The organism is Vibrio sp. D420a (assembly GCF_030248625.1).
Classification (GTDB): domain Bacteria; phylum Pseudomonadota; class Gammaproteobacteria; order Enterobacterales; family Vibrionaceae; genus Vibrio; species Vibrio fortis_A.
The window spans coordinates 57,672-288,357 of sequence record NZ_JAHGAN010000002.1 but is presented as its reverse complement, the minus strand read 5'-3'; the positions used below and the strand labels follow the sequence as shown (position 1 = coordinate 288,357).

Below are 230,686 nucleotides of genomic sequence, written 5' to 3'. Positions count from 1 at the left end.
GGCTATTTGGATCTTCTAACGCTGCTGGGTTAACTGTGTCGTTCGCACCAATGACTAGTACGGTGTCAGTCTCAGTAAAGTCGTCGTTGATTTCGTCCATCTCTAGAACGATGTCATACGGTACTTTAGCTTCCGCAAGCAATACGTTCATGTGACCCGGTAACCTTCCCGCTACAGGGTGGATACCAAATCGCACTTCAACACCTTGAGCTCGAAGCTTTTCAGTGATTTCATGCACTGGGTATTGAGCTTGCGCTACGGCCATACCGTATCCAGGTGTGATAATTACAGACTTAGAACCTTTCAACATTTCAGCGACTTCTTCAGCCGACGCTTCTCTGTGTTCGCCCTGCTCTTCAGCATCACCAGATACAGTCACCTCTTGGCCAAAACCACCAGCAATAACACTAACGAATGAGCGGTTCATCGCCTTACACATAATGTAAGACAGAATTGCACCTGATGAACCCACTAGAGCACCAGTTACGATCAATAGATCATTTGCTAGCATGAAACCAGCAGCGGCGGCTGCCCAACCCGAGTACGAGTTAAGCATAGATACGACTACCGGCATGTCTGCACCACCGATAGAAGCAACTAGGTGGTAACCGAATGCAAAAGCGATCAACGTCATTACAATCAGAGCAAACATGCTACCGTCAGCTTTGACGAACATGATCATTAAGAACGTAGAAACAACAATCGCAGCCAGGTTCCATTTGTGCTTGTGAGGGATGTTCAATGCTGACGATGAAATCACACCACGTAGCTTACCAAATGCGACAATAGAACCAGTAAACGTCACTGCACCAATGAACACACCAAGGAAAACCTCCACAAGGTGGATAACATGCTCTGCGTGTGTTGCTGCTTCTGGTGCATCAATGTAGCTGTTGTAGCCAACCAATACTGCCGCCATACCCACGAAACTGTGTAGGATCGCAACCAATTCTGGCATCTCAGTCATTTCTACTTTTTTCGCGTAGTGGATACCGATACCACCACCGATCACCATCGCAATAATGATCCACACTAGGCCTTCAGAATAAGGACCAAAGATCGTTGCAAACAGAGCGATTGCCATACCAGTAATACCATAGTAGTTACCAGCACGAGCCGATTCTTGCTTGGAAAGCCCAGCAAGACTCATGATAAAGAATACAGCAGCGACAATGTAAGCTGCTTGTACTAATCCTTCAGACATCCGTTATACTCCTTAGTCTTTACGGAACATTTCAAGCATGCGTTTGGTAACGGTAAAGCCACCAAATATGTTGATGCTTGCAATTAACACGGCGATGAACGACAAGAAGGTAACAACCCCACTGCCTTGACCGATTTGAAGTAACGCACCAACAACAATGATGCCTGAGATTGCATTCGTCACCGACATTAACGGTGTATGCAAAGAGTGGCTAACATTCCAAACTACGTAGTAACCAACAATACAAGCCAGTACAAATACCGTGAAGTGCGATAAGAACGCAGCCGGAGCAACAGAAGCGATCCATGCAAAGGCACCAACAGCGATCGCCATGCCTGCAATTTTCTTCGCTGGAGATTTCGGTTCTTCAACCTTAGGTTCAACTGGCGCAGCTTGCGGTTTTGCCTGTTGAGGTTGAGCCGAAACTTGAATCGGTGGCGCAGGCCACGTCACTTCACCCTCTTTAACCACAGTCACACCACGAAGAACAACATCATCAAAATCGATATTGATGTTACCGTCTTTTTCTTTGCAAAGGAGTTTAAGTAGGTTAACAAGGTTAGTTGCATACAGCTGTGAAGACTGAGTTGGAAGGCGACCTACCATATCGGTGTAGCCAACAACCTTAACGCCATTTGCTGTTGTGATTACTTGGTCTGCAACCGTGTATTCACAGTTACCACCATTAGCCGCAGCAAGATCAACAATCACACTACCCGGCTTCATGCTATCGACCATCTCTTTAGTGATTAGCTTCGGTGCAGGACGACCTGGAATCAATGCGGTTGTAATAATGATATCAACGTCTTTCGCTTGCGCGGCATAGAGCTCTTCTGCTTTCTTGTTGAATTCATCAGACATCTCTTTCGCGTAGCCGTCACCAGCGCCGGTGTCTTCTTGGAAATCCACTTCTAAGAATTCAGCGCCCATCGACTCGACTTGTTCTTTTACTTCTGGGCGGACGTCAAACGAACGAACGATTGCGCCTAGACTGCCAGCAGCTCCAATGGCGGCAAGACCAGCAACACCAGCACCTGCAACCAGCACTTTAGCCGGTGGTACTTTACCTGCTGCGGTAATTTGACCCGTAAAGAAGCGACCAAACTCATGAGCAGCTTCAACCACAGCACGATAACCTGCAATATTTGCCATTGAACTCAATGCATCTAATGCTTGGGCACGTGAAATACGTGGGACTGAATCCATTGCCATTACATTGATATTCTTGCTAGACAGCTGCTCCATCAATTCTGGGTTTTGAGCTGGCCAGATAAAACTGATCAGACTCGCACCTTCTTTGATAAGTGCAATTTCGTCGAGATTTTCGTCAACAATAGGAGCGTTGACTTTAAGGATGATATCGGATTCCCAAGCTTGGTCAGCAGAGACTACTTTAGCGCCAGCTTCTTCATAAGCTGAGTCATCAAAACTTGCTAAAGCGCCCGCTTGTGTCTCAACACAAACTTCAAATCCTAACTTTAAAAGCTGTTCTACCGATTTTGGAGAAGCAGCGACTCGCGTTTCACCTGCGAGGGTTTCTTTTGGTACACCAATTTGCATAGCTATTCCTTGACTATTGGCACAATGACTTATTCGTTTGTATCTAACGACAACTAATACTTCAAGCGTTTTATTCAAAGAACAGAAAAAGTTATTACATATAACGGATTGGATGTAATTTCATCGATTTTGAGGGGCTAAAAGACAACCAAATGAGGTTAAGAGGTCAAACCACTTGAAATTAATCCCTTATATAACAACTATCTAGCTGCTCTTTTTCCTTAAAAACTAAAAAGAGCCTTCAGCATATACACTGAAGGCTCTTAAAATTATGACCAACATCAAGTCTAGCCCTAATTGGTTAGCTAAAAATGTTATCGCCCATCTGATCGATAAACATTTGAGATTTTTTCAGCATCAGTTCATTGGCATCATCTTTGTTTGAAACAACGTCCGAACGAATAAAACGATGAGATTTCATTTCGCCATCAATTTCTTTCTCGATACGCCCAGCGACTCTATATTGCCCCGATTCAGCCAATGCTTCTTGATAGATATTGAAACCTTTATATTCTACAGGTTCAACAGCAACGGCTTGTTCGGTTTTTTCTTTACTTCCAAATAGCTTTGAAAAAAATCCCACGTTTTTATACTCCTAATTCAACGACCAAGGACTCCTCTAACGTACCACGACTAGGTGTTCTTCAACAGTGGCTTTTCATACCAATCAAGCTCAACATCATCGTCAAAATTGTGATGTGAGAAGATAACCGGAATATCTTGGGAGCGATTTTTTCTTCGATCATCTAAAATCATCGCTTCTGCATTTTTGACTGCGATCTCACTATTTCGCTTGTACAAAACCAACTTCTCCTCTGGCAAAGCCGCCAAAAAGTCGATGTCATAGCGAATATAGATCGGCTTTAATTGCCCCAGAGCTAAGCACGCAAGATCGGCCAATTGCTCCTGAGAATAACTTGATACATATTCTTCTGTCGTTAGCACCTGACCAACGAGTGTTTCCATATAGTTATGAACGTCAACACTGATCTGCATATCTTATCTCTCCATGATTCAAGTTATTGATTGCGCCAGTTCTACTTAACTTTTAGTCGGTTATACCAATAATATCAACAATAAACATACTCACTTTGTTGCATTATTCACAATCCATCACTATGTTTTTATCTAAAAACAGGTAAAAAGCTTGGCAATTGGAATTTAAGCCGTATCCTACATTACTAGTATTAGTTATAGAATCATCAGTTTAGATAGGCACTCTACATAAATGTCATCTTCGTTTGTCACGTCTAGTTTGTTCCGTTTTTGTTTTCCGCTTCTCCTACTCAGCATACTGCTTGTTGGTATGAACAATGTCATCTTAATTACGGAATCAAACCATGGCTTTGCCAACAACCTCCCTTACATTCTTTTGTCTGTAGCGGGGGTCTTATGCTTTACCTTTAAACAAGGTCGCATGGCCATGGTATCTATTGCCATGCTTGTTGCATATGCCGTGATACAAACACGTCTTCAAAGCCCATTAAATACCGGGACAACATTATTAGAGCTGTCGCTGTTAGCCGCCTTGCTTCCAGTGTCATGTTTGTTGGTTTATGCCTTTCCTGACACTGCTTTATCAGCAAGGACGACAGGATTCTATTTATTAGCGATTGGGCTCTTTATTGCATGGTCACAACTGATCATTACCCACTTTTACGACGGCGGCTTTGAGTCTTGGAGTGAAGGCGTCCTATTTACTGTCTCTTCACTATCGAAACTCCCTTTCATACTTTTGATGTACAGTATTGGATTGTCAGGGTTAACGGCAATCTTAGTGTTGATGTATAACCGCCCTATTGATGTTGTCGTATACAGCTCTATCGTTATGGCTAGCTCGACGTTTATCTTCTTTGACGTTCTGTATATATCAAGCACACTATTTTCGTTATCTGGCGTGCTGATCATCATCTACATGATGTCGGCAAGTCATGCACTTGCATTTAATGACCAACTAACCAATATTCCAGGTCGCCACGCATTAGAAAGCGATATGAAACATTTGGGTCGAAAGTATTCATTAGCAATGCTCGATATCGACCACTTTAAGACGTTCAATGACACTTACGGTCATGATATCGGTGACGAAGTGCTCAAACTTGTTGCCAGTAGAATGAGGCTAACATCAGGTCACCCACGAATTTATCGTTATGGGGGTGAAGAGTTTACGATCATCTATCGGCGCAAACAGGCTAAACAGGTCGTTGGTCATCTGAATGAGCTTATTCAAGACATTGCAGCCTATGACATCGTAATACGCGACAATCATGCCCGCCCTAACTGTGATGACACAGGCAGTAAGAATAGAGGCCAAGGTTCACTGGCATCGAAGATAGTCAACGTTACCGTAAGCATTGGGTTAGCGGACAGCAAGACAACCAAAAAGCCAGAAGAAGTGATGAAGCTTGCAGATAACGCCTTATACAAAGCAAAGAAAGCCGGCCGTAACCGTTTGTCTATTAGCAAAGAATAGACAAGCGGTAATTAGTCTTGATTGAAAAAGACCACAAGGCTACCGCCCTTGAGAGAACTACCGTAATTTATGGTAAGCCCTATCCCTACGTTATCAACCCAATCATTGAGTAAGTCTGGGTCTAATAACCACCCTAAGCTTGCTTCGTAATACGAGTGTGTACCCAATGGGGCTGACGTATCGCCACCGACATCAATTCTTCGGACGCTAGAGTACATTGATGTGACATTGTCACGCCATGATATCAAGTCGTAAAAAACTTTGACTTCATTAGCGAGATACCACCCTTCTGGGTTCCCTACGTCACCTTCATTGGCTTCCCCCCAGCCATGGCCGTAAAAATAATGCCAACTCGAGCTTATCTTAAGCCGTCCCCAATCATGTAGATCTTGATAGGTGAGCTTTATATTCGGTTCAACAATATAGGCCCAAGCATCTGTATTGACGATGAAACCGTCCAATACACTGCGGTAAGGCTCTAGTATGCCACTTCGATAGGTATAGTCGTTACGATAGTAAGAAATGTGATTACCAATGGCAGTGTTGACGCTCCAATGCTCGTCTAACTGATTCACGTTGGCAAACTCCAGATAACCCGAGACAACATATTCACTTAAGGCATCTGGGGCTGTGCCTGAGGATAAATCAACATCTTGGTCGATACTAAGAGCCGACAAGCGCAAGGTTAGTTCTTGTCGGTTATCTTCAATATAAGACGGTAATTCAATTGTGTAAGGTAAACTCAGCGCGGCAATATCTTTGCGTCGGCTGATTGATTCCGTCGTACCAATATTTTCGTTATCGATTTTAAAGACCTTATTAGGGTCAAAGTTATGAAAGCCGAATGTAAATACGTCCGAATCACTGAGGACAACGTTTGTTGCAAAGTTCTGTTCGAGATCTTTCCGCACAGCATCGTTTAAGCTCGTTGCACAAGCCAGCGATGGTATGAAAAACACAATAGGTAAGTACCGAAGATCCAAAAAGAAAATCCTCTAACAATAATCAATAAAACGGCAACAGCCAATAAAAACGGCGGCCGACTTTACCACTAGACTATCATTGCCCTCCACTGTTTTTCTTTATCGAAAACATAAGTTTCATTACACACATAGCCTTTTGTACGGATATAGATTATTGCTAGCGATTTACCTCTGCGATATCTCGCAATACATAAGTATTTCGACCACCTTCTTTAGCTAGATAAAGCGCATTATCAACCGCTTGATAACTACCCTCTATAGACTCATCACCCGTCGGGACAAATGTCAACACCCCCTGTGACACTGTAACCCTATCTGATACAGTAGAATGCTCATGTTTGAGGTTTATCTTCTCTAATGCTTCTTGAATCCGCTGAGCTTGTTGCTCTGCAAAGTTTCTATCTGTATCACCGAGTATCAAGATGAACTCTTCACCACCATAACGCCCTACGTACTCACCGGCACGAACAAACAGTTTTTTAAGAGTGCTGGCCAAGGCTTGCAGACAGTTATCGCCTTGTATATGGCCATAATTGTCATTGTAAGGTTTGAAGAAGTCGACATCTAGAAGGATGATGGTCATATGTGCTTTTCTACGGCCATGCCATGCTATGCTCTCTTCAAGCTTAGTATCCATGTAACGGCGATTGTAAAGCTTGGTTAATCCATCTTCATTTGCCTGTTGTTTCAGTAGCAAATTAAGCTCTTCTAACTTAGCGGTACTCTGTTTTAACTCTCGTCTCATCGCGGCAATACGCTGCATCGCAATAAGTTTAGAGTTCAGGACTACTTTATTTACAGGCTTAATTAGATAGTCATCACCACCAGCATCAATAGCCTTTGCAATCATTTCTGGTTCATCATGACCACTCAAGAAGATAATTGGGATCCAATCTGGAAATTGACGACGGATCTCTCTCGCCACTTCGAAACCATCCATATCCGGCATACTGATATCTAAAAGGACGAGTTCAGGATCAAACTGGGAGTAAATTTCTAAAGCCTCTTTGCCACTGCCTACCGCTTCAACTTCATGACCTATCTGTTTAAGACGAATCGCAAGTTGCATTCGATCTAATTGAACGTCATCGACAAGCAATATACGCATTGATGATCCCATTTCTGCCATTACGTCACCTTTATATTGTGTTGAACTATGAAAATAGCCTAAAACTGGCGCTAATTCATGCGGTCGTCTCTATATTATATTGACTTTTTTACAGATCTTTTTAGCATTGTTTCTTTTTGAAGAGAAATACTATGTCAGACGCTACAAACAACGAGCAACAAGAAATCGATTTAACCACTATCTCTCCAGAGCTACGTCAAGTTATCGAATTTGATGAAGTGCCAAAAGAGATGCACAACATGGTTACTTCTATTCACGAGGTGTCTGAAGAAGCAGTACGCGAAGCGTGGGATAGCCTTCCAGCAAGCGCACAGAACGTTCTAGACAACTTCGAACAGTTCCACGCTCTAATCTCTGTAAGCCAGTCATTTGCTGGTATTAACGTTATGGAAGAGTTCCCAACTCTTAAACTGCCAGAAGGCATGACTGACGAAGAGAAAGAAGAGTACCGCGCTCAACTTCTTGACCAAGTTCTTCACAACTGTGTGAAAGACATGGTTAAACAAATCAAGAAAGCTCGTCGTGATGCAATCTTGAAGCGTGACTTTAAAGAAGTTTTCACTAAGTAGTGAATTCAGGTTATCGATAAGTAACCTTCTGTTCTTTATAAGAAAATAAAAAGCCGCTTCTATTGAGCGGCTTTTTGTTATTCATCGCAAATTGAATCTTTATATATGGTACTAGTATCACAGGTTCCTGTGTGACTATTTCATCCATTTACAAACAACATTTACATTTTCAATAGACACTAGCTAGTGAGTCACTGCAATGTCACGCTGAGCGACACTCACACCTTTAATCTGTGCAAACACGCGTTGCCCTATCGTTAGACTCAACTCATCCAATGCCCACAAAGTGATGGTTGCCCACAAATAACAACCCGGTTCTAATTCAAGCTCGACGGCAACACTCTGTTTGTTGTGTCCGTGTTGCTGTGTCTCTACTCTACGAATAATTGCTGGCAAGATGTTACGTATCGACGTGCTTTGGGGCTGCTGTAGCGACAGGGATACATCGTTAGCACGAATCTGCAGCCTCACTGAGGCGTCAATTGGGTTATCGACCTGCTGAACCCAAAGCGACGTCGTATTACCTAGCGCAAGCTTAGACAACGCATAGTCATCGTTGTGCTCAACAATTTTCGCCTCAAACAGAGAACTTTGCTCAGAAAATGATTGCCATGGCCTCATCGCTCTGGACGCCCATACTTGTTCTGTTTGTCCCGCAGATAGCACCTTGCCTTGGTCTAAGATTACTAGGTAGTTAGAGAGCCTTAGGATCTCATTAAGGCTGTGAGTAACATAAACAATAGGGATTTTTACGCTTTCCGAAAGGTTTTCTAAAAACGGCATCACTTCCCGTTTGCGCGGCAAATCTAACGAGGCTAATGGTTCATCCATTAATAGAATACTTGGTTTAGACAACAGAGCTCGACCAATGGCGACTCGCTGCTTCTCACCACCTGATAACTTTGCTGGGTATCGATCAAGTAGAGCTTCTAGAGATAAAAGACCGACGACTTGATCAAAATGTTTCTGGTCAGGCGTCTTAACGCCATATTTCAAATTACTCGACACTTTCATGTGCGGAAAAAGACGAGACTCTTGAAAAACGTAGCCCACTTGGCGCTTGTGAACTGGCAAATCGATCCCTCTAGCGCTATCGAATAAGGTTTTGCCGGAAACCTTAATTTGACCGCTATCAGGGTTCTGAAGCCCGCTAATGGCGTTAATCAAAGAGGTTTTTCCCGCACCAGAACGACCAAATATCGCGGTAATGCCTTGGCTAGGTAAGGTCAGATCAACATCAAACTCAGTTTCACCGAGCTTCTGCTGATATTTGAGTATCAATTCGCTCATTGATTCCCCCCTAACTTATTTACTGTTTTTCGATTGAGCCACTCAGATAGCATAAGAGAACCAAGCGCAATTGCTATAGAGATAGCACATAGGCGCGCAGCTTCCATCTCTGCACCGGGAGTCTCAATAAACGTGTACATAGCTAAAGGGATCGTCTGCGTTTCACCTGGAATGTTGGATACAAAGCTGATTGTCGCCCCGAACTCTCCTAAGCTACGAGCGAACGACAACATAGTGCCAGTGATAATACCCGGAACCATTAATGGCAGAGTTATCGTAAAGAAAACCTTAATTGGTGATGCACCCAATGTCGCAGCCGCTTCTTCTAATTTACTGTCTACGGTTTCTAAGCTTAAGCGGATAGAACGCACCATCAACGGCAGTGCCACAACGATGCACGCAAGCGATGCTCCCTTCCAACTGAAACTAAACACCACCCCAAACACATCATTAAGCCACGAGCCAATAAGGCCCTGCCTACCCATCATGACCAGTAGTAGATAACCGATGACAACTGGAGGCAAAACCAAAGGAAGATGCACAAGGCTCTCCACCAAGCCTTTACCGATGAACTGCTTTTTCGCCAGTAGCCAAGCAATGCCGATACCAATAGGTACCAACCACAAAATAGCAAAGCCCGCGACCTTAAGGCTTAACAACAGAGCTTGATATTCGTAATCCGATAAATAAAACATTAATGCGTATTAAAACCGTAGCGCTCGAGGACTGACTTAGAAAATCCGCCCTGCATAAAGGTATAAAAGGCTTGCGTCGATTCATTACCGTTCAATTTCGCTACAGGGTAACGTATTGGAGTGTGTGATGACTCAGGAAATGTATCAACTATTGAAACATCAGTGGAAAGCATAGCATCGGTTTTATATACGATACCAAGTATCGCTTCTTGTCTTTCAACCAATGCCAAAGCCATGCGTACATTATTACTTGGGGCTAGACGAGTGCGAACACTCTGCCACACTTCTAACGCTTCTAGAGACTCTTTCGCATAGATACCAGCGGGTACCGACATGGTATTACCAACAGCTAGTCGTTCACCCTGTAGCGTAGCCTGCCATGTGGTTGCATCGTCAAGCCTGAACTGAGAGTAGTCGGTTTTGTCTGATTCCGATGAGATCAAAACCAGTTCATTGCCAGCCCAGCTAGTGACATTGTCACCTGAAACATACCCCCTATCGACTAAGTGTGTCATCCATTTTTCATTCGCTGCGATGAACACGTCTGCAGGTGCACCGCGCTCTATCTGGCGAACTAATGATGATGTACTCGCGTACACAGGTGTAACATCAATAGCGTGGTTCTTTTCAAATTCAGAGATCAGTTCATTAACGACGTTGGTCATTGAAGATGCGGCATAGACCTTAATGGAGTCTTGCGCAGATACCTGAAAAGCTAAAATAGCCAGTGCTGCCGTCAGCAATCGTTTTTGCATCACACTCTCTTTCACGTGATTATTTGTTCATTCTATTTTTTGATGGTATTAAGTTCAGGCCACAACAAATCTAGCTTCATGTACTCTTCGATAGCATCTGCGATCCGATCGATACCTTCTTCTTTAAGAGCGTGGTGGTCAACCGTCGCAACAGCGCTCGCACCTGCCCACTCACAAATCGAAGCTAGAGCTTCACTGTTATCAAACAGACCATGAAGATAAGTTCCAAAGATCGTGTTTTCACTATTAACTGCTCCATCAATAGCACCAGAGTCTAACTGTATCGGTATGTCCTTTTCTTTGACTTGAGTCTTACCAACATGAATCTCATAACCTTTTACGTCGGATGCGCTTCCATTCAGAGTCAACTTCCCACTTACATTAGTCAGTGTCTTCTGTTGCGTCAAAACCGTCGTTGTTTCTAACAAGCCTAAACCAATAGAAGAGCCTGGTTGACCTTCTACACCGTCCGGGTCGTCAATCGACTTACCTAGCATTTGATAACCGCCGCAAATCCCAACGACCTTACCGCCGAGACGCAGGTGGCGTTGAAGATCTTTATCCCAACCTTGCTCACGCATGTAGTCTAGGTCAGCTAGAACTGACTTAGTGCCAGGTAAAATAATGAGGTCTGCTTTATCTAAGCGTTCACCTTTACCAACATAACGCAGATCGATGTCAGGGTTTAGACGCAAGGTATCAAAATCTGTGTGATTACTAATACGAGTAAATATAGGCACCACAACTTTTAACTTCGCATTACCGTTCGATTCTTGCGCTGTGGTGATCGCATCTTCAGCTTCTAGGTTTAAGCCATGCAGATAAGGCAAGACACCAATCACAGGCTTGCCTGTCTTCTGTTCTAACCAATCTAAACCAGACTCTAATAGCTTAATGTCACCTCGAAAACGGTTAATCACAAAACCAACGACACGCTGCTGCTCAGATTTCGACAATAACGCTAAAGTACCGTATAGATGAGCAAAAACACCGCCTCTATCAATATCTGCAATGATAATCACCGGAACGTCTGCTTTCTCAGCAAAACCCATGTTAGCGATATCATTTTCACGAAGGTTGATTTCGGCTGGACTGCCCGCCCCCTCAATCATAACGCTCTCATAGTCAACCTGAAGACGATCGAATGAATCAATCACGGTATCCATGGCGACTTTCTTATAATCGTGATAACCAGTTGCTTCCATGTTGGTTAATGCACGACCTTGTAAAATAACCTGCGCACCTGTATCTGAATTCGGTTTAAGGAGTACTGGGTTCATGTGAACCGTCGGCTTTACATTGCAGGCTTGAGCTTGAACAGCTTGTGCTCTGCCAATTTCACCACCGTCTTCGGTCACCGCACTGTTTAGTGCCATATTCTGTGGCTTGAATGGGGCGACCTTAACGCCGCGCCGAGCCAATACGCGGCATAAACCTGCCACCAATACACTTTTTCCGGCATCCGATGTCGTGCCCTGAACCATAAGGGCCTTAAGTGGTGTCAACATGAAAACTGATTTCCTTCATTCTTAGACGCAAACAACCGCGCTTTTGTCTCTATAGTAGCGTTATTGATAATAAGATGCTCATGAAAATGAATGGAAAATGAATACGTTACTCACGCTGAATTCAACCCCAGTGTTGTTTAATAGCCTCATCGAAACAAAACGTTTCAACCAAACATAACCAATGAGGTATTTATTATGAAAAAAGCAGTCCTAGCAATCGCAACATCAGTTATCCTTACTCCAGCTATCGCTCTAGCTGATGGTCATAAAGACAACAACAGCGGTATCGCTTACACAGGTCCAGTAGAATCAACGACTATTGCGACACTGCTTGAAAACACAAGCATGTTCTCCGAACAAGAAGCTATTGTAGATGGTAAGATCGTTCGCCAGGTTCGCAACGACAAGTTCATCTTCTCTGACGGCCAAAGTGAAATTCAAATCGAGTTAGATGACGATATCAAGCTAGCTCAACCACTGACCGCTGAAACACAAGTACGTATCTTTGGTGAATACGAAGGTGGCAAAACTCCAGAGATCGAAGTTGACCATATCCAAATTCTATAATCTCGATCGACTCTAATTAAAATGGCCTGCATATTGCAGGCTTTTTTGTATATACTGCCCTAAATACAAAAAATTGGAGTCACCATGCAGGGTTACGCAAAAAAAACGCTACTGATCGGATTAACCACGCTGTGTTCATTTGCCGCGTCGGCGAACAATTTCAACTACAACACTTTTGAAATCCGAATGGGTGCTAGCCCAAGTACATTTGGTGGTGAATTCACAACGTTATTTACCCAAAACGCACACTTCATCGGTCGTGTGGATACCGGCTTTGAAAGTGACTGGGATGCAGCAGGTGGCATTGGCTTCAACGGCCCGATTGGTCAGTTTGCTGACATTTACGGTCAAATGCTACTGCACAATATCGAACGCAATGATGATAACAGCTTTAAAACCGAAGTTAACGTTGGTGTGAAAGCATGGTTAATGGCAAACATCGAAGTTAATGCTCGCCTCGGTCAGCTTATCGATAATGATGGGACTAACTCTATCGTAGGCTTTGGTGCGCGTTTCCATTCAACAGAACAACTGTCTGTCGGTGTTGATATGCGTAACAACGGTACTTATGGTCATCAAGTGCTGATGTCAGCGCGATTTGGTTTCTAAGCTACTCTTGATTTTGTATGGTTTAAATCATTAATTTATTTAGATTTTTATCACTAAAAATCATGAGATACATAAGCGATATAAATATTTAACGACTAAGCGATAAAATCACTTTACCGCAACATGGCGTACTGCTAATCTCTCACAAATTTTGCTGAGAGATGGAGTACCGTAATGGGTGGTAACAGCATATCGATAAAAAACAAACTGACTCTGATATTTGTTGTCATCATTTTCGCGATGACAATGATTCAGACTTACGTCACGGGTAAACAGCTGCTGAATGAGACGTACCGTTCAGTTCAACAATACTCAACCACATTAACGACTTCTAATGTATCGGGTATTGAAAAGTGGATTGAAGGCCGAATTAACGTAGTTAATGCTGCGAAAGACGCCTTCAAATACACAAGTTCACCAGAGAGCTACTTCACACAAAGTACTAACGCTGGACGCTTCCAAATCGCCTACGCCGGCCTTTCAGATGGCCGCTTTTTACAAGGTGTTGATCTCCCTGTACCAGAAGGCTACGACCCACGCACCAGAGATTGGTACAAAAATCCAATGGCTAAAGGTCGTACCGTCGTGACAGAACCTTACTTAGACGTTGCCACCAATGAACTGGTTGTTACCATTGCATCCCCTTTTAATACAAATGGCTATTCAGGCGTTATTGGTGCAGATTTGAATCTCACCGCACTGGTTAATGACATCGTTAACGTTGAGCAACCGGGTGTTTATGCATTTCTAGTTGATGGTTCAGGCAAGATTGTCGCTCATAAAGATCGTTCATTGACGTTGAAATCTATATCTAACATCTCCAACAACCTCTCGGCACAGAAGATCAAGTCGATCGCGAGTCGCTCAGAGTTTGAGGAAATGGTCATCGGCGATTCAGAATCATTCCTATCTGCACAAAAAGTCCCTCACACTGATTGGTATTTCACTATCGTTATCGATAAAACCAAATCTTTTGCGTCTTATCGATCGCTACTGCGTCAATCGGCAATGTTTGGTATGTTGCAATTAGTCGTTATTGCCTTCGTTGCTATGTTTGTGATTAAGAAAGCACTCGCGCCGTTGACTACCCTAAGTACAGCTATGGAAGCATTATCGAAAGGCAACGGTGATCTTACGCAGCGTATTTCTGTAAACAGTAAAGATGAAATTGGAACGTTGGCTTTGCACGTAAATGCCTTTATTGCCAAGCTTCAAGAAATTGTTCGCGATATTGCTCATTCATCAAGCCAGCTTAATGAACAATCAGAAGTGAGTACCAATGTTGCTCGCCAGACTAGCGATGGTTTAACGGTTCAGCTTAACGAAATCTCACAAATAGCGACTGCAGTGCACGAAATGTCGGCAACAGCAGAAGAAGTGGCGAACAATGCTCAGATGACCGCGGATTCAGCCATTAGCTCGACAGAGAACTGTGAGCAAGGAAAACGTGTAATCATCCGTAACCAAGAATCAATCACGAGCTTGGCAGAGCAAGTAGAAAATGCGTCAGGTATTATTCAAGAACTGGAAAAGAACGCATTAGATATCAATGCTATTCTCTCAACGATTTCAGACATTGCAGAGCAAACCAATCTACTCGCTCTTAATGCAGCCATCGAAGCGGCTCGTGCCGGAGAACAAGGCCGCGGGTTTGCTGTCGTTGCAGATGAGGTTCGCGTACTTTCACAACGTACTCACAGCTCGACTGATGAAATTCGTGAAATGATCGAAACGCTGCAGAAAAACAGTGTCTCTGCAGTAGAGTCTATGGAGCGCAGCCAAAATCTAGCGCAATCAAGTGTTGATGATGCGAATAATGCTACAGAAGCACTAGAGCAAATCGCGGCGTCAATTCAACAGATCTCCGATATGGCTTCGCACATATCTAATGCAGCATCAGAGCAGCGCACAGTAACAGGTGAAGTGAGTAAGAATATCCAACTTGTGAACGACGTATCTGACAAAATGTCGACAGAGGCAGACAACTCACGCCATCTGTCAGAAGAGTTGCGTGGCATTGCGCAGCAGCTTAACACTCAAGTACAACTGTTCAAGTACTAAACCACTGCGCCACTAAATAAAAAATCCCGATAAGTTATACGCTTATCGGGATTTTTTATTTGTATCAATCTTCCAACAAAATTTAATGAGTAATGATTACTTTTTAACTTTGTCTTGAACGTATTTCTTACTCACGTCTACTACCGCTACGTCTCTAAAGAAGCTACGACCCAATAGCAGTGGGTAAGTTAGGTGAGTACGGTCAGCCAATGTGAATTCCGTTTTATCTTTAAGATCACCAATCTGGATGTTAGCAACAATCACGGCACGGCGTTGTGTGCCTTCTGCACTTGACTGTTTAATCTTAACCCAGCGCTCAACCGGTAAGCTCACTTCTTGACTCTTAATGCCATCGTGTTCAATTTTGAACTTAACCCAGTCTTTGCCGTCACGCTCGAAAGGAACGATATCAATAGCACTGATTGAAGATGTTGTTGCACCTGTATCAACGCGTGCTTTAAACGACTCTTCTAGACCAGGAACATAAACCCACTCTTCTTCCCCAAGAATTAACTTACCATCAGAGGTTTTCGTTACTTTCTCTGGTTTTTTAGGCGGCACTGGTTTCTTTTCTGGCTCAGCAGGTTTCTCGACTTTTTCTGGCTCTTTTTCAGGTTCAGTTACGGGATCTTTAGAAGACTCCCCGTCTTTTTCGTCCGCTTTACTTGAATCGTCAACAACAGGTTGCTCGATTTGTGGTTTCTGCTCTGGCTCGACAGGAACTTGACTCGTCGTAGAACAAGCAACAAGGCCACCACTTAACATCAGGGTTATAATTGCTTTCCAATTGTACATTCAGTCACCATTTTATTTTGATACATTAGCGATTGCGTTAGCTACGTAAGGAATATGCGACTCTGAAAGACCTGCGATATTGATGCGACCGTCACCAACACCATAAATGCCATACTCTTCACGTAATTGATTCATTTGAGCTTCTTTAAAGCCTAGTACAGTAAACATACCTTTATGGCTTTCAATGAAGTCAAAGTGTGACGTGTTATAAGTATTTCGCAATTCATTGCATAATGTTTGGCGAAGATTTAACAAACGGCCCTGCATCTCACTCAATTCTTGCTTCCAAATGCGTGTTAACTCTTGATTTTGAAGAATTGTTTTCACAAGTGCAGCACCATGATCTGGCGGCATAGTGTAAGTAGAACGAGCAAGAGTAAGAAGTTTACCTTTCGCGTTACCCACTTCTTGGCTGTTTTTACCAACGACGATTGCAGCACCCGTTCTTTCACGATACAAACCGAAATTTTTCGAGCACGAAGTTGTGATTAGCATCTCTTCAACATTGTCTGCCATGAATTGAAGACCTTTCGCATCTTCTTCAAGACCATCACCAAAACCTTGGTAAGCAATATCAACAAACGGTAGGAATCCATTTTTCTGTGATAGCGCGGTGATTTCCTGCCATGCTGCAAAGTCGATGTCAGCACCCGTTGGGTTATGACAACAGCCATGGAGTAGCACAACATCATTAGGACCCGCTTGTGAAAGCTCTTCGAGCATTCTTGCCGTATCAACCTGTTTTGTTTCAGGGCTAAAGTAAGAGTAGTGCTTAACTTTAAGTCCTGCCGCTTCCATCACAGGTTGGTGATTTACGTAACTTGGATTAGAGATCCAAACCGTTGTATCTGGCTGCGCGACTTTCATAAGATCACCCAGCATGCGCAGAGCACCACTCGCACCTGGCGTTTGAATAGCGGCAACACGATCCATTGCTGAAGTTCCTTTCAACAACAGGTCGATCATACTTTGGTTAAACTCTTCGCAACCCGCTAGGCCAACATAAGCTTTGGTTTTCTGGTTTTCAACGACAATATCTTGTGCCATTGAAACGGCCTTCATGATTGGTGTCTCACCTTGGTTGTTGCGGTAAACACCAATGCCGAGGTCGACTTTGTTCGGACGTTCATCGCCACGGTAAGCCACAGAAAGAGAGAGAATTGGATCTAAAGTTGGTTTTGGTAGATGTGAAAACATGAAAGTCACAACCCTTTGAAATTCAAGTAATGAGTTTTACGTTAACATTATCATAGTCAAATCAGAAACATTTTTTATTAGAACCGCTTAGTTAGCATAAGTAATCTGATAACCGTCGATTTATCGAACAATTTCGTTGATAGATTGAATGCTGTTTACTTGTTCTTGAGCTGCCCTAATCATTGCACTTAGCAATGTAGCTATGGTGCGCTCTGTTTAAATTGCCTTGGTGTCATGCCAGACCATGCCTTGAAGCGTGTACTGAAGTTTGCTGCATTTGGATAACCAACTATCTCACCGATATGTTGTATTGACCAATCGCTTGAGCGAAGTAGCCGCGCTGCATACTCCATTCTCATACGCATTAGGTGAGTCATGGGGCTATGGGAATAGTAGCGCTGGCACAACCTATGAAAATGTGGTTCAGAGCAAGGAAACAAGTTCGATAACTCCTGAACATTCCACTCTTTGTGCAGCTGCTTTTGAGCTGTGTCGAAAACTCGCTCTAAACGGATTGCGTTTCTATCCAATTGCTGTGGAATCGGCGCATTAATCAGAGCTTCGATTTGAGCAACGCTATGAATAGCAACCGCACCACCAAGGTCTATCGGAAGTGAAATACTTCGAAGCAAGGTATGTATGCAAGAAGCGACGACGTCTGCTGCTGGCGTCAAAGTGTATAAGATATCATTATCGATATTTGACCATCGCTTATCTGGGGACAGGAAAATCCATGCTATTTGCCAAGTCTCTTCCTCAATCCCAAAACCATTTTCAACGCCAGCAGGTACGGTAATACATGAACCGGGATCAAGAATATAACGACAGCCCCCACTCTCTAGCCACCCTTTACCACGTACAGTAAACAACAACATGTGCTTTTGTTGATTCTTACGATAAACAGAAAAGAAATCTCTGCAGGAGGCTGTACCGCACTGAACAATCCCAAGCTGTTCAAACGCCAATACGTGGCTTTGGTCGACAAACTCTTGGTGGGTGGTATCAGATATTTCATAGCGCTCTTGTTTTTCGCTCATTGCCCGACCTAATCCCATGCTTGCACCATCCATACCAAATGGAGAGTTTGACAAAAGTTAATGATGAGTAAAGAAAATACAGCTAAATAAAATCTAGATAAACTTCTTGCATATCAACTAGCAAGGAATTGCGATGCGCTCTACATATCGTCATTTAGACAAAGAATTTTGGCAAAAGCTGATACAAATCGGATTGCCTGTCTCACTTCAGACCATGATGTTTTCATTACTCGGCGTTATCGACATCTTTATGGTTAACCAATTAGGTGATGCCGCAACAGCCGCAGTTGGTGTGGGCAACAGAATCTTTTTCTTCAACTTGATTATGGTGTCTGGAATTAGCGGGGCTGTAAGCGTGCTAGCTTCGCAATATTTTGGTGCTGGTGATTTTAATGGCATTCGTCGCACGCTGGCTCAATCATGGGCGTTATCCATCATCGCTATAGTGCCATTTGTTGCGGTTTATTTATTGGCTCCTGAATCAGTAGTATCTGTTGTGGCCTCAGATCCTGATTACGTTCAACAGGCAACGGACTACCTTTGGATAACAGGAGCCAGCCTTATCGGCACCGCGATCGTCGTGCCATTAGAAAGTGCCCTTCGATCCGTTGGCGAAGCCAAGCTACCTACTAAGATCAGCATCTTTGCTATCTTGGTCAACGCTATGCTCAATGCGCTTCTTATCTTCGGCTTATTCGGTTTCCCAGAACTGGGCGTAGTTGGCGCCGCTGTCGGTACCACTGCGTCGAGGTTCGTTCAGACTGTCGCACTACTTGTTTTGGCGAAAGAACATTACGCCCATCTTTTTCCAACACTCAGCAACTGGCGAGATGCCATAGTTGTTAAACATAGGAAAAAGTACCTAACTATTGCTATGCCAATGCTCATCCACGATACAGCGTGGGCTGGTGGCTTGCTGATTTACAACGTCATAGTGGGCCAAATGGGCGTCGGTGAACTGGCTATCATTTCACTACTGTCACCTGTCGAAAGCATATTGATCTCTGCCTTTATGGGATTTGCCGTTGCAGCTTCTATCGTTCTAGGTAACGAAATAGGCGCGCAGAACTATCAAAGAGTCGAGAACACGGCTTGGGGCTATGTATTAGTCAGTTGCGGGCTTGCAATAGTACTTGCACTTCTCTGCTTTATCGCAAAACCAGTGATTGTTTACCTAGTACAACTCACACACTTAGAGTTAAAAGAGACTGCTGTAAATGTCACCTTAGTGATTGCACTGGGTATGATTCTACGTGTTTTCAATATGGTTGGTATTGGAGGCGTACTGAAAAGTGGTGGTGATATTAACTACAGTATCTTTATCGACCTGTTTGGACAATGGGCGATCGGCATACCGCTCGCCTACTACACAGCACTGGTTTTGGGCTGGCCATTAGAATGGGTAATGTTGATTATTTTACTTGAAGAGTTGGTCAAAATCGCACTCACAAGCCAACGCATTCAATCGAAGAAATGGATTAACAATCTCATCGAAGAGCAACCAAGAACGACAATGTAGTCGGGGAATAACTAAAAAACTCACACCAAAGGGCTTCATTTGCAGTTTAGGCTGCGGATAAGCCCTTATTTCTTCGATTAAGCGAGAAAAGATTAAATGTCAGTGAAACGATGAATTATCTGGTTAGAACTACCACGCCAATCCAACATCGGGTCGGCTTTATCTTGCTCAAAACGGCCATCAATTAAGGTATCAATATAGCTCAACACCTCTTTCTGCTTTTCGTCGAGTTCATCTAACTCATAACCCGTCCACATCCAAATATCTTTGTTTTGGCATTCACTTTTAACGCGCTTAACCAGTTTCAGGACATCAGCCACATTCGCTGGATGCAAAGGATCACCACCAGACAGAGAAAGCCCACGACGCTTGATTCGCTCATCGTTAAGATCGGCAATAATGTGATCCTCAAGCTCCTGAGTAAACAGGTGACCAGAGTCTAAGCGCTGTGTTGACTGATTATAACAGCCACGACACTGATGAACGCAACCAGACACAAACAGTGTACAGCGTGTACCGGGACCATTTACGACGTCGATTGGATGATATTGATGATAATTCATAGAGTTGCCGATATTTAGGATAAGACCGCTTGATTCAAACGACTAAACTCCCTCTAACATGAGAGGGAGTCTTCGCTTAACAGGTGAGAAGTTCTAGTAAGTTACAGGTGCTTGACGCGACGTTTAACTTCTTCCTGCTTACCAAAGTTAAATGGTCGAGCGTCTGGACTGCCTAGATAACCGCACACGCGGCGTGTTACTGACACTTTGGTTGAGTCATGGTTACCACATTTAGGACAAGTAAAGCCTTTGCTCGTACAGTCGAACTCACCGTTATAACCACACTCGTAACACTCATCAATCGGTGTATTTGTACCGTAATAAGGCACGCGTGAGTAGCTGTAGTCCCATACGTTTTCAAGCGCTTCGATATTCTTCTGCATGTTAGGGAATTCGCCGTAACAGATAAAACCACCACTTGAGATCTCTGGGTAAGGCATCTCAAAATCGATCTTATCGTAAGGGTTAACCTTCTTCTGAACATCTAGGTGGAAGCTGTTGGTGTAGTAACCACGGTCCGTTACACCTTCAATTACACCAAACTCTTTAGTATCGATGCTGCAGAAGCGACTACATAGGTTTTCACTTGGCGTACCGTATAGGCTAAACGCATACCCTGTCTCTTCGGTCCAAGTTTCTACTTCGCGTTTCATGTATTGAACAAGCTCAAGTGCCTTGTTACGCATCTCAGTGTCATCATAAAGGTGCGTTTCTGTGCCAAACAACGCAGTCATCGCTTCATGAATACCGATATAGCCAAGAGACACCGAAGCACGGCCGTTCTTAAAGATATCTGCAATCGAATCGTCAGCTTTCAGACGAACGCCACACGCCCCTTCCATGTACAGAATTGGAGCTACACGTGCTTTAACGTTTTCAAGACGGCTGATCCGTGTCTCTAGTGCACGACGAGCCAGTTTTAACTTTTCGTCTAGCAATGCGTAGAACTTTGTCATGTCGCCTTTCGCATTGATAGCAATGCGTGGCAGGTTAAGGCTCACAACACCTAAGTTGTTACGACCTTCATGGATAAGCTCACCGTTTTCTTCGTAAGTATTTAGGAAGCTACGGCAGCCCATCGGTGTTTTGAATGAACCTGTCACTTCTACAACTTTGTCGTAGTTAAGAATGTCTGGGTACATGCGCTTAGAAGCACACTCAAGCGCTAGCTGTTTGATATCGTAATTCGGATCATCTGACTTGTGGTTTAGGCCATCTTTGATTGCAAAAACCAGTTTTGGGAATACCGCTGTTTTACGGTTCTTACCAAGGCCAGCGATGCGGTTTTTCAAGATCGATTGTTGGATCAATTTCGATCCCCAGCTTTCGCCTAAACCAAAACCAAACGTCACAAATGGTGTTTGTCCATTCGCCGTATGTAGTGTGTTTACTTCGTACTCTAACGATTGGAATGCGTCGTAACACTCTTTCTCTGTGCGAGCGATAGCAAAGGCTTCAGGGTTGTGAATGTCCCACTCTTTAGCAAGCTGAAGGTGCTTCTCGTAGCTCGCCATTACATAAGGTTCTAGTACTTCATCAATACGGTTGATCGTCGTGCCGCCGTAAATGTGGCTCGCCACTTGTGCAATAATCTGGGCTGTTACTGCTGTCGCGGTTGAGATTGATTTTGGTGTATCAATCTCTGCGTTACCCATCTTAAAACCATGAGTTAACATGCCTTTTAAGTCGATCAGCATGCAGTTAAACATCGGGAAGAATGGTGCGTAATCTAGATCGTGATAGTGAATGTCGCCGCTTTCGTGCGCTTGAACGATATCACGTGGCAAAATGTGTGTTTTCGCATAGTGTTTAGCCACGATACCAGCAAGAAGATCACGCTGTGTTGGAATCACTTTACCGTCTTTGTTGGCATTTTCGTTGATTAGGTCAACGTTACTCTCTTCAATCAGACCTTCGATTTCGCGTGTCAAAGCACTTTGCTTTTCACGCGCAATATCGCGGTCGTGGCGGTATTCAATGTACGCACGAGCAAGAGACTTATAAGGCCCCTGCATAAGCTCATTCTCAACCATGGTTTGAATTTCAGAGATATGAACTTCATCGTACTCTTCGAGCTTTAATTCCACAGCCAATGCCACATTCAAAGCATAAATGGCAATTTCCTTATCTGACTTTTCTGATGCTGCTTCCACTGCAGCTTGGATGCGATCTCTGCTGAATGGAGCTCTTGAGCCATCACGCTTGATTACGATTGATTTCACCACTTCTCCTTACTCTCTAGGTATTCACAGACTTATCCACAAACACACTATATAGAGCGATTTATCGTTTAACTAACACTAGATATTGTGGCGTATTTAACGAGAACCACCAAATGCGGGTATTGATTTGGATCAATAAAAGAGGAGTGCTGACTAAGATCAATTCAATCTTATGACGTTATCTCTCAAGTCGAAAAAGAAACAATGTAACAATAAAAAAGTGGCTAAAAAGCCTTGAATTTTTGCCAAGTGTTGTAGGATAACGGCTCAGGGAAAATCAACATAAAATTCAGAGAAAAATGCCGTGAATAGACTTCAAAATTGGGTTATCACCAGCTGCCTATTTAGTAGTACCGTTTTAAGTGCACCTTTAAGCATATCCAGTTGGAATATTGAATGGTTATCAACCAATGAGGCTGTGAATAAAATGAGTGAACTTCGTACGCAGGAAGATTTCAACCAACTCTCTTACCACTTTAAGAAACTCAATAGCGATGTGATGGCATTCCAAGAGGTCGATAATATTGAGGCTATAAAGCGCGTTGTTGGTCCTGAATATCGTATCGTGATGTCTGACCGAGCATCTAACCGCTACAAAGCTCATCAGTTCTCAGATGTAAACCAATATACAGGCTTCGCTGTTAGGCGAAATATTGATGTCGTTAATAAGCCCGACTTAAAGCTTGAAACACGCTCTGGCAGTAAGCTTAGGTTTGCAAGCTACATTGTAGCGGAGCTTCGTAATAAGCCGGTACATTTGCTCTCTGTACACTTAAAAGCGGGTTGTAGCGGTGCATACAAGCGCAATAACAACTGTGAGCGACTCAAGCAACAAGCTAAGTTGTTAAATGATTGGATAGTAGAACGGGAAAAGAAACAACAGAGTTATGCGGTGCTGGGTGATTTCAATCATAACCTATCCTATCGTGGTGATTGGCTTTGGTCTGTACTGAGTGAAAACAACCGAGCGCAATTGGCAACCCGTTCGACGTCGGCGGACTGTAAAGTACGCTCCAATCGCAACAAAAACCGAACTCATCAATTCCGCTCTTTGATCGACCACATTGTAGTCAGTAACGATTTGAGTACATCATCGACAAAACAATACGTGTTCCCTTCTCAGGATGTCCTTGATTACTTTCTTAGTGATCACTGCCCTGTATCAACGCAGATAGAACGTTAGGGCATTAACTCAATTCAAAAGTAAGAGTCGCAACTCAAAATAATAGTCAAAAGCCGCAAGCTAGGAAAACGACAAAACGCCCGCAGAGAGACAAATCACTACGGGCGTTTTAAGAAACACGACAAACTAAATTCGTTGACCTACGTTTCTTGCGATCATAAGTACTTCATCAGCCGAGTATAGGTTTGAAATCGTGGTTTCAACCTCAGCACCCAGTGTTGATTTGTACAATTGCTGTGCAAAGTTATCTGCCCGAGTCGTCACCAAAACATGTTTAAGCGTTGAGCCTTGTTCAGCTAGCACTTCTTTGACTGTTTTTAACGAATCAAGTATCAGTGTACGGCCTAAGCCTTTACCTTGTTGTTCAGTAGAAACCGCCAATTGCTCTAGCTCTAAAACAGCTTCTGGACGAAAACCGCTTTTTTGAACCCAGATAATGTAACCTTGAATCTCTCCATCGAGCTCTAATACAAAGTTAATGAAGCGTGGCGATGCATTTAAGTTACATTGTAACCACTCTTTTGACTTGGTTTGGCGTACAAACGCTTGTTGGTGAACTTTAGCTGCACCATCAAGGTCTTCAGCTTGCATTAACCTTACGTTCATCAAATTACATCTCTGAATTAGGGCGTGTTTTACAGTGTAAAATTGCTTTTTCTAAAAGCTCCAGCGCCGATTTATCATTCTCTGGAAGTGTTGCATCCGAAGTCCCTAATGGTTCGACACGCTCACCCCAAGTAATGTGACCAGCACCCCATGTAAGACCTGCGCCAAAGGCAGCAACAAGAATATTCGCACCTGGCTTAACAGCACCCTGTTCAAGCGCTTCACACATAGCAATAGGCACAGTTGCGGCAGAGGTATTACCGTAATTCTGAATGTTAACGAAGGCCTTCTCTTTTTCAATACCCGCCATGTCACACAAAGTATGAATAATACGGATGTTCGCTTGGTGTGGGATAACCACATCAATGTTGTCAGTTGAGATACCTGTGCGACTAAGAACTGTATGAGCGGCTGCGCCCATGCCTTTCACTGCACGCTTGAAGATCTCTTTACCAACGAAATCAAAATCCCAGTAACCATTGTCTGCTGCAAATCGATCCATTGAAGTACCGAACTTCGGCACCGCTAGAATATCGCGACCTTCCGCATCACAACCGATTTGAGCTTGTTGTAGACCAACTGGCTTTTCAGTGCGAGACAGCACAGCAGCACCGGCTCCATCACCAAATAGTACAGCGGTGTCACGCTTGGTCCAATCAATGAAGAATGACAGTCTCTCGGCACCAATTACGATCGCGTTACGGTAGTTACCTGCTTGAATTAAGCGCGTCGCTGTTTCAAGGCCATAAAGGAAGCCAGTACACGCTGCATTCAAGTCAAATGCTGCTGCACCTTTAATACCAAGGTTTTGTTGTACTTTTGAAGCGGTGTTTGGAATAAGAGAGTCAGGAGAGCAAGTCGCAACAATGACGATATCAATATCATCAGCAGTCAAACCAGCACAAGCCATCGCATGCTGAGCTGCAACTGTCGCTAAATCAGATGTATTAACGTGGCTAATTCTTCTGTTTTCAATCCCTGTTCTTGTACGAATCCACTCGTCAGACGTATCGATAAAAGTACTGAGGTCATCATTGGAGAGCGTCGCTGGCGGTAGACACTTTCCCCACCCGGTAATTTCAGCGTAAAACTTTGTCATCATTTACCTATTTATTGTTTGTTTTTATTTGAGTATCGTAGTGTTGTTTCAAACAGTATAAGCACACAGGGGCTAGTTCGTAAATCGCGTTAGTCAATGTGGAGCAATAAAAAGAGAAAGTTATGTCTACATTCAATACTCGTTGCCCTGCTTGTCAGGGTGTTAACCGTGTTCCCTCTGAGCGAGTTTCAGAAAGCCCGACATGTGGTAAGTGTAAAGCGCCACTTCTAGATGGTGCGCCAGTGGAAGGAACCAGTGTTAACTTTTCAACGCTACTTAACAGTGACCAACCTGTTGTGGTCGATTTCTGGGCAACATGGTGTAATCCATGTGTCGGCTTTGCACCGGTATTTAGTGATGTTGCCGCTGAACGAAACGGCAATGTGCGCTTTGTGAAGATCAATACCGAAGAGCAACAACAGCTCGCCGCTCAGTTTGCTATTCGTAGTATTCCAACCGTTATGGTGTTTAAACAAGGTAAAGTGGTGGACACTATTAATGGCGCTTTACCAAAAGGCCAATTTGATCAGTGGCTTAATCAAGCTCTAACCAAATAAATACATTAAGTCAGAACAGCCTAGACTGTTCTGACTTTTCTCGCGTACTTACTTAAACCGCAACACTTTGTTAGATATGGCGATAAAAAGCCTTAATATCGCATTTAAATCGCTAGCTCACGCTCTTTTGTCATCTCACCTTCTTCTGACTCTCGGAATTCACACAAGCCGTGCTCCTTTTTAATCTGATCAGAAATCTTCTCAGCAATCATGATCGTCGGTGCATTGGTATTCGCCCCAACTAAGGTTGGCATAATAGACGCATCAACCACTCTGATTCCTTGTAATCCATAAACCTTAAGGTCTTCATCCACCACTGCGGTATTGTCCGATGCGGTACCCATTTTACAAGTACCGACAGGGTGATACTGAGTATCTGCACGATTTCGAATATCTTGCTCAATGGCTTGGTCATCTGAAGCGTCGACTGGATAAAAGTTTGCTCCGCGAACATCATCAAACGGCGCGCTTTCCATCATTTGATATTGTTTCTTCCATCCTTTTATCATCACTTCCATATCGTCTGGATCACTAAAGAATGCCGGATCGATCTTTGGTGGATCGTATGGGTTATTGCTTTGAAGTGTCACTGTTCCACGACTTTTAGGCCTCAATAGAGTGACGTGAGAACTGAATCCGTGACTCATATGAATTTTCCGTGCATGGTCATCGACAACAGCGACGACAAACACAAATTCTAAGTCTGGTACCGTCAAACCCTGCTCGGAATAAAAGAAACCAATACCTTCAGCGAAATTACTGGTCATTTTGCCCGTTCGCTCTTTGAGCCACAAAGGTAGCGCTTTGGTCATGTCTGCGCTCATTTGCAGCGATATACCAAACGTCTCATGTTTGTCGCTGCACTTGTAACTGTGAATCAGGTCGATGTGATCTTGAAGATTTTGCCCAACACCTTCTAAAGAATGAACTATTGGCAATCCATGCTGTTCAAGCTCATTTGTTGGGCCTACGCCTGACAACATCAGAATTTGCGGTGAACCGAAGGCCCCTGCAGATAGTATGACTTCTTTGCGAGCACCGATCTGAAATGATTTCCCTTTTGTGCCGTACTCAATACCGACTGCTGTTTTTTCCTCAAAGAGTACCTTATGTACTGTAGCGTTGGTGACTACGGTTAGGTTCTTTCGTTCTAGGTTTGGTGTTAGATACGCTTTAGCGGCACTGCATCGCTCTCCGTTTAACTGAGTCACTTGAGTTGCCATCGCGCCAAATTGCTCTGCACCATTAATGTCTGGGTTTCGTGGTACACCGATGGATTCACAAGCATCTAAATAACGCTCAATCATTTTGCTCGGACTGCGAAGGTTAGCCACGTTCAACGGACCACCTTGTCCATGATAATCATCGCAGTGTTGTTCGTTATTCTCTGCCTTCTTAAAGTAATGCAAACAATCTTGATAGCTCCATCCTGCGCTCCCTAGTTCTTGCCATAAATCGTAATCATATTTGTGACCACGCGCGTACATCATGGCATTGATAGAACTAGAACCACCCAATGTTTTACCACGAGGTTGATAACCTTTACGTCCATTCAAACCCGGTTGAGGAACGGTCTCAAAACCCCAGTTGTGAATCTTGGTCGGCATAATGGCAGCAACACCAACTGGTGTATGAATCAAAGGACTATTGTCTTTGCCACCAGCCTCTAACAAACAGACTTCGACATTAGGGTCTTCTGAGAGCCGAGAAGCCAACACGCAGCCCGCAGAGCCGCCTCCGACAATAATGAAATCATACTGCATCATTGATGAACTCCTTTCCTTGTGTTGGACTTAATTCTCGTTTTAGAATCTTACCTGTCGCTGTCATTGGTAGCACTGTGCGTATATACACATGTCGAGGATATTTGTAATCGGCCAGCTGACTACGACACCAAGACTGAAGCTCTTTGGCATTGACCGATGCCAGTTCGCTTACCACCACATGAGCGTGAACCTCTTCTCCAAGCTTATCATCCGGTGCACCAACCACGGCTGCCATCTCTACATCCGGATGACACATCAGAACTTCTTCAATCTCACGCGGGTAAATGTTATAGCCACCACGGATGATCATGTCTTTCACTCGATCAACAATGAACAGGTTACCGTGTCCATCAAGTTTTCCAATATCACCTGTTAGAAACCATCCATCACGAATGCTCTCTTCTGTCGCTTTGGGCCTCTTGTAATAGCCTTTCATTACACTCGGGCTTTTAATGCATATCTCCCCCAACTCGCCCCGAACAACGCTATTTCCCTCAATGTCTGTCACTTTAATCAAGTGACCACATAACGGCTGTCCAACACTGCCCGCGACTCTATCACCATCAATATGATTGAATGTCGCAACGGGCGCTGTTTCTGATAGTCCATAACCTTCTAAAATGGGTAATTCAAACTGTTTTTCAAACTGACGGATAGTTTCCACGGGCATTGAAGCACCGCCTGAAACACCAAGCCTTAGGCTATGTTTGACTTTGTCTGAGCGCTCTTGGCACGCTTGTCCTGCTTTAAGGATAGCCATGTACATAGTAGGTACCCCAGCAAACACACTCACCTTGTGATCAATAATCTGATCAATGACATCTGAAGGATCAAAACGCTGAATCATGACAATTGTCGCACCCGTTAAGATACTGGCGTTCATCATCACAGTTTGGCCAAAACTATGGAACAACGGCAATGTTGCGAGTGTGGTATCACTGTACTCTAACCTCATCAGATACTGTGATGACATCGCGTTGGTGTGCATGTTGGTATGCGACAGTTCCGCACCTTTAGGTTGCCCCGTCGTACCTGAGGTATAAAGGATAACCGCCGTATCATCACCGGCGACTACCTGCGCTTCTAATTGTCTTTGGCCGATTTCTTGTTCACTGGTTTCTAACCAACGTTTGAATTGGCTTTCGGCATCAGAAGTCACGTCATTCATTAATACAAAGTGTCCGCATCCTTCCACTTGGTCAAAGCCTTGCTTACCAAAATCAGCAATAGGCAAATTTGGATCGCCTTGATGACATAAAAACACCTTAGCATCAGAATCTTTGAGGTGGTATTCAACTTCACGAGCCTTAAATAGAATATTTAACGGAACCACAACAGCACCCGCTTTAAGAATCCCATAGTAAGCAATAACGAATTCAGCGGTATTAGGGCAAGACAAAGCTACCTTGTCACCTCGTTGTATACCAAGCTGCTTCAAATGAAAGGCAACCTTACCAGACAGCTCGTTAAGTTCTTGATAACTTATTTGTTTGTCTTGCCATCGCAATGCAGGTTTCGTAGGGAATATTGCCGCGCTACGCTCTAGGTTTACTGCCAGGTTGTGCATCATGCTCTCCTCATGTTCAAGTGACAATGTAACGAAAAGCCGTTGATACATCGCCACCAGCTAGATCCATTTCAAATTTCATCGCGTTTACCGAATGCTTTTAGGACTCCATGTCTCCTTTAGCAATCATTGAACTTTCATGATTACAACATTTTGATAACATCCAACACAGGTTGCATAAAGACAAAAAACGGTGATATTCGGACAAAGCGATGGGAATTGTTACTGTTTGGGTAAGACTAGGAGGACTATCATGGAGCAATGTGCGGTTTATGAGCCCGATTTGCAAGCTTTTGGGATTTTGGACGTCCAGTTATTGCTACGTTATTTAGACACTCGAGTTCCAATCCCTGATTTACTCGAAGGCACCCATATTGATCCATTGCAGCTTACAGCCCCTGATGCTCATATCTCCCTTGCACAGAAGCTCGCTGTATACAGTAATGCGCTGGCTATCACTGAAGAGAAGGAACTAGGGCTGAATGTTGGGTTACAGGCTCGCTTTAGTGATTTTGGCGTCTTGGGGTATGCAGTTTTTAGTAGTAATACCCTACTCGACTCTTTGTTGATGGGATTTAAGTACTTAAAACTTGCGGGACCCGTTCTCAAGAAAACCATGTCAGTCAATGAAAAGACCGGTTATTTTCGCGCTGAACAGCTTGTCGATATCGAAGGCCTGTTACCTTTCTGCTGTGAATACTGGTTTGCAGCGATTCAAAGCCTATGCGAAGAAGTAATGCAACAGCCTTTTCCTTCAAAAGTGATCCGTTTTCCCTACCCTGAACCAGAATATGGACATCGTTACCAAGAAGTATTTCATTGTCCTGTCGAATTCGATAGCCAACAGTTGGAATGGGAGTTTGATTCGGCTTGCCTCTATGCACCGTTGCCAACCGCTAATCCTATAACACTCAAAATGTGTCTCAACTCCTGTGATGATCTACTTAAAAAGATCAGTTCACCAAGCAACCTGCGAGAACAAGTTACGCAGTGTTTTCTCGAGAACCCTGGCAACTACCCCTCTATTGAAGCACTCTCCAAACAGTTAGGTATGTCATCACGAACACTAAGACGTCACCTGAAAACCTGTGATACCAGCTACCAACAAATTCTCGATCATGTGCGCTTTCACCTAGCTAAACACTATTTGCACTCAACTCAATTTTCCATTGAAGAGATCTCTGAGCGTATCGGTTTTTCGGACAGTGCCAACTTTCGACATGCGTTTCGAAAATGGAGCGGTGTTGCACCCCGAGCCTTTCGAAAAAGCCTTCTTTCGGAAGCGCCATTAGAGTAAAGCGACTGTGTTAATCAATACCGCCGAATAAAACACCTCAAATCTGTGTCCAAATTTTATTGGACGCACAATCAATTAACCGGTTTTAACGTCATTTCGACCCGCTTTCGGGTTTGTCTTGTGCCGTTAATTTATCGATTCTGCTCGACAAAAATCCTTTATCTTAACGGTCATTTTAATTCGTTTTACCTAACGCCCTTTGTGCCCCATAGTCGCGGAAAATTCACTGTTCCACAACTATATAGAGGCTCCCGCATTGGACAACATCCAAACCAACACTCGCATAACCGTTCCAGTTATTGCACTGTCTTTCTACGCGATTGCATCAGGTTACTTGATGAGCTCTTTGCCATTAATGTTATCTGAGTACGGTCTAGAAAGCTCATTATCGAGTTGGTTAGCAAGTGCGTTCTATGCAGGTCTATTAGCAGGCACGTTACTGATTGAGCGTGCGATCGCAAAAGTCGGACATCAGCGTGCATTCGTGCTTTGCTTAAGTGTGTTTATCGCAACGATTCTTGTACTGCCATTACTTCCTAATGCAGCAGTCTGGTTAGCAGCTCGATTCATTGCGGGTATCTCTGTTGCAGGTATCTTTGTGATTGTTGAATCTTGGCTAATGAGCGGTGAAGAGTCTCAACGTGCAAAACGCTTGGCTATTTACATGTGTTCACTTTACGGTGGCTCTGCTATTGGTCAGTTAGGAATCGGCTACTTAGGCATTACTGGTGGCGTGCCGTTCATTGCAATGTTCACACTGTTGTTTGGCGCGATCATTGTATTGCTTTACGGTCAAGCAACCGCACCACAGATGCACGACGCACAAACATTGTCACTTAAGCAGATCAGCAAACTGAGCCACAGCGCGCTTATCGGCTGCATTGTGTCCGGCTTAACATTAGGTGCTATCTACGGTCTGATGCCTGTAGAACTAGAGCAGCGTAACATTGCGCATGAGGACATTGGTGGTTTGATGGCATTGGTTATCATTGGTGGTATGGCAGTACAACCAGTTGTCACTTTGTTGTCTAAAAATGTTGGTCAAGTCTTATTGATGGCTCTATTTAGCCTAATGGGCGTTGCTAGCATTGCGGTACTGACACTTAACGCAGGCCTTTACGTGCTAGGCATGAGCCTTTTTGCACTTGGGATGGCGACATTCGCTCTATACCCAATTGCAATTAACCTAGGTTGCCGCAACTTAGACCCAAGCTACCTGGTGTCTGTAACGCAAGTGATGCTACTTTGCTACAGCATTGGCTCGGTTGCTGGCCCGATCGTCGCGGATAGCTTCATGGATTCTCAAGCAGGTTTGTTTACCTACTTGTTTGCCTCTCTATTGGCGACAACGATCTACATGTTGATTGCAAGCCTAAAGCGCTCTCACCTACAAATTGCGGGCGAATAATAAGCTTCTCCACAAACACTTTGGCGCTGAAACTTTAGTACACTCCACACACTAAGTTCAGCGCCAAATTTTCTTGTCGAATCTATCACAAGCACTCATCACTGCATTCTCACTCCGGCCAATAACACTCTCGTTCTTTCATTACTTTGCTTTCTACATCAGCAAAATCGAACAATGATCATTTAGCCCTTTAATTACTTAACATGGTCAATCAGCCGCTTACGATATTGGCTTGGAGATAGTCCAAAGTGCTTTTTAAATCGGTGCGAGAAATTATATGGATCTTTATAGCCCAAACGATGTGAGATCATCGAGATCGACCATTCTCGATACTTGAGTAAACTTGCGGCTTTTTCCATTCTTAACTGAATCAGCTTACTCCTTGGTGACATGTGGAACAGAGACTTAGTCACCCTATTCAGTTGTTCTTCACTCACAAATACCTGTTCCGCCATACCTGCAACAGTCCAAGGTAGGTGTAAGCTACTTTCGATTTCATTGTAGAGCGCTTGAACTCGCGCTGTTGTGCTGGTGGACTTAGGTTCAAATCCGGTCAGCATTCTAACGATTTCACTGACCAACAACTTGCGATAGCTTGCTCGCCGTCCGATCTCAAAGTAGATCAGATTCATCAATGACCAGACTTGCTCACACTCACTGAACGGCACAATCGACTGACCTAAGTCTGCAATGTGCTCCCACTGTTCAGTATCAGGCAATAGCATCCACGCCATTTTCCAAAAGTTTTGTTGTGGGTCTAATTCAAAGCGAAACGCGCTACCCGCCGGAAGGACAACCAAAGTGTAAGGAGAGATCTCTTGGACATAATCTGGCGTGGTTAAGATTCCTCCTCCTTCTTGAGTGAAAATCAAAGTATGAACGTTCACTCGCTCTCGCTCGACCCAATACTGATCATACAGCTTCGCCATTCCTCCCATGAATACACCGCTACGTTTCATTTCTGGAATATCTTCAACGGTCAAAAATCGTTCTTTACATGTTTCGGCAAGAAAGACTTCATCTTGCCAAACGGTTTTTGGTTTCATTTCATTAATGACGGATTTGCACAGGTTTTGTTGTTTTTTGAACATGTTTTTATCTCTTCCAAATCACTATAGTTCTGCCATCAATTGGAGAGCTTATGACCACGAACATTAACCCTAACTCAAATGCCAACCACAAGCCAGAGCACCTTTTATCTCGCATAATCAAGCTTGGTTTGCCTGTCGCCTTACAAAGCGCCTTGGTTGCAATACTTGCCTTAGCCGATGTGCTAATGGTGAGTGATTTTGGTATGGAAGCCGCTGCCGCTGTGGGAATCGCATCAAAATGGCATTTCGTCGCTATTATGATTATGGCAGGACTAGCATCAGCAAACGGTACGCTGGTTGCTCAATATTGGGGCAAAAGTGACCGCAAGAGCGCTCGCACCGTGACCTCAATCGCTATGACGTTCGGTCTTAAGGTACTGGTACCTGTTACCTTGGTAATCACCTTAGGCGCAAAACTGTTAATGATGCTGCAAACCAGCGATCAATCTGTCATTGACTTAGGTGCAACTTATCTTTGGTACGGCTTCCCAGTATTGCTACTGACACACATTGTAATTGTGACGGAAGCAAGCATGCGTTCTTCTGGTGATACCGTGACACCGCTGATTCTTGGTGCTATCACCATCGCACTAAACATCGCGTTAAACTTTGTGCTGATTCAAGGTGCATTTGGTTTACCAGCGATGGGCGTAGCGGGTGCGGCTTTAGCGACAACATTAGCGCGCTTAATTCAAGTCGGCATGATGTACGCGTACATGAGAGTGAAAAAGCACTGGTTGCTAACAACGGAGAGCTCTATGCACCGCCCTTCGTTATGGCTGTCTTACCGTCGCTTAGCATTGCCATTGACGCTTAACGCTGTTCTTTGGGCTATCGGAACTATGGCTTATCAAATGATCTTTGGTCACATGGGAACCACTGAGCTTGCTGTGTTCTCTATGTTGGCGCCTTTTGAGTCGCTTTGTTATTCCGTGTTCTTCGGTATATCCGTCGCGTGCTCAGTGTTGCTTGGTCATTCACTTGGTCGTGACGAGTTTGACCAAGCGATGCGTATGGGGCTGACGTTTATTAAAGCGGTAGTAGGTTTCGGCGTACTAGTGGGTGCTGCTCTATTTATGAGTAAAGAACATGTTCTTACTTGGCTAAACCTCGATGAGGCTGCACTCTACCCACTTGCATCACCAGCAATCACTATCATGTGCTTTGCGGTAGTGATTCGTATGCTAAACATGGTGATCATCAACGGTATTATTCGCGCAGGCGGAGATAACCCTTTCTGTCTAAGAATGGACTTTATCGCAATGTGGATGGTGGGTATTCCTGTCTGCTTCTACGGCGCCTTCATTGCAGGGTGGGATTTCAAATACATCTACGGTCTGATGTTAGTAGAAGAAGTGGTGAAGTTAGCGATCTGTTCACATCGCTATATGAGCCGCCGCTGGATTAATAACCTGACGATCAGTACAGAAGAGCCTCAAACAGCTTAACGCTTTTCTAAACATGTCTACTGAAACACAATGACAATATCAAAGATAAGGGCCTGACTAACAGGCCCTTATTCTATTTGTTCTTACTCATCCTTACATGGCGATTTGAAGCATTCGCTTCAGGCTTAATTGGAGCCACACGCCTTTCGTGTAACAGGTGACGAATCGCCAATATTGGATGTTTAAGTAGCATCCTCGGCCCTGAGTAGCGCATGACCAAGCGCATCTGTTCTTTAGGGTCAGGTTTATAACAGTGTATTGGACACTTATTACAAGTTGGTTTTGCCTCACCATATGGACATCGGTCCAAACGCGTCTCTGCATACTCAAGCAGAGCGGTGCACTCCTGACACAGACCGTTCGTCTTATGATGATCTTTACAATAGATCTCAACCATAGCAACAACCGTTTTAAACTCGGTTGCTAACCCACCAATTAATATATCTTTGCTTTGGTACATGAACTCTCACTTGCCAACCATTGAGCGACAAATCCACACTCCTTTGTGTATACAGACGAATCGTATTCGCCTACCTACCATGTCCCTATCTCATTGCGTAAAATCGCCACTCAAGCATTGAGTTATTTATCTAAAATGATTATCCTCCAACGCCTTAATAAATTACAAGGTTATGCAGCCATGAATCGCAAGAAAAAGATCAATGATATATTAAAAAAGAAACAGAAAAAGGCGAACGCCAAGCTGCATAAGAGCAATAAACCTCGCTACATCTCAAAAGCTGAGCGCGCAAAAATGGAAGAAGAAGAGAAAGCACAACAAGCTGCTGCAGAGCAAAGTGACCTTTCTCCTGAAACAAGCAGCGATAGCGATACCGCGTCTGAATAAAACAGATTCACTGTATCGAATCATAAATACGAAAAAGCAGCCCTCGTGGCTGCTTTTTAGTTAACGATGTTATCGAAGTTAGCTCTTAACTGGTTTTAGCTCCCAGCGTTTTAATGGCATCTGTGAGTCAATACCTGCACGTCCCCAACGATCTAACGAGTCGACCACCAAAATGCGACTTGCAGGTACCAAAGATTTAAGTAGTTTGGTTGGCTTTCGTGATGTGACTAGCCATAACGAATCATCATCTTCAAACAACGCTTTAAGATTTGCTTTGTCTTGTTCTGACCACTCTAGTTCCGCCGTGAACAATCTCTCTTCCACGAACAACTGACTGCCTGACGCAAAATCTTCAAGGCTTTCATTAAGCAACACTACGGAATCTACTTCATTATCGAGAAGTACAGCTTGTTGTTGATTGATCAGCTCGCGCACGTCCAACATGATACGTTGTAGGTTGCCATCAATCTGTTCAGCTTTCGTAGGCCAAAGCTTTTTAAAATCGTCTGCGACAATTGCCGCCATGCGAGTTAAGTTCGTCGGATTCAACCACGCATATTTTGATACTTGGCCATTCGGCAACGTCAACGCAGCCACGCCCTGTGCTCTCGGTGTAATAGCTTGTGCAGCATCTACTTCGACCAGACGAATATTGGCTTGCCTCGCATGTACAAACGTTGGGTCCTCAGGCCATATTGAGCCCAGAGTCAGCGCTATCGTTGCTTCCGCACCCGACGCCATGACTTTCGCTTGGCCTTTCGTTGAGAACCAATTCGGCAAACGTTCAATACCGTATCGCTTTGGAGGTAGGTATTCCGTTGTTAGCTCTGTGCCTTTTGTTAATTCAGTCGCCAATGCATAAGTCACAGGTGTGCTGACCAAAATATCTTCCGCATGGCTTGCTGCAGAGAATATGCACACAGTCGCTAAACTTGACGCTAGCCCTACTTTCTTTAACTTTCGATTAATCATTACGCTTTTCTCACGATTCGATATAGTGTCGCCAAAAGGAAGAAGCTTGCAGACACGATAATGATAGATGCACCTGAAGGGACAGGAAGTTTCAGCTCCATCGGTAATATGGTACCTACTAAACACGCAATGGTTGCTAACAACGCAGATAACAGCACAAAACTGCCCATGCGCTTTGTTAACAAACGAGCTGTAGCGCCTGGGATAAGCAACAGTGCGCCCACCAACACAGCTCCAACAATCTTAACCGCAGCGATGGTAACCAAGGTGATCATCATTACGAACAGATAGTCGTAGAAACTGGTGTTGTAGCCGCGCACTTTTGCGATATCAGGGCTAATACAGGTCAGTAGAATACGGTTAAACGTTGGAATCAGTAGCAAGATAATCAATGCGCAGCTTCCTGCTAGAATCGCTAAGTCGCGGTCCGTCACTGTTAATATCGAACCAAACAACACGTTCTCTAGCATATGGATGTTGATCTTACGCGCGACATACATCAAAAGCGCCGCGCCCACAGCTAACGCCAATGCTAAAAATACACCCACTAAAGTGTCATAAGGAACCTTGGTTCTGTTTCTCACGAAATGCAGTAACAATGCGAAGATCATGCAGAAGCTGAAAAGGCCAATAAACGGATTCTCTGGTGGCTCGCCAAGTAACACTCCGATAGCAATCCCTGTCAATGCGGCGTGACCAACGGCCTCAGAGAAAAATGCCAAACGCTTAGCAATAACCAAAGTACCTAAGCCACCAAGCAACGGGCCTAACAATAGAGCTGCCACCAGTGCGTTTACCATAAAGGCGTACATAAAACTTTCAGACAGTATTCCAGCCTCAACACCAGAAACCGCCAATTCACGTAACCAATCCATTACGCTACCTCCGACTGTTTGGTGTAATTCGAGCCACTGCTATAGTGTTGGAATAAGCTTTCGATTTTGCTTGGGTGCAACACTTCTTGATGCGCGCCACTGTCAACCAACCCGCGATTTACAACATGAACATTCGCTTCGAGTCGTCTTACAGCTGTAACGTCGTGATGAACAGCAAGGATTGTTCTACCCTCATCAACACACTCACGAATGAGCGACTCTAAATATCTAACACCTTGTTCATCCATGCCTGTAGTTGGCTCATCAAGCACCAAAAGGCTTGGGTTATCCAGTAGCGCTTGAGCAAACAAAACACGTTGCTGTTCACCACCCGATAGCTGTCCCATACGGCGGTCGCTACGTGTTGCCATACCGACACGGTCTAGTTGGGCCAAAGCCATTTGCAATTGCTTAGATTTACGACGCCAAAACAATGGTACACGGCTCTGGTTGAGCAATACGAAATCCATGACAGTTAGTGGTAGACTCGCCTCAAAAGTCGCTTTCTGAGGTACATAACCAATACTTGGCTTTTCTGGCCAATGGATATCGATGTCACCACTAAAAGGCGTTAAACCGAGAACTGAGCGAAGCAGAGATGTTTTACCACCACCGTTTGGTCCCATGATCACATGACACTCGCCAGAACCCAACTCAAGAGAAATGTCCTCAAGAATGACATTATTATCGTATTGGAGACCGAGCCGATTGATAGAAATTGAAGGGCCTTGCATTATGCCTTCCCTTTTTCTGATTGATTCTTAGCAGCGAACTTCATCGCTTCGATAAGGGTTTCTAAATTTTGTTTCATTTCAACTTCGACTTTGTCGTCTTCATATTCACCATGCGTCATGTGTGAGAAGCGATATAACTGAACACCGGTTTCAGTTTCAATGGTGTCGACAAAGCGGTTAGGCATATTCAGTTCGTAGAAGAGTACATCAATACCCGATTGGCGGATCTTCTCGATAGTTTCTTGAAGTTGACTTGCGCTTGGCTCTACACCGTGTGCTGGTTCAATTACCGCCGCTACGTCAACACCAAATTCTTGTAAGATGTAACCGTAAGCATTGTGAGTTGTGGCTACTTTCATCCCAGAGGTGTCTAGCTCACCCAAAGAAAGCATCGCATCACGCTTCATGTAACGGAACTGCTTAGCGTATTTGCGGGCATTCTTGCGGTAAAACTTCGCATTATCAGGGTCAAGCTTAGATAGTTCGCTAGCTATGGTGTAAACCTTTTGAATAGTCGTAGAAAGCCCAACGAAAGTATGAGGATTTACTGCGCCTTGGCCTACAGATTGCCCCAATGCAGGCAGTAGAGGCACTTCTTTATTCGCTTCAATCACCACTAAGTCGTTACGTTGTGACGCAGCAATGACTTTAAGTGCGAAATCATCGTGACCAATACCATTCACAACAATCGCATCCATCTGGCTGAGGCGTTTTAAGTCGTTTGGTTGTGGCAAGTAGTTGTGAGGGTTAAAGCCTGCATCAACCAAAGGAAGGATATTAACTTTGTCACCGACTACCGCTTTAACGTAGCTATAGTAAGGCTGAAGTGTGATGCCGACAGTCAGTTTGTTTTCATCAATTTTGTAGTCTGCGGCGTTCGTAAACATAGAGCTTAAAGACGCCCAGAATAGGACAAATAGTGTAATAATTCGCATGCGCTCTCTCATATTTTTTTAATGTGCATCATCTTCGTGATGCTGATTTACCAAAGCTTCTGACTCTGTAACCACCTGCTTCCATCCTGCTGCTGATAATGCATCAATATCGAATTTCGTTGGTGCTTCAACCTGACCTTTCAGATTAATCCAAATCTCGGGAGCGATAGAGTTCGCGTTCATCACAAAAGAGTCAGCAAAACCCGCTAGCTTCGGTGAGGCAAAATAGTAACCTGAACCTAGAAGCTTCCAGCTGTGTTCACCTTTTCTTTTCCAGCTTTGATCTTGAGTAAATGGAGCTACCCATTCCTCTTGCAGGAACTCTACATCGGGCCATTGCTCACCATTGTCTAGATAAAGATCCCTGATCTCTTCGTGGGCCAATCTAAGCTCTGCAAGCATAGCGAGGTTTTCTTGTTCAACGTCGGTAACAAGAATCTGATGCTCAAATGCGGTAGTGAAGTCAATTTCTGCTTGGTGGTATGGTATAGCAAGTGTTGCAAAGCCTAAGATAGAAGCGATGATCAGTGCCACCCATTTACCTTCTCTGCCGCCAGTATCGGCTCTAACAGACTGATTGTTCATTTCTCACTGATCTCAACGACATCAACTTCAACAGGAAACTCGTGCCCCGAATCAAACACGATGTAAAAGTCCTCGTCTGGCTTCTTGAATTCAGCGATAGAGCGTTTATCTGTCATCTCTTTGGCAATTAAATTATCTTCATAGTCAAACATTTCAACTGAATAGTCGATTGCCTTACTACCATCAGAGTAACCCGCTTCACATGCAACAATCTCGTTCTCAAACCAGCAGCTCATTAGTGGGAAGTGTGCCTGTGCTGGTAACGCGATCACGCCAAGACCCAAAGCCAAACATGGTTTAGCTAAACCGATTAATTTTGTTTTTATTCTCATAACTCTTTACCTAGCAAAGGGAAAACTCAGTGTCTTTACTGAGCAACAAAGGGCTCAAGTGAGCCCTAAATATAAAACCGTCTTTTTCAAAGGGATTATTGAAGGAGCGCTTCAAATGTTAGGTGAACATTTGAACTTGCTTTGTCCGCTAATGGGTTGTCTTTCAGTTCACCTTTGTAGTTTGCTTTCATTACGTAACGACCCGCCACATCTGGTGTAAATGTAATTTCGCCATTTTCATCGCTCACCACATCAATCTGCTCTTGGTGGTTACGATAAAGTGTACCTTCACGTGTAATTTCCGCAGTTACGCCTTTCTGAATCTCTCCGTTGTAGAAGAATTGGAAAGTCACCGGCTCACCTTCAATGATATCTGCAGGGTGAGTAATAGGTTTCATCTCAAGCAGCTTGCCTTCAATCTCAAACGCCTTCTCAGTCGGCTTACCCACGGTAATGTAGCTTTCCGCTCGGGTGTAGCTGATTTGAGTCACAACATCACGAGCCTTTTCAGGAAGTAACGCATCACGCTCTGCTTTGTTAGCGCGCATCCATTTTACGGTGTCGCGACGGCCTGCTTTATACTGCGTGTAGTAAGAAGGAACGTTGTTTACCGCTACCTTGTGAGTGCCTTCTTCTTCAAAATAGAAGTCAAAGCTTGAACGGCGTTTACCGCGGATAACAAAGTTTGGGCGCTCTTTGCGGCCATCTGGCATGATGATTTGTGCGCTTTCGCTACCAGCAGGCTTATCAAAAACAAATGTTCCGTGAGACGCTGTCACATCAAAAGTTAACCAATCGCCGCCCTCTTTAGAAACTGTAAAATGAGAAGGAAGAATCCAGCGTGGGTGTGCTTGAGCCGTTGTGGTCGCTGCAAGACCGAATGCCATAACGCCAGCGAGAGCTAACGCTTTCATCTTTGTTTGTTTCATCATGAATAAGTCCATTCTTTCTGTATAAATCGATTAATAGAGTTTTAAAGCTGCTTATGTGCTTTGTATTTCGTAGGGTGATTAATTCACTAGGTAATCTAGAGTAATTTCACCGGTTTCTTCGGTAGGCTTTAGTTGGTAGCTGACGTTTTCGCTACCGAGCATTACTTTTTGACGTAAGTAGTTACGACCACCGTGCTCACGAACCACTTCGATGTGAATCGTGTATTCGCCTTGTTCTAACTTTTCACCGCTATCACTTTTTCCGTCCCATACGAATCGGTACTGACCAGCTGGGCGCGTCGCAGAAGTAACCGCATCAACCAACTCGCGGTCGTAACGCCCTACTTTTCTCCACCAACTACGCAGATCTTTCAGCCATTCATCTTTACCCACCCACAATTCGATGGTTTTTACAGATTTACGAGAGCTATCCTCCACCCATACAGCAACATAAGGCCTTGCGTACATAGTGGTATCAATTTTTGGTAATTCGAATTGAACGTCTAACTTTGCCGATTCAGGCAACGATTGAGCCATACTGAACGTCGGAAGAAGAGAAAGCGCAATCAGAGCTTTACTCCAGGTGATTTTTTTCATTATTTAACCTTAAAAAGTCCGTTTAACTTGTTTGTAGCGCTACTAAACAGCACTACGGAACAGCAACAAAATAGATAAACCAAGACAACACAGATCCAAACAGCATCCACTTAATCGATGTATTGAGCGTTTTCTTTTTGGGAAGTAATAAACACACACCAGTGATCACGAAGAAGATCATCAAAAGCGCAGTGATATCGATGAACCACTTCCATACCTCTCCGCTATTTCGACCTTTATGCAGATCATTGAGCAAAGCGATAACGCCGTAATCTGTTGTCTCAACTTCAACGGTTTGCATCACCACATCTGCGAACACAGACGCGTTATAACCTGGTCCTTTGAAGTCCATAGAGACTTCTCCCACAACCAACTTACCGTCTTCAATTTCTGCATAGACGTCTAAACCAGAAGGTTTTCCAGACACACCCGCTTGTTCAACTAAGAACGACTGAAAAGCAGACGCGTTTGGTTCGAGTCGATCATTTTGAATAGAAAATAGGTGACTAGGTAAGGTCAGGTTATGACTTTGGATATTTGGCTTAGAGGCTTCAAAAAGCTCAGGCCTATTAAGAGTGATGCCTGTCACTGAAAAGAACAGCACCACTAGCAGAAGTGCCATTGAGATATACACATGAAGGCGGCGCGCCCACATTTGAACCGCCCTACTTTTTAACCACATACCAAACGTACCTATAATATTTATGGGCGACAATTTAGTTGATAATCATTCTTATTGGCATTCAATTTACATTGTTTACGTTTGTAAGGCTTTTGGAGTGAGAAGTGATTGAATTTAGATGTGAGATTTATAAAAAAAAGCCATCAACGTAAGTCGATGGCGTTTTAAATAGAGTTAGAACTAGGCCTTATAACTTCGAGAGTTAGGCTGCGTCGTTATTGCTTACTCTGCGGAGCTGAGACAGGTATTTGATCCAACCTTGAGCCGTTTTAGAAGACTCCAAGTTCTCTGCTTTCTTGGCATGAATCAGAGCTTTCTCGAGGTCTTTTAGTTTGTACCAAGAACGAACTTTAGCAAGCGCAACATCCGCTTGCTTATCCTTCTCTTTAACCTTATCCAGTTCAATCAAGGCTTTGCTGTAATAGCCCTGTTGCACCATGAGTTGAGCAACATTCCAGTGATATTTTGGTTTCTGTTTAGCCGCAAGAGTCCAGATTTCAATAGCTTGATCCCATTCACGTGCCAATTGCCAGTACGTTGCTTGCTCTGCAAGTAGCTGCGCGTCAGTCGATGCGTTACTCAGCTTACTGATCTCTTTTGCGGCACGCTCTGGAATACCACGTTTAGCATACAGTTGTGCCATTAAACGACGATCAGAGTCGCTGATCTCGACACCTTGTAATTCAGCCAATGCGAGTGTGTTCAACGCATCTCGACTACGATCTAATGTGATCTGAATACTCGCCAAGTAACGCCACCATTTGGCCTGGTCCGGTTGTAGAGTTATCAAACTTTCGAGCGTTTGAATAGACTGCTTCCACTGTTTGAGTTCGTATTGAGCACTAAATTTCAGTGATAAAGGCAGGAGTTCAGGTGCCTTGTTGAACTCCTCATATTTAGCAATCGCTGATAGAATTTTTTGCCAACTCTCAAGTCGATACTCTACTTGAGCAATACGTAACCAAAGCTGATCTGTCTTTTCAGTCTCCGGTACAGTTTTGACCAGCTCGTAGTAATGAGGTAAGGCTTTTTTAAACTCTTGTTCATTCAACAACAGATCAGCCAACATTCGTTGCGCAAACCAAGGTTGATCATTTAAAAGAAGCCCTGAATCAACAGCATATGTTAACTGCTTGATCGCTGCTGATGTGTTATCAGTTTGCCAATAGTAACTACCTAGCCGAAAAGATATATACGCTTTGTCGTAGGCTCGCTCAGTTTCTATACTAACCAGAACCTCTATAGCTTCTTTAATTTTCTCGTCTTGCGCTAACTGACCAGCTTTCTGCACACGTATAGCTGTATATTGACTAAGCTCCTTGGCTTCTATGACAAAGGGCATCAATATCAGGCCTGCTAACATCCATACTTTTTTCATCATTTATCCATCTTAAAGTCAATTTTAACCGTTATCCCTGTTTGAGCCACTGCTTTACCATTGACTATTTTAGGTTGGTACTTCCACTTTTTGAGCGCACGCATCGCTGCGCGTTCAAACATACGCCTAGGTTCAGCACCAATTACTTGAATATTTGTTGGGCGTCCAGTTTCATCGATAGTAAAACTCAACGAAACAAAACCTTCTGCACCACGCTTTAGTGCCTTGGCTGGATATCGAGGTTCAACACGATACAGAGGCATTACTTGTTGACTCGTACCGATATCCGAAAACGTTGGCGCTTTAATAGCAACTCCTTCGATTGCAGTGTCAACATCCAACGCTGGTAATGAAGACATCGTATTCAAAGGCGTAACGTTCGCTTGCGATGTTGAGGCTTGAGCTTCTGGTGGTGGCTCTGGCATCTCAGGCTGCTCCGGAACCGCGCGCTGTCTTCTTTGAACTTCTTGCTCCTGCTCCATCATCACCATGTTAAAGGTTAGACTTTCACTTTTATCCGGCGCACGTTGGTGGCCATTGTCCACCATCCAAGCCATAAATGAGAAAAGAGCTAAACCTAAACCACCAGCGATAGGTAGAGCGAGAAATAAGCGAATCATCTGCGAACTCCCTACGCTATCGCTGTTCAGCGGCAAGCGCTATGTTTTTAACGCCAGCACCTTTCGCTGCATCCATCACCTTAACAACAGTGCCGTTGTAAGCGTGTTCATCCGCTTGGATAACAAGTGATGCTTCAGGTTGCTCAAGCAGCAGGTGTTCGAGGGTCGCTTGTACACGCTCAACATCAATCAGACGTTTATCAATGTAGATATCATTCGCTGATGTTATCGCAACAAAGATACCCGCATCTTTTTGACTAACTACGTTGGATGCTTGAGGGCGATTAACTTCTACCCCCGACTCACGTACAAATGAGCTCGTCACGATAAAGAAGATAAGCATGATAAATACAATATCAAGCATCGAAGTCAGGTCGATTTGAGCCTCTTCGTTTTTAGAATGACGTCTTCCGAGTCTCATCGTTGACTCCTTAATGATTTTTCTAATTTTATTTCTAAGCGACTGCATACTTTCGCCAAACGAGCATGAACAAACATACCCGCTAAGGCCGCAACCATACCTGCCATTGTTGGCAGTGTAGCTAGAGAGATACCAGAAGCCATCAGCTTAGGATCGCTACTACCTTGTGTCGCCATTACATCAAACACAGAGATCATACCCGTTACTGTGCCAAGCAGACCTAGCATTGGACAGATCGCAACTAAGAGTTTGATGAAGTTTAAGTTCTGATTAAGTAATAGGCTTGCTTGACCCAACCAACCTTCTCGAATCGCTTTCGCGTGCCAAGAGGACTGGTCATGTCGTTCATTCCATTGTTCAATCCAGGCTTTACGCTGTTTTGGGAAATAAAACGCCAAGTAAAGAACGCGTTCAACCACCAATACCCAATATACGAGTACAACAGCAGCCAACCACCACAGGACGAAACCGCCCTGCTCCATGAAATCAGACAAGGATAGCAGCCAGCCACTGGAAAATAGTGAACTAGACAACAAGATATCCATTACGCCGCTGTCCCCATTGGCTCAACATCCGCCTTTGGTTGGGTCGCTTTTTCAGCTTGCTCAGCAACTAAACCAATACCCTGTTTCTCAAGAATGTTACGAATATTCTCTGATTGAGTACTCAATAAGTTGTGAGCTAATAGCAGTGGCATTGCAGCGACAAGACCAAGAACTGTCGTTACCAGTGCCATAGAAATACCACCAGCCATCACTTTCGGATCGCCATTACCAAACTGAGTAATCACTTGGAAAGTTTCGATCATACCTGTCACAGTACCTAATAGACCAAGCATTGGTGCCAGTGCTGCAAGAAGCTTAAGCATCGACAAGCCTTTCTCTAAATGCGTTTGCTCATCTACTACCGCTTCAAGCAGACGCAGTTCTAACGCTTCTACAGTTTGCTTTTGCTCTTTATTGTATACCGATAGGATACGACCTAGAGGGTTGTTACCTGGCTGTTCTGGCTTCTTAAGCTGAGAGCGGATCTTTTGTCGAGCAACCGCAAGTGCGATACCACGGAAAAGCGCAATAATAAGACCAATCGCAAGTAGACCAAGAATCACCTTACCAACAACACCACCTGCTTCTAGACGATCTTGAAGTGTTGGTGTCAGCGCAAGTTGCTCCAGCATGAAACCACGAGATGGATCGACAACGATGTTCGACGGAGTACCCGATGCTAGTGTGCTCAGTGACGTAATCGTTGGGCCGTTATCCGGTTGTTTAAAGTAAGCAATAGCGTCGTTACGTTGTGTGTTCCAGTTAACGTAACCTTGCTCTGTCACTAGACCCAATGAACCAATACGGTAAGCATCAACTTGACTCGTTGTACCTTCGCCATCGATGAATGCGATCTGATTCTTCGTCAGTTCGCTACTCGCTTGAATCTGCTCAGACATGCTTAACCACAATGCAGTAAGTTGTGGCATAGAAGGAAGAGATTTCGCGTCGATGATTTCGTCAACGGTTGAAGTATATTGTGCGCGATCAACACTGTTTACTGTGTTGTGAAGTTCAACTTCAAGTTCTTTGGCATTTTGACGAACAACACCAAATAGTTCACCAAGGCTGCCTGTCTCTAGGCGTAGCTTCTCTTCTAGACGTGCTAGTTTATCTTCGTTGTCGCTAAACGTTTTAGTGAGAACATCTGTCTGCTCTTGGATTTGCTTACGCTTAGTTTCAAGATGAGTGCGAAGCGCTTTTAGTTCTTTCTCTGTTTGTTTAAAGCCAGATTCACGAGCAACGTTATGCGATGCTTGGGCTTTATTTTCAGTCGCAGCTTTACCAACAAGTTCGCTAGTGTTTGCGTTAGCAAGGCCAGAAAGAGTCAGTGTAGAGATACAAAGTAAGGTTGCTAAAGGTTTCAGTTTCATTATTTAGCCTCCGCAACAGTCAAAGATACAGGAAGAGTGATCAGGCTTGGCGCCGCCTGCTGGCTTGCGATATCAAAAGCCTTGTCTAGATCAGATTTCATTGAAGCATCTTGAGCTTGCCATTGATTTGCTACTTGATTCCAAGACCAGTACTGAGTGCCATTCAGGTTGCGAGCAACAAGAGAAGCGCGACCTAAATGAAGTACGTCTGCCTCAATCACTTTGCTGTCGCTCAGCTCGATACGTCCTTGGTAAACACCCAGCTTAATGCCGTAGTCCATTTCAATTTGGTACGCTTCAAGAATACGACGGTATTTTTCTGCATCGCTAACATCAGCGCGTGTCATCATAGCTTTCAGCTTTTCGACACGTTCTAGACGTTGTTCCTTTTTAATTGGTACATCTTTCTCAACCAATACCTGCAAGCCATCAATCATCTGATACATCAGTGGCACAACACCTTGACGTGTGTACTTGATCTCATCGATCTGAGCATTAATGCTGTCAGCTTCTTTATTTTGGCTTTCAACTAAGGCCGCTAGGTGGTCGTGATAAATTTCTAGGTTTTTCACTTCTTCCTGTAAGCGCTCAATTTCCGCTTTGAGGGCTAAGCTCGTTTCAGCGCTTTTATCGATAACCTTTTGGCTTGCAGCCGAGGCGTTGTTGGTCTTGTTTTGGATAGCTTGCGCTTGATCTAAGCTGCTTGCTATTGAAGACGTTGCCATCATGCTAATCGCTAGGGCAAGACTGGTTTTTAGAAGATTCATAGTTGTCGTCAATTACTTTAGAAGAAGTTCAAATGAATTTTATTGATAAACACTCTCATTATCATTAAAAGTCACTCGCTTGGCTAGGGATATTTTTTAAATAAACAACGAATAAAGGGGAAAGCCAAAACTTCCCCCTATTCATTAACTTAACGTTTATTGTTCAGTAACAAATTAGTACTTAACTTGTAGCGTCGCCATGTAGTTGCGACCTTCGCCAACCACTACACCACTTGTGCTACCACCCTCTAGGTAGTCAGTATCAAATAGGTTTTCTACATTGAAACGAGCTACGAAGTCTAGATTTTCGTCATATTTAAACGTGTGTGCAACACCCATATCTACACGAGTATAAGCATCTTTCTTAAACGTGTTTGCACTCTCAGCATAACGCTCGCCTACGTGGTAAACACCTAGGTTTACATCTGTACCGTTATTGAATGCATATGTAGACCAAATGCTAGCTGTGAACTCAGGCACATCAGCTGGTGTTTTACCTTCTAGAGCAGGATCATTTTTGTATTCTGCATCTAGGAACATTGTCGAAGCGCTTAGAGAGAATGCTTCTGTTAAGTAACCAGTCGCAGCAAGCTCAGCACCAGTGTGAACCTGTTCACCCACTTGCGTTGTGATTTGGTCAGCACCATTTACTGGAGTTGTTAGGTCTTCTGTCACTTGCATGTTCGACTGCGTGATCTGGAATAGTGCGCCAGAAACAAACAAACGCTCATCGAATAGCTCCCACTTAGTACCTACTTCGTAAAGTGTACCTTTCTTCGCATCTTGCTCTTTACCGAAGTTAACATCACTTGAATCAGAAATTTCACTTACTGGCTCAAAGCTCTCAGAGTAAACCGCGTAGATAGAGCCATTTTCTGCTGGCGAGTAGATTAGACCCGCTTTAGGAAGAATGTTGTTGTAGCTTTCTTCTTTATCAGAGCTGCTGATTGTCTTATCGTAAGCGAAACGAACACCCGCAAGAACCTGCCACTGTTCATTTAGAGTTACTAAGTCTTGTACATATAGACCGTAGTGTTGGCTCTCAGAATGAGATACTGAGGTATCATTCTTGTAGCTGATGTCTGATGGCATGTCGAAGCCGTTACCACACTCCTTGATCGCTTCCGCTTCTGTTGCATTTTTACATGCGTAGCCTGATGCGTACAGACGCTTGTAATCGTAATGAAGACCGTTAGCACCAACTAGTAAACGGTGATTTACGCCAAATGCATCAAAGTCGCCAGTGAAATCAACGTAAGCTGTGTCAAATGTCCACTCGTCATGACGGTCCGAAACTTTGTAGCCGTACTCGCTGCCAGTTTGGTAGACAGTATTATTAGACTCTGTACGTTGACGCTCGTAGAACTGACGTGAGATCCCCGTCTTTACAGACCAAGTTTCATTGATGTTTGCCGCAATCGTTGCACCGTAGTTTGCTACATCGTTGTCTGTCTGCGCAAAACGTTGGTCGTTAACGATATCTGGGTTGATCACTTTACCCGTAGTTGTATCGATCTTTGAACCATTGTCTAGATCACCTAGCTCTTGAGTACGGTCGTAGTGTAGAGAAAGCATCACATCTTCGTTAATGTCGTAATCAACGAATAAGCCACCAACAAAACGTTCTGTTTCTACATCAGTGCCATCAAAGCGAGTGCGGTATGAATCTTGATTTTCTTGAGAAACGATAACGCGAGCGCGAAGTGTTTGATCATCGTTAAGAGAACCGCTCACGTCAGCAACAGTGCGAGTGTAGTTATCAGAACCGATATCTTGGCTCACGTTCACTTGTGTCTCGTAAGTAGGCTTCTTAGCTACCATGTTTACAAGACCACCAGGTGCAGACTTACCATATAGTAGACCTGCAGGGCCTTTCAGTACTTCTACTCTTTCTAACAATTCAACAGGTTGGCGGTAGTGTGACCAGTGTTGTACGCCATCACGCAGGTAACCTGAGCTACTTTCAAGAGAGAAACCACGTAGGCTAAAACGTTCACGGTTCGTTGATTTCGAACCTGCAGAAATAGAAGCATCATTCTTTAGTACTTCACCTAGCGTGCTAGCACGTTGCTCATCGATAATTTGCTCATCAATGATTGAAACTTGTCCTGGAGTCTCTAGCTGAGTTGCCTCCATGCGCATTGCTGTTGTGTTAGTGTCTGCCTTGTAACCGTAGTCACGGCCTTCAACAACCATATGCTCATCTGTTTTTGCTGTTTCTGCTAATACAGCTGGTGACGCCAATACTGCGCCAATCACCAAAGCCAATGGGCTTTTTGAAAACATGTCCTTTTCTCCGACTCTTTTTTATTATTCAAGCAACTGTCCTTTCGGTACGTTGCTTGATCTACCGTTTCCGGTACTACTGAATATTTCGGAGGGGAATATAAGTGATAACCATTACTATTTGCATTAAATTTACAATCTTTGCATTTGTAAAGTTATGTAAAGGCGTTGCGGTAACTGCCCGTTTTATTAGGTTATTTACTCAGTTACCGATATTGGATTCACGCATTATTCGCTTAAATGTCGAATCAGTGCGATTTCAGCCGCAATCATGCGTTAAAAGCCATTAAGTCGATACGAAATCATCCTTTCATATGTAACTCGATCCACTTCACTGATTATTGAGAAGGCCATTAAAAATCAGTAACAAATGTTAAATATAATGATCTAACTTTGTGTTTATTTTGTTTTTACCGATAAAAATCAGGTGACTTTGATCACATCTATAATTCTGTCCAACAATTTTGTTTTTTTATTTAATCTTGCGACTGCTAATCTGCCGCTCACTTTGAAAGGTCTCAAAGTTATAATTAAAAGGAGTGTTCTAAATGAATACCAAGAAACCTATGTCTCTGACCGGCCGCGTTATTCTCGGTATGGTCGCAGGTATCTTAGTGGGATTCGCCATTCAATCCCTATTTGCAGAAAGTGGCTTTGTTAATACATACATTGTTAACGGACTATTCGAAGTCGGCGGCAAAATCTTTGTTGCCAGCTTAAAAATGCTTGTTGTTCCTTTGGTCTTTGTATCACTAGTATGCGGTACTAGTTCTTTGAAAGACCTATCTACGTTGGGTCGTATGGGCGGTAAAACACTGGCTCTTTACATTGGTACTACAGCGGTTGCAATTACCCTTGCTCTAACAATCGGTAATTTCTTCCAACCTGGTGCTGGTGCTGACCTAACCGCAGCTAGCTCGTTCAAATCAGCTGATGCGCCTTCTCTAGGCCAAGTCATCATCGACATGTTCCCAACCAACCCTATCCAAGCGATGGCAGAAGGTAAAACACTTCAAGTAATCGTATTCGCGGTATTGTTTGGTATTGCAATTAGTGCAGCGGGCAAGCCGGGTGAACGTATTGCAGCTGTATTCCAAGATCTTAACGAAGTAATCATGAAGCTTGTTGCGCTACTGATGAACCTAGCTCCTTACGGTGTGTTCTTCTTGATGGCGAAACTGTTCTCTGGTCTTGGCTTGGGTGCGATTTGGAACCTTGCTGAATACTTCCTAGTTCTTGCGGGTACCCTTGTACTTCACGGCCTAGTGACTTACAGCTTAATGCTAAAAGGCTTTACTGGCCTAAATCCAATTACGTTCCTACGTAAAATGGAAGACGCTATCATGTTCGCATTCTCTACGGCTTCTTCAAACGCGACAATTCCTGTAACAATGGAAACAGCGAAGAACCGCATGGGTGTTGATAACAAAGTAGCTTCGTTTACTGTACCTCTAGGCGCGACAGTAAACATGGACGGCACAGCTATCATGCAGGGCGTTGCAACAGCGTTCATCGCTCAAGCGTACAACATCGACCTATCTATGACTGATTACCTAATGGTTATCATGACAGCTACCCTAGCCTCTGTAGGTACAGCAGGTGTTCCTGGTGTTGGTCTGGTTATGCTAGCAATGGTTCTTAACCAAGTTGGTCTACCGTTAGAAGGTATTGCTCTTATCATGGGTGTTGACCGTCTACTGGATATGATCCGTACTGCGGTTAACATTACAGGTGACAGCGCAGTCTCTATTATTGTTGCTAAGTCAGAAGGTGCATTCGACGAAGCACGCTTCAACGACCCTGCAGCAGGTGAAAAAGAAGAGCAAGTGAATCTAGCTCGCCAGGCATAATCTCTTTTCACGAAATAATTCAACGCCGCTTCTCATGAAGCGGCGTTTTTGTTTTCCTTTCACCATCCATAACCAACCAATCGCATTTAGCTGTAAACATATGTCTCATATATGAAAATCATTGCTTCATATTTACATAAAATCATAGATAGCTCTCGATTAATTGGTACAATAACCGTTAAATCATCTCGGTATAAGTGCTCATATGGATCAAGAGCTTACGAACAACAGAAAACGATTCTTACCAACAGCAAGATTGGTATTAGCGAATCAGATGCTTGCGATACGTGAAGGGCTTCTTTGGATCCTTCCTTGCCTGATGATCTCTTCTCTCATTTTATTCTGTGCCTCTATCGGTGAGTTTACCGTTGGCAAAGATAGATATTGGGTTCAAACGCTCTATAACGCTTCTCATCAGTTAAATACGATATTCCCTATCCTTTTGACTGCTGCGCTCTCTTACATCTTAGCGATGCAATGGCGTCTGCCTCGCCCACCTATCGCGCTTATCTCTATTGTCTATCTTGCGCTGTTCCATCAGACATTCTCTGACGTAAAAGTCACGTTTGAACTCATCATTTCGGTAGTAACTCCACTCTATAGCATTCCGCTGATTGCTTTCTTCTATCGAAAGAAATGGCTAAAAATTGTAAGAAGTGAACAAGTAGGAAAAACGGTAAAAGATTCACTCAACCTTATTGTGCCTTCAATCATTGCTGCAGTTTTAATGTTAAACGTCAGCTGGTTACTTGTATCACTCTTCAGTTATTTCCTTGATTTTGGTGGGCTTGACCACCTGTTCGAGTACTCCTCGCTAGCATTCGGCGTTTTGTACTCACTATTTAACTCCTTCTTGTGGTTTATCGGCATCCATGGTTACTACGCACTGTTACCTTGGATCGATGTTTTGATTGCAGCGGTGCCTGAGCAAGCATCACTGACTCAAAACACCCCAGCAGTAAATCACTCTATGATGGCTATCTTTGTTTTTATTGGCGGTTGTGGTGGTACATTGGGCTTAGTAATCTCACTGCTGTTCTTTGCCAAAGACAGAGCCTCCAAACTGATCGCGATAGCCGCCTTACCGTTGGTACTTTTAAACATCAATGAGATCCTATTGTTCGGGCTTCCAATCATCTTTAATCCGCGACTATTTTGGCCCTTCCTTATTGTTCCTGTCGTAAACTTAGTCATATCTCATACGGTGCTCACTGCGGGCCTTGTGACGATACCATCGGTTGTTGTCCCATTCAGTAGTCCGGTACTCTTTAATGGTTGGTTGGCGACTCAGGGGGATTTCAATGCGGTGTTACTGCAATGCTTTCTAATCTTGGTTGACCTTGCTATTTACACGCCATTTGTAATGCGAATGAACAAACTCAATCTAGCCGACCGCATCGCATTTCCATTTTTTGATTCTAGTTACTCTAGACGCCGTGAAGAGGCCGACGTATTGAGTGCAGATAGAGTCTCTGAAAAAGTGAGCCAGCAAAAAGCGACACTGGAATTAGAACAAGGTTTACGCCGCTACGCTCAAATCGATTTCTGTATGGAGTATCAACCTCAAGTTCAAACCGCATCAGGCAAAGTGATTTCGTGCGAAGCGTTAATTCGAGCTAAAGACCCAATGTCCGGTGAGATACTCTACCCTGGTGCATTCCTTCCTTATTTCGAGCAAGCGAACATGATGCCAGATATCGATTTATGGACGGTCAAAAAAGTTGTGTCCGACCTCAAGGTCTCTCAGGTAAACCAGTGCATGCTACCAACCAGTATCAACATCACACCCGAGACACTGCTAAATAAAGAAGTTATGAACCGCATCTGTCGAACTATAGAGCCCGTCGCCGAATGGGTCAGTATTGAGATTACCGAGGAGAGTCTAGTTACAGACACAACTAAAGTGTTGGAATCACTCCAACGCCTCAAGAAGCTTGGGTGTAAGATCTTCCTAGATGACTTTGGCGTTGGTTTTTCATCTTTGAGCTATCTGAATCAGTTTGATGTGGACTGCATTAAAATTGACCGTAGCTTTGTGTTAGCGCTAGGCAACGAAAAAGGCAAACGGGTCTTCTACGCAATGTTAAGAGTCGCTCAAGAGCTGGATTTAAGTTGTGTGGTGGAGGGCGTTGAAACTCAACAGCAACTCGATTTAATTCCTCAGAACGACTCTATCTCGATACAAGGTTGGTATTATTCGAAGTCGCTCTCTCTTACAGCGCTGCAGCATTATGTCAAACAAGCCAACGCGACAGCGGCGTAGAGTAGAAACCAAAGCGGCCCCTTAATACAGGAGCCGCTTTCATGTCATCTATCGCGTTTTCTTTTTAATTCAAGGCTGTACTGGGAACATAAGATTGATCCTCAATCCTCCTTCCGATTTGTTCTCTGCCTTTACATGACCATTCATCACTGCCATCGATTCTTTAACGATAGCTAAGCCTAAACCATAACCGCCTGACTTTTTATCACGCGCTGATTCTAGGCGAGTGAATGGGCTAAACACACTCGAAAGTTGCTCATCTGGAATACCTGGACCATTGTCTTCTATTGAAATGACAGTGTAACGCTTGGTCGAACTTTCTTCGTAGTAATACGTGGTCAATGCAATACGCGCTTCTGGTCCTGCATATTTAATGGCATTACCAACAATATTTCTCACTACACGAAGGACAAGCCTTTCATCAAGGTCGACACTTGGTGTCTGATTCGACAAATGAGCCACCAGCATTTGCTCACCTTTAAGGTCGTGTTGCATTTCAGAAACCAGCAGAGAACAGTAATGTTCAACGTTCATAGAAGTAACATCAGCGTCATAGCGTGCATTCTCTAAACGGCTATATTCGAGAATTTCGCCAACGAGGTCATTCATCTCCTTGGTTTCATTCTCAAGTCTATCAATCAGGCGCGCCGATTTATCTTCAACACTGTTACGTAGCAGGTGCAACACTAAGTTTTGTCTTGCCAGTGGGGTTCTTAGCTCATGAGAAACATCACGAATTAGCCGCCGTTGCTTCTCACCTAGCGACTTAATCTCTTGTGTCATATGGTCGAAGTCACTTGCTAGTTCGTTAAATTCCCGAGTGTTCGATTTCAACTCAGACACAACCTCGACAGAGAAATCACCTTGCGCTAATCGACGACTTGCTTCGCGTAATCGATCTAAAGGCTGTTGGAGACGCCTTGAGAGGATCTGAGAGAACAAAATCAAAATGACAAAAGCAATAAACACCTTCATCAATGAAGAGTATGTCGAAAAGGTATGAGCCGGGTGAAAGTACCTCGGAAACTGAACCACTAACAGGTTGTCATGTTTCAAAGGAATACCAAGAATAGGTTGATTTACTTGCGCATCAAGCTGGTGATCCAGATCCCTTAAGAATCTCAGTTTGAACTCAAAGTGTGGGTGCATGTGGCGATGGGTAATTGGATGTTTATCTTTATCGAGCACGAATAGATAGTACTCTTGTGCATTGGCCCAATCCGCCAATTCATCCATATCCCCTTCTTCAATCAAGATGTCCGCTTGGTAAGCCAGATCTAACATATCTGACTTCACTGAGTCTGGAACTTTCAGCAAGGCTCTCATCAGCGCCTTTTCCGCGATACCCTGAAAGATAAAAATGCTGACAATAATGATTGTTAGGTAGGCAAACAGCTGAAACGTCAAACCGTCCTTGCGTTTCTCAATAAAAGAAGGACAACGAAAATAACTTGAACTCATGCACTTACAGACTCTAAGTAACTGTAGCCTTTGCCGCGCACCGTTTTAATGTGCTGCTTTGAAATACCCGCCTGTACTAACTTACGTCGAATGTTGCTGATATGCATATCAAGGTTGCGATCGAATGGGCACAACTCTCTCTTAAGCACGTGAACTTGAAGATCAGACTTAGAAACAACAATGCCATTATGCTTAATCAGGTAATCAAGCAGGTCTTTTTCTGTTCCAGTCAGAGGTATACGAGCCAGTTGCTCACACAAGCCTTCGTTCGAGCTTGCAACAGATTGACGCTGACGCTCGAATCCAACGCGACGAAGTATCACTTTAATACGAGTCAGGAGCTCAGGCACATTGAATGGCTTAGCGATGTACTGATCGGCACCCGCTTGATAACCGTCTAGCATGGAAGCGTCATCATTAAGCGCTGTTAACATAAGAATCGGAGTGGCAAAGCGCTGGCAAATGCGTCTTGCCACCTGTAACCCGTTAAGGTTCGGCAGCATCACATCCAGTAGAACCAGATCTACCGGATTCTGCTGAATAAACTCCAATGCACTCTCGCCACAATGGACCTTATCAACATGATAACCCTCTGCTTCTAACACTTCAGAGAGCAATTCACATAACTGAATATCATCGTCAACCACTAAAATGCGAGACATCACCACCACCTATTAAATAATAATGGTTTGCATTTTAATTATCATAAAATTGATTTCAATTATAAAATTGCACTATTTGGCTACATTAGGAGATCTTTCTCGATTGGAACAAATTTTGTTGCAGAATCGATGAGATTTTGAGCTGTTAACCCCGGTACACCGTAGACTTCCACCTTTGTATTGAAGCGTGATTTCATACGTTCAACTAAGATCTCGAAGTCCCCATCACCAGAAACCAGAATGATCGTATCGACAGACTCCGCCAACTCGATTGCATCTAACGCAATACCGACATCCCAATCGCCCTTAGCACTGCCATCACGTCGTTGAATGAAAGGTTTTAGTTTTACATCGAAACCCACACCGCGGAGGATATGATGGAACTGACGCTGTTTTGGATCTTGGCTAGAAATTGCGTAAGCATTAGCTGATACGACGTTTCGCCCCGTGGTTGCCACATACCAAAATTGGTTGTAATCGAAATTACTTCGATACTTATCTCTTGTTGTGTAATACACGTTTTGAACATCAACCAGAATCGCAATATTTTCCATGTATGGTGCCTGTGGCGCTATGCCTTTATTTGGTTCTTAAAAATAAGCCTTTACCCTATTCGATCTGCTTAATAAATGCGAGTCGCTTATCGTTGATTTTGAACCTATCAACTATGCTTTACGTATCGGCATTTAATCATTGCTTGATTATTGTGCAGAGTTTGTTGCTCTCGTTTTCAAAAACAGTTTTTTAGAGCGTTTTTAGTGGCAACAACACGCGTTGTTTGAAAGGAGTCATAGGATGTTAGGAAGATTACTCGCTATTGCAGGCATCGTTGCTTGCTCTCACACTGCCCTCGCCTACCCGGCCTATGAACACTCACACAGTTTGCCACATCGCAGCGTTATCTTATTCGCGCCAGACCAAGACACTAAGGTCAAAGAATTTATGAATAGTGTTTTGATCAACAACTGCCAAATCGATGAACGTGACATTGTGGTTATGGTTATTGCCGAGAACGGTTACACCATGCCTAGTTGGTTAAAAGAAGAGTTCAACTTAGAAGCGGTTAAGAAAATCTATGAGATCCCCAAGGGTAAGCACACAGGGATTCTGATTGGCAAGGATGGTAAAGAGAAACATCGATGGAGTGGTACAACCGATTGGGCATTCTTAGCTAACTTCATCGACCAGATGCCGATGCGCCAGCAAGAGATGCAGCGACAATCCAGCCGCTGCAGCATCTAGGCAAGCAAATAGAAGTTGTTATTGTTGGTTGAACCAAGCCAGCTTCTCGTGCAGTTGAGCAACACTACCAACGACAATCAATGCTGGGCTCTTAGCTTGTGAAGCGAGCTCAGCCAAATCTCCCAAGCCACCTCTAAAGACTCTCTGTTCCTGACGCGTACCATTTTCGATAATTGCTACAGGCATATCTTGACGCATGCCGTTGTCAGTCAGGTTTTTCTGAATATTTGGACTCTCTTTCAGTCCCATGTAGAAAACGATGGTGTGGTTGTGTTGAGCCAGTGATTTCCAGTCAATATCTTCACCGTCTTTCTTAAGGTGACCCGTAATGAACTGTACGCTTTGTGCGTGATCACGATGCGTTAGAGGGATACCGGCATAAGCAGTCGCACCGGCAGCAGCCGTAATCCCGGGTACAACCTCAAAAGCAACATCATTCTCAGCAAGGGTTTCACACTCTTCGCCACCACGGCCAAAAATAAATGAGTCACCACCTTTCAAACGTACCACGCGCTTGTTTTCTTGAGCTTTAGTCACAAGTAGTTGATTGATTTGATCTTGTGGTACGCAGTGATGATCTAGTTTTTTACCAACATAAAGCATCTCTGCATCTGGGTTAGCCATCGCTAAGATTGCCTTAGATACGAGACGGTCGTATACCACAACGTCAGCTTGTTGAATCACTCGTGCGGCTTTAACGGTTAATAAATCAGGGTCGCCCGGACCGGCACCCACCAAAGAAACGAAACCTTTTTCTACTGCTTGCTCACTCATTGCTTACGCCTATTTTAATTATTTTGCTGTAATTCACTGTATCAACAAGAAAACATCTCGTCGATCACAGTTTTTGCATATTTCATAACTAATTGAATTAACGTTTTTGGTAATTCTCGTTGCAATTCTTTATCACTGGTTGTCGTACTCTTTAAAGCATAGTGAATATTGATGTTCACAACCAAAGAAGGTAACGATGCTTGAGAAGGCAAACGAGATTAAGAAGATAAACGAGGTAAAGAAGCTAAAAAGGCCCCACAGTATACTGCAGGGCCTTTCCGTTAATTCATTCGCTTAATCACTCTGGTCAGGATTATTTAATCGCTGGCGCTGTTTTAGCGTGAGTTAGGTAAAGTGGGATACAAGTCATCACTAGACCACCAACGATGTTACCTAGGATTGTTGGGATAAGGTTGAAGTTCAACCAAGTCGCAATACCGAAGTCAGCACCTAGAATCATACCTAGTGGGAATAGGAACATGTTTACTACTGTGTGCTCAAACACTAGTGCGAAGAAGATGAAGATTGGGAACCACATCATCGCAACTTTGCCAGGCATAGAACGTGCAGTCATGTTACCAATTACACCTAGACAAACCATAAGGTTACAGAAGATACCGCGTACGAAACACGTAATCCATCCGTCCATACCCATGTTTTCAAAACCTAGGCTACGCGCAGTTGAAACCGCAATGAACTTTTGAGCTACTGCATTTGGATCTAGAGAAAAGTTACCTGTTAGAGAAACAGCAACCAAGAAAGCTACAAGTAGAGAACCAAGCAGGTTACCTAGACCAACAAGACCCCAACAACGGAAGATTTTACCCCAAGTGATACCTGGACGATTATCGAACTTAGCTAGTGGTGCTAGACCGAATACACCCGTTACCAAGTCGTAGCCCATGATACTTAGAATCACAAAGCCCACTGGGAACACTAGGGCACCAACGATACCGATACCTGTTTGTACGATAGTCGTAATCGCGACTACAACAGCAAGTGAAAGGATCACACCAGCCATCGTGCCTCGTAGAATAAGATCACGAGTACTTGTTTTTGTTTTCGCTTCACCAACATCGATCATGGTTTGTACGAATTCTACAGGTTTTAAAGCAGACATAAATTGCCCTTACTAAAAGTTAAAAATAAAAGTTAAAATTGGATAGGAAAAGGCTCTAGTTGTCGTCATGACAATCATCACTCGCTAGAGCCCTTGAACTATCAAATCTTAGCGATTACGCCGCGACTTCTACTGCACCTTTAACAACACGTGCTTTGTAAGATTTCACGCTCATACGCTCATCTTCCATGCACAAGCCAGTCGCTAGATTGAAGCGCTGCTTCTTCAGCGGACTTGCAACCCATAGCTCGTCTTTGTGCTCAACGATAAGGCCGCGAGAAAGCACATTTGACTGGAAGAATGGGTCCATATTGTTGATTGCGAACACTTCTTCTGTTGCACGTGGGCGGAAGATTGCTACTTGCTCGCCGTTTAGCAGTGCCACAACACCAGTACCTGGGATGATGTCTTCGATTTTACAAACTTTTGTAAATGCCATGATGTCGTTCCCCTATTACTCTGCCGCTACGTGAAGGATGTCGCCCTTCGCTTCTGGGTGTTTTTCAGTAAATGTCGCTGGACGGTGTTGCTCACGACCATCAGTTACGAACATTACGTTGTCATCACGCTCATCAGAGTTGATGAAGTGAGAGAAACGCTTCAATTGTGTTTCGTCGTTGATAGTGTCAGTCCATTCACAGCTGAAGTTTTCAATTAGGCCAGCAATATCAGCTTCTAGTTGTTCATTGATGCCTAGTTTGTCTTCCATGATGACTTCACGTAGGTAGTCGATGCCACCTTCTAGGTTCTCAAACCATACTGAAGTGCGTTGTAGTGGTGCAGCAGTACGAATGTAGAACATCATGAAACGGTCGATGTACTTGATTAGTGTCTCTTGGTCTAAGTCGCCTGCTAGTAGTGTTGCGTGACGAGGTTTCATACCACCGTTACCACACACGTACATGTTCCAACCTGCGTCTGTCGCGATAATACCAAGGTCTTTACCTTGCGCTTCTGCACACTCACGAGTACAGCCAGATACACCAAACTTCATCTTATGAGGAGTACGGATGCCTTTGTAACGGTTCTCAATCATTACACCAAGACCAACAGAATCTTGAACACCGTAACGACACCAAGTAGAACCGACACATGTCTTAGCCATACGCAGTGACTTACCGTAAGCTTGACCAGTCTCGTAACCCGCTTCGATTAGTTTCTTCCAGATTGTTGGAAGATCATCTTTTTGAGCGCCGAATAGACCAATACGTTGAGCACCTGTCACTTTCGTGTATAGGTTGTATTCTGCTGCAACATTAGCCAATGCTGCTAGAGCTGCTGGCGTCACCTCACCACCTGCCATACGTGGGATAACAGAGTAAGTACCATCTTTTTGGATGTTACCTAGGAAGTTATCGTTGGTATCGTGCAGCTTAACTAGAGACGGCTTAAGGATGTGGTCACCCCAGTTTGAAGCAAGGATAGAACCAGCAAGTGGCTTACATACTTCACAACCGTAACCCGTACCGTGCTTCTCAAGTAGCTCTTCAAACGACTTGATTTCACCGATGCGTACTAGGTGGAATAGCTCCTGACGAGAGTAAGCAAAGTGCTCACATACGTCGTCTTTCACTTCAACACCGGCTTTTTCAAGCTCAGCATTTAGAACTGAAGTCACTAGAGGAATACAACCACCACAACCAGTACCAGCACCCGTTACTGCTTTGATATCACCAATAGTGTGGTGACCTTGAGCAACTGCTTCTGCAATCTTGCCTTTTGTAACATCAAAACAAGAACAGATAACTGCAGACTCAGGCAGTGCGTCAGCGCCTAGTGTTGGCTTCTCTGCACCAGCGTGAGCAGGTAGAATTAGCGCATCTGGGTGCTCTGGTAGGTCGATTTCGTTCAGCATAAGCTGTAGAAGATCGCCGTAATCAGACGTATCACCAACCATTACTGCACCAAGCAGTTTCTTGTTGTCTTCAGAAACGATTAGACGTTTGTAAACTTCTTGCTCCTCGTTTTGGTAAACGTAGCTCTTACAGCCAGGAGTACGGCCGTTAGCATCACCGATTGAACCTACTTTCACGCCCAGAAGCTTAAGCTTCGCAGACATATCAGCACCTTCAAACTTACTGTCGTTACCAACGATATGGTCAACCGCTACCGTCGCCATCTTGTAACCTGGTGCAACTAGACCGTAGAAAGTTTCGTTCCAAGACGCACATTCACCGATAGCGTAGATGCTGTCATCAGAAGTCTGACAGAAATCGTTGATAGCGATACCGCCGCGTGGAGCAACGTCTAGCTTCATGTCACGAGCAAGTTTATCTTGAGGGCGAATACCCGCAGAGAATACGATGAAGTCAGTTTCTAGCTCTGTACCGTCTGCAAAACGCATAACGTTACGTGCTTCTTTACCTTCAGGAGCAATTTCAAGCGTGTTTTTGCTAGTGTGAACTTTCACACCCATGCTTTCGATTTTTTGACGAAGTTGGTTACCACCCGCTTGGTCCAGTTGCTCGGCCATTAGCTTAGGAGCAAACTCAACCACATGAGTCTCTACACCCAGTGCTTTTAGAGCACCAGCTGCTTCAAGGCCTAGAAGACCACCACCGATTACAACACCGACTTTGCTCTTCTTCGCACACGCTTCGATCGCTTTCAGATCTTCGATAGTACGGTACACAAAGCAGTCTTTGCTCTCGCGGCCTTTAATAGGTGGAACGAACGGGAAAGAACCCGTCGCCATGATTAGCTTGTCGTATTGAATTTCACGACCAGAGCTCGAGTAAACAATCTTCTTCTCACGGTTTACTGTGATAGCGCGTTCGCCGATCAACATGTTGATACCATGTTTTTCGTAGAAGCCCTCTTTAACTAAAGAAAGTTCGTCTGCTGTGTGGTGTGAAAAGTAAGAAGAAAGGTGTACGCGGTCATACGCAACGCGTGGCTCTTCACAGAACACCGTAATGTCCATGTTGGCTACGTCTGTCTTCTCGACTAAATCTTCGATATAGCGATGGCCCACCATCCCGTTACCGATTACGACTAGCTTCATCTTGCTCATAAGAATTCCTGAAAGGTTATAATTTTCTTAACTGAGCGAATAATGAATTATGAAAGAAAATGAAAATATGATGTAAATCAATTACGAAAATGAACTACCCAAAAGGGGTAGAACAAAAGAGGTATAACCGATTAAAAATAGACCAGAGCAAACGTATAACCTGACTTTATCTATGGTTAAATGCCATTTCAATGCTCAACTTTAATCATATTAGCCTGTAGTAAAATTTCACTTAGAGTAACTCAAAAAGAAATTAAATGACAATCATTTTCATTTGAGGGCTAGATGATGACACATTGTTTTAAAATTTATCGAGTTACGTGACAAAGTGTTTACCAATATTAAAGGTTCTCCAGTAGAGCTTACTTATGGCGTTTGCTAAAAGAGTTTTCTATGTAATGGCGTAAAGTTGAGGTTGATTTGAACATTGGACTCACTGGTAGTTCAAGGTTCAACCTTTCTATCTCAACAGCGGAAGAACCAAACCGAGATTCAAATTCCATCCAATCTATATTGCTGATCTTTTTAATCAAGCTAGCCTGTAAAAGTAGACGGCCAAAATCTGCGGGAGTGTAGCCTTCTTTCTCTGCGATAAAATGTTGCCTGGTATCTGGTTGGTTTTGTACTAAACATAGATAGAAGTACGCGATATCTTCGACATGTATATATTGGTTATGCCCTAGTGTTGGCGTCGCCACTGATAGAGATCCATCTAACGTTTCAACAACCCTCATCAACTGACAGTTTTCACCGCCATAAACCAAACTCGGGCAATAAACGACATGCCATTTATGCCTTAGTGCTCGCTCAATCGTTGTTACATCCGGCTCAACCACAGAAAGTGGTTTCAGTTTAAACCCTCTTAACTCTTCGTAGTTTGCTTTGCCAAATAGCCAAACGCCCGATGTATGGATTTTTATCGCCCCTACTTTTGCCAAGCTATCTAGCTTTAATAGTAATTTGGACTCGATATTGGCTATTTCTGGTGGCGAATATTCTGACCAATGAGGTCTCGCGCAATTAATCACAACATCAAAGTAATCTTCAAATTTCAAGTATCTCTCATACATGCCTTCAGGACAGATTATTGCGCTTCGCCCTCTATCATAGAGATACACCTCAGCCCTAGTTTCCTTAAATAATTGCGTTACGTGACGGCCGACATAACCGTTGGAACCTGATATCAGTACTTTCATGCTTCTTATAGTCACGCTTTCACTTGATAGGTTGAATAGTAAGTCTCTACTTTAACGTGATGAGTTTCATCCTCTCCTAGCGCTTCAACGACTTTCGTAAAAGTATCGTCAGCACCGAAGCGTTCAACAAGAACCTTGTAATATTTGGTAGAGGAGAACAACACATGAGAAAGCTGCTTGGCACTCATTTCTATCGTGATATCGCCGTCATAAACTTTGAGCTCATAAAGGTCATTAAAACCAGTAAAGTTTTCAGCATGATTGTATTGAGAAGAAGGTGGTGGAAATTGTGCACCTAAACGATCCAAAAATTCAGATAACATCACTTTGAAATCGTAAGCAACAATAAACGCATTAGAGCGACAAACACGAAGTAATTCAGACACTACCAAACTTTTGTTCGCGTAAGAGAGTGAACCTGCGAAAGTTACGATGTCCACAGAGTGAGCGCCAAGTGGAATGCACTCACCTTTTCCTTGCGTGAAACTTACACCTGTTTGACTCTGTGCTTTTGTGAGCATGTCAATACTCGGATCGATACCAACCACGTTTGCACAATGCTGACGTAGTACTTCTGTTGAGACCCCTGTACCACACCCTATATCCAAGCCTAGATTAAATGTTGTTTGGCTTGTTTCTCTTAAAGCGTGTTCCAATATTTTTCCATGTATCGGTGGACGATACGCAGCATAATGTTTCGATGTTTCTGAATCATATTGGTCGCTCATAAGAATCTCTCCTAGCTTATAAAATTCAACCCTTGCCGTTTCTATATATTGTTCCAATCTTTCAGGCCATTTCTTCTAGATTGAAAATGATAATAGAGACTCAAAACAAAGGAGAATACTGAACTGACGAAAACGGCACTAAAGAGCGTATTAATAAATCTCGCCTCATCCTGAGCCAAACTAAAGAGATAGGTAATAGCAAGATACACAATGAAGAATTCAGTGAATTTCAATACCACGTTTTTGTGAAAAGATTCCCAATAAACGGGCTTCAACGCGACGCCTCTACTTCTTAAAAATCGGTATAAAATTGTTTTGTCTGTGTTGCATGACAACCCGACAGAACGTAAGTAAGTGTCAGCTCTTGCAAGCTTTTCCCGATCAATCATCAATGCTGTCCCTCAGTCAAATCAAGGAGATTATCAGACTAAACCAACGCGCATTTCGAGGCTCTTCAAACTTTTATTTATCGCTTGAACAAGCGACCATAAACCCAACACTTGACCGTGTACGGTAAGGTGTTTATATTGACGCCGCCTAACGGGCACACCCTAAAATGCACATCCGCCATCCTGCCATCATTGGTGCATTTATATTGGTGTTTCTTACACTCATGTTGAATAAACTACGTCCTTTTACTCGCGAATCGGGTGCTCTTATGCAGCTTTCGATTCCAATCATTCTGACTCAAATTGCAACACAAGCGATGGGCTTTGTGGATACCACCATGGCTGGCCAGGTGAGCCCTGCAGATCTTGCTGCCATTGCCTTGGGAACCAGCCTTTGGATCCCTGTATTATTGTTATTGCGCGGTATCATCATGGCGTTAACGCCGGTAGTGGCGTACCACAGAGGCGCAAGAGACTTTCGAAGTGTCTCTGTCGAGTTCTTCCAGATGGTTTGGCTAGCGCTGATCGCTAGCGTCATACTGATTGCCTACCTTGTTAGCGCCAAACCTATTTTGGAGTGGATTGGTGTTGCTTCAGAGATCATCCCAATTGGTAGTGACTATGCATTCGCACTGGCCTTTGGTGTACCGGGCATTGCTCTGTTCTACACCTTGAATGGCTTCTGTGAAGGCATGAACAACACTAAGGTACCGATGATCATCTCCGTCATAGGCTTATTGGTGAATATCCCGGTTAACTACGTTCTGATTTACGGTAAGTTTGGTTTCCCAGAAATGGGCGCTGTTGGTTGTGGTTGGGCGACAAGTTTGGTGTACTGGATGATGTCGGGCATGCTCTATTCATACATCCGCGCACATCATCATTACAAGACGATTATTAACTTCTCTGACGCAGCACCTAAAGCTAAAGAGATGTTTCACTTGCTAAAGCTTGGCTTACCTATAGGAATGAACATTGCCGTATGTGGCAGTATTTTTGCGGTTATTGCGCTTATGATTGGTCGAATTGGCGCCGAAAACGTTGCTGCTGCACAAATTGCACTGAATATTTCGAGCATGACTTATGTAATCCCAATGAGCATCTCATTTGGCATTACCATTCGCGTTGGTCATGCCCTAGGTGAGAAGAACGAACTCAGTGCGATTGAGCGCAGTAAAATCGGCATTTTAGTAGCGGCAATGATTTCACTGCTATCAGTTGCGACTTTCTTACTGTTTCCTGATTGGATCATTCGATTGTACACGACGGATCCAACCATAAGTGCTACAGCAGCCACACTGCTTGTTTTTACCGCCATGTACCAATTTAGTGACGCGCTGCAAACATCGGCGAATGGTGCTCTACGTGGATACAAAGACACTAAAATCCCAATGTTTCTAGCGATTGCATCTTACTGGGGCTTGGCATTGCCGATGGGTATGGTACTCGGCCTCACCGACTATGTAGTTCCGGCTATGGGCGAGACAGGTTTTTGGGTAGGCATCTTAACAGGGTTAACCGTCGCTGCAGGCTTGATGCTGTTTAGATTGCGTTACGTCATTAAAAACCGTGATATAGAAGCATTAAGCGCCGCATAAGCTACAAGAAGACCAGAAAAAGGCGATCCATTGGATCGCCTTTTTTAATGAGTTTAACAGTAACTATCGGTTAATTGCTAGATAGGAGCCTGCGGCAATCATGATGCCACCAGCGCTCTGGTTTAACCTTTTGTGCGCACGAGGCGTTTTCAACAACGTCACCATTCGACCTGCACCCATCGCAATCAGCAATAAGCCAGTCATTAGAGCGACAAACGCTAACACAGCAACTAGTACGATATCTTGTGAACGAAGCACAGTAAGATCGATGAACGTTGGCAAGAACGAAATGTAAAACAGAATCACTTTCGGGTTTGACGCAGAAATTAGAAAGCCTTGCGCAAAACTTGCCAGTGCAGACTTTTGGCTTTGCTTAGCAACTTGCTCTGCCGATCCCTGCACTTCAGGCAGGCTTCTGAACATCTTGTACCCTAGGTAAATCAAGTAAGCAGCACCGACGTAACGAATCACTTCGAAGGCGAATGACCAATTTTCTGCAACCGTTGCTAAACCAAAACAGGCAAGCACGAGATAAATCATGTCACTGCATGTCATTCCTAACGAAAGAGTGATGCACTTTTTCCAACCGTGAACCATACCGCGCGCCAATATGGCAAACACGCCCGGCCCTGGTGTAATGCCGAATACAAACATGGCTATAAAAAATGTAACTGCACTTTCAAATGACATCCTCTGCTCCTCCTTTTTACATGTGCTAGAAGAACTTTGAAGCTAACACGGAGGTTACTATTGAGTAAAGATTAAACATCTAACCACTCATTGACACAGGCAATTAATCACCGCTCACATAGCTCAAGGATTCTAGTTCGCATCGCTTGATTAACACTAAAGTACGTATTCAAGAACTCCAACTGTGCGACTGCAGACTCCGGCGTAAACTCATAGCCTTGAGTAAATGATGGGAGCATCTTGGAAAACTCTGGATAACGAGCTTCTAATCTTCTATCCGCCATAAACATATCTACTAGCGCTGGATTAGGTTGTTCGATTCGCTCTGCCAACTCTATTAAACGATCAAGAGCAAAGGACTGGACAAAACGCATGCCAGATAGCTTCTCACCTCGATTATAACGACACATTCCAACATAAAGGTTTGTCATCGCCTCTCCAATGATCCACTCTAAGTCGTTATCTTGATTATGCTCTTGCTTTTGTGGCACACAGCAATCGGTATTAAAATCAGCTTGTTGCCAAACGATGCGACCTTCTGAAAAAGGAATACCCGCTAACTCTTCCGGCTCAAACACGGCGAATTCACAGAAAACACCATCGCTGTACAGTACTTTGTAACCATCGACCGTATTTCTTACCGCGTAATCAATCGGCTTTATATCGGATAACCACGCAAGGCTGTCTAGAAACTCTCGTTTATGGCCTTTTTGGACAATCGCAAAGAAGTCAATGTCAGAATACTCATCTAATCGCTCTAGCTCTAAGCCTACGGAGCCGAGCCCAAGCAGAGCGTGTGCTTTACCTGTCCCTTCTAACGATGCGCCTATCTGGTTTAGGCGCTCTAATAATAATTTAGGTCTATCCATAATTCTTTTCTCGCTTGTTGAGTCAAATCAACCTAACGAAAATCAAACGATGGAATAAGCCAAATTTATAAATTCTGTGTATAGGATAACCATTTGTATGGGAAAACATTACCAAGTTACTGTACGGATTGAGGTTTAACGGCAGCAAATTGGAAGATCAACACCATGAAAGCGAAAAGCGCGTTGCAACCAAAGGCAACAACGCGCGATATCATCCAAAAAGAAGTTCTATTTAGCATTCGTCATTAACAACACGAACTGTACACTCACAACCACCTACTGGACATTTGCTACCATCCGAACGTCCAAAAGAGTCGTAAATAACGTAGCAACCTGAAGGGAGGTCTGCATCAGGAATATTGGTACTATCAAGCTGTGCTTGCGTGAATGAATGGGTGTAACCAATCACTGTGTGTCGGTTACCAAATTCCGACGTCAAACTTTCATCGTCAGATAATGTTAGGAAATCGAGCATGTTAAGCTGATCGCCCGACTCGCCTCGGCTTTCTGGGCATAAGGTGCCCCAATCGACTTCAACACTACCGATACCAAAATCAATCACGTAGTTGCTTTGATCACTTGGATTCTCTGCGCTAGGGTCAAGCCCTTGAATAATGGCTTTCGATACAACTTGAGCGTTCACACTGTCCATTGCACTTGCAACGCCTTCTAACACTGCTTCTCGCGCTGATTCTTGGATTCCCAAAAACCTTGGTGCAGCTGTCACAGCGAGGATGCCGAGTATAATCACAACGACAATCAACTCTATGAGAGTAAATCCATTTTTCTTCATAACACACTCACCAATAACAGCAAATTCAATAAAAAACCTGAATGAATATTCTAAAACTATACACTGTCATTGCTGAGGAAGACATAAGTCGTCAATCGCAATTTGACCGCAGTCTTGAAATGAAGAAACCTAGGAAGCTGTCGCGTATTACGTAACCTCGCTGAGTTTTGTCGAGTTTTAATTAAATAGAGCTGCGAAATTCTCGAGGGCTCACACCGGTTTTTGCTTTAAAAAGCTTGGAGAAATGTTGAGGATATTCAAAACCCAACTCATAGCCGATTTGAGTGATACTGTGCTCTGTGTCAGCCATCAGTGTCTTAGCACGCTCAATGACAAACAAATGGATATGCTCTAGAGCGTTTTTTCCGGTCTCTTTCTTTAACAGATCGCTTAAATAATACGGAGAAAGCCCAAGTTCTTTACCACAATATTGAACCGTAGGAATACCAAGCTCGAAAGGTCTATCGCCTTGATAGTACTCGGCGAGTAATTTGCTTAAACGGTGAATATGATCATGGTTCAAGTCTGCACGCACAATAAACTGGCGATCATAAAAACGGTTACAGTATTTAAGAAGTAGCTCGATGTTGGAGCAAATTAATGACTGAGTATGCTTGTCGATATTGGCCTCTGTTTCGTTGCCAATATTGAACGCGATATCTGTCACCATGGTTCTTTCGCGCTCTGACAAGTGCAGCGCTTCGTTACTCTCATACTCAAAGAAGGTGTAGTCGAGCATTTTTCCATAAAGATCCGACTTAGCAATCAACTGTGGGTGAAAAGCCAACGTCCAACCGATTGAGTCCTCAACATGTTCGCTAGGAGCAATGCTCACCTCTTGTTCAGGAGCAAAGAATGTCATAGTGCCAGTATCAAAATCGTAGGTTGTCTGCCCGTAACCAATACTACAGTTGGCGCCATCCTTGAGTGAAATAAAGTACAAACCGAACCCCAGAGTCAGATGTTCGTTGAACTCTCGCGTGATCTTAGATTGATCAATCAATGTCACCAGAGGGTGTGTCGGTTTCGGTAACCCTAAAAACTGGTGTAACTCAGAGATGGTATTTATCTGTACTTTCTTGGTCATAATCACTCTCCAGCCGCTTTACTTAATCGTTGCAAGCGTTACTGAACAACGGCTCTCATTGTAGACTCTAATTCTGCGTAATATGGGTTCCATGTTAAGCGAGCATGGATGCGCCCTTTTTCAGTATAACCCCAAGCAGAGAACCATGTCGGCTCACCATTCTCACATGCTTCGGTATCTGATTTGCTAAAACTATTCTCACAAATAATCTTTTCGCCCTTCTCACCGTAGTAACTGTTTTCTGGGGCGAACAGTGGGCTCATGTGCGACGCTGTGCTGATTCTAAGATCATCACGATGCATTGAGTAGACTTGAGTCTTACCTAACTCATCAGCTTGCTTTTGTTCCCCATACCACACCAACTTGCTATTGGGATGGGTGAAGTGGTTCTCGAAGTAATCGTACAGTGCTTGCGAATCGATCACACTGTCCGCTTCTGCAGTTACTAACAAAGTTGGGATATCTAACTCTCTGCCTTCAATTTTGTCACGGAACACTTGTGCACTCTCAGAATAAGCTAAAGCACTATTAATCGGCGCAGAGCTGTATCTCGCAAAATTATTCTCCACTGCGTTCCAGCCATCAGTAAACAGAGCGACAAAGGGAGTGAATTTTTCTAGAAATGGCGTGACCGTTTGGAACCCAGGAGAGAACAGCATCAGCCCATCTACTCCGTCATTATCCAGTGCATGAATAGAGACAAGGTTTCCTCCTGTCGAGAAGCCGCCAAGCCAAACTTGATCGTGTTCCTGTTTAAGCAGGTTCGCATAATGGTCAACTAGAGTTTGCCAGTCTTGGTAATGAACCAACTTCATGTGCTCAGGATTGCTTCCGTGACCCGGTAATAATACAACTTGTACATAAAAGCCTTGTTCTACCAAAGATGTCGATATATCACTAAAACTGAATGGTGAATCGCCAAGGCCGTGAACCAAAAGAATCGCCTTTTCGGAAGTCGGGTCACCTTTGCTGTATGGGACGTTCATTGACAGCTCTTTGCTATGGTCTTCAGCAATGAAAGCGCGATTTTCTGACAACCACTCGCTCGTCGTATCCACATATTGTTCAAACGAGGGCTGAATATAATCGTAATACTCGCTAGATGTATGAAGAGGCTGATGGGTTTCATTGACGCTTGAGCACCCCATTAAAACTAACGCGGCTAGAGAGATGGCGAATAGTGGCTTGATGATCTTCATGGGGCTCCTCAACATCTTAGAATTCTATTGACTAAGCAGTGATACGTTTTGCTAGCCAACTCTTGGATATCACTATTTTAAGGAACCCTTCCGCTCGCTACTTATACAAATCTAAAAAAAATAGCGTTACTTCATTAATAAAAAGTACACGCCAAGCTATTGAATATTAAATAGTTATTTCAAATCTTATCTATAATCTGGAGATCTGGGAAATGTATAAGTCGATTACTAAGGAAGGCTTGGTATATGAAGTTTCTAGTCGGTGAGAGACATAGAAGAAGGAGTGGGCAAAGAGGTTCTTTGCCCAGATGATTCATTTTGAGTTATTTGATTAGACGTACAATCAGCGAACCCGGAGCACGAAGCGTTTCAAGGTTGTGGCTAATGACAGTACCAGATTCAGGCGCTGTGTATCTCAGTAACTCCTTGCCAAGTGAATCGTATTGGATTGCAAGCAAATCGTCCTTTTCCACTTTCTGCATCAACGAAACCTGTGGCTCTACAAAACCGCCCTGCTTAGCTTTAATACTGATGATCTTATCGCCTTCTAGTGGGCTGTTCAGTTTAGAAACTTCACCTTCAATGACGCCTTCCGCTATTAGGATGTTAATAACACCTTGAGTTGCACGTTCCACCAGTTCACGTTCAAAATAACGACCAGAGCCTACTTCTACCGTAATACTAGGCACACCGTGTGTGTTCCAAGCCGTTTCCAACACCCCTTTCTCACCCGGATCGTTTAAAACCACATCAGCGTTCATAAGAGCCGCCATCTGTTTTGCTTTTTCAACTCTGTAATCTGCGAAAATATAGAGTGGGTAGCACGTCCCTGAGGTTTGTGTGTGCAGGTCAATCGCAATATCAGCGTTTGGCAACAATAGGTTGTTCCATAGCGTTCCTAGATAGCGCTCAACTTCATTCCCTTCAACATTACCAGGGAAGAAACGATTGAGGTTTGACGGCGATGTATCAGGATCGACAGGGAAGAAATTGCGACTGTGATTTAAAATACCGCTCAGGTTAACCGTTGGAACAATAGTGACGCAACCTGCGATATTTTGCTCAACGAGTCTTTGTGCAACTTTCATTGCTGTCATAATACCGTTCTGCTCATCACCATGAACACCAGCAGTTATCACAACTTTCTTGCCCTCACTGCGGCCCTTAAAAACTCGAATAGGTAACTGTTGCCATTGCCCGATAGCATTGGTCGCTACAGCAAAGCTTAACGTGTGATCACCTGACGGAAGTTCATCCACATTCAGTGAGTGAAGGTATTCAAGAACTTGCGTTTGATTATGTGTCGCCATTTCTGACATATCGATTTCCAATAGATTTAATAAACAACAAAGGCGAGTCTCAGCTCGCCTTTGGTCGTAGTGTAATATAAGTCGGTCAATTAATTCAGGGTCACGAATTACTATTTAGAGATTAAGCAAAGCCCATCAGGTGTGCTGCAATAACGACTACGCTTGCTAGTACAAACAGCAGGCCAATAAAGCGACCACAGAACTTAACCCATACACCCCAATCGATGCGACATACGCCCAGAGTTGCCATTAGAGAAGCAGACGTCGGTACGATGATATTAGTAAAGCCATCACCCAGTTGGAACGCCAGTACTGCAACTTGACGAGTGACACCTGCGATATCCGCCAACGGTGAAAGCAGAGGCATGGTTAGTGCTGCTTGACCAGAACCCGACGTCACGAAGAAGTTAAACACAGATTGGAAGACAAACATCAGCCAAGCTGCCATCACGTCTGGAAGACCACTAATAAAAGAACCTGCGCTATTTAGAATCGAGTTTAGTACGCTCGCTTCGCTACCAGAACCACCGCCTAAAATTAGAAGAACACCTTTCGCACAACCTACCAGTAGCGCAGGCGCTAGCATCATTCCTGCCCCCTCTTTAAACGCATCTGCTGCGTCATTAAGAGACATGCCGTTCAAACGGAAAATAGCGCCGATGATTGCCACGATAAAGCCCATAGTGAAGAATTGAGAAGCAATCTCTGGGATGTACCAAGCATGAACTACTACACCGTAAATAACCCAACCAGTAGTGCCCGCAACAGTTAGCATGACTAACGTATCAGCAAAAGACCATTTCGCAACAGGTTGATCATCTTGTTCTTGCTTACGGAAATGCTTGTCAGTTGCAAAGGTAAATGATGACTCTGGGTTCGCTTTAACTCGTGATGCATACAACATGGTGAAACCAATACCGACAACCGTAAAGCATGCCCACATCACCATACGGAAGGTCATGCCAGATAGTACAGGAATGCCAGCGATACCTTGCGCGATTGCTACTGAGAATGGATTCATCCAAGACGTTGCAAATCCGATTTGAGTCGCAACGTAAGTTACCATCACGGTAGTAATACTGTCGTAACCAAGTCGTACCATTAGTGGGGCAATGATAATCGCAAATGCGACCGCTTCTTCACCCATACCGAAGACTGCACCACCTAAAGAAAACAGTAGAAACAACACTGGTATAAACAGTGCTTCGCTGCCTTTAGTTCTATTGATTAGGTGAAGAATACCGTTATCAATGGTGCCTGTGCGAATAACAACGCCAAACGAGCCACCAATGATCAACATGAACATGATTACGCCAATTGCGCTACCCCACTTCGAGCCTGATACCAGACCTTCAAATGGGAAGTTCATTAGACCAATACCACCACCAGACGCGAAGAAGCCAACCGTGTTGTAGACGAGATCACCGTTTTCATCTGTTGCGTAGCTAAAAGAAGCAGGGTCGATAACGGTGCGCGTTTTTTCTGCACCATCAACAATGAAAGAGACGTCTTGGCTTTCAAAAGTACCAGCAGGAATGAAATAAGTCGCTGCTGCGGCAAAAATACCGATCAGGAAAATCAGGATCAGTGTATCTGGCAGTTGCCATGATTTAGTTTTCTCTAGAGAAGAGATAGAAGACACTTGAGACATAAAAAATTATTATTCAAAAAAGATGCATGAATTATCAATAAAAGCGTAAGTTACTTCAACCTAAATTTTCATCTTTAGTGAATTAATAATCTATATTTTGATCATAAATAAAAAATAATTACTATTTATGGGCAAATCTCAAGCATTAACAACCAATTAACCATATCAGCAACAAATCAATCACACCACTTTAATTCCCCCATCAAATGCAAAGATTATTTTTTGAACAATACTATTTATGTACATGCATAATCTCATTAATAGGAAGCAAACATGAATAAAATGATCACCTTGCTCTTGCTAGGATTAATGACCATCAGTTTTCCGTTACTGGCATCAGGACATTTCCAGGTAAACGAACAGCTCTCTACAGTTAACTTTGCTTCGATAAAGAAGCAGTATGTCGTTGAACCCGCTGTCATATCAGGCATAAGTGGTAAAATCGACGATAAAGGAGTCTTGGAGCTCACAATCCCACTTAACATGCTAGATACTGGCGTATCTATACGAAACGAAAGATTAAGAGCGATGTTCTTTGATGAAGAGAAGTTCCCATCGGTCAAGGTGACGGCATCGGTGCCTGAACAACTGATGGGTAATGAAAACCTCGCGATGCAGAAGATGCTTCCAGCGACAGTTGAACTCTACGGCCAGTCAAAAGAGCTCATTTTTACTGTAAACATCGTCAAATCGGGAAGCCATTTAATGGTGTCTACCGCCAAACCAACCGTTATTTCAGGCTTCGATTTCGGTATACCTGAAGAGAGCTTAAGCAGTGTGTCAAATACCGTGGGTGACATCGCACTGTCACCCAGCGTACCTGTGAATTTTTCACTAGTGTTAGAGAAACGCTAACTCTAAACTTCAAGGCTTGGGTAATCACATACTCCAAGCCGCTCTTAGAGGCTCGCTATAACGGTCACTGTTTTTTGGAGCTAAACGCAGCGAGATTTCAGTCTAGATGTTAGATGAGCCTTTCAACTGCGACTCATCATTTCCAATTTAGCGGAGTCATTAACGTCCACCAGCAATATCAATAAAAGTACCCGTAACATATGAGGCTTCGTCAGATAGCAACCATGCTATAGATTCCGCGACCTCTAACGGTGTTCCACCTCGCTTTAGTGGGATGTTAGGCGCTAAGCGCTCAACACGGTTAGGCTCTCCACCATCAGCGTGCATTTCTGTGTGAATGAAACCTGGTCTAACTCCATTAACTCGAATACCTTGCTCAGCTAACTCCAACGATAGACCTTTAGTTAACGAGTCCATTGCACCTTTGGAAGCGGCATAATCTATATACTCAAAAGGTGCCCCAATTCGAGAGGCAGCAGATGAGACATTGACGATTGCTCCCGGACCATCAATTTGATTGATGAATGCCTTACAACACAGAAAACAGCTTCCAATATTCGCAGCCATGACTTTGTTAAAACGCTCATAATCAATGTCCGCTAAGCGAGATTGAGTGAAAAGAACACCTGCATTGTTCACCAAATGCGTTACCTGCCCTAACTCTTGGTTTACTGCAAAAAACATAGCTTCCACTTCGGATTCGATAGAGGCATCCGCTTGAAAAACCATCGCACTGCCACCTTTCGCGACAATGTCTGCAACCACCGAATTTGCTGCACTGTGGTCTTTACGATAGTTAACACAAACACGGTAGCCTCTACTTGCTAGCAAAAGGGCTGTTGCTGCGCCAATACCACGCCCACCACCAGTGACAATTACTACTTTCTGCATCGTTTTTCCTTATCTTAATATTCCATTTGTGGAAATACATTGCATTGAGGACGTGAGTCCAATGCTTATTGGATTCTATGAGATTCCACTCATTACTTTGTAATACACCAGGCCAAACAAACCCGCGAACACTAAAACAGTAATCAAGATTTTTAACCAAAGAAACTTCATACCTACATCCACCTTTATTTTTGCTTTTATCTGGAAGTTGATGATATGCAAAAGAAATGTGGTGAACAAGGCGTGCTACACAAAGCTACTGGTTAGATCAAAAAAGCAGAGCCACTATTTGCGGCTCTGCTTCGTTCATTGGCTAATATTCGTTAATAGTTAACGCGATTAGTTAGCTGGGCGCCATACACCCCATTTATCTTTTGCGTAAGTCGCTTGCGGGTTATCACCACCTTGAATCCACCATTGTGCTTTCCAGTTTTGGTCTGCATAAGTCACAATCTCACCGCCAAGATAAGTTTTGGTCGCGCTCCAAGCATCGCCATCATCTGGATCTGGAGTCGGCGTTGGTGGCGGTGTTACTTCATCATCAGCAATCACTTCAAAGCTAAAGGTCTCTACACGCTCACTGTTAATTGCGTTTGCAGAGAAAGTCAGTGTTTCGTTTTGTGAAACAGATGTAGTATCAATCAGCACAGAAGCGGTTCCGTTATTCTCAATCGATACCGATGTGCCTGAGGTTTGAGTAAAGTTTGCTGGTTCTTCCGTTGCAATTACAACTTTATCACCTGCGTTAACCACTTTATCACTCTTAACAAGTTCATAGATGTCGCCCGCTAATGGCTCAACGTTACCATCACCATCTTTAATTAGCGTAAGTTCACCTGAAGCGCGGCTATCTCTTGAGTTAAAAAAGTTTCGTGACGGATCGTTTTGGAAATACATGTAGTGTTCCATTTCCGCATGCCAATCACCGATGAAGACTGCACCATCTTTAAACTCTTCATGCCAACCATTAATTTCAGATGCTAGTAGTCGTTCCCAATCATTAACGTTTGATGCATCGATCTTAATATCGAAGCTACGCGCTACGTCACCATTTTTATTGATAATGTCGTACTGGACAGTGTCACCAATAGCAGGTGTAGCAAAATCTGTTGGGATGTAAAGATCACCGCGAACGAGATCAGGTTGTGGGCCCGGCTCTGGTGGAGGCGTTTCACCATTAACAATCGTGATATCCGAACAGTTGTAGAAACCCTCGCCTGCCGCATCATCACGCTGCCAACGTACGAATAAAATAGCATCACCAGAACGGTCAGATGGAATAGTGACATCCATACGATACTTGCCACCATTAACCGGGACATTACCTTCGGTTTGAATTAGGTCTAAATCACTCCAAGCTAATGCTTTACTTAAATCAGCGTTAGGCTTAGTTAGGTAAAACTCCCAAAAAGATGGGTTGTGTGGTGCCGTCGCGTTAAATACAAACTCAAATGTGCCAGCATTTACTTCAGTACGAGTCCAACCGGTGTGAGGCGCTCCCATACCTTGTTTCTGTGAGTCATTTGCGTAACACAGTGTGCCGTCAGGAATGGCAGCACGAACAGCATTCATGTTGTTGAAATCAATGATATTTTTTGCGTATTCGTTGCGTTGAACAAAAGGGTAAGTACCAGAGATATCTTTAGCGTTCGCACAAGCTGCATTAGGTGGGCTACCTGACCAGATACCACCTTGTTCGTAACAGATATTTTGACGAGCGCTTGGAAACTCTGACCAACCGTGCGCGTGAGCAGTTGTAGACATACCTGAAAACAGGGCCATGCTTACTGCTAGCTTTAACATATTTTTATTTGCAGTCACTTTTTAACTCTCTACATTTATTATTTTACGTTTCTCATACGTGATAATTCAAAGCACCACTGCTTTAATCACGTTGGACTATTTTCGTTGCGAAAACTAAGAAAATAATAGTTATTCAAGAGCTCAATTAAAGACAAAGTTTTTTTGAAAGGAATTAAAGTCACAATTTTACATATTAAACACATTTCACCTGGATTTTATATAAAACCAACAACCACTTCAAAATCAATAAGTTAAATAAAAAACATCGATACTAATGGCAATTTAAACAAGTAAATTTAGTTATTAAAACCAACTCTATATATTTAAACCAATAATAAAACCCGTGTGATATTGTGCCCATTTGTTATTTAGATAAATCTAAATTAATAAAGCATAACATTATTGAGATTAATAATAACCAACAAACAAATAGGCAACAATTATCTATAACGTCAAATATATAAGTGTTAAAAACCTCGTTGAACAAATACCTAAATAGATCTTCAGTTCGCGTGATCTCTTCCACGACTAGCGGCATTTAAAAGGTAGTCGATGAACTCTTTCTTTCGCTTGGGCATCAGTTGCCTCTCGGCATAGACCAGGCTAACACTGACTCCCGGCATCTGATAGTCAGGAAGTAATTGAACCAATTTCCCTGAGTCAAAATGCTCCCGACAGATGAACTCTGGTAAGACTGCGATCCCCAAACCGTCAATACAGGCACTCAGGCATGCGGTCACGGTATTTACTCTTAGCTGAAATGGTAACTCAATCGGAACCTGCTCACCGTTGGGAGGAGTGATAGTCAGCTTTGGTACCCTTGCTGCTTTATTTGACACTTGAACCATCTTGTGTGGAGGAACCAGATCTTCATGTGAATCGATATTCCCAAATTTATCTAGATACTTGGGGCTGGAGACAATGACTCGCGTCGATGTTGCTAAGTACCGTGACACCAAACTTGAATCGACAAGCTCGCCAATCTGCGCATAGACATCGATCCCCTCGCCCACGATATCGACTTCACGGTTGGTTAATTCTAAATTCATCGTCACATTAGGGTATTCATGAAGGAATTGATGAATATAGGGTGCCAATACTTGCTGACCCAACTCCACAGGGAACACAACACGAAGCGGTCCCCGTATCAAATCTTGATTAGCTGTCACTTCCAGTTCTGCTTGATTCATGATTTCAAGCATCTGCAAACTCGATGTGTAGAAATGTTCACCTTCTGGCGTTAAAACCAAACTTCGAGTAGATCGCGTGATCAATCTCACACCTAAGTGCTGCTCTAACTCAGCCAACTTACGACTTACCGTGGATTTTGTCATATCCAAAACTTCGGCTGCGTGAGTGAAGCTTCCACACTCAACCACTTGTACAAAAACGGACACGGCGTTGAGATCCATCATTAACCTCTGCTTTTAATTAGTAAGATTTGTACAACAGTGCTTCTTATTTTTCCTATCTTATCAACCAATCGATTTCATTTACAATTCGTTACATCTATAAAAACGAGATCGAATAAAATGACTGATTCAACGCCAACAGCTCAAACAAAAAACAAGAAACGTAACAAGGCACCACTGATTGCAACCGCGATCATGTTAGCGCTGGGCCTTGGTGGCGGTAGTTACTGGTACGGCTATGGCCAATATTTTGAATCAACAGATAACGCCTACCTACAAGGCGACATCACTAACATTAGCCCAAAAGTATCGGGCTACATCGTCACTTCGCATGTGCATGACAACCAAATCGTCAACAAGGGCGACCTATTGGTTGAAATTGACGACCGTGATTATCAAACCGCACTATCCCAAGCCAATGCTCACCTCGCAGTTGTCGAAACAAGTGTGTCCAATCTATTGGCTCAAAAAGAACTTCAAAACAGTCAAATTCTACAAGCTGAAAGTCGCGTTGACTCGGCCAAAGCAGAATATGACCGTGCAATACAACAGACACAGCGCTCTCGCAGTTTGCTCACACGAAGCTATGCCTCTCAAGATGAGGTAGACAGTATGTTAGCCCAACAAAAAGTTGCCCTAGCAGCGCTTGAAGAAGCGAAGGCGAATCTTGTAGCAAGCCATGACCAGTTGACAGTTATCGACAGCGAAATTGACCAAGCAAAAGCTTCGGTAACAGAAGCGATCGCCCAACGCGATCAAGCTCAGCTTAACCTCGACTACACCAAAGTATATGCTCCCGCGTCAGGTGTAATTGGTAAACGAAGCGTCCGCGAAGGTCTTTTGGTACAAGCAGGTACGCCGTTAATGAGCTTAGTGCCAAACGGAGATATCTGGATTGAAGCCAACTTCAAAGAGACACAACTCAATGGTATTCACCAAGGTCAGAGCGTCGAAATTGAACTTGATGCATTCCCTGGCCAACCACTAGAAGGCAAAGTTGATAGCTTTTCACCAGCCACCGGCGCGAAGTTTGCTCTGCTTCCACCAGAGAATGCGACAGGTAACTTTACCAAGATTGTTCAACGCGTTCCTGTGAAGATCACCATACCCGATCAGAAGGAACTTAAAGGTCGCCTGCTACCTGGATTGTCTGTTGTAGCGACAATCGATACTCGAGGCTAAATCGATGAGTGAAGTTATCCCCTCCTCTACACCACGTGAACAGGAAAATGCTGAAGTGCCAACACGTCATTGGATCGCTCTGTTTGGCGGCCTAATCGGTGCGTTTATGGCGATCTTGGACATTCAGATCACCAACTCATCGCTCAAAGACATCCAAGGTGCACTCTCGGCAACGCTAGATGAGAGTTCATGGATCTCTACCTCCTACTTGGTTGCAGAGATGATTGCGATCCCACTTAGTGGTTGGCTATCTAAAGCACTCGGTAAACGTCGTTACCTTACATGGACGACTGCGATTTTTACGCTTTCATCATTACTCTGTTCGTTCTCTTGGAACATGACCTCAATGATCTTGTTTCGCGCAATGCAGGGTTTCAGTGGTGGTGCGTTGATCCCACTTGCGTTCTCACTGGTCATCCAACTTCTGCCTCTCAACAAACGGGCTGTCGGTATGGCACTCTTCGGTGTAACTGCGACGTTCGCGCCATCGATTGGCCCTACTTTTGGTGGATGGTTAACTGAGAACCTGTCGTGGCACTACATTTTCTACATCAACATTCCACCAGCGCTTTTGGTGATCACCATGATTCGCTATGGGCTCGATGATGAGAAACTCGACTTAGGTTCGCTGAAAAAAGCAGATTGGTTTGGTATTGCCACAATGGCACTCGGGCTTGGCTGTTTAGAGGTCGTGCTAGAAGAAGGCAATCGTGAAGAGTGGTTCAGCTCAAGCTTTATCGTAACGCTTGCCATCATATCTGCAGTCAGTTTGGTCTATTTCGTCATCAACGAATTGCAACATAAGAAGCCGCTAGTCAACTTGCGCTTACTAAAAGACCCGCAGTTCGCCATGTCTTGTATTGCCTATCTAATTTTAGGCATGGCACTGCTTGGCTCTATCTATGTGCTGCCGATGTATCTCACTCAGATACAGCAATATAACGCAATGGAAATTGGCGAAGTGCTTATGTGGATGGGTTTTCCACAACTGCTGATTTTTCCGTTGGTGCCAAAGCTTACCCAGATCATAAAACCTAAGTACCTCGTCACATTTGGTTTTGCGATGTTTGGCTTAAGTTGCTACGTGAATACCCATATGACCGTCGATTTTGGTGGTCAGCAGTTGATTCTTTCGATGGTTCTGCGCGCCATTGGTAGCCCGTTCATTATGGTGCCTTTATCACTCGTAGCCATGAAGAACATCAGTAAAATGGATACGCCTGACGCCTCTACACTTACCAATGTGATGCGAAATTTGGGTGGTGCGTTTAGTATCGCAATCATCGCGACGCTGTTAGACAATAAGACTCGTGAACATTTAGCACACATAAAAGAGTCTCTGCCTTCGGTTAGCCAACTGGGCTGGCAAACATTACAACAGCAACAAGCATTCTTCATCCAATCAGGTAGTGATGCAGCGACAGCCATGCAACAGGCACAAGCTAGCCTACTCGGCACAATGCAGCGTGACGCTGCTATCATGGCATACAATGACGTATTCTTAATGATGACTGCGTTTCTCGCCTTTGCATCATTTCTAATACTAAATATGAAGGACTAGTGACCTTTGCTCGTTCATGGATGAACGACCGCCGATAAAATGCGAATCATTTCGTATAATATTGATGATTACCAATGTCTTAAAACCATAAATCAACTTTTCCCCTCACTTGACATTATGCATCTAGACACCTAGATTCTAAATTAGGACAAAACGCTAGGATAGCTAGAACAATGACAATGAAGTTGCCACCCGATCTCAGCATTTTGATTGTCGATGATTCAAAGAGTGCCACCATACTTATAAAGCAGCAATTAGTTAGCCTTGGAATCTCGCACGACAAAATCTATATCGCCACGGACTACCGCCAAGCTATAAGAACCGTGGAAAGACACACCTTAGATGTACTCTTGATTGATTATCATCTAGAGCAAACATTTACGGGTTTCGAGCTGCTTGGCATCCTTTATCGCAAAAGATTGATTGATCATACCGTCGCCACGATTTTGCTGTCAGGCGACATGCGTCAGGAAACCGTGTTAACTGCCTTATCCGGTGAAGCGCATCATTTTATATCTAAGCCAATTAAGACTCCGATGCTTGGAGACAAAATCACTCTCGCGGTTAAGGAGTCCCAGCAAATAACACAGCAGAAACAGTACTATCCGATCGATACTCCCTCCGCATTACAGCAGGCGTTGTCTGTACCCAATACTCAAAAAAGTGTGCAGTACGAAGCGAGCCTAATCGAACACTTGATAGGCACTGAACAATGGGAACTATTGGCGTATGTGCTTCGAGAATCGACAACCAACATGCACCCAACAAAACTGGTGGCACAAGCCTTGGTACTCGATAGCCTCGGCAAGGCTCAGCAAGCAATCGACAAACTTCATAATTATCTTATTGCACGCCCTTTGTCTCTCAACGTGATCGACTGCTTGAGTTGTATTTACGAAAAACACAACATGCTGCTCCCAGCTTTAAAATTGGCTATTCGTGCATTTGAGCTCACGCCGAGTATTAGCCACCGTGCAATTAGAGCCATCGATCTTGCTGAGAATGCGGATAACACTCAAATCTTGATTAAGATGGGTCACATGTATGCAACCAACATCTCACCGGCGGATATCGATGTTATCAACTCTATTTCTAACTACTTTCATTCACTTCAGGTGGCTTACGAAAAAGAAGGTAGTATTGCCAATAAACGTACTCTGCTTGAACAGGCGAACCAATTCACTAATCAAGTGAATTTGAAGCTCACACAGCATCAACAGCAACAAGTGTTAGCCGCCTTGGCTGTTTTCCAGTGTCAAGTTTTGCATTTGGAGGGCAATCATCAGCTCGCTCATCAAAAGCTAATCAGAGCAGCGGCACTGCTTTGTCATGTTCTAAATGAAACCCCCACTGTTCTACTAAGCCAGTTACTTCCTTTGCTCAATATTTATGGTGAATACTCTTTGTACCAAGACCTAGGAGATCTCATTAAAGCGCGTGGGGAAGCGATTAATCAACTAGCGCTTGGCAGTGACACAAATCCAATAAATTGCATCAATATGGATAGCCTAGGGTCTGTACAACAGCTTAAAGACTACATTCACACTTATCCCTATTCAGTTGCTGCGAAACTTGACTATCTATTTGCCGTCAACAAAACTCAAACAGAAGAACAACTTACTAACGAATTCATGGCGCAATTACAACAATTGGAATTGCCTTATAAATGGAATCAATGGATTAGTGAATCTGTCAGGTCCGGTTTTTCTACCAAGCCACCTAGCCCACTTTCACTATGTAACTGACAGGAGTCTCTATGCTAGATTTTGATGCTTTAAACGCCTATTTGGATAATGATAAAGACGTAATCTTCGCGGTCCTATCTACTTATCAAGAAGACCACGCCAATTCTCTAGAAGAGATTCAAGCACTTGTCGCGCAACAAGATTGGGGGAAATTACACTTTACCGTGCATACGTTGAAAGGAATATTGGTCAGTTTTGGAGAAGAGACAGCAACCTCGGCACTAGAAAACGTAGAACAAAACGCACTCAAAGATCTTGCCCCATCAGATGATGATCTCGCGGTTATTTATAGTGAAGTAAAAGTCATTAACCAACAGATCGAAGAAGTACTCGCCGCCTACTAATTAAACATAACTAAGGTCTACTGATTTCTAAATCAATTCGGCTCTCGCTATATCGAGAGTCGATTTAGTTTATGCACCCTTAAACTTGGCACACCTTTACTAACTTCAATTATTGAAACTTATAATCGTAATCAAATAAAAAGGAGTAAGCATAAGCTCACTCCCCGATATGGTTACTTGAACCTATATTTATGCTGGCGCACTTGTTCGTGCATTCAAGGATTTAGCACTAGAGATCCAGTGTTGTACCGATTGTGGTGACATTACTTTCGGGTTACCTAAATCGCTATCTCCCGCCGAAGCTAACTCTGGAGGAAGTACATCAATAATCAGCTCGAGATCTTTATGTGAATTGATCTCCCGCGTAAACACATCTGCCATCTCTTCACTGTAAGAGCTCCCTCGTGCTTTCGCTGCCTTTACTAAGCCGTCAAGCAACACATACCATGTTGTCATAGGGCCTTGTGCGACGGATGCCGATTCGGCGGCTGAATCAATGAATGCGAATGGAACGGTAATGATTGGTTGGTTGAACTCCATTGCTGCGAAAATCCAATCCGTATCAAATGAGAAATCAAACACCGTCGGGTTTTCTAAAATTTTCTCCAAGATACCTCGACCATAAAGTTTGAACGCGGCTTGCGTATCTTTAATGCCACTATCAAATATTTGGGCTCCAATCATGCGCTGCATGTGACGTAACGTCTTAATACCAACTCCCCAGCGCTCTTCTTGTTTAACTAAAATCGAGTCTGCATGTTTGCGGTTACCTAGTACCACTTGTTTACCATCACGGCTGTATGGTGCCAGTGCTAAGCCTATTTGCCCCAAGTGAACCGAGTTATCGGCATCCGTATAAAGAACAGCATCAACGCCATCTTCCAGAGACTGTTCACAACCAAGGATGATGGCACCGCCTTTTCTTGAATCATCAGCACTCGCTAGGTTACGAAGCGCACCGGATGCAGCAGGCAACGCATCTTCTAGTTTAAGTACTTTGACCTTCGCTTGTGTACCCGCATCGTAGGTTTGTTTAATAGATCTAGCGATGTCTGCACTGCCATGTGGACACCCGTCATCGACCGCATACAAGGTCCAATCAACATTGGTCCCTTCTGTCACCCACTGAAGTTGTTCCACTTTCGTTCTAAGCGAGTCTTCGCCATGCTGATTATCTGCCGACTTGGGATTAAGGCGATTGTGCTCACCCCACATAGCGAATACCACACCAATTTTTATCGGCTGACAAATTGATTGTGTTTCTCTACGGGACTCAACGAGCTTCACCGCGAGTTGAAACTCAAGTGGTGCATTAAATTGAATTGAAAGATCTTTTAGGTCTTGGGTGGAGAGTTTATCCAGCTGCAGTAAACGGTCTGCTAGCCTAAGTAAACTTTGTTGATGTTGTGGCTCGGTCAAATCAAACTTTTCATTCGATTTGTTTAAGAGCTCAATAGCGGTAGACAAAGAAGTATCCATACATATTCCCTAGCGTGACGTTATTATGATCACTTAAAGCTTAGTATGCATATCTTTTCATATCAAAGTGATAACCGCTTTATTTTGTTGTACACCTCTCATTTTCTTTGAAGCTGAAGTTTCGGTATTTGGCGCGATACTCTCGAACTTTGTCTTCTCGGAATTTGCCCGCCCAGTTGGCGATCTCAGGATCGGTTGCCCAAATATTTGCCATTACCCTTAAATAAGAGCTTTCAGTGCTAGGTGTTGGATCATAAGGGCTATTGTTCACTCGCAACACTAACTGACCATCAATGAACCACTCGATACGATCTTCGCCCCAATAAATCCCATAGCGATGGAACGCCTTTGAAGCATCAAAACCTAGAAAAATGAGCGTTTCGTGAGAGTTTGTGTAGCTGTCATCATCGGTCCAAAAATTAAGTTGGACCATGTTGGTATTAGATCCCAAAAACTCGATATCTATCTCGTTGTGTTTACCACTTCCACCTTCTGGCTTGTCATAAGGCCCAGAGAACAAGAAAAAAGAACTCACCACGCCTGGCGCTCGTGCTGGCTTCATATCGATCTCATAACAGCCATAAGGAAAAAACTCATGGCTTCGTAACTCGCCCCCATAGAACGTCAGCTTGCCATCAGCATCACGTTCGTCATCCGGTGCTAATGTTAACGTCAGCCCCTTTTTATTAAAGGTCGCAGACTTCGCGTCCCATCGACTCAAAAACGGAAAACCATTTTCCCATCCATCTGATAGCCACCACCGACTCTCATCAAAAGTTCTTAAAGGGTCTTCGAAACTTTCCGCACTAACAAACGAGCTCGTCAAAGCCAAAGACACAGCTAACGCACAATAAGTTTTGGGTAATAGCATGATGAACTCGCTTATTCATTTACACACATAAATAAGCCTAATACATAAGATGAATTTTTCACCAATAATTACTGATTATCTTCTACTGGTGCAAAACTGCGCCTCTGAATAGCTTGAACTGCTGGTACTGGTGCTTGGCCTAAATTTCCCTTGGGAATGGCACTCGCAGGTGGTTCAGCTACCACAGGAGTTTCCGTCATAGCAGGCCCAATGCTTGTAGTAGCGACCTGTTGTGAAGAAGGTGAATTTAGCTCTTGGGTATTCGATACGTTTGTTTCAACGATGGCTTCTGGTGTACCAAGCGGAGTAATCACCGTCACACCGGTCTCGTTTGAAATTGTTGCATCACTACTTTCAGCACTATTCACATTAGTATTGCCAGACTTTAGTGGTGCAGAAGGTGCAGAAGACACTGTTTGCTGAGCTTGCTTCTGCGCTGTGGCTTGCGACACGACAGGTGTAATCGGCGAATGGAAACTGCCTTTGGTCGAGCTTACCTTACCACCACTAAATTGCTGTTGCGTGGTTCCTTCTGTTCCCTGAACAGATCCTTTCGGTGTCACTATTTGCCCTGTTAAATCTTGTTGTTCTTGAATAACACTTTTCTCGGTAACAGGGTTTTCAGTGGGTTCGACAATAAATGTCTGTTTATTGGAAAAGTCCTTATTGAGCATTAGTTTACTGTTGGGCGTATATTGTTTGAGCTGTTCACCAGACGATCTCGGTGCACTCGCGGTTGGTATTGTATTGGCTGGCTGCTTGCGAATCAGTCCTGCTGACGGAGATTCGTATCTAAAAAAGCTTAGTTTTTGCTCCCAAATATCAATTAACGAAGAAAATTGGATCCACGCATCATCCACGTATGCAGAGGGACCATCTGAATTCGTTGCGATAGAAAACTGAGCGTCAAATGCTTTATAGTCCACCTGTAATTGCTGGCGATATTGATTCCAATTGCTTCCCCCCATCAAAAAGTATCTAACGCTGTTCGACCAATACTCGTACGCGACAGGGTCTTCTACTTTCTCTGCCGCCATGGCTGCTAGCGCATCGGCCAATGCAGCCGTCTGCCACATTTCTTTGGTTCCAATCTGGCTCTCGAGACTAAGTGCCCGGTTGGCTTGTTGATGCATTAAGGTCGCCGCTTGCGAATAACGGCCTTGGGACAAAAGAAGCGTTGGTGTGCTTAGCAATTCAATGGAAGTTTGATTAAGCGCCCAAGTAGGAAAAGACACTGCAAACAAAATAAGTGTAATCAAGCGCCTCATCGGAATGTCTCCACCATACATTTGCCAGGATGATCAAAACGAGAATTAAACTTAACGTCGCGATACTCTTTCGATTTATTTGCTTTATAAAGTTTACCGCTCTGTTTATATAACAAAGCTTCTAGCACACCTGCATTGGTCTTCAAGCTGATGCTTTTCTCATAAGCGCTCGTAAGCTCATAGCGACCTTCATACCACCCTCTTTGTGGGTCGTAGAGCTCTTTCACTAACGTCATCAATCGGTCGGTATAATCGGTTTTCCACAGAGCCCACATTTGAAAAGCAACACGCGTTGACACCAGTGCTTTTTCATCGTGTGAAGAGCCGTCTTCCGCGAGTGTTATCCATGGCGTTCCTAAGCCATATATCGCATCGTAAACAAAATAAGGTTCACCAGTAACAACATGTTCACCTCGCGCTGTGTAGATTCGCTCATTGTCCCAACGAGCCTCTTGCACTTGGTAAATTGCGTCCGCCATTGCTGCTAACGTATTGTTGGTATGTTTCGAATCGCTTGACGTAGTGTCCCCGACTTTGTCCCAATTGAATTCAAGTCCCATCCACAAATAAGGTGTCGAGTAAATTGGACGTAGCACGTTGAACACTCGTGGGTCGCGACCATCAAAAATCAAGTCTATATCGTAGATGGTTGCTACGTCGTACGGCTCTATGTTCATCGCTTTTTCGGGCACAATCTGCCAGTCCAAATAACCGTAAGATGTGTACTCTTCTAACCCCAATCGGCCCTCTTTATAGCGAATTAATTGACCATCCTGAATCATGCCCCCATAGAGTTCACCATCCAGGCTAATCAACTCACAAAAGTTCCAACGCAATACTGCCTTGTCGACATACTCGGAGAATTCAGGGGAGTGTCGCTTAACAATAGCAAGGGCAATTAATAAGCGACCAACGTCGAGTGATGACCAACCAATATCCTGTGGTTGGTTACCATAGTTAACCATGTCGCCGCTTTGCGTGCTATATACCTTGTTAGGCGCATAACCGTAACTCAAATCCATTTCATTTAAGAAACTCAACACCAAAGTCAAACGCTCGTCGTATTGCTTATTTGAGATGAACTCAAACTCTCTCGCAGCAATAAGAGAGATAAGGTAGTCAGCTAGTCCGGCCATATTTGTGGTAGGAAAATTATCAATACTATTGACTAGACCCGTCGTGACTTGGGTATTGTTATCAATATATTTCCACGCCGTTTGTGCCCACATCAGCTCTTCTTCAGTCAAAGGGGCGTGACGACCTTGTCGAAACACTTGTGATTGACTGAATGAATCAACACCATTAGTCACACCTTGGTAAACCACACCGCAGCCGGATATAGATACCGATAACAGAAGTAAACTCCACTTCTTCAGCATTCAATAACCTTATTCTACAGGTTTGATCTTTTTACGAGGCAAGCACTGACCCTCATAACCGAATGGTGATTCCAGTGCTTTCTCCCACAAACTCGGTGCCAACTGGTCTTTATATTGAAGTAGCTTACCCTGTTTCTTATACAATAATATCTCTAATGTGATGCCGTTATTGTTAGAAGTGAAAGTGTTGATGAGGCCAGTACCATTCTCGAAGATACCCTCGTAGAAACCTTTTTCTCGATCATAGGCGGTAGAAACATGGTCAAACAAAAGATCGGTATAGTCGGTATCCCAAAGAACCCACATCCCCATTGCACCTTTAATGGCTACCGCAGAGAATTGTGGCAGGTATTCGCCAACCTCAGAGATGGTGTTCCATGCGAAACCATCCGTATAAATGGTGTCGTACACGAAATATGGCGCGCCGGCTAATTGGTGCTCGGTACGTGCTGTGATAATACCAGTTTGTTTATAACGTTCTTCCTGTACACGGTAGATTTGTAGAGCGAACTCTGCGATCCATTCATGTGAATAACTGGAATCATGGGGGCTTCGGTCTTCCACCAAATCCCAGCCCATTTCAATACCATCCAACACATAGCTTTCAGTTACAACGTAACTATGCGCTTTCAGTTTACGCGGGTCACGAGTATCGTACGGAACGTCATAACCGAATAGGTTAATCGTTGCGTAAGGTTCTGCCATCGCAGCTTGTGTAGTATCAAAACCCCACAATTCGAAACCTTTCGCTGCATACTCTTCATAACCAAGTCGCCCTTCTTGGAGGTATTGCACCTCTTTTCCAGGTTCAAGTAGCGCGCCAAACATGGTGCCGTTTTCGTCCACCACATTACAGTAGTTCCACCTCAGCATAACCGAATCGATACTGGTTGCGAATTCTGGGTAACGATTCTTAAGAATATAAAGCCAAATCATCAAACGACCTAAGTCGAGAGCTGAATACCCGATTTCACCCGGTTGGTTACCGTAGTCCACCTTGGCTGCGGTCTGGGTGTTATACGCCTTGTTAGGTAGCTCACCCATAAATAGGTCGAGTGTATTTAAAGTGGTCAAGAAGCGAACGAGTCGTCTATCAAACTCTTCTTTTTCGATAATCCCCAATTCATACGCACTGGTCATACCCGCGAGATAGGATGCCGCATCCCACCATGTCACCGATGGGTAGTTGTTTACCGCGTTTACCAATCCCGTCGACTCTTGGTAGTTATTTTCAAAGTACTTCCAAGCGATACGAGCCATATCCATCTCTTTCTCAGTCAACTCACCATGACGAGGTTTAGGGACAGTCCAGTGTGTATTTCGGTCAATAATGTCATCAGAGAATTGATTGTATTTACTACCGCAACCAACGATTGCAAGAGTGATCAAGCCAAGACTAATCGTTCGCATATAAATTCCTTCTTATTATTTTAATTCGCTGATTTACTTCAACTCACCAATCGTCAATAGAGGTCCATTCTCGATATAAGCCAATGACTCTAATACGATTCCGTTGGTGTTTGCTGTCACTGCTTTGTTAGTACGGCCATCAATTTCATAGCGACCTGAATACCAACCCTTGTCATCCGAATACAGAGTAGAAGCCTCATTGATCAGAACATCGGTGTAATCTGAATCATAAAGCGCGTACCAACCGAATGCGGCTTTGGTCGAAAGTGTTTTTAGATGTGATTGATCTTTACCGTCATCAGAGATGGCATTCCATTTTTCACCATCTGAGAATACGGTGTTGTAGACAAAGTATGGTGCCTCATCGACGTTATCTTCACTCACCGCGGTAACAATACCTGTGTCTTCATAGCGACGCTCTTGGGCTTGGAAAATGCGATGTGCAAATACCTTAGACACGCTGTCCGCACCAAACTCGATACCATCAAGAATGTAAGATTCACTTACTACATAGTTATGAGCGTGGAATTTTGAAGGGTCACGTTTATCAGTCGGAATTTCGATACCGTAAATATCAACCATGTCTAGGTAATCGATATATTTCATAGAGTTAAATACATCACGTCCCATCAAGGCTAATGATTTAGATGCGTACTCTTCGTAGCCGATACGACCTTCTTGTACCAGCTCCATAACACTCGCATCTGATGTAGGACGGGCACCGTACATATAACCATCGACCAACATTGCACTCACTTTCCAGTGGTTAAGGACGTCGTTTATCTGCTTATTAAATTGTGGGTACTGCCAAATCATAATGTTCATAGGAACAAGGATTCGACCGATATCGATCGCCGACCAACCAATACCATTTTCAACAGGTTTGTTAGCGTAATCCACCATCTCGAGCGTTTGCGTGTTGTAAGCTTTATTTGGTAATAACCCATCAACAAGAGGCAAACGCGCTAGAGTCGTCAATGCCTTTTCCATACGCAGCTCAAACTCTTCAGTTGAGATGATGTTGATCTTCTCTGCTGAAATGAGTCCCATTAGATAAGAAGCGGTATCCCACATGGTCGTTGATGGATAACCATCTACTGAATTCACCAAACCGGTATTTTCTTGGTAGTTGTTCTCGAAATACTGCCAAGCTACGTTAGCCCACTCGAACTCCTGTTCTGACAAAACCCGTGAAGACTTGAATGGGATGTCTTCTGGAATTTCAAAGGTAATATTTCCAAGTACTCTTCCCGATTCACGAGTCTCGATGCTGAAAGCAATAATAAGCGCTGTCGCTAAGCCCAAGATGAACACAATATGATGGCGAGCATTAACCATCGACTTTTTAAACCCCATACTTCAACTCCTCTGAATTGGTAGTTTCTTCACCTTCGCTTTCAGCTGGTGGTGTCCAGAATGCTGCAGCGATCATTCCCCACATCGCTAACATGTTATTTAGAATCCAAAATGTATTTAGAACGAGACCGCCCACAGAGTAATCTCCCCATGAACCGGTTGAATGACCAAACCACGCAAACAACAGACTAAACAGACTTAATCCGAAAACCATCGCTTGTGGTATTACTAACTTGAAGAAATTACCTGTTTGTCGCTCTTTCGGTGTTGTTGGGAAGCTGATCTTCCGCCCGCGTAACACTGTCCATAACGCCCGTAAGTTAACCGGGAAGAATGAAAGGAAGTTCGTCTTACCCTTATATCCCGCAACGCCCCAAGTACCTGTCATCATCGCCAACTCAGCTGTGATCACATAAGGTAAAAAGTGCAAATAGAATGTCACGTCATAGGCGCTTACTGGTGCAATTGAAGTAAGGAAGTAGATGATTGGACACGCTAAGAAAACAATATTCCAGATTGCTGACAAGTTAGACCAGAAACTCGCACCATACATCAGCTTCTGTTTAAAATTCAGACCTTTGCGAAAGATCGGATTATCGTTCATAAAGATATCAATCGATCCGCCAGAGTACTTAAATCGTTGTACTGTCCACGTTTGTAAATCTTGTGGAGAAAGCATTTTACTTTCCACATTTGGGTGCATTACCGAGCGCCAGTTACGCTCGCGGTCAGAGTGAAGTACGATCGACGTATAGAGGTCTTCAGATACGTGGAACTTGTAAGGTGTAAATTCCGTATCAAACAAGATTTCATCACGCAGGTTATCTGATACCGACTGTTCAACCTTCTTCTCTTTAGTTAAACGACGTATCTGCGCTTCAATTTCGTCTTGTTCTTTTGTGATCTGCTCTGCGTAAGCTCTTAACGCCGCTTCCATTACCGCTTCACGACGGTGGATTGAGCCTGCGCCACAACAGAATGAAGAGTTAACCCAGTTACGACGGCGTTGAATGACGTCGTAAAACATTTGTGGGTCGTTAACAAACGGGTCTTCGCCAAGTGTTACCGGACCATAGAATTTTTCTATGCCTGAACCGATAGGTTTTGCCCAAGTACCCATTTTTCTTTCAAGGAATTCAGGTAAGCGCTCGCCCTCAGGTAAGTCAAAAAACCATTGAGGTGTTTGAACCCAAGCAACTGTAGGATCTCTAAAGTAGCCAAGGGTATTTTCAAGAATAGTAGAGAACGGGCGCGTATCAGCGTCACAGATAACAACGAAGTCACCACTGGTGCGCTCCATTGCATTTCTCAGGTTGCCCGCCTTGAAGCCAACATTACCGTCACGAGTAATGTAGCCAACCCCCATTTCCTTAGCCATCGCTTCCATTTCTGGTCGCTTGCCATCATCAAGAATGAAGATTTTGATCGTGATATCATGCGGGTAAGTGATTTTCTGTGCGTCTAAAATACTCAGCTTAACCAGTTCAGGTTCTTCATCGTAACTGGGAAAGAACACATCAACACTGATTGGCCTGTCTTCTTCAGTGTCGAGACTACACTCCGAGATCTTATATGGTGGCGCTTTCTTAGGTTCGTCCTCAACTTTCCACAAGTTATAAGTGAACAGCATCGAACCAATAAAGGCACAAGACTCCGCAAATGCCAAAGGTAACGAAAACCACAATGCATCATAATTTAGAGCATACATCCAGCGCCAACCTAGGTACCAAATGCCGAGTGTTAAGTTACATGTTGCTAAATACTGATATAGAAGTTCTCTGGGAATACTATGAGGTACAGGCTCTGGTGGAACCCTGTGCTCAAATTTCTCAAAATAATTATCCATTTGTTCCTTTCCCTATTTTATTGACCTAGCCAGCTCTTGTTAGAATGTTCTAATCAGGGGGGACACACGTTTTCTATGAGGTCACTTTCCTCAAGTTCTTTGGTCATCATGAAGCAGTTTTCTCCATCTTCTACACGTAGCTTAATGTCATCCATCAGCGCAGAGACAATCATGAATCCTCTTCCAGACGTTGCCCAAGTAGTGTCGTCATCAGGATCCATATCAACAAACTCGTTGGACAAAGCTTTTTCCAATTGAGTTTGTGTCATAGGTTCGCCTCTATCGATGATGTCGATACAGATGGTCTTTGTTTCTGAGTCTTCATTCAGATTGCACTTTACTTTGACTGGTTTGCCTTCTTGTTCGCTATACGCATGTATGTAAGTGTTATTCACCATCTCGACCACACACAGCTCTAACTGAGTGGCTAACACGGGAGAAATGCCTATACCAGACCAATAATCGTTTAGCTCTACTGCGACTTGTCGCGAAGTCTCCAAAGAACTTTTGTAAGCTTGTTCGAATACGTCTAACATCGGCACACTCCTCTGCTACATACCATTCAACATGTCAGATACACGATTGTGCGCGGCATAGGTTCTCAGATTGCACCAGTCCAAGTCGTGGTTCTGTTCGCCATCATGCCCAATACAGTACTGACCAAAGATGGTTTGATGCTTAATATGACAACCTTCCTTGATATGGATGTTATCGAAGATAAGTGACTCTTCGACCACTGCTTTTTCATCCAACTGACAATTGGCTCCGATAAGCGCAGGACCGATAACTTTCGCATTCGGGTCGACTTTACATCCGCTACCTATTACAACGGGAGGCTGAAGATTACAGTTATTCACGTCAACAACCGTATTGATCCCGACCCACACCCCAGCTTTCACTTGGGTGCCAGGAATACGATAACCGGGAACTTTTCCTTCTAAGATATCTTTGGTCACACTCCAGATATCCGTAATGTTGCCTACATCGAGCCATTGGAAATTCATTTCAACCGCATAAAACGGGACGTGTTTCTCTACCAACATTGGGAACAGCTCACTACCAATATCGTATTCACCCTCTTTCGGAATGTAGTCAAAGATCGCAGGCTCAAAGATGTAGATACCCGTGTTAATCTGCGTAGAGAGAGCTTCTTCTTTTGATGGCTTTTCTTGGAAGCTGGTGACTAGCCCTTTTTCGTCCGCAACGACAACGCCGTATTTTTCAACTTCATCTAAGATGACACTTTTAGTAATGATGGTTGCGATACCACCATTCTTCTTATGTTTGCGAACGGCTTCTGTAAGATCCAAATCGATCCAAGCATCGCCACAAACAACTACAAAAGTTTCATCAAAGAAGCCAGAAAACTGCTGAATCTTTTGCATTCCACCAGCAGAACCGAGCGCTTTGCTCTGGTATTGCCCATCAACACACTCCCCTTCGTAAGAGTAAGAAAGTTGAACGTCGAAGTGGTGTCCATCGCCGAAATAGCCTTCGATAACTTCCGCAAGGTGACTAGTATTAATCACAATCTTATTGATATTGTGTTGTGAAAAGAGCTCAATCATAGATTCCATTACCGGCTTGCCTAGAATTGGAATCATTGGCTTAGGCAGCGACTGAGTGATTGGCTTCACTCGTGTACCTTTCCCTGCCGCTAAGATCATTCCTTTCATTTCACGTCCCCCCTTTTACACAGCCGTTGCGAGTGCTTCGTCGACACTGGTATACGTCTTGATTAGCCTATCCATACGCGTAAGTTTAAACAGGTCTTGCACCGGCTTCTGTGCGTTAGCAACCGCGATTTTTTTGTCACGAAGCATTTTGTACACGCCCATTACCGCACCTAAGCCACTGCTATCCATAAACTTAACGTTGCTGATATCAAGCACTACGTTTGGTGATAGCTCCGGAGTAAGTGTCTCTAAAACTTCTCTAAACTGGGGTGCTAATTTGGCGTCAAATCGCTCTTCGTTTACTTGAAGAACTGTGCTGTTGCCTTGTTGACTAATTTCATATCGCATTGAGCGTCTCCTTCTTGAGGACCTTTCCATTCCGCCACTAGAACACTGACGTCGTCGTCAAAACAGTCTGACTTCGTCCAGTCTCTAACGTTATTTACTAGTAATTCGGTTTGTTGTTGAATCGGGTATTGATTCAGTTGTTCGATCGCATTACGCAAGCCTTCTTCAGAGTACTGCTCGTCTCCGTTATCTGCTTCTGTAATACCGTCTGAGTAAAACCAGATTTTATCGCCTGGTTCGAGTTGAATTTGTGCAGCTTGGTATTCCACATCATCAAAGGCCCCAACAACAAAGTTATCGTGACCAATCAGTTCTGCATTTCCTTGGTTGCCGTGGTACCAAACTAAAGGTGGATGACCGGCGCAGCAGTAAGACATAAGGCCTGTTTTTATGTTTAGTACGGCATAAATCATTGTGAAGTAAAGGATATTGGCATCACTACTCATGTACATTTCATTGAGTTTAGATACCACATCAGCAGGCGCGCACACTGTTGATGTATCACCATCGTTTTTCAGAACCACCGAAGAACTGCCGTTCTGAACCGATAAGCTGGTTTGCACTGAGAACGACATAAGAGCCGAAGAGACACCATGACCCGCGACGTCGAACAGATAAAAGGCTACATGATCAGTATCAAGCTGCATGTAACCCAACATATCGCCCCCCACCTGAGCGCTAGGAATTGAGATATAGCTAAGCTCAACACAGCTGAAATGTTTAGTTTTGGGCAGGATTTGTCGAATCAATTCGCTGGCAGAATCAAGGTCACGCTTGATCGTTTCGTAGGCTTGATCCAATTTAGTATTTTTGTCGACAACTTCATTGTGAAGCGCCAGAGTTCGAAAGCCTGCGCGGATTCGCGCATCGAGTTCATCTATTGAGGTTTTCTTATCAATGAAATCATCCGCGCCTGCGTCAATACCATTGATGATGGACGCTTCATCGCCCTTTGAAGAGAGAAGCACAAAGAAAATGTAACGGTTATAGTTTTTGGACTTAAGCTCGCTGCACAGCTCTACTCCACTCATACCTGGCATCATCCAATCGCTCAGTACAAGCTGAATATCGTTGTTATCCGCTAACATCTGCAAAGCGGCTTCACCACCAGTTGCAGTATGTACTTGATAACCACGCTTTTTTAAAACCGAACTCATATAAACCAATATGGTTCGGTTATCATCAACAAGCAGAATATCCTTCATTCTTTACCCTAAGCCTTTTATGACGTTCTTATCACACTTCTGCCAATTATGATTTTGGCTTTGGTTCACGTGCTTTATTACTTTAGATTAGACTCAACTCATTGCTTTGCAAATTGTTTCTTATATATTTGTTATACTTAAGTTAACGTTGTGCGGTATTTAACACAATTACAGGGAGTGAATTGTTAGAAATGACAGTAATGATTCAGCGCAGATTACTTATCGGTATTGTTCTATTGTCGAATAGTGCATGGGCTGACAGTTTTCTGGCAAACACTGCTCCTCATGCTCCCCCTCCTCAAGAGAGTGCGACGTTATCAAGTGTTGGTAATCAACCCTCTGCACCTAAAGTACCAACCGATGACGAAATAGATGAAATTTGGAAGGGAGTATCAAGCTCATTTGCCTTTCCTTTTCAGGATTGGGAAGACAGAGAACTCTTTGATGGTTTGAGCGGCAATGTCGGTTATCACCAACCTTTGGCTGAAACCGAATCAGCCAACATTCCAGCAGGCAGTACTCAAGGGCCAACCAACCTCAATAAAACCCTAACCCTTTCGCTAAAATACACAATTGCTGGCGCTTGGTTTGTGTCTGGTACGGTTTATCACTATCTAGATAGCGATCAACAACAAGCATGGAATCCGGACTTCACCTACGTGTTTGGTTACAGTGATTGGCGTCCTTATACACTAAGTTTGGTCTATGCGAACTATGGCGGGAACAGATTTAATCCCGATCCTGGACAAAATCGAACAGAGTTTAAGCAAGGAACTTGGTCGCTTGGTTGGAAGTTCCCCATCAAATCGCCTTTCGTCGATCTATTCAGATTTACTGACGACGGAGCCATAGGTTGTCAAATTGACTATAACTTCACACCTGAGTATTTCAATCTTGCGACAACCGAATACAAAAACAACCACCAAACCTTGAGTCTAGGTTGTAAATACTCAATTTGGGGCAACTGGTATGTCAATGGCACCGCGTTTTACTATTTTGACAAACAGCAACAACAGCCCTGGAACCCAGATTATACCTACGGTTTCGGTTATTTTGACTGGCGACCGGGTACCATCACTTTGCAATATAACAATTATTCTGGGAATCGCTGGAACTCTTCTGACAGAGGTGAAGGTACGGGTCGTTTCAAAGATGGCTCAATCACCCTAGCATACAGTTTTGCTTTCTAAATTTTTTCGACCATTAGTTGTTGATTTCATTCATTTTGAGAATCTTTGTGGCAAACATCTTCAAGCCGTCTAATCTTAAGTTACAGCTCAAAATATGCAACTGGCACCATAAATGCAATTAGCAATATGAGATTCAAATAAACGTGCTAATTGCGAGGCCAGATTATTTGAACCGTAACGTCAGAAAATATCACCTAATACGGCTAGGAGAAGGCTCATGGAAGGAACAAAACACGACGATCTTATTGTTGGTACAGATCAAGGTGACGCGGTAAACAGCCGTGCTGGTAACGATGAGATAAGCACGCTTGCGGGTGATGACTTTGTCACTGCGGGAGAAGGTAGCGACAAAATCTCTACAGGCAGTGGCAATGATACCGTACTAGGCGATGTAGAATACGGTCTTGAAGAGAACAACGATACGCCACTAAGTGGCGATGACTCATGGGGTGAATCCTACACCGCTTACGAGTTTGATGCTGAAACCAACGAGCAACAGTCTTCTCACACGGTTAGATTAGACAATTTTGCTGTCAATCAAGCTGTCAACACCTCAACCACAGTAGGTGGTTTAGCAGCAAACAGTACAGTGGCAGTTCAACTTACCGATGAAAACGGCACCATCATCGCTTCTCAAATCGCGACGGTAGATGCTAACGGTAATATCACCGTCGATACAGAAATTCCTGAATCCTCTATTGGTAACAATGGCGAAGTTACCTTTACTTTCCTAAACGAAAACGGCGAGCCGATCTCTACCATCGATGACATGAACGTAGCCGTTCGCAACATTTACGACGACACCATTGATGGTGGTAGCGGCGATGACATTCTTAAAGGCCAGCAAGGTAGCGACACCATCTACGGCGGTGAAGGTAATGACTTCCTAGATGGCGACATTAACGATGACACTTTATATGGCGAAGAAGGTGACGATGTCTTGGTCGGCGGTAACGGGGACGACTACCTAGATGGTGGCACAGGCAACGACACCCTACTCGGTTCTGACGGCGACGACACTATTCATGGCGGCGAAGGCGATGACTTACTCATGGGTGAGTTAGGTGACGATACTCTTCATGGCGGCGAAGGACACGACACTCTAATCGGTGATGACGGTCAAGATGCCCTTTACGGCGGCGAAGGTAACGATAAACTCTTCGGTGGTAAAGGCGACGATGTTCTTGAAGGCAACCAAGGCAACGACGAAATTCATGGTGAAGAAGGTGACGATGTCATTTCTGGTGGCGAAGGCGACGACTTCGTACTCGGTGGCGCAGGTGCTGACCAAATATCGGGCGATGCGGGTAACGACCTACTACTCGGCGGCAACGGAGACGACACCATCACAGGTGGTGAAGGTCACGATACCTTAGTGGGTGAATACGGTGATGACACCATGAGTGGTGGTGAGGGACACGACACGCTATATGGTGATATTGGCGATGACACACTAACCGGTGGCGCTGGTAACGACCAACTCTTTGGTGGCGAAGGCGATGACGTGATTGATGGTGGCGAAGGTGACGACATTATTCATGGTAATGAGGGTGTCGATACCATCACAACGGGTCTTGGTGACGACCAAGTTTATGCCGGTTCTGGTGATGACATCATTGATACTGGAGAAGGCGCAGACACGGTATTTGGTGAAACGGGCCACAACCAAATTACGTCTGGTGCTGGCGACGATACTGTCTACACCGATTTCGGTGACGATACTATTGATACTGGCGAAGGCCATGACACCATTTTTGCGGGCGACGGCGATAACACCATAGATTCCGGCTCTGGCGACGATCTAATGTATGCAGGCGCTGGACAAGACTCGATTCAAACTGGCGCGGGCCACGACACCGTTTATGCAGGCGACGGAGACAATACGGTCGATTCAGGCGCTGACCACGATGCTGTTTACTCAGGCAGTGGCACCGATAATATCAACCTTGGTGAAGGTCATGACAAGGCGTTTACTGGTGCAGGACAAGACACCATCGTTGCAGGCGCAGGTAATGACCAAGTTTATGCAGGTGCTGACGACGACGTTATTCAAGGTGTATCTGGCAACAACCAACTGTTCGGCGAAGAAGGTAATGACACCATTACTGCAGGTTTGAATGCCAGTGAACTCTACGGTGGTAGCGGTGAAGATACACTGACTGGTTCAACTGAATCCGACAAGATCTACGGTGGACAGGACAACGACACTATTACAGCAGACGCTGGCGATGATGTGGTCGAGGGCAACGATGGCGATGATACGCTCAATCTAGGCGCGGGCCATGATGTTGGTTTTGGTGGCGAAGGTGATGACGTTATTTCCGGTGGCGAAGGTAACGATACTCTCATCGGTGAGGCTGGCGACGATATCATCACTGGTGGCGAAGGCGAGGATGTTCTAGTTGGTGGTTTAGGCAATGACCAACTTGATGGCGGTACAGGCCGCAGTGAGATTTACGGCGAAGATGGTGATGATGTTATTACCAGTGCAGATCAAGATGACCTACTGTCTGGTGGTGCTGGTAACGATACAATAAGCTCTGGCGCGGGTGACGACACTGTTTATGCCGACAGCGGTGATGACAAAGTGACACTAGGTGCTGGCAACGATACTGCCTTCACTAGCCAAGGCGCTGACGTAATTGATGCCGGAACCGGTGATGACAAAGTTTTCGCTGGTGGTGGTGACGATATTATTGAGGGCGTCGAAGGTAACAACCAACTCTTTGGTGAAGGTGGTGATGATGTTATCAACGCAGGTCTAAATGCAAGTGAACTATATGGTGGAGATGGTCAAGATACCCTAACTGGCTCTGCAGAGAACGATAGCCTCTACGGTGGTAGCGGTGATGACTCAATTCAGGCCGGCGAAGGTGACGACTTCATTGAAGGTAACCAAGGTAGCGACGAGATCTACGCAGGCGCCGGTAATGACACAGTGCTAGGTGGCGGCAACGATGATGTTATCCACGGTGGTACAGGTAGCGATACTCTAATTGGTGATGACGGCGACGATATCATCAAAGGTGAAGAAGGCGACGACATTCTAGTTGGCGGTACGGGTGATGACCAACTCGACGGTGGTGCCGGTCGCAGCGAAATCTATGGTGAGGACGGTGACGATGTACTTGTCAGTTCAGACCAAGATGACCTTCTATCTGGTGGTTCAGGTGACGATACTATCACCTCTGGCGCTGGCCATGACACCGTTTATGCAGGTTCAGGTACCGATAACATTACAACTGGAGAAGGTAACGACACCGTTTATGGTGAGTCCGGATCAAATACCATCGCAACAGGCCTAGGAGACGATACTGTCTATGGTGGTATCAACTCAGACAATATCGATACTGGCGAAGGTGCTGACCAGATATACGCAGGTGATGGTGCGGATACTATCGACGCTGGTGCAGGAAATGACCACATTGACGCTGGAAGTGGTGACGACGTACTGAAAGGTGGTGACGGCGACGACGCACTATTTGGTGGCGCGGGTAACGATGAACTTATTGGTGGTGATGGTTATGACCTTCTTGCCGGCGGCGAAGGTGACGACGTCATTCGCGATGACGGCCAAGACACTCTACTTGGTGAGCAAGGTAACGATACACTGATTGCTGCAGAAACAGGTAGCCACAACATTTTCGGTGGCGAAGGTAACGATACGCTTATCGGAAGCGAACAAGCGGACACGCTATACGGTGGCGCCGATAACGATACGATTACTGGTGCAGACGGAGACGATGTTCTTTATGCCGGTAGCGGTGACGACACTGTGGATGCAGGCACCGGTGATGACACCGTGTATGGCGAGGATGGTGCAAACAAAATCACACTCGGTGAAGGTGCTGACACACTTTATGGTGGCTCAGGAGCTGATACAGCAACTGGCGGCTTGGGTGACGATATTCTCTCTGGTGCAGCGGGCAATGACAACCTGTCTGGTAACGAGGGTGAAGACTTAATTGATGCGGGCGAAGGTCACGATACCGTATCTGGTGGTGATGACAACGACCTTATTTTCGGTGGTGCTGGCAATGATAACTTGTCAGGCGATGCTGGGGATGACCAACTCTACTCAGGCGCGGGCAACGATACCCTATCTGGTGGTTTGGGCGACGATAAACTCATTGCAGAAGGCGGCAGTAATACTCTATCAGGTGGCGAAGGCGATGATACCTTACTCGGTGGTTCGGGCGCGGATACCCTGTTGGGTGGTCAAGGCGATGACTATATTGAAGATGCGTCAGACAACAACATCGTCGATGGTGGTGATGGTGATGACAATATCCAACTAACTGGTGCGAGTAACACGGTTACTGGCGGTGCAGGTGCTGACGTTATCAGCTCTACCGGCGGTGGAGTAAATGACATTTCCGGTGATGACGGCAACGATACGATCACTGTGACTGGCAGCGTTAACACGATTGCTGGTGGCGAAGGAAATGACACGATCACAGCCAGTGGCGGCACCAACAACATCACAGGCGGTGAAGGAAACGATAATATCACTGCGAGTGGTGAAACCAACACCATCGCAGGTGGTGAAGGTAACGATACTATCAGAGTGAACTCTGGCAACAGCACTGTTTCTGGTGATGACGGGAACGATTCGGTCACGACTGGTAGTGGCTCAGACACCCTTTACGGCGGTACAGGTGCCGATACCCTATCTTCTGGTGCAGGCAACGATAGCTTATTCGGTGGTGCTGATAGCGATAAACTATATGCCGGAGATGGAGACGATACCCTCGAAGGTGGCGAAGGCAACGACATCATGTATGGTCAGAATGACCAAGATACTCTGGATGGCGGAGCAGGTAACGACTACCTATCTGGTGGCTCTGGTGATGACACACTCGTGGGTGGTGAAGGCAACGATACCCTTAGAGGTGATTCAGGCGAAGATACACTTTGGGGCGGTTCTGGAGACGATAACCTAGGTGGCGGCGGCTCTGCCGATACACTGTTTGGTGAAGACGGCGACGACACACTATCAGGTAATGGAGGCAACGATATGTTATATGGTGCAAGCGGTGACGATAAATTGTCTGGCGGCTCTGGTGACGATTATGTGTCAGGCGGTGAAGGCAACGATACCTTAAGTGGTAATAATAACGCAGATACCCTAGATGGCGGCGAAGGCGACGATAAACTGTCGGGTGATTCAGGCAATGACATCCTATTCGGCCAAGTCGGTAACGACATCTTAGATGGTGGTGAAGGTATCGACCAACTTTATGGCGGTGCGGGTAATGACCAACTGATATTTGACTCTAGCGAAGTCGAGTCTGGTGAAGCTGGTGTTGTTCACTTTAGCGGAGGTTCAGACTTCGATGTCCTGGTTGTGGGTGGTGACAATCAAAGCCAAATGATCGATATGACGCACAATACATTCCAAGAGATTGAGGGTGTGAAGATCAGCTCAAGTGACACAGAACTCGCACTTGCTCTCGATAAGATTGCAGCCAATAACACTGCAGGTGATACCGCTGGTCAGTTCGTATGTACCGGTGCAAGCAGTATCGATGTTTCCGGTTGGGGCTGGCAGCTTACTGAGAGTCACCTAGAGATGAGCGACAGTCTTCAAGACATCTATCGTGAAAGCAACATCGACACTGGCTCGCTATACGGCTATCGCTTTGAAAGTGAAGCAGGACAAGAAGTGGTTATCTGGAGTGACTTGAATAGCGGTGACATCAACTTCCCAGATTCAGACGACGTATAACACTCTTCATTAACCTAACTCACCAACAAGCGGCTCATTATGAGCCGCTTTCTATTCTAAGACTACTAAGCCAAAACAATGTGTTTACTTCCCTAACCTGTTGGCTACTCTTCCATTGCTTAACCAATTCCCTGTCAATTAACTGATACTATCATGTAACCAACCCTCGTCGTTATACCTAGCTATAAGCTCGCCTCAGTCGCCAGCACAAAGGTGCATCAGCCGCAAAGCTTTTTCAGCGTCTTAGAAAACAAAAAATGGACTCATATGAGTCCATTTAAAAAGCTATATTGTTCCCAGATATCTAACGGAACTGATTTCGATTACCCCTCTATACACAACTCTCGGGTTTTACGGGTTATTTGAGCGTCATTAGAAATCACAAAGAAGTAGTATTCCGAATTTAGATCGTTTTGTTGAATGTAAGTTCTCATATGGTTGAGCATGCTTTTCGCTTCCCCATAACGTTCTAAGTACTCAGGATCACACTTATTAACCAAGTCTAAGTCCACACGCAGATTAGAGAAGTTAGTCATAATTTCATCGACACGTTTCTCAGTCTCTGCTCTTTGGGCTTGTGTTGAGTACTCGCCTTCTAACTCCGTTCGTTGAGCCGCTAGGGCTTTTTGATTCTGTTGCTTAAGTGCGATCTTTTCTTTGGCTAATTGCTCATTCATCGCAAGCTTGGCGCTCTTAACGGAGTCTTTTTCTGAGAGGTATCGAGAGCGGTATATACGAGCCGACTTATTCGCCTTAGCTAATGCGATATTTGAGGCTGCTAGTTTCTCAGTTAGCTCGTCTATTTCTTGTGACATTTCCACCAGCTTGAGATCTGCTGCCGCGACCTGTTTTTCATACGTCTCATCATCCATTTGCTTAACGTATGTCATTGAAGCCATTTGATCCGTCAGCTCTGTAATAACCTCATTCAATGCTTCTATATCCGCTTCTTTTTCCGAGACTTTTTCGGCTATCAAGGTATCGATTCGCGATTCAATGCTGGCGTTCTTATATCCAAAATAACCTGCTGCTGCGGTCGACGTTATAGCTACAGCTGTCATCAACACAATAGTTCCTTTACTCACAGTAGCCTCCTTAAATCACTTGTTTGTAACACTTTTGTTCGCACTTCGGGCAGATATAAGATTGACGGTCAATCCGTTGCGAACAGTGTGGACAGGTTCCCTGTTTTCGGTCACTGCTCATCAATAACAAAATCAGACCAATTGGACCCAAGACATAGCCTAAGAGCACACCGGCAACTAGGTTGTTCTTTTTGAAACCAACGTACGTGCTCATTGCAAAGAAGCACAAATAGAACCCTAACCAAAACACCATCGACTCATCCATTACGCCTCCCTCATGGCTTTAGCCATCCCACTGGTTAATGGGCCTATCAGGTAATCCCAAAGCGTACGTTCTTCGACCAAAATCAGCACCTCCGTAAGCATCCCCGGGTACAGCTCAATGTGGTTTTCAGCTTGCAATGATTGAAGGTCATCACGATCAAACCGGATTTTCACCAAATAACCTTGGTCTTTTTCATCCGCGTCACCACCTTTAATCACTCTGTCAGCAGATACATGAATCACCTCTCCCAGTACTGGCGGTACTTGCCTGGCGCTGTATGCCGTTAACCGAATCCTTGCGTCCTGTCCTGAACGGACAATATCAATGTCTCGAGGGGGCACAATTGCCTCAACAATCAATTCATCGCTGTCTGGCACAATCTCCATCAACACTTGCCCCGGACGTACCACACCACCAACACTGGAAATATTTAACCCAACAACACGTCCTTTAAACTCGCTACGAATCTGGATACGTGAACGCACGTCTTCCAAGGTATTCATCACTTGTTTAACGTCCCGTACCTCATCGTTAACGGACTTTAGCTGCTGAGCATAATCGCGTTTTAAATCTAATAGCTGACTTTTGTAGCTTTGCTCCAAGGTTTCAAGTTCTCGCTTGGTCACGTCGATAGTGACGTTAATTTCCGCTAGCTCGCCTTCAATTCGAGCTAGATGACGACGAAGCTCTAACATACGAGTTTTAGACACGTACCCTTTAGCAACTAAGCCTTTCGTCATATCGATCTCTTGTTTGATCAAATCACGCTGTGAAGCCACTGCTTTTTTCTGAAACTGGTTACCCTGAATCTTTTCTTTGTAAAGGGTCGATTTTTGGTTGTATAACGAGTCAATCAATTGCTTTCGCAATAACCCTTGTTCGAACTGTACTCGCTCACTATTTACGATAGGCATAACAATCAACGAATCTTGTTGTTCATTCACCAAAACCTCTTGCCATTTCGGCTCTTCCGACTCATTCAGAAGCGCTTCAAGACGTGCCTTTTGCGCCACCAACGAGAAATTACGGTAAAGGTAACGCTTATAATCGGATTCGGATTTAGTATCAGAGAGCTCAAGCAACACTTGACCGACCTCAACTTGCTGGCCATCTTTCACCAACACCTCTTTCACCCAACCACCTTGTAAATGCTGAATTTGCTTTCTTTTACTCTCAACAACCAAGTTACCGTGCGCTACAGACGCAGAGCTCAAAGACATGGTCATGGACCAAAACAGAAAGCCTCCGACGGTAACCAATAGGATTGCAGAGCCAAGAATAATCAATTTGCGTGTACTGAATTCGCGTTCCATAAATGCCCCTATCCTCTACGCTTCTCTTTTACTTGGTCGATGTTGTTGGTGTTGATAGTGTCGCCATCTCTCAACCCCAAGAACTGCTCACACGTTCCTGCTTTCTCAACGCGTCCTTCTTTGAGGCTGATTACCCAATCCATTTGACGCAGGAAACCCGGACGATGAGAAATCATCACCACAGTTATGCTGTTCTCTTTGCAGTGTTGAAGAACAATAGCGAGCGCCGTTTCACCCTCAGGATCAAGGTTCGAATTAGGCTCATCTAGAACCAGAACTTTTGGATTCGAATAGATAGCACGGGCAAGACCGATACGTTGCTTCTGACCACCAGATAGCAGTATGCCTCCCTCGCCAATATAGGTGTCATACCCATCAGGCAGTGCCATAATTAACTCATGTATACATGCGAGTTTTGCTGCAGAGACCACTTCTTCATCATTGCAGTCAGAGAATCGTGAAATATTCTGCTTCACCGTTCCGGCAAGCAATCCGACGTGCTGAGGAAGATACCCTATATACTGACCAAACTGATTTTGGTCCCACTTCTCAACGGTCGCACCATCAATCTTGATTTCACCAACGCTTGCTTTGTGAATACCCATTAACAGGCTCGCCAGTGATGATTTACCTGAGCCAGAGTTGCCCATAACCGCAAGTGCATGTCCCGCTCCCAGCTTAAAGTTGATCCCCTGCAACGTCGGTGATTTTGCACCTGGGAACTTTAGCGAAACATTGTTAAATTGAATCTCTCCTCGAGGTTGAGGTAGTAGAGTTTTAACCGATGGGTTGGTAAGAGAGGCGCATTTTTTCAGGCGACTCCATGATTGATAAGCGCTGTACCAAGACTTCCAGCCGCTGACTGCACTTTCAAACGGGCTCAACACGCGGCCTATTAAGATTGAGCTAGCAATAACAGCACCCAACCCTATTTGTTGTTGTAACGCCAAATAAACGCCGAGCGTTAAAACCACAACTTGTAGTAGGGTTCTGAAATAACGACTCACAGCCAACAATAAGCCAACTCGCGCGTTAACCAGCCATTGCAAGCTTAGTACTTTATGATTCTTCTCTTCCCATACTTTACCGATGTTTTGACTCATGCCCATGGCTTTGAGAGTTGGTGCATTACGTAAAAAGTCGTTGAGTTCCATTGCGACTTTCCCCGTCTCTTCTTGCGCCACCCCACTCACTTTGCGCCCACCTAACATCATCACAACAGTGAGTAGAGAAAAAACCACCGCACCTGTCAGAGCGACAATGCCAATGTACGGATGAAGGAAAAACAGAAGTAACAAGAACAGCGGAGTAAAAGGGAGATCAAGAATTGAAGAAGTCGATGGCGACGCTAAAAAGTTACGCAGCGTGCTCAAATCATGCAATGGCTGCTTATCTATACTGTTTGTTTGAGAAGAAGTGGAGATACTCAGATCCAACAGTTGGCCACTCAATTGAGTGTCTAGCTTGAGCGCAGAACGCTGCATTAGCAAAGTTCGGATATATTCGAGTGCGGATTGAGAAGTAACCAAAAACAGAGTTATGCCGAGCAAAGCAAACAAGGTTTCGATACTGGCACTGCTCATCACTCTATCGAACAGTTGCAAACTGTAAACTGGTACTGCCAACACCAGAAGATTAATGCCCATACTAAAGCCAACGGCAGCCCAAGCCTCTCTTTTCACACTATGAAAAGGACTCAGTTTCAAATCATCCATATTAAGCCAGCTCACTTAGTTGCATATTATTATGAAGTGAGTATAGACAAGAATTTACTGATTTCAGGAGAATAAAGAATTATTTTGTGACTATCTCTTTGTAATTACTCGATAACTTGCACTAGAGCACAACTTTTACGATTTCATAAGGTTAGCGACTATTCCAAATAGAAACTCAATGCTGAATTGCTATACCAGATTAAACTGCTCACTGATTTCATAACCAGTCGCGACTTCTCGATGGCTCTCTTTTATGATCCAGTTAATCGGGTTCCTTACCCAAGGCTGTGGGTCTTTGGCTGGAAATCCATCACTCACTCTCAATGCGACCACTTCAAAACCAAGCGATTCACAAGTTTCAATACAACGCTGTGCGTGCCAAGACTGCGCAATCACCGTGATCTTCGCGAGACCAATATCATTCAATGCAGCTCTCGCAACATCCGTTGTGGTTTGATAAGCACTGTTTTGAATACTCACATGAGGCGTTGCTTTCAAATGAGCTGCGACCTCTTGCTGTACATAACAAGGAGCGGATGGGTTTTCTTGGTGGAATCTTTCCACCTCTTGAGCAAGAAGTTGGTTGACGTCGTCGCTATCACCAAATGAAAAAGCAATAACACCGTTAGAATTCGATACATCACCGCAATTCAATCGCTTGAGTACATTGGAAGACAAGTAATCTGCAATTCTCTTTTTCGCGGGTTCTTCAATTTGATAACGGGAACTTGAGTAATGGTAGTCAGCAGAAAAATTATTGTGAGAAGCTTGCTGTTCTGGGACAACAACGCCTATTTCGCGGAGGAAATCGTAAAATTTGAACATAACAATCTTATTCCTAACTAAATCAAAATCCATCTAGCCAGTTCTGTCCGTTGTTATGCCTCAAGTTTAACAGCTAATCCTGATCAACAACAAGCTAATTGTGCAAATTATCACCAACTTCTATTCTCACATTTTTGGGAATTTAAACTCTGTTAAACAATAAGTTGTATTATCATTATGTTAGACAAACATTATGAGTCAGATTGCATTGACACAATTTCTTCATAGACATACCCAATATAAGATGTTGTTTTTGAGTCTTACGGCCTTTTTTACCTCTTTCGCTAGCTATGGCGATGAAGAGGTTAGCTTTTATGGACAACGAGGTGTAAGTACTGTTGAAGAAGGTGAAAGTGTTGAATCTGCTACTGCGCCTAAGACACAATACTATCGAAGAGTGATTGCCCCGCCGATTATTGAAGATGCAAAAGAGAACAATGTAACGGACACCATCCAAGAAGAAGTGCATGTCAGTTATCTTCAATCGACTCTTGTCAAAAATAACGACCCAATACCACTAACTCGAAATGAACGTTTACTCGCTAAAAAAGCTGAGCATTACATCCATCGTAATTTCCATAAAGAGACAGGGTTGTGGAATTCGGTTCAGGGTTATAGTCATACGACGATGTGGGATGTAGCCAGTGGCATAGCTGCTACCCTCGCGTTAGAAGCGTTAGGCATGAAAGAGCCAGAACAAGTCCATTATGAACTTGAGAAAACACTGGCAACATTAGGCTCGTTTCCACTCTATAAGGATACCCTACCAAACCGAGAGTACAGCACAAAAACTGGGCTTCCTTCTGGCCGTCTGAGTGAAACAAAAAGTAACGGCAACGGGTGGTCCGCATTAGACATCGGTCGGCTCCTCATATGGCTGAAAATTTTGGAGCAGCAACACCCTAAACTCTCACCAAACGTAAACAAGATCGTTACCCAGTGGGATCTTAAACGCGCAGTACACAATGGTACCCTTTATGGAACGAAACTTTATAAAAACAAGGAGTACTACCGTCAAGAAGGAAGAAATGGCTATCTTCAGTACGCGGCTGAAGGTTTCAAAATGTATGGCTATGAGCTGCCCTTTCCTGATCTCGACGATTATTTAGAAAGCATCGAGATTCAAGGTATCGATATTCAAATTGATTCGCGCAATGTCCCTTTCCTTACTAGTGATCCTTATGTCCTCGCTGGTATTGAGTATCAAAGTGACCCAAGTTGGAGTCAGTTGGAGCCCTTTTATGAGCTACACAAGCAAAATTGGGAAAAGAGCGGAATCATCACTGCGTACGCAGAAGATGCAATGAGCAAAAACCCATGGTTTGCTTATAACAATATCTACTATTACGGAAAGGCTTGGACAAGCGTTAGTCCTTCAGGAAAAACCATTGAAAACCCGCAAGTTCTTAGCAACAAAGTCGGATTTGGTTTCAGTGTACTATTTGATGACGAATTTAGTGATTTATTGTACCAAGAGGTGTTAGATAGCAGTCTCAAGTTTCGCAGTATACCGGCGGGTAAATACTCAAATGGCGGAATAAATTCGTCCCTCAATATCAATACTAATTCCTTAATTTTGGTAGGGCTTTGGTACAAGTCAAAAGGTCGTACACCCATCCTAAATTGATACCCCCATCAAATAGTTACCTGTTCCACACTTCGTTCAAAATTCATCAAATAAAATTTCCAATTTGGCCAGTTTATCCTACTGTTTGAATATGCGTGTAGTTGGATGGAACCTATATGTCTACAAAAACAATATGGAATAACTTGTCAGTCAAACACAAACTCTTCGGCTTAGTACTACTTCCTATCTCCTTGCTATTGTTCCTTGCAGGTAGACAAGCACTGTTCTTAACAGAGCAGCTACATGATTTCGAGCGTACCAGTAAGCTAGCTGTGTATTTACAAGATATATCAATACTATACAGGAGTACTCTTGCTCCCGATCCAACCAGTTTTGTCGCTCAAAGTGCTCAAGCAAAAGAAGAGCTAAAAACCCTTTCGCCCGTCATTTTCCGTGAGCAATCCAGCGAGGTAAACCAACTGCTTTCTGACTTTAGCGAAGCAACATTATCGACCATGGAAGCAACAGATAGCTTCGATAAGTTAGACGCGATTGAATGGCAAAGTGACCTATACAAGCAACTCCTGTTATCCATCGAGCGTGTTCCCTTTGAAGTCACCAAGCGCGAAATCCAACAACACTTAAACGCACTCCAACAGTTGGAATGGCTCTCTTTTTGGTCTAACGAAGAGTTTAAGTTGAGCGCTTCGCTGCTGGACATTTTCCAAAACCAACAAGAATACGACCCTGAGTTAGCAGAGCAGATAAAAACACTCGGAGAAAGACAACTGTTGTTTTTGGAGCGTTTTATTACTCTTAACGCCAATGAAAACCAAGTCGCGCAGATGGTGGAGGTGTTTCGCAATGAGGTCTTCATTCAAAGCCAAGAGATCAGAAGCGCACTATTTAGCGTTGAATCCATTAACCAGCTTTCACCAGAAGAGATCAACACTGGCTTAATTGCCATGAGTGCGAGATTGAATCTCCTTCAAGATTTATCAAACATCATCAAGCAAGAGTTTCAGAATGAAGTCGAGCTCGCGATCAGTAACGCCGAGATGCAAAGAACCTTGTTTATTGGTCTGGTAACGCTATTGGCTGCAGTAGTCATGGGGCTAACCATCAGCTTAGCACGACAAGTTACGAACAACCTTGGATTGATCTTAAGCTTCCTTAAAAGTGAAGACGAGCGTCAACGTCCATCACTATCTAAGTTGGTTCAAGGTAAAGATGAATTGAGCCTCTTCGCCCAGCAAGTTGAAAGGTTAACCATTGAGAGGGAGCACGCAAAAGAGCGCCTGACGTTAGCAAAAGAAGATGCGGAGAGAGCAAAAGACGATGCGATTCAGGCAAGTAAAGCAAAGAGCAGCTTTTTGGCTAATATGTCTCACGAAATCCGAACGCCACTTAATGGAGTTATTGGTATTTCGGAGATTTTATCCGATACCCAACTTACACCAACGCAGCGAGACTATGTTGATACTATCGATACATCGTCGCACCTACTGTTAAGTCTCATTAATGACATTCTCGACTTCTCGAAAATTGAGTCGGGGATGCTGCTAATAAGTCCTCATTCTGCTTCAATCCGTGAATCGATTTATGATATTGCCTCAATTGTCGCGCCAAAGGCTAAAGAGCAGAAGATAGCGCTTAACGTCAACATCAGCCCGAATACCCCAAGTCGTGTCATGATTGATGATCACCGTTTAAGACAAGTGCTCATGAACTTCATGTCTAACGCTGTGAAATTTACCACTGAAGGCGCGGTGACTCTATCGATTGATACTTTAGGCGACATTAACTCTGTAAATCTGAGCACTCCTAACGCAGAAGAAAGTCATGCTCATAGCGTTAAGGTTCGTTTCTCTGTGCAAGATACAGGTATCGGTATCGATGAGAAGCAGCAGAAACAGATATTTGAACCATTTGCTCAAGAAGATGATTCCACCACTCGTCAGTTCGGTGGTACGGGGCTCGGCCTTGCGATCAGTACTCAGTTAGTGGAATTAATGGGCGGGAAAATCCAATTAGATTCAGTGAAAGGAAAAGGAAGTTGCTTCTACTTTGACCTTGAGTTGCCGATTGATGTAGATGCAACCAAACCGAGCACAGCCACTTCAAACATTATTTTAGTCAGCAACAACCAGCACCTAGCACAGCGCATCGAGCAAGATTTAGAGTTTTATTCAATCACGCTATCTAAAGCTTCAAACTCAGCTAGCGAGCTCCCTGCTCTATTGGAGTCTATCGATAAAGCTAAACCAACTACCGTTATCTTCGCAGAAGACGAACAGCTACAAGCCAGTGATCATACGTCGCTCTTAGATGATGTAAGTGGACAAGGTGTGAAGATTTGTCTAATTCGTTCCTTCCTGAGTGAACCCGTTGATCTAGGCTCAAGTATCACAGCTCAAGTATCACAACCGCTACTTGGTTTGAGGTTCATAAAAGCACTTGAGTATTGTGATAGCCAAGGGCAAGCTGAGCGCGCTGAGAACAAAACTTTAAAACAGTGTGCGTCACAGGTGATCTTGATTGTTGAAGACAACAAGATAAATCAAAAGATCGCCGGTTTACACGTTGGCAAAAGTGGCTACACCTTCGAGTTTGCCAATAACGGGCAAGAAGCGGTTGATATGTACACCGTGAACCCGCATTACGCCGCTATTTTAATGGACTGCATGATGCCGGTTATGGATGGCTTTGAGGCAACCGCCAATATACGCAGAATCGAACAAGAGATTAATTCTCCACGCCGTATACCCATCATCGCACTCACCGCCAGTGTTATTGATGATGACATCCAAAGATGTTTCGACGTCGGTATGGATGATTACATTCCTAAGCCGTTCAAATTTGAAATGTTAAAGGAGAAAGTAATTTCAGCGATCGATACAAGTGCTCCTATCCCACTGACCCAACAACCTCAAACTGAGACAGATATGGCGACTGTGGCACCAATAATTAAAGCCAAAGAACTTCAGAAACAAGAGCCAGAAGGAATTAATTCACAAGCGTCAACTCAACAAAAACCCGCACCGCAGCCACTATTTGAATCAAAGGAACAGACAACAAACATTGTCGCTAAATCTGAGAAAATCCTCTTAGTCGAAGATAATCGGGTCAATCAGAAGGTAGCATCGGTGATGCTTAAAAAAGGAGGTTACGCTTTCGAGATTGCAGACAATGGGCAAATAGCGGTCGATATGTACCGTAAAGACAACAGCTACGACGTCATTTTGATGGATTGCATGATGCCAGTAAAAGATGGTTTCGCCGCAACTCGAGAAATCCGAGAACACGAACAAAGTTTCGGTCTCAATAAAACGCCAATCATCGCGCTGACCGCAAGTGTCATCGATGACGATATCCAAAAGTGTTACGACTCAGGTATGGATGGCTACGTAGCCAAACCAGTTCGAAAGGATAAATTGTTCCACCAGATTGAAAGTGCTACGAGCTAGGAGAGCCCAATGAACTGGAGAAATACACTAATTCAATTACAACGCCAAGCCGTGAAACCTGCGGCTCTTGGGTTATTTGGTTGCCTCCTACTGATTAACCCCGCTCATGCGGTTGGCGAGTACGCTATCTTTTCTCTCGACTCCGAGTTTCAAGAGATAACAATTAACAAGGCAAGAAAGCTGTACAGAGGCAAAACTAAACGCTTAAACGGTAAACGAGTTGAGTTGTCTGATTGGCCTGCCAATACCAATGAAAGACAGGATTTCTATCAACTTCTACTAGGAAAAAATACCGCACAGATGAATGCACATTGGGCAAGTCTCTCGTTCTCGGGGAAAGCAAGACATCCAAAAGAGATTAAAGCCCCAAACCCAGAGAATCTAATTAATTGGCTAAATGATAAACCTAACCGTATCGGCTATGCACCATTAGATTCCATCCCTCAAGATGCCAATGTGCTCTATGTAATTAGCGCGGAGAAATAACGATGAAAAGAATTGTAACGTCAGTATTAGGTTGTGCTCTCGCTTCTCCTGTCTTTGCAGTCATAGAGCTAACAGACAGCTTATCTTTAAGCGGCTTTGGCTCAACATCATGGGTGAGGTCAGATAACGATACGCTTTTAATGATCAATCGCGGCTTTAAAGACGAGAACTGCTACGACTGTGACACCACCTTTGGTCTACAACTCGACTACTACCTCAGTGCGTTGAGAGCATCGGTTCAAGTAGTGAAAAGACCTCAGGACGATTGGAATGACCCTGCACTGGAATGGGCTTACATAGGCTACGAATACAACGACTTTGACTTCAGTGTTGGCCGCCTTCGCCTGCCCCTTTTTCTTGCATCAGAATACTATTATGTCGGCCAAGCTTATATGACAGCAAGGCCACCTACAGAGGTCTACAACAGTATTCTCGGTATCACTGCCTTTAATGGTGCGAAGGTATCTTGGAACCATGAGCTAACCGATGAAGCCAGCCTCCAGTTAACACCTTTTTTCGGCATTAAAGATGAAAACGAAGTTGAGTTTGACAGTACAACCGATATTAAATTTACGACAAATCGGATGTTTGGCGTCAACATGGTGATTAGCGGCGATAACTACCGCTGGAATGCCGCGTTCCTAGACTCGAACTTCGATCAGAAGCTGACTATTGATGGAATAGGCCCTTTACCAACAACTGAAAATCAACACATCCAACTGTGGTCGCTGGGAACAGAATATGAATTTGGTAGTGCAGTCGTTGCAGCAGAAGCACAAACCAATGACTTTTCGTCGTCATTCTATACCAGTTTTGGCTACCACTTAGGCTTGTTTACCCCTTATGCAGTCTATGGTGCGCAGTTTAATGACCATGAACACTTGTCTGGAAATAGCTATACCTTAGGCGTGGACTACGATGTGCTACCAAACGTATCGCTAAACGGTGAAGTACAATACTTTGAGGCACGCCGAGGTACCGGAGCCTTTATCGATAGTCCAACTGACGATAATGCGATGCTCTACACCATCATGCTTAATTTCGTTTTCTAGACTGTCTCATCGATAGATACCAAAAGAGCTCAACTTGGTTGAGCTCTTTTGGTTACTAACTAGGATTAACTCGCTTCTCTTCCAGTTGTTTAATCACGTAATCTGGAGCGACCTTCCCTAACTCAGACAAACACTCGTCACTCTTCTGATGTCCGTATCGCACATAGATGTCACACACTGCATACAACTGCTCTGGCGCACCAGAAATCATGTATGCCTTCTCGAATGATTCTGTCGATTTATCTATGCTTAGAGGCTCTTGTAGAACACCATTAAGGTACCAGTAGTAACTGTTATCTTTTGCTAGGTGTGCTGCTTTCTCTATTTCAGCAGCCGCTGCGCTTTTATCTTCTAAACGCACTAGAGTGAGCGATTTTGAATAGTGCAGAGCTGCATTGTCAGGCATTTTTTCAAGGCCACGATCAAGTATGCTCACTGCTTCTTTATCTCTCCCTTGAGCTCGGTAGTTATCTGCAAAGCTTAACCATACTTGTGGATCTTCAGATCGTGTTTTCACAAGTTCAAGGTAGATGGTCTCTGCCTTATTTGGATGCGCGTACCAACGAAGCACATCAGCGAGTAACAACTGATACTCTTGTGTTGGCTGTTGTTCCAGGAACTCAATCAGGGATGTTACCGGCTCATCCAATTGCGCTTTCTGGTCTGCATTCATCGCACCGTAATCACGGACGAGGTTTGAAGCGGCGCTGTGTTTAACCATTTCTGATTCATCATTCAGTAACGGTGATACGAGAGTCCAACGATGCTCGAAGGGATATGGCGCAGCACCAATCACTGCCGCTTCTCGCACTTCAGAGTTTGAATCTTTTAAGCCTCGCGCGACCGCGACAAGCGCATTTTGGCTTGGGTAGGCACCTAACGCTCGCAGTGCGCCCGTGCGATTCTGTATTGATTGTGATTGGTCTTGCGCCATGTACGAAAGCTGTTGAATGCGTTGCTGTGGATCACTAGAAAGCTCCCCTTCGACATGTTGCTCTGTTGGTGTTTGTAAAACCGAGCCACTTTGAGCAGGACTTAAGTCATTGCTCGCTGCAAAACCTGACGTTGATAGCATTAAAGCAATCATGGTCGCTAAACTTCTTTTAATCATCATAAGTGCCTCGCTCCAATTAAAACTTAGTTTCGAATGTTGGTTGCTGACGACGTTTTGCAATCAATACTGCATCACTATATTTTCCGTGTGCTACGGGATGTCCCATCGCTCGCAGAATATAAGCCATCGACTTATCAACATGAGAAAAGAACTTATGCCACCCGGCACAAAGATAATTTAAGCCTGATTCTCCATCATGAGTTTTTATGAAACGGTTTTTTGGACACTCACCATGACAAGCAAACTTATAATCACACTGTTGACATTGGCTTGTCAGAGTTTTCGATTTAGCAAAACCAAATGTTTGTTGAGACGGGCTGTACGCCATTTGATCCAGTTTCTGATGGTGGATGTTACCCACTTTGTATTCTGGGTACACATAATGGTCACAAGCAAACACATCACCATTTGGCTCCATAGCCAAACCTTTGCCACATAGCTCATTTAGGGTACATAACGGATTTGGACGCCCCATCCAAGTTTCGACGCTCGCCTCAAAATACTGCACGAAGACTTTACCAATATCGTTTCTTGCCCATTCATCGAACACAGCGATGAGGAAGTTGCCCCACGCTAAATCAGATACACACCACGACTCCATCACCGAATCTTTATGCCCAGGAATAAGTCGCTTATCGCCTTGCACAAGCTGGGCATCGAACTCAGAAGTTTGAGGTGCGACAGTGCGGAACGTCTTCTGCTCTACGATAGGAATAAACTGCATCTGGGGCGATTTAACAACATCGCGCAAGAATCGGTACACTTCTATCGGGTTCTGGCTAGTAAGATTATTCACACAGGTTAGTGTCGCGAATTTCACTTGGTGTTTATGTAGCAGGTCGACCGCCGCCATCACCTGCTTAAAGGTGCCGCGCCCCGCTTTATTGGTTCGATAGGTATTGTGTAGTAATTCTGGGCCGTCAATGCTCAAACCAATTAGGAAGTTGTTCTCAGCTAAGAACTGGCACCACTCATCATTCAACAAAGTGCCATTGGTTTGGAGGTCGTTAGATATCACTACGCCTTGGGGTTGGTACTTTTTTTGTAGACCTACAATCTTTTGAAAGTACTCAAGACCGAGCATGGTTGGCTCACCGCCTTGCCACGAGAAAATAATCTCAGGTGTGTTTTGGCCTTCAATATATTGGCGAATATAGGTTTCTAGTGTTTCATCGTCCATCTTTGGAGAACAACCTTTCTTGTACTCCAATAAATCCTGCTTACTTAGGTAATAACAGTACGTGCAATCGATGTTGCATGCCGCACCAATTGGTTTCGCCATAACGTGTAATCGTTTTGAAGCCTTACCGTTATATTGAGGACCTTGAGTAATATGCATGATTCATGTACCTATTTTTAGTGTCTGCACTAATCATAAAACGCCTTGCTATCAGTAGCTTGTTATACCCTTTATAACCAATTGGAATAGCCGAAATGGGTAAAATTACGCCACTCCCATTCGATAGAGGCTTCCTAATGAAGAGCTTGAATTACAAATACTTAACGACTGCTGGCAGCATATTACTTACTTTGATGGTTTCAGGTTGTGCGACAACACCTGAGCACCCTATTGCCCAACGTATCAATCAAGACATGGTACTCGTTGAAGGCGGCAGCTTTAGCATGGGTTCCGACGCAGACTCAGCAAAAAAAGCAGAGACACCCGCACGTGAAGTGACCGTAAACAGCTTCTATATTTCTAGGTTTGAGGTGACCCAAGAAATCTTTGAATCTGTAATGGGTTCATCGATGAGCTACTTCCCTAACCCACAAGTACCAGTGAACAATCTAAGCTGGCAACAAGCCGTCTATTTTGTTGACCAACTCAACGAATTAACGGGTGAGAATTACCGCCTACCAACGGAAGCAGAATGGGAGTTTGCAGCCAAAGGCGGTAATAAAAGTGAAGGATATATCTATAGTGGTTCCAATAACTTAGACGACGTAGCTTGGTACTCTAAAAACTCACAAAATAGTGCCCATCCGGTAGGCTTAAAGCAGCCCAATGAACTAGGCTTATATGACATGACGGGAAACGTTGGCGAGTTTGTTATTGATGCGTTCGACGACACTTATTACCGATACGCACCTTCCGACAATCCGAACAACGCTAAACACAGCGACATTGGTTTATCACACAAGTCAGTCCGAGGCGGCAGTTTTGCCTACGACAGTGATGAATCGGAAAGCTACAGACGCGATTTCGCAAGTCAGTCAATCACCATGTCTGACATGGGACTACGCCTCGTTAAAGACAAATAAACTCATTTGAGCCTAGTGACTCATCCGTCATGACATAACTGATGGTTATGAAGCAATGAAGATCCTTTGATTTACAGCTGCTTTTAACCATCTTTACAACGTCAGTTAAAATAACAATTCTCAAGGGTATGCTATGCAATACGCGAAACTGTCTGGACTCGCCCTAGCGCTTGTCTGTTCTTTACCTACGCTTGCTTCTGAAAACAAACCCAATTTAGTACTTCAAATCACCGTAGATGGTCTTCGTGCGGATCTTCTAGAAAGATACCAACATAACTTTGGCGAAGGTGGCTTTCGCTACCTAATGGAAGATGGCACCTACTACACCAACGCACATTACCAACATGGCAATACTGAGACCATTGTTGGTCACGTCTCTTTAGCAACAGGCGCTCCGCCTAGCGTTCATGGCATGGTCGGCAACGTTTGGTACGACCGCAGTCAAGAGCGTTTGGTCTACAACGTTGAGGACTCAAACTACAACATGTTGACCTCTGGCGCTGGCGTGGATAAAGCGACAGAAATCGACCCAACGCAAAAAGCGGCAGGTGGTGATGGGCGTTCTCCAGAACCGATCCTCTCTACCACTTTCAGTGACGAGCTGACTATTTCAAATAGTGGTCAATCCAAGATATTTGCAGTATCCGTTAAAGACCGTGGTGCGATTTCTCTCGCTGGCCATAGTGGCAAAGCATTCTGGTTTTCCAAGGCACAATCTGAGTTTGTTACCAGTAATTATTACTATGATGAGTACCCAGCTTGGGTTGAACGATGGAATGAAAAAGCCATCCCTAGCCAATACTCCAAGCAGAAATGGGAGTTATCGCTACCTAGAGAGGCTTACACCCTAGAAGAGCATAACTCAGACCATAAAGTAGAGTTAGCGGGTTTCCAACGCACCTTCCCACACCCTTATGGACCAGCCAGTTACAAGTACTACAGCACTATGCTAACCGTCAGCCCTGCTGGTGATGAGATTACTGAGAACTTTGCCAGCACCCTATTGATGCAAGAGAAGCTGGGGCAAGGAAAAGCGACTGATTACCTATCAGTCAGCTTTTCATCAAACGATTATGTTATCCACCTTTATGGCCCTGAGAGTCTAGAAACTGAGGATAACCTGATTCGATTAGACAAGACGCTTGCGAAGCTATTTAAGAACATCGATAACCATGTAGGATTGGAAAATACCCTAATCGTACTCTCGGCAGACCACGGGGTTCCGGAATCTTCACCTGCGGCGAACGTACTCGGCTTTACCCAAGCGCAGTATTTTAATAAAGACTCTCTTCTTTCAGCGGGTGTTGAAAAACGCCTTAAAGATGAGTTCGGTTTAAGTAAAGATGCGATTCGTCTCTATGCTCAACCATACGTATACCTAAACCATGAACTCTTAATAGAGAAAAAAGTAGATTTAGCGGCCGTACAAGCAGCAATAGCGGATGAGGTATCAAAAGTCGAAGGTGTGGCTTATGCCGTATCGAGCACTGATATTGCAGCCAATCGCGTACCAGATACACACATCATGAACCTGATAAAGAACAACTATCACCCGGCACGCTCTGGTGATGTCTATATTGTGTTTGCGCCTCGCAGTTATATTAACGATATGGAAGGGTTACAGATCGCGTCTACTCATGGCTCACCTTGGCGCTACGATACTCACGTGCCGGTGATCTTTGCAGGTTACGATGTGGAAGGTCAGAAAGTATCGCGCAGTATCACTCCATACGACATCGCTCCGACACTATCAAACAAACTTGGAATTACTCAACCGAGTGGCTCAATCGGAGAAGTTCTAAAAGAAGTTACTAATTAGAAGATATTACGGCTAATACTCAGTTTGATAACCAAAAGTAAGAGTCGATTATCTGCGGACGTTTACGCCACATAGATAATCGACTCTTTGTTTAACTCTTATTTGGCAACCATGAATTAATGCTTACCTGAATAGCGAAATGCTTCTTCCGTCAACTTATCTAACTGGTCATCATTCATCTTATTGTGTACCACAGTGATACGCCCTAGATAAATGAGTGGCACCTCTGACTCACGCTTTTCGAGGTGAAACTTTATTGCTTCAGCCGTCGCAACACCGAGATCATCACTCATACGCATTGGCGTGGCATCCAACTCGTCTGAACGAATCTTCTCAATCTCTTTGGCTGTTCCACCCCAACCCGTTAGATAGATGTTTGGCAATTTTCCAGCTTCATTCAGAGCATCAATCGCCCCGATTGTCATTGCGGTGTTGGCATTATGTACCATGGTCACTTCTGGGAAGTTTCCTAGTACTAATCGAATCCCATCGGCACCACCAATTTTCTGATATTGACCAAAGTGCTCGTAAACTGTCAGCCAATTGCCCTTCTCTTCTACGCAGTCAATAAAGCCTTGAGAACGCTGTGTGTCAGTAATTCCGGGTATTCCTCGATTCGCAGAAAACTCGACATCTTCTCCAAGCTCCTTCACGACATGATCACAAAGTACTTCCGCCCCCATTGCGCTTGAAAAGTCGAACCAGCTGTCTGGCTGATGCTCCCATTTTTCATTTGGTGTGTGGAACGCCCAAATGAAGGTTTTGAATTCATCGGATGCAGACAGTTTTTGGATATTCTCAGCTTGAAAACCCAGTTCAGACGGACCAAAAATCACAAAGTCATAAGGCGTATCAGAGCTCAGAACTTGATCGATGTATTGAGTTTGCAGCGAGTGCTCGATCTGTTTAGAAGTGAATTGTTCGATTTCAAATGGCAGATCCAATGCAACCAGTCGCTCTTTCAATGCCACGTAGTTTCGTATCCAAAAGTCAGAAATATCTGCACTTGGGTAAATTAATGCAATTCGAACCGGTTTTTCCACCGTCATTGGTGCTAAAGCAACAGGTTCCCCACTGACAGTTTCTTGAAATTTATGAAGTTTCTTAACATCTGACTCAGACCTTACCCCGTCAGCCTGTGTGGAAAAAGAGAGCGTAGAACAAGCAATAACTAAGACCGATAAAATGTTTTTATAAATCTGACCCGGCATAAATGTTACCAAAAGTTTGAATGTTTATTGACAATATTATAAATATAGAGCCGTTATCGTTTAAAGCCTTTTATAGACATCATGAATAAAATGTTAATTTTTGTGAGTTGGCTGCTTGTTGGTACCTGGGGGACTCCCAGTTTGGCAGACAGTGAACAGCAATTCTTCGAATATGCGAAAGAAAAAGTGATACGAGCAGTATCAAGCCAACAACATTGGGACGGCCCCACTCAAGGCCCCAGGATTCGTCACGAGAAAAATGTCATCTTTGTTGCCTCTGATCTTCGCAACGGAGGCGTTTATGGTGTTGGTCGCGGTATCTCTGAAGCCATTTCGAACATCAATTGGCACCTTAGATTTATCGATGGTTTGGGCTCAAAAGTTCGCCAAGGCGCTGCTATCAGAAAGGCCATCAGCTTTCAGCCCGACGCGATTGTATTAGGTGGCATTGATGCAGTACGACATAAGCACATCCTAAAGCAAGCTGAAGAACTAGGTATTGTTGTTATTGGATGGCACGCGACTGAGTTTGTTGGCGGTAACCCTGAAATCGGTCTATATACCAACATCACAACCGATCCTCTTGCTGTGGCAGAGGTTGCTGCTCTACTGGCGATAGTAAATTCTAATGGCCAAGCCAAAACAGTGGTCTTTACCGACCCTAACTATGAGATTGCGATGATCAAAGCCAATGCGATGGTCGAAACAATTAAACGTTGCGCAACATGTGATGTTCTTGAACTCCACTATTTGCCGCTGGACAAAATTGCGGAGCAGATGCCAGCTACGCTACAAACTCTCGATATGAAGTACGGTCAAGAAATCACTCACCTTTTAGCAATTAATGACCTTTACATTGATTATGCGATCCCTTCTTTAGAGACCAACGTCGAACAACTAAGAGTCATCCCGAATAACATTTCAGCTGGAGATGGCAGTAAAGCGGCATACAAACGTATTAACAGTGGTCAATTCCAACTGGCCACCGTTCCTGAGCCTTTATATCTACAAGGTTGGCAGATAGTTGATGAGCTAAATCGCGCATTCAATGGCATGCCGCCTAGCGGGTATTCAGCGCCAGTACACCTCGTCACTCCAGATAATGTTGAAGAACTTATCGGCCAAGAAGATAAAGGGGTCTACGACCCTCAAAACGGCTACCGTGAAGCCTATCTGAAGATTTGGAAGCGTTAATGAAATTACATCAGATAAACATCACTCAAAGACTCATCTTGTCCAACCTTGTATCGCTGCTGATTGTAAGTTTAGCGGTGATCGTTGTGATTCGATCGCTCTACTACGTTGAGTCGACATTGAAAACAGAAACTTCAACGCATGTTTCAGAGCTCATTGTTAACTCGGAAATAAGCCGTCGTGTATTCGCGCTAACTTCAAGAGTGAAATTGCTCGAACAAACATTTTTGTTCAGTGAAAGTACACTTTCAGAAGAAGCATTCAATGTTGATTTACAACTACAGAAGCTTAGAGATTTATCGACCAATGAAGGTTTTTCTCAAAAGATCGACGCATTCATTGATAATTTTCACCGTTTTCTAGGTAGCTCGCTGGCGCTCAATCGAATCCTTAAACAGACCAATCAAATTGATGTCACTTTATCTGAGCAACTTGATCAGCTCGAATTCGCGATCGCAGACAGTCGACTTAGGCTCATAGAGCAACCGAACTTGATCAACTACGACAATGAACTCGACCTGTTCAACATGTTAAGAGAGTCTTTTCTAACATCAGGAAAAATGATTGGCGACATCCATAGCCGTATCACGCCAGAAACGGAAAAGGTGCTGATCATTGCCGTCGAAAAAGAACTCGATATCTTTCTACTTCACTTAGAAAACGTTGATATTAAAACAGCCGCTGTCATTGCAGAAAAAGAGAAAATTAGCAAAACCGTAAAACGGTACAACGCAGCTCTTAAACGCATTAGAGCTAACTTAGAGCAACGCTGGATCGTAATGGCATCTCTATTGGAAGCTCAAAGTGATCTGCTCGATATGGTAGAAAACACAGAGTCGCGTGTTCAAGGGCAGGCTTTAGCACTGACCGACAAGTTAGAAAAAGAGATCGCAAATTCAAGGTTCAACGCGATTATCATCAGCCTATTTGCGGTCTTGCTATCCATGTTATTGGTAAACTACGTTGTCAGACATCACATCAGACAACCACTGAATGCCTTAAAACAAGGCTTTGATCGTCTTGAATCGGAAAGCCTCAGAAAGCCAATCAACTTGGGGCGTACCGATGAATGGTCACACCTTGAGAAAGCCTATAATGATATGTCATTGCGTCTGTCAGAGGCCTATTTAGACCTAACAGAAGAGAAAAAGAACTTCGACTTTCTCGCACACCACGATCCACTGACTTGCTTAGCAAACCGTTTGTTAGCGACCAAGCTGTTAGATAGAGAGATCCAGCAGTCTATCGATAACAATTCGCCTTTCTTGCTGTTTTATCTTGATATCGATGAGTTCAAAACCATTAATGATTCACTCGGTCACGCACCCGGTGACAACTTATTAGTGAGTGTTTCAGATATTTTAACCAACATCGTTGGCGATCAAGGCTTCGTTGCTCGAATGGGCGGAGATGAGTTCTTGGTGGTATACCCGAACTTGAGGCTAGAAGAGAGTGAACCGATCGCTAAGCGTCTCAATCATGCATTGAGAAGGCCTTATTACATCGGTAGCAACTCTATTTTCGTTTCTGCGAGTATTGGCGTATGTGAATACCCTACTCACGGTGCTGATCGCGAAACCCTAATTCGAAACGCAGACACTGCAATGTATCACGCGAAACGAAATGGTCGGGATCAGTACCGAGTCTATGCGGATAAAATGACCCATGAAGCTCACGACCTTATTGAAACCAATATGGGTCTACGCCATGCGATCGCTAATGACGAACTGGAAGTGTTCTTCCAACCTAAGGTCGACCTTAATACTCAAGAGATTATTGGTGCCGAGGCATTGGTTCGTTGGCAGCACCCGAAGCTTGGTTTGCTTCCGCCAGTTGACTTCCTAGAAGTTGCCGAAAAGAGCGACCTGATTATCGATATTGATAAATGGGTGTTCAAGAAAGTAGCGTGCCTGATTACTGAATGGCAACGTGACGGTATTGACCTTGAAGGTGTCACTTTCTCGATCAACTTCTCTGCGAGAATGTTCTATAGAACAGACCTTGCAGAACAGTTGCAAGAGATTCTTGATCAAACGGACTGTAAGCCTCATCAGTTGTTATTAGAAATAACTGAGCGTGACATGATGCGTGATTTCGAAACCTGCTCAAGAACGATAGAGTTGCTGCACTCTAAAGGTTACAAGATCGCCATTGATGATTTTGGTACCGGATATTCATCGCTATCGGTATTGAAAAATCTATCTGCGGATTGCGTTAAGCTCGATCGAAGCTTTGTTGAGGACATCAACTCGTCGAAAGTTGATTATGAAATTACGTGCGCCATTCTCAAACTAGCGCAAATACTGAATTTCTCGGTAATTGCAGAAGGCTTAGAAACACAGTGCCATGTGCGTACATTGCGCCAAATCGGCTGTAAATACGCGCAAGGTTACTTCTTTGCACGCCCACTGCCTGTTGATGATTGGCTAACTTACTTCCTTCAAAACCGAGAACTGGTTCCTAAACAGGTTTCGTTAGAGCAAGTCTAACGATAAACCTCTTATTCCTTAAGCACTATGCCCCAGACCCGAACGTCTGGGGCTATCATTTTATTGCGACATGACCTCTTTAGCGGCCGCTTTCAATTTGCCTCGAAGCCATTTATGACTAGGCTCGTTAGTTCTGCTCGGGTGCCAAATCATACACATATCTAAGTCTTCTAGATCAAATGGCAGTGGCAAGGTCTTAAGTTTGTATTTATTACCAAAACAACGAACCGATGACATAGGCAACATACCGATGTAGTCGGAGTTCTCAATGACGGGCATCATTTCGACGACTCCAGCCGCGCGATACACAATACGACGCTTCTCTAACTCTTGAGAATCCTCTGCGCTCAATAAGCTTTTTCGGGCATGCCAACGAGAAACAACTACATGGTCATGAGTCAGAAACTCCTCAATATCCATACTATCGCCAATCGTTGGATGATCTTCACGACACACCACCACCAGCTCTTCTGTTGAAATCGTTTCGTGTTTCAACATGGTGCGCCCTCTCGGCGTCATGTCGACAATAAGATCATGTCTTTGCAAACGTAAGTCCGACTCATAATCTTCAGTAAACAGAGGGTGAATTTCTAAAGCAATATTGGGGGCAGTTTGGCTGATGAGATTCATCAGTTTAGGCATCAACTCATAACTCGCAGCCGACACGCAAGCGATAGAGAAGATTCGATTGGAGGTTTTAGGGTCAAAATCTCGCGATGCAGAGAGCGTTGAGGTAAAGTTTTTCAAAGCGGCCGACATTGCAGGATAGATGTCCGATGCAAAAGCGGTTGGTTCAACACCCGACGTAGTACGATGGAACAGAGGCTCGTCGTAGATATCTCTAAGCTTTGCTAGCGCCTTACTCACTGCCGGCTGGCTTATATCCATACGCGCTGCCGCTTTAGACAAGTTCTGTTCTTCGTAAATCGCGACAAAAATGGGAATCAGGTTCAGTTCAGTGCTTTTCATAGAGCTCCAATATAGCTAAACAGACTCCCCATGATGAAGAGTCTGCAAATGTACTTTTATAATCCTAGTTGATTCAGTGGCATAACACCGCGATACGGCACACGCTATCGAGATTTACGGTCCAAATCAGGTAAGGCTTTAGGAAAATATTTTCGCCACCAAGGTAGCGGGCTTTGGCGACTGTTCGGATCATTATGGTTGTGGGTTTCAATCACCACCTTCCAAACTCGCTGCAAAATGTGAGTCTCTTGGCTGCCTTTTTGAAATGCAAAATTTGTCTCTGACCAATCTTCAGTATCCGCACACTTATCAAGCTCCAGCAGTGACGATTTACTTCTGAGCTCTCGATAAACAAACCCGCGAATCTTCGGCCAATTGCCCGCTTTTACAACTCGGCGGAATGCTAACCACCTTGGAGTCGGACGTGTCTGATAATAACGTCTTCCCGCTAACACTATAATCACCACAATCGCAATAAACAAAGCAGCGACAATCATGGCTGTTGAGTACGCTTTAACAAATGACTTTAGAGTGTGCTTCGCGCTAAATGACGTAGACTCCAATACAACCGTTTCTAATCGTTCGTCTTTAGTATTCCACCACTGAAAGGTCAACTCAGGTAGCGTGAAATCACCACCTTGTTGGATAACATACACCGACTCTTCAATTCGCTCTGAGCGGTAATCCCCGCGCTCTTGCGTATCATCTAATTTATGCGGTTGAGGGTATGCCTGGTATTGAGCTGTAGATTCGTTCTCTAACAAGTTAGGCAGCAGTACCGATAAGCTGTCTTGTGCCTTGATAGTAACGGTTCGAGTGATCGCATCACCAACCTTTAAATTCTCATTAGATTGTTGCCACTCCTGCTCAACATCAACACTGGTCGCACTAAACCAAGGAGTATCATCGGTGAGTAAACCCGAAGGCAACTGTGTTTTGAATTTGATCGGTTGGGTATATAGGGTTCCACTCACTTTCTCGCCATCGTCCGCGGATACTTGCACACGAACTGGCAGACGCGGTATCACATAGTCTCCGCTCTTTTGCGGGTACAAAGTGATTTCCCAACGCTGTCTTGACCACGTTTCACCATTTTTACGTGCCGTGTAGTTAGTGGCGAGTGTATTCCTTTGCTTCGCAATAACATCCGCCATTTCTACGTTACCAATACGCGTGCCGCCAGTGAACCAGCGTGGCGTCGCAACCTCAATCGTTAATACAACCTGCTCATTAACACTGAAAGTCGGTATTTCCTTCTTGGGCTCACTCTCGTCGGCTGTTGTTGGCTGCTCGCCTACCCAAGCAATTAACTCTACCTTTCCTGTTTTGTACAAATCATTAATGTCGTTAGCTAAAACCGATTGAGATGTCATACTCACAATCAAAACAGCAGCAATAACTAATAGACTGCGGCAGTTTTTCAACGCGCTTTTCATTCTATGACGCAGAGATTTATTCATTGTTGCTCTCCTGCTCTACATCGATTTGTGGCTCTCGTAACTGAATCTGAAACTTCGCTTTTAAGAAGTACTTCGGATCAGCCTCGACTCTTTTCAACCATTTATCAGCCAGTTCTTGACTACCGAGTATTTCATTGGCGTTCAGGGTCTCTTTGAGCATCAGTTCTGCGACCGTTTCTTCTTCTGCACCATCACCAGTTCTTGGTTTATCTTCATCAAGTTCAAATGACTCTTCAGGACCATCGGTCGTGCCTGCTTGGCTTTCACTCATGCGATTCACCTCTTCAACAATACCGTTGAATACTGAGAGGTTGTGCTCAACCTTTTCCGCAAGCTCGCTATCAAGATCTGGTTTCTCCAATAGTGACTTCAATAAATCACGAGCAGCTAAGTATTCTCTCTGACGCGCTAGCGCTGTCGCTGAGTAATAGACACCTAAATCTGTCTTGGTTTGTAGGAAGGCGCTATGAGCAAGCTTGAACTCACGAGCATAGTAGTAAGCGACACCTTTTCGCAGTGGATCTTGAAAATGCTTCGCCGCCTCAAGGTACTCTTGCTGATTAAGTAGACGTTGCCCTTGCTGATCGGGAGTTAACCATAAATCCCACCACCACTGAGAGGCTTTGTCCCAAGCGGTGACTTCTTCAATTTGAACTGGCTTTTCCGCCGTCAATTTAACAGGTTCAGCCATCGTCGGGTTAGAGTAGAAAGAACCTGTCACCAGTACACCAACCATACACCATTGCACTAACCAGCCCTTTCGGAACCATAGCAACATAATGAGAGCAATAGGAAACAGTAACCCATAGCCCATGTCTTTCCACGGCATTGCTGATTCACCATTGAGCTGCATATTACGTTCAACCGCACGGTTTAATACTTGAATGTCAGAGTCATCGACCGTGACTTCAATAACTCGCCCTCCCGTCGCACTCGCCAGATCATTCAATGCTCTGAGATCCACTGGGTTATCACTCACAATGTCGCGGTTTCCTGCAGCGAGAATCAACAGTTGATAAGGTTTGTCGTTAAAAAACGTTTCGTAAGCTTTAATGGTTGCTGGATTTACACCATCAGTTACCAGAAGCACTGTCGAACCTGGTTCACTATTTAATTGTTGATCAATGAGAGGCAGGGCCGCTTCGGCAATTTTCCCTGCTACTGGCATAATCTCTGGTGTAATCGCGGCTAAGAAGGGCTCGAATACTTTACTATCTTGCGTCACTGGCATTGCAACATGTGCACTGCCCGAGTAAACAACTAACCCAGTATTACCGCCATTACGCGCGGCCAGTAAATCACGAATCTTCTGCTTTGAACGCTCCAAGCGACTAGGAGGTAGGTCTTTGAGAAGCATGGTCTCGCTGTTATCTAACACAACCAACATAGAGGCTTTATCTTCACCAAAAGGCGAAGCCTCTCTTTGCCATGTTGGACCTGCACAAATCAATATCGCGATAGCGACGATCACCATTAGTAGCTTCAGTGGTAACTGTTTACGCCAGCCTCGTTCTCCGATCGTGAGAGCGTTGCGCAGATGCTCAGGCAGCACATCTTTCCAACTAGGTTTCGTCTCTTCACGCCAACGTAGCCAAAGTAAGAAGAACATTGGAATGAAGGCGAGCAGCCACAATGGGCGAATAAAATGAAATTGAGTAAACACTTGCTGCAAAACGAGAGAATCAAACATTCTGTTCTCCTTGTTTTTGCTTCTGAATCAAAGGTTGCTTCGCTTTTCTCAAGAGGTTTCGACGACGCATGGTCGCTGCGCTGAAGGCGGTCAAATACATAACAACCACGATTGCCATTAAGTGATGATGAATCGTCTGTTTCGGACGATAAGTCGTGCTCTCATAGAGCTGAGGTTCTAGTTCACCGATTTCCGCATAAGCCTTTTGCAGTTCGTCTCGATTCAACGCCTCAAATGCGCTTCCTCCCGACTCCTCGGCTATACGACGAATGGTTTCCATATCTAGCGCCACTTCACCAACGGTTTGCGGATCACCCATTGCAATAACATGGATACGCACACCTTTCGCTTTAGCCACCTTAGCGGCATCAATTGGCTCAACAAAACTGCCAGTGTCATTACCATCCGTCAGCACGATCACCACTTTTTCTCTATCTTGCTCAAGCACTTGGTCACTCAAAGCATCGCGTTGATTATGGCTTTGTTCGAAAACTTTAATTGCAAGGCCAATCGCATCGCCCAAATGAGTACTCTGCCCTGCCATAGCAACATCCGTCTGGTTAAGCAGTTCTAGCCACACACTTTGGTCTGCAGTAAATGGCGTTTGAACGAACGCAGCATCACCAAACAAGATCAATCCTAGGCGGTCGCCTTCTCGCGTTTTCGCAAAATCGGATAGCACCTCTTTGGTTGCATCAAGACGCGAGATTCTTTCACCGGCTTTCGAGGTAAAGTCCTCCTCCGACATAGAGCCAGATAGATCGACAACTACCATAACATCACGACCGAACTGTTCGCGAGTTTGCGGCTCTCCAAGAATGGTCGGTTTCGCCAACGCGCAAACGACCAAGATCCAGGTAACAATTAGGGTTACCCGCTGCCACCAGCTAGGTGTTAACTGACTAGCGCCCTCGGACGGTGTCTCACCAATGGCGTCAACTAGGTCTCGAAAGAAAGGAACTTTAATCGCCATCTGCTTTGTTCGATACGCAGGAACAGCAAAGTAGACAAGAAACGGTAGCGGAAGTATCACTAACCAAAGTGGATGTTCAAATTCAAAACTAGGTGAAATTAGATCAAGCACGTGGCGTCTCCTGAGGTTTCTCAGAACCTCTGTATTGGTGCACTTTCACCCATGTGGTCGCCTTCTCTATAATTTCCACACGTTGTTCAAATGTCAGATAAACGCTTGGGTTAACTAAGCTGTCCATCCAGATTTTAGAAGCGCTATCCTGAAAAGTAGTGGGTGTTTTTTTAGGTAGATAGCCATCTAACGTAGCCAATGCACCTTCACCATGAATACTCGCATGACGAGCATTAAGATAACGAAGAACCGATTTCAGCACTTCAAAAACACGCTTAGCCGAGCCTTTATCCGAAGGATCTATCTGATCAAGCACCTCTAGCGCTTCTTGACGATAGCGGTTATGCCAACGATAACAAGCGTAGCGATAAGCGGCGTATGCAAACGCTATGATTAGCGCGACACCTAGAACCTTCCAGCCTATCGTTTGAGGTAGCCAACTGACACTGTCAGGTACCACGATATCTTGAATATCGCGCAGTATATAAGTACTAGGCGGGGTATGTTCGACTGACATTAGCGACCTCCCACCAGCTTTTGGAATTGAGACACGTGTTGCCCCGAGGTATCTACTTCGATATACGGCAGATGCTTAATCGCCATTAACTTAGCTAACGACTGCTTCTGAAGCGCTGCTTTTTGTGCCAAGCTTTCGCTGGCCGCCGTCACTTTACTCTGGCTGTCGAGGTTGAGTTGGTATCGACCATCACCCACCACCCACTTTGCGTCCGCGAGTGTATGTGGAAGTGCTTGTTCTAGAGGGTCGCTGACCATAATTGCCAGAACGTCATTGTGCTGTTGCAGCTGTTGCAAACGATCAAGATGATGCTCTTCACAGTCACGCCAATCACTAATAAAAATGAGAGTAGATTGTTTGAGCCCCATGCGTTTAATTCGCTCAATCCATCGACTGAACGTCACATCGTTATTATCATGTGAAGCCACATCTAAACTCTGGTTAGCCTTAACTAGATGCTTTAATTGGGAAAGCAGATCATTTTGGGAACGTTGCGCCTTATTGTGAAATAGCGCTTGATGTGATGCGATCAGGTAGCCAACGCGGTCGCCGTCTTTAAGCACTCGCCAACCACAGATTGCCGCAAGCTCCGCAGCAACCACGGACTTCATAACGGATTGAGAAGCAAAAAACATTGAACTGCGTTGATCGACACAGATCATCACATTACGGTCTTTCTCTTCGGTATAGCTACGAACATGTGGCTTACCGGTACGCATCGTTACTTTCCAATCCAGATTTCGAATGTCGTCGCCTAATTGGTAATGCCTTAACTCTTCAAAGTTAAGACCGCGACCACGAAACAAGGAATTATGACGACCAAACAGCACACTGCCCGCCTTCAAGTGTGGCAATAAGGTAAACGACTCGGCTTGAGCCTGTAACCGAACGAGCTTTGCATAATCGCAGTACAGCCGAGGATCTAGCCCTTGTGACTGTGGCGCTTGAGTTGGCTTAGCCATAACGCCTCCCGTTTAACCAATCTCTACTGCGTCAAGCAACTCTTCGATCACTCGTTGGTGGTCAACACCATCGGCCAATGCGTCATAAGATAGAGAAAAACGATGCCCTAACACAGTTGGAACCATCGCACGCACATCATCAATTGTGACGTGGTCACGCCCTTGTAGCCATGCATAGGCTCTTGCGCATTTATCAAGAGCAATTGACGCGCGCGGACTTGCTCCAATCTCTAACCATTTTGGTAGATTCGACTCGCTGTAACGTTCAGGCTTTCGGGTCGCCATAACGAGAGCAACGATATAATCTTCAACAAGTTCAGAGACAGAGATATCTGGTAATTGACGGCGCGCTTCTATGACAAGTTCAGGTTCAATATGTTGGGGCGTAATCAATTCAGAACTGGTTTCACTCCCTAGCTCTTCACTTCTTACTAATCGAATGATGTCACGCTCAGCGGCATCTTCAGGGTAATCAACCGTGACTTTCATAATGAAACGGTCCATTTGCGCTTCAGGTAACGGGTATGTGCCTTCTTGCTCTACTGGGTTTTGGGTTGCTAACACCATGAACAATTCAGGCAATACATGGGTTTGACCACCAACGGTAATCGTACCTTCTGCCATCGCTTCAAGTAACGCTGCTTGTACTTTCGCGGGCGCACGGTTCACTTCGTCTGCCAAAACAATGCTATTAAAGATAGGACCGGCTTGAAAATGTAATTGAGGTTTACCTTCGACCTCTTGGTAGACCTCTGTACCTGTCACATCCGAAGGCAGGAGATCGGGTGTAAATTGAATACGACCAAAGCTCGCGTTAAGTAAATTCGAGAGAGACTTCACTGAACGTGTTTTCGCGGTTCCTGGTAAACCCTCCAACAGAACATGTCCATTGGTGAGTAGACCGATGACCAGAGCTCTAACAACGTGGCTCTGACCGATAACACTTTTTTCAGTTTGTTCTATGAGTCGATTTATCGCTTGCTGTGCGTGGTTCATAGGTCATCCTTATCAATTCGATATGCTGTGTACATCCTACTCACAAGCGCTATAACTATTGGTTATAAAGGCAATAGCTACTTTTCTCACAATGGTCGTTCTGTCTTATTCCGTTAGAAGGCTATCATTTGATCATTCTTTTCAGTTGATTAACGGCATCTGGCGGTGCGATTTTCTCTAGCTGCTGAACACAACGATCGAACGCTGGTTTCACTCCCGATTGCGCTGAGTTACGTGCCAGAATTTCGCATTGTGCATAGAGGTGCTGTGGATTACGACTCGCTGTGTAAGCACGCTGTAACGCTCTGGCACTCGCGAGCACATCAACCTGCTCTAATGATAGACCATAGACATACCAGTACTGCGGATTGGTGTCGGCCATTTCCGCCGCTTGCTCAAGGTATGCTCTCGCCTGAACGTAGTCCTTTCCTCTTAGTGCTGCTAACCCAGCGCTATAAGGCAATACACTCGATTTTGGCTGTGCTTCAATACCTTGCTTCAGCGTCGCCATCGCTTTAGTTTCATCCCCCATAGCACGATAAAGATCCGCTAAGTTGGCGTAGCTGTTCTCAAAATAAGGCTCTATTTTTATTGCTCCTTGGTAGTATTCAATCGCCTTATCGTGCTGGCCAAGATCTCGATAAACATTACCCAAGTTAGTGCGTCCAAAACCTCTGTCCGCATTAAACTCTTGTATCTCTATGTACTCAGCCAAAGCGGGTTTAATGATGTCTTTTTGCAGCGGGTTCATTTCTCGCCAATAACGAACTAGAGCACCTGCAGCTTCACTTCGTACCGAGAGTACTGAATCAGTCAATAATGGTTCAAGTATCTGCCAACGGTCACTGAACTCATAACCTGAAGAGCCCGCAACAGCGCCCAATCGAATCATCTCGTTGTCATGCTTAATCGCTCTTGCTAGTGAAATCAGCGTATTTTGCCCCGTATTTCCAGCCATACGCTCAAGGCTCGAAGCCCGGATAATGTTACTTAGGCTAGAGTCTTGCGATGAATACGCCAAAGCATCCACTGCGCCTCGATGCCCAATCGCATCGGCATAAAAAGCCACGGCAAAGTGTTGTTGGTTACGATACTTGGATTCTGGGAACCATTTAGCGATCTGAGCATCTGCCCATTGGTCGGTTTTGTCTTCGTGACAGCTTGTACACACGTTCGGTGTATCAATATGCTGGCTTATATCAGGGCGCGGTACATGCCAACTATGGTCGCGTCGTGGGTCAACCTGCATGTAGGTTGTTTCTGGCATATGACAGGTCGTACATTTCGACGCCTCAGTGCCGGCTTGATGGAAAGTATGTTTTTCAGGGGTGTACTCGGAGGCAATATGGCACTGGCTACATACTGCTTCTTCGGCGATCTTTAATTCAGCAGTATGAGGGTCATGACAGTTGGTACAAGTCACGCCTTTCTCAGCCATTGCCGATTGTAAAAACGAGCCGTAAACATAATCTTCATCATAAATCTGACCGTCGTGATAATAGAGCTCTGGAGAGATCAGACTTAGTCGATACTTGTCAAAGAAAGAGCCCTTGACGTGATCGCCTGTTTCATTCAGTTGCGTTCGGCGGCTATGACACTGCGCGCAAGTCTGCACTTGATTGGTATGGATAATGTCTTTCGGTTGAAGTGTGGTATTCCCCTCTTGATAAACCCACTCTTTAACCGCTTGTGATAGGTCTCGGTCAAACCCGTAATGACTGGCAGCATCAAAAGAAGCACCTATTGATTGCTCGTCCCCACTCTCTGATTTATTCGCCATGTCGATATGGTCACTAGCGGGTCCATGACAAGCCTCACATCCGACATTGATTTCTGACCAAGTGGTTTGATAACGATTCTGCTCTGCGTCGTAGTTTTTCTGCAGGTTAGTTGAGTGGCAATCGGCACACATGAAGTTCCAGTTCTGACCGCTGTTGGTCCAGTAAAACTCATCGGTATTAGTGGTATCAGGGTAAAGATGAAACCAACGTTGACCCCCTGCTTCACTAGTTCGGGAATCCCAAGCGAAAGGGATCAACTGCACTCGACCATCATCAAACTCCACCATGTATTGCTGAAGTGGCTCGAAAGCGAAGGTGTAGCTGATTTTATAATCATGAAACTGACCATCAGGCCCTTCGATATTGACCCAGTATTCCTTCCCCTTTTGAAAAAAACGATTTTCTTTTCCATCATGCATGACACGAACATCATCAAAGTCGCCCAAAACAGACGTTTTATCTGCATGTTTCATTGCCATGTCATGATGTGAACCTTGCCAAGCTTCAACTTGATCTGCATGGCAATCAATACAAGCTTCAGACCCAACATAGTTCGCTGGTTGTGCGGATACATAACTACTCAAACTAAGCAATAACCCAACGGTAACAGTTTGACAAACGCGCTTGACGCCACTGACCATTGATAACAACATCGCAGACATAACATTCCTTGTTTAATCTCGCCTATGTTTAATAAGGTAGACGAAAAAATAACGTTAATACAATTATTTAGTTCGCAACGTATGAAATATTGTGACTTGAATGAAAACAAAAAAAGAGCCCCTAAGAGCTCTTTTTCGATTCACTCATACCAAACTATTTGTTGTGGCTTTCCTGAAGTTTTTCCATTACCTGATCCAAGCTGAAGCTCGCCGCTTTTTGTCTCGGTGGATACTCAGCAAAAGTTTCCAAGAACTTACCGACGTATGCCTGCGCAGGAACAAACATGTATGCGTGATCTAGCAACCAGTCATAGTAGGTGTTCGAAGTGATATCTGCGTTTTCATATGGGTCCATACGAAGGTTGAACAGTTTAGGTAGACGCAATGTCACAAACGGTTCTGCCCAAATTTGCATCGTACCTGTCGCTCGCTGCTCCATGAACACCGCTTTCCAGTTGTTGTAACGAAGCGCGGCTAAATCACCATCATCAGTGAAGTAGAAGATCTCTGCACGACGTCCTTTATCCTCTTCACCGGTTAAGTACGGTAGGAAGTTGTAACCATCAAGGTGAACTTTGAACGTTTTATCGCCCGCAGTATGTCCTTTAAGTAGCTTCTCTTTAATTTGGTCGTCACCTGCAGCCGCTAGGAATGTTGGCATCCAGTCCATATGATGCATAATTTCGTTAGAGATGGTTCCCGGTTCAATCTTACCTGGCCATCGAACCATAGCTGGTACTCGATATGCACCTTCCCAGTTGGTGTTCTTCTCACCACGGAACGGTGTTGTACCCGCATCAGGCCACGAGTTCATGTGAGGGCCATTGTCTGTCGAATAGAACACAATAGTGTTGTCTTTAATGCCTAAGTCATCCACTTGTTTCAGTAGTTGGCCTACATGTCTGTCATGCTCAACCATGCCGTCGGCATAATTACTGATACCAGTCACGCCTTTGCTGTCTGGCTGTACGTGCGTTCTAAAGTGCATGCGAGTCGCATTCCACCAAACAAAGAAAGGTTTATCAGCTTTGACAGCGCGATCCATAAAATCGAGTGCCGCGTCTAACGTTTCTTCATCAACCGTTTCCATACGCTTGCGCGTCAACGGACCGGTATCTTCAATTTTCCCATCAGCGAAGGACTTAATTACACCACGCGGACCAAATTTCTTACGAAACTCTGGGTCTTTTGGGTAGTCTTCATTTTCTGGTTCTTCTTCAGCATTCAGGTGGTAAAGGTTGCCAAAAAATTCGTCAAACCCGTGTGCTGTTGGAAGGAATTCATCTTTATCACCGAGGTGGTTTTTACCAAATTGACCAGTCATGTAGCCCATTGGTTTAAGTAGCTCAGCAATGGTTGCGTCTTCAGCTTGCAAACCGATGTCCGCTCCCGGTAGACCTACTTTACTCAAACCTGTTCGGAGAACACTTTGTCCGGTAATAAAGGTAGAACGCCCCGCGGTACAAGACTGCTCTGCGTAATAATCGGTAAACATCATACCTTCTTTGGCGATGCTATCGATGTTAGGAGTTTGATACCCCATTAAGCCAAAAGTGTAAGCACTGACATTGGATTGACCAATATCATCACCCCAAATAACCAAAATGTTGGGCTTTTCAGCCGCCATCGTTGATGTTGCAACTAGCATTGCGGAACCCAATATCGCTAGCCGACGTTTGACACCATATTTTGCTGTCATAGAAACCTCTTCTTTAGTTGTTTGCGTCCTGCCCTTCAACATATAGTCCAAGACTTAAACAATAGCGAGATTGGGTAAGCTATTAATTAATTTGTCATTTCTTATCTAACACCACCGTTAAAAAACTTGCCTATGTACGTTCTACTTCATGATAGAGATCACACAACCTGTGTAAGCCAACTTAAAACAAAGACAACATAACCCTTTAAAATCAGAAGCTTAGATAACACACATAACGAATGGTTATAACTACTATAAAAGGACAGAACCGGTTTTTGAGATTAATGTTTGCTCATCGATGTGTTGACTTAACGCATTATTTTTAAAAATAAATCGGAGTCCTTATGGGTACTAAAATTAATAAACTAGCATTAGGTGTTGGCTTATTAGCAGCTTCTTCAGCAGTGACCGCTGCAGAAAAGCCTAACATTCTTGCGATCTGGGGTGATGACATTGGTGTGTTTAACATCAGTGCATACAACAACGGCATGATGGGTTACGAAACACCAAACATTGACCGTATCGCTAATGAAGGTGCACTGTTTACTGACCACTACGGTCAGCAATCGTGTACTGCGGGTCGTGCTGCATTCTTAACAGGTCAAGAACCGTTCCGTACAGGTCTGCTTACTATCGGTATGCCAGGTTCTGACCACGGTATTCCAGACTGGGCTCCAACGATTGCAGACTTACTGAAAGAACAAGGCTACATGACAGCTCAGTTCGGTAAGAACCACATGGGTGACCAAGACAAGCACTTACCTACTAACCACGGTTTTGACCAGTTCTTCGGTAACCTATACCACCTTAATGCAGAAGAAGAGCCAGAGACATACTACTACCCTAAAGATCCTGAGTTCCGTAAGAACTTCGGCCCTCGTGGTGTTATCAAGTCTACGGCTGACGGTAAGATCGAAGACACAGGCCCAATGACGCGTAAGCGTATGGAGCATGCGGATGAAGAGTTCCTAGAAGAATCTCTAGCATTTATGGAAAAAGCTGTGAAAGCTGACAAGCCATTCTTCATCTGGCACAACACCACACGTATGCACGTTTGGACGCGTCTACAAGAGAAGTACCAAGGTAAATCAGGTATCAGTATCTACGCTGACGGTATGTTAGAGCACGATGACCACGTTGGTGTGCTTCTAGACAAGCTGGACGAACTGAAAATCGCAGACAACACCATTGTTATCTACTCAACAGATAACGGTGCAGAAACAGTATCTTGGCCTGACGGCGGCGCAACTTACTTCCACGGTGAGAAAGGCACAACTTACGAAGGCGGTATGCGTGTACCACAACTTGTTCGCTGGCCTGGTGTAATTGAACCGGGTACTAAGATCAACGACATCATGGCGCACCAAGACTGGATTCCAACGCTTCTAGCAGCAGCTGGTGATGATAAAGTTGTAGAGAAATTGGCGTCTGACGACGGTGCTCGTTACAACGGTAAGAACTGGCGCGTTCACTTAGACGGCTACAACTTCCTACCTTACTTCGAAGGTAAAGAAGAGCAAGGCCCACGTGACAGCCTACTGTACTTCTCTGCAAACGGTGAGTTAAACGCGGTTCGCTGGAACGACTTTAAGATCTCATTCGCGGTAATGGACGGTAACATCACAGATGCAGTGCGTTTCCAACCAAACTGGCCTCAAGTAGTACACCTACGTGCTGACCCGTTCGAAAAAGCACCTCACGAATCTGGCATGTACCTACGTTGGATGGCAGACAACATGTGGCTATTCGTACCGGTAGGCGGACAAGTTCAAGAGTTTATGGCGACTCTACCTGACTACCCAATGCAGAAGAGCCAAGTATTGAACCCAGGCAACTTCAACCAAGCTGCGTACTCGCTACAAGGTCGATTACAACAGCTAGAAGCTGCGGCGAAGCAAGCACAATAAGCTTTACTCTCAAAGTAGAGTGAAAAGCAATAAAACCGTGAGGACTCTGTTCTCGCGGTTTTTTGATATAACAGGAACAACGCCCCTACAAGTCACTAGAAAACGTCATAAATAACAAAGAGGTAGACTAAATTTCGGAAATGATGAGCGAGCAGCATCACAAATTGACAATTATATCATTTGTACTATTTTTAAAGCTCATGCAGAGGCTAATCCTCAGCGCAAATTGTACTTCAGACTTAAGGACACAAGATGAAATACATAATTATTGCTCTCTTTGCACTTGCACCTGCCATGACGTTCGCTTCTTCCTTAGCGACGCCGTATGTCCCTTGCTACGTCGATGGTGACTTCGTGGGTAACATGGAGATCCCGATTTGTAAGAAGGACAACGGTTACTTCTATTTAGAATAATCGTTAAAATGAGTGGCTAGCTGTTTGGTCACTCATCACTGTTTGTTTCAGTTACGTTAAGATTCCGCAAAATATCCTTAATTTCATAGACATCACTTGAACTCGACGCGCGTGCGTGAGATTGTAATTCCTTCTTTCCAAACAACTTGCCCGATTATGAAAACGACACAAAAGATTGCCTTAATCACTGCATTGGTAGCGGCACCTTTCGCTTCTGCAGACGTTGAAATCAAAGTCCCTTCAAGTGTGGACATCTTAGCGGTTAACGAAAGTAAACCAGACCTAGATGGCGGACTTTTCTCATCTCATAAAACCATGACACTGCCAGATGGTCAGAACCAAATTGTATTCCAATATCAGGTAGCCTTTGATCAAGGTAATGACCGTGAATTCATCGACAGTGACACCATCATCGCGACATTTGATGCGAGTAACACTACACTGACATTCAATATGCCTAAGTACCGCAATATCAGCGCGGCAAAAGAAGGCATGAAAGATCTTCAATGGAGCCTTGTTGACTCAGATCAGCAAACAGTTGAGACCAAAGAAGATACGTTAGTGAAAAAAGGCATGCAGATTGGGCGAAACTACCCAACAGAAGCGGCAAACTACAATAAACAAGGTGGTGTCGCAGCATTGGCTAGCGCAACTGCTTCAGCAGCAACGATTAATGCAGCAGCGGCAAATACCCCAGTTCAGCCTGTAACGCTACCAGCGAATGTAAAAGCGTCGGACAATACTGCAGAAGAGATGCTGTATTTCTGGTATGAAAAAGCTGATGACGCAACGAAGCAACGCTTCAAAGAGTTTGTGAATAAGTAGCCATCACGAATGCGCGATACTCCAAAGTGCACTTGGCCAAGGTTCACAATTGAAAAGCTTCAAAAAAGAAAAGCTGGTTTGACACCAGCTTTTCTTTTTTCTACACATCTCTAACTTCGCCATCAATCCTTGTTGGCCACCCCAGTCTTTCGTACTCTAACGCGAGCATGTAAGCGCAACGTTGTGACACCGTCGCCTTTATCCATACACCGATACCACAGATTTTGTATTCCAACACTGACATCTTCATTTAAGCTTCCTGTTACTTATCACTGATTTATAATTTCTGTATTCAGCTCTAAATTTATAGAAAACTTGGTGGCTAGTATGTTCCGAAAAGAACATAAAATAGCATTTACTGATATAAAAATTAATTATGTGCTATTCGCCGGATAATTGTGGCATCAACCTGTCAGAGGGGTCTCTCAACATCAAGTTCATCGGTGAAATGCAATGGTAAAGAACATCAAAATCAGAGATCACCACCCTGCCTCGATGCGTCTTAATTCCTTTCTTTTTCTCTAGATTTTTTAAGACTTCATTCAAGCGTGGGCGAGAGATTCCAGTAATCGAACTCAACTGGCTTTGGGAAACATCGATTCTTGCCACATCATTGACGTCCGTGTTTTGTCTCGCGGCAAGCTCTAACAGCACATAAACGGTTTTCTGTTCCTTTTCATGAATCGAGGTCAAGTACGCTTGCATCCACACCGAGTAGCTTTGCGTCGCACAATGTAGTAACCACTTGTAGACTTCAGGCACTTTTTCCGCCAAATCACGAACCTTTTTTCGAGGAAAGAAGACCATAGAGAGAGGATTGACTTCCTCAGCAACCGCGAACAGTTGGTATTCCTTGTAAACAGCTAATGTCCCTATCCAATCCCCTCTACCAATGACCCCACCAGACATGTGATGCATATTTTGTGTCGAAAAACAGAGACCAGCAGAGCCGCTTAAGATGTAATAGACCCCCGGAACATTCTGATAACGTTTCGTGATTTCTAGCGCATCAATCCCCTGCTTAAGTACAGCGATTTGCTTGAGTTTTTCAATCACAATCTTGGAGAGGTCACACGGCCATTTAATCTGGTCATAAAGGTGAGCGTCTATCATGGTAGGTTCCTGAGAAGCGGCGAAGTCAATACTACAAAAGTGCCAAAACACTAATAAAGCGCGCTACCAATCAACAGAACAAACAACAATGAAATGACCTTAGTGAAGAGTACAACCCAAACACAATCACCAACGGATGAATGAGTTGCTTTAGTCAGTAAGAAGACAAATGAGATTAAGCTCAATATGCCTCCAACACTTGGAATAAGTGCAATGGTTGAGACGATAAAAGCAATCAGCGCTAAGGACTTAAAATCCGCAGATACGAAAGACATTTTCGAAGCAATGTACATACAACAAGTTGTAATGAGTACATCGACGGCAAAAGACAAGGCTTCTAAACCCATTATGATCCTTACTCAAAGGTTCCATTAAGTTAATGGTTTTGCTAACCGGAAAATTATCAAGCTGACCTGTCAGCAACAACCGTAGATTTACTGAAAATGCGCCAATTCCAGACTGAAAATATCTAGTCTAATAGCTTTTCCATCACAAAATTATTCATGGTTTGCCCACGGACTTCGATAGTCTGTTCATTCACTACAGAGAATCCAAAGTGCTCGTAAAAAGGACGCGCTGTGATGCTTACTTCAGAAAAGACCCTTTTTAATCCCTTTTGTTTTGCTAAGTCCAATACGTGTGACATGAGTTGTCGGCCGACGCCTCGTCCTTGATATTCATGATGACAAAAGAAATGGTCTATCAACCCGCTCTCTTGCAAGTCTGTATACCCAACAACGACTCCTTCCAGTTCAACAACAAAGGGACGGGTCTTATCCATCTTGTTTTGCCAAACCTCCATTGAAAATTCAGAAGGTGCCCACGCTTCAACCTGAGCCTGACTATAGTGTTGGATGTTTACGTTTCTCACGGTATTAAAAAACAGATCCCACAAATGCGTTGCATCTTCGGGTTGATACTCTCGAATAATCATCAGAATGCCTTTTCTGAACACTTGTTTCGGTTAAATCTCTACAACATCAGGGAACTCTGACCTTGCGAACTCATGGTAAATATCAGCAAGGTAAGTTCTCAACTCTTGCTCTTGAAGGTCTGATGGAATCACAACGTCGTATACTCTTGCTCGCATGGAAGTATCAGACTCTTTAAATAGCAGCCATTCGTCGCCCTTGCGCTGTACCGACATTTTTTGCCCATACACATTAAATTTAATAAACATACTGTTACCTCTACTCCATCTTATTTCAGTCACATCACCTAGCGATAGAAAACAGCGAGCCAAACAGTGGCTTCATCAGCGGCCGTGCGCACAACCTTATGCTTCTGGTGTGCTTTGATGTTGATGTAATCACCCGAGTTCAAAGTCACTTCTGAACCATCTTCAAAACCGATAATCCCTTGTCCACTCAACACCAATACCCATTCATGTTCATCTTGGTCATACCAACCCGTTTCTGGTGAACTTTGCCCTTTAGAAACAATACGTTCAATACGAATACTCTCGGTAGAGACAATATCCTCAAATATCTCATTTGGAATGTCTTTGGGTATCTCTGAAAACAGGTTTGGCATAGAAGTTCCTTAGGTTTGAACCGTTAGATAAGCAACTGGATTATAAGCACATTAAGAGTGTCCGTTTGTTACGGTGACGTCAACCGTAAAAAACAAGGAATGGAAAATCGGGGGTAGGTGAAAGCCAAAGCTCACGATAGAAAAAACCCTACCACATAGGGTAGGGTTTTCACTGTTGAAGTGTTAGTGACTTTTTATCACAGTGTCCATCTCCACTCTTTGACGATCACCGTAGATGCCCTCATCCGTTCGGACACCACAACTCACAATCATAGTGATCTGGTCACTGTCACGTAAGCCGAGCAGCGCTCTCACTCGTTTAGAATCGAAGCCTTCCATTGGACATGTGTCGTACCCTTTTTCACGCATCGCATACATAAAAGTCATTGCGGCGAGGGAAACACTTTTGTGTAAGCAAACTCGAACATCGGTTTTACTGACTTCTCTCACCATAGGTTTGTTGCGACCAAGCCACCAGCTATAGGCCTTGCGGAAAACACCTCGAATCCCGAAAGCGTCGTTGTTATAAACCATTGGAATCAAAGTTTCGTAATATTTGAGAGCGCGCTTTGCTGCGGCGTCTTCACGACCTTCAAATGCCTCTCGTACTTTTTGAGCGTTGCGCTGTGCACGCTCTTTCCAGTTGTGTGTTGTCGCGACAAACACGACAAGCTCATTCGCCGTTTTAGCAGCGTTCTGACCCATGCAATATTCAGCAAGCTTCTCACGTTTGTCGGAAGAGATAACACGATGAAACTCCCACATCTGCATATTGCTGCTATTTGGTGCCAAAGTCGTTAACTCTAATGCTGTCGCAACATCATCATGGTTAAACTCTGCGTTCGCATCATATTTTCTAACTGAACGTCGTGTATTTACAATCGTTTCAAAGGTCGAGGATTGGTGTTCTAGCGGCATGTCAGGCTCACAAATAGGTTGACTCATAACGTGCTCTCAAAGAGCAAAGTTCTGATCATACTTAATACGAACCCAGCCGCAACTCAATTCTAACTTCGCTTTCTGTTGTTTTTCTTTCAGTTGAACTAATCCGAAACCTACAGACTTTACGTATTACAGAGACAACAAAAAGAAAACCTTTCCATTTAGCGCATCTATATAATTGCGCAGTAGCCTTTAAAGTTCGCATTTATCAGACCTAAATGCACATAACAACGCGATTGTGCTGTTTGGCAGCTGAGAATTGGCCACTTAGCGATGTATCTTCACACTTCTAAGGAAACCGTGATGAGCTTAATTCAAGAACGATGGAACCCGAAGACACTATTCACCTCTCTGATTGTCGCAACTGCTCTCTTTTCCTCAGCACATGCTGTGAGCAACGATGAACAATTCGAGATAGGTAAACAGAAAGCCAAGGTGTGTATGACCTGCCATGGCGAAGACGGCATCTCTACTCAAGAGCCCTATCCAAATCTGCGCGGTCAAAAAATGGGGTATCTGATTTCATCACTCAAAGATTATCAAACTCGCGAACGTACCAGTGGACTTGCCGTTTTGATGCAGCAACAAGCCGATGCTCTTTCCGACCAAGACATTGAAGATATCTCCTACTTCTACTCACAACTCGGCAACGAAAAGTAACCTTTACAGGAGCTTGTTATGGATAACGTGACAACGCAATACAGTGTGAAGGTGGTTAAGTACTTCATTCTGGCATCTTTCGTCTGGGCCATTTTAGGAATGTTAATCGGGGTAATTCTAGCTGCGCAGCTCTACTGGCCCATCCTAAATTTCGACTCTCAGTACTTTCAATTCGGCCGCCTGCGCCCGCTTCACACCTCCGGCGTTATCTACGGATTCGTAGTTAATATCCTTATGGGGACTTCGCTCTACATTGCTCAGCGGACCGGACATTGCCAACTCTTCAACAAAAGCTTGGCGTGGATGGTGTTCTGGGGATGGCAGCTCGTCCTCTTACTTGCCTTGATTTCACTCCCAGCGGGCTACACCACTTCTAAAGAGTACGCTGAACTAGAGTGGCCAATCGACTTGTTAATTGTCTTTGTTTGGGTTCTTTACGCCGTTCTCTTCTTCGGCACGATAGCCAAACGTAAGGTGGGACATATTTTTGTTGCTAACTGGTTCTTCGCGGCATTCATTATCGTTATCGCGATGATCTTTATCATCAATAATCTCGCCATGCCTGTTTCAGCCATGAAGTCCTACTCGGTATTTGCCGGCGCTCAAGACGCCATAGTCCAATGGTGGTGGGGCCATAATGCAGTTGGCTTCCTGCTTACAGCTGGGATCATCGGTATGAACTATTACTTCATCCCCAAAGCCGCTGATCGTCCAATTTACTCATACCGTCTATCCGTAATCCACTTTTGGGGCTTGGTCGGTTTCTATACTTGGGCAGGAACCCACCATTTGATTTACTCCTCTGTTCCTGTTTGGGTACAAAACATCGGCATTGTGATGTCATTAATTCTTTGGCTTCCTTCGTGGGCGGGTGCGTTCAACAGCGCAATGACACTGCTTCAGAACAAAGAGAAACTCAAAAACGACTACATCCTGTTGTTCTTCTTCTCGGCCATTCTCTATTACTGCTTAGCGACATTCGAAGGCCCTTTACTTGCGATTCGCTGGTTTAACATGCTCGCTCACAATACCGAATGGGTTATCGGGCACGTTCACTCAGGTGCACTGGGTTGGGTCGGCATGTCAGGCATTGCGGTCTTCTACTACTTCATTCCTCGACTGTGGAGTAAAACCGAACTGTGGTCACCAAGGCTACTTAAATGGCATTTTTGGCTCGCGCATGCTGGGGTTGCTCTTTACGCCATTGCACTGTGGGTCGCAGGTATCGGCGAAGGCTACATGTGGTTAACACAAAACGACAACGGCGAATTAGTTTACAGCTTCGTACAAGCTATGGACTTCAAGGCTCCGTGGTTGTTCCTGCGTTTCTTTGGTGGGGCTCTGTTTGTGTTGGGTCTGCTATTAATGGCAGTCAACCTCTACAAAACTGTTCGCATGCCGAGCGCGCTTGTAGCAAAGGAGGCATAGACTATGAGTAAAGACTTCACTCAATCGGTTTGGATTCTGATTATCACAACTGTCGTCGTCGCCTCCTTTTCACTATTGGTATGGGTTGTCCCTAATATTGTGCGCACCGCAGATATAGCCGAAGGAAGCTTAGCTAAGCCCCTCACTGCACTGGAGTTAGCTGGCCGTGATATCTACATCAGCGAAGGGTGCCATGTATGTCATACACAGATGGTTCGCCCACTCGATCCCGAGGTAAAGCGCAACGGTCGTGCAAATCAAGAAGCTGACGATATCTACGAATTCCCAAACCTTTGGGGCTCAAAACGTACTGGGCCCGATCTTACTAACCTAGGTCGAAAATATTCTGACCAGTGGCACGTTATCCATCTCATCAACCCTAGACAAGTCGTACCCACTTCAATCATGCCTGCATATCCTTGGTTGTTTGAACAAACGCTTTCAGGTGATGACATTGGAGACAAGATGAAAACGTTGCGAACTCTCGGTGTGCCATACACAGATAGCGAGATCAGCGAAGCGAGGCTACAAGTAAGAGGCAAAACCAAAGCAGAAGCACTCATTCGTTACTTACAAAGCCTCGGACAAGATACAGCACAGGAGGTGTCGCCATGAGTACATTCTGGAACTGGTGGGCGATCATTTGCACCCTAGTCTTCTTTGTTTTAATGGTTTCTGTGGTTGTTAAATATTGGCGCAGTAACCATAAAGCCGACCAAGACCATACCGTCGGTACTTTTGATAACATTGAAGAGAAAGACGCGCCTCCACCTAAGTTGTTATTTGTTAGCTACGCCATCGCTTTTGTTATTTCTGCTGGTTACCTCGTGCTGTATCCCGGTATGGGGGAATGGCGAGGTCTAGTTGATTGGCAACAGAGCGATGACAGATTGAGTTCCCCGTCTACCTCGCTGGACGAGCAAATGGCAATGCAGACTCAAACCGATCTCAACACCTTAGCTTTGGTACCTGAAATTGTTGCCAGTGGCCAAATCCTGTTTCAAACCCATTGCGCAGCATGCCACAGAGACAATGCTCAAGGTCAGAAGCACTTCCCCAATCTCATTGATCAAGAGTGGTTATACGGTGGTGACGACAATGCCATTATCCACTCTATCGCCAAAGGCAGAAACGGCGCGATGCCGGGTTGGAGTGAGATTCTGAGACCTGATGAGATATCCAAAATCTCTTACTATCTCGCCTCTCTCAATCAGCGTCACACCGACGTGCCAGAGGTCAAAGTCGAACTGGGCAAGAGCCTCTTCATACAAAACTGCGCTTCCTGTCATGCTGATGGCACTGTTGCTAACCCTACTATTGGTGTACCAGACCTCTCAGACAGTATTTGGCTGCACGGCGGCAGTATCGAAGAGATACAACACACAATCAATTACGGCCTCAACAACTTAATGCCAGCCTTCGAAGGACAACTTACAGCAAACGAGATTCTTGCACTAGGCGCTTACATCCGCCATTCAGAACATACCGAAGTAGAAAGACTTGCTGCCTTAAAAGCGGACTCGGTTGAACGTGGTGAGTACCTTGCTCATGCCGGTGATTGTGTTGCTTGTCATAGTGCTGAAGGTGGGGAACCCTTTGCAGGTGGTCTACCGTTTGTGACTCCGTTTGGTACCGTTTACTCAACCAATATCACCCCTCACGCCAGTGAAGGCATCGGTCGATATGACTTTGATGACTTTAGGGATGCATTGGTCAGGGGTAAAGGCAAAGAGGGCTACCTCTATCCAGCAATGCCCTACACTTCCTATCAATACCTCACTGCTCAAGACATGATAGACCTTTGGGAATATATGCAGTCAATCCCTGCAGTTTCTCGCCGAAATGATGATAACAGCATGATATTCCCATCCAACATAAGACTTGGACTGTTAGGCTGGAACATTGTCTTTATGGACACCGACCCAATCGACTATCAAGTGCCACAGGAACTTAAAGAGAGTGTGGAAGATGTCGAGAAGTGGCAACAGGGTAAATACTGGGTGGCTGGGCTCGGACACTGCTCTGAGTGTCACACCCCGAGAAATATCGCTCAAGCTTTGATACCTGAACGTATATTCCAAGGCAACTTAATTGATGGTTGGAACGCTCCAGATATTACTGCTAACGAGCTCTACATTGATGGATGGGATGAAAAGACGTTAACGGACTTCTTGCACACTGGTCACTCAGACAAAGGCACCGCATTTGCGGGCATGGCTGACGTGGTAAAAAATAGCTTGAGCTTAATGACGCGGGAAGATATCGAATCAATGTCGTATTACCTGTTACAAGGCGATACCCACAATATGATCTCACCTGACGCAGTTCCTTTGCAGCCGAAAGGTTTTGATGAAGCAGCGTATCAGTCTGATATCTACACGACCTACCGTCAAACTTGTGGGGCTTGCCACGGTGATGATGGTAAAGGTCGAGACCCAATTGCCCCTACTCTGCTAAACAACGGGATCATCATGCACAGCGATCCGTTTAACACTGTTGCAGTAACGGTTCGAGGCCTACAACCAACCTATCTCGATAAAGATAGAAACTTCATGCCAATGGCCAGTTTTGAAGAGGTACTCTCTGACCAAAGTTTGGCAGAACTCATCACCTTTGTACGTAAAAACCTAGGAGACAGACACGACCCTGTTACACCGGAATACGTTCGAGAAGTGAGAGAGACCTTAGAAGCGGCGGGATACGCTGGCGGGTTACACACAACCCCTGATATGTATGACCGGAGAGACAACAATATCCATATCAAATAACGATATCTGTTGGTTTAAAAGGACATGATCTAGCAAAAGAGACCTGCTCAAGGTCTCTTTTTTACATTATTGAGTCATTATTCATTAGAGATCAATCACTAAAGATAACGATTAATTAACACATATTGCGATCGGAATCCCAGAAACAATACTACACAGAGTGCATAATGCTTTCATTTTTAACAGATGTACTAAGGACAGTTTATGGATAAATCCACTCTCATTTACAACACCCTTGAAGGGCTATCGAATGCAGAGCCGCAAGAATTCGCTCAAATTCGTCAAGATCTTTACAACCAATTAGGTCTGACGTTCGAACAACAAACTGCACTTTATACTCGTGTTTTAGGCCCTGCTGGTGCCGGAAAATTAACTGACATCGACAACGCTGTACAGTCGGCTTGTCAGCTACTTGGCGAATAATCTATTTAAAATTAAGAACAACAAACGCCGACTTTCCCCAACCCCCTTTTCCCCTAACGGAATTAAAAAAACGCTGCTAAATTTAGCAGCGTTTTTTCGTTGTCTGAGAAGAAACCTTTAAGCAACTAACAAGCCATTAAACAGCTGCAAGTTACTTTGGTAGATTCTCTATCGACTCAACCATTGTCATTAATTTATCTAGAATGCGTTCACCGTCTGCTCTGATACCATTGTGTTCGTATTCATTGGTGATCCACGCTTTCGAATTTGGGATCTTAGCCAGAGTTTCGCGGCTGTAATCAAGCTCAACGTACATATCATCGGCATACACTGCACACGCCATCGGCACTCTGTTTTCGCTAAGCTGTTTCGGTTCATATAAGCGAACCCAGTCTGACTTGTCAGCTAATAATTCAGCAGCTTGCTTTAACGGTTTTAGGGTCTCTAATTGGTCAAACATCCAAGGGTAAACCATTTCTCCCGTAAACCAGAACGCATCACCTGTTTGGTAGTTAAAGTGCGGATATTCATCGCGAACTCGGTGCGCTGACCATTGCGATGCCGTGCCTTGGCAGTAGATCGACTCATGCAAAATCGCATAAATAGGATTAGTGAGATAAGCCTGCTCTTGTTGCATCTGATTTAAAAAGCTGTAGCTAAGTTGCTTCTCTCCAGCCACATCAACAAAGGCGTTTTCCAATGTGAAGTACATTGGCAGATTCGCCTCACCACCACCGAGATTAATACCAATTAGCTGGAACTGCTCAACTGTGAAGATCTGACCATTCGGCAGACGCACTTCATGAGTCAATAGATGATCGGCAATCTCACGACACAGTGTTTGCGCTTGCGGGAACTGAGCGAAGAAGGCTTTATTCTTGTCTTCTACACGTTTGTATGTCGCTCGATAAACATCGTCTGCTTCACGCTCGATTGATGGAATACCGCCCGTAACATAACAACGCAGTAAGCTTTGAGGAAACAGAGAAAGGTAAGTCAGCGTGCAAAAGCCGCCAAAGCTCTGACCGATTGTCGCCCACTGTTTCACACCAAATTGTTCACGAATCGCCTCAGCGTCACGCACAATGTTGTCAGCTCGGAAATGTGACAGGTAATCAGCTTGTTGTTCTGGATTAAGGTGAGCCAGTGTTTGATGGCTAATCACCGTGCTATTACCCGTGCCGCGCTGGTCTAGTAAGAGCACGCGGTACTGTTGTAGAGCGCGTTTTACCCAGCCCGATTCGCCACTCATTCTTGGGGAAGGAAAGCCCGGGCCGCCTTGAAAGTAAACAAGCCAAGGTAGTTCTTGATTATCTTTTGAAAGATCCACCACTTCACGCGCAAACACCTGAATTTGTTGACCTTGTGGGTTCTGGTAGTCGAGTGGAAGCTGAAAGTTATGTTGACGGTAGAGCGTCGTGCCATCAATGAATTGTGCCTGCACGCAAGTATCCTTTATCTGTGACCGATTAATTATCATTATATTTGAGTTTGAGCCTAACCTAGCTCAAGACTTCAAGATACTCGCAAGTCACCTTATAGGAAACTGTAAATCATCAATATTCGTAAAAATCTTTTACAGCCAGCCTGTTAACTCGTGAAAGTGACATCAACTCGCCAACCTTCAGGCGATTGCTGAGTTTGATAAGTCCACCCATATTGAGCGATAAGTCGCTGCGTCAGTTCCAATCCCAAACCAAAGCCGAGATCATCTCGTCCAATTTTAGGTTCCGTATTGCGGTTCACAATAGATAACGTATCACCTGCTTGGGTAATCTCAACAATGCCATTTTCTGTGTGCTGAAAAGCGTTGCGAATCAGGTTTGAAATGACAATTCGACACAAACCTTCGGGCAATTCCAACGTGGTTTGGTCAACGGTGGTGGTCACTTCCACTGATTTACCTTGTAGCAAATAACCAAGCTCGCCGACTATCTGTTGGATACTCTTTCCTAACGAGACTGGGTAACTAGGCAGAGACTTCCCTTCCTGACGATTCAACCAGAGTAGTGTTTCTGTAAGGTCAGTCATGGTAAAGCCCGCGCGTTCGATCCGGTCGAGCACTTCGAGTTGTTTCTCTGCAGGAAGCTGCTTAGTAATCATTTTGCGCAGCAGCTCAGAATTGGTTCGCGTAACCGCAATCGGTGTTCGCAGCTCATGACTGGCATACCCAAGAAAACGTTGCTCTCGCTCCAAGCTCTCTTGTACCGAGCTCAAGCTAGATTTGATCAACTCCCCGAGTGCATTCAACTCACTGTAGTGAAAATTCGGGACAGGTTGAGTGAGCTGCTCTTTATCCAGCGCTTTTGCCCAATCCTTTAACTCTTCCACTGGCGAGGCTATTTTTCGCTGAACCAAAATCAATGCGATGAAAAAGAAGACGATAGCGCCAAGCCCAATAAAAATAATGTAGATAAACGGTGGCGGCTCATTTTCAAACTTATCGTTCATATCCATTTGTTTGAGCAGCAAAGAGATATAACGCGTTTCTCCATCCACGACCACTTTCATTGCGAAGTAACCGGCTTCAGGCTCAGATATGATGGGTACGCCATCTATCCGTTTCAGAAGTTCATTCGGGATCAACTCTTCTGGATTCAGGTTTTGCTGAATCTCTATCGGTAAGTCTTCCCACTTAGCCGCTAGCGTCACGTCATCAAACTGGACTGGTGTGTCATTTTCACCCAATGGAAGCTCCGTAGCTTGTGCACGCATGAATTCCGTCATAGCGGTATCTAAACCAGCAAAGAAGTAGTGAATGCCGGTGATAGTGAGCACACCAATGGTAGCACTGCCAACAAATAGCATCGCGACAAGAAAATAGAGCCTGATACTCGGGCGGATCTTCATCTAAACTTCCTCATTAAGCTTAAACGCAAAACCGTAGCCAGGAACGGTTTGGATAAGCTTGGTATCGCTTTTGCCATCAACGGCTTTTCGAAGATTAAACATGTGAACCTTTAAACTATTGCTGTCTGGCTGTTCATCTCCCCAGACAGCTTGCATCAGTTTTTCACGTGATACAGCATTTGGACTCTCTCGCATCAAGCATTCTAGAAGTTTGATTCCTGTTGGCGATACTTTAAGCGCCTTTCCTTGGCGAGTGGCGCTTTTATCTTGAAAATCCAACTCAACATCTTCGATGCGCAGCTTATTAATTTGCCCACTTCGACGACGAGATAAAACTTGGGTGCGTACGATTAACTCTTCCATAGCAAAGGGTTTTACGAGGTAGTCGTCTGCACCTTTAGAAAATCCTGTGAGTTTATCGTCGAGTGTGTCACGGGCGGTTAGCATTAGAATTGGAACATCTATACCTTGAGAACGTATCTTTTCGCACACCTCTAGCCCATTGAGTTTAGGCAGGTTGAGGTCAAGGATGACCGCATCGTAGCGGTTAGTTTCGATGAGATTGTAACCGGACAAACCATTGGCTGCGTGGTCACATGATATATCTTCAAGTTCAAGGTAATCGATGACCGCTTTTGCCAAGTCAAGATCATCTTCAACCAATAGAAGTTGTAAATTGTTCACCCATCCCTCCGTCATTCTAAGAATAGCCCCACAAGCTTAATCGCGGGGCTATACATGCATCATATCATTGTAACGTACTACGCCAACTCTAGCTGATTTTCGCTCTTAAAGAGCTTTTGTTTTACCTTGCTAATCAGCGTATTGGCATCATTTTGAATCAACAGCAGTGACGGTGTTAAAACCAAAGTGATAACAGTCGCAAACAAAATACCGTAACCAAGAGCCGCTGCTGCTGGAATTAGAAACTGTGCCTGCATAGAAGTTTCACTCAACAGTGGCGCCAAGCCGGCAAACGTAGTGACAGAGGTCAGCAGTACTGCGCGTAAACGTCCTGTACATGCTTGCTGGATCGCTTCTTTGACACTCAATGACTTATCTTTGATCAATTCATTGAATCGTGAAACCAACAATAGGCTGTCATTCACCACCACACCGCTCAGTGCCAAGATTCCATTCAGCGACAAGATGCTCAGCGTCAGATCATTCAACCAGTGCCCTAAAATGGCACCAACAATACCGAATGGAATCGCCACCATGATGATCAATGGCTGCACGTACGACTTCAATGGAATAGCCAGTAATGCAAAGATCATAATAAGCGCTAAAACAAAGGTCGATTGCATAGAATCCGTCGACTCTTGTTGCTGCTCTGCTTCACCAGTAAAGTCAATTTTCACCGTCGGATAGTCTGCATTGAGTTCTTTCACTATGCTGTTTTTCAGCTGAGCGACAAGCTCATTTGATGCGACCTGGTCTTTATCGACCACTGCCGTAATGTACACCGCACGCTGGTTATCGATACGGGTAATTTCAGATTGTTGGTAGTCCGAGTAGACCTTAGCAACCGTCGTCAATGGAACAACCGTACCATCTGGCGTTCTCACTTTTGACGCACCAATATCCGCAAGTGTTTGACGATCTTCCTCTGGATAACGAACACGGACTTTCACTTCGTCTTTGCCGCGCTGAAAACGCTGAACAATATCGCCACCAAATGATTGCAACACTTGTTGTGCTAGCGTTGCGGTATCCATACCTAACGCTCGACCTTGATCCGTCAATTCAAAGCGATACTGAGGTTCACCCAAGTCCAAGTTATCGTCAATGCCGCTAACTCCAGCCACTGTTTGTAACTCAGCTTTGAGCTTATTCGCTGCTTCTTTCAATAACTCTTCTTCATTGGCTTTCAGCTCAGCTTTAAATGCATCTACCATCTCCATCATTGATAGGACTTTGAGCTTTTTAACGCCTTCCATATTTTCAGAGTTTGCCAACCACACGTCAGCAAATTCGTTAGAGTCATAGGTCGCCTCACCGTCCAGTTCAATCGTCACTTTGCCCGACTTATCTTCCTCTGCGATCACTTGTACGCTTGAGATGCCCGACTCACCACCGTGAATAGATCGTAATTGTCTGTCCACTTCCAAAGCATTTGCTTCTAACTGCAGCAGGTTGGTTTGCGTTTGACCAAAGCTACTATCGTTATACATGCTGATTTCAGCGGAAACAGTATCGCCAGCAATATCCGGGAAGAAGGCAACACGCACACTACCGGTAAATGGCATCCCAATAACCAGAATGAATAACGAAATAAAGCCCAGAACAACCGCATATCGGAAGTTCAATGCTTGTTTAATCAATCGCTTGTAAACCTTGTTATTCACCCACTCTAAACCGTTATCAGCGCCTTGTTGAATTCGATTCCAAATCCCTTTTTTGTCTGAACGTTGAGTATTCACATGGGCCAAGTGAGACGGTAAGATCAGTTTAGATTCGACCAAAGAGAGCATTAAACAGATGGCAACGACGGTCGCAAACTGAGCATAGATTTGCCCCATTTTGCCTTCAACCATAGCAATCGAAACAAACGCAACCACAGTAGTGAGCACACCAAATATGGTTGGCGCTGCCACTTTATGTGTACCTACAATCGTGCTCTTTAATGAGTCTCCTTCTACTCTACGCGTCGAGTAAATACTTTCTCCCACAACTACCGCATCATCGACCACAATCCCGAGTGCCATGATGAAACCGAATGTGGTCATCTCATTGATTGTGAGCCCCATAAAGGAGTCGGTCATAAAGAACAGAGTGCCACAGAATACAAATGGCAGGCTCGCCGCTACCCAGAACGCAACTCGGATGTTAAGAAACAGAGCCAAGACAATAAATACTAAGGCGATACCGGTTAGAGCATTTTTCGCTAGTAGAGACAATCGTTCTTTAATCAGCGTGCTTTTGTCGTACCAACTCTCAATTTCAACGTTCTCTGGCAGTAAGTTACTCGATTTCCACGTTTCAACGACTTGTTCGGCCTGTTCAACGATGCTGATAACATCACTGTATTCATCCATTACAATCTGGATGCCAATCGAGTTCTGCTGGTTGTAACGAGACAGGCTGAAGGTATCCTCTTCAAACACATCACTGACTTTAGCAATATCGCCAAGTACTATCTGGCCACCATTGGCGGTGTTCAAGATAGGGATCGCTCTAAAATCTTGCAGCTCATACGCCTGATCCGACACTTTAAGACGAACCGTTTTATCGCCATTGCGTAAGCTCGTCGCTATGCTGGTTGATGACTCTGCATTGATTGCGTTCGAAATATCCGTCAGCGTTAGATCGTAAGCTTGTAGTTTTGCCTCATTAACTTCAACAGAGATCATCGGATCGATCTTAGCCTTAACCTCTAAATCACGAATCTGACTTTGACTCAGTAAATCCGCTTTTAGCTGCTCTGCAAGGTCCTGCAAGGTAGCGCGGTCTGTATCGCCATAGAGTTGAACCCACAGCGCGTGTTCTTGCATTCGCGCTTTGTCGATAACTGGGTTGTCCGCTTCGGCTGGCAGGTTATTGATCGCATCAACTTTGGTTTTCACGTCATCAAGCAAGGTATCAAGATCGTAGTTAGTCTCTTTCTCGATAGAAACGTGGCTGCCTGAGGAGTCAGAAGTCGACGTTATATGCTTAATGCCTGATACCGTCTCAAGTGCCTCTTCGATCTTCATGGCTATCCCCTCTTCCGCTTGAACGGGGTCACCACTGTCGTAGGTCACAGAGACCGTGACGATGTCTGGTTCTAAGCTTGGGAATGCCTCTTTACGTAAGCTATTAATCGAGAATAAGCCAACCATGATAACGCCCAGCATCAGTAGATTTGCCGCTACTGAGTTTTGGGCAAACCACGCGATGATGCCTTTAGGTTTATACGCTGATTGCTGGTCGGTTGAAGGAAACGAACTCATATTAGCCCTCCTCTGACATCGTGCGATCTGAGGCTGAATCTAACTTACTTTCAACCATTTGAATATCATTGGTCTCTTCGGCAACCGTTGGATTGACCTTCATACCCACTTTAAAGTTGCTTAATGGACGCATAACCACTTGCGCTGCGTTTTCACTGTTAACGGATTCAACATAGATATGTTCATTGCGTTCAAACAACGTGGCAGCTGGTGACTTAGTTAGCATACCTTGTGAATCAACAGTCCAAATGTCACCTTGCTGCGACAAAGCAGAGGCAGGCAGTTGCCATAAGTTATCTACTTCAGCACCCGAAATAGTCGCAGTGACAAAGGTACCTGGGAAAAGTGGCTGGGCTTGTTCAAGCGGGTTGTCGACAACCAATACGACAGAACGCTGACGTGTGTTCTGAGCGACATATTGATAGCTACGCTCGACCTCAGCTTGCCATTCAAAAGCGCCAGTGCTGTCAGTAATGGTCGCGTTCCATGTGACATTGCCTTGTTGGTTGCCACCCTTCGCTGCTTTGGGCAGGTTCGCCCACTGCTGTTCTGACAAAGGAATTTCGATTTCAATACGGTCGGTGCTGTATAGCGTCGCAACGCTGCTGCCCGCGTTTAAATAACTGCCGGGCTGAATATCGCGGCTGACGACAACGCTATCAAATGGCGCTCGAACTTCGGTATTCGATAAGTCTTGCTGTGCTTTGACCAAGGCTTGCTTAGCATTCGTTAGTTTAGCTTGCGCACTAGCTAATTGAGGTTCGCGAAGCACAAGTGGAGAGCTCGGTTCTCCAGTTAAACCAGAACGCTCCCATTCAGAGCGAGCCTGTTCGCCTTGTCTTTGCTCTTCTAATAACTCCTGAGTAGCAGTAGCAACATCTGACTTCGCTTGAGTCAGGGCTTGTTGGTAGGTTGTTGTGTCGATCTTAGCCAGCAGCTCACCTTCTTTCACGGTAGAGCCTGCTTCAAAGCTACCAGACAACCACTCAACACGACCGCTCACTTCACTAGCAAAGGCAAGCTCGTAGCGGGGTTTTGTTTCGCCATAGCCCACCACTTCAGCGCGATAGCTGGCTGCGTCCGTTAGCTGAACCGCAACCTGTGGAAGTGAACGTGCATCTAACGGTTGTTCACCAGCGTTCTCGAGTTTAGTTTGTGGCTGTGCTTGAGCGGCTTGAGCCATTTGGCTGCCGTTGTATGCAACCACAGCAAAAATAGAGCCCGCTGCAGCAACTGTAATAGCGAACGTAATTGCATTCTTTTTTAATGTGTTTTTCATGCTTTGTTTCCTAGATTTTCGACACCTAGGCCCAGTGCTAAGCCTAAATCAATTCGGTTAAGTAGACGTTGGTATGTGGTATTGGTGAGCTGAGACTCGACGTCATAGGCTTGCTGCTGAACAGTCAATAAATCGAAGATATCCACCAGCCCTTGACGGTATTTCTCTTCGTAGCTCACCACACTTCGTTTAGCACTCGATAGCGACGCTTGGAGGTGCTGTTGTTGCTCCGCCAACGAGCTTTCTTGCCCAATTGCGTTTTCGACCTCGTTAACAGCAGTTAGCAAGGTTTCTTGGTAAGCCCAGTAACTTTGCTCTGTCGTGAGTTCAGCAATCTCGGCATTGGTTTTCAGACGACCACCTTGGAATAGCGGTGCAGATACCTGCCCTAACGCACTCCACAAAGGGTTGGCAAACAAAGCTTCACTTGGTGTTTCAGCCATGTCTTTTAAGCTCGCAGAAAGACTGAACGATGGCAGCATCGCTTTATAAGCAGCATCGGTTCTCAAACTCTCGGCTTCAATATTGAAGAAGGCTTGTTGAAGATCTGGACGACCTGCTAGATTTTGCACCGACATATTTTCAAGTGGATTGAGAACATCAGGAAACGCTTGCGCGACATTGACGTCAGTAACCTTAGTATTCAACTCACCTGTTAACAGCAACAGGCTTCGTTTGCTCTGTGCTAGGTTTTCTTGATACTGAGCCACTGTGGCGCGAGTAGAAGCAGCGCTGGTTTTGGCGTTGTCGAGCTCCTCAAGTGTCCCTAAGCCGACTTGATAGCGGTCTAATACCAATGTTTCGTTGTTTTCAAGAATCGCTAAACGGCGCTGCTCAATATCCAGCAACTGTTGATTAACACTGATCTCTAGCCAACCACGCATAATGTTTGCAGCAAGAAGGTTGGTCGCGTTTTGTAGGCTAGCGTGAGATGCCGCAACATCTTTTCTAGATGCCGCGCTCACATCAGCAAGGCGCTGCCATAGATCTAGTTCCCAACTTACAGTGACATCAGCGTTGTAGCTCTCGTCACTACCTTCTGTTTTCTCACCTGAAAAATTGGCATTAACCGTTGGCAATTGGTCAGCAAAACTCAACCCCTCTTGGGCATAGACGATCTTGAGAGCCACAGTGCTCTGCTGAAGGCTTGGGTTCGCGCTAAACGCAGTCGTCAGATACTGCTCTAGCTCAGGTACATTAACGAGATCGGTAATTAAGTTCGTTGTTTGTTGTGTCTGCTCTTCACCAGCTATTTCTACTCGATCAAGTAACTGTTGAATGGACTCATTTTGTTGCTCTGTGGCCTGCGTTGAAAAGTCGGCTTCACTGGTTGTCGCACAACCCATAAGACCGGATAACATTATCGCAAGCACTGAATATCGAAACGTCATTGGTGCTGTCTCCCACTTAGATGCGGCTAAGATAGAGTAAGCAGGGTTAAGGAGGGGTTAACGCCTCAATACATTCATCAGAAAAATGTTTAGCTGAAAGGTTTAATACTGTTAGAGAAGAAAAAGAGCCTAATGCTGAGAGGGGACATTAAGCTCTTTGGTTATTAATTACGCATATATGAGTGACAGCGTCACTAAGCTTCCAATTGGTTCCTAGAAAACAATGTTCCTAGAAAACAATGGAAGTAGCTTGCGGTTTTAAATGGTTTCCGGTTCTAACTCACCAGCACCTTGGACAGATCGTTGACTGTTTTCGACCAATATCGCTGTAGCCGTTTCTTTCAATATGCCCCACTCTTTTTCATCAACCTCAATACCATTTTGCCAAGCATTACTCTGACTTTCTGTGAGAGAAGAAGACGTTATGTGTTGCTCAAAGCCTTGAGATAACGCATCCACATCGAAATCATGAATCGACAGCTCAATGGTCATATTGTGATAATCATCGGCATGAGGTGAGACTTCGTCTGACAGGAACAGCTCCGGTGCAACACAACCTCGGTTTAGAACATATAAGGTGCGCTTTGGATTCGATCCATTTGTCCAACTCGCAGTACAAGCGATACCCTTTGAAGCGAGTTTTACAAGCTCGCTATATGCCAACCATCGATTGTGGCAGTTTAGAAGCTCAATTTTGAGCGCCTTTTTACCGACCATTTTTTCAATCGCGTAATCCATGATCACAGGTAAATGGCATGCAACGCTGCTTTTGTGCAGGTCAACCTCTACCGTATTATCACTGGTCACCGAAATAGCCACTGGCGTGTCAGACTCAAGTCCAATGTAGTTGCTTGCGTTGTTGAAGTGACGCACGCCGTCTAAACCCACCATCTGCAAATCAGCCACCATGTTGGCAACCACATCCGCTTCACCGCAACAGCGACGCATACCAAGAAAAGCTTTGTTCACAGCCGCGACAAGTTCATTGTGAGAAACGATCATCATTACTTATCCCCTTCAAAGTCAGTATGGTTAGCGGCGTCAACATTGTGCTGTATTGATGAAGATACTTGCTCTGGTAACAGTGGGAATAACCACTCATCTTCATGGATTTCATCCAATAGTGGTGCGCCTTGGAAGAAGGTCACGCGAACCCATCGGTCTGAGCGAGGGTCGAATTTAGTCGCGCCAAAAATCGCTAACTTACAGCGTAATAAGTGCATCGGCAGTGACGATTTGTGGAGTACGTTCATTTGAATGTCCCCCATCGCACTCTGCCCTAGTGACCAAACTCGTCTTGAAATCGCTCGATATTGCGGGTTCTGTACTAAGAACTCAGCCAGTGACAACTCCGGAGGGAATTGCAATAAAGCATGATACAGACGATAGGCTTGACGACCGATATCCAACGGCAGTTCACGCTCCTCGCCCGGCTCTTCTCCACGTACACCGAGTCTTGGCTCTTCTTTGTCTTGTGAGCGATACCAGAACCAGTAGTTGTTTTCTGCTTTGGTGAAATCTGTATTAATCGCCCAGCGGTATTTAGCCTCTAGAAGCACCAAAATATCCTGAACTTTTTTGCCGCTTGGGAGTGACAGCATCTCGCTACAGTTCATCTCATCTTGATGGGCATCCACTAAATCTGGATAGAGCTCCATCAAGCAGGAAATGAGTATTTCTTGGGCTTCGAGACTCATTGTTTGAGATTGAGTAACGAGCTGCTGCCATGTTCTGCATTTAGCCAGGTTTAGACTCAACGACGCGTTAAACTCTTTTAGGTCAGTGACGGCCTGTTGGTTTAACTCTTGTTGATGATCGTTAATGGTGATCACTTGCTCCAAATGGCAGATCGCCTTATTTATTAATTGCTCAAGTGGATACAGTTTTTCTTGTGATACCGATTGTGCCAACACATCAGCCAGCGCATGTTCACGCGTGGTCATCCATTGATCAACAATGCATGGGTGATTAATAAGATACGGCGCCATACCTAAGCCAGTCGCGTTACCAACACCAAGGTATCTCTGTAAACCTCGGTCGAGCTTCACCGCCGCATCGCCACTAGTTTGCTGTGCAAGGTAATGTACCCAGTCCAAGCTGAACTCACGCAGCAAATACACCGCACACATTTGAGCGCTAAACGACTGATTAAAGTCTGGGTTGTTTTCTAGGACTTTGAAATCCGCAATACCGAACTTGCCGTTGCCATAGACGGCTGTGGTTCTCAGTATGTAACCCACTTCTGCCAACTCAGCTGGTGTTGGCTGTTTGCCTTGAGCAAGATGGCTCACAATATGTTCGAACACTCGGACACTCTTGTTGGCACGCGCTAGAACCAAAACATTATTCGGGTTACGGCCCGCTTCCTGCAGTGGAACATTTGCTCGAAGGCGTTCAAGGAGTGCTTGGTCGACGTCACCGATAACCAGTGCGAACGTGACGTCCCACTTTTCAGCGATCACTCGGTCATTACGCTCTTCATCTGCGATCTCATCACAGAAGACAACCAAGTGATAAACATGCGTTGGCGTCGCTAATTTGTAAATCACATGACCAAAACCTCTCGGACATAGTTGCCAATCGTGCTTAGTTACTTGCCATTGCTGTTGTGCCATTTTTCGAATCAGCGTTCTTACAAAGCTGATGCGAGTTTGGTGCATTGCGCCTAGCCTTTCTGGCGCCATAACACTCTCTGCGTTACGTAGTTCGGATTCAGTGTAGGTTGAACGATGTGCATCCATTTTGCTCACCACCTTTATAGTTATTTAGTATCACTAACCGTTCCCAGCCGAGGGTTAGTTTTCACGTTATTGAATGAATTGGGGCGAGCCTTTCGCCCCTAATTGTTGTTTTACTTATAACCCTTGTTGTTTTGTTTATAGACCTTGCTCTTTTGCCATCTTGATTGCGATTTGTGGCGCATTCCAAAGTGATGGTAAAAGAATCAACGAAACTGGTACTGCAGTAATGACAATGAAAGATTGCAGTGCAGATATTCCGCCAGAGCCTAATGAGATGAGGATCAATGCCGTCACACCCATAGCCACACCCCAGAATGTACGAATGATGGCATTTGGCTCCGTCTCACCACTGATCACAACACTGATGGTGTACGTCATAGAGTCACCTGTCGTCACGATGAAGATCGTGGTTAGAATTAGGAATAAGATTGACACCAACATTGGCATTGGTAGCTGTTGCGTTACCGCCAGCAGTGCTCCCGGTAAGTTAAATCCTTCGAATGCCTTACTCACACTACCTGGGTCAGCAATTTCAAACGCTAGACCAGAGCCACCTACGATGGTGAACCAGAAGCAAGTTACCAATGGCGCAACAACACTAATCGTCGTCACAATCTGGCGGATGTTTCTACCGCGAGAAATACGGGCAATAAAGATTGCCATCATTGGTCCATAGCCTAAGAACCAACCCCAGAAGAACACCGTCCACCAGCTCAACCAGCCTTCATCACCACGGTAGGTCGCCATTGGAATAAAGTTATCCAGCATGCTACCCACGCCTTGAATGTAGCCATTGAAGATAAAGTTAGTTGGACCAAACAGTAGGATGTAGACCATCAGTGCCATCGCAAGAATCACGTTGTAACGACTCAGCAATTGCATACCACGATTTAGGCCACTCAGTGCAGACAACGTATACAAGGCAATAGCAAACAGGATGATGATCAGTTGGGTTGTAAAGCCGTCAGGTATCTCGAACAAGGCATTCAATGCGTAGCTAACTTGTAGTCCTAAGAAGCCAATTGGACCGATGGTTCCCGCCGCAACCGCAACAATACAACAAGCGTCAATCAGCGCTCCTGTATGCCCTTTTAGCGCTCGCTCACCCAATACAGGATAAAGTAGGATGCGCGGTTTCAGTGGCAAGCCTTTATCGTAATGAAGGTGCATCACCACAATCGAAGTCAAACTACCGACAATCGCCCATGCCAAGAAACCCCAGTGCATAAAGGATTGCGATAATGCATTAACCGCGCCTTGCTGTGCACTCTCTTGCGCACCATACAAAGGCGGTGGGCTTACATAGTGTGCGATAGGCTCTGCTGCTGCCCAGAACACGCCACCACCAGCCAGCAGTGTACAAAAGATGATTGCCATCCAGCGGAAGCCGTCCATCTCGGGCTTATCTGTTCCACCAAGAACTACCTTGCCTGTTCGCCCTGCCGCTAAGCCAAGACCAATAAGAAAAGTAAGCAGAAGAAGCAGCTGCCAATATGGGCCAAAGACTTTCACTGACCATGCAAAGCCGCTGTTTACGAGGCTAGATAAAAGCTCTCCATCATAAAGCGCTAGGGCAACAAACAGTGCGATGAACCCGCCGCTGTACCATAGAGCGGGGTTGCTCAATCCCAACTTGTCGTTGTTTACGTCCTTCGTATTGTTCGCAGTATTCGAATCTGACTTCTGTTTGTCTTTCTTCGACGAGGCGTTCATGCTCGCAGCTTCCAGACCATTCGGTTTCACGCTATTGGTTAAATCAGACATACTCTGACTCCAGAGGTTTCTTTGCAGCTCTCATAACAATGATGGCTGCAAGCGGTGTATTTAACACCTGCCCTGTTATTGTTGTCTTGGGCAGGCTAGTCCATGTTTAGGCCTATCTGGTATAATGTTTCCTTTTGTTTCGTCCTACTCTTTAGCAAGCGGCTCTAAGCCATCACTTAAGAAGTTAAACCAGTTTTCACCTAGTATTTTTCCGGCCTCGGCTTCACTAAAGCCGTGACTCATCAAACCGTTATAAATGTTTTCCATGCCAGTGCTTCCACAGAACCATGGCAGTGCGTCTGGCCAGCCAGAATTGCTAGCAGAGCCCTCTCCGTAATCCATCGCCTTTGACCAGCGACCATTACGCATCCACTCCAGCACCGATTGAGGTTGGTTCAAACACAAGTCGCTACCGATACCTAAGTGCTCAACGCCCACCATGTCTGCTGTTTTCGCGACCATTTGGCAAAAATCTTCAAGCGAACATTGGCTGCCGTTTGGTAAGTGGAATGGGTATAAGCTAAAGCCAATCAAGCCGCCGCGTGCGGTTAGCGCTTTGATCACTTCATTGGATTTGTTTCGCAATGCATCGTGAGCAAAAGTTGGGTTCGCATGGCTAATACAGATTGGGCGCGAAGAGAGGTCGATCGCTTCAAGCGTTGAGCGCTCGGCGCTGTGTGACATGTCGATGATCATGCCGACACGGTTCATCTCCTCGATCGCTTGCTTACCAAAACGAGTAACACCGGTATCGTGCTGCTCATAACAACCGGTCGCTAATAGACTCTGGTTGTTGTAAGTAAGCTGCATGATTAAAAGCCCTTGCTGGCGCATTACTTCAATCAAACCAATTTCATCGTCGATTGGTGAACAGTTCTGAGCGCCCATGAAGATGCCAACCTTGCCTAGCTGTTTGGCTTTTTCGACATCCGCCATTGAGTGGATTGGCATGATAAGGTCAGCGTTCTGTTCAAACCTTAGGTTCCATTCAGCAAAGCGAGTCAGAGTTTCACGCGCATTCTCGTGATAGACAATCGTCGCGTGTACTGCAGTAATGCCGCTGGCTTTCAATGTTTGAAAATATTCTCGATCCCAATTGCAGTACTGTAATCCATCGATAACTATTCGTTGCTGGTACATAACCACTCCTGTTGAATAACTCAAAATCGAACGTTTGACTCAGCCCGAGCCACACTCGGGCTTCGTCCTTGTTCAGTGACAAAGGCGTTAGTAAGGGCGCTGATACGCAGTTTTAACCACGGTGTAGAACTCTTTCGCATACTGACCCTGCTCACGAGGACCGAAGCTAGACTCTTTGCGTCCGCCAAATGGCACGTGATAATCCGTTCCGGCTGTTGGTAGGTTCACCATCACACACCCGGTTTGTGCCTGCTCTTTGAACATCGCACTTGTGCGAAGACTTTGAGTAATGATGCCGCCAGTTAGGCCAAAGCGCGTATCGTTGGTCGTAGCGATCGCTTCTTCTAAATCTGCTACACGAATAACGCTCGCCATCGGAGCAAACACTTCTTCTTGGTTCACTTCCCAGCTGTTTTGGGTATTCAAGAAAAGCGTTGGCGACATGTAGTAGCCTTCGTGTTCGAGGTTTAAGCGCTCTCCACCGAAGGCCAATTCCGCACCACTTTGACGTGCCTTTTCAATCCACTCGAAGTTCGCTTCAAGCTGCTTACCGTCAACAACAGGGCCCATGAAAATGCCATCTTTAAGTGCGTGGCCTACTTTGAGTTCGCTCATGCGTTTGATTAGTGCTTCAACGTATTGATCGTGGATGCTATCCATCACCACAAGACGAGAAGAGGCTGTACATTTCTGACCTGCACCTGAGAATGAACCAGCAATGGTTGCGTCAACCGCCGTCTGGATATCGGCATCGTCTGCGATAACCAGAGCATTCTTTGAGCCCATTTCCAATTGGCAACGGACGAAGTTTGGCGCTGTCGCGGCAGCAACTTTACGGCCTGTATCCACTGAACCGGTGAAGCTCACACCGTTTACATCTTTCGAATGAATCAGTGCGTCGCCTACTGTTGAACCGCTGCCCAATACAAGGTTGAACGTACCCGCTGGAATGCCTTGGCGGTGGATGATCTCAGTTAATGCAACCGCACTCGCTGGCGTTAAATTCGCTGGCTTCCAAATAACGCTGTTACCAAAAGCCAGTGCTGGGGCAATTTTCCAAGCTGCGGTCGCAGTCGGGAAATTCCAAGGAGAGATAATGGCGATAACGCCAACGGCTTCACGAGTCACTTCAACGGAGACCCCTGGACGGACGGAAGCTGCGTTATCACCAATTTGACGAAGTACTTCAGCAGCGAAGTACTGGAAGAACTGACCTGCACGATAGATTTCGCCACGGCCTTCAGCAAACGGCTTACCCTCTTCACGAGAAAGTAACGTTCCAAGCTCGTCACAGCGCGCAATCAGTTCATCACCGATCGCCTGTAGAACAGCTTGCTTGCGCTCAATTGGCGTTTTTTCCCATTCAGGTTGAGCGTGTTTTGCTGCCGAGATAGCCTGTTGTACTTGTTCAGGGCTTGCTTGCGCGAAATCGCCAAGGTTTTCTGAAATATCGGAAGGGTTGATGTTCGAAACAGTACTCACGCCTGCTTGCCATTCACCACCAATATAGAGTGCATTTTCTGCTTGAACATTGTTTAGTTGAGTCATCATTCTATCCTTGTCACGTCTTAGCGACTGTTGAGTCCGGTCGCTCTGTATTGATTCAATAATTAAGTTGTGTTCGTTTCAATTACCCAGGGCTATGCCTTATGCCTGTGGCGAAGCAGACGCATACACGACAAATTCCACTAGCATCTCTTCCCTTGCAAGCCCTGCCACAACCATCGCTGCTCGGTTTGGGTATGGCGCTTCAAAATGCTCCGCATAGATTGCGTTAACTGTTTTTAGGTATTCACGGTCGGTCACGTAGATCAGCACCTGAAGCACTGAGTCCAATGACTCTCCTGCGCACTCCAGTGTGTGTTTTAGATTGTTAAAAGTTTGTCGCGTTTGAGCTTCAATACCACCTTCAACGACCGCACCCGTATCATCAATTGGGATTTGAGCGGTATAAAGAGTACCGTTGTTAACAATGGCCCACTCTAGTGGCGCTTTAGAGGCGAATAGTTCCGTTTTTACTGGCTGTTTTTTAGTTTGTGCGTTCACGTTTCAATCCAACTTTGTAACAACTTTGTTTCAAGATGGTTAAATATTGCACCTTGACGCCTGATAAATCTAACGGTAAATTTCGTGCATTTGATAAATAAAACTTATCACCATGCACAAAGTAAGGTGAAACAAGGGATTGAGAGGGGTTCAAACGGATGAGTATCAAACTGCAGCAGTTAAAACATTTCGTTTTTGTGGTCGAGGAAGGGGGTTTTAGAGCCGCAGCGAACCGTGCCAACCGCTCTCAAGCGGCACTATCAACATCGATTAAAGAGTTAGAGAAGATACTCGGACAACCCCTGTTTGAAACAGGCAACAAGTCAACTCTGACGCCATTTGGCGAAATATGTCTACCTAAAATCATTCAGTTTTTGAATGTTTATAAAGCACTAGATAATGACTTACGCGCTGCGGCGGCAGGTCAGCAAGGAAGAGTAAGGATTGCCAGCGTTCCCTCTGTAGCCGCAAAATTAATCCCGAGTGTTCTAGGCGCCTTCTGTGAGCAATACCCGAATGTAGAAGTGAGTTTAATTGACGATAATGCGGCTGGCGTAGAAGCAAGACTATTGTCTGGAGAGGTTGATGTCGCGCTAGGCAACAGCTCAAGCCTCGATGAAGACACTATCGATTTTACTCCATTGATCTCAGACCCGATCGGTGTAGTCTGTTTGAAAGACAATCCAATAGCCAGTCAACCAGAAGGGATAGAGTGGCAGACTTTGCTTCAACAACCCTTTATCAGAAACGGCACATGTACCCTACTCGACCCTACTCCAGCGCGAACGCTCAGTGCACAAGCACTCTATTCGGTAGAAAACATCACGTCCCTATTTTCTGTACTTGAGCTTGGGATTGGGGTAACAACGTTGCCAAAACTTGCCTTCCCAACTAACGAAACCCGCTTAACTTGGATTCCGTTGATCGATCCGCCGTTAAAGCGCCAGATTGGTATATTCAGATTGTCAGATAGGACGATTTCTCCGCAAGCACAAGCCTTTCATGACTTGTGCGTGCAGTATTTGAAGATAAACCAATAACGGTTTGCTGATTGAAAGGGTTGATGGGTTAAAACTATTAGCTTAATCGCGGTTCAACCAATCGCCGGAAATCGAAATAGAGTGCTGATCAAAATCTATCTTACAGTTCGATCCTAATGGCAGAGTGAACATTGGATGGGTATGACAGCAATCAAAACCTGATAAGATCGGCACATTTTGACCATTTAACACCTCTAACAATACGTCTAGTGGTGTTCGGCCTGTTGCTCTGTCGTTAAAGAGCTCATGCTTGCCGAGTACAATTGCAGACACACGGTCGAAAATGCCGCACGCCTTGAGTAGTGAAAAAGAACGCTCTACCGTTTCAATTCCAAGCATGCAATCTTCAACCAGCAAAATATCGCCCTGCTTTATTTCAGGCATGTATTCACTACCCCAAATGGCCCCCATAGTATTGAGGTTGCCACCGATGATACGACCTTCGACAACACCAGTGCCTAGGTATTGCCATTCGTTCTGATAGACAGGTTTTGCTTTGTCTTGGGTTTCCCACTCGGCGCGGAAATCTGTCCATACCGCAGGCATAGCGTAAGTATGTGTATCGAGATCTTGGCAGAGAATTTGATGGAAAGAAGAGAAAGTCTCATCCACCAGTGGTGCAAATTCACCAAACGAAGCAACAAGCGCTGGACCATAGAAAGTTGGGATACCCGTTTGGGCATAGATACCCATGAGAAGTGCTGTCACATCGGAATAGCCAATAATGATTTTAGGATCGTCACGCAGAGCTTGGTAATCAATGTAAGGCAACAGCGCATTACTGTTATTACCGCCGATCGTTGACATAATACAACGCACACTCGGATCTCGAATCAAGGCATTAAGTTCAGCCGCGCGCTCCTGAATCGACCCAGAACGATAACCGTCTGATTTACCTGTGAGCTCCCCTGCCACAAGCTCAAAGCCTTTACTCTCTAGATACTGTTTAGCTCTCGCGAAACGTTTTGGGGCAAAAACCGTTGCAGGAGACGATGGCGAGAAGAACGCAATCTTATCACCGCGTTTTAGAGGTTTTGGTAGTAACATGCCGATGTCCTTATTCTTTTATTGACTAGCCAACCATTTAACCTATTGAAATATAATCATAATTGCAACAGCTAACTCTTAATTCAATAGACGAAGTTACGTGTAAATATAAGCGGACATTGTTGAGTAATAACGTAAAAACCGCGCTACATGAATTTGAACAAAAAAACCGCAGATTCACCGCTCATATTTTGTACAACAGATATACTTCTGTACTACAATGTATATACATCAACAATACAGAAGAGAGAGGTTTATATGAAACAAACACATACATTCAATCACACGGTTGAACAACCAGTATTTGGTTTACTAGAACGTATTGGTATTGTCGCATTAGTGATTGTCGCGACTCTATTTACCATGGCTTAAGCGCTGCTCGTTACCCCAAAAGACGAAGCTTTCAAAAGACAGTTTTCTAAAAAGACAGCGCTCTAGAAACAGTGAAGATTGAGTAAGCTTTGATCAATCATAGTCAAAACGCAGTCGCTAGTTGACCAAATCTGGCAAAGCGTAGGTCGGATAGAAGTAACTGGTTGGTAGAACAGTTTAGATAAAGAATGAGAGGATAAGGATATTCTCGTTGAATTCGAGAACATCACAGATGTTTAAAGAATAAAATGAACGACTGAAGATGAGCTTAACAGTTAACTGCAAAATCGATACTGGCGCGACGTTACTACTGTTATCACTGTTTTGCCGTTAGTAATTATTGTTCCGAGCTTTCATCGCTGTTGGTTTGATTCTCGGCCACGAATTTCTTTATGAACTGGCGAATCTCACGCGCCGCAGACGTATCCATATCATCACACAGCGATATAAAGCTGTCTTTCAACTCGCTATTTATCCGGATGATCAATTGGCTATCTTTCGCGTTTGCTTTGTTCTTTTTGGCGGCCATTACTGCATACCTTAGATACTCAAACTTTTAATAGTTCGATTCTAAGACACACAAGCCAAGAGAGCCAATGCGAATCGTATATTCGATGTATATACATGATCCGGCTCTATAATTGGTTACAAATTGAGAAGAGAAAAGCGTTTAAAAATCAACGCTAAATCACAAAAAGTGTTTTCTAGCCATACATGTATCGTGACATAAAGAAGTTCACGTTCTCGATTACGGCATCATATTCATTTTCCGTCTTCTCTACATCCCAAAACAATAATTTGTCGTAGGTTGGCATCGGAGAGACCATTTGAATGGCATTCAAGCTCACCGTGATCAGCAGGTCATAGTGCCCTGCCGTAAAATCACCATCCAATTTATCCACCCGACCGAATGTCTGCACATTGGCCCGATCGCCCACAGCAGAGGTTGGAATCGAGTAACAAATAATATCGAAATGACCATAGCACTTGATATCAAGCTGCTGCGCAGCAAACAAAGCCAGATCATTGCTCGAGTCCCCCAACACGAAAATACGCTTTCGTTTTAGAGGTGCGGTTGTGCGGCGAGTGAAAGCAGAGCCCTTAGCCCTGCTATCCAATTTGTTGCCTCGCCCAATAGGATTACCCAAAGCGGCCACTGATATAGTCCCTAGTCAAACGGTGTTGTGGGTTATGAAACACTTCCTTGGTTTCATTTACTTCGATCAAGTCACCCAAGTGAAAGTAAGCGGTACGGTCGGAAACACGCAAAGCTTGCTGCATTGAGTGCGTGACAATCACGATACTGAATTGCTTTTTAAGATCATGAATCAACTCTTCAATCACTTCAGTCGCAATCGGGTCAAGCGCAGAACAGGGCTCATCCATCAGAATTACTTCAGGGCTAATGGCGATAGTACGTGCGATACACAAACGTTGTTGTTGCCCGCCTGAAAGCCCTGTCGCTGGATGGTCAAGACGGTCTTTCACTTCATCCCACAAACCCGCTTTGGTCAGTGACTCTTCAACCACCATGTCCATGTCAGACTTCTTCTCTACCAAACCATGCAAACGCGGGCCGTAGATAATGTTGTCATAAATCGACTTAGGGAATGGGTTTGGTCTTTGAAACACCATCCCCACTTGCGAGCGTAGCTCAACAATTTCTTGATCTTTAGAGTAGATATCTTGGTTATCCAACGTGATGCTTCCGTTGATGACACAACCATCGACGGTATCGTTCATGCGGTTCAAACAACGCAAGAACGTCGACTTACCACAGCCCGACGGGCCAATCATAGATAAGACTTCGCGTTCGCCAATGTCTAAGCTGACATTTTTGATCGCCTGCTTTTGTCCATGGTCGTAAAACACATCAACATTGCGCGCTGACATACGCGCTTGGTCGATAAAAGGCAAACCGACAGTCTCTCTCGATTCATCTAGACGATGATGAACCGAATTTGCTGCTTGGACTTCAACTTGCAGTTGGCCAGATAAAGTTTGAATATTTTCAGTCATTTGAGAAGCACTCCTACCAACGGCGTTCTAAACGTTTACGCAGCATCACCGCGCATGAATTCATAAAGGCTAAGAAGAAAAGCAAAACCATGATTGCGCCAGAAGTATTCTCAGCGAAACCTTTCTCTGGGTTTTCAGCCCACAAGTAAATTTGTACAGGCAGTGCACTTGCTGCGTCGAATGGCCCTTGTGGCACATCAACTATGAAAGCCACCATACCAATCATAATCAGTGGAGCGGTTTCACCCAGAGCTTGCGCCATGCCGATAATCGTTCCTGTCAGCATCCCCGGCATCGCCAAAGGCAATACGTGGTGCGTAACAGACTGCATCTTAGATGCCCCTACTCCCAATGCCGCATCCTTAATCGAAGGCGGTACCGCTTTAATCGCGGCTCGACTTGAAATAATGATAGTGGGCAGTGTCATCAAGGACAGAACTAAGCCACCGACAATTGGCGCTGAGCGAGGCAGTTCCGCCACATTCAGGAAGATCGCCAAACCAAGCAAACCGAACACGATCGATGGAACAGCCGCTAAATTGTTGATGTTAATCTCGATCATGTCAGTGATTTTGTTCTTAGGTGCGAACTCTTCTAAATAAGTCGCGGCTGCCACCCCAATTGGGAAGCTAATACAGAAACAGACCAATAAGGTGTAGAAAGATCCAACCATTGCGCCCCAAATACCAGCAAGTTCAGCATCTCGGCTGTCGCCATTGGTAAAGAAGTTCTGGTTAAACACCGTTCTCACTTTGCCTTGGTTATCTAACTGCTCGAACCAAGCGACTTGATTGTCTTTAAACTTGCGCGAATCTTCCGGAATCGAGGCATCGACATTGCCTTTGTTGTACTGGTTGAACAGATCGCCCGTTAACGCCCAATAAGTGATCTCTGTGCCGACCAAGGATGGATTCGCAACCACCATGTCACGCAAGTCGTACTCGGCACCTCGAGAGATAAATGAGTACAGGGCCTTTCGCTCTTTGCGGCCATTAACTTCAATCTCTTCTTTAAGGGCATTACGCAGTGCTTTCATATAGTTAGCACTAAATAGTTCTGTCTCATTGGGTGATTCATTGATCAAACCAAGCGTCTCATGATCTAAGCTCACTTCAAGCTTGAGCTCCGTCGTCATGAACGCGGTATAGCCCTGAGAAGTGATCGAAGCAATCAGCACAACCAAAAATAGGATTGCCGAACTGATTGATACAATGCCATACCAACGAAAACGACCTTCTTTGGATTTCCTTTTCGCTAAACTCGCCTTTACTTTGGCTTTTTTAGTCTTTGATATTTCGTTTAAGACACTAGTCATATTGTTCTCGATATTTCTTAACGATGCGTAGCGCAACAAAGTTCAGCACGAGCGTCACCACAAACAGAGACAGTCCTAGTGCAAATGCAGCTAGGGTTTTCGGGCTGTCAAACTCTTGGTCACCAACAAGCAAGGTAACAATCTGAACGGTAATGGTGGTTACTGATTCGAGTGGATTTGCCGTGAGGTTGGCAGACAAGCCCGCAGCCATCACTACAATCATGGTTTCACCAATGGCGCGTGATACGGCCAACAACAAACCACCTACAATGCCCGGAAGCGCAGCTGGAAGAACGACATTTCTAATGGTTTCAGACTCTGTTGCCCCAAGGCTTAACGAACCATCGCGTAGCGATTGCGGTACGGCAGTAATCACGTCATCCGACAAAGAAGAAACGAAAGGAATGATCATGATGCCCATGATAAGGCCCGCCGCTAATGCACTTTCTGATGATGCCGATGTTAAGCCCACAGCATGTGCGGTATCACGAATCAAAGGCGCAACAACTAAAGCGGCAAAGAAACCGTAAACCACCGTGGGAATACCCGCTAACACTTCAAGTACTGGCTTTGCCACACTGCGAATGCGCGGAGAAGCGTATTCCGCGAGATAAATTGCGCTCATCAAACCAACCGGCGCAGCAATGCACATCGCGATGGCTGAGATCATTAAGGTGCCGACAAACAAAGGAATAAAGCCAAAGGCGCCACTTGCCCCTTGCTGGTCTGCGCGCAAAGCTACTTGCGGAGACCACTCCAAACCAAAGATGAAGTCAGTCACAGGAACAATATTGAAAAAACGAATCGCTTCGAACAGCACCGAAAGAACAATACCCAGCGTCGTTAAAATCGCGATCACTGAACAGATGACTAAGAACATCTGCAGTATGTTTTCGACATAAACACGTGCTTTGACTTTTGGTCGCACTAACTTCAAGCCCACGGCCAAGCCAGCGAACGAGATGGCGATCAAGGTAGCGAAGCGAAGGTTGTTACCCGACTCAATCACATGAATGTAATTTTGAGACGCATTGTTTAACCATTCTTGGTCTGTTGTCGTGATGCCATCAGCAACGTGTTTTATTTGACTGAATAACAGTGAAGGATTCGTACCACCCGATAGGACACTGCTCGGCAGGTTTGACATCACCATCGACTCAACAATGGAAGGATAGAAAGCGCTCCAGACAGCAAAAATGAGCAACGCTGGGATAGCAGCTAAAATTGCGGCTAACGTTGCGTAGTAGGAAGGTCTGGAGTGAAGGTATCTTAATCCGCCGTTTGAATGAGCCAGCTGTTTGGAACGATTTTTAGTCACCACATAGGCAACCGTCGAGATACCAAGCAGCAAGATCATAAGCAAAGAATTCATAGGACCTCTGAAACTAATAACGGGGTAACCTCAAAAAGGCTCCCCGTTCATTCACGATGGATTATAGGTTTGGCTTAAGCTCTGTGCCTGCAGCGCGAACCAGTTTCCAATCTCTTGCAGAAAGTGGGATAAGACCACGGTCAGCTAGGTAACCTTCGTCACCAATAGCTTGCTCAGAAGTGAACGCAGCAACGTACTCTTTAAGACCAGGAATTGTGTCTTTGTGCGCTTCTTTCACGTAGAAGTACAGAGAGCGAGATACTGGGTACTCACCAGAACCAATCGCCTCAAATGTTGGCTCAACACCATTTACGATTGATGGTTGAACCTTGTCTGCGTTTTCTTCAAGGAAAGAGTAACCAAATACGCCGACAGCATTCGGGTTTGCAGCCAGCTTCTGAACGATTAGGTTATCGTTCTCACCCGCTTCGATGTAGCCGCCGTCTTCACGTACAGAGTGACAAACCGCTTTGTATTTCTTCTTGTCAGTCTTTTTAAGTGCTTTGATTTCAGGGAAAGTCTTACAACCGCCTTCAAGTGCAAGCTCAGCAAATGCATCACGCGTACCTGATGTTGGTGGTGGACCAAGAACTTCAATCTTGATGTTTGGAAGAGCTGGGTTCACCTCTTTCCATGTCTTGTATGGGTTCTCTACTAGGTTGCCGTTTGCATCAGGCACCATTTTCGCTACGCCTTTGTAAACGTCTTGTAGAGACAGTTCAAATTGCTCAGCTTTTTTAGAGTTAGCTAAAACGATGCCGTCAAAGCCAATCTTAATTTCAACAATGTCGTTAACACCGTTTTTAGCACACAATTCAACTTCTGAAGATTTAATCTTACGAGAAGCATTGGTGATATCTGGTGTATTTTCACCGATACCCGCACAAAATAGTTTTAAACCGCCGCCTGAACCTGTTGATTCAATTTTTGGCACCGGATAAGAAGAAGTACGGCCAAATCGCTCTGCAACAACAGTCGCGAATGGGAATACAGTCGATGAACCAACAATACTGATATAGTCACGAGATGCAGCATTAGCAACACCACCTGTAGCCATTGTCAGAGCAACCGTTGTAGTAGCAATAAGCGCTTTAATTTTCACATCAACCTCCAAGTTGATAAATGAATTAATGGAGTTAAACATCTGTAATCATTAAGATGCTGAATAATCAGTTCGATTTATGTTTTGAACTGCAACAATTCAACCAAAGGCTTGTGACATATTTATTGCACAAAAATTAATCATAAGTTACATATCTATAAATCATCAATCACATTCATAAAGCCAAGCATAGCCAAGGCCAGTGAAACCATAAACCATTGAATTTAAAGAGAAACATCAAATGTCCGGTAATAAAAACTAACATTTACTATTTAGTTTTGACGACTAAACACCAACAAAAAGTTTGCGTAACGATAGTTCATTAGAATGATTACCTAGAAACATTTAAATAAAAAAAGCAATCTAACAAAAATAAACAGCAGCATTTTGATTAAATACATTGAACAACAATATGCATTCATTAAAGGTTCATATACACCGACTAACCTCCTGAATTTGTGAATGAATAACCTGCGAATAATAATTAAAACGTCGCCATATTATTCATACCTTCAATTCAAAGTTAAATGGAACTAACTATTGAGGTCCTAATGCATTTATCCATTATTCAACGAATTATCATTGGCTTTGGTATCGTTATAACTTTTGTTGTGGCCATTAGTGTTTTTGCTTATTTCAATCAGAGTAAAATGGCACAACAACTTGAACTCGCTTCCGTAAAAATGACTAACCTCCTAGCTCAGTCAAATCTATTAGGTCAGAACTTACAGAATGTAAATCGTGCTGTATTGGTACATGCAAATACAGATTCGGTTGCTAATCGTAATAAGTTGGAACAAGAGTTTTATGAAGAGAAACAGAGATATTTGAGTAACTATCAAGAGTTCTACAATCAGATAAGCCCGTTCCCTGCCCTTCAAGCTCACCTTTCTGAACTCGATACCATCGCTCAGCGAATATTCATAGGGGCAGAACAACAGATAGACGTGAAAAACGGGCGCATGAGTGCGCGACACAAAACATCTCAAGAGCTAAATCAGTTTGATGAAAAATGGAAATTCTTCGAGCAAGACATCAGCGACCTAGCAGCTATAGCAAAAGCCAACAGACAACGCACCAATAACCGCAACCTGAACTACTTAGTCGCACAAGGAACAGGTGCTGACCGTTATCTGCAGAAGATCTACGCAATGGAAGATGTTGATGACGCTGAGGTGGTCAAAAAGGAATTAATCGCTCACATTGAAAGATTTAAAGATAAAGCAAAGCGAGTCCCTATCTCGATGCCAGAGAGTAAAGATAGCATCAGCTTCTATTTGAGCCAACTAATACGTGCCATTGAACAGCCGCAAGGGGTACTTCAACAACACCTTACCTATATTCAGCTAACAGCCACCAGCGAACAACTTCTGCGCCAGCTTGCTGCAGACATGGACAGTGCCATAAACAGCTTTGAGCTTATGGGAAGTGATATCGGATCATTGGTAAGCCAAACCGCTGATGAAGCACAGCAAGACTCAAACAGAGCACTACTCCTTAACGCTTCACTGGCCGTGATTTCTACTCTTATTGCCCTAGCCATCTCGTCGACGATTGTATTATCGATAAAGAGGCCACTACGTAAGATTGTTGAAGCACTCGACAAGCTGACTTCCGGCGATCTTACTCATCGTATTGAAACGGGTTTTCAATCTGAACTGGGTGCCATCGCTCTCAATATCAACGCGTTAGGTTCTCAGCTAAGTAACGTAATCACCCAAGTTCAACAGTCTGCAGACACATTGAGCGATGTCGCCAATGAAAGCCACATATTGAGCAATAAAACCAACATTGACGTCGCTAAGCAGCAGAAACAGACCGACACCATTCGTCAATCGGTAACGGAAATGAAGATAGCCATCGACAGTGTCTCCAGCTCAGCCAAAGAGACCAGTGATGAAGTAGATAAAATCACAGTGTTAGCTCACAACAACATGGACAGCATGCAGCAAAATCTGACCTTTGTTAGCCAGTTGCAGAGCTCGCTAGTCGAAGCAACCGATGTTATTCATCAACTCTCAAATGAATCTCGCCAAATTGGAGATATTCTCACGGTGATTCAATCAATCTCTGAGCAAACCAACCTATTGGCACTCAATGCTGCGATTGAAGCGGCTCGCGCCGGAGAACAAGGACGAGGATTCGCCGTAGTCGCAGATGAAGTACGCTCGCTAGCAACTCGAACGCAAAGCTCTGCTAATGACATTGATACAATGATCAGCAACCTTCAGTCTCAAGCCGAAAACGCGGTAATGCTAGTAGAGAACAATCTAAAAAAAGCTGCCGCATCAGTAAATCAAACCAATCTCAGCAACCAATCGTTGGATATTATGGTCACAAGGCTCTCAACCATTAATGAAATGAGCCGCCACATAGCTGATGAATCAATAAAACAGAGCAATGTTGCACAGGAAGTCATGAGTAACATCGCTTATATATCCAAAAAAGCCGTCAGTATTGCCGAAGAAGTCAATCAGTCAGCGCGCAACAGTGAGTCCTTAAATGAGTTATCTAGTCGCCAGAGTGAATTAATTTCGCACTTCGTCATTCGTTGAGCCTAGCTCTATTCACCTTAATGACTCAACCAAAACAAAAACCGGGCTATTCATCCATGGCCCGCTTTTTACTTTGCATTTGCTAACCATATCAGCACGACGCTCTATAAACCTGTAAACGAAACGCGACAATAACGTCACAAATCTGTCATCTCTCGCCTGTAGATTACCCTGCGAAGTTTAACTAAACCTCTGATTAAGAAGATATGTCACAGGCAAAACACCCTTTAGACAACAAAATCATCGCCCTATTGCAACAGCGCGGCATGATCAAAAGTGAAGCGAAAACACGCCTGAAGAAGCAGGTTTATAAGTTGCAGGCTTCAGAAGTGAATCAGATCAACAACTATTCCAATCACTTTGGCTTGAACGCAAAACAGAAACTGATTGATGAGATATTGGATATCAGACGCGAGGCGATGATTTCTAGCCTCACATCTGAAAAAGGTAGGATCTAACTTAAAGTCACTTGATTAGAAGAAGTCGATAGAGTTACGACCACTCTTCTCATCACGTTGTGGCTTTGACTTCTCGTTTTGAGCCTTAGGCTTATTGGTAGATTTGTTCTTCTGTTTACGTGGCTCAGCGGAAGCACTCAAATTTTGGCCTTGATTAGCGCTCTTATTTTTCTGCTTAGAAGAACGCTTAGATTTATGCTGCTGTTTAGGCTCTTCTTTTTTCTTTGGTTTCTCAACCACTTCTTGAACAGGCTGATCACAACAAACCACGTAGTACTCTTGGTTGAACTCAAAGAAGTCACCATCGTACATTTTGCGACGCTTACGAGTTTCTAGCTCACCATTTACCGCAACGTAACCTTCAGAAATCACGTGCTTGGCCTCACCGCCACCGCCAACTAGGTTAGCGATCTTAAAGACTTTATATAGCTCGATAGGTTGTGATGAGACGTCAACACCAATCGCTTCAATCTCAATCTCTTCGCCTTCTTCGCCATACTGATCCACTTCATCGTAATCAGCGTCTTCGTAGTATTCTTGGTCCATGATGAACTTACCTAAAACATGTTCTTTATCGTATGCAGCGCAGTGTAATGGGAAACCAACAAAATAACCATCTTCTATTTACGCCTCAACACGAGGGAAAGAGAGCGCAAAGCAAGCACCATCAAGATAACTCTCTCCCACGGTCACTTGAGCCTGATGACGTTCACACACCTGCTTTACAATAGCAAGGCCTAGTCCATGTCCAGTTTTACCTTTATTCCTTGCTGCATTTGCGCTGTAGAAAGGATCAAACAAGAATGGCCAGTGCTCCGACTCAACACCTTTGCCATCATCATGCACTTCAACCACAACTTCCCCATCGTTATACCAAAGCTCAATCACAATCTTCGAATCAGCGAACTTAAATGCGTTACGTACAATGTTGTCTACGGCGCGATTAAACAGTTTGAGGTCAACGTTCAAAGGGACAGACTCTTTAAGAGGCACCTTTACGAGGTCAAGCGTAGTCTCTTTTTCCCATATGGCACATCGCTCATCCAGCCAGTTATTCATATCGACAGGCTGCAACTGAAGTTCAGAGCCCCCTCGCTCCAGTCGCGAGTAGTAAAGCAGCTCATCGACCATGTCTTCCATCTCTTCGGTGTCAGCAAGAATGCGAGCTATTGCCTTCGACTGTTTGTCCGTAGGATCCAAATCGCTCAATAGCTCTGCTTGCCATTGAATACGAAAAATCGGTGTTCTCAGCTCATGAGCAACAGCATTGGTCAGAGATTTATTACTGTTGATTAGGTCGCGAATCTTATCCGCCATCACGTTAAAACTGCGGTTAAGCGTACCAAGCTTAATGCTATTTTTCTCGGAGGCGCGCTGCATCAATTCGCCATTAGAAAACGCAACCGTAACCAATTCTAAATTCTTCAAACGACGTTTGATTCGCCACACTAAGAAAAGACCACTGAAGGCAAAGCCTGTAATGGCAAACACCCAAATGAATCGGTTCTCGGTCTTTATCTTTTTCCTTAGGAAAGAGTCTTTGTTGTCCGATAATTCGTACACGCTTTGACTGCCAGGTAAGCGCAGCCAAAGAAAGTCTTCTTCATGGTAGTACACGTTTACATCTGGATTACTGAATGCTTTTTGAACCATTTTAGGTGCGGCTTCAAAATCTACAATACGAAGATTTTGGCGCGTTTTTTCCGCATAGTTTGTCAAAATGGTTTCGGTTTCGACTATTCCCTTCTCGCTCGCAATCATGCTAATCAGCTCTTGGTAAGCTTCTGCTTGATGATCGCGCAGGATGTACTCGTAGTCGGTACCCAGCTTATAAACGACAAAAGCGTACGAATAGATACTGATGAGGAAGATTAGCGTCAGACCCACCAAGTATTCAAAATAGATTCTTCTCATTAAGAAAAGTCGCCTTTACCAGCGTTCAGGAACAAATAGATAGCCTTTACCGCGAACCGTAATGATCTTTTTCGGTGGCATAGTGATGTCATTCAGCTTCTTACGAAGAATCACGATTTTATTATCGATAAAGCGATCGACACCATCGTATTCAATCCCTCGAATCTCCTGAGTTAGATAGTTACGTGACAAGACCTGCTCAGGTGAAGACGCCAATAACCAAAGCAGCTCAAACTCACTCTCGGCAATTGGAATATCTTGGCCAGCATGAACACATGATTTAGTCGCCTTGTTGAGGGAAAGCTTGCCAAAGCTCAGTTCATTGCCATTACCTGTGGTATTTGGCTGGAGATCTTGAGTTCGACGAAGCAGCATACGAACCCTTGCCAGCAAGACACGCTGTCGAACAGGCTTGCTAATAAAGTCATCTGCACCCGTTTCCAACGCCGCAACATGGTCAAAATCATCGTCACTGGCCGTTAAGATCAGAATCTTGCCATTGAATTGGCTGCGTATTTCACGACAAATAGTTAGTCCATCAACCTCTGGCAACATTAGATCCAGAAGTACAATGTCAGGTTGGATTGTTAAAATTTGCTCACTGGCAGTTGCCCCATCAGATATGGTGACAACATCAAATGATTGGCTCTCGAAATACTCTTGCAGCATTTCTCTTAGGACTGGATCGTCTTCCACGATCACTAATTTAGGGTTGGTCATAAATCCTTCTTACCGTGTTTCTTGCTACCCTTGTGAACCGCTTCCTTGATTTTGAATTCAGCACATTCGTCTTACATAGCTGTGATTTTTTAAAATTAATTTGGTTTCATAAAAATGATAGATATATCTATATAACATATAAATAACAGATAATGCAGCTAAAAATTCAATGTAATGCATTAATTTGATGAATAAAAAAGCCGGTTAGACTAGAAAGAATAACCGGCTCCAATTAACGACTTAGTTTATTACTTCCTAATTACTTTGTGTAACGTGGAAACTGTTCGAAAGCACGGCGGTATGTCACATACTCGTTCGAACTCCAAAGTCTTAGTTCTTCTGGGTCGTAGTCGTATACTTCTTTGTGAGCAGCATTGAGAGAACTTGTGTTGTTATCCGCAATTTGGTCACCAAAGATCTGTGCCACATCAAACATATTGTCTAGCTCGTCATCCTCAAACTTGCCAATCGCACTGTTTTGAGCGGTTTGCAGGCGAGCTAGAGAGTTACACTTGCGCTTCATGTGATCTTCATCAGACTCACCATCTACTTTAAAGCGTAGACACTTGTTGCCGTCTTCTTCGTACTCTTCGAACATTCTGTCGAACATTGTCCAGCGTGCGAAACCAGTCGTATCACGAAGCGCAACCAACGCATCTTTGTCACCTATCGCAATAATACGAGCTTCATTACGGTCACGTGTGTTTCTAAATACAGACAGCGCATTTCGAACTCGATATGGCAAGCCGTTTAGCTTCTCAACACGGGCTTTTTGATCATCTTGGTACAAGGCGCGTGAAGCGACAGCATTCGCAAGCGAGTTACGTGAGTTCAGCGAGTAGTTCACCCCTTTCCAAGTAAAGTTAATACCGTCTGGGTCAGCGGTTGAACTGTTAGCTAAGTTAATCGCGATTGAATCACTTAGACCACGAACAGAGTCACCAAGGCCATATTCATTCGCACGGTTATACTTAGATAAATTCGCTAACAACGTACCAAAGTAAGGAACTACAGTGTCTTGTGTTGCACCTTCAGTCCAATATTCAAAGGCATCTTGTCCTCCCAACACAAAGTAACGCTTCATTGGCCATAGGTATGAAGGTACCGCTTCAATCGTTTGAGTCATACTCGGCTGGTAACGAAGTACGGTTTCAACATAATCACCATTGCCATCAACGAAGATCGCTTGACGCGCTTCAGGTCGGCCAGCTAAATCTGACAGATGTGTGTACAACTTGGTGATCTTATCTGACAGATCAATCAACGCTAGACTTGAATTCTCTGTTGCGATGTACGGTGAGTCGCGACGAACCAACATTTGCGCAGCAAGCAGTTTGTCTGGCCACACACCCAGTAGATCAACTGAATTAGACGCAGTTTGGTACGGGTTGTTAGCCTTCAGGCTTGACCAAATATGACCATCACGCGTCTCAGAGCGCATCACAATCTCATTAGCTTGGTTCTTCAGCAGCTGAACAAGCTCCTCATCGAAACAGCTCGTTGGAACGTCTCGGTTCAGAGACATACCACTTTGGTACGTTAGCCAAAGATCAGACAGTTTTGCAAAGCGATAACGGTTCGGCACACCCTCAACACCACTTAGCTCTTCCAACTCACATACTTTATCTGGTGCTGTGAGTACATCTAAGAAGAAGTCAGCTGCTAGATTTGCCGCATTGTACGTATCACAAATAGGGCGTAAACCTGCGGACATGTTGTCAAGTGGCACTGGATTACCACGCCAATCTAAACAGTTGTTCTCTGCGATCTCTTCAAACACCTGCCCTTTGTTATTGGTAGTATCAGCACCAATGTAACGTGCGAAAATAAAATCGATTTCGCCGACGTTTTCTACAATGTCACGTATCTTCTGGAATTCATACATACGTTGCCAGAAGTATTCATATTGGTGATATTGAGAGAACCAATCACGACCATTTCGGCGGTTAGCCGTTTCGTAGCTGTCGTAATAACGCTGAATACGAAACTCCGTAATCTCGGTTAGCGATGTACCTTCATCAAAACGATCACAAGTTAAACTTGTCGTCGTATGCTCATCGGTACAGAAGCGGTAGCTCGCTAATTCTGGGATACCATCAGTACCTGCGTTAGCACGCAAGTGAGCAATAACACCGGTAGGATACGCATTGTAATCCTCTGTCATCTGGCGGTCGTACTCTGCCAATGAGTATGTCTTACGAACTTGAGCGCCTGTCTTATCACGAACTGATTCGCCAACAAATTCGTTGGTTTCAATCTCACGAGCGTAAGCGAACTTAAGTGCAGCCTTATCGTATTTACCAAAGACCAACAACTCATCAAAAATCGATGCACCGTAATCCATGATCGAGCTGTATGCTGCAGGTTTGCCTTGGTGACCTAAGCTACTTTGTGCCAACTCTTCGGTAGTGTAGAAGTGCGTCTTATCCACTGAGCCCATGAAGTTATGACGTAAACCTAAGTTATGGCCTAGCTCATGAATCAAAGTCGACTTAAACATATGCTCTGAGATCGCTTCACTTGCGAACTTCTGCTGCTCTAAGCTCAACTCATTCCATTTTTTCATGGTGTTTTGTTCAGCATCAGCAAAATAACCACCATCAGCGTAGTCAATACCAGCGATCAGACCTTTCGCATTAGTACTTAGCCACATTGCGTCTTCACTGTAGACGTTCTGCTCAGAGAAACGTTTCAGCATATCTTGACGTTTATAAAACGCTTTAAGCGCTGCATCTTGGTTGGTTACATCAAATTGATGGTTTAAATCAGCTTTTGGTAGTTCATTAATGAACTTGCCTTGACCAACAAATTCCATCTCACCTTCGGTAACTTGTGGAACGAATTGGTCTGGGCCTCGGTCAGCCGCGATCATGTCGTTAAACACATCAACATCAGTACGCTCAGCAACTACAGGTGCTGCATCACCATCAGCTTCACCACTGTCGGATTCACTCTCCACTTTCGGTGCCAGCTTAGCGATTTCTTGACGGTTATAGCGCATCGCCAAGTCATCCCAGTAACGACGAGTGGTAGTACGAATAACGCCTAAGTATTGGTTAACATGAGCGTGAATGATCTCGCCCGTTAGCGGGTTAGTTGCCGATGGACCATAACCCAACAAGCCATTATCTACCGGCTCATCAATCAGATTGAAAACGTTGTAACGTAAGTCACCAGATTGAATACCCGCTTTTTCATCGGTATTCACAATCTTGATTGGCGGCACACCGGTGCCTTCAAGTGACTCGTTGACCTCTTTCATCGTATCAATAGTCAGTTGACGGTAAACTTCGTTACCCTCTTTAAAATAGCTATCGCTTAGGTAGTAATCGATCGACTCTAGATTTGGGTTAAAACGATTGATGTAAGCGAAGCGCGAGCCTTGAACATCACTTTCGCCTGTGTGCGTTTTCACCGCCTTGCTGTCATTAAAAAAGCCGTAATACGCGCTGTCTTGGCCCTGATAATAAACTGGCTCGTAGTTTGAGCTCGCTAGCTTATCTAATTTAACTAGAGAGTAGAAAAAGCGAGTCTTGAATGACAAGTTTTCTAGACCACCAAACTCATACTGATCTTCTGGGTCAGCTGTAAATGTACGCTCTACCTCAACATTAATCACACCCTCTTCTGGGTTGTATTCATATGAGATAACACGTGGATCGGCGCTCTCTGATACGTTGCTAGCCGTGTACCATGTGCTTAGCGTATCTTCTGATAGTGATTCGATGTTTTCGTAATCAGGAATGAAGTGTGTCGCGGTTGTCCAGTCGACGCTCTCATCCGTGTTGATCTCTTCTTTATTGATACATTCGCCATAGGCATTTTCAGCACAGCGGTATTGTCTGAATTCACCTGGAATTTTCAGTACCGGTATACGGTTGATTTCAGAGTCCCAACGACTAGGTTCTAGAGAATCAACTTTATCGCGGTCTAGCGCTTCAACGTATATACCATTGGTTTCGTCAAAACGTAGCTTAACTAATTTCGGGTCGCCCTGAAAAAAACCACGCTGGGTTAACGCGTAACGCGGTGCTTCACCAGTTGAAGGCATGTACATCCACAATGATTCGGTATCTAGAGACTGAACGGTCATCTCTTTTGCGGATCTCTCGACTGTGTCATAGGCACGATCCTCGGCCCCACACCCACTGAGTACAGCGGCGATACTCGCTGCAATTATTGCTTTTCTAAACATAATGTCCCTGTATTTATAGTTATATCGTTTAGTAGATAACGATGTTTTTATTAATTAGCTCTCTCGCTAGAACTGATAATTAACCACTGCGTAATAGGTCATCTTTTTTAAATCAATCAGATCATTAAGCGGATTTTGCCCTTTATCTGGGTTGTAATAACTCACACTGTTAGTCATACCAACTGACATCGAAATACTCTCTGTCATTTGGTAACCAATTTCTTCTCCATGTAAAAGGGTCGGATCCAGTGAGTTACCCAGATAATTCCATGACTGCCTCGGCATAAAGAAAATATTTAGATAAAAGTCGTCTGCAAACGCATAATCCATGGAAACTTGATTGCTCAATCGGTACTCAATCAGTTGATGCCCACCAGCGGTTTTATATTCATGAAAGTTCTTTCTTAGTAGCAGCGTATTGCTCAGCGTTAGACCATCTAACACCTCATCAAATGCCGCACTCCAACGAAGTTTCACACGTGTTCCAAACTGCAGGTCCTCTCTTTCAGAAGTGTCTGAAGTCGGAAATATCGCCCTAATTTCACCACTTACCGAGGACCCTTCAGTCGGATTAAATAATCCGTTACGAGCCCAAGACAAGGAAGTGTCATTCAAGAACTGGCCGCGTGTACCATAAACATCACCGTCTTGTTGGTGATATCCAGATACCACGAGTTGCAATCGAGATTTTTCAGTAACGGCATAACGCAAAACACCCGTTGCTGACGCTACACGACTTGCTAAATAAGCACTGTCTTCAAAACCATTACGTGAGTAATCGGCGCTCACATAACCTGACCATGCACTTTTTTCATCACCTTCGGCCCACTCATCTTGCAAGTTATTTGCGAGCACAAGCGAGGGCGTTGCCAACAATAGAATTGGCAATAATTTTGTTTTATTCATACTGTCCTTCTGCTATTTAAATCCGTCTGCCCTTTTAATAGTTATTCGCCGCCTGAGTTGTTTTGTTTTTTATTCTTTGTGAAGGGTGCGTAATAGGAATCGCGGATAATAACTCCTTGGTATATTCATTCTTTGGTGATGAATACACCTCTATTGCGGTTCCCATTTCGACAATTTTCCCTTTTTTCATTACCGCTACATGGTCTGAAATATGTTTAACCACCGATAAATCGTGTGAGATAAATATGATGGATAGATTCATCTCCTTTTGTATCTTGAGCAGTAAATTCAATATCTGAGCTTGTACTGATACATCCAACGCCGATACTGACTCATCACAAATAAGTAGCTTCGGTTTCAACGCAATAGCTCTAGCAATGCCAATGCGCTGCCTTTGACCACCGGAAAACTCATGGGGATAGCGGTTTATCGCCGTGTGCGGCAAACCTATCTTGTCGAGTAGTTCCAATACCCACTGTTTTCGCTCGGCTGGAGTGCCAATACCATGAATCTTATAAGGTTCTTCGAGGATGCCACCTACTGTATGTCTCTGATTCAAAGACTCTAATGGATCTTGAAAGACAATCTGCATTTCACGGCGAAGCGGTCTCATCTGCTTTGAGTTCAAAGACGTGATCTCTTTACCCTCGAAGAAGATCTTTCCTTCCGTCGGTTCATACAACTTGAGAATGGTACGCCCAAGAGTGCTTTTACCGCATCCAGACTCGCCCACTAGCCCTAAGGTTTGACCTTGTTCTAAGCTGAACGAAACGCCATCGACGGCTTTGATTACATAACCTTTTTTAAAGACACCCTTACCCGTTAGGTAATACTGTTTTAACCCTTCGATTCTAAGTATTTCTGCCATTACGATGCCCCTTGGTATTCAGGAAAAAGTGACAGATCAATAGGGTCAATCTGTATTGCTTGCTTGGGTTCTGAATCTAAGCCGGGAATCAGGCCAAGCAATCTCTTGGTATAAGGGTGTTTCGGGTAATCAAAAAGCTCAAAAACATCTGCGTTTTCAACAATTCGTCCGTCATACATCACCGCAACGTCATCACAGATCTCAGCAACCACACCTAAGTCATGAGTAATGAAAATCATCGCCATGCCCGTCTCTTCCTGAAGCTCTTTCATAAGTTTGAGGATCGACGCTTGTACTGTCACATCCAACGCAGTGGTTGGTTCATCACAGATAAGTACGTCCGGCTTACAAGCCAGTGCCATTGCGATCATCACTCGCTGCCTCATACCACCAGAAAGGTTGTGTGGGTACTCTTGAAATCTAAGCTCAGGCATCGGAATTTTTACTTTTTCTAGCAAGCCGATTGCGTAGTCCACCTTGTCAGCCTTAGACATCTGGCGGTGGTGTAGATCAAGTACTTCTACTAATTGATTGCCAACCGTTTGAACTGGATTCAGCGCCGTCATTGGATCCTGGAAGATGATTGAGATGCGGTTGCCACGCATTTGGTACAAATCCTGCTCCACCATCTTGGTCAGATCCGTCTCACGATACCAAATCTCACCCGCTGTTACCTGCCCGTATGGTTTAGGTAACAGCCCCATAATCGACATTGATGTCACGCTTTTACCGCTGCCCGATTCACCCACTAAACCCAAGGTTCTACCCGCTTTAACGTCAAACGAGACACCTTTTAGGATCTTGACTGCGCCTTCATCGGTGCTGAATTCCACCTCTAAATCGCGTACTTTTAGTACTGTTTGTTGCTTCATTTAATATTGCGCCCTATAGCCTGTAACGGTCGTCAATCACAGTGACAGGTTCGAACGTTTCGCCCTCTTTGTAAGCCAACTGAGTTTGTTGTTTTAATTCGGTATCAATCCAGAAGTTACTGGTGCCTAGAATGTTGAACATCGCACCGGTTTTCTTCGTCATTGGGTTATTTGGAAACTTAACCCAACGCCAGTGTGCATCGCGTGTATAAGGCACCATGTAGCCTGGTACAATCACGTAAGCATTTGAGATTGCTTTTTGAATCTCTTTAGAAAGCTGGTGTTTTTTGTCAGCATCAAATTCAGATTTGAATGCTTCAATCTTGCGGTCCAACTCTGGCGAACTGTAGTTAGTGTGATTGTTGGTCTGTACTCGGTTTGCATTACTCGAGTGAAAATACTCTTTGTATGCCGGAAGCTCACCACCACCCATATTCAGAAATGCAAGTTGATGCTTTTTCTCTAGGATGTATTTAAATGCCGCAGAGCCATCTACAAGGTTCAGGTTAAGCTCTAAACCCGCTAGCTTGGCTTGCTCTTTGAGATACGCGATACGAGGAGTCCAGATGTTGTAACCATAAGTAATCTTAAAGCTGAGACGCTCACCGTTTTTATTGACTCGAATACCATCAGGGCCAATGTTGGTAAAGCCAGCCGCTTCGAAATAACCAATAGCCAGCTCAGGTTCAAACGCAGGCGCTTTCGCATCTGGCAGGTCGTAATCACCATGACCGAAACCCATAGCGTGAGGCTTACGTGAATAGTCACCGCGAAGTACGTTCTTGATCATGCCATCGAAGTCGGTGGCGAAAGTGATCCCTTTACGAACATTGATATCATTTAGCAACGGCATTGAAGTGTTCATCCACAGACCGCCCGCACCTTGTGGTGTTTGGTTAAAGCCCCAAAACTTTTGAATGTAACCTTTTGTGAAAGGTTCTGAGTCCGTCTTCTCATGCCACATTTGCGGAAGAACCATAGCAAAGGTGTCTAATTTACCCTTCTCAAAGTGTTTACGTGCAATATCCGAATCGCGAATCACCTTGATACGCAGTTTGTCGACATTAAAACGGTTCTGGTAATACTTGTTGTCGTATCCCCACCAATCATCACCAACGTGTTTAAAGGTGATACTGCGACCTTTATTGATCTTAGAGATGTAGTAAGGCGACGTCGTTGGTTCAGCTTTAAAGTTGAATTTACGAACAAAGTTATCGTCCATACCATCGCCATTTTGATCATTGATATTGGCAAAATAGTGCTGCGGGCGCGGTTGCAAGCCGTGGCTAGGTGTATTGAGTAGCACCATAAGCTCATCATTACTTTTTGGCTCAGAGACAGTGATAGAGATTGTGTAGTCATCGAACTTCTCGACACTTTCGATACTGTTTCTGAAGAAATCGTTGTACCAAGGATCGATAATGTCCTTAGAACGGTAGTACGTCAGCATGAACAGGTAATCATCTGCCGTCACCGCTTCACCATCAGACCATTTGGCTTTTGGATTCAACTTAAAGTAAGCCGTTTTGTAGTCATCCGAAAACGCCCACTCATCAGCAAGTTGAGGGATCCACTTACCCGTATTTGGGTGACGTTGAGCAAGCTTTGGCGTGCCATCCATAATGTAAAAGCGAATACCCGAGTTCGCGTCAGGGCCGACAGAGCGAAGAGTTTGTGGAAAGCTCAACATGTAACTACGCAGAGTTCCACCACGTTTAGCCTCGTCCGACGCAAAAACAGGGTCTTGCCAGTTGCTCTGCCATTGCAGGTCGCTCGGTAGTGTGGCTGCCTGAGCCAAACCACTGAACAGCAGTGAAATAAGTGCAAATCTATACATGATTACTTCCTTGTTTCTATCTATATAGAGTGTATTTTTTCGGGTCGAAGGCGGTGCGAATGGCCTCACCAATGAAGGTCACCATGACCAACACAGAAACAATCGCTGTTACCACAGACACAACAATCCATGGTGAATCCAAGTTCGACTTCCCTTGCTGTAACAGCTCTCCCCAACTAGGTGTTGGTGGAACAAGGCCAAGGCCCAGATAATCCAACGCCGTAAGCGCAGTAATGTTCGCTGCAATAGTGAAAGGTGCTAGCGTCACTATCATCACCATGGTATTGGGCAAGATATGGTGGAAAATGATCCTTGCAGTGGAAGCACCTAAAGCTTTGGCAGCCAACACGTACTCTCGCGCTGACTCCTTGTATGTCATGGTTCGCATGTACCAGGTAATACCCATCCAACTGAATGCCACGTTGATCAGGACGAACAGCATAAAGGTGGGTTGCGCTATGGAAACCAAAATCATAATTACGTAGAGGAACGGCACCATTGACCACGTTTCAATCAGCCTTTGCACCACTAAATCGAATTTCCCACCAAAGAATCCCATTGCACAGCCAACCGTGACACCAATGACGTAGGCGATGCTCATTGTCAGCAAAGCAAAGCCCATCGCAGTTCGAAAGCCGTAGACCAAACGGGCAAGGATATCGCGACCAATAACGTCGGTGCCTAGATAATGTTGCGATTCAAAATCCGGAGCATTAGGCGGAAAATTGCCTGAAAAGTCCTGTTCAAATGCATTCCAAGGAACCAATGGCAATAACACGAAGTCGCCATTGTTCTCATATTCAAAGTTCTGCTGCAGGTCGCGATAGTTAGTTTCTGCCGCATAGTCCAAGCCAAAAGTGCTGCCTGAATACACATCGGAAAAAATTGGGAAGAAGTACTCGCCTTGGTAACGCACAACGAGCGCTTTGCTATTAATCAGCACTTCTGCACACAGAGACAAAATCAATAGTGTCGACAACAACATAAGTGACCAGTAGCCACGCTTGATCTCTTTGAAGCGCTTGATCTGTTTTCTGGTTAACGGGTTAATAGTGAACATATTTAATCCAGACATGATTACGCTCCAAACTTCACACGAGGATCGACAAGCGCAACGCACACATCAGATAAAATATTGCCAAGTAGCAGTACCAATGCGTTAATCGCAACAATACCCATCACCACCGGATAATCTCGCTCTACAATCGATTCGTAACCTAGCAAACCGATGCCATTGATATCGAAGATCACTTCAATCAAGAATGAGCCCGTCATGAAAAACAGTAGTGAGTTACCAAAGTGGCTCGCAATCGGAATCAAGCTATTGCGAAGCGCATGCTTACGAATGGCTTGTCTAAATGGCAGACCTTTAGCAATCGCGGTTCGAATGTAATCCGATGACAGGTTCTCCATTAGGTTATTTTTCATGGTCATGGTTAACGTGGCGAAATCACCAATTAAGTAACAAATCAGAGGCAGCACTGCATGCCAGAGGATGTCTGTCACCTGCTCTGACAATGTGGTGAAATCATCAAAATCATCGTCGACAAACCCACCCATCGGGAACCACTCTAAGTGGTAGCTAAACAAAGTGATAAGCAGAACACCCACTACGTAACCTGGTAATGCGTATCCAACAAAAATCATGATTGACGAAGCGGAGTCAAAAACGCTGCCGTGCTTCAAGGCCTTGTAATAGCCAAGTGGGATCGAAATGAAGTAACTGATGAAGAAAGTGATGCCGCCATACATCGCAGACACTGGCAGTCGCTCAAAGATCATCTCAGTAACTGGCTCGTAGTAACGAGTCGATTCACCTAAGTCGAATTGAACCAAGCGTGACAGCCAATCTAGGTAAGCTTCTGTTACGGGTTTATCTAAACCGTAAAACTTATTTAAGTCTGCCAACTGTTCTTCTGAAAGTGCGGAGTTTTGGCCCACTACAGCGCTCGCCGAAGCACCATCACCTTGCGGCTGCATATTTGCTAGCATGCGCTCCACCGGACCACCCGGCACAAAGCGGGTAATCGCGAAGATGAGTATTGTGATCCCTAGAAACGTCGGCACAACTAACGCGAAACGCTTCAATAAATATGCAACCATTTTATTTAGCCAAACTCCATTTATAACAACTGAGCATCAATATAATTAATGATAAAAAGTAGTCAAATGGTTACATTCGTGTACAAAAGGTTACAAAGAGCCCAATAAAAACAGGCATAAAAATACATTAAATCAATCACTTATACTAGATCAAAAACTCAAACCAAACGTTTGCATTTTGTTTAGCTACAAACAGAGAATTTGAGAATTGCGCAGTCTGCTACAAAACTAGCTTATGTATCATTCAGCTTGGTTGGTTTTCAGTTGGTGAATCGGTGAACTAAGTAATTGAAAGAAATGGAAATGAAGAAACGAAAAAGCCCGATATCTTTAAATATCGGGCTTGATGCACAAAAGCGACAAATGAGCTGTGTTTAAGAGCCTACATTAGACAAAGAAACCAACTGCTGGGTGTATTCATGTCGAGGGTTAGAAAAAAGCTGTTCTGTTTTGCCCTTTTCAATCACCTCTCCCGCTTTCATCACAATGGTGTAATGGCAAAGTGATTTAACAACGTTCAAATCATGACTGATAAATAGGTACGTCAGCTGATACTTTTCCTGTAGCGATTTCAGGAGCTCCAATACTTGCGCTTGAACTGTTCGATCCAAAGAGGACGTCGGCTCATCCAGTAAAATAAACTCTGGCTTGAGTACCAAGGCTCGTGCGATCGCGATCCGCTGCCTCTGCCCTCCTGAAAATTCATTCGGGTAGCGATGGCGCGTTTCAGGGTCTAAATCGACTTCCTTCATTACGTCACAAATGCGCTGGTCAAGTTCAGCTTCATCCAGTTCTTGGTGAACTCGTAAGCCCTCACCTATTACTTGCGCGACTGACATACGCGGGTTCAGTGCTGAGAACGGATCTTGAAACACTACCTGCATTCGACTTCGATACGGCAGCATCTCTTGACGATTCAACCCTTGGATTTGATTGCCATCGTATTGAATTGAACCTTCACTTTCGACCAGCTTCAGAATCGCCATACCTGTCGTCGACTTACCCGAGCCACTCTCTCCAACCAAACCGATTGAGTGCCCTTGCTTTAGGTCGAACTGCATATCAGTTACCGCTTTCACGTGTGAAATGGTGCGTTTAAACAAGCCACCTGTGATTGGGAACCACACTTTAAGCTGTTCAACATTAAGTAGTGAACTCGCATCAGCTGTAACAGGAACAGGCAAACCTTTAGGATCAGAATCAATCAGCTTTTTGGTATACGGATGCTTTGGTGTACTAAATAGCGAAACGCATTCACCCTCTTCAACTAACTCACCATCTTTCATAACAGCAACACGGTCAGCAATTTTGCGTACGATACTCAAATCGTGAGTAATAAACAGCATCGCCATACCAAGCTCTTGTTGAAGGTCTTTGAGCAAGTCCAGTATCTGGGCTTGTACCGACACGTCCAATGCCGTCGTTGGTTCGTCAGCAATTAGCAACTCAGGCTCATTAATCAGAGCCATCGCAATCATTACCCTTTGACGTTCCCCGCCTGAGAGTTCATGAGGGTATGCGTTTATCTTCTGTTCTGGGTTACGAATACCAACCTTAGAAAGCCATTCAACAGCTAAGACTTGCGCTTTATTGGTTCGCATTCCACGGTGAATCGCTAAAGTCTCCACCAGCTGTTTACCCACTTTATGCAGTGGGTTCAGTGACACCATAGGCTCTTGGAAGATCATACCGATTCGCCCACCACGAATACCTCTCAGCTGACGTTCAGAACAGCTAAGGATATCGGTACCAGAAAAGTTCACACGCCCAGTTAGATAGTGAGACGAACCTTTTGGCAGTAGCTTCAACACTGAGTTAGCAGTCACCGATTTTCCAGAACCACTTTCGCCCACCAAGGCTAATGTTTCCCCTTTGTTTATCGACAAGGAGACATTGTGAGTGACTTGTTCAATGGCATTTTTACGACCAAAACCAACCGAGAGGTTTTCAATAGTCAGAACAGTATTATTCATTGTCATTGTTACCTCTGCTGATGTGGATCGAATGCGTCACGAACTGCTTCACCAACAAACACTAACAGTGTCAGCATCAGCGATAGTACAACAAACGCGGAAATACCAAGCCACGGCGCTTGGAGGTTAGCTTTGCCCTGAGCAAGCAACTCACCCAGAGAAGGTGACCCTGCAGGTAAGCCAAAACCTAAGAAATCAAGTGACGTCAGCGTAGTCACCGAGCCAGATAGAATAAATGGCATCATGGTTAACGATGCTACCATCGCATTGGGTAACATATGACGCAGCATGATTCGCTTATCTTCAACGCCCATAGCTTGAGCTGCTCTAACATAATCAAAATTACGGCAACGTAAGAACTCCGCTCGCACAATCCCGACTAAACTCATCCAGCTAAACAGCACCATAATGCCGAGCAACCACCAGAAGTTAGGCTCAATAAAGCTTGAAAGGATGATCAGTAAGAACAGTGTCGGCATCCCCGACCAGACTTCAATAAAGCGCTGCCCAAACAGATCAACCCAACCACCGTAGTAACCCTGTGTGGCACCAACAGCCACACCGATAGCACTCGACACTATAGTCAGTACAAAACCAAACAACACCGAGATTCTAAAACCGTAAATGATCCGCGCTAATACATCGCGTCCTTTATCATCCGTCCCCAACCAGTTAACTGAATCTGGCTGAGATGGGACCGCCCCAGAAATTTCAAAGTTAATAGTGTCGTAGCTAAAGCGAATCACAGGCCAGATCATGTAGCCTTTCTCTTCAATCAGTTCTATGACATAAGGGTCTTTGTAATCCGCTTCGGTTTCGAACTCACCACCGAACTCTGTTTCTGCATATTCAGTCGCAACCGGAAAGAACCATTGGTCATCGTACGAAACTAATAGCGGTTTATCGTTAGCGATAATCTCAGCAAACAAGCTCAACACAAACAGAATGGAAAAGATCCACAAAGAGATAAAACCGCGCTTGTTGGCTTTAAACCTTAACCATCTTGCTTCTGCTAAAGGATTTTTAAACTTCATTTAGAATTCACCATTAACGCGCTTCAAAGTCGATTCGAGGATCAACCCAGGTATAGGTAAGATCGGAAATAATACTGAGCACTAGCCCAAGCAGAGTCATAATATAGAGAGAACTGAATACCACAGGGTAATCTCGTTGAATTGTCGACTCGAAACCAAGCAGCCCTATCCCCTCTAGAGAAAACATCACCTCTATCAGCATTGAGCCCGTAAAGAAGATACTAATAAACGCACTTGGGAAACCTGCAATAATAATGAGCATCGCATTACGGAAAACATGTCGGTAGAGGATACTGTTTTCGTCGAGTCCTTTGGCGCGAGCCGTGACAACGTATTGCTTGTTGATCTCATCAAGGAAAGAGTTCTTGGTCAGCATGCTTAGTGTTGCGAAGCCGCCAATTACCATGGCAAAGATTGGCAAAGCCAAATGCCAGAAATAGTCGATGATTTGCTGATACCAATTGAGCTGGTCAAAATTGCTGGAGACCAATCCACGCAATGGGAACCAACTAAAGTAGTTACCGCTTGCAAACAGAATGATAAGAATGATTGCAAACAGGAACCCCGGGACCGCATAGCCGACAATCACCACAGCACTCGACCAGATATCAAACCGAGAGCCGTGATGGATGGCTTTCATAATACCCAACGGAATCGAGATGATGTAGATGATCAACGTACTCCACAGCCCCAATGAAATAGAGACAGGCAAACGCTCGACAATCAAATCGATAACATTGCCTCCTTTAAATAGGCTCTCACCAAAGTTAAAAGTGGCGTAGTTTTTCAACATGTCGAAATAACGGACATGAATCGGCTTGTCGAAACCAAACTGCTTTTTGATCTCTTCAACGACTTCGGGGTCTAAACCGCGTGAGCCCTTGTAGCCGCTCGAAGAAGCTTGTTCTGAATCGCTCAAGTCGACTTCTTGGCCACCGCCAGAGAAGCGCTCCATAATGCCAGAATTGTGGCCTTCCAGCTGAGCTACAGCTTGTTCTACTGGGCCACCGGGCGCGATCTGAATGATAAAAAAGTTAATGGTGATGATCGCCCACAATGTGGGGATCACCAACAATAAACGTCTAAATATATACGCAGCCATGAGACTCCCTAACGACGTTTTTCAGGCAGTAGCTTCGCTTTATCTTGCGAAATCCACCACGTATCAACACCAAGGTCATATTTTGGCAAGGTATCAGGGCGCTCAAACTTATCCCACATCGCAACACGGTACTTACCCAAGTGCCACTGAGGAATGGTGTAGAAATTCCACTGTAGTACGCGGTCAAGCGCTCGACCTAACGTAAGCAGTTTTTCAGGATCTTGTTGGCTCTTGGATATTTGTTCAGTCAAAGAGTCGATAACCGGATCGATAACACCAGCCGTGTTGTAAGTCGAGTCAATGTAGTTCGAGTTCCAAGCAATCATCAAGTTCGGGCTCGGATAAGCGTTCGCTGAATATGCCGAAGAGACCATATCGAAATCACGATCACGTAAGCGCTTGATGTATTGTGTAGTATCAACCGTTCGGATCTTCATATCGATACCCATTCGTTTCAGGTTTTTCTGAAGTGGGATAGAAATACGCTCGGTGGTCGGGCTATAGATAAGCAATTCGAAAGAGAGTGTCTGCCCCGTTTTCTCGTTGGTCATCACTTTGTTTTTCAGCACCCAACCCGCCTCTTTAAGAAGCTTAAAAGCTGTTCTCATTTGAGTACGAATACGGCCGCTGCCATCAGTGACGGGTGGTTGGAACTCTTCAGTAAATACACGAGGAGGGATCTGATCTTTAAACTCAGAAAGTACCGCCACTTCTGCATCAGACGGCAAGCCTGTCGCTTCATACTCCGTGTTTTGGAAGTAGCTTCGAGTCCGATCGTATTGGTTGTAGAACATGTTCTTGTTCATCCACTCAAAGTCCATAGCATAAGTTAATGCCTCTCGGACTTTAGGGTCTTTAAACACCTCTGATTGAGTGTTGAACACAAAGCCTTGTGCCGACTCTGGACGCTCGTGAGCAATCTCTTCTTTTACGATGTAGCCCTTATCAAAGTTGCTACCTGTGTAAGAGTTTGCCCAAAACTTAGCGGAGTTCTCCATACGGAAATCAAATTCCCCCGCTTTAAAGGCTTCTAGCATTACCGTATCGTCACGATAATAATCGTATTGGACACGCTCGAAGTTGTTGCGACCAACATTAACCGGTAAATCTGCAGCCCAATAATTCTCGTCTAATCCGTAAGTAACACTTTGGCCAGACTTGTAATTGATCACTTTATAAGGACCACTGCCTACAGGCGGTTCACTCAAAGGTTCAGAGAGCTTCTTGTCTTGCCAGTAGTGCTTTGGCAACACACGAGTGCTTTGCGCAAAACTGAATAGCTTTTCACGATTTGGGGTTTCCATCTCAATACGAACCACTAAATCAGAAACAGCGGTAACGGATTTAATGTCTTTGTAGTAAACGCGATATTGAGGGACACCCTCTTCTGAAAACTTATCGAAAGTAAACGCGACATCGTGCGCAGTGATTGGTTTACCGTCATGGAAACGCGCATTCGGATTAATGTCTATTTCTAGCCATGAAAAGTCACTGGCGTAGCGGACCTTTGAAGCGATAAGCGGGTAATACGCATCTATTTCATCCGATGGTGAAAACATCAAGGTATCGTAAAGTTCACCACTGTAACTTGCTGATACACCACGCGATCCAAAGCGGTTAAAACTGTCGAACGTGCCGATAGCTCCATAGGTGATTTTACCTTGCTTAGGTGCGTCTGGGTTTACGTAATCGAAGTGTTTGAAATCAGCTGGATACTTCGCTTCACCAAACCCAACTAACTGAGTCGTTTCGATGACTTGAACGCCACCTTCAGAAGCAAATGAAGAAATAGGTAAGAGCGCCATGAGAGGCAGTGCTAGTGCGCGTGAGCGGTGGGTTAAGCGAAAAAATGTTGACCGTTTAATTGGATTAACTCGGCAATCTGTTCCCATTTGACTCTCCCTGCAAATGATAAAATAAATAGTGTGATTGAATACGCCACAAGTTGGACACACGATAATAAAAATAAGTATAGAGAAAAATCTAACGTCATGTAATAACTAATAAAACACTTAGTGCGTCGACACAGACTTTTCTCGAGTAAAACCCTAGAGAACCTTACCCTAGTAAAAACGCTACCTGCGCTTACATTTCATTTCTCTTAAAATGTAAGGAAGTTCAAATTATGTAAGTGATTGATTTTATTTCTCTGCGTATCCTTTACTCTTCCACCTCCGAATACTATGCTAATTTTACCGTACACAAATGCACTTAGAGGGTAATATGAACCTACAGCGGGAAGGAATGACAATCAATCAACGCAACATTGAGCGTTACTTTGAGTTAGTCAACCTAACCACCGAACAAGTTCAAACTCTCTCTCATCATCTAACTCAATTGAGCATAAATTACTCAGAAATCTCAGATAGATACCTAGATCAATTGAGGACTAAAACCCGATTCTCCCACCCTGAAGTGCAAAGCTGTCTGTCGTATAGTCCTCTTTGCAACGCCATTAAACATCATATACAGACCTGGTTAACCTGCAGTTACACTCAAAAAAATTTCAATTATCACATTCGGCTTGTTACTGAGTTAAACGCCCATCACGTTACGGTGGCCGAATTCCTGTTATGTGGCCTAGCGGTAAAAGCGAATTTGCTGTCCCAACTCAAACACTCACTTCATACCCATCACATTGACTCAGCAAGGCTAATTAGAGATTTTGAAAAGTGGCTCACAGTAGACGAACACATCTTGAGAGACTTGGAACTCAACCATCAGCTTGAAAAACTGCGCCAAGCCACTAGCTTTAAAGACGAACTGACCAACGTATACAGTTACGCCGTCTTTATAGAGGAGCTCGACCGTGCAATCGCATTGTGCGACCGAACCGGTCAGCCTTTAACCGTTGTTCATTTCGATATTAACCAACTCAATACCATTAACCACAAACATGGCTTTCAAGTTGGAGACGCTGTCTTACAACAATTCGCTTCTGTTTGCGTAGAACAACTAAGAAAAACCGAAACTATCGCCCGTGACGATGATGAATTTTTCATCCTCTTACCCAACACTCCCCTTAAGGAAGCACGTAATGTGTTTCGTCGACTGGTCGAGCTTTTAGACAATGCTACCGAAATCCCAGTCACACTCACAGCGGGAGCAAGTAGTTACGTTCCTGATTCGGATCTCACTCTAGAACAAGTTTTAAAGCGAACCCGAGCCCAGCTCGCCAGAGCAAAAACTCGCTCGGCATCAAATGACACTCACCATTGCTGCCTCGATATCGATGGCAAAATGGATAACGTGCTGCACTTCGCTCGATAAAAATAATGTCACCTGCAGCAATACCTTAAAGCGAGATGACGTATACTGAATAGAGTAATCACGCTTTGTTACAGCGTCTGACTTTCAGGAACCTGCTTTGAACACACCGAGTCACCTAACTATTACGACATTCAACCTTTTCAACTACCTTGAGCCACCTAACGCTTACTATGATTTTGAGAATATCTATAGCTTTGAGGAGTGGTCTAAGAAACAAGGGTGGATAAAAAATGCCATTAAAGAGGCCGACAGTGACATTATTGGCTTTCAAGAGGTGTTCAGCCCGGCTTCGCTTGAGGCACTAGTTAATGAGCTCGGCTACCCTTTTTTTAGTGTTGTCGATAAACCCAATGTCGAGAGTGATTACCTATTTCGAGACCCCGTTGTCGCCATTGCATCACGTTATCCGATCAGGGAAACTCGCGCAGTTTCCCTATCTTCGCAATTTCAAAAGCAATTCAATACAGAGCTTTTAAAGGAATTTAGGTTCAATCGCTTGCCTGTCCACGCGACGATTGAACTGCCTCACCTTGGCTTAACAGATTGCTATGTGGTCCATTTTAAATCTCAACGTCCTATTCAGGCTGAGAACTCTGATGCAGAGCTAAATAATGCCCCCTCTAAAAAACCAGTTCATAGCGAAACCTTAACTCAATTCCACCAAGAAAGACTTGGGTGGTGGCTTTCAAGCGTACAGAGAGGGTTAGAAGTACAAGTATTGCACGAGTACATCACACGACAGCGTCATCAATCCGAACGCCCTGTTGTGTTAATGGGGGATTTCAATAAACCACTCACCAGCGATGAGTTTAAAGGGTTACTCAACGATTCACTCAATAGAAATGAAGAGAGCAAACACTGGTTAAAGTACTTTCGCTTACGCGATAGCTGGGAGCTCTATCATCAGCTTCATCAGGAAGATCTATTGGTTCAGCGTCCACCGACTCACTATTATGGAGCGAGTGGTTCAGTGCTCGACTACATCCTACTTTCTAATGAATTTGACTGCCAAAACTCTTCTAGCTTGATGGAGATAACCAACTATCAGGTGCAAGACCAGCATCTGATTAACCCTAGCTTTGAAGTCGACCAATTTAGCACTGACCATGGTGTAGTAAGTGTGACTGCACATATCCGATCGTTTTAATCGCTCAATGCCAGATACGAAAAAGCCGCGATAGAGCTCGCGGCTAGCCTGTTCCCCAACGAGGCTTAACATAGGTTCAGCGATTAAAAGTGATAGGTACCAGCCACAAAGAAAGAGCCCAATGTCACGGAATACGTTTGTGTATCAAAGTGCTTGAAGTCGAAGATATCAGACTCATAACCAGCACGGAAACTGACACCTTCAACGACTTTAGGTGTGTATTCAATACCTAAACCAATGCGTAGAGCATCACCCGAGTCGTTAACTTTTGCATTTTTTTGAACCATCATCTGATGCAATTCTGGGTGTAGCTTCATGTCTAGATCGATGTAGCTCAACCCAATGATACCGTATGGGCGAAATCCATTGTTAAACGTATAACCAATATTTCCAGATAGACTGATTGCTGTGGGAGACCAAGTCATTACATTTTTTCCCGCACGTTTAGTTTTGACGTCTCCATAGTTCGTATACTGCAGCTCTAAAGATGCGACACGGTTAAACTTATAACCACCCATAAGATGAAAACTGTTGTCGTCTGCCTTCATAGTTGTTGGTATTGAACGATAGTCATTCATCCCACCATCATCAATACTCGCTGATCCTACTCCACCACCAAAATAGTAACCTCGCTCTGCAGCTACTGCACTATTGCCCAGACTTAAAGATGCCAAGACTGCGCATAAAATAACATTAACTTTCATTTGTTCTTCCAACTCTTACTTCAATGTCAGCTTTTCGAGCCAACAAATACTAAACCCTAAACCACCACCCGTAGTTAAGGTAAAACTCAATAGGTTCGATCTATGTCGAACTGCCATTTAAGTTAATCTTTCAGAGTCGGAAAAAATAAACAAAACCATCACGACTTTATAACGATAATAATCAAACACCATAAACCACTGATTTTTAGATAAATAACATCTTCACACACCAATCACACACACCTAAACAAAAATAAAATCAAATCAACACCACATACATCCGTTTACATTCGGTTTATCTTCGCAAGGCATAATTAGCGCCAAGAAAAAAGATCAGACACAGAACCACCTCACACAAATTGAAGCGCAAACACTATGAAGCACATACAAATCATCTCTAACTTGGTAATTAACACCAAAAACAAAACCATCGCCAATCAAGATGGAAAACAAGTCACGCTGCGCCCTCTTGCTTATGACGTGCTTCAAGTGCTAATTAAAAATGATGGGCTTGCAGTGTCTAGAGATGAACTGTTCGCACAATGTTGGACAGGTTGTATCGTTTCAGATCAAGCCTTAACAAATGTCATCTCAAACATCAGGCAAACACTGCTACGTTTGAGAGCGGAAGGTGTTGAAGTGCTAACTGTGAATAAAGTCGGTTACCGTTTTTGCATTACTGAACCCAAGCACCCCAGTTTGTTAAAAAAATTCAATACAGAAGATACAAATACAAAGCATCAAAAAGAACTAATACAAGCACAGTGTGACATTGTCACTCATGAGAACCCACATCAGGTCTCTACGACTCAAAACGCATCCGTTCGTTTGCCTGTGCAAAACCAAAGTAACTTCACTCAGTTTTTGCTTGGGTTAATGCGTTCTACACAAATAGGTTCAAAAATAGATAGCCACCATTGCTACCTAACTCATTCTCAAGGGTCTGGTTTTCTTCAGGTGCTAGGCTTGTTGATGGCATTCGGCTTACTCGCCGTTACTGCTTATTGTTCAATGATACACGCCAAGGACAGAAGTAATTTAGATCAGCAGCATTTTGAAAAGTTAACCAACAACAATAAGACGCTTTACGTCAATGATGAGTCGGAGTACCTCTTGGCTTTGCAGATTTTAAACAATGCTATTTACGCAAATGAGCTATTGCAGACTGATTGCCCAGTCTCTTTGTTGATTCAGTTTGATGAGTCGACAACATACGCAAATCATTACAGTTTAAATGCGCAAATTTTTGATCTTGGTGATCTGGATGATTTGAAATATAGCCACTCGTCCTTGAGCCAAAATGAGCTCGTCCCTGCAATAAATACCATGATTAAGAACAGTATGTCATTGTGCGCCTATTAGAAGCCTTCACGACGAACTCACTTCATAATGAAAAGTCACGCTGTCATCATCTCCAAATGAGACAGCCGCTTTTCCGTGTTTGCTGAGAAACAATTCGGGTAACAAATAATAATCACTGTTATGCTCCCCATACACGCAGCTCAACCTTGCTTGTAAGAGATAGCCGCTAACAAACGCTTGTTCACGATCAGAGTAGTTTTCGGTTACTTTACTGTAATAAGTACAGTCGCCTTTTTCTGTGGACTGCCAAGTGTTCATTTGATGAACTTCGAAATTTAAATCCAACCTGCTCTCACCATTAATTAACTTAACGTTTAACGACGAAGCAGACAGACAAAACGACAATAAACTTAATGCGCTAATCACAGATAAGCGCCACATCCTGTTGTTCATGTTTTCAATATACTCTCTTAGAAGTTAAAACTTGCCCCAAGGTAAGCACTCGCCACACTGTATGACTCAGTCACTCCACGGTATGTAATATCAAACTCATCCTTTTCATAAGCGAGTCTAAAAGTCACTTGGCGTAAAGCGGGGTGAGTGTATTCAACACCAGCTCCTAATCTCATTAATGCTTCCTGTTCGTCATTCGAACCGCCGCCAGGTGACGTGGCTTGTAGGTCCACCATACCTAGACCTACAGTGACAAATGGTCGAATACCAATATTGAACTGATAACCTACATTAGCTGCCAATGAATAACTTGCGAGTGCAGCAGTTACCTTTCCTGCATACTTTGGCGATCGGTAAACCGTATCAGCATAATTGGTATACTGCCCTTCAAAGCCGATATTTTGATTTAATTTAAAGCCGCCATACACTTTATATGTCTGACCGTCAGTCTCTGACCAAATTGGGTCCGACTCTTTTTCAGCCCACCCGCCATCATCGAAATCTGTCTCTCCCACACCAACGCCTAGATAAAACGGTGAATCAGAAGCGTGAACATTGAGTGGTAGCAAGCTTGCAGCAAGCAGGAATTGAATTTTCATAAAGAGTTCCTAGTTGATTAAGTAAGCGCTGCAACCTACCAACAAAGCCTTCAAAAAAATAAACGACGAGCACACCGTTTTATAACCAAGTCTATTTTTAATAAGAAATCGATCATAACCATATGAAATTTAAACATTTATATTCCTTTAGACTTTTCTATACTCCTCTTTCAACCCAAATCGAAATAAAGTGATTCAAACATATTAGGGCATGAGAATTGACCTAATCGTTCACCATCAACTAACCCCACACCATACTGATACAACTATCACTTACGTGATCCAATTCAATCTTTTCGGCACCATCGAAACGTTTCGATGATCGTTATCACACTCTTTCTGAATGATTCGTGCATTTCATCATTCAAACACTATTATTCTTATCGAAACGTTTCGATGGTGTTTTCTTATCTCTGTTCCGACATCGAAAAATTGCCCAATAGGTAGTGTTATGAAAAAAAGTACTCTAATTAATTCCGATCTTTCTTATCTTGTGGCGACTCTAGGTCACACTGATGAAATCACTATCTGTGATGCGGGCCTGCCGATCCCCGATCACGTGCGCCGTATCGATTTAGCGCTTACACATGGCGTACCAAGCTTTGCACAAACCGTAAAAACCATGCTTGATGAATCTCAAATCGAAGGCGTGGTTATCGCCGAAGAGTTTGCGCAAGTAAGTCCAGAACATCACGCGGTGCTGATTGACCAACTCAAAAAGGAAGAAGCACGTTGCGGCAAAACTATCGCGATTAACTACGTAAGCCATGACGAATTCAAACAACGCACCAATGAGAGTCGCGCTGTAATACGTACGGGCGAATGTACCCCTTATGCAAATGTCATCTTTCAAGCTGGCGTAACTTTTTAAGCGAACCAAACAACCTGGCCCCGAGTAAAGGAAACCACATGACTCAAGCCATTTTAGAACTTAACTCAATTGAGAAAGCTTTCCCTGGTGTAAAAGCCTTGGATAAAGCGAGCCTCAACGTTTACCCAGGACGCGTTATGGCGTTGATGGGCGAAAACGGCGCAGGTAAATCGACCTTAATGAAAGTGTTGACGGGTATCTACCACCTTGATGGTGGCACCATTCACTACCAAGGTCAGCCAGCGGCATTTAAAGGCCCACGCGATTCTCAGCAAGCGGGTATCAGTATTATTCACCAAGAATTAAACCTGATTCCTGAACTGACGATTGCGGAAAACATCTTTCTAGGTCGTGAAATCACTGGAACGTTGGGCCGAATTCTATGGAACGAAATGTACCAAGAAGCCGACAAACTACTGAAACGCCTAAACGTAAAACACAGTTCTAAAACACCACTGGGCGAGCTAAGCCTTGGTGAGCAACAGATGGTAGAGATCGCGAAAGCCCTATCGTTTGAATCTAAGGTCATCATCATGGATGAACCAACTGATGCCCTTACTGATACGGAAACCGAATCTCTTTTCAAAGTGATTAACGAATTGCGTGATGAAGGCTGTGGCATTGTTTACATCTCTCACCGACTGAAAGAGATCTTCGAGATTTGTGATGACATTACCGTACTGCGTGATGGCAAATTCATTGGTCAATGTGAAGTGAAAGACACCAACGAAGATGGCCTTATCGAAATGATGGTAGGCCGTAAGCTAGACGAACAGTACCCACGTATCGAACCAACTCACGGTGAGACTTGTTTAGAGGTTATTGGCTTAACAGGCTCTGGTGTACACGACGTTAGCTTCACGCTAAAACGCGGCGAAATCCTAGGCGTGTCTGGTTTGATGGGTGCAGGTCGCACTGAACTGATGAAGGTGATCTACGGTGCCCTACCTAGCGAACGCGGCGTCATTAACTTAGATAACAAGACAATAAACCCAGCGAGTCCAAGAGATGGCCTTGCTAATGGCATCGCCTACATCTCTGAAGACCGTAAAGGTGATGGCCTAGTACTTGGTCTGTCGGTGAAAGAGAACATGTCTCTTTGCTCTCTAGACATCCTGACCAAAGGCGCGCAAATCCAACACAAAGACGAAGTGATCGCGGTGGATGACTTCATCAAGCTATTCAACATCAAGACCCCTACTCGCGAGCAAATCATTGGCAACCTATCTGGGGGTAACCAGCAGAAAGTGGCCATCGCTAAAGGCTTGATGACCAAACCTAAAGTCCTGATTCTCGACGAGCCAACCCGTGGTGTCGATGTCGGTGCGAAAAAAGAGATTTACCAGCTTATTAACAAATTCAAGGCTGACGGAATGAGTATCATCCTTGTCTCTTCTGAAATGCCGGAAGTTTTGGGAATGAGTGACCGCATCATGGTGATGCACGAAGGCCGCGTGAGTGGCGAATTTGACGCTAAAGAAGCAAACCAAGAATTATTACTGGCGTGTGCGGTCGGTAAAAAGATCAACGAGGACGCAGCATGAGTACTAATACCATGAGCAAAACAACTGAAACACCAGCAAAGAAGTCTCTACTGAGCAAAGAGTGGCTGATTGAACAAAAATCACTGATCGCTTTGATCTTTTTGATTGTCGTTGTTTCTTTCTTAAACCCAAACTTTTTTACCGTCGACAACATCCTCAACATCCTGCGCCAAACATCAGTTAACGCCATCATCGCGGTAGGTATGACACTGGTTATTCTGACTGCCGGCATCGACCTGAGCGTCGGTTCAGTACTTGCACTTTGTGGTGCTTTCGCAGCCAGTATGATTGGCATGGAAGTTCCTGTGATGGTTGCAGTCCCAACGGCATTAGTAGCAGGTGCTGCGCTAGGTGCAATCAGTGGTGTGATCATCGCGAAAGGTAAGGTTCAAGCCTTCATCGCAACCCTAGTAACCATGACGCTTCTACGTGGTGTGACCATGGTTTACACCGATGGTCGTCCAATTTCTACTGGCTTTACTGACACAGCAGACGCGTTTGCTTGGTTTGGTACAGGCTACGCAATGGGCATCCCAGTTCCAGTATGGGTCATGACAGTTGTATTCGCTGCTGTTTGGTACCTACTTAACCACACTCGCTTTGGTCGCTACGTTTACGCACTAGGTGGTAACGAATCAGCAACTCGCCTATCGGGTATCGACGTAGACAAAGTAAAAATCGGTGTGTACGCCATCTGTGGTCTACTTGCTGCCGTAGCAGGCATAATCGTTGCTTCTCGTCTCTCTTCAGCACAGCCAACAGCGGGTATGGGCTATGAACTAGACGCTATCGCAGCCGTTGTACTTGGCGGTACAAGCTTAGCCGGCGGTCGTGGTCGCATCATGGGCACACTGATTGGTGCTCTGATTATCGGCTTCCTGAACAACGCACTGAACCTATTAGACGTTTCTTCTTACTACCAGATGATTGCAAAAGCAGTGGTTATTCTTCTGGCGGTATTGGTTGATAACAAAAACAAGTAACACATTAAACGGCTCTAGTTTGAGTCAACGTAACACCTTAATAAATTAATAATATAACAACGAGCTAGGACTCACCTTCTAGCTCACCCTACACAAAGGACTTACACCATGAAAAAATTAGCAACTCTAATTTCTGCTGCTCTACTTTCAACAACGGTTTCTGTGTCTGCTCAAGCGCAAGACACAATGGCTATCGTTCTGTCTACATTGAACAACCCGTTCTTCGTAACAATGAAAGATGGCGCGGAAGCGAAAGCAGAAGAGCTAGGCTACAAGCTTATCGTTCTTGATTCTCAAAACGACCCAAGCAAAGAGCTATCGAACATTGAAGATCTAACCATTCGTGGTGTTAAGGCTATCCTGATCAACCCAACAGATTCAGATGCTGTATCTAACGCGATTCGCATGGCTAACCGTTCAAGCATCCCTGTACTGACTCTAGACCGTGGTGCAAGCCGTGGTGATGTAGTGAGCCACATCGCTTCAGACAACGTTATCGGCGGTGAAATGGCGGGTCACTTCATCATGGAAAAAGTGGGCGAGAAAGCGAAAGTAATCCAACTTGAAGGTATTGCTGGTACATCTGCGGCACGTGAGCGTGGTGAAGGCTTCATGAACGCAGTAAACGGCAGCGGCCTTGAGCTTCTTGCAAGCCAACCTGCTGACTTCGACCGCACTAAAGGTCTGAACGTAATGGAAAACCTACTTGCAGCTAACCCAGACGTTGAAGCTGTATTCGCTCAGAACGATGAAATGGCTCTAGGTGCACTACGCGCTGTTCAAGCTTCTGGTAAAGACGTAATGATCGTTGGCTTTGACGGCACAGACGATGGTATTGCAGCCGTTAATCGTGGTCTGTTAGGTGCAACTGTTGCTCAACAACCTGACCTAATCGGCTCTCTTGGCATCGAAATGGCAGACAAAGTACTGAAAGGCGAGAAAGTTGACGAGTACGTACCAGTTCCTCTGAAAATTGTTGCTAAATAATCACTCTTAATTAAGAACAGCGGGGGTTCCCCTACCCTCGCTTTCTTTCTATCACGACAGTGCATAGCTCTTTCCCATTGCGCAGTCTCTCGATACCCGTTGACGGTGATGAGAAACAGCCATGCATTTTCAAATACGATATATCATAAGGCTCGTATCATGACTCAACTGATTGTTTTAGGTAGCGTAAATGCTGACCATGTACTGCAAGTTCCCTCTTTCCCTCGTCCAGGCGAAACGCTGATTGGCGGAAACTATCAGGTCATTCCCGGCGGTAAAGGCGCAAACCAAGCGGTTGCTGCGGCTCGCTTGAATGCAGATATCGGTTTTATCGCCTGTGTTGGTGACGACCCATTTGGTGTCAACATCCGCCAAGATTTCGAGAAAGACGGTATCAATATCGATGGTGTGATTGTTGCGGAAAATACCCCAACAGGGATTGCTATGATCCAAGTATCCGCAACCGGTGAGAACAGTATCTGTTTATCAGCTGAAGCAAACAACAAATTAGACTGCGCGCAACTCGAACCACATCTTGATAAGATTCGCGGCGCAAAATACCTGTTAACGCAACTTGAAACGCCGATTGAAGGCATCGAGTACGCAGCAAAAGTGGCAAAAGAATCCGGCACTAAAGTGATTCTTAACCCAGCACCAGCTCGCCCTCTATCAAACGAACTGCTTGCATGCATCGACGTGATTACACCAAATGAAACGGAAGCAGAAGTCTTAACTGGCGTTACCGTGACCGATGACGTATCTGCACACCAAGCAGCACTTGCTCTGCATGACAAAGGCATTGAAACCGTGATGATCACGCTTGGTGCGAAAGGTGTTTGGCTAAGCCATAGTGGTGAAGGTAATCAAGGAGAATTGATTCCAGGCTTCCGAGTAGAAGCGACGGATACCACCGCCGCAGGTGATACATTTAATGGCGCATTGGTCACTGGCTTACTTGAAGAGATGCCACTAGAGAAGGCGATTAAGTTCGCACATGCTGCAGCGGCTATTTCAGTGACACGTTTTGGTGCACAAACATCAATACCGTCACGTCAAGAAACAGATGCATTTTTAGCTGACCAGCTAGGGTAATTACACACTTCATGACGACAAGTGTCTCGGCTAGTGCGTAATAAATTTTAAATAATTTGTTGCGCACAACCCTCTGTTTTAAGGCAAAATATCGCCCAAAGTGGAACGAACAGCACCACAAGGAATTATTATGGCAACAATGAAAGACATCGCTAAACTTGCCAAGGTTTCAACCTCTACCGTTAGCCATGTGATCAACAAGTCTCGATTTGTGAGCGACGAAATCGCAGAGCGCGTCAACAAAGCGGCAAAAGAGCTTAACTATGCCCCCTCGGCCCTTGCTCGCAGCCTTAAAATGAAGCAGACAAAAACGATCGGTATGTTGGTGACTACCTCAACGAACCCATTCTTCGGTGAAGTGGTAAAGGGCGTAGAGCGACGTTGCTATGAGAAAGGCTACAATCTCATACTTTGTAATACAGAGGGCGACAGTGAGCGTATGAAATCGTCTATCGACACACTGCTCCAGAAGCGTGTCGATGGTTTAATGTTGATGTGCTCAACACTAGAAGGTGAGCATTTAGACGTATTTGAGCGCTACCCAGAGTTGCCTGTTGTTGTTATGGATTGGGGGCCAATGCTGTTCGCAAGCGATAAGATCCAAGATAACTCCCACCAAGGCGGTTACATGGCTACCCAACACCTTATTGATAACGGTCATACTGAGATTGGTTGTATTACAGGCCCTCTTCATCGTAATCAAGCCTCTTCACGTTACGAAGGCTTTAAACAAGCCATGAGTGAAGCCAACCTTAAAGTTCATGCAGACTGGATCGTTGAGTCTAACTTTGAGTGTGACGGCGGCTTTGATGCATTTCAGACGCTAAAAAGCCGTGGAAGACTGCCAAGTGCCCTATTCGTTTGCAACGATATGATGGCTATGGGTGTGATTCACGCTGCTGCGCAAGATGGGTTACGTGTACCACAAGATCTTTCACTGATCGGTTACGATGATATCCACTTATCGAAATACATGACCCCAGCATTAACGACCATCCACCAGCCAAAACATCGGCTAGGTAAAGCGGCTGTTGACACTCTGTTGAGTCGTTTGGAGTCTCCAGAAGTTTATCCTCAAGTCGTAGAATTAGAGCCTACTCTGATCGAAAGAAGTAGTGTTTTAACTCTATAAATTAGTCAGTTAGATTTATTAAGAGCACATATTTGTGCTCTTTTTTTTGCTTCAAATTTCACCACCCAATCTTACGCAAAATAACCATGTTAATACCATGGTTAAATATCAGTTCAATTAATAACAACGCCCAACCAATGGAAGCAAGGTCACACTTAAAACGCAATTCATAATTCAAATGAATGATTTTATAAATTAATATCCGCGTGTAACAAATTATTAATAAAGAGCTTCAATAACAATGACTATAAACCAAGAAGTCCATGTACCTGTAGGTGCAGAGCTTATCTCAACGACAGACTTAAACGGTCGAATTACATACGTCAATAATATCTTTTGTGAAATAGCAGGCTTTACTAAAGAGGAATTATTAGGACAACATCATAATATCGTTCGACACAAAGATATGCCGAAAGCAGCATTCGCTGATTTGTGGTCACATTTAAAACAAGGTGAAGTTTGGCGAGGTGCCGTAAAAAACAGCACTAAAGATGGCGGTTATTATTGGGTAGATGCCTTTGTTTGTCCCATATATGAGAATGGTGATCATGTTGGTTACCAATCTGTACGCGTACATTTAGAAAACCGATATAAAAAACGCGCTATTGAGGCATACGAGAAGCTAAACCAAAAACCATCGCTCAACGTTCAAGTAGGTCGATTTCAGAACCTAAAATTGGCATCTGGTTTGCTTGCTGGCGCAGCATTTACTTATCTTGCTTTTACCAGTTCCCCCCTATTCAATCTTGCGACACCGGCGTTTTTACTCTCGCTCTACTATCGTGAGTTGGTATCAAATCCATCAGAGCAGAAACAGCGCGCTAATGACTACGACAGCGTCTCTCGCCTTGTATTCAGCACTAACAGAAACAATGCCACCGATTACCACTTAAAGATTGAACAAGGGCGAGTTCGCACTATCTTAGGTCGCGTAACAGATCGAGGATTGTCCATTCGTTCCAGTGCCGAAGAGGTCAATAAGTCCTCCGCGCAATCTCAGTCTAATATCGCGCGTGAAACACAAGAGCTAGAGGCAGTTTCAGTCGCAATCGAAGAGATGACTCAAACAATTCAAGATGTCGCTAAGAACTGCGTGCAAACATCTGAACAGGTTAAAATTGCCGAGTCTCACTGTCAGGAAGCGTTGTCTTCCATTGGAATCACACGTCAGAAAGTCGAAACGATGACGCAAGAAGTAGAGCAATCGACACTGGTGGCTTCCAAGGTTGTTAGTGAATCTGAGCAGATAAATGCCATTATCTCTGAGGTTCAAGGCATTGCAGAACAAACCAACCTGCTCGCACTTAACGCAGCAATAGAAGCAGCCAGAGCTGGAAGTGCTGGTCGAGGCTTTGCTGTCGTTGCTGATGAAGTTCGAGCGTTAAGCATCCGTACTCACGATGCTACCGAACACATCCAAAAGACGATTGGGCGCATACAGACCTCTTTGCACGAGCTTCAAGACAAAATGCTTGAAAATCAGAACGTAAGCCACGTGTGTATGCAAGAGACTAAACACTCAGAGACGAAAGTAGTTGCGATGTCTAACTCATTAAATGAGATCTCTGATATCGCATTACAAACAGCGACCGCAGCCGAGCAACAAGGAGCCGTTGCCGAAGATATCAGCACAAATATCATGAGCATCAATGACGCATCTCGAAGCAATCTCGCCCAAGCTGAAGCACTGTCAACACTTTCTCAAGAGCTCACAGTATCTGCGGATAACCTAAATGGGCTCGCACTATCGTTTAACAACCGATAGTAATCAATACACTGTGAGATAGAAAAAGAGCGCTAATCAAATTAGCGCTCTTTCATTAGATATAGATCCGATTGTACATCGCTTGAACGTCGTCAACCGTTGTATCGGTAATATTGGTCGGAAGCTCTTCCAGATATGTACCAGAACTTTCTAGTAATTCGACAAGGCTCAATACCTCACCCAGTTCACCTTTTCTGTATTTGATCTGCTCACGCACTCTAGGCTCCATATTAATAGAGTCGATAATTCGCTGACCATTGTTATGAGTAATTTCATCAAGTATCGTTATTAATCCGATGAAAAAACCACACTGGCTCATTTCTCGATTATTCGATTTTCGACACAAGAACTCAAACATTTTGGCTCTGTTTATCGCTTTATCATAAAGGTATTCATTACTACACAATTCAGAAGATATAATAGTAGAAACGAGAACTTGTATCTTATACAGTCCTAAATAGTTAATTGCGTGTTTTATATTCACGATTGGCTTCGATATTTTTACACTAATATCATTCGCCATTTTTATAATACTAATATATGTGCTGACGTCTTTCTTTATTTCATTCTCAATCTGATGTTTATTGGCATTTTTACAGTTAACTTTCTCAAGTATGTTAAATAATGTTGACTGTCTTGGTGACAAATTATCAGATTCTTGTAATTGAGGCCTCTCTAGATAATAACCCTGAAAGAGATCCATCCCTATATCAACACATTGATTAAATTCTTCTTCTGTTTCTACTTTTTCTGCCAGGTATAGACACGGGTGATCACACACACTCATCACTGTTTCAATATAATCTAAGTCACTTTTGGTGAGATCAAACTTAATAATATCTGCGAGAGGAAGGTATTTACGCCAAGGGTTCTCCGGTGAGAAATCATCAAACGCGATTCGATATCCGAGTGCTTTTGCCGCCTTAATCTCTTGGATGAGAGCCTTTGATGGCACGGTTGTCTCTAATACCTCTAGGCATACCTTTTGTTTGGGAAGTATGCGATAGGTTCTGTTCAACATATCTTGTTCACAGAAGTTAAAAAACCAGTACTTTTGAGTATCTATTCGAGTCACCGGACTCAATGCTAAACTGCCACTTATTATTGAATCAGTTGCATTATCTGGAATAGATGTTAATGGTTCATTACCTGATTTTCTAAATAAAACTTCATAGCCGAAAACTGATCTGTCTTTCTTAAAAATCGCTTGCTTAGCGAAGAAATATGTATTCATTTTTGTGTTTTTATAATGTTGTGTTTTACGTTGAAAGCCATCACTAATTGTTACGGTTCCAATCTTTGCATAGTGAGTAGTTGTATAACGTACAAATGCTAACATGAATGATTACAATTTGTTACAAGACATGCGAATAATTTATAAAAAGACAGGTAATTATTAAATCATCGTACCAGTTGGCATTCATAACCTATAGAAATTCGCATATCCAAGCTCAATCTAAACTCTTTAGATTTCATCGTGATGACGATCTCCATCCATCCTCTCTTACACTAAAGGAGTATTTTTGAGGTTAAATCTGATCTACCGCACCAATATGCACTTTAACACCTAACATTTTTACTTTTCTCTTCTACACTGCTTCAATATAGCAAACGGTTTGAGGCAATATTCTTCATGTATGCTGCATGGTTCGACAACATATCCCTGCAAAAGAAACTATTTGTCAGTTTCTGTATTCCCATCATGTTCATGTTACTTGTGTCCCTATCAGTCTATGAAAACACTCAATCCATGGTGAAAGATAACCACTGGGTCGTTCACACTCATAAAGCAATCGCACGTGCCCAAGAATTACTGAGTTTAGTCGTTGACATGGAAACAGGACAACGAGGCTACCTGCTCACCGGCGATACCGAATTCCTTGAGCCTTACCATCTTGCTTTGGCTGTTTGGAAAGACAAAGTCACTACATTAGCCAAACAAGTCGACGATAATCCACCTCAAGTTGAACGCTTGTATAGAGTCGATGCCTTGTTAGAGAGATGGCTTAAAGAGTCTGGAGAAAAGGAGATCGCCCAGCGCCAACTTGTCGACCAAGGCGAAGCTTCGATGCTCAGCGTGATCAAGTTTGCGCAAAAACAGACGGGGAAAACCATTATCGACGAGATCCGAAAAGAGATCGCGCAATTCATCAAAATCGAAAGCGAGCTCATCGACATCCGCGTGGTTAAGTCTGACAACAGTGCGATACAAACGACATATGTTCTGATTGGTGGAGCTCTCTTTACTGTCTCTGTATCGCTGTTAATCGCGGTTTGGTCATCCAACAGAATCAGAAACCGTATCACTTGCTTGCTCGAAGCAACACAGCAAGTTTCCGAAGGACATTTAAGTGAAGGGGCAAATACACTTAACACTAGCCCTAACCTTCTAGGAAAAGATGAGGTTGCCCAGTTAACGCACAGTTTCCAAAAAATGGCCCTCAGCTTGGTCAAAAATGAACAAGATATGCGCTCTTCGCACCAAGCCTTAATAGAAGAAAGAAGGAAAGCGGAAGCCGCGGTTAAAGCCAAAAGTGAGTTTCTCTCTACGATGAGCCATGAGATCCGAACTCCGATGAATGGTGTACTTGGCATATCACAAATTATCGCTTCACACACTAAAGAACCTGCCACCAAAGAGAACATAGATATCATCTTGGACTCTGGCCAACACCTGATGACCATCCTCAACGACATCTTGGATTTTTCAAAGGTTGAAGAGAACAAACTGGAACTGGAAGTTGCGCCATTTAACTTTAATCAAGTGTTGCAACCGGTTTGCAGTGCAATACAACCGATGGCGGATGAAAAAGGTATTCGCTTACTGATTGAAAACGAAATTCCTAACAATATCGAATTACTTGGTGATCGCGCTCGCTTACGTCAGATCTTGTTTAATCTCGGAGGTAATGCGACTAAATTCACCAACGAAGGACATGTACTGATTCAAGCTTCTTTAAACCAAGCAACATCAAAACTGGTACTTACCGTCACAGACTCCGGTATCGGTATACCCGAAGATAAGCACACACATATTTTCAACTCCTTTGAACAAGCTGACACGTCGACAACGAGGGAATTTGGTGGCACAGGGCTTGGGTTGGCCATCGTCAAAAATCTCGTTGACCTTATGTCAGGTGAAATAAACCTTAATAGTGCTCCTGGACTGGGCACGCGCTTCAAAATCACTATCCCAATAACTTGGCGAGAAACTGAACTCGCTAAAGAATCATACTTACCAGATTCTTTAACTCCTGTTGATACAGCACCGTTGAACATTTTGCTTGTAGAAGATAATCGCGTAAATGCGATTGTCGCCAAAGGCTTCTGCGAGAATTACGGGCACCATGTGTCACTGGCTGAGAACGGCATTGTTGCAATAAACTGCCTGAAGACAGAACGCTTTGATCTTATATTGATGGACAATCACATGCCGGAGATGAACGGCATTGAAGCCACCCGATATATCCGCGAAACCTTGGGACTAAACGTCTTAATCTTCGCCTACACTGCCGATGTATTTCGTGAAGCGCATGATAGTTTTATTGAGGCTGGTGCTGATCACGTCTTAACCAAACCGCTTCAGCAAGAGAGCTTCTTAGATGCCCTACATCACTTTGCCTCTAAATTACCTAAACAACGAAACATGGTCATAGGAGATAAAGCGGTAAATGACAGAAGCAGTAATGTCATTAAGCTACACCGAGAACCTATCGAGAAGTTAAGACTTACCGAAGAAGAGATCAGCCAATCTGAAATAATACGGATGTTGCAAGAAGACAACGAAGCATTAACTGAAATCGTTGATTCTACAATTTTGGAGTTCGAAGAATCCGTCGATCGCTTGATAGAATTTTTCATGGCTAAAGAACTCATTTCGTTGCAAAGAACACTCCATTCAATCAAAGGAATGGCGCTCAACTTGGGGCTCAACACGCTCTCGAATCAAGCTTTGGATTTGGAAACTCAAGCCAAGAATCAGAAGCTGCCAGAAATTGAGCCATTACAGAAGCTTATTAATCGCCTACTCGTGAACATCCACCAAGCACAAAGAATTAAAGCGGCTTACCCAAGCTCAGATATGAGCCAGATAAACCGCTTAAAATAGTGGTAGGTGATTACCTATTTAGGTCTCTAGGCTTCGCTAAAATCAATCTTTCTAGGTTTTGAAACATCAACAACCAAAGAACCAGCGAGTCTGTCATGTAAACACCGCTTCTGTTTCCCAAAAATCAACAGAATATTCATGGCTGCTACAAGTATTGCCAATAACGAGAGTAACTTAAACAGTTCCACAGTCGGAAAAATCTCGTACAACCTAGCGGGTAATATAATTAGGGAAAACGGTACCCACCTCATGAAAATGAATTTCGATAGACTTAAAGGTTGATGGCTGTCAGTCGAAAACATCGCTATCTCAAACACGTTCTTGCCAATGGTCTGACCGTACTTATGCAGCAGATAGCCATGACATAACAAGTATAAAAATGCTGATAAAATGTATGTAGAAACCAGCCCTAAGACATCATTCGAAAACATCAGGTTTCGTGTCGGCTCAAAGTAAAACAGTGGAATCATCAAGGCGCAAGCAACTAACCCATCAATAAACCACGCCCAAAAGCGCGACCACCTAGATGCGATTTTCACTTCAGTCCCTTCAATTTGCCCTAGCATGGCTCGCCCTCAAAATGCCAAGTATCAATGTTCATTTACAAGACATTGGTGTCTTGAAGCAGTAGCAGGTCTAAGGATTTGAACTGTACTTCTAAAGTACCCATGAAATGATTAATGATATGCAATTGATAACATTTATAAATTTACGAGCGTTATATAACTTTCTTGGTGTTAATTCAACTCCAACCACTAACAAATTGATATGTAAGTACATTTACCAAATATCAATTGGTTTAACTTTAGAACTAGAATAGCTGAACAAACATCAGTGCAACGATAAACCCAAACGTAAAGCTCGGTGGATGGAATGGGCGTTTCTTAGATATGACGTACTCTCGTGTACGTTCTTCTTGGTAGGTTTTGACCGCTAGGGCTTTGATATAATCATTCTGCATAACATTCTCTCCTTGTATATTTAAAGAGAGAATAAGACCTCAAGTTAACTTGAGGTCAATAGCCATCATAAAGAAAATTGCATGTTTGCTCATACTCTTCAAGCAAAGTGCTTTTCCCAACTTGGTGGTGTGCCGATGATCTCTTGAACGATCTCAATAAAGGCCAAAACAAGTGGCGACTGCTTTCGATGAGTGTACATAGCGTAGATATCGCCAAAAGATGGGATTTCGCGTTCTGGTAACAGCTGCACTAGGCCTTGCTCGGCCAAACCTTCACTCAACATAAACTGACCTATTTGAGCAAACCCAAGTGAAGCTTTTACACTTTCAACAATCAACTCAGGCTCATTCACTCGGTAGTTGCCTTTAAGGGCGTACGTTTCGAGATCTCCAGTGTTATCTTCTGGATAGAACTGCACCTTGTCGAGCACAAAGCCACCATGTGAATACATAATGCTTGGTAACATAGTTAGCTCTTCAGGACAGCGCGGCATGCCATGTTTAGCAATAAACGTTTCTGAAGCAACTATCGCTGTTTTGTTTTCAGCAAGCTTCTTGGCAATCATCGATGAATCTCTCATTGGGCCAATACGGAAAACAATGTCAAACCCCTCGCCCACCAAATCAACACGACTATCATCTAATATCAATTCAATCGACGCTCTTGGGTAACGAGTGAGAAACTCCTCAACCGCTTTTTGTAAAAACCGACGGCCAAACAGTGTGGTACTCGAGATGCGAAGGTTACCAATAGGTTCTTTATAGAAACACGCCGCTATCTTTTCCGTCTCTTCAAGCAATTCACTCACTTTCACTGCTTGTTCTACGATCTGTTTTCCTACATGAGTCAACGAAAGTGAACGTGTTGTTCGATTGATCAACCTAACACCCAAGTGCTCTTCCAGTTGTTTAACCTGCTTTGATAAAACAGAACGATCAACGTTGAGCCTATCTGCCGCTTTGGCAAAAGAGCCAGCTTTAGACACTTCTAATAGAAGCTCTAATCGAGTTGCTAAATCCATTTTTGTTCCAAACTCTGATGCCTGTCATTAGTAGTATGAACCGGACAGACGAAGTAATTTATAAATTATTAGGTAATACCTAAAACAGTTGTAAGTACTGTTACCCTAATCTTCACGATTAACTCATGAGACGATTGCTCAAGGTTTAGGCAACGCAAGCGAGAAAACGACTCGCAAGGGGGTTAAGTGCAGTCCAACAAACCCAAACAAGATAGAAACGCAAAGCGCCGTAAAGATCAGTTAGAAAATGAGAAACAGCAAAATCTCAACCGAATAACCGAGCTAGCGCAACAAACCATTAATGACATGTTTTCTAGAAACATGTTTTCACAGAAGAAATAGCATTGTCCGCTTCAACAACTCAATGCTCACAGCTCTAGTGGCGAGATCACTAGGGCTGCTGAACTAAAGCCAACGTGGTTACCGCTAAATCTCACCCCAACGTAACGATTCCTTTTCACTCAACCTGCACACAGACTCTTTATTCTAGGAAGATAAAGCCGTGCGATGAAGTCTCTAATTAAACATTTAGTAGTGCTAAATTTGCACGAGTAGTCAGATTTTCTATTCATAACTATCGCTCAGAGCTGGGAGTTAGGCTCGAATCATATGAATAAATGAACACTCTATTATCGTATTTTATTCTACAAAATAACCAACATGTCTAAGCCAACGCTAGATAGCGTACTCCTTGCACAGTTTAGCGGACGATTTGCAATATAGTTTATCAAAATCGCAACTAGTGCATAAATCGCACTAGTGAAGTGCTAATAAAACCATAATTTTTGCGAATAGGTTTTGTAAAATGCGCTCTCCATCACATCTAATTACAAAAATATGACTAGGAGTGTGAGCATGGACTTAGCGACTCAACTGGAACTACTGCTCGACGTATCTGAACATGGCACCTTTGCAAAAGCAGCCGATAGAAACCACATTGACCGTTCCGCGCTATCTAAGCAGATAAAAAAATTAGAGGACAGCTTAGGGTTAAGACTACTCAATCGCTCTACCCGATCACTATCACTCACCAACGCTGGCGAAGAGATGGTACAGCAGGCCAAGAAAGTAAGAGAGCTGCTGACCGAGACCAAAAAGCTTGCAGATACTTTTCACGCTGAACCACGCGGTCATCTAAAGATCTCGAGCTCATCGTTTTTTGGCCGAACATACTTAAAAAAAGCCGTTAAAAGCTTCATGAACAAGTACCCTCACATCACCGTTGAAGTTTTATTGTCTGACCATAAAGTTGACGTGATCAGCGAAGGTTATGACGTCGTTTTTCGTATCGGCCCCATTCGCGACTCCAACATGATTGTACGTAAACTCGCGACTAATAAGTTGGCCATTATTGCGTCGAAAGAGTTCTTAGCAAGACACGGCAATCCGCAAACGCCAGAAGAGTTGATACAGCTACCGGCTGTTGTTTACTCAAGTGAGTCTTTTCTATCTGACAAAATTAGAATTGTTGACGATGAGCAGGACGGAGAAATCAAAACCCTTAACATGAATGCCAAATACAAAGTAAACGAAACTGATTTGATCATGGATGCGGTAAAAGACGGCCTCGGCTATGCTCTGATTGGGCAATTCATGCTACAAGAAGATATAGAAAAACAAGGGCTTGTACAGCTTCTGCCTGAATATCAATTATCAAGTCATAGCGAAATTTTTGCTATGTATTCACATAGAAACCAACAACCCTTGGCTAAATTGTTTATCGAATCTGTGCAGAGCGAAATCGGCTCAACACCGATATGGGAAACCTACTTATAACACGGCCCATCACTTTACTCTTTCGCTTGGTAACCTTCTGGATTCACACAATGCAATACATCTGCCCTACTTATGACCAGCGACGCGGCGACCGCGTCTTTGATACATTCATTATTTTACATAGCTTCGTACTCACACTAGTCGTCGCTTACATTAGTATTCACTTTGACTCTCACACCAAAGAGAGCTCTGTACTTGAGATCAGCCAAGTTACTATCCTCTTAGGTACCGCGCTAATTAGTTACGTTAAAGCCCAAGAAAGTCGTGCCTTTTCATCGATATTGAAAATTCATGCGCTGCTCATGCTACTACTTGTGTCGAGAGAGCTTGACCAAGTATTTGAGCTGTTCCTATTCCACGGCTTTTGGAAGGTTCCCGCTAGTGCCATAATAGCAACAATCGCCTATCAAATGTTCTCCCACCGAAAAAGCGTAGTTGTTGCTGCGAAACGGTTTACAGCAACCGATAGTTTCCTTGTTTGGATAATCGGTGTTTTTATGTTCCTTATATTTTCTCGTATTGCTGGCTATAAAGGGTTCTGGATGGAGTTTTTAGGGGACGGCTACAACAGAGATATAAAAACACTGGTTGAAGAAGGGCTGGAATTCTTCGGTTATTCTTTTCTTCTCTCTAGCATCATATTACTGAGAGGAAAAATATAATTACATTTATTGTAGCAAAGCACTTTCCGTTTGTTGTAACCGAACACATACCACTTTGTATAATTGTTCGACAAATAACAAAATAGAATAGTTTATGCCAAATACTTGCGCTTATTATTTACCATAGTGAATTGATAATTACTCACTTTTAAATAATCCATGTGTATAGATAATTACTTCGACTTCAAACACAATGTAGTGGTAATTAAAATATGGATAAGAAAATCATTTCGCTGGCGATTGGTGCCGCAATCTTTGGCTCTGCAGTTAATGCAGCACAAGTTTACTCTGATTCAGAAACTGAACTGAATATTCACGGCAGAGCTCAAGGTGCTTACTACTTTTCTAGCGATAAAAACATCGACGGAGACCAAAGCTACATCCGTGTTGGCCTAGACGGTAAATCTCAAATCAATGATGACCTGTACGCGTTCGGTTTGTACGAACTGCAATTCAAATCTAACAGCGATGCGAATAACGATGACGAGTTCGACGTACGTAAAGGTTACGTAGGTGTGGGCTCTGAATTCTGGGCTGTAAGTTACGGTCGCCAATTTGGTGCAGTAACACTAGTGTCTGATTACACAGATATTTTCCCAGAGTTTGGTAACGAAGCTGCAGGCGTAAGTGCTGATTTATTCGGTACCGGCCGTTCAGATTCTGTATTCAAGGCAACAGGTTCTTACGATGCGCTTAACGTACACGTAAGCTACCAAGGCGAAAACGATCAAGTTTCAACTGATGCCTCTTCATACGGCATTGCAGCAGACTACGCACTGCCATTCGGCGTAAAAGTGGCACTGGGCTACAACGAAGGTGAAGGCGCTGCAGCTGGTGCGGATTCTGAGCTTGTAACGGCAGCAGTTTCATACACTTATGAAGATCTGTACGCTGCAGTGCTGTTCAGCGATGGCGAGAACTGGGAAAAAGACGGTTCTGACAACGGTGTTGATTACGAAGGTATTGAAGCAGTCGTTACTTATCAGGTAACTGAAGAGCTTAACGCTCTTATCGGTTACAACAACCTAGAGAAAGACGGCGTAGAGACAGTTGATTACTACTCGCTAGGTGGTGAGTACAACCTAACCCCTAACTTCAAAACACTTGCTGAGTACAAGATCACTGACGTAGATGGTGAAGATGATGTTTTAGCATTAGCACTTCGCTACTCGTTCTAATATAAAGCAGCTAACCAAAAGCCCACTTATTGTGGGCTTTTTTTATTTTAATAAAGTTTCATGCAATTATTACCACAATGTATGGCTATTTATTATCGAGACAATCCACTGTATTTAAACTATTATCTTCTTCGTTGACTTTCCCCACTGCCTTTGAAAGTTACTTATTAACTCCGAAAGATTCGAGCAGCAATTTATTGCTGCTCTTTTTTTATCCATTAATTTCCCATCTCTGCCAATCTTATACCTCCCATATACAGAGTAAATAAATATTACGGTTATAACGAGCGTATACCTGTAGCTTTATTATCACAAGACGATCTCACCATACAATCGTTGATATAAGATCTATAAAGTACATCAAGCCAACCCTTCAACGTTCAAAACTCAGCCACATTTGGGGCAAAAAATGGAAAACCAAGTTTTTATTCGTGTATTTTTGGCATCAGTGAAAAGAGCAATGTGATATTTATCACACTTATGTTTTGCATAATAATGGCGTTGTACCGAGGCAAAGCGCCTCAAGAAAACAAATTATTTGAGGATTACACTATGAAACGCATTATTACTCTTGCAGCAACTCTAGCATTCACTTCAGCTTCTTTCGCTTCATCTTCTTGGGTTCAAATTGATCGTGAAGCCGACCTAAATGTGGGCGTTTATACGACTCAAGAACAAGCACAAAGCGCTGCTGAAGAGTTTGCTTCTTCACTAAACACAATGAGCAATCAAGAACTTAAAGCGGCACTACCAACGAATCAACATCACTTTGTACGTAACGTACGTCTAGGCGATTCAAATGTACTAGTTGAACAAATCGAAAGTGGTGAATATCAAGCAAGCCTACACCAAGACTACGCTTTCACTGCGTTTGAGCGTGACTAACCTAGAAACGAAAAGCGCCAGTTTAAAAGTAAACTGACGCCATCGTTTCTAACATTGCCCTGTTATCGAAGATGCCCTAACCGGCTTCTTCGATGGCAGAACCTAAAAAGCACAACCAATACTAGTAGTACGTGGTCCTACGAAGCATTACTATTCCTTGGGGTTAAAACGATATGTTTTGCTATTCCAATTAGACCAAATGCCAATATCGTAGCCATAGGAAAGAGTCACATTCATTACATCCTTATCGATAGATTCTGGATAACTAAAAACCACTTCCTGAGCAATTGCTTGAGCTATAGACTCATTGAGAACATCGTCTTCTACCAGAGTTACGCTCACATCTACGTACGTTGTAGTTCTAGAGCCTGTTTCTGAAGAACTGAAATGACGTGTCCCAGACGCAACGTAAGATGATGAAACAACATCAAAGTCATTCAAAATCTCTTGCGTAACAGTTAAACGATCCACAGTCTCCTCTTCTGAGAAAAATGCAGGAACGACTGTCAATAACGATGCTAACGTAACAATAATGATTAAGTGTCCTTTCCACACTTTCGTCGGGGCTACGGCGGGTGCACTATTTAGATTAACTACGAATGACCCAACGATGACGTCATGCAAAGTCTGACGCGTCACTTTATTGAAGATATAAAGGTAAACTGTCCCAAAGAACACAGCTATTACCAGAAACGAGACAATCGTATCAGTAAAAGGCAGCATCATCTCACTACTGGCGGTTACACTCCCAAGATAGTAAGGAATTGAGAAAATGCAGTATCTTGCTAAAGATCTTGGAAAGCTTAGTGTTTTGTTATTGGCATCAACAACCTTTATGTTGGTGGCGTTCTTACCTAAGGTTTGTCCCCCTAATAACGAACTGTTAAAAAGACTAAAGTAAGAGATAGATACAAGCGCCCCAACAACCCATGCGAGATCGCCGAGCTGAATAAACTGCTGTTCAAAGAAACTACTTAAGACGAACCCTACACCACCAAGAATTAACGAATCGATGATAAGTGCGAAAATTCGTATACCAAAGTTGCAAACCCATGGTTTTCCTGAATTTTCCAATGATTTTTTCCTTTTTCTTATCCGGCGAACTATCAATGACGTACTGCGATTCTGCCATTTCATATCTGTTTGATGGCTTAGAGTTCAAATAGAGAGTTTGAATAACTTGGATTAGTGGGCACCAACCGCATTGATGCCACAAATTTGCACGTTTCTAATTCAATAAACGCTCTTGGTTTGAGTCCGATTGATGATAGAACTTTGCTTCTTCGATCTTTTGTTTAGACTCTTCTTCAGTCAAAACGCCTTGCTCAGAAAGCCATTTAAACTTATTGATTTCTTGAGGTAGGGTATTATCCATGTTGATATCAGCATACCAATCTAGGAGCTGTTTTTTTCTTCTAGTCATCAGTTCTTTCACAACGTCATCGTGCTTTCCATCCTGAATGACAAACAAGCTTGCTTCTTCTGTTCTATATACGGTATAGGTGATTTTGGAGAGTTGAGACCACATCAAACATAACGCACCTACTACGATCCATAAAAGATCTAGCTTCAAGGCACCTTCTAAGTAGGTGCTATAACCAGTTTGTCCGATGCCAAGTAGCAACCAAAGAGCACCTACGTTTCTTAGCCATTCATTCTCCTCGATAAACTCCGACGTTTTTTTGGGGATATCGCCATAATAAATATCAACATCTCCTTTCCCTGACTTTTCTTGATAAGCGTAATTCAGTTTGCCATCACCAAAGCTAAACGTGTATTTGTTCCTACCTTTCTTTTGAGTTATTTCCATTTTGTATACTTTAAGCCTGTTTTATAATTCTAAAGCTGCGATTACAACAACACCTCCCAGAGAGCGTCAATCTAAGTCTTTAAAATTAGTGACTTAAAGCCAAATTTATACTCTACTTAGTAGTGTCTATTACTAAATATGTTGAAGGCTATTCGTGTTTTTATCCTTAGCCAGTATCCACCCACGCATAATATGTTGCGGGCCCGCAGCGCCTCCGAGATATAGATCATCAGTCTTTTCAAAACCACCCTTTTCATAACAAGCAATCGCACCAGGATTCTTCAGGTTTACGGTTAAATAGATAAACTCAAATGAGGAATACTGTTCTTTTAGATACGGAAACAGAGCTTTTACAGCACGTGTACCCAGCCCTTTACCTTGTTGATTCTTATCTAATGCGAACGCTCTTAATCCAAGACCTGACTCCGGACAGAACTCGTAACTTTCGCCATAGGCAATATCTAACTTAAAAAATCCGACAACTTCATTATCTAGCTTAATAATATGTAGATGAGTCGTCTCACTACCATCTTGTAAGAATTCTTCTGCTGTGCCTGCAAACTTGACTTGTTCTTCCGCCAACTTTACTTGCTTTACCAGCTCGATTTGAGCCTCGGTTAGTCGCTCGATTGTTACCATACCTATTCGATTCCTATGTCCATCGTGAATATATGAGTTCTAATATCTGTTATTTCAGAACCGGACGGAAGAAGCTGCGTTCATAACTAATGATACAATCCACCTTGTCGGCAAAGGCAAAAGCCTCAATACACTCGGGATCGTTCAAAGATCTAATTCGATAATCTTCGTAAGCCGTCAGACTCTCAAAGGTGAATAGTGCCAACGCAATGTTGTTCGCTCCCTCAGAAGGTAAGAAGTAACCATTATGTTGACCACCAAATTTTTCCACTAGCGGTATCCACATCTTGGCATACTCTTCGAACTCTTTTACTTTCTTTGGATCTATCACATAGCGAACATAACAAGTGATCATGCGCATTCATTCCTTTCGTTGCGTTTATTGAATAGATCAGACTACCGCAAGAGGTATCAGAACTCTAATCCGAGTTAAAAAATGTCGGCTCACTGTCGGCCGCATACTCCCCAACAGCATCAGCATGACATCAGCAATAGTTTTCCCCTTTACGCGCCTCATCCAACCCATGAAATGCCTTGTTACACACACCATCAAAAATCCTCGAAATAAAACTCGAAACCAGTAGGTCTGCTTTGGGGAGTAATTCATAGCATTGCACCGTAAAGTGCATCAAAAGGAAAATCATGGAAAAGAAACTTCAAACGAAATTGGCTACTAGTTTACTGCTTCTGAGAATTGGTATTTTTATCGTATTTCTGTTTTGGGGCTTGGATAAAATCCTTGTTCCTGAACACGCGGTAAAGGTGCTGTCTGGCTTTTATGGGATTGATATATCTATTGGTATGATGATGACTCTCGGCATCGCACAGCTAGCATTTCTGGGCGCATTTATCGCAGGTCTGTGGAAGAAGTACACTTATGGTGCCATATTAGTCCTTCATGCAGGCTCAACGTTCTCATCTTTTGGTAAGTATATGGACCCGTTCAATAACTTACTGTTTTTCGCTTCATGGCCTATGCTCGCAGCTTGTATCGCACTATTTTTGCTGCGTGATTACGACACGTTTAGTGTCTCTAAATAACATAAAGGGCGTCATTACGACGCCCTCTTTCATTCATTGCTATTCACTGTACTTATTGCAACAGCACTTATCGCTGCTTCATGAAAGCCACAGCCAGCCCTGATGATACAAAGGTAACGCCTGCGCCAATATTAAGCCCCAACACCAACTTAGGTTTGTTTCTGAACCATTCAGACAACTGAGACGAGAACACGCCCATCAAACTAAAGCCAATTGCCGTTAGCAAAGCAAACCACACACCATAACCAATCATCTGTATTGTCACAGAGCCCAAGCTTGGGTTAACAAATTGAGGAACGAAAGCTAGCACGAACATGCCAGGTTTTGGATTCAGGGCCGCAGAAAGGAATCCGGTTGAAAATATCACCTTCAGAGATTGTTTTTTAGCTGGCTCTAATGAGAACAGATTACGTGAACGAAGCACTTTTACGCCGAGCCAGACAAGGTAAGCAGCACCCACCAGCTTCACCACGTAGAAGGCCACTTCAGAGGTTTGAATAAGCAATGTTAAGCCGAACGTAGCCGCTACGACGTGAAACAAGATCCCTGCACCCGACGATAACCCAGACATAATGGCGGCAACTCGGCCTTGGCTTAACCCTCTCCCAATAGCGAGTAGATTGTCCGGCCCCGGCGAGATCACCAGCAGCAGACAAGCCAGCGTATAGGTAATGAATACCTCTAACGGAAACATATCACCTCCTTGTTTTATGTTCTTATTCGCTCAATTCTGTATGAAAATAAAGCAATTGAGCTCCCTAACCTAAATCATCAGGTCTGAAACAACAAGCTCAATACTGATGAAAGTGCCATGCGTTACGCATCAGATCAATTGATGTTCATAACGTTCGGTTAGAACTTCCTTAAACGCAAACATGCCATTCAAAGCTGCAGGGAAACCTGCGTACACAGACATCTGAAGGATCACCTCTTTGATTTCTTCTTCACTACACCCTACATTGAGTGCCGCATTCAAATGTACTTTTAACTGGGGCGCGCAATTGCCTAAGGCTGTTAATGCAGCAACTGTCGCGATTTCGCGGGATTTCAGATCAAGTCCTTCACGTGCGTATATATCACCAAATGGGTACTCAATCGTATATTTGGCTAAGTCAGGGCAAATATCTTGTAAGCTCTTGATAACATTCTGCCCTGCTTCTCCATCAATCTTGCCAAGCAGTTCGAGCCCTTTATCAAAACGTGATGTTTCCATGGTTGTTCTCCTATTGGTTCAAATAAGAGAAAAGCTTACAAGTTAGAGTTCACTCTAAGTCAACTAACTTTGTTGTTTTTATAAAGATCGATTTTGTTTTCTAATGCAGTAAGATGTGACTGTTGTTGCTCAATATGAGCTTTGAGGTTCTGTTGATGCTTCTCCAGCAAGGCTTGGCGCTGCTGCAACGTACTTGCCCCTTGTTCTCTCAAGCTTGCGTATTCCAAAATCTCTTCAAGTGGCATAGCAGTCTCTTTTAGACGCACCACAAACTCTATCCACTTTTGATCCTTCGATGTATAAGCACGATGTCCACTAGAGGTGCGCTGAACATTTTTCAGCAAACCGATTTTCTCGTAGTACCGTAACGTATGAGCAGACAAACCCACCAAGTTAGAAAACTCTTTAATATTCATCGTACTTCTTCCTAGCAGGCTTAGCTCTTTGAACGTAAATCACACGGGTTCGATGACGAGGTTTACATCTGGACTAGCCGAAGAAAACACCACATCAGCTCCTTCGTTTGATTCCAACGTGAATTCTGCGCCAGACTCGACATGAAAGCTCAGTTTAGCTTGCTCCAATTGAACCGTGATTTCGCCTGATTCAGGACTTACATTCTTAAATGTCTTTTTCATTTCAAACTCCTTGTGAGTAACGGATAAATTATTGACGACTGATTAATAGGTTTGCCCCCGACAGCGCCAAAAAGGAAGCACATGCCTTGTTAAATCGTTTGGCCATTTTCGGCTTGATGAACCACTGTCTCAGGTAAATACCGAATATGGCGTAAAGAGATATCGCACCTAATTCCAAGACTAAGAATGTAAGCCCAAGAATCAAAAACTGTTCATTTACATTGGCCGAGACATCGACAAACTGAGGTAGAAATGCAGTAAAGATGAGAATCGCTTTTGGGTTACCGGCGGCCAGTAAAAACTCTTGTTTGGCTAAGCCTAAACGGCTCTGAACAGTATCGATTTCTGATATAGGACTTGCTTCAGAGCGCCAGAGATTAAAAGCTATCCATAACAGGTATGCAGCCCCTACAACTTTAATAGTGAGAAACAGTGTTTGCGATGCATACAAAACCACAGCTAACCCTGAAGCCGCCAACCCAATCATGACTGCGAACGCCGCAATTCGACCAAGACCTGCCATAAAGGCAGACTTAAAGCCATAACAACGCGCATTATTCATCGACAGCAAATTATTCGGGCCAGGCGTCATATTCAGAGCAAAACACGCAGGGATAAAAAACAATAACTTCCAGATTTCCATTACCTTTCCTTCATGACTCACTTTTACTTTTAAAGCTTACGCTCAAGTCGTACTTCTATGGCTTTTTCGTCTGACGTATTCGTCAATTCAAAGTAGTCAGACACTATTCTCTCTACCACTTTAAAGCCAAGTGACTCAAAAACATTAACGTTACCGGTTTGTTCAACGCACCAAACCGATATTTGATTAGCATGAGGGAACATTTGCTTAACTTTCGAGATCAGATGTCGAGCAGCTCCTTTTCGGCGCGAAGTGGATGCTACGGCAAGTGCGCTTAAATGGAGAGTATCACCACTGAACTTAACGCTCACGAACGCTACTAATTGCTGTTCCGAGTAATAGCCGAAGTAGGTCCAATCACCCGTTGATGCCATTTTGTTCTGTTGAGCCAGCATCGTTGGGCGATAGATACTTCGTAATTCGGCAAACACTGTATTCGAGAGTGCTATGAGAGACGGATCAGTGCTCGGCAGTCGTTCTATCATTGGGTGACATCTACTTTAGTATTTTGCCAAACACCCAACTGATCATTGATAGAAACAGTACAGGCACTAGAAACCATATAACTATCGGCACAACAACTACCAATATCAACCCGATAGCTCCAGACACAAAAACACCAATTAGCGGAAGAAACACAAACAAAAACAACGCTACGACTCCACCAATCGCTGACAACACAAACAGCATAACCAATGCAATTGCGAAAGGGTTTTCTATTTTTCGTCCGTTAATAATGACCTGCATTGATTATTTCCTTGTCTGTGTATAAACAAAGTAGGCACTCTAGCCCATATGTTATTTCTACACCCTATTTGGAGTTAGCTTTAAAATCGAAACGAATTTGTTGAGGAACTGATTCTACACTTTCGAAGGGCTCGTATTTCCATTGCGTTAGAGCTCGGACAGCTACTTCCTCGAACAGCCCTTTAGGGAAAGATTTTACAACGACTACATTCGTTACATCCCCTTGGCTGGTTACGTTAAATGTCATCTCAACATAGCCCGATAGCCCATTCTCGACCGCAACTTTAGGGTACCTAGGGTTGGTTCGCTCTCTCACCTTAAGGTCTTCATAAGCGGTGAAGTCGACTCCTTCCATAAATCCAGCGCAGCCAGACAACAATACCGCCATAAACAGTGATATAAATTTCACATCCACCTCAGATTTTACAGCGCCAGAATTCAGCAACTGACGCAGTGGTTTTATATCAGCTCAACTCGCCTTTCACTTCGACATCTTTGATACCGAGGTACGATTCAATCTCGTGTTCAAGAAACAACGCTTGTTCACTTAATTCCAATCCAGATACCAAACGTATATTTTTACGATCTTTTAATATGACTCGTACCTCGAACGTTACACTTGAGCCGTCTTTTGACTTCTTGACAACCTCTTTACAGTAAACTTGTTCGATCGATGATGAAGGTATGAGTTTTTTAAAACCAAATGGTACTGGTGATATCTTAGACTCAACAAAACTATGACTGACAGAAACAGTGGTTTTATTTAGATAACAAGCAATAACGTAGTAAGTCAGAAATATTCCTATTGCAAGATGTATTAGAGGGAACGCTAATGTCACAGCATTCTCTTTCGTAAACCCGCCCGAACTTAGAGCATTGCTATACCAGTAAAAAAGGAAACTATCCCAGACAACAACAAACACCGTCATAAACAACGTTTGATTTGAAAACCATCTACGTTCAATTTTCATCCCATCAAAGCTTGAGTTAATAGTCATGCCCTCAGGAATACCAACGTCCATTTTTAATTTATCCACTTATTTGACCTAATATTTTTGAATATGGTGAGCGAACGAACGACATTGATTTTCCGCAACGAGCGTCTGCAAAGGTTGCGTTTAATTCCGCTCAGTGGAGGCACAATGTCTATTTGTCTATATTTTTTTGGGTATTAACTTAGCCGAAAGCCTGTTTAGCTTAATGCTGTAAAGTAAATGTAACGCCATACTTTATACGTTAACCACACGCAATAAATTCACAGAAACAATAACAGGAATGACCATCATGCGTATAGATGATGAAATGTGTAACTGTGCACACTATTAAGCTCTATAAGTTTCAAAGTTGTTTATAAAAGGTCATTTTCGGTAGGAACACCAAACAACACTCTTTCGAGTAATTTAACGGATTCTAATACTCCTTCTAACTCAAAGAGCATTGTGATGATACTAACTAAGGATTAGCCGTACTTAGCGATATTAGATAGCCCAGAAGACGGGACATCGAGTTATTCGAATCTTTCCGGTAAAGGGAACCAGACTAAAACGTGTGTAATCTTTGTATGCTGTACTTTTTTACCTGTCGAGTGAGCATCTTTTGAAATTTCAAATTGACCTGTTTTGTCATTCTTGACTGCATCACTAGAAACAACTTCATACGCCGTAGTTACTTCATAAGTTGCAGCCAAGCGTTCCCCAGTTTTAAGGGTTTTCTGTTTTTTACTCTCCGGTGATTCAGCTACTAATTGACGATGATTATTCAATAACTGATAAACATCAATTCGCTTATCTAAATCTACAAAAACCGTACTATTTACATCATGAATCGTAGTCAACCTCTCTCCTTTGAACATAATGTCCATCATTACGACTAAAGAGCGACCACCTAGATCAATTGAATCAACTTTAGAGGCGATTGACTGATAAATCTCATGCGACAAATTAGCAGCCTCTAAGAAAGAATCAGTTTTGTTATAATGGTTAGTTCGATACAGTGCCGAGCTCAAAAAAATGATTAGCTCATTGTCACGCTTATCAATCGATAAGAAACATAGATCTTCGAGATTGCGATCTTTACAACTGAATCTTGATTCTAGAATTTGCTGAACTTTGCCTGTGCTATTCGCTTGCGCCAAACCAACAAACGTTAAACAAATAAATAAACCAAGGTGTCTCCATATTTTCAAACCAATACTCCCGTGCTTTCACTCATATAACACACAGTCAACAGAAACGATTAACTTTCTTAAATAGATAGTTGTATCTCCATCTCAATGACATCTTGCATAACGACCAGGTACTAATTTCTGTACGTGTAGGGTGTTATGAGAGGTGGAAGTAACATCAAAACTAGAGATTCACATCACTCAGCCACTCAACGCTCAATTTGAATTTAAGCCAATCCGGGTACGGAGTTAGCAGGCACATATCTTCGTTCAACATTTACATCCGTATCGAAGATATCGAGTAACTTTAGGTCATCATTATTCTTAACTTTTTGGTCTAGCTCTTTGAGGTCATTGTCGTTATTTATTAGATAAACCCAGATGCTACGTTCACCTCTACCATTCACTTCAATTACTAGAGCATACTGTTTAGCACCTTTTTCAGCCGCCAACTCAGCTCCGCGATACACATACTGAGAAAGGCTATGAGCTTCAATTTCTCGACTATTGGGTGGATTAAGCCTGTGCATATCAAAGGCACTCGCACAACCGGACGAAAAAAACATCATCATCAAAAGAATAAACCGCATATATTTCTCTGTGTATTTTTCAAAAGCGAGATT

203 protein-coding genes and 3 pseudogenes (1 of these 206 running past the window's edge) are annotated in these 230,686 nt (G+C 44.2%); 59 read left to right on the top strand and 147 right to left on the bottom strand.

The window, feature by feature from the left end:
• From pntB to KI743_RS02165, 4 genes are all read right to left on the bottom strand, one after another.
• Window positions 1-1,204: the 5' portion of a Re/Si-specific NAD(P)(+) transhydrogenase subunit beta gene (gene pntB, locus KI743_RS02180; protein ID WP_285464627.1), read on the bottom strand. 176 nt of this gene lie to the left of the window's left edge; 1,204 of the gene's 1,380 nt are visible here — the first part of the coding sequence; it begins with the start codon at window positions 1,202-1,204; the stop codon falls past the left edge of the window.
• 12 nt (window positions 1,205-1,216) lie between these two features.
• The gene (pntA, locus tag KI743_RS02175; protein WP_032552523.1) at window positions 1,217-2,764 is read right to left on the bottom strand and encodes a Re/Si-specific NAD(P)(+) transhydrogenase subunit alpha; all 1,548 of its coding nucleotides are present in this window, start codon (window positions 2,762-2,764) and stop codon (window positions 1,217-1,219) included.
• A gap of 301 nt (window positions 2,765-3,065) precedes the next feature.
• Entirely contained in the window at window positions 3,066-3,347 is a 282-nt protein-coding gene (locus tag KI743_RS02170) for an HlyU family transcriptional regulator (protein ID WP_032552522.1), read from the bottom strand.
• A 50-nt stretch (window positions 3,348-3,397) separates the two neighbouring features.
• Complete coding sequence (locus tag KI743_RS02165; protein WP_032552521.1) at window positions 3,398-3,760, bottom strand: late competence development ComFB family protein; 363 nt, start codon at window positions 3,758-3,760, stop codon at window positions 3,398-3,400.
• 232 nt (window positions 3,761-3,992) lie between these two features.
• Between KI743_RS02165 and KI743_RS02160 the strand changes: the two genes are divergently transcribed.
• Window positions 3,993-5,237 (top strand): GGDEF domain-containing protein, encoded by a 1,245-nt coding sequence (locus tag KI743_RS02160; RefSeq protein WP_285464624.1) that lies wholly within the window; start codon window positions 3,993-3,995, stop codon window positions 5,235-5,237.
• Window positions 5,238-5,248: 11 nt separating this feature from the next.
• On the opposite strand, the gene KI743_RS02155 is transcribed toward KI743_RS02160, so the two are convergent.
• Together KI743_RS02155 and KI743_RS02150 are read right to left on the bottom strand one after the other, a co-directional pair.
• Window positions 5,249-6,229, bottom strand: a complete 981-nt coding sequence (locus tag KI743_RS02155) for a Solitary outer membrane autotransporter beta-barrel domain (protein ID WP_150869564.1) — start codon at window positions 6,227-6,229, stop codon at window positions 5,249-5,251.
• Between the two features lie 148 nt (window positions 6,230-6,377).
• Window positions 6,378-7,349, bottom strand: coding sequence for a diguanylate cyclase (locus tag KI743_RS02150; protein WP_225310904.1), 972 nt, complete (start codon window positions 7,347-7,349; stop codon window positions 6,378-6,380).
• Window positions 7,350-7,480: 131 nt separating this feature from the next.
• On the opposite strand from KI743_RS02150, the gene KI743_RS02145 reads away from it, so the two are divergent.
• Complete coding sequence (locus tag KI743_RS02145) at window positions 7,481-7,918, top strand: DUF3069 domain-containing protein (RefSeq protein WP_150869563.1); 438 nt, start codon at window positions 7,481-7,483, stop codon at window positions 7,916-7,918.
• A 183-nt stretch (window positions 7,919-8,101) separates the two neighbouring features.
• Here the strand turns inward: KI743_RS02145 and modC are convergent, their stop codons facing one another.
• Genes modC through KI743_RS02125 form a run of 4 tightly spaced genes read right to left on the bottom strand, consistent with a single transcriptional unit; the run spans window position 8,102 to window position 12,166 of the window.
• Window positions 8,102-9,208: a molybdenum ABC transporter ATP-binding protein ModC gene (gene modC / locus KI743_RS02140; RefSeq protein ID WP_285464621.1), complete on the bottom strand. Its 1,107-nt coding sequence runs from the start codon at window positions 9,206-9,208 to the stop codon at window positions 8,102-8,104.
• Window positions 9,205-9,903, bottom strand: coding sequence for a molybdate ABC transporter permease subunit (gene modB / locus KI743_RS02135; protein WP_285464620.1), 699 nt, complete (start codon window positions 9,901-9,903; stop codon window positions 9,205-9,207). The genes modC and modB overlap by 4 nt, the downstream gene beginning before the upstream one ends.
• Window positions 9,903-10,658 (bottom strand): molybdate ABC transporter substrate-binding protein, encoded by a 756-nt coding sequence (modA, locus tag KI743_RS02130; RefSeq protein ID WP_285464619.1) that lies wholly within the window; start codon window positions 10,656-10,658, stop codon window positions 9,903-9,905. Before modA ends, modB begins: the two co-directional genes overlap by 1 nt.
• A gap of 32 nt (window positions 10,659-10,690) precedes the next feature.
• Entirely contained in the window at window positions 10,691-12,166 is a 1,476-nt protein-coding gene (locus KI743_RS02125; RefSeq protein WP_285464618.1) for a cobyric acid synthase, read from the bottom strand.
• A gap of 195 nt (window positions 12,167-12,361) precedes the next feature.
• Between KI743_RS02125 and KI743_RS02120 the strand changes: the two genes are divergently transcribed.
• From KI743_RS02120 to KI743_RS02110, 3 genes are all read left to right on the top strand, one after another.
• Window positions 12,362-12,733, top strand: coding sequence for a YgiW/YdeI family stress tolerance OB fold protein (locus KI743_RS02120; protein WP_285464617.1), 372 nt, complete (start codon window positions 12,362-12,364; stop codon window positions 12,731-12,733).
• An 84-nt stretch (window positions 12,734-12,817) separates the two neighbouring features.
• Window positions 12,818-13,342, top strand: a complete 525-nt coding sequence (locus tag KI743_RS02115; RefSeq protein ID WP_032552512.1) for a hypothetical protein — start codon at window positions 12,818-12,820, stop codon at window positions 13,340-13,342.
• Between the two features lie 174 nt (window positions 13,343-13,516).
• Window positions 13,517-15,403, top strand: coding sequence for a methyl-accepting chemotaxis protein (locus KI743_RS02110; protein ID WP_285464616.1), 1,887 nt, complete (start codon window positions 13,517-13,519; stop codon window positions 15,401-15,403).
• 96 nt (window positions 15,404-15,499) lie between these two features.
• Here the strand turns inward: KI743_RS02110 and KI743_RS02105 are convergent, their stop codons facing one another.
• The 3 genes from KI743_RS02105 to KI743_RS02095 all read right to left on the bottom strand — a co-directional run bounded on the left by KI743_RS02105 (window position 15,500) and on the right by KI743_RS02095 (window position 18,432).
• Window positions 15,500-16,198 carry an ATP-dependent zinc protease gene (locus KI743_RS02105; protein WP_032552510.1) on the bottom strand — a complete coding sequence of 233 codons (699 nt, stop codon included), beginning with the start codon at window positions 16,196-16,198 and terminating at the stop codon, window positions 15,500-15,502.
• A gap of 12 nt (window positions 16,199-16,210) precedes the next feature.
• Window positions 16,211-17,395, bottom strand: coding sequence for an amino acid aminotransferase (locus KI743_RS02100; protein ID WP_032552509.1), 1,185 nt, complete (start codon window positions 17,393-17,395; stop codon window positions 16,211-16,213).
• Between the two features lie 200 nt (window positions 17,396-17,595).
• Window positions 17,596-18,432, bottom strand: a complete 837-nt coding sequence (locus KI743_RS02095; protein WP_285464615.1) for an AraC family transcriptional regulator — start codon at window positions 18,430-18,432, stop codon at window positions 17,596-17,598.
• A gap of 133 nt (window positions 18,433-18,565) precedes the next feature.
• On the opposite strand from KI743_RS02095, the gene KI743_RS02090 reads away from it, so the two are divergent.
• Window positions 18,566-19,951, top strand: a complete 1,386-nt coding sequence (locus KI743_RS02090) for an MATE family efflux transporter (protein ID WP_285464614.1) — start codon at window positions 18,566-18,568, stop codon at window positions 19,949-19,951.
• 92 nt (window positions 19,952-20,043) lie between these two features.
• Here KI743_RS02090 and nrdG read toward each other — a convergent pair whose 3' ends face one another.
• Window positions 20,044-20,514 carry an anaerobic ribonucleoside-triphosphate reductase-activating protein gene (nrdG, locus tag KI743_RS02085; protein ID WP_032552507.1) on the bottom strand — a complete coding sequence of 157 codons (471 nt, stop codon included), beginning with the start codon at window positions 20,512-20,514 and terminating at the stop codon, window positions 20,044-20,046.
• A 101-nt stretch (window positions 20,515-20,615) separates the two neighbouring features.
• The gene (gene nrdD / locus KI743_RS02080) at window positions 20,616-22,736 is read right to left on the bottom strand and encodes an anaerobic ribonucleoside-triphosphate reductase (protein ID WP_285464613.1); all 2,121 of its coding nucleotides are present in this window, start codon (window positions 22,734-22,736) and stop codon (window positions 20,616-20,618) included.
• Window positions 22,737-23,040: 304 nt separating this feature from the next.
• On the opposite strand from nrdD, the gene KI743_RS02075 reads away from it, so the two are divergent.
• Window positions 23,041-23,919 carry an endonuclease/exonuclease/phosphatase family protein gene (locus KI743_RS02075; protein WP_285464612.1) on the top strand — a complete coding sequence of 293 codons (879 nt, stop codon included), beginning with the start codon at window positions 23,041-23,043 and terminating at the stop codon, window positions 23,917-23,919.
• A gap of 126 nt (window positions 23,920-24,045) precedes the next feature.
• Here the strand turns inward: KI743_RS02075 and KI743_RS02070 are convergent, their stop codons facing one another.
• Together KI743_RS02070 and KI743_RS02065 are read right to left on the bottom strand one after the other, a co-directional pair.
• Window positions 24,046-24,510 (bottom strand): GNAT family N-acetyltransferase, encoded by a 465-nt coding sequence (locus KI743_RS02070; RefSeq protein WP_285465098.1) that lies wholly within the window; start codon window positions 24,508-24,510, stop codon window positions 24,046-24,048.
• Between the two features lie 19 nt (window positions 24,511-24,529).
• Entirely contained in the window at window positions 24,530-25,624 is a 1,095-nt protein-coding gene (locus KI743_RS02065) for a ketoacyl-ACP synthase III (protein ID WP_032552503.1), read from the bottom strand.
• Window positions 25,625-25,746: 122 nt separating this feature from the next.
• On the opposite strand from KI743_RS02065, the gene trxC reads away from it, so the two are divergent.
• A complete protein-coding gene (gene trxC / locus KI743_RS02060) occupies window positions 25,747-26,181 on the top strand; it encodes a thioredoxin TrxC (protein WP_150869549.1) in 435 nt (144 codons plus the stop codon).
• 104 nt (window positions 26,182-26,285) lie between these two features.
• Here trxC and KI743_RS02055 read toward each other — a convergent pair whose 3' ends face one another.
• On the bottom strand, window positions 26,286-27,947 hold the full coding sequence (locus KI743_RS02055; protein ID WP_285464611.1) for a GMC family oxidoreductase: 1,662 nt from the start codon (window positions 27,945-27,947) through the stop codon (window positions 26,286-26,288).
• Window positions 27,934-29,514 carry a long-chain fatty acid--CoA ligase gene (locus KI743_RS02050; protein WP_285465097.1) on the bottom strand — a complete coding sequence of 527 codons (1,581 nt, stop codon included), beginning with the start codon at window positions 29,512-29,514 and terminating at the stop codon, window positions 27,934-27,936. The genes KI743_RS02055 and KI743_RS02050 overlap by 14 nt, the downstream gene beginning before the upstream one ends.
• Window positions 29,515-29,767: 253 nt before the next feature.
• Between KI743_RS02050 and KI743_RS02045 the strand changes: the two genes are divergently transcribed.
• Window positions 29,768-30,811, top strand: coding sequence for an AraC family transcriptional regulator (locus KI743_RS02045; RefSeq protein WP_285464610.1), 1,044 nt, complete (start codon window positions 29,768-29,770; stop codon window positions 30,809-30,811).
• 256 nt (window positions 30,812-31,067) lie between these two features.
• Entirely contained in the window at window positions 31,068-32,219 is a 1,152-nt protein-coding gene (locus tag KI743_RS02040; RefSeq protein ID WP_285464609.1) for an MFS transporter, read from the top strand.
• Between the two features lie 194 nt (window positions 32,220-32,413).
• Here the strand turns inward: KI743_RS02040 and KI743_RS02035 are convergent, their stop codons facing one another.
• Complete coding sequence (locus KI743_RS02035) at window positions 32,414-33,310, bottom strand: helix-turn-helix transcriptional regulator (RefSeq protein WP_285464608.1); 897 nt, start codon at window positions 33,308-33,310, stop codon at window positions 32,414-32,416.
• Between the two features lie 50 nt (window positions 33,311-33,360).
• Here KI743_RS02035 and KI743_RS02030 point away from each other — a divergent pair, with 50 nt between their 5' ends.
• The gene (locus KI743_RS02030; RefSeq protein WP_285464607.1) at window positions 33,361-34,758 is read left to right on the top strand and encodes an MATE family efflux transporter; all 1,398 of its coding nucleotides are present in this window, start codon (window positions 33,361-33,363) and stop codon (window positions 34,756-34,758) included.
• 73 nt (window positions 34,759-34,831) lie between these two features.
• Here KI743_RS02030 and KI743_RS02025 read toward each other — a convergent pair whose 3' ends face one another.
• Window positions 34,832-35,218 (bottom strand): nitrous oxide-stimulated promoter family protein, encoded by a 387-nt coding sequence (locus KI743_RS02025; RefSeq protein ID WP_285464606.1) that lies wholly within the window; start codon window positions 35,216-35,218, stop codon window positions 34,832-34,834.
• A 180-nt stretch (window positions 35,219-35,398) separates the two neighbouring features.
• Here KI743_RS02025 and KI743_RS02020 point away from each other — a divergent pair, with 180 nt between their 5' ends.
• Window positions 35,399-35,605, top strand: coding sequence for a DUF2986 domain-containing protein (locus KI743_RS02020; RefSeq protein ID WP_285464605.1), 207 nt, complete (start codon window positions 35,399-35,401; stop codon window positions 35,603-35,605).
• Window positions 35,606-35,683: 78 nt separating this feature from the next.
• On the opposite strand, the gene KI743_RS02015 is transcribed toward KI743_RS02020, so the two are convergent.
• The 16 genes from KI743_RS02015 to KI743_RS01940 all read right to left on the bottom strand — a co-directional run bounded on the left by KI743_RS02015 (window position 35,684) and on the right by KI743_RS01940 (window position 49,639).
• On the bottom strand, window positions 35,684-36,577 hold the full coding sequence (locus KI743_RS02015; protein ID WP_285464604.1) for an ABC transporter substrate-binding protein: 894 nt from the start codon (window positions 36,575-36,577) through the stop codon (window positions 35,684-35,686).
• Window positions 36,577-37,452: a metal ABC transporter permease gene (locus KI743_RS02010; RefSeq protein WP_285464603.1), complete on the bottom strand. Its 876-nt coding sequence runs from the start codon at window positions 37,450-37,452 to the stop codon at window positions 36,577-36,579. Before KI743_RS02010 ends, KI743_RS02015 begins: the two co-directional genes overlap by 1 nt.
• Window positions 37,452-38,186 carry a metal ABC transporter ATP-binding protein gene (locus tag KI743_RS02005; protein ID WP_032552493.1) on the bottom strand — a complete coding sequence of 245 codons (735 nt, stop codon included), beginning with the start codon at window positions 38,184-38,186 and terminating at the stop codon, window positions 37,452-37,454. Before KI743_RS02005 ends, KI743_RS02010 begins: the two co-directional genes overlap by 1 nt.
• The gene (locus KI743_RS02000) at window positions 38,186-39,121 is read right to left on the bottom strand and encodes a metal ABC transporter solute-binding protein, Zn/Mn family (protein WP_285464602.1); all 936 of its coding nucleotides are present in this window, start codon (window positions 39,119-39,121) and stop codon (window positions 38,186-38,188) included. The genes KI743_RS02005 and KI743_RS02000 overlap by 1 nt, the downstream gene beginning before the upstream one ends.
• Before the next feature lie 18 nt (window positions 39,122-39,139).
• A complete protein-coding gene (locus KI743_RS01995) occupies window positions 39,140-39,706 on the bottom strand; it encodes a DUF6162 family protein (protein ID WP_285464601.1) in 567 nt (188 codons plus the stop codon).
• The gene (locus KI743_RS01990) at window positions 39,703-40,038 is read right to left on the bottom strand and encodes a hypothetical protein (RefSeq protein WP_285464600.1); all 336 of its coding nucleotides are present in this window, start codon (window positions 40,036-40,038) and stop codon (window positions 39,703-39,705) included. The genes KI743_RS01995 and KI743_RS01990 overlap by 4 nt, the downstream gene beginning before the upstream one ends.
• Window positions 40,039-40,133: 95 nt before the next feature.
• Window positions 40,134-40,970: a DUF4198 domain-containing protein gene (locus KI743_RS01985; RefSeq protein WP_150869537.1), complete on the bottom strand. Its 837-nt coding sequence runs from the start codon at window positions 40,968-40,970 to the stop codon at window positions 40,134-40,136.
• Between the two features lie 78 nt (window positions 40,971-41,048).
• The gene (locus KI743_RS01980) at window positions 41,049-41,567 is read right to left on the bottom strand and encodes a DUF2271 domain-containing protein (protein ID WP_285464599.1); all 519 of its coding nucleotides are present in this window, start codon (window positions 41,565-41,567) and stop codon (window positions 41,049-41,051) included.
• A gap of 52 nt (window positions 41,568-41,619) precedes the next feature.
• Complete coding sequence (locus KI743_RS01975; protein ID WP_285464598.1) at window positions 41,620-42,249, bottom strand: PepSY-associated TM helix domain-containing protein; 630 nt, start codon at window positions 42,247-42,249, stop codon at window positions 41,620-41,622.
• Window positions 42,250-42,451: 202 nt separating this feature from the next.
• Window positions 42,452-43,630 (bottom strand): lipopolysaccharide assembly protein LapB, encoded by a 1,179-nt coding sequence (locus KI743_RS01970; protein WP_285464596.1) that lies wholly within the window; start codon window positions 43,628-43,630, stop codon window positions 42,452-42,454.
• Window positions 43,627-44,247, bottom strand: coding sequence for an energy transducer TonB (locus tag KI743_RS01965; RefSeq protein WP_285464594.1), 621 nt, complete (start codon window positions 44,245-44,247; stop codon window positions 43,627-43,629). Before KI743_RS01965 ends, KI743_RS01970 begins: the two co-directional genes overlap by 4 nt.
• Window positions 44,248-44,263: 16 nt before the next feature.
• Window positions 44,264-44,668 carry a biopolymer transporter ExbD gene (locus KI743_RS01960; RefSeq protein WP_032552484.1) on the bottom strand — a complete coding sequence of 135 codons (405 nt, stop codon included), beginning with the start codon at window positions 44,666-44,668 and terminating at the stop codon, window positions 44,264-44,266.
• Window positions 44,665-45,213 carry a MotA/TolQ/ExbB proton channel family protein gene (locus tag KI743_RS01955; protein ID WP_150869532.1) on the bottom strand — a complete coding sequence of 183 codons (549 nt, stop codon included), beginning with the start codon at window positions 45,211-45,213 and terminating at the stop codon, window positions 44,665-44,667. Before KI743_RS01955 ends, KI743_RS01960 begins: the two co-directional genes overlap by 4 nt.
• Entirely contained in the window at window positions 45,213-46,586 is a 1,374-nt protein-coding gene (locus KI743_RS01950) for a MotA/TolQ/ExbB proton channel family protein (RefSeq protein WP_285464590.1), read from the bottom strand. The genes KI743_RS01955 and KI743_RS01950 overlap by 1 nt, the downstream gene beginning before the upstream one ends.
• The gene (locus KI743_RS01945; protein WP_285464587.1) at window positions 46,586-47,353 is read right to left on the bottom strand and encodes a DUF3450 domain-containing protein; all 768 of its coding nucleotides are present in this window, start codon (window positions 47,351-47,353) and stop codon (window positions 46,586-46,588) included. The genes KI743_RS01950 and KI743_RS01945 overlap by 1 nt, the downstream gene beginning before the upstream one ends.
• Window positions 47,354-47,527: 174 nt before the next feature.
• Window positions 47,528-49,639: a TonB-dependent siderophore receptor gene (locus tag KI743_RS01940; RefSeq protein WP_285464585.1), complete on the bottom strand. Its 2,112-nt coding sequence runs from the start codon at window positions 49,637-49,639 to the stop codon at window positions 47,528-47,530.
• Between the two features lie 548 nt (window positions 49,640-50,187).
• Between KI743_RS01940 and KI743_RS01935 the strand changes: the two genes are divergently transcribed.
• Window positions 50,188-51,489 carry a dicarboxylate/amino acid:cation symporter gene (locus KI743_RS01935; RefSeq protein WP_032552479.1) on the top strand — a complete coding sequence of 434 codons (1,302 nt, stop codon included), beginning with the start codon at window positions 50,188-50,190 and terminating at the stop codon, window positions 51,487-51,489.
• 205 nt (window positions 51,490-51,694) lie between these two features.
• Window positions 51,695-53,752: an EAL domain-containing protein gene (locus KI743_RS01930; RefSeq protein ID WP_285464584.1), complete on the top strand. Its 2,058-nt coding sequence runs from the start codon at window positions 51,695-51,697 to the stop codon at window positions 53,750-53,752.
• A gap of 69 nt (window positions 53,753-53,821) precedes the next feature.
• Here the strand turns inward: KI743_RS01930 and KI743_RS01925 are convergent, their stop codons facing one another.
• The 3 genes from KI743_RS01925 to KI743_RS01915 all read right to left on the bottom strand — a co-directional run bounded on the left by KI743_RS01925 (window position 53,822) and on the right by KI743_RS01915 (window position 56,429).
• On the bottom strand, window positions 53,822-55,213 hold the full coding sequence (locus tag KI743_RS01925) for a sensor histidine kinase (protein ID WP_285464582.1): 1,392 nt from the start codon (window positions 55,211-55,213) through the stop codon (window positions 53,822-53,824).
• Window positions 55,210-55,875, bottom strand: coding sequence for a response regulator transcription factor (locus KI743_RS01920; protein WP_032552477.1), 666 nt, complete (start codon window positions 55,873-55,875; stop codon window positions 55,210-55,212). Before KI743_RS01920 ends, KI743_RS01925 begins: the two co-directional genes overlap by 4 nt.
• 80 nt (window positions 55,876-55,955) lie before the next feature.
• Window positions 55,956-56,429, bottom strand: a complete 474-nt coding sequence (locus tag KI743_RS01915; protein ID WP_032552476.1) for an NYN domain-containing protein — start codon at window positions 56,427-56,429, stop codon at window positions 55,956-55,958.
• 241 nt (window positions 56,430-56,670) lie between these two features.
• Between KI743_RS01915 and KI743_RS01910 the strand changes: the two genes are divergently transcribed.
• Entirely contained in the window at window positions 56,671-57,117 is a 447-nt protein-coding gene (locus tag KI743_RS01910) for a DUF4174 domain-containing protein (RefSeq protein ID WP_050487459.1), read from the top strand.
• Between the two features lie 18 nt (window positions 57,118-57,135).
• Here the strand turns inward: KI743_RS01910 and cobA are convergent, their stop codons facing one another.
• From cobA to KI743_RS24605, 7 genes are all read right to left on the bottom strand, one after another.
• Window positions 57,136-57,891, bottom strand: coding sequence for a uroporphyrinogen-III C-methyltransferase (cobA, locus tag KI743_RS01905; RefSeq protein WP_285464575.1), 756 nt, complete (start codon window positions 57,889-57,891; stop codon window positions 57,136-57,138).
• A gap of 313 nt (window positions 57,892-58,204) precedes the next feature.
• Entirely contained in the window at window positions 58,205-59,011 is an 807-nt protein-coding gene (locus KI743_RS01900) for a formate/nitrite transporter family protein (protein WP_032552474.1), read from the bottom strand.
• Between the two features lie 115 nt (window positions 59,012-59,126).
• A complete protein-coding gene (gene nirD / locus KI743_RS01895; protein WP_032552473.1) occupies window positions 59,127-59,450 on the bottom strand; it encodes a nitrite reductase small subunit NirD in 324 nt (107 codons plus the stop codon).
• A gap of 15 nt (window positions 59,451-59,465) precedes the next feature.
• Entirely contained in the window at window positions 59,466-62,024 is a 2,559-nt protein-coding gene (nirB, locus tag KI743_RS01890) for a nitrite reductase large subunit NirB (RefSeq protein ID WP_285464573.1), read from the bottom strand.
• A gap of 362 nt (window positions 62,025-62,386) precedes the next feature.
• Entirely contained in the window at window positions 62,387-63,220 is an 834-nt protein-coding gene (locus KI743_RS01885) for an NAD(P)-dependent oxidoreductase (RefSeq protein WP_285464571.1), read from the bottom strand.
• An 11-nt stretch (window positions 63,221-63,231) separates the two neighbouring features.
• A complete protein-coding gene (locus KI743_RS01880) occupies window positions 63,232-63,948 on the bottom strand; it encodes a class I SAM-dependent methyltransferase (protein ID WP_285464569.1) in 717 nt (238 codons plus the stop codon).
• 41 nt (window positions 63,949-63,989) lie between these two features.
• Complete coding sequence (locus tag KI743_RS24605) at window positions 63,990-64,337, bottom strand: DUF6404 family protein (RefSeq protein ID WP_373417781.1); 348 nt, start codon at window positions 64,335-64,337, stop codon at window positions 63,990-63,992.
• Between the two features lie 224 nt (window positions 64,338-64,561).
• On the opposite strand from KI743_RS24605, the gene KI743_RS01875 reads away from it, so the two are divergent.
• Window positions 64,562-65,935, top strand: a complete 1,374-nt coding sequence (locus tag KI743_RS01875) for an MATE family efflux transporter (protein WP_150869522.1) — start codon at window positions 64,562-64,564, stop codon at window positions 65,933-65,935.
• Between the two features lie 63 nt (window positions 65,936-65,998).
• On the opposite strand, the gene KI743_RS01870 is transcribed toward KI743_RS01875, so the two are convergent.
• From KI743_RS01870 to yfcC, 7 genes are all read right to left on the bottom strand, one after another.
• Window positions 65,999-66,625 carry a LysE family translocator gene (locus tag KI743_RS01870; protein WP_150869521.1) on the bottom strand — a complete coding sequence of 209 codons (627 nt, stop codon included), beginning with the start codon at window positions 66,623-66,625 and terminating at the stop codon, window positions 65,999-66,001.
• Between the two features lie 107 nt (window positions 66,626-66,732).
• Window positions 66,733-67,494 carry a hypothetical protein gene (locus tag KI743_RS01865; protein ID WP_285464565.1) on the bottom strand — a complete coding sequence of 254 codons (762 nt, stop codon included), beginning with the start codon at window positions 67,492-67,494 and terminating at the stop codon, window positions 66,733-66,735.
• 232 nt (window positions 67,495-67,726) lie between these two features.
• Window positions 67,727-68,287, bottom strand: coding sequence for a type II secretion system protein (locus KI743_RS01860; RefSeq protein ID WP_285464564.1), 561 nt, complete (start codon window positions 68,285-68,287; stop codon window positions 67,727-67,729).
• Window positions 68,288-68,468: 181 nt separating this feature from the next.
• Entirely contained in the window at window positions 68,469-69,374 is a 906-nt protein-coding gene (locus tag KI743_RS01855) for an AraC family transcriptional regulator (RefSeq protein ID WP_285464562.1), read from the bottom strand.
• A 38-nt stretch (window positions 69,375-69,412) separates the two neighbouring features.
• A complete protein-coding gene (locus KI743_RS01850; protein ID WP_285464561.1) occupies window positions 69,413-70,573 on the bottom strand; it encodes a carboxylesterase in 1,161 nt (386 codons plus the stop codon).
• A gap of 323 nt (window positions 70,574-70,896) precedes the next feature.
• Window positions 70,897-71,883, bottom strand: coding sequence for a succinylglutamate desuccinylase/aspartoacylase family protein (locus tag KI743_RS01845; protein ID WP_373417788.1), 987 nt, complete (start codon window positions 71,881-71,883; stop codon window positions 70,897-70,899).
• A 121-nt stretch (window positions 71,884-72,004) separates the two neighbouring features.
• Window positions 72,005-73,534 carry a putative basic amino acid antiporter YfcC gene (yfcC, locus tag KI743_RS01840; protein ID WP_285464559.1) on the bottom strand — a complete coding sequence of 510 codons (1,530 nt, stop codon included), beginning with the start codon at window positions 73,532-73,534 and terminating at the stop codon, window positions 72,005-72,007.
• 273 nt (window positions 73,535-73,807) lie between these two features.
• On the opposite strand from yfcC, the gene KI743_RS01835 reads away from it, so the two are divergent.
• Window positions 73,808-74,389 (top strand): YceI family protein, encoded by a 582-nt coding sequence (locus KI743_RS01835; RefSeq protein ID WP_285464558.1) that lies wholly within the window; start codon window positions 73,808-73,810, stop codon window positions 74,387-74,389.
• A 159-nt stretch (window positions 74,390-74,548) separates the two neighbouring features.
• Here the strand turns inward: KI743_RS01835 and KI743_RS01830 are convergent, their stop codons facing one another.
• The 3 genes from KI743_RS01830 to KI743_RS01820 form a co-directional block, all read right to left on the bottom strand.
• On the bottom strand, window positions 74,549-75,280 hold the full coding sequence (locus KI743_RS01830; protein ID WP_285464556.1) for an SDR family oxidoreductase: 732 nt from the start codon (window positions 75,278-75,280) through the stop codon (window positions 74,549-74,551).
• 339 nt (window positions 75,281-75,619) lie between these two features.
• On the bottom strand, window positions 75,620-77,083 hold the full coding sequence (locus KI743_RS01825; protein WP_306416747.1) for a lytic polysaccharide monooxygenase: 1,464 nt from the start codon (window positions 77,081-77,083) through the stop codon (window positions 75,620-75,622).
• A gap of 503 nt (window positions 77,084-77,586) precedes the next feature.
• Entirely contained in the window at window positions 77,587-78,495 is a 909-nt protein-coding gene (locus KI743_RS01820; protein WP_285465095.1) for a LysR family transcriptional regulator, read from the bottom strand.
• A gap of 120 nt (window positions 78,496-78,615) precedes the next feature.
• Between KI743_RS01820 and KI743_RS01815 the strand changes: the two genes are divergently transcribed.
• The 4 genes from KI743_RS01815 (at window position 78,616) to KI743_RS01800 (ending at window position 83,327) form a co-directional block, all read left to right on the top strand.
• Entirely contained in the window at window positions 78,616-79,677 is a 1,062-nt protein-coding gene (locus tag KI743_RS01815) for an HlyD family secretion protein (protein WP_285464551.1), read from the top strand.
• Between the two features lie 4 nt (window positions 79,678-79,681).
• Complete coding sequence (locus KI743_RS01810) at window positions 79,682-81,238, top strand: DHA2 family efflux MFS transporter permease subunit (RefSeq protein WP_285464549.1); 1,557 nt, start codon at window positions 79,682-79,684, stop codon at window positions 81,236-81,238.
• A gap of 173 nt (window positions 81,239-81,411) precedes the next feature.
• Entirely contained in the window at window positions 81,412-82,983 is a 1,572-nt protein-coding gene (locus KI743_RS01805; protein ID WP_285464548.1) for a response regulator, read from the top strand.
• An 11-nt stretch (window positions 82,984-82,994) separates the two neighbouring features.
• The gene (locus tag KI743_RS01800) at window positions 82,995-83,327 is read left to right on the top strand and encodes an Hpt domain-containing protein (protein WP_285464546.1); all 333 of its coding nucleotides are present in this window, start codon (window positions 82,995-82,997) and stop codon (window positions 83,325-83,327) included.
• Between the two features lie 189 nt (window positions 83,328-83,516).
• Here the strand turns inward: KI743_RS01800 and KI743_RS01795 are convergent, their stop codons facing one another.
• From KI743_RS01795 to KI743_RS01745, 11 genes are all read right to left on the bottom strand, one after another.
• Window positions 83,517-84,806: a glycosyltransferase gene (locus KI743_RS01795; RefSeq protein WP_285464544.1), complete on the bottom strand. Its 1,290-nt coding sequence runs from the start codon at window positions 84,804-84,806 to the stop codon at window positions 83,517-83,519.
• Between the two features lie 79 nt (window positions 84,807-84,885).
• Window positions 84,886-85,677, bottom strand: a complete 792-nt coding sequence (locus KI743_RS01790) for a family 16 glycosylhydrolase (RefSeq protein WP_285464543.1) — start codon at window positions 85,675-85,677, stop codon at window positions 84,886-84,888.
• A gap of 68 nt (window positions 85,678-85,745) precedes the next feature.
• Window positions 85,746-86,936: a hypothetical protein gene (locus tag KI743_RS01785; protein WP_285464542.1), complete on the bottom strand. Its 1,191-nt coding sequence runs from the start codon at window positions 86,934-86,936 to the stop codon at window positions 85,746-85,748.
• A 5-nt stretch (window positions 86,937-86,941) separates the two neighbouring features.
• Window positions 86,942-88,324, bottom strand: coding sequence for a DUF3131 domain-containing protein (locus tag KI743_RS01780; RefSeq protein ID WP_285464536.1), 1,383 nt, complete (start codon window positions 88,322-88,324; stop codon window positions 86,942-86,944).
• 9 nt (window positions 88,325-88,333) lie between these two features.
• The gene (locus KI743_RS01775) at window positions 88,334-89,734 is read right to left on the bottom strand and encodes a DUF3131 domain-containing protein (RefSeq protein WP_152470520.1); all 1,401 of its coding nucleotides are present in this window, start codon (window positions 89,732-89,734) and stop codon (window positions 88,334-88,336) included.
• Window positions 89,735-89,767: 33 nt separating this feature from the next.
• Window positions 89,768-91,090 carry a DUF3131 domain-containing protein gene (locus tag KI743_RS01770; RefSeq protein ID WP_285464532.1) on the bottom strand — a complete coding sequence of 441 codons (1,323 nt, stop codon included), beginning with the start codon at window positions 91,088-91,090 and terminating at the stop codon, window positions 89,768-89,770.
• Window positions 91,080-92,936 (bottom strand): cellulose synthase catalytic subunit, encoded by a 1,857-nt coding sequence (locus KI743_RS01765; RefSeq protein WP_285464530.1) that lies wholly within the window; start codon window positions 92,934-92,936, stop codon window positions 91,080-91,082. The genes KI743_RS01770 and KI743_RS01765 overlap by 11 nt, the downstream gene beginning before the upstream one ends.
• 53 nt (window positions 92,937-92,989) lie before the next feature.
• A complete protein-coding gene (locus KI743_RS01760; protein ID WP_285464528.1) occupies window positions 92,990-93,472 on the bottom strand; it encodes an ATP-binding protein in 483 nt (160 codons plus the stop codon).
• Between the two features lie 15 nt (window positions 93,473-93,487).
• A complete protein-coding gene (locus KI743_RS01755) occupies window positions 93,488-94,612 on the bottom strand; it encodes an NDP-sugar synthase (RefSeq protein ID WP_285464526.1) in 1,125 nt (374 codons plus the stop codon).
• Window positions 94,613-94,627: 15 nt separating this feature from the next.
• On the bottom strand, window positions 94,628-94,960 hold the full coding sequence (locus tag KI743_RS01750) for an STAS domain-containing protein (protein ID WP_150869501.1): 333 nt from the start codon (window positions 94,958-94,960) through the stop codon (window positions 94,628-94,630).
• Window positions 94,912-96,165, bottom strand: coding sequence for a PP2C family protein-serine/threonine phosphatase (locus KI743_RS01745; RefSeq protein ID WP_285464522.1), 1,254 nt, complete (start codon window positions 96,163-96,165; stop codon window positions 94,912-94,914). Before KI743_RS01745 ends, KI743_RS01750 begins: the two co-directional genes overlap by 49 nt.
• Before the next feature lie 191 nt (window positions 96,166-96,356).
• On the opposite strand from KI743_RS01745, the gene KI743_RS01740 reads away from it, so the two are divergent.
• Together KI743_RS01740 and KI743_RS01735 are read left to right on the top strand one after the other, a co-directional pair.
• Window positions 96,357-97,355, top strand: coding sequence for a hypothetical protein (locus tag KI743_RS01740; protein ID WP_285464520.1), 999 nt, complete (start codon window positions 96,357-96,359; stop codon window positions 97,353-97,355).
• A 217-nt stretch (window positions 97,356-97,572) separates the two neighbouring features.
• Complete coding sequence (locus KI743_RS01735; RefSeq protein ID WP_285464518.1) at window positions 97,573-103,083, top strand: calcium-binding protein; 5,511 nt, start codon at window positions 97,573-97,575, stop codon at window positions 103,081-103,083.
• Between the two features lie 323 nt (window positions 103,084-103,406).
• On the opposite strand, the gene KI743_RS01730 is transcribed toward KI743_RS01735, so the two are convergent.
• The 5 genes from KI743_RS01730 to KI743_RS01710 form a co-directional block, all read right to left on the bottom strand.
• Window positions 103,407-104,168, bottom strand: coding sequence for a hypothetical protein (locus tag KI743_RS01730; RefSeq protein WP_285464516.1), 762 nt, complete (start codon window positions 104,166-104,168; stop codon window positions 103,407-103,409).
• Between the two features lie 10 nt (window positions 104,169-104,178).
• On the bottom strand, window positions 104,179-104,433 hold the full coding sequence (locus tag KI743_RS01725) for a hypothetical protein (protein ID WP_152470511.1): 255 nt from the start codon (window positions 104,431-104,433) through the stop codon (window positions 104,179-104,181).
• Complete coding sequence (locus tag KI743_RS01720; RefSeq protein ID WP_285464514.1) at window positions 104,433-105,746, bottom strand: HlyD family type I secretion periplasmic adaptor subunit; 1,314 nt, start codon at window positions 105,744-105,746, stop codon at window positions 104,433-104,435. Before KI743_RS01720 ends, KI743_RS01725 begins: the two co-directional genes overlap by 1 nt.
• Before the next feature lie 8 nt (window positions 105,747-105,754).
• A complete protein-coding gene (locus tag KI743_RS01715; RefSeq protein ID WP_285464512.1) occupies window positions 105,755-107,461 on the bottom strand; it encodes a type I secretion system permease/ATPase in 1,707 nt (568 codons plus the stop codon).
• 189 nt (window positions 107,462-107,650) lie between these two features.
• Window positions 107,651-108,286, bottom strand: a complete 636-nt coding sequence (locus tag KI743_RS01710) for a hypothetical protein (RefSeq protein ID WP_285464509.1) — start codon at window positions 108,284-108,286, stop codon at window positions 107,651-107,653.
• Between the two features lie 193 nt (window positions 108,287-108,479).
• Here KI743_RS01710 and KI743_RS01705 point away from each other — a divergent pair, with 193 nt between their 5' ends.
• The 5 genes and pseudogenes from KI743_RS01705 (at window position 108,480) to KI743_RS01690 (ending at window position 114,858) form a co-directional block, all read left to right on the top strand.
• Window positions 108,480-109,913, top strand: a complete 1,434-nt coding sequence (locus KI743_RS01705; protein WP_285464508.1) for a DUF3131 domain-containing protein — start codon at window positions 108,480-108,482, stop codon at window positions 109,911-109,913.
• Between the two features lie 116 nt (window positions 109,914-110,029).
• A pseudogene (locus KI743_RS01700) lies at window positions 110,030-112,739 on the top strand (ATP-binding protein); the annotation flags it as partial.
• Between the two features lie 200 nt (window positions 112,740-112,939).
• Window positions 112,940-113,320 (top strand): annotated as a pseudogene (locus KI743_RS24600) (response regulator); the annotation flags it as partial.
• Between the two features lie 9 nt (window positions 113,321-113,329).
• On the top strand, window positions 113,330-113,806 hold the full coding sequence (locus KI743_RS01695) for a hypothetical protein (protein ID WP_285464506.1): 477 nt from the start codon (window positions 113,330-113,332) through the stop codon (window positions 113,804-113,806).
• Between the two features lie 2 nt (window positions 113,807-113,808).
• The gene (locus tag KI743_RS01690; RefSeq protein ID WP_285464505.1) at window positions 113,809-114,858 is read left to right on the top strand and encodes a sulfate ABC transporter permease; all 1,050 of its coding nucleotides are present in this window, start codon (window positions 113,809-113,811) and stop codon (window positions 114,856-114,858) included.
• Between the two features lie 55 nt (window positions 114,859-114,913).
• Here the strand turns inward: KI743_RS01690 and KI743_RS01685 are convergent, their stop codons facing one another.
• Both KI743_RS01685 and KI743_RS01680 read right to left on the bottom strand, forming a co-directional pair.
• The gene (locus tag KI743_RS01685) at window positions 114,914-115,969 is read right to left on the bottom strand and encodes a HEAT repeat domain-containing protein (protein WP_285465093.1); all 1,056 of its coding nucleotides are present in this window, start codon (window positions 115,967-115,969) and stop codon (window positions 114,914-114,916) included.
• 19 nt (window positions 115,970-115,988) lie between these two features.
• On the bottom strand, window positions 115,989-117,311 hold the full coding sequence (locus tag KI743_RS01680) for an anaerobic sulfatase maturase (protein WP_285464504.1): 1,323 nt from the start codon (window positions 117,309-117,311) through the stop codon (window positions 115,989-115,991).
• 137 nt (window positions 117,312-117,448) lie between these two features.
• Between KI743_RS01680 and KI743_RS01675 the strand changes: the two genes are divergently transcribed.
• Both KI743_RS01675 and KI743_RS01670 read left to right on the top strand, forming a co-directional pair.
• The gene (locus KI743_RS01675) at window positions 117,449-118,234 is read left to right on the top strand and encodes an SUMF1/EgtB/PvdO family nonheme iron enzyme (protein WP_285465091.1); all 786 of its coding nucleotides are present in this window, start codon (window positions 117,449-117,451) and stop codon (window positions 118,232-118,234) included.
• Between the two features lie 133 nt (window positions 118,235-118,367).
• On the top strand, window positions 118,368-120,053 hold the full coding sequence (locus KI743_RS01670) for an alkaline phosphatase family protein (protein WP_285464502.1): 1,686 nt from the start codon (window positions 118,368-118,370) through the stop codon (window positions 120,051-120,053).
• Between the two features lie 116 nt (window positions 120,054-120,169).
• Here KI743_RS01670 and KI743_RS01665 read toward each other — a convergent pair whose 3' ends face one another.
• Window positions 120,170-121,264, bottom strand: a complete 1,095-nt coding sequence (locus tag KI743_RS01665; RefSeq protein ID WP_285464501.1) for a substrate-binding domain-containing protein — start codon at window positions 121,262-121,264, stop codon at window positions 120,170-120,172.
• Between the two features lie 81 nt (window positions 121,265-121,345).
• Here KI743_RS01665 and KI743_RS01660 point away from each other — a divergent pair, with 81 nt between their 5' ends.
• Both KI743_RS01660 and KI743_RS01655 read left to right on the top strand, forming a co-directional pair.
• On the top strand, window positions 121,346-122,458 hold the full coding sequence (locus KI743_RS01660; protein ID WP_285464499.1) for a substrate-binding domain-containing protein: 1,113 nt from the start codon (window positions 121,346-121,348) through the stop codon (window positions 122,456-122,458).
• Window positions 122,458-124,947 (top strand): bifunctional diguanylate cyclase/phosphodiesterase, encoded by a 2,490-nt coding sequence (locus KI743_RS01655; protein ID WP_285464497.1) that lies wholly within the window; start codon window positions 122,458-122,460, stop codon window positions 124,945-124,947. The genes KI743_RS01660 and KI743_RS01655 overlap by 1 nt, the downstream gene beginning before the upstream one ends.
• A gap of 60 nt (window positions 124,948-125,007) precedes the next feature.
• Here the strand turns inward: KI743_RS01655 and KI743_RS01650 are convergent, their stop codons facing one another.
• The 9 genes from KI743_RS01650 to KI743_RS01610 form a co-directional block, all read right to left on the bottom strand.
• Window positions 125,008-125,916 (bottom strand): LysR family transcriptional regulator, encoded by a 909-nt coding sequence (locus KI743_RS01650; RefSeq protein WP_150869483.1) that lies wholly within the window; start codon window positions 125,914-125,916, stop codon window positions 125,008-125,010.
• Between the two features lie 104 nt (window positions 125,917-126,020).
• Window positions 126,021-127,376 carry a BatD family protein gene (locus KI743_RS01645; RefSeq protein ID WP_373417780.1) on the bottom strand — a complete coding sequence of 452 codons (1,356 nt, stop codon included), beginning with the start codon at window positions 127,374-127,376 and terminating at the stop codon, window positions 126,021-126,023.
• Window positions 127,369-129,066 carry a VWA domain-containing protein gene (locus KI743_RS01640; RefSeq protein ID WP_285464495.1) on the bottom strand — a complete coding sequence of 566 codons (1,698 nt, stop codon included), beginning with the start codon at window positions 129,064-129,066 and terminating at the stop codon, window positions 127,369-127,371. The genes KI743_RS01645 and KI743_RS01640 overlap by 8 nt, the downstream gene beginning before the upstream one ends.
• Window positions 129,059-130,150 carry a VWA domain-containing protein gene (locus tag KI743_RS01635; protein WP_285464494.1) on the bottom strand — a complete coding sequence of 364 codons (1,092 nt, stop codon included), beginning with the start codon at window positions 130,148-130,150 and terminating at the stop codon, window positions 129,059-129,061. Before KI743_RS01635 ends, KI743_RS01640 begins: the two co-directional genes overlap by 8 nt.
• On the bottom strand, window positions 130,143-130,667 hold the full coding sequence (locus KI743_RS01630; RefSeq protein WP_285464492.1) for a DUF4381 domain-containing protein: 525 nt from the start codon (window positions 130,665-130,667) through the stop codon (window positions 130,143-130,145). Before KI743_RS01630 ends, KI743_RS01635 begins: the two co-directional genes overlap by 8 nt.
• Window positions 130,667-131,629: a DUF58 domain-containing protein gene (locus tag KI743_RS01625; RefSeq protein ID WP_285464489.1), complete on the bottom strand. Its 963-nt coding sequence runs from the start codon at window positions 131,627-131,629 to the stop codon at window positions 130,667-130,669. The genes KI743_RS01630 and KI743_RS01625 overlap by 1 nt, the downstream gene beginning before the upstream one ends.
• A 12-nt stretch (window positions 131,630-131,641) precedes the next feature.
• Entirely contained in the window at window positions 131,642-132,625 is a 984-nt protein-coding gene (locus KI743_RS01620; RefSeq protein ID WP_285464488.1) for a MoxR family ATPase, read from the bottom strand.
• Between the two features lie 124 nt (window positions 132,626-132,749).
• Window positions 132,750-135,068 (bottom strand): tetratricopeptide repeat protein, encoded by a 2,319-nt coding sequence (locus KI743_RS01615; protein ID WP_373417779.1) that lies wholly within the window; start codon window positions 135,066-135,068, stop codon window positions 132,750-132,752.
• A gap of 154 nt (window positions 135,069-135,222) precedes the next feature.
• Complete coding sequence (locus KI743_RS01610; protein ID WP_152470492.1) at window positions 135,223-136,767, bottom strand: arylsulfatase; 1,545 nt, start codon at window positions 136,765-136,767, stop codon at window positions 135,223-135,225.
• A gap of 344 nt (window positions 136,768-137,111) precedes the next feature.
• Here KI743_RS01610 and KI743_RS01605 point away from each other — a divergent pair, with 344 nt between their 5' ends.
• The 3 genes from KI743_RS01605 (at window position 137,112) to KI743_RS01595 (ending at window position 139,913) form a co-directional block, all read left to right on the top strand.
• The gene (locus tag KI743_RS01605; protein WP_285464486.1) at window positions 137,112-138,674 is read left to right on the top strand and encodes an arylsulfatase; all 1,563 of its coding nucleotides are present in this window, start codon (window positions 137,112-137,114) and stop codon (window positions 138,672-138,674) included.
• Between the two features lie 252 nt (window positions 138,675-138,926).
• Window positions 138,927-139,088 carry a hypothetical protein gene (locus KI743_RS01600; RefSeq protein ID WP_160168797.1) on the top strand — a complete coding sequence of 54 codons (162 nt, stop codon included), beginning with the start codon at window positions 138,927-138,929 and terminating at the stop codon, window positions 139,086-139,088.
• Between the two features lie 156 nt (window positions 139,089-139,244).
• Window positions 139,245-139,913: a DUF2057 family protein gene (locus tag KI743_RS01595; protein ID WP_285464483.1), complete on the top strand. Its 669-nt coding sequence runs from the start codon at window positions 139,245-139,247 to the stop codon at window positions 139,911-139,913.
• 100 nt (window positions 139,914-140,013) lie between these two features.
• Here KI743_RS01595 and KI743_RS01590 read toward each other — a convergent pair whose 3' ends face one another.
• From KI743_RS01590 to KI743_RS01560, 7 genes are all read right to left on the bottom strand, one after another.
• Window positions 140,014-140,163: a hypothetical protein gene (locus KI743_RS01590; RefSeq protein ID WP_167332354.1), complete on the bottom strand. Its 150-nt coding sequence runs from the start codon at window positions 140,161-140,163 to the stop codon at window positions 140,014-140,016.
• Between the two features lie 131 nt (window positions 140,164-140,294).
• Window positions 140,295-141,026 (bottom strand): Crp/Fnr family transcriptional regulator, encoded by a 732-nt coding sequence (locus KI743_RS01585; protein ID WP_285464481.1) that lies wholly within the window; start codon window positions 141,024-141,026, stop codon window positions 140,295-140,297.
• A gap of 50 nt (window positions 141,027-141,076) precedes the next feature.
• Complete coding sequence (locus tag KI743_RS01580) at window positions 141,077-141,373, bottom strand: hypothetical protein (protein WP_285464480.1); 297 nt, start codon at window positions 141,371-141,373, stop codon at window positions 141,077-141,079.
• 122 nt (window positions 141,374-141,495) lie between these two features.
• The gene (locus tag KI743_RS01575) at window positions 141,496-141,960 is read right to left on the bottom strand and encodes a GNAT family N-acetyltransferase (protein WP_285464478.1); all 465 of its coding nucleotides are present in this window, start codon (window positions 141,958-141,960) and stop codon (window positions 141,496-141,498) included.
• A gap of 30 nt (window positions 141,961-141,990) precedes the next feature.
• Window positions 141,991-142,206, bottom strand: a complete 216-nt coding sequence (locus tag KI743_RS01570) for a hypothetical protein (RefSeq protein WP_285464476.1) — start codon at window positions 142,204-142,206, stop codon at window positions 141,991-141,993.
• 38 nt (window positions 142,207-142,244) lie between these two features.
• The gene (locus tag KI743_RS01565) at window positions 142,245-142,559 is read right to left on the bottom strand and encodes a cupin domain-containing protein (RefSeq protein ID WP_285464474.1); all 315 of its coding nucleotides are present in this window, start codon (window positions 142,557-142,559) and stop codon (window positions 142,245-142,247) included.
• A gap of 183 nt (window positions 142,560-142,742) precedes the next feature.
• Window positions 142,743-143,504 carry a nitroreductase family protein gene (locus KI743_RS01560; RefSeq protein ID WP_373417778.1) on the bottom strand — a complete coding sequence of 254 codons (762 nt, stop codon included), beginning with the start codon at window positions 143,502-143,504 and terminating at the stop codon, window positions 142,743-142,745.
• A 300-nt stretch (window positions 143,505-143,804) separates the two neighbouring features.
• Here KI743_RS01560 and KI743_RS01555 point away from each other — a divergent pair, with 300 nt between their 5' ends.
• The 5 genes from KI743_RS01555 to KI743_RS01535 all read left to right on the top strand — a co-directional run bounded on the left by KI743_RS01555 (window position 143,805) and on the right by KI743_RS01535 (window position 148,780).
• Window positions 143,805-144,161 (top strand): cytochrome c, encoded by a 357-nt coding sequence (locus KI743_RS01555; protein ID WP_285464472.1) that lies wholly within the window; start codon window positions 143,805-143,807, stop codon window positions 144,159-144,161.
• Between the two features lie 18 nt (window positions 144,162-144,179).
• Window positions 144,180-145,589: a cytochrome-c oxidase, cbb3-type subunit I gene (ccoN, locus tag KI743_RS01550; protein WP_285464470.1), complete on the top strand. Its 1,410-nt coding sequence runs from the start codon at window positions 144,180-144,182 to the stop codon at window positions 145,587-145,589.
• Window positions 145,590-145,592: 3 nt separating this feature from the next.
• Window positions 145,593-146,204: a cbb3-type cytochrome c oxidase subunit II gene (locus KI743_RS01545; protein ID WP_152470482.1), complete on the top strand. Its 612-nt coding sequence runs from the start codon at window positions 145,593-145,595 to the stop codon at window positions 146,202-146,204.
• The gene (locus tag KI743_RS01540; RefSeq protein ID WP_285464467.1) at window positions 146,201-148,357 is read left to right on the top strand and encodes a c-type cytochrome; all 2,157 of its coding nucleotides are present in this window, start codon (window positions 146,201-146,203) and stop codon (window positions 148,355-148,357) included. The genes KI743_RS01545 and KI743_RS01540 overlap by 4 nt, the downstream gene beginning before the upstream one ends.
• A 204-nt stretch (window positions 148,358-148,561) precedes the next feature.
• On the top strand, window positions 148,562-148,780 hold the full coding sequence (locus tag KI743_RS01535) for a PAS factor family protein (RefSeq protein WP_032552405.1): 219 nt from the start codon (window positions 148,562-148,564) through the stop codon (window positions 148,778-148,780).
• Window positions 148,781-148,931: 151 nt separating this feature from the next.
• On the opposite strand, the gene KI743_RS01530 is transcribed toward KI743_RS01535, so the two are convergent.
• From KI743_RS01530 to KI743_RS01475, 12 genes and pseudogenes are all read right to left on the bottom strand, one after another.
• Window positions 148,932-150,224 (bottom strand): alpha/beta fold hydrolase, encoded by a 1,293-nt coding sequence (locus tag KI743_RS01530; protein ID WP_285464463.1) that lies wholly within the window; start codon window positions 150,222-150,224, stop codon window positions 148,932-148,934.
• Window positions 150,225-150,370: 146 nt separating this feature from the next.
• Window positions 150,371-151,630, bottom strand: coding sequence for a HAMP domain-containing sensor histidine kinase (locus KI743_RS01525; protein WP_285464461.1), 1,260 nt, complete (start codon window positions 151,628-151,630; stop codon window positions 150,371-150,373).
• Entirely contained in the window at window positions 151,631-152,314 is a 684-nt protein-coding gene (locus KI743_RS01520) for a response regulator transcription factor (protein WP_285464459.1), read from the bottom strand. It lies immediately after the preceding gene.
• A 77-nt stretch (window positions 152,315-152,391) separates the two neighbouring features.
• Entirely contained in the window at window positions 152,392-155,562 is a 3,171-nt protein-coding gene (locus KI743_RS01515; RefSeq protein ID WP_285464457.1) for an efflux RND transporter permease subunit, read from the bottom strand.
• A 1-nt stretch (window position 155,563) separates the two neighbouring features.
• Entirely contained in the window at window positions 155,564-156,841 is a 1,278-nt protein-coding gene (locus KI743_RS01510) for an efflux RND transporter periplasmic adaptor subunit (protein WP_285464455.1), read from the bottom strand.
• The gene (locus KI743_RS01505; RefSeq protein ID WP_285464453.1) at window positions 156,838-158,232 is read right to left on the bottom strand and encodes a TolC family protein; all 1,395 of its coding nucleotides are present in this window, start codon (window positions 158,230-158,232) and stop codon (window positions 156,838-156,840) included. Before KI743_RS01505 ends, KI743_RS01510 begins: the two co-directional genes overlap by 4 nt.
• 258 nt (window positions 158,233-158,490) lie before the next feature.
• Complete coding sequence (locus tag KI743_RS01500; RefSeq protein WP_285465085.1) at window positions 158,491-159,234, bottom strand: DUF3726 domain-containing protein; 744 nt, start codon at window positions 159,232-159,234, stop codon at window positions 158,491-158,493.
• A gap of 2 nt (window positions 159,235-159,236) precedes the next feature.
• Window positions 159,237-160,973 (bottom strand): hypothetical protein, encoded by a 1,737-nt coding sequence (locus KI743_RS01495; protein ID WP_373417777.1) that lies wholly within the window; start codon window positions 160,971-160,973, stop codon window positions 159,237-159,239.
• Between the two features lie 135 nt (window positions 160,974-161,108).
• Window positions 161,109-162,614, bottom strand: a pseudogene (locus KI743_RS01490) (BCCT family transporter); the annotation flags it as partial.
• A 267-nt stretch (window positions 162,615-162,881) separates the two neighbouring features.
• Entirely contained in the window at window positions 162,882-163,877 is a 996-nt protein-coding gene (locus KI743_RS01485) for a membrane dipeptidase (RefSeq protein WP_285464450.1), read from the bottom strand.
• Between the two features lie 87 nt (window positions 163,878-163,964).
• Complete coding sequence (locus KI743_RS01480; RefSeq protein WP_285464447.1) at window positions 163,965-165,425, bottom strand: aldehyde dehydrogenase family protein; 1,461 nt, start codon at window positions 165,423-165,425, stop codon at window positions 163,965-163,967.
• 99 nt (window positions 165,426-165,524) lie between these two features.
• Window positions 165,525-165,923, bottom strand: a complete 399-nt coding sequence (locus tag KI743_RS01475; protein ID WP_032552394.1) for a RidA family protein — start codon at window positions 165,921-165,923, stop codon at window positions 165,525-165,527.
• A 158-nt stretch (window positions 165,924-166,081) separates the two neighbouring features.
• On the opposite strand from KI743_RS01475, the gene KI743_RS01470 reads away from it, so the two are divergent.
• A complete protein-coding gene (locus KI743_RS01470) occupies window positions 166,082-166,963 on the top strand; it encodes a LysR family transcriptional regulator (protein ID WP_285464444.1) in 882 nt (293 codons plus the stop codon).
• 42 nt (window positions 166,964-167,005) lie between these two features.
• Here KI743_RS01470 and KI743_RS01465 read toward each other — a convergent pair whose 3' ends face one another.
• From KI743_RS01465 to KI743_RS01435, 7 genes are all read right to left on the bottom strand, one after another.
• The gene (locus tag KI743_RS01465) at window positions 167,006-168,010 is read right to left on the bottom strand and encodes a S66 peptidase family protein (protein WP_285464442.1); all 1,005 of its coding nucleotides are present in this window, start codon (window positions 168,008-168,010) and stop codon (window positions 167,006-167,008) included.
• Between the two features lie 709 nt (window positions 168,011-168,719).
• Window positions 168,720-168,911, bottom strand: coding sequence for a hypothetical protein (locus KI743_RS01460; protein ID WP_285405574.1), 192 nt, complete (start codon window positions 168,909-168,911; stop codon window positions 168,720-168,722).
• 175 nt (window positions 168,912-169,086) lie between these two features.
• Complete coding sequence (locus KI743_RS01455; protein ID WP_285464441.1) at window positions 169,087-169,539, bottom strand: hypothetical protein; 453 nt, start codon at window positions 169,537-169,539, stop codon at window positions 169,087-169,089.
• Window positions 169,523-170,290, bottom strand: a complete 768-nt coding sequence (gene pstB, locus KI743_RS01450; RefSeq protein WP_373417787.1) for a phosphate ABC transporter ATP-binding protein PstB — start codon at window positions 170,288-170,290, stop codon at window positions 169,523-169,525. The genes KI743_RS01455 and pstB overlap by 17 nt, the downstream gene beginning before the upstream one ends.
• Before the next feature lie 124 nt (window positions 170,291-170,414).
• Entirely contained in the window at window positions 170,415-171,716 is a 1,302-nt protein-coding gene (gene pstA, locus KI743_RS01445; protein ID WP_285464439.1) for a phosphate ABC transporter permease PstA, read from the bottom strand.
• Window positions 171,709-173,088, bottom strand: a complete 1,380-nt coding sequence (gene pstC / locus KI743_RS01440; protein ID WP_285464437.1) for a phosphate ABC transporter permease subunit PstC — start codon at window positions 173,086-173,088, stop codon at window positions 171,709-171,711. The genes pstA and pstC overlap by 8 nt, the downstream gene beginning before the upstream one ends.
• A 61-nt stretch (window positions 173,089-173,149) precedes the next feature.
• Window positions 173,150-174,190 (bottom strand): PstS family phosphate ABC transporter substrate-binding protein, encoded by a 1,041-nt coding sequence (locus KI743_RS01435; protein WP_285405583.1) that lies wholly within the window; start codon window positions 174,188-174,190, stop codon window positions 173,150-173,152.
• 650 nt (window positions 174,191-174,840) lie between these two features.
• Between KI743_RS01435 and KI743_RS01430 the strand changes: the two genes are divergently transcribed.
• Both KI743_RS01430 and KI743_RS01425 read left to right on the top strand, forming a co-directional pair.
• The gene (locus KI743_RS01430) at window positions 174,841-176,745 is read left to right on the top strand and encodes a methyl-accepting chemotaxis protein (protein WP_373417776.1); all 1,905 of its coding nucleotides are present in this window, start codon (window positions 174,841-174,843) and stop codon (window positions 176,743-176,745) included.
• Between the two features lie 206 nt (window positions 176,746-176,951).
• Window positions 176,952-177,203 carry a hypothetical protein gene (locus KI743_RS01425; protein WP_032552385.1) on the top strand — a complete coding sequence of 84 codons (252 nt, stop codon included), beginning with the start codon at window positions 176,952-176,954 and terminating at the stop codon, window positions 177,201-177,203.
• A gap of 15 nt (window positions 177,204-177,218) precedes the next feature.
• On the opposite strand, the gene KI743_RS01420 is transcribed toward KI743_RS01425, so the two are convergent.
• The 14 genes from KI743_RS01420 to KI743_RS01355 form a co-directional block, all read right to left on the bottom strand.
• On the bottom strand, window positions 177,219-177,749 hold the full coding sequence (locus KI743_RS01420) for an RNA-binding S4 domain-containing protein (protein ID WP_032552384.1): 531 nt from the start codon (window positions 177,747-177,749) through the stop codon (window positions 177,219-177,221).
• 78 nt (window positions 177,750-177,827) lie between these two features.
• The gene (locus KI743_RS01415; protein ID WP_285464432.1) at window positions 177,828-179,117 is read right to left on the bottom strand and encodes an ATP-binding protein; all 1,290 of its coding nucleotides are present in this window, start codon (window positions 179,115-179,117) and stop codon (window positions 177,828-177,830) included.
• Window positions 179,118-179,132: 15 nt separating this feature from the next.
• A complete protein-coding gene (locus tag KI743_RS01410) occupies window positions 179,133-179,837 on the bottom strand; it encodes a response regulator transcription factor (protein ID WP_285464430.1) in 705 nt (234 codons plus the stop codon).
• Between the two features lie 259 nt (window positions 179,838-180,096).
• Window positions 180,097-184,032 carry a zinc-dependent metalloprotease gene (locus KI743_RS01405; RefSeq protein WP_285464428.1) on the bottom strand — a complete coding sequence of 1,312 codons (3,936 nt, stop codon included), beginning with the start codon at window positions 184,030-184,032 and terminating at the stop codon, window positions 180,097-180,099.
• A 66-nt stretch (window positions 184,033-184,098) separates the two neighbouring features.
• Complete coding sequence (locus KI743_RS01400; protein WP_285464425.1) at window positions 184,099-184,938, bottom strand: hypothetical protein; 840 nt, start codon at window positions 184,936-184,938, stop codon at window positions 184,099-184,101.
• A 34-nt stretch (window positions 184,939-184,972) separates the two neighbouring features.
• Entirely contained in the window at window positions 184,973-185,806 is an 834-nt protein-coding gene (locus KI743_RS01395; RefSeq protein ID WP_285464423.1) for an ABC transporter ATP-binding protein, read from the bottom strand.
• Window positions 185,806-186,678, bottom strand: a complete 873-nt coding sequence (locus KI743_RS01390) for an ABC transporter ATP-binding protein (protein ID WP_285464421.1) — start codon at window positions 186,676-186,678, stop codon at window positions 185,806-185,808. Before KI743_RS01390 ends, KI743_RS01395 begins: the two co-directional genes overlap by 1 nt.
• 13 nt (window positions 186,679-186,691) lie before the next feature.
• Window positions 186,692-188,515 carry an extracellular solute-binding protein gene (locus KI743_RS01385; RefSeq protein ID WP_285464419.1) on the bottom strand — a complete coding sequence of 608 codons (1,824 nt, stop codon included), beginning with the start codon at window positions 188,513-188,515 and terminating at the stop codon, window positions 186,692-186,694.
• A 16-nt stretch (window positions 188,516-188,531) separates the two neighbouring features.
• Complete coding sequence (locus KI743_RS01380) at window positions 188,532-189,575, bottom strand: ABC transporter permease (protein WP_152470687.1); 1,044 nt, start codon at window positions 189,573-189,575, stop codon at window positions 188,532-188,534.
• Window positions 189,576-189,592: 17 nt separating this feature from the next.
• Window positions 189,593-190,618: an ABC transporter permease subunit gene (locus tag KI743_RS01375; protein WP_032552373.1), complete on the bottom strand. Its 1,026-nt coding sequence runs from the start codon at window positions 190,616-190,618 to the stop codon at window positions 189,593-189,595.
• 374 nt (window positions 190,619-190,992) lie between these two features.
• Complete coding sequence (gene yejF / locus KI743_RS01370; RefSeq protein WP_373417775.1) at window positions 190,993-192,591, bottom strand: microcin C ABC transporter ATP-binding protein YejF; 1,599 nt, start codon at window positions 192,589-192,591, stop codon at window positions 190,993-190,995.
• An 8-nt stretch (window positions 192,592-192,599) separates the two neighbouring features.
• The gene (locus KI743_RS01365; RefSeq protein WP_032552369.1) at window positions 192,600-193,625 is read right to left on the bottom strand and encodes an ABC transporter permease; all 1,026 of its coding nucleotides are present in this window, start codon (window positions 193,623-193,625) and stop codon (window positions 192,600-192,602) included.
• Between the two features lie 13 nt (window positions 193,626-193,638).
• Entirely contained in the window at window positions 193,639-194,727 is a 1,089-nt protein-coding gene (locus KI743_RS01360) for a microcin C ABC transporter permease YejB (RefSeq protein WP_032552367.1), read from the bottom strand.
• A gap of 8 nt (window positions 194,728-194,735) precedes the next feature.
• Complete coding sequence (locus KI743_RS01355) at window positions 194,736-196,619, bottom strand: extracellular solute-binding protein (RefSeq protein WP_285464416.1); 1,884 nt, start codon at window positions 196,617-196,619, stop codon at window positions 194,736-194,738.
• A gap of 805 nt (window positions 196,620-197,424) precedes the next feature.
• Between KI743_RS01355 and KI743_RS01350 the strand changes: the two genes are divergently transcribed.
• Entirely contained in the window at window positions 197,425-197,997 is a 573-nt protein-coding gene (locus KI743_RS01350) for a GGDEF domain-containing protein (protein WP_285464414.1), read from the top strand.
• 97 nt (window positions 197,998-198,094) lie between these two features.
• Window positions 198,095-199,144, top strand: coding sequence for an endonuclease/exonuclease/phosphatase family protein (locus tag KI743_RS01345; protein WP_285464412.1), 1,050 nt, complete (start codon window positions 198,095-198,097; stop codon window positions 199,142-199,144).
• Between the two features lie 83 nt (window positions 199,145-199,227).
• On the opposite strand, the gene KI743_RS01340 is transcribed toward KI743_RS01345, so the two are convergent.
• A complete protein-coding gene (locus KI743_RS01340) occupies window positions 199,228-199,848 on the bottom strand; it encodes a porin family protein (RefSeq protein ID WP_285464411.1) in 621 nt (206 codons plus the stop codon).
• A gap of 375 nt (window positions 199,849-200,223) precedes the next feature.
• Between KI743_RS01340 and KI743_RS01335 the strand changes: the two genes are divergently transcribed.
• Window positions 200,224-201,210: a winged helix-turn-helix domain-containing protein gene (locus KI743_RS01335; RefSeq protein WP_285464409.1), complete on the top strand. Its 987-nt coding sequence runs from the start codon at window positions 200,224-200,226 to the stop codon at window positions 201,208-201,210.
• Window positions 201,211-201,216: 6 nt separating this feature from the next.
• Here KI743_RS01335 and KI743_RS01330 read toward each other — a convergent pair whose 3' ends face one another.
• Together KI743_RS01330 and KI743_RS01325 are read right to left on the bottom strand one after the other, a co-directional pair.
• Window positions 201,217-201,603 (bottom strand): hypothetical protein, encoded by a 387-nt coding sequence (locus KI743_RS01330; RefSeq protein WP_285464407.1) that lies wholly within the window; start codon window positions 201,601-201,603, stop codon window positions 201,217-201,219.
• Between the two features lie 17 nt (window positions 201,604-201,620).
• Window positions 201,621-202,202, bottom strand: a complete 582-nt coding sequence (locus KI743_RS01325; RefSeq protein ID WP_285464405.1) for an outer membrane beta-barrel protein — start codon at window positions 202,200-202,202, stop codon at window positions 201,621-201,623.
• A gap of 451 nt (window positions 202,203-202,653) precedes the next feature.
• On the opposite strand from KI743_RS01325, the gene rbsD reads away from it, so the two are divergent.
• The 7 genes from rbsD (at window position 202,654) to KI743_RS01290 (ending at window position 210,576) form a co-directional block, all read left to right on the top strand.
• Window positions 202,654-203,073, top strand: coding sequence for a D-ribose pyranase (rbsD, locus tag KI743_RS01320; protein WP_285464403.1), 420 nt, complete (start codon window positions 202,654-202,656; stop codon window positions 203,071-203,073).
• Between the two features lie 38 nt (window positions 203,074-203,111).
• Entirely contained in the window at window positions 203,112-204,617 is a 1,506-nt protein-coding gene (rbsA, locus tag KI743_RS01315; protein ID WP_150869752.1) for a ribose ABC transporter ATP-binding protein RbsA, read from the top strand.
• The gene (rbsC, locus tag KI743_RS01310; protein WP_285464400.1) at window positions 204,614-205,600 is read left to right on the top strand and encodes a ribose ABC transporter permease; all 987 of its coding nucleotides are present in this window, start codon (window positions 204,614-204,616) and stop codon (window positions 205,598-205,600) included. The genes rbsA and rbsC overlap by 4 nt, the downstream gene beginning before the upstream one ends.
• 108 nt (window positions 205,601-205,708) lie before the next feature.
• On the top strand, window positions 205,709-206,587 hold the full coding sequence (gene rbsB, locus KI743_RS01305; RefSeq protein WP_032552358.1) for a ribose ABC transporter substrate-binding protein RbsB: 879 nt from the start codon (window positions 205,709-205,711) through the stop codon (window positions 206,585-206,587).
• Window positions 206,588-206,746: 159 nt separating this feature from the next.
• Complete coding sequence (rbsK, locus tag KI743_RS01300) at window positions 206,747-207,679, top strand: ribokinase (RefSeq protein WP_285464397.1); 933 nt, start codon at window positions 206,747-206,749, stop codon at window positions 207,677-207,679.
• 130 nt (window positions 207,680-207,809) lie between these two features.
• Window positions 207,810-208,811, top strand: coding sequence for a substrate-binding domain-containing protein (locus tag KI743_RS01295; protein WP_032552356.1), 1,002 nt, complete (start codon window positions 207,810-207,812; stop codon window positions 208,809-208,811).
• Between the two features lie 241 nt (window positions 208,812-209,052).
• Complete coding sequence (locus tag KI743_RS01290) at window positions 209,053-210,576, top strand: PAS domain-containing methyl-accepting chemotaxis protein (RefSeq protein WP_285464393.1); 1,524 nt, start codon at window positions 209,053-209,055, stop codon at window positions 210,574-210,576.
• A 55-nt stretch (window positions 210,577-210,631) separates the two neighbouring features.
• On the opposite strand, the gene KI743_RS01285 is transcribed toward KI743_RS01290, so the two are convergent.
• Window positions 210,632-211,915, bottom strand: coding sequence for an EAL and HDOD domain-containing protein (locus KI743_RS01285; protein WP_285464391.1), 1,284 nt, complete (start codon window positions 211,913-211,915; stop codon window positions 210,632-210,634).
• 294 nt (window positions 211,916-212,209) lie between these two features.
• Here KI743_RS01285 and KI743_RS01280 point away from each other — a divergent pair, with 294 nt between their 5' ends.
• Window positions 212,210-214,684, top strand: coding sequence for a CHASE3 domain-containing protein (locus KI743_RS01280; protein ID WP_285464388.1), 2,475 nt, complete (start codon window positions 212,210-212,212; stop codon window positions 214,682-214,684).
• A gap of 26 nt (window positions 214,685-214,710) precedes the next feature.
• Here the strand turns inward: KI743_RS01280 and KI743_RS01275 are convergent, their stop codons facing one another.
• The 3 genes from KI743_RS01275 to KI743_RS01265 form a co-directional block, all read right to left on the bottom strand.
• Complete coding sequence (locus KI743_RS01275) at window positions 214,711-215,223, bottom strand: RDD family protein (protein WP_285464386.1); 513 nt, start codon at window positions 215,221-215,223, stop codon at window positions 214,711-214,713.
• A gap of 272 nt (window positions 215,224-215,495) precedes the next feature.
• Complete coding sequence (locus KI743_RS01270; RefSeq protein ID WP_285464385.1) at window positions 215,496-215,645, bottom strand: hypothetical protein; 150 nt, start codon at window positions 215,643-215,645, stop codon at window positions 215,496-215,498.
• Between the two features lie 98 nt (window positions 215,646-215,743).
• Window positions 215,744-216,667, bottom strand: a complete 924-nt coding sequence (locus KI743_RS01265) for a LysR family transcriptional regulator (protein ID WP_285464383.1) — start codon at window positions 216,665-216,667, stop codon at window positions 215,744-215,746.
• A gap of 855 nt (window positions 216,668-217,522) precedes the next feature.
• Between KI743_RS01265 and KI743_RS01260 the strand changes: the two genes are divergently transcribed.
• The 4 genes from KI743_RS01260 to KI743_RS01245 all read left to right on the top strand — a co-directional run bounded on the left by KI743_RS01260 (window position 217,523) and on the right by KI743_RS01245 (window position 221,168).
• Window positions 217,523-218,443: a LysR family transcriptional regulator gene (locus KI743_RS01260; RefSeq protein WP_285464381.1), complete on the top strand. Its 921-nt coding sequence runs from the start codon at window positions 217,523-217,525 to the stop codon at window positions 218,441-218,443.
• Window positions 218,444-218,493: 50 nt separating this feature from the next.
• Window positions 218,494-219,105 (top strand): hypothetical protein, encoded by a 612-nt coding sequence (locus KI743_RS01255; RefSeq protein WP_285464378.1) that lies wholly within the window; start codon window positions 218,494-218,496, stop codon window positions 219,103-219,105.
• A gap of 212 nt (window positions 219,106-219,317) precedes the next feature.
• Entirely contained in the window at window positions 219,318-220,283 is a 966-nt protein-coding gene (locus KI743_RS01250; protein ID WP_285464376.1) for a porin, read from the top strand.
• Window positions 220,284-220,835: 552 nt separating this feature from the next.
• On the top strand, window positions 220,836-221,168 hold the full coding sequence (locus tag KI743_RS01245) for a DUF3316 domain-containing protein (protein WP_285464374.1): 333 nt from the start codon (window positions 220,836-220,838) through the stop codon (window positions 221,166-221,168).
• A 150-nt stretch (window positions 221,169-221,318) separates the two neighbouring features.
• Here KI743_RS01245 and KI743_RS01240 read toward each other — a convergent pair whose 3' ends face one another.
• From KI743_RS01240 to KI743_RS01225, 4 genes are all read right to left on the bottom strand, one after another.
• Window positions 221,319-222,242, bottom strand: coding sequence for an RDD family protein (locus tag KI743_RS01240; protein ID WP_285464373.1), 924 nt, complete (start codon window positions 222,240-222,242; stop codon window positions 221,319-221,321).
• Between the two features lie 154 nt (window positions 222,243-222,396).
• The gene (locus KI743_RS01235) at window positions 222,397-222,978 is read right to left on the bottom strand and encodes a hypothetical protein (RefSeq protein ID WP_285464372.1); all 582 of its coding nucleotides are present in this window, start codon (window positions 222,976-222,978) and stop codon (window positions 222,397-222,399) included.
• 132 nt (window positions 222,979-223,110) lie between these two features.
• Window positions 223,111-223,617, bottom strand: coding sequence for a GNAT family N-acetyltransferase (locus KI743_RS01230; protein WP_285464370.1), 507 nt, complete (start codon window positions 223,615-223,617; stop codon window positions 223,111-223,113).
• Between the two features lie 49 nt (window positions 223,618-223,666).
• The gene (locus KI743_RS01225; RefSeq protein ID WP_150869770.1) at window positions 223,667-223,972 is read right to left on the bottom strand and encodes an NIPSNAP family protein; all 306 of its coding nucleotides are present in this window, start codon (window positions 223,970-223,972) and stop codon (window positions 223,667-223,669) included.
• A gap of 287 nt (window positions 223,973-224,259) precedes the next feature.
• On the opposite strand from KI743_RS01225, the gene KI743_RS01220 reads away from it, so the two are divergent.
• A complete protein-coding gene (locus tag KI743_RS01220) occupies window positions 224,260-224,658 on the top strand; it encodes a hypothetical protein (RefSeq protein WP_285464369.1) in 399 nt (132 codons plus the stop codon).
• A gap of 67 nt (window positions 224,659-224,725) precedes the next feature.
• Here KI743_RS01220 and KI743_RS01215 read toward each other — a convergent pair whose 3' ends face one another.
• The 11 genes from KI743_RS01215 to KI743_RS01165 all read right to left on the bottom strand — a co-directional run bounded on the left by KI743_RS01215 (window position 224,726) and on the right by KI743_RS01165 (window position 230,653).
• Window positions 224,726-225,352, bottom strand: coding sequence for a LysE family translocator (locus KI743_RS01215; protein WP_285464368.1), 627 nt, complete (start codon window positions 225,350-225,352; stop codon window positions 224,726-224,728).
• 129 nt (window positions 225,353-225,481) lie between these two features.
• A complete protein-coding gene (locus KI743_RS01210; RefSeq protein WP_285464367.1) occupies window positions 225,482-225,871 on the bottom strand; it encodes a carboxymuconolactone decarboxylase family protein in 390 nt (129 codons plus the stop codon).
• Between the two features lie 59 nt (window positions 225,872-225,930).
• Window positions 225,931-226,287 carry a MerR family transcriptional regulator gene (locus tag KI743_RS01205; RefSeq protein ID WP_285464365.1) on the bottom strand — a complete coding sequence of 119 codons (357 nt, stop codon included), beginning with the start codon at window positions 226,285-226,287 and terminating at the stop codon, window positions 225,931-225,933.
• A 39-nt stretch (window positions 226,288-226,326) separates the two neighbouring features.
• Window positions 226,327-226,509, bottom strand: coding sequence for a hypothetical protein (locus KI743_RS01200; protein WP_285464363.1), 183 nt, complete (start codon window positions 226,507-226,509; stop codon window positions 226,327-226,329).
• Between the two features lie 28 nt (window positions 226,510-226,537).
• Window positions 226,538-227,152 carry a LysE family translocator gene (locus KI743_RS01195; RefSeq protein WP_285464361.1) on the bottom strand — a complete coding sequence of 205 codons (615 nt, stop codon included), beginning with the start codon at window positions 227,150-227,152 and terminating at the stop codon, window positions 226,538-226,540.
• A gap of 29 nt (window positions 227,153-227,181) precedes the next feature.
• Entirely contained in the window at window positions 227,182-227,637 is a 456-nt protein-coding gene (locus tag KI743_RS01190; RefSeq protein WP_285464360.1) for a GNAT family N-acetyltransferase, read from the bottom strand.
• A 10-nt stretch (window positions 227,638-227,647) separates the two neighbouring features.
• Entirely contained in the window at window positions 227,648-227,899 is a 252-nt protein-coding gene (locus tag KI743_RS01185; RefSeq protein ID WP_285464358.1) for a hypothetical protein, read from the bottom strand.
• Window positions 227,900-227,963: 64 nt separating this feature from the next.
• Window positions 227,964-228,308 carry an energy transducer TonB gene (locus KI743_RS01180; protein WP_285464356.1) on the bottom strand — a complete coding sequence of 115 codons (345 nt, stop codon included), beginning with the start codon at window positions 228,306-228,308 and terminating at the stop codon, window positions 227,964-227,966.
• A gap of 55 nt (window positions 228,309-228,363) precedes the next feature.
• Window positions 228,364-228,936: a hypothetical protein gene (locus tag KI743_RS01175; protein ID WP_285464354.1), complete on the bottom strand. Its 573-nt coding sequence runs from the start codon at window positions 228,934-228,936 to the stop codon at window positions 228,364-228,366.
• A 470-nt stretch (window positions 228,937-229,406) separates the two neighbouring features.
• Entirely contained in the window at window positions 229,407-230,084 is a 678-nt protein-coding gene (locus KI743_RS01170; protein WP_285464353.1) for a hypothetical protein, read from the bottom strand.
• A gap of 206 nt (window positions 230,085-230,290) precedes the next feature.
• Window positions 230,291-230,653, bottom strand: coding sequence for a hypothetical protein (locus tag KI743_RS01165; RefSeq protein ID WP_285464351.1), 363 nt, complete (start codon window positions 230,651-230,653; stop codon window positions 230,291-230,293).
• Window positions 230,654-230,686 lie beyond the last annotated feature (33 nt).

Coding starts and splice junctions, on each gene's coding strand:
- KI743_RS01970 (WP_285464596.1), bottom strand. CDS start 43,630: ATGATGAAAAAAGTATGGATGTTAGCAGGCCTGATATTGATGCCCTTT.
- KI743_RS01220 (WP_285464369.1), top strand. CDS start 224,260: ATGGAAAAGAAACTTCAAACGAAATTGGCTACTAGTTTACTGCTTCTG.
- KI743_RS01760 (WP_285464528.1), bottom strand. CDS start 93,472: ATGTTAGACGTATTCGAACAAGCTTACAAAAGTTCTTTGGAGACTTCG.
- KI743_RS01735 (WP_285464518.1), top strand. CDS start 97,573: ATGGAAGGAACAAAACACGACGATCTTATTGTTGGTACAGATCAAGGT.
- nirD (WP_032552473.1), bottom strand. CDS start 59,450: ATGGCATTTACAAAAGTTTGTAAAATCGAAGACATCATCCCAGGTACT.
- KI743_RS01865 (WP_285464565.1), bottom strand. CDS start 67,494: ATGGATAGACCTAAATTATTATTAGAGCGCCTAAACCAGATAGGCGCA.
- KI743_RS01255 (WP_285464378.1), top strand. CDS start 218,494: ATGCAATACATCTGCCCTACTTATGACCAGCGACGCGGCGACCGCGTC.
- KI743_RS01875 (WP_150869522.1), top strand. CDS start 64,562: ATGTTGAATAAACTACGTCCTTTTACTCGCGAATCGGGTGCTCTTATG.
- KI743_RS02015 (WP_285464604.1), bottom strand. CDS start 36,577: ATGATTAATCGAAAGTTAAAGAAAGTAGGGCTAGCGTCAAGTTTAGCG.
- KI743_RS01755 (WP_285464526.1), bottom strand. CDS start 94,612: ATGAAAGGAATGATCTTAGCGGCAGGGAAAGGTACACGAGTGAAGCCA.
- KI743_RS01570 (WP_285464476.1), bottom strand. CDS start 142,206: ATGTTTATTAAATTTAATGTGTATGGGCAAAAAATGTCGGTACAGCGC.
- KI743_RS01355 (WP_285464416.1), bottom strand. CDS start 196,619: ATGGGAACAGATTGCCGAGTTAATCCAATTAAACGGTCAACATTTTTT.
- KI743_RS01980 (WP_285464599.1), bottom strand. CDS start 41,567: ATGAAAAAAATCACCTGGAGTAAAGCTCTGATTGCGCTTTCTCTTCTT.
- KI743_RS01295 (WP_032552356.1), top strand. CDS start 207,810: ATGGCAACAATGAAAGACATCGCTAAACTTGCCAAGGTTTCAACCTCT.
- KI743_RS02005 (WP_032552493.1), bottom strand. CDS start 38,186: ATGCAAGGCCCTTCAATTTCTATCAATCGGCTCGGTCTCCAATACGAT.
- KI743_RS02100 (WP_032552509.1), bottom strand. CDS start 17,395: ATGTTTTCACATCTACCAAAACCAACTTTAGATCCAATTCTCTCTCTT.
- KI743_RS01560 (WP_373417778.1), bottom strand. CDS start 143,504: ATGAGTCAACCTATTTGTGAGCCTGACATGCCGCTAGAACACCAATCC.
- KI743_RS01625 (WP_285464489.1), bottom strand. CDS start 131,629: ATGGCTAAGCCAACTCAAGCGCCACAGTCACAAGGGCTAGATCCTCGG.
- KI743_RS01745 (WP_285464522.1), bottom strand. CDS start 96,165: ATGAAGGATATTCTGCTTGTTGATGATAACCGAACCATATTGGTTTAT.
- KI743_RS01525 (WP_285464461.1), bottom strand. CDS start 151,630: ATGAAGATCCGCCCGAGTATCAGGCTCTATTTTCTTGTCGCGATGCTA.
- KI743_RS02150 (WP_225310904.1), bottom strand. CDS start 7,349: ATGGCAGAAATGGGATCATCAATGCGTATATTGCTTGTCGATGACGTT.
- KI743_RS01470 (WP_285464444.1), top strand. CDS start 166,082: ATGAGTATCAAACTGCAGCAGTTAAAACATTTCGTTTTTGTGGTCGAG.
- KI743_RS01805 (WP_285464548.1), top strand. CDS start 81,412: ATGACAATGAAGTTGCCACCCGATCTCAGCATTTTGATTGTCGATGAT.
- rbsC (WP_285464400.1), top strand. CDS start 204,614: ATGAGTACTAATACCATGAGCAAAACAACTGAAACACCAGCAAAGAAG.
- KI743_RS01680 (WP_285464504.1), bottom strand. CDS start 117,311: ATGCATATTACTCAAGGTCCTCAATATAACGGTAAGGCTTCAAAACGA.
- KI743_RS01600 (WP_160168797.1), top strand. CDS start 138,927: ATGAAATACATAATTATTGCTCTCTTTGCACTTGCACCTGCCATGACG.
- KI743_RS01425 (WP_032552385.1), top strand. CDS start 176,952: ATGTCACAGGCAAAACACCCTTTAGACAACAAAATCATCGCCCTATTG.
- KI743_RS01740 (WP_285464520.1), top strand. CDS start 96,357: ATGACAGTAATGATTCAGCGCAGATTACTTATCGGTATTGTTCTATTG.
- KI743_RS01705 (WP_285464508.1), top strand. CDS start 108,480: ATGAGTCAGATTGCATTGACACAATTTCTTCATAGACATACCCAATAT.
- KI743_RS01580 (WP_285464480.1), bottom strand. CDS start 141,373: ATGGGTTTAGAAGCCTTGTCTTTTGCCGTCGATGTACTCATTACAACT.
- KI743_RS01775 (WP_152470520.1), bottom strand. CDS start 89,734: ATGCGAACGATTAGTCTTGGCTTGATCACTCTTGCAATCGTTGGTTGC.
- KI743_RS01515 (WP_285464457.1), bottom strand. CDS start 155,562: ATGAGTTCGTTTCCTTCAACCGACCAGCAATCAGCGTATAAACCTAAA.
- KI743_RS01640 (WP_285464495.1), bottom strand. CDS start 129,066: ATGTTTGATTCTCTCGTTTTGCAGCAAGTGTTTACTCAATTTCATTTT.
- KI743_RS02105 (WP_032552510.1), bottom strand. CDS start 16,198: ATGTACAATTGGAAAGCAATTATAACCCTGATGTTAAGTGGTGGCCTT.
- KI743_RS01400 (WP_285464425.1), bottom strand. CDS start 184,938: ATGAATAAAACAAAATTATTGCCAATTCTATTGTTGGCAACGCCCTCG.
- KI743_RS01535 (WP_032552405.1), top strand. CDS start 148,562: ATGGATAAATCCACTCTCATTTACAACACCCTTGAAGGGCTATCGAAT.
- KI743_RS02125 (WP_285464618.1), bottom strand. CDS start 12,166: ATGTTGACACCACTTAAGGCCCTTATGGTTCAGGGCACGACATCGGAT.
- yfcC (WP_285464559.1), bottom strand. CDS start 73,534: ATGTCTCAAGTGTCTTCTATCTCTTCTCTAGAGAAAACTAAATCATGG.
- KI743_RS01930 (WP_285464584.1), top strand. CDS start 51,695: ATGGATCAAGAGCTTACGAACAACAGAAAACGATTCTTACCAACAGCA.
- KI743_RS01670 (WP_285464502.1), top strand. CDS start 118,368: ATGCAATACGCGAAACTGTCTGGACTCGCCCTAGCGCTTGTCTGTTCT.
- KI743_RS01715 (WP_285464512.1), bottom strand. CDS start 107,461: ATGGATGATTTGAAACTGAGTCCTTTTCATAGTGTGAAAAGAGAGGCT.
- ccoN (WP_285464470.1), top strand. CDS start 144,180: ATGGATAACGTGACAACGCAATACAGTGTGAAGGTGGTTAAGTACTTC.
- KI743_RS02000 (WP_285464602.1), bottom strand. CDS start 39,121: ATGCGAATTATTACACTATTTGTCCTATTCTGGGCGTCTTTAAGCTCT.
- KI743_RS01190 (WP_285464360.1), bottom strand. CDS start 227,637: ATGATAGAACGACTGCCGAGCACTGATCCGTCTCTCATAGCACTCTCG.
- KI743_RS01660 (WP_285464499.1), top strand. CDS start 121,346: ATGAATAAAATGTTAATTTTTGTGAGTTGGCTGCTTGTTGGTACCTGG.
- KI743_RS01200 (WP_285464363.1), bottom strand. CDS start 226,509: ATGAAAAAGACATTTAAGAATGTAAGTCCTGAATCAGGCGAAATCACG.
- KI743_RS02030 (WP_285464607.1), top strand. CDS start 33,361: ATGACCACGAACATTAACCCTAACTCAAATGCCAACCACAAGCCAGAG.
- KI743_RS02025 (WP_285464606.1), bottom strand. CDS start 35,218: ATGTACCAAAGCAAAGATATATTAATTGGTGGGTTAGCAACCGAGTTT.
- KI743_RS01690 (WP_285464505.1), top strand. CDS start 113,809: ATGAAAAGAATTGTAACGTCAGTATTAGGTTGTGCTCTCGCTTCTCCT.
- KI743_RS01800 (WP_285464546.1), top strand. CDS start 82,995: ATGCTAGATTTTGATGCTTTAAACGCCTATTTGGATAATGATAAAGAC.
- KI743_RS01685 (WP_285465093.1), bottom strand. CDS start 115,969: ATGATTAAAAGAAGTTTAGCGACCATGATTGCTTTAATGCTATCAACG.
- KI743_RS01955 (WP_150869532.1), bottom strand. CDS start 45,213: ATGGATATCTTGTTGTCTAGTTCACTATTTTCCAGTGGCTGGCTGCTA.
- KI743_RS01225 (WP_150869770.1), bottom strand. CDS start 223,972: ATGATCACTTGTTATGTTCGCTATGTGATAGATCCAAAGAAAGTAAAA.
- KI743_RS01365 (WP_032552369.1), bottom strand. CDS start 193,625: ATGAAGTTTAAAAATCCTTTAGCAGAAGCAAGATGGTTAAGGTTTAAA.
- KI743_RS01820 (WP_285465095.1), bottom strand. CDS start 78,495: ATGGATCTCAACGCCGTGTCCGTTTTTGTACAAGTGGTTGAGTGTGGA.
- KI743_RS01395 (WP_285464423.1), bottom strand. CDS start 185,806: ATGGCAGAAATACTTAGAATCGAAGGGTTAAAACAGTATTACCTAACG.
- KI743_RS02160 (WP_285464624.1), top strand. CDS start 3,993: ATGTCATCTTCGTTTGTCACGTCTAGTTTGTTCCGTTTTTGTTTTCCG.
- rbsB (WP_032552358.1), top strand. CDS start 205,709: ATGAAAAAATTAGCAACTCTAATTTCTGCTGCTCTACTTTCAACAACG.
- KI743_RS01555 (WP_285464472.1), top strand. CDS start 143,805: ATGAGCTTAATTCAAGAACGATGGAACCCGAAGACACTATTCACCTCT.
- KI743_RS01430 (WP_373417776.1), top strand. CDS start 174,841: ATGGCACAACAACTTGAACTCGCTTCCGTAAAAATGACTAACCTCCTA.
- KI743_RS01405 (WP_285464428.1), bottom strand. CDS start 184,032: ATGTTTAGAAAAGCAATAATTGCAGCGAGTATCGCCGCTGTACTCAGT.
- pntA (WP_032552523.1), bottom strand. CDS start 2,764: ATGCAAATTGGTGTACCAAAAGAAACCCTCGCAGGTGAAACGCGAGTC.
- KI743_RS01165 (WP_285464351.1), bottom strand. CDS start 230,653: ATGCGGTTTATTCTTTTGATGATGATGTTTTTTTCGTCCGGTTGTGCG.
- KI743_RS02050 (WP_285465097.1), bottom strand. CDS start 29,514: ATGCACAACCTGGCAGTAAACCTAGAGCGTAGCGCGGCAATATTCCCT.
- KI743_RS01975 (WP_285464598.1), bottom strand. CDS start 42,249: ATGTGGTTAAAAAGTAGGGCGGTTCAAATGTGGGCGCGCCGCCTTCAT.
- KI743_RS01965 (WP_285464594.1), bottom strand. CDS start 44,247: ATGATTCGCTTATTTCTCGCTCTACCTATCGCTGGTGGTTTAGGTTTA.
- KI743_RS01720 (WP_285464514.1), bottom strand. CDS start 105,746: ATGGAACGCGAATTCAGTACACGCAAATTGATTATTCTTGGCTCTGCA.
- KI743_RS01615 (WP_373417779.1), bottom strand. CDS start 135,068: ATGTCTGCGATGTTGTTATCAATGGTCAGTGGCGTCAAGCGCGTTTGT.
- KI743_RS01420 (WP_032552384.1), bottom strand. CDS start 177,749: ATGGACCAAGAATACTACGAAGACGCTGATTACGATGAAGTGGATCAG.
- KI743_RS01695 (WP_285464506.1), top strand. CDS start 113,330: ATGAACTGGAGAAATACACTAATTCAATTACAACGCCAAGCCGTGAAA.
- KI743_RS01650 (WP_150869483.1), bottom strand. CDS start 125,916: ATGAAAAGCACTGAACTGAACCTGATTCCCATTTTTGTCGCGATTTAC.
- KI743_RS01935 (WP_032552479.1), top strand. CDS start 50,188: ATGAATACCAAGAAACCTATGTCTCTGACCGGCCGCGTTATTCTCGGT.
- KI743_RS01870 (WP_150869521.1), bottom strand. CDS start 66,625: ATGTCATTTGAAAGTGCAGTTACATTTTTTATAGCCATGTTTGTATTC.
- KI743_RS01245 (WP_285464374.1), top strand. CDS start 220,836: ATGAAACGCATTATTACTCTTGCAGCAACTCTAGCATTCACTTCAGCT.
- KI743_RS01285 (WP_285464391.1), bottom strand. CDS start 211,915: ATGTTAGCATTTGTACGTTATACAACTACTCACTATGCAAAGATTGGA.
- KI743_RS02165 (WP_032552521.1), bottom strand. CDS start 3,760: ATGCAGATCAGTGTTGACGTTCATAACTATATGGAAACACTCGTTGGT.
- KI743_RS01825 (WP_306416747.1), bottom strand. CDS start 77,083: ATGTTAAAGCTAGCAGTAAGCATGGCCCTGTTTTCAGGTATGTCTACA.
- KI743_RS01595 (WP_285464483.1), top strand. CDS start 139,245: ATGAAAACGACACAAAAGATTGCCTTAATCACTGCATTGGTAGCGGCA.
- KI743_RS01460 (WP_285405574.1), bottom strand. CDS start 168,911: ATGGCCGCCAAAAAGAACAAAGCAAACGCGAAAGATAGCCAATTGATC.
- KI743_RS01860 (WP_285464564.1), bottom strand. CDS start 68,287: ATGAAGAAAAATGGATTTACTCTCATAGAGTTGATTGTCGTTGTGATT.
- KI743_RS01770 (WP_285464532.1), bottom strand. CDS start 91,090: ATGGGGTTTAAAAAGTCGATGGTTAATGCTCGCCATCATATTGTGTTC.
- KI743_RS01925 (WP_285464582.1), bottom strand. CDS start 55,213: ATGAGTTCAAGTTATTTTCGTTGTCCTTCTTTTATTGAGAAACGCAAG.
- KI743_RS01665 (WP_285464501.1), bottom strand. CDS start 121,264: ATGCCGGGTCAGATTTATAAAAACATTTTATCGGTCTTAGTTATTGCT.
- KI743_RS01280 (WP_285464388.1), top strand. CDS start 212,210: ATGTATGCTGCATGGTTCGACAACATATCCCTGCAAAAGAAACTATTT.
- KI743_RS01565 (WP_285464474.1), bottom strand. CDS start 142,559: ATGCCAAACCTGTTTTCAGAGATACCCAAAGACATTCCAAATGAGATA.
- KI743_RS01325 (WP_285464405.1), bottom strand. CDS start 202,202: ATGAAAATTCAATTCCTGCTTGCTGCAAGCTTGCTACCACTCAATGTT.
- KI743_RS01990 (WP_285464600.1), bottom strand. CDS start 40,038: ATGAGAATAAAAACAAAATTAATCGGTTTAGCTAAACCATGTTTGGCT.
- KI743_RS01390 (WP_285464421.1), bottom strand. CDS start 186,678: ATGAAGCAACAAACAGTACTAAAAGTACGCGATTTAGAGGTGGAATTC.
- KI743_RS02045 (WP_285464610.1), top strand. CDS start 29,768: ATGGAGCAATGTGCGGTTTATGAGCCCGATTTGCAAGCTTTTGGGATT.
- KI743_RS01540 (WP_285464467.1), top strand. CDS start 146,201: ATGAGTACATTCTGGAACTGGTGGGCGATCATTTGCACCCTAGTCTTC.
- KI743_RS02115 (WP_032552512.1), top strand. CDS start 12,818: ATGCAGGGTTACGCAAAAAAAACGCTACTGATCGGATTAACCACGCTG.
- nrdG (WP_032552507.1), bottom strand. CDS start 20,514: ATGAATTATCATCAATATCATCCAATCGACGTCGTAAATGGTCCCGGT.
- KI743_RS01725 (WP_152470511.1), bottom strand. CDS start 104,433: ATGGATGAGTCGATGGTGTTTTGGTTAGGGTTCTATTTGTGCTTCTTT.
- KI743_RS01465 (WP_285464442.1), bottom strand. CDS start 168,010: ATGTTACTACCAAAACCTCTAAAACGCGGTGATAAGATTGCGTTCTTC.
- nirB (WP_285464573.1), bottom strand. CDS start 62,024: ATGAGCAAGATGAAGCTAGTCGTAATCGGTAACGGGATGGTGGGCCAT.
- KI743_RS01380 (WP_152470687.1), bottom strand. CDS start 189,575: ATGTTCACTATTAACCCGTTAACCAGAAAACAGATCAAGCGCTTCAAA.
- KI743_RS01505 (WP_285464453.1), bottom strand. CDS start 158,232: ATGACGTTTCGATATTCAGTGCTTGCGATAATGTTATCCGGTCTTATG.
- KI743_RS01710 (WP_285464509.1), bottom strand. CDS start 108,286: ATGTTCAAATTTTACGATTTCCTCCGCGAAATAGGCGTTGTTGTCCCA.
- rbsD (WP_285464403.1), top strand. CDS start 202,654: ATGAAAAAAAGTACTCTAATTAATTCCGATCTTTCTTATCTTGTGGCG.
- KI743_RS01850 (WP_285464561.1), bottom strand. CDS start 70,573: ATGAAGATCATCAAGCCACTATTCGCCATCTCTCTAGCCGCGTTAGTT.
- KI743_RS01655 (WP_285464497.1), top strand. CDS start 122,458: ATGAAATTACATCAGATAAACATCACTCAAAGACTCATCTTGTCCAAC.
- KI743_RS01960 (WP_032552484.1), bottom strand. CDS start 44,668: ATGAGACTCGGAAGACGTCATTCTAAAAACGAAGAGGCTCAAATCGAC.
- cobA (WP_285464575.1), bottom strand. CDS start 57,891: ATGAGTGAGCAAGCAGTAGAAAAAGGTTTCGTTTCTTTGGTGGGTGCC.
- KI743_RS01545 (WP_152470482.1), top strand. CDS start 145,593: ATGAGTAAAGACTTCACTCAATCGGTTTGGATTCTGATTATCACAACT.
- KI743_RS01620 (WP_285464488.1), bottom strand. CDS start 132,625: ATGAACCACGCACAGCAAGCGATAAATCGACTCATAGAACAAACTGAA.
- KI743_RS01375 (WP_032552373.1), bottom strand. CDS start 190,618: ATGGTTGCATATTTATTGAAGCGTTTCGCGTTAGTTGTGCCGACGTTT.
- rbsK (WP_285464397.1), top strand. CDS start 206,747: ATGACTCAACTGATTGTTTTAGGTAGCGTAAATGCTGACCATGTACTG.
- KI743_RS01645 (WP_373417780.1), bottom strand. CDS start 127,376: ATGAATAAATCTCTGCGTCATAGAATGAAAAGCGCGTTGAAAAACTGC.
- KI743_RS01985 (WP_150869537.1), bottom strand. CDS start 40,970: ATGATGAAACAAACAAAGATGAAAGCGTTAGCTCTCGCTGGCGTTATG.
- KI743_RS01830 (WP_285464556.1), bottom strand. CDS start 75,280: ATGCAGAAAGTAGTAATTGTCACTGGTGGTGGGCGTGGTATTGGCGCA.
- KI743_RS02145 (WP_150869563.1), top strand. CDS start 7,481: ATGTCAGACGCTACAAACAACGAGCAACAAGAAATCGATTTAACCACT.
- KI743_RS01360 (WP_032552367.1), bottom strand. CDS start 194,727: ATGGCTGCGTATATATTTAGACGTTTATTGTTGGTGATCCCCACATTG.
- KI743_RS01780 (WP_285464536.1), bottom strand. CDS start 88,324: ATGCTGAAGAAGTGGAGTTTACTTCTGTTATCGGTATCTATATCCGGC.
- KI743_RS01500 (WP_285465085.1), bottom strand. CDS start 159,234: ATGATCGTTTCTCACAATGAACTTGTCGCGGCTGTGAACAAAGCTTTT.
- KI743_RS01270 (WP_285464385.1), bottom strand. CDS start 215,645: ATGCAGAATGATTATATCAAAGCCCTAGCGGTCAAAACCTACCAAGAA.
- KI743_RS24605 (WP_373417781.1), bottom strand. CDS start 64,337: ATGATTGATCGGGAAAAGCTTGCAAGAGCTGACACTTACTTACGTTCT.
- KI743_RS01610 (WP_152470492.1), bottom strand. CDS start 136,767: ATGACAGCAAAATATGGTGTCAAACGTCGGCTAGCGATATTGGGTTCC.
- KI743_RS01230 (WP_285464370.1), bottom strand. CDS start 223,617: ATGGTAACAATCGAGCGACTAACCGAGGCTCAAATCGAGCTGGTAAAG.
- KI743_RS01340 (WP_285464411.1), bottom strand. CDS start 199,848: ATGAAAGTTAATGTTATTTTATGCGCAGTCTTGGCATCTTTAAGTCTG.
- KI743_RS01790 (WP_285464543.1), bottom strand. CDS start 85,677: ATGCTATTACCCAAAACTTATTGTGCGTTAGCTGTGTCTTTGGCTTTG.
- KI743_RS01265 (WP_285464383.1), bottom strand. CDS start 216,667: ATGGATTTAGCAACTCGATTAGAGCTTCTATTAGAAGTGTCTAAAGCT.
- KI743_RS01630 (WP_285464492.1), bottom strand. CDS start 130,667: ATGTCAGTCGAACATACCCCGCCTAGTACTTATATACTGCGCGATATT.
- KI743_RS02120 (WP_285464617.1), top strand. CDS start 12,362: ATGAAAAAAGCAGTCCTAGCAATCGCAACATCAGTTATCCTTACTCCA.
- KI743_RS01290 (WP_285464393.1), top strand. CDS start 209,053: ATGACTATAAACCAAGAAGTCCATGTACCTGTAGGTGCAGAGCTTATC.
- modC (WP_285464621.1), bottom strand. CDS start 9,208: ATGAGCGAATTGATACTCAAATATCAGCAGAAGCTCGGTGAAACTGAG.
- KI743_RS01855 (WP_285464562.1), bottom strand. CDS start 69,374: ATGACCAAGAAAGTACAGATAAATACCATCTCTGAGTTACACCAGTTT.
- KI743_RS01675 (WP_285465091.1), top strand. CDS start 117,449: ATGAAGAGCTTGAATTACAAATACTTAACGACTGCTGGCAGCATATTA.
- KI743_RS01880 (WP_285464569.1), bottom strand. CDS start 63,948: ATGAGCGACCAATATGATTCAGAAACATCGAAACATTATGCTGCGTAT.
- KI743_RS01485 (WP_285464450.1), bottom strand. CDS start 163,877: ATGTACCAGCAACGAATAGTTATCGATGGATTACAGTACTGCAATTGG.
- modB (WP_285464620.1), bottom strand. CDS start 9,903: ATGTTTTATTTATCGGATTACGAATATCAAGCTCTGTTGTTAAGCCTT.
- KI743_RS01510 (WP_285464455.1), bottom strand. CDS start 156,841: ATGAAAAACACATTAAAAAAGAATGCAATTACGTTCGCTATTACAGTT.
- KI743_RS02110 (WP_285464616.1), top strand. CDS start 13,517: ATGGGTGGTAACAGCATATCGATAAAAAACAAACTGACTCTGATATTT.
- KI743_RS01605 (WP_285464486.1), top strand. CDS start 137,112: ATGGGTACTAAAATTAATAAACTAGCATTAGGTGTTGGCTTATTAGCA.
- KI743_RS01940 (WP_285464585.1), bottom strand. CDS start 49,639: ATGTTTTCAAAAAGCCCATTGGCTTTGGTGATTGGCGCAGTATTGGCG.
- KI743_RS01385 (WP_285464419.1), bottom strand. CDS start 188,515: ATGTATAGATTTGCACTTATTTCACTGCTGTTCAGTGGTTTGGCTCAG.
- KI743_RS02095 (WP_285464615.1), bottom strand. CDS start 18,432: ATGAGCGAAAAACAAGAGCGCTATGAAATATCTGATACCACCCACCAA.
- KI743_RS01765 (WP_285464530.1), bottom strand. CDS start 92,936: ATGGATAATTATTTTGAGAAATTTGAGCACAGGGTTCCACCAGAGCCT.
- KI743_RS01845 (WP_373417788.1), bottom strand. CDS start 71,883: ATGGCGACACATAATCAAACGCAAGTTCTTGAATACCTTCACTCACTG.
- KI743_RS01815 (WP_285464551.1), top strand. CDS start 78,616: ATGACTGATTCAACGCCAACAGCTCAAACAAAAAACAAGAAACGTAAC.
- KI743_RS01995 (WP_285464601.1), bottom strand. CDS start 39,706: ATGAACAATCAGTCTGTTAGAGCCGATACTGGCGGCAGAGAAGGTAAA.
- KI743_RS01205 (WP_285464365.1), bottom strand. CDS start 226,287: ATGAATATTAAAGAGTTTTCTAACTTGGTGGGTTTGTCTGCTCATACG.
- KI743_RS01330 (WP_285464407.1), bottom strand. CDS start 201,603: ATGAACAACAGGATGTGGCGCTTATCTGTGATTAGCGCATTAAGTTTA.
- KI743_RS01920 (WP_032552477.1), bottom strand. CDS start 55,875: ATGTCTCGCATTTTAGTGGTTGACGATGATATTCAGTTATGTGAATTG.
- KI743_RS01590 (WP_167332354.1), bottom strand. CDS start 140,163: ATGAAGATGTCAGTGTTGGAATACAAAATCTGTGGTATCGGTGTATGG.
- KI743_RS01900 (WP_032552474.1), bottom strand. CDS start 59,011: ATGTCTGCTTTAAAACCTGTAGAATTCGTACAAACCATGATCGATGTT.
- KI743_RS01250 (WP_285464376.1), top strand. CDS start 219,318: ATGGATAAGAAAATCATTTCGCTGGCGATTGGTGCCGCAATCTTTGGC.
- KI743_RS02055 (WP_285464611.1), bottom strand. CDS start 27,947: ATGATGCAGTATGATTTCATTATTGTCGGAGGCGGCTCTGCGGGCTGC.
- KI743_RS02010 (WP_285464603.1), bottom strand. CDS start 37,452: ATGGATTGGTTACGTGAATTGGCGGTTTCTGGTGTTGAGGCTGGAATA.
- KI743_RS01195 (WP_285464361.1), bottom strand. CDS start 227,152: ATGGAAATCTGGAAGTTATTGTTTTTTATCCCTGCGTGTTTTGCTCTG.
- KI743_RS02070 (WP_285465098.1), bottom strand. CDS start 24,510: ATGCAAGCTGAAGACCTTGATGGTGCAGCTAAAGTTCACCAACAAGCG.
- KI743_RS01795 (WP_285464544.1), bottom strand. CDS start 84,806: ATGGATACTTCTTTGTCTACCGCTATTGAGCTCTTAAACAAATCGAAT.
- KI743_RS02035 (WP_285464608.1), bottom strand. CDS start 33,310: ATGTTCAAAAAACAACAAAACCTGTGCAAATCCGTCATTAATGAAATG.
- KI743_RS01185 (WP_285464358.1), bottom strand. CDS start 227,899: ATGCAGGTCATTATTAACGGACGAAAAATAGAAAACCCTTTCGCAATT.
- KI743_RS01335 (WP_285464409.1), top strand. CDS start 200,224: ATGAAGCACATACAAATCATCTCTAACTTGGTAATTAACACCAAAAAC.
- KI743_RS01835 (WP_285464558.1), top strand. CDS start 73,808: ATGAATAAAATGATCACCTTGCTCTTGCTAGGATTAATGACCATCAGT.
- KI743_RS01210 (WP_285464367.1), bottom strand. CDS start 225,871: ATGGAAACATCACGTTTTGATAAAGGGCTCGAACTGCTTGGCAAGATT.
- KI743_RS02020 (WP_285464605.1), top strand. CDS start 35,399: ATGAATCGCAAGAAAAAGATCAATGATATATTAAAAAAGAAACAGAAA.
- KI743_RS01910 (WP_050487459.1), top strand. CDS start 56,671: ATGTTAGGAAGATTACTCGCTATTGCAGGCATCGTTGCTTGCTCTCAC.
- KI743_RS01480 (WP_285464447.1), bottom strand. CDS start 165,425: ATGACTCAACTAAACAATGTTCAAGCAGAAAATGCACTCTATATTGGT.
- KI743_RS02065 (WP_032552503.1), bottom strand. CDS start 25,624: ATGACAAAGTTTTACGCTGAAATTACCGGGTGGGGAAAGTGTCTACCG.
- KI743_RS01235 (WP_285464372.1), bottom strand. CDS start 222,978: ATGGAAATAACTCAAAAGAAAGGTAGGAACAAATACACGTTTAGCTTT.
- KI743_RS01915 (WP_032552476.1), bottom strand. CDS start 56,429: ATGGAAAATATTGCGATTCTGGTTGATGTTCAAAACGTGTATTACACA.
- KI743_RS01575 (WP_285464478.1), bottom strand. CDS start 141,960: ATGATTATTCGAGAGTATCAACCCGAAGATGCAACGCATTTGTGGGAT.
- KI743_RS01750 (WP_150869501.1), bottom strand. CDS start 94,960: ATGCGATATGAAATTAGTCAACAAGGCAACAGCACAGTTCTTCAAGTA.
- trxC (WP_150869549.1), top strand. CDS start 25,747: ATGTCTACATTCAATACTCGTTGCCCTGCTTGTCAGGGTGTTAACCGT.
- pstC (WP_285464437.1), bottom strand. CDS start 173,088: ATGAATTCTTTGCTTATGATCTTGCTGCTTGGTATCTCGACGGTTGCC.
- KI743_RS01415 (WP_285464432.1), bottom strand. CDS start 179,117: ATGAGAAGAATCTATTTTGAATACTTGGTGGGTCTGACGCTAATCTTC.
- KI743_RS01950 (WP_285464590.1), bottom strand. CDS start 46,586: ATGAAACTGAAACCTTTAGCAACCTTACTTTGTATCTCTACACTGACT.
- KI743_RS01585 (WP_285464481.1), bottom strand. CDS start 141,026: ATGATAGACGCTCACCTTTATGACCAGATTAAATGGCCGTGTGACCTC.
- KI743_RS01260 (WP_285464381.1), top strand. CDS start 217,523: ATGGACTTAGCGACTCAACTGGAACTACTGCTCGACGTATCTGAACAT.
- yejF (WP_373417775.1), bottom strand. CDS start 192,591: ATGAATAATACTGTTCTGACTATTGAAAACCTCTCGGTTGGTTTTGGT.
- rbsA (WP_150869752.1), top strand. CDS start 203,112: ATGACTCAAGCCATTTTAGAACTTAACTCAATTGAGAAAGCTTTCCCT.
- KI743_RS01215 (WP_285464368.1), bottom strand. CDS start 225,352: ATGTTTCCGTTAGAGGTATTCATTACCTATACGCTGGCTTGTCTGCTG.
- KI743_RS02090 (WP_285464614.1), top strand. CDS start 18,566: ATGCGCTCTACATATCGTCATTTAGACAAAGAATTTTGGCAAAAGCTG.
- KI743_RS01945 (WP_285464587.1), bottom strand. CDS start 47,353: ATGAATCTTCTAAAAACCAGTCTTGCCCTAGCGATTAGCATGATGGCA.
- pstA (WP_285464439.1), bottom strand. CDS start 171,716: ATGACTAGTGTCTTAAACGAAATATCAAAGACTAAAAAAGCCAAAGTA.
- modA (WP_285464619.1), bottom strand. CDS start 10,658: ATGCAAAAACGATTGCTGACGGCAGCACTGGCTATTTTAGCTTTTCAG.
- KI743_RS01495 (WP_373417777.1), bottom strand. CDS start 160,973: ATGGATGCACATCGTTCAACCTACACTGAATCCGAACTACGTAACGCA.
- KI743_RS01810 (WP_285464549.1), top strand. CDS start 79,682: ATGAGTGAAGTTATCCCCTCCTCTACACCACGTGAACAGGAAAATGCT.
- KI743_RS01410 (WP_285464430.1), bottom strand. CDS start 179,837: ATGACCAACCCTAAATTAGTGATCGTGGAAGACGATCCAGTCCTAAGA.
- KI743_RS01885 (WP_285464571.1), bottom strand. CDS start 63,220: ATGAAAGTACTGATATCAGGTTCCAACGGTTATGTCGGCCGTCACGTA.